Consider the following 228,082-nt stretch of genomic DNA (forward strand, 5'->3'; position numbering starts at 1 on the left):
TGTCCGTCCTGCCTGCGCAACGTAACACCCTGCCCAGCGGTGCGTGGATCGCCGCCCGAGCGGTTGACACAGGCTACTTGTCGGTAACAGACTGTGGTTACCGCAAGTAACCAGATTTTGACGGCAGCACGTGGAGGGGAACATGGCCGAGTTCACGCTCGATCTCAACGACGACCAGAAGCAGGTCCGTGACTGGCTTCACGGCTTCGCCGCAGACGTGATCCGTCCGGCAGCTTCGGAGTGGGACGAGCGTGAGGAAACGCCCTGGCCCGTCATCCAGGAGGCCGCCAAGGTCGGAATCTACTCCCTGGACTTCTACGCGCAGCAGTTCTTCGACCCGACGGGCCTCGGCATCCCGATGGCGATGGAGGAGCTGTTCTGGGGCGACGCGGGCATCGCCCTGTCGATCGTCGGTACGGGCCTGGCGGCCGTCGGCGTCCTCGCCAACGGGACCGAGGAGCAGATCGGCACCTGGATCCCGCAGATGTACGGCGACGCGAACGATGTGAAGGTCGCCGCCTTCTGTTCCTCCGAGCCCGACGCCGGTTCCGACGTCGCCTCGATGCGTACCCGCGCGGTGTACGACCAGGCCAAGGACGAGTGGGTGCTCAACGGCACCAAGACCTGGGCGACCAACGGCGGCATCGCCAACGTCCACGTCGTGGTCGCGGTCGTCGACGCGGAGCTCGGTTCCAAGGGGCACGCCTCCTTCATTGTGCCGCCGGACACCGCGGGCCTCTCGCAGGGCCAGAAGTTCAAGAAGCACGGCATCCGCGCCTCGCACACCGCCGAGGTCGTCCTGGAGGACGTGCGCGTCCCGGGCCACTGCCTGCTCGGCGGCAAGGAGAAGCTGGACCAGCGCCTGGCCCGGGCCCGCGAGCGTGCCGCCTCCGGTGGCGGCGAGCGCGTGAAGAACGCCGCGATGGCCACGTTCGAGGCGTCCCGCCCGGCCGTCGGCGCGATGGCCGTCGGCACCGCCCGTGCCGCGTACGAGGTCGCGCTGGACTACGCGAAGACCAGGACCCAGTTCGGCCGTCCGATCATCGACAACCAGGGCATCGCCTTCCAGCTCGCCGACATGCGCACCCAGATCGACGCGGCGCGCCTGCTGGTCTGGCGCGCCTCGTGGATGGCGACCGCCGGCAAGCCGTTCGAGTCGGCCGAGGGCTCCATGTCCAAGCTGTACGCGAGCGAGACCGCCAAGAAGGTCACCGCTCAGGCGATCCAGATCCTCGGCGGCAACGGGTTCACCCGTGAGTACCCGGTGGAGCGCATGCACCGCGACGCCGCGATCTACACGATCTTCGAGGGAACGAGCGAGATCCAGCGCCTGGTGATCGCCCGCACGCTGTCCGGGATGCCCATCCGCTGACGCCCCGCAAGGCCGCCGGTCCCGGCCCCGCTCCCTGTCGCGCCGACAGGGGGCGGGGGCCGGTGCGAGGATGCTCAGGCGGGGAGCTGCGCCTCGATGGCCGCGACGACCTCCGGGGCCTCCGGCTCCGTCCGGGGGCGGATCCGGGCGACCGGCTCACCCGCGGGGGAGATCAGGAACTTCTCGAAGTTCCACTGGACGTCACCGGCCTCGCCGTCCGCGTCCGCGAGCCGGGTGAGCTCCGTGTAGAGCGGGTGCCTGCCGGCACCGTTGACATCGGTCTTCGCCAGCAGCGGGAAGCTCACCCCGTACGTCGTCGAGCAGAAGGTCTGGATCTCCTCCGAGCTCCCGGGCTCCTGGCCGCCGAACTGGTTGCACGGCACGCCGAGCACCGTGAAGCCGCGGTCCCCGTACTCCTTCTGGAGCCGCTCCAGACCGGCGTACTGCGGGGTCAGCCCGCACTTGGAGGCGACGTTCACCAGCAGGACCGCCTGGCCGCTGTAGGCGCCCAGCGTGGTCGGCTCGCCGGTGAGCGTGTGGAGCGGGATGTCGTGCAGCGTCATGGGTGTCTCCTAGTCATTTGTCTTCCACGGCCATTGTCACGCCCAGAGGTTCATCGGTACGAAGCCGGTCGCCCGTCCGTCCGGATCCAGCAGCCGGCCCATCAGTTTCACCGCGCGCAGCGCGACCGCGCGGTCGGCGATCCGCAGATGGGGGATGGTCGCGGCGAGGCGGACCTCCAGGGCCTGGGCATCCACCAGGGACGAGACCCAGACAGTGGCGATCAGATTCTGCGGACCGGCCAGGCCCAGGCACTGCCTGATCTCCGGGAGCTTCGCCAACTCCCTTGCCGTGGCGTCCAGATGCTCGGCCGCCACGGTCCCGAACAGGGTCACGGCGACCGGTGAGCCGGACAGCGAGCGGGCCAGGTCGCAGCGGAGCACGAGGCGTCCTGTTTCCAGCAGCCGGTTCAGCCGGCGGCTCGCCGTGTTCACCGAGACGCCGAGGGTCTCGGCGAGTTCGCTGAGGGACATGCGTCCGTTCTCGCCTATCGCCGTGACGAGCTCGGCGTACTCGGGCAGATGCTGTGTGTCGCCCAGCGCCGACCGGCGGGACGCGGCCAGAGTCTCCTGCTGGCTGCGGCTCAGGCTCGTCAGCCGCCACACGCTGCCCTCGGTGTAACTGCGGGTGATCAGATGGGCACGGGTCGCCGCGATTCCGGGGGTGGTGCCCAGCCGGTCCACGATGTAGCTCGAGAGTGCGCCGAAGCCGGTGGCCATCGCGGTGATCAGGAGGTCGCGCCCGCCCGCCGCGTGCTCCACGGTCACCGCGTGCGGGTCCGCCGACAGGAGCTCGGCGACCGCTCCCGCCTGTCCCGGCGCGCAGTCGATCTCGATCAGCGCGCCGGCCCCCGAGCCGCCGTACGGATACGCCGTCACCCAGGCGTGGCCGGCGGCCCGCAGCCGCTCCCATCGCCGGGCCACGGTCGCGGCATCGACCTCCAGGGCCTTCGCCAGCTCGGTCCAGGGGGCCCGTGGGTTGATCTGCAGAGCGTTGACCAGGGCCAGGTCCAGCTCGCTGAGTGAGGGCAGATTTTCAGTCATCGAGAGTCCGTACTGACGGGTGCTTTGGGAAAAGACTGCATTCGATCAAGATTCACGACAGGGATCGGCAATTTCAAGCGGAATGTTGAGCGGAGATTAGCATCGCCGTACCTCATCAGATCCAGCCACATCCGACTCCGGAGGCGCCGCGTGCAGCAGCCTTTCGCCACCCTCGCCGACGCCGCCGCGGCCCTGCGGTCGGGCACCGTCGGCAGCGAGGAACTCGTCACCGCCGCCCTCGCCGACGCCGAGGTGCTCGATCCGCTGCTCGGTGTGTACGTGACCCGCTTCCCGGAACGGGCGCTGGCCGCCGCCCGGGCGGCCGACTCCCTGCCCGCCGCTGAACGCGGCCCCCTGCACGGACTGCCCCTCGCGGTGAAGGACAACCTCGCCACCGTCGAGGGCCCGGCCACCGCGCAGAGCCCCGTCCATGACCCGCACTGGTGGCGCGGGCTCGACGCACCGGCCGTCGCCCGGCTGCGCGGTGCGGGGGCGGTCGTCCTGGGCAAGACCACCATGGCCGAGTACGCCATGGGCCGCCCCGACCCCGCCCACGACTTTCCGGTGCCCCGCAATCCCTGGGACCCCGAGCGGTGGACCGGCGGATCGAGCACCGGAAACGGTGCGGGCATCGCCTCGGGACTCTTCCTGGGGGCCCTCGGCAGCGACACCTCCGGCAGCGTGCGGCTGCCCGCCGCGCTGTGCGGAGCCACCGGCCTCAAGACCACCTTCGGACTGCTGCCCGTCGACGGCTGCATCCCGCTGAGCCCTTCGCAGGACGTCCTCGGCCCGATGGCCGTCACCGCCCGCGACTGTGGACTCCTCCTCGGCGCGATGACCGGGCTGCCGCCCAGGGCTCCCGCGCCGGACGGGGTGCGCGGACTGCGCATCGGTGTTCCGTACGGACTGCTCGACGCTCCGGGCGTCACCGCCGAGTGCCGCACCGCATTCCAGGACGCGCTGCGAACCCTGCGTGAACTCGGCGCGGAAATAAGGGAGTTCGATCTGCCGGAGTTCGGCGGTCTGCTCGCCGTCAACGCGGTCACCATGCTCGCCGAAGCCTTCGCCGCGCACAGCGAGCGGCTCGCCGCCGACTGGGACGGGCACGGGCGGGCCTTTCGCAGGCTGGCCGCCGCGGGCGGACTCGTCCCGGCACACCTCTACCTCCGCGCCCAGCGCACCCGCGAACAGCTCACCGCACAGCTGCTGGCGCGGATGGACGGCCCCGGCGGCGTCGACCTGATCGCCACCCCGACCTGGCCCGCGCCCGCACGGCCGTACGCACAGGAGGCCGCGCCCGGCGAGGAACTCAACCTCACCGGCGTCTGGAACCCCACCGGCTTCCCGGCCCTCGCCCTTCCCATGGGTGCCGGCCCCACCGGGCTGCCCCTCTCCCTCCAACTGGCCGGCCGCCCCCGCAGCGAGCACACCCTGATCGCCGCGGGCGACGCCTACCAGTCCGCCACCACCTGGCATCTCCGCCGGGCCGCGCCCGACCCCGGGCAACGGCCCACCCCGCTCCAGGACCCGGACGGCGGGCCGGCGCACACATCCCCGACGCCGTCCGCAGCCACCCCCGGCGACGCCTTCGCCGATGCCGGGGCCGCACTCGCCGCGATCGGCATTACACCGGGCCCCGCCGATCTGGCCTTCGCCCGGACCGTGGCCCGCTCACTCCTCGAAGCGGACCGCAGGCCCGCCGCCTGACCCGGCCGGCCGGGGGACCGCCCTCGCCGACACCGCCCTTTCCCGAATCCCCTGCCCCACCCTCACCCGCCGCGCCCGTGCGCGCGGCCGTGCCCAAGTGGAGAACCCATGTCGCGTATCCAGCCCACCGCGGGCGCCGGCGCGCCAGGCCTCGGCGCCACCCGTGTCGCCGCGGTCGTCGGATTCCTGGTCTTCGTCGAGCTGACCAGCGGCATCATCCAGGGGATGATGCCGACCCTGCTGCCCGAACTCGGCTCCGTACTGCACGTCGGCGCGGGCGACCTCAACTGGGTCAACGCGGCGCAGCTCCTGGCCGCCGCCGTCTCCGTGCCGCTGTTCGGCCGCCTCGGGGACATGTACGGGCATCGACGGCTGCTGCGGATCGCCGTCCTCTGTCTCGCCGTCGGTTCGGTACTGGTCGCCTGGGCACCCTCGTTCGAGGTGCTGCTGGTCGGCCGTGTGCTGCAGGGACCGCTCGCCGCGCTCCTGCCCCTGGAGATCGGACTGGTCCGCGACCGGCTGGACGCCGCGGGCGCCCGGAGCGCCATCGCCATGCTCGTCGGCGCGCTGACCTTCGGCGCCAGCGCCGGCATGGTCATCTCCGGACTGCTCCGTGAGGTCATCTCCTCCGTGCACGGCGTCCTGTGGATTCCCGCGGCCGCCACCGTCCTGTGCGCCGGAGTCGTCTTCTTCCTGGTGCCCGAGTCCAAGACCCGGGCCGAGGGCAGGGTCGACTGGGCCGGCGCCGGACTCCTCAGCGTCGGACTCGCCACGCTGCTGCTCGGCATCTCCCAGGGACCCAAGTGGGGCTGGACCGACGCGGCCACCCTCGCCCTGTTCGCCGTCGCAGCGGTCACCCTCGTCGTCTGGGTCCTGGTCGAACTCCGCGTCGCCGAGCCGATCGTCGACATCCGCCTCACCGTGCAGCGCACCCTGCTCCCCGTCTACGCGGCGAGCTTCCTGCTGGGCACCGCCCTCTTCGGCGCCCAGACCGCCCTGGTGCTCTTCGTGTCCTCACCCGCTGACAAGGTCGGATACGGATTCGGCTACGACGCCCTCGGAATCGCCTGGCTGATGCTGCCGTCCGGCGTCATGGCGTTCGTCGCCTCGCTGTTCGCCTCCCGGCTCTTCAAGCTCATCGGCGGACGCGGCACCCTCGGGCTCAGCGGCGCCCTCATGGCGGTCGGCTATCTGTTCCTGATCGCCGCCCACGACGACCCGTGGCAGTTCGTCGTCGTCAACGTCATCGTCGGCACGGGCGTCGGTCTCGCCCTCAGCGCGATGCCCGTCCTGATCGTCGACTCCAGCCCGCACGAGCGCACCGCCATCGCGACCGGGATCTACAACACCGCCAAGACCGTGGGCGGTTCCGTCGCGGGAGCCGTCTTCGCGGCCATCCTCACCGCCCTGACCTTCAAGGGCACCGAGATCCCGACGATCGACGCCTACACCACCGTGTGGTGGTGCTGCGCCGGAGTCTCGGTCCTCGTCGCCGTCGCCGCGGCGGTCGTGGCCCGCCCCGCGAAGTCCGCCAACTGAACCACCGCCCCGCCCCCTTGCACCCTCTCCAGGGAAGGAACAGCGCCATGCCCGCCCCCACCACCTCCGTACTCCTGTACAACGGCCTCCTCATCGACGGCACCGGGAGCGAACCGGTCCTCGACGGTGCGGTCCTCATCGAGGACGGTCTCATCCGGTGGGCGGGCCGCACCGCGGACAGTCCCGCCACCACGGCCACGACCCGGCGCATCGACGTACGCGGCGACGCGATACTCCCGGGCTTCATCGACTGTCACGTCCACATGGCGGCCCCCGGAACGGCGATGAGTCACGCCGAGATCGCCTCCCTGCCGCACAGCCTGCTCACCTTCCTGGCGGGGCCCCGGATGAAGCAGACCCTCGAAGCCGGCGTCACCACCGCGCGGGACCTCGGCGGCGCCGACGCCGGGCACCGGCGGGCCATCGAATCCGGCCTGCTCGTCGGCCCCCGGCTCCAGGTCGCCATCGCCATGCTCAGCCCCACCGGAGGGCACGGCGACTTCCGGGCCGGCAACGACCCCCGCCCCAACAGCAACCCCATGGGGCAGCTGGCCGATGGACCCGCCGAATGCCGCAGAGCGGTCCGCGATGTCCTGCGCCGGGGCGCCGACTGCGTCAAGATCGCGGCGACCGGTGGGGTGTGGAGCCCGACCGACCAGCCCGACGACGACGGGTTCCTGGAGGACGAGATCCGTACGATCACGGAGATCGCCGCCGGGCATCGCGGCAAGAAGGTCGCCGCGCACGCCCAGGGCCGCGGCGGCATCCTCAACGCGGTGCGGGGCGGCGTCGCCAGCGTCGAGCACGGCTACGAGATCGACGACGAGGCCATCGACCTGATGCTGGAACGGGGCATCTTCCTCGTGCCGACGCTCACCACCGCCAACACCGACCCGGATCCCGGCAAGGCGGCACCCTGGGCGTACGCGAAGAAGAAGCACTGGCAGGACGTCGCCCGCCGGCACATCCCGCGCGCCATCGAGCGGGGGGTACGGATCGCGATGGGTACCGACTGCGGCATCGCCGAGCACGGCACCAACCTGCGCGAGCTCGGGTATCTCGTGGAGTGCGGGATGACCCCGATGGGTGCGGTGCGGGCCGGTACGGCCGAGGCGGCCGAACTCCTGGGACTCGCCGGCGAGATCGGCACCCTGGAGCCCGGCAAGCGCGCCGACGTCGTGATCGCGCGAGGCAACCCGCTCGACGACATCAAGTCCCTGGGCGACCCCGGGAACATCCTGCTCGTCATGAAGGACGGCGTCGCCTACAAGGACGTCGACGGGCTCGCCGCCTGAGCGGGCGCCGCACCGTCCCGGCCGACCGCCTTGTAGTAGAAGGTGGTCGGCTTCAGGACACCGGCCGGATCACCGGCGTAGTCCGGAACGGACCCGCACTCCGTCCAGCCGGCCGAGCGGTACAGCCGCTCGGCCGGACTGCCGCTCTCGGTGTCCAGGATCAGCAGCGTGAGCCCGTCCCCGGCCGCCGAGCGCTCCACCGCGTCGAGCAGGGCCCGGCCGAGCCCCCGGCCCTGCGCCGACGGGCGGACCATCAGCTTGGCGACCTCGGCGCGGTGACGGGCGTTGGGCAGCGGAGCGGGGGTCAGAGCGATGGTCCCCGCGATCCGTTCGCCGTCCCGGGCGATCCACACCTGGTGGTGTCCCGCGTCCACGGAGGCGGCACGCTCCCGCCACCAGCACGCGGCGGCATCCCGGTCGAGCGGCGCCAGGAACCCCACGGAGGCTCCGCCGTCGACCGTCTCCACCAGGAGGGCGGCCAGCTCATCGGCGTACGTGACCAGTTCGGGTCCGGTCACCGGGACGATCTCGGTCATGCGGCAGGTCCTTTCACGGTGCGACGATCATCAGTGCGTAGCGGACCCGTTCCGGGCCCGGACAGTGGAAGCGCGAAGGGCCGCGCAGCCGGAACCGCAGGCAGTCGCCCGGGCCGACCGTGTGCACGGTGGCGTCGACGGTGATCTCGACCGTCCCCTCCAGGACCCAGATGTGCTGTTCGAGGCCGGGCACAGGCGGATTCTCGTACGCGATCACGGCACCCGCGTCGAGGATGCCCTCGATGACCTCCGCGCGCAGACCGGCATGCGGAGGCGAGACGGACCTGCGCACGAAACCGGACCGCTCGTCCCGCCAGACCGTCTGACGGGAGGCGGGCACCAGCTGCGGCGGCTGCGCCTCCACCTCCAGCAGCAGCCGGGACATGGTCCGCTCGTGGACGGTGCACAGCCGGCCGAGCTGGGCGGCGGTAGGACTCAGCTCGCCTCGTTCGAGCCGGGACAGCGTCGAGCGGCTCAACCCGCTGCGCCGGGCCAGCTCGTCCAGCGACCAGCCGCGCTCGACGCGCAGTTCACCGAGCCGCGCCGCGAGCCCGGCCTCGACGGCCCCGGCCTCATCCCTCTCCATGCCTCTCACATCAGAGAGGGTATCTCCATTCCGAGATGCTTGGTGGTGCGGTCTTCGCCGGGTGCGCGAAGGCGCCAGGTTCGTTCTGCCGGTCGGGTGCCGTCGTGTCACGCTTGGAGCGGGGGGTGCCCGGACGGGCACAGCGGTCCCGCCGGGTGGTTTTACTACCCGAGGAGGCCGGCATGGCCAGTACCAGCAACGAACCGCGAGCCGCCCGTGACACCGCCCCGAGCTCCCGTCATCCGTTCATGACGGGCTGGACCGCCTTCGCCGGGGTGCTGATGATCTTCGGCGGGGCCATGGCGATCCTGCAGGGGATCGCCGCCATCGCCAAGGACGACGTCTTCGTCGCCACGCGCAACTACGTGTTCCAGTTCAACCTGACCGGCTGGGGATGGATCCACCTCATTCTCGGCATCCTCATCGTGCTCGCCGGCTGCGCCCTGTTCACCGGGGCCGTGTGGGCGCGTGTCGTGGGTGTCGTACTCGCCGGATTCGGCGCGCTCGCCAACTTCCTGTGGCTGCCGCACTACCCGTTGTGGTCCATCGTCCTCATCGCCATCGACGTCTTCATCATCTGGGCACTCTGCGCGGGGCCCGAGAAGCGGGAAGGGGTCTGACGGAGCAGCCGTACCTCCTGGGGCATTCACGCTGCGGGCGGCTCCTTCGTGAACGCAGCCGGCGGAGGAGTGATCCGCAGCGTGACGACGTAGGAGACCACCACCGAGACGATCACCAGTGGCATCACGGTGAGCCCCTCCGTCCCCAGGAGCAGCGTCGCCAGCAGCACCGCCGTCATCGGGAGTTTGAGCATGGCCACGCACATTGCCCCGATGCCCATGGCGAATCCGGATGTCGGGTTCAGCCCGGGGAGGTGGGAGAGCGCGAGGCCGCCGGCCGCGCCGACGAACATCGCCGGGAAGATCGGACCACCCCGGAACGCGCTCAGGGAGGCGCAGTAGGCCAGCGACTTGCAGACGATGAGCACGACCAGGGTGGCCGCCGAATACCGCGCGCTGTCGGCGAGCAGCGGGTCCAGGTCGTGCTGGCCCGAATACAGCACCTGGGATGCGGACTTCCCGGTGCCCTCGGCGTACACGAGCGCGAGCACCCCGACGACGAGGCCCATCACCGCGGTGGCCACCACCGTCCGCCGCTCCACCCTCGACTGAAGGAACAGCGCCAGCCGGTGGATTCCCGCGCCCACGAGTGCGGCACCCAGTCCGAGGGCGATGGCCCAGCCGAATTCGGCGACGGTGGGGCTGTCGGCGTGCGGCACGTGGTGGAGCGCCAGCGAGTACGTCCCCAGGCCCGTCCACGAGCCGAGGCCCGTGAAGATGAGCGCCCCGATTCCGGCCGCCAGGAGTCCGGGCACCAGTGCCACCCCGAGCATCATCCCGGCCAGCCCCGAGGCCTCCATCAGCAGGAACGCACCGAGAAGCGGAGAACCCAGCAGCGCGCTGACGGCGGCGAAGCTGCCCGCGGCGCCCACCACGGCGACCGCCCCCGGGTCGATGTCCGGCTTGATCAGCCGCACCGCCCACACGGCCAGGCCCCCGCCGAGCGCGATGAGGGGTGCCTCCGGGCCGAGCACCGCGCCGAGTCCGAGACTGGCGAGCGCCGCGAGAGCGATGCCCGGCAGCTGCGCGGCCGACGGCGGGCCGGTGCTCACCAGCCCCTCGGCCGGCTTGTGCCCGCCGCGGCCGGGGAGATACCGGACGGCCAGTCCCGCCAGCAGCCCCGCCACGCCGAGCAGCGGCACCGGCCACCACGAGGGCGTGGCGGTGAAGCCGAGGGCATCGGGCAGGTCGTCGTACGTGAGTGACTGGAGTTCGGAGACCAGGGCGAGGAAGCCGAAGGCCGCCGCCGAGACCGGAACACCGAGGACTGCCACCATCACGAGCAGGACCGCGTAGCCGCGGGTGCGGATCAGGGTGACGGGATCCGGTGGCTGGGCGGGGGGCGTTCCGGCTGGCTCGGCCGTCATGCGCGTTGTCTCCTCGGCGTCGCGAATCCCCTGTGAGCGCCCTGTCGTCAAGGCGTCCTCAAGGTGATACCACGATGCGGTGATTTGGGTGATGTGTCCGCGCTGTGCGAGTGCGGCGCGAACCGTGCCGGCCGACCCGGCGGGCAGGGTCAGACGCCTTCGCCCGCCGGGTCGGCCGAGGGCAGCCGGCCGGACCGCACCGCGTCGACAAGAGCCTGATGGTCCCGCTCGTTCCGGTCGGCGTACGACTCCGCGAACTGCTGGAGCGCCCGGTCGAACACCTCGCCGCGGCCCAGGTACGCCGCGATCGCGATCCGGTCTCCGGACCGGGCGTGGGCACGGGCCAGCGTGGCCCCGCAGACTTCTCCGAACACGCCGAGCCCGCGCGGGATCATCAGCTCCGGCTGGACGATGCCCTTCCAGTCGCGCAGCTGGCGGATGTAGAAGTCCCGGCGCCGGCCGTCGATCCCGTCCACCCGCTCCCAGCCCAGGAAGATGTCGCTCGCCGCCTGCATCAGCCGCTGTCCCGCGACCACCCGGCTGCCCTGGTTCCGGTACCGGCTCGCCCCCACGTACGGGGCGAGCACCGAGGTGTCCGCCTCCTTGGCCTGCAGGAAGAGCGGGTCCCCGCTGTCCCGCCCGAGCAGGAGGATGATCCAGCACCTCGTGCCGACGCTGCCCACACCGACCACCTTGCGGGCCACGTCGACGAGCCGGAACCCGGAAAGGAGGGCGCGCCGGTCGGAAGCCAGACTCTGGCCGTATCCGTCGATCAGCCGGCGGAACTGCTCCTCGAACGCATGGCGCTCCACGTCCGGCAGCAGATCGGCGACCGGGACGAGCAGGGGCGGGTCCGCGGCGATCCGGCGCCGCCCGTCGACCACTTCGGTGAGCTTGTCGAACGCCTGCAGACTGTCCCGGGTACGGGCCTTGGCCATGGCACGGGCCACCTCCTTGCGGCCGCGCTTCCTCAGCTGCTCCGTCGCCACGGCGCGCAGCCGGTCCGCGTCCGTCCGCGCGTACCAGACGTCGAGGTTGCGCATGCCCGCGAACCGGATCATCCACTCCCGGTACGACCTGACCGAGGCCCGCACGACGGCGGCGCGCTCCCGGTCACTGAAACCGTTCGCCCGCCCCGCGATGACGAGGCTGGCCGCCAGCCGTTTGACGTCCCACTCCCAGGGGCCGGGCAGCGTCTCGTCGAAGTCGTTGATGTCGAAGAGCAACTGCCGCTCCGGTGAGGCCAGCAGCCGGAAGTTCAGCAGGTGAGCGTCCCCGCACAGCTGCGCCCTGATCCCGGAGACAGGAGTGCCGGCCAGATCGGCGGCCATGATCGCGGCCGCCCCGCGGTAGAAGCGGAACGGGGACTCCGTCATGCGCCCGTAGCGGATCGGGACGAGCTCCGGCACCCTGGACGCCGACTGCGCCCGAAGGACGTCCAGTGGGTCCGGACGGCCGGTCGACGGCTCGAACACCGCATGGCTCGACCGCGGCACCGCGCGCCGGGCCGCCTTGCCGCGCGCCGCCCGCTCGTCGGGCGTGGGGAACTCGCCGCCGTACCGTACCGGGCTGATGTCCTGCGGCATCGGGAATCCTCCTGAACGCTGCGCAGGCAGGAAGGGAGGACGCTGCCCGGCTCCTTCCGATCATCGCCGGTCGGCGCGATTCCGGCACCAGCAGCGCGGCCGATCCGTGCCGGAGCCCGGCTCGGCGCGCCCGGCGGTCAGACCGCCGGGGCGCCGACGGGCGGACTCAGCAGGACGACGGTGTCACCCGTGTCCGGGGCCGGGGTGAGCGAGTCGGTGACCGGCACGAGCCGGCCGTCCGGGCGCACCACGAAGAGCAACTGGTGACCCGCCGGCACCGGGCCGTCGGAGGTCCGCGTCACCACGCGCGCCCCTCTCTCGTACCGGCGGGCCAGCTCGCGCCCGGTGAGTCCGGCGCCGAAGAGCGATTCACCACCGGTGTACGGAGCCACCACTCCGTGGCGGGAGGAAGGCGGCCCGAGACGGTGGACGGCGCCCTCGACGCTCTCCCGGAGCGTCATGGAGGCGAGCGCGTTGAAATCGTCCTCGTCGGTGAGCAGCAGCACTCCTGTGATCCCCTCCAGCTCCGCACCGGCACCGGTGGCCGACGCGAGGAGTTCGCCGGGCGCCAGCTTCAGTCCGGCTTCCTCGATCCGCGCCCGCTCACCGTCGGCGCCCGCCCACATCAGGACGTCCAGTCCCGCCGAGCGCAGGGCGCAGGCAAGATCCACCGCCCATGGCGCACCGCCTACCAGCAACGGCCTGGAACGTGCCGGGCGCAGCACGCCCAGCCGCCTGGCCACCGGGAACGCCGTCAGTCCGTACAGCGTGACCGTGGCGACGATCACCACGAACGTCGCCGGGAGGACGCGCTGGGCACCGGCGATGTCGTGGTCGACCAGCTCGGCCGAGAAGGTGGAGGCCGTCGCCGCCGCGACGATGCCGCGCGGCGCCATCCAGCCGATGAACCACCGTTCCCCGCGCGGTACATCGGTACGCAGGGTGGCGAGCTGCGCCACCAACGGCCTGGTCACCAGCACGAGCAGGGCGACCAGCGCGAGCGACGGCAGTACCACGTGCCGCAGCGACGCCGGTGTGACCGTGGCCGAGATGGAGATGAACAGCAGTCCGATGATCAGTGAGACCAGGGTGTCGAAGAAGGGCCGCCGCGCAGGGAGATCCAGACCCGGCAGATTGGCCATGGCCATCCCCATCACCACGGCGGAGATCAGACCCGTGTCGTCCCGCAGCGCGTCACAGGCGGCCGCCACGCCGATCACGGCGGCGAGCTGCACGGAGGTGGCCAGCTCCTCGCTCAGCCGCACCTGACGGAGCAGCAGCCACAGCACGCCGGCACCGGCCGCGCCGCCCGCCACGCCCACCGCCGTACTGGCCGCGAACCCGGCCACCTGACTGCCGAACCCCGGCCGGTCACCCGCGAGGACCCCGTGGAAGACGAGCGCCCCCAGGATGCCGCCGACCGGGTCGATCAGCGACCCCTCCCAGATGAGGACGCGCTGCAACCGCTCGGTGGGCCGGACGAAGTTGAGCAGCGGCCCCACGACGGTCGGCCCGGACACGACCAGGATCGCCGCGAGCATCACCGCCGCCCGCATCGACATGTCCAGGACCGGTACGGCGAACAGCGCGGCGGACACCACGGTCAGCAGCGTCCCCAGCCAGAGCAGCCGGACCACGACGCGGCGCGTGTGGCCTTTGAGCCTCTTGAGGTCCAGCCCCAGACCGGCGTCGTACAGGATCACCGCCACCGCCAGGGACACCAGCGGCGAGAAGGAACTGCCCAGCAGCCGCTCGGGATCGACGTCATCGGTGAGTGCCCCCGCGGTGAAGCCGACCGGCAGCAGGACGAGCAGCGCCGGGACGCGCAGCCGGCTCGCCAGCAGCTGTGAACCGACCGCGAGCACCACGATCAGCCCGATGCCCACGAGTACCTGATCCGCCGTCATTGCCGCCTCCTGTGGCGCGAGCGCCGGGGCAGCGGTCGCGACCCGCGGAGCACCGCGTGCGACCACCATCCGTGGCGGCGCACGGCCGGGATGCGAGGGCTCGCTCCGACGGGCTCCCCGGCACCCCGGTATCCGCCGTATGGGCTAACGGAGTCCGCGGCGGCCGGTGGTGAGCCGCTGAGGGAGTGCGTCACGCTCCGGGCGCACGGCTCACTTCCCGTCGTCCCAGGGGGTGCCCATCCAGCTGTCGAACGTCCGGATCAGCGCCGACAGCGCGGCCGCCAGCCGCAGGTCGGCCCACTGCGCGTGCACCTGGACCTCGTCCTCGTCGGAGCGGAACTCCATCGGGACCTCCTGGCCCGCACGCCAGATGATGCGCCGCGGTCCGCGCGCCACATCACCGCTGCCGCTCAGCAGACTGCCCACGCCGATGGCCACCTGAACGGGGAACAGCAGCCACCACACGTACCACCAGAAGATCCGGCCCTTGAATCCGACCGCCTCCGGGCAGCCGGTCTGGGCGACCGTCCACCGGGTCCGCAGACCCTTGCCCGACAGTGCCTTCTCCCGTACGAGAGTGCCGACGAGTTCACCCTGCCCACCCCACACCTGATACACCGACACACCCTCGCCCGCCGACGTGGTGACGAGCGTGGCCAGCCGGGAACGGCGCTCAGGGCCGTCCCAGAGGACGAAGGACCGGGCACCCGTCTTCCGTGCCGCGAGATACGCCGGTATGCCACCCTGCGGCAGTTCGCGCTCCAGATACGCGACCACGTGGAACGGGCCCCTGGACGTGTCGGTGACGACGTGGCGAAAGCCCTCGGCCACACCCGGCAGGATCACCTCCCCGGCTTTGCCGTTCTTGGGCAGGGCCACTACTTTCAGAGCGCTGAGCACGTGCGACTCCTCCGTTGTGCGCGGTCAGGACGTCGAAGCGTAGACGGGCACCTGAGAGGATCGACGCGTGGAGTCCCCAGAAGTCGCCCCCGACGCCGAGCCGCTGCCCGGAACCGCCGCCACCGGCCGCCGCCCCGTGCGCTGCCGCCTGTGCGGACGCCCGCTCACCGGCACGGCCTCACGCCGTACCGGCCTCGGCCCCTCCTGCGACGCCAAACTGCACCCGGCACCGCCCGACATCCGCACCCGCCGCCACGAGGTCGAGCAGGAACCGCTGCCGGGCACCTGAGCCGTCAGGACGGCTGCTCGCCCAGCCGCCGGAACAGTCCCTCCTGCACCACCGACACCAGCAGATTGCCCTCGCGGTCGTAGATCCTGCCGCGCGCAAGACCCCGCCCGCCGGTCGCCACCGGGGACTCCTGGTCGTACAGGAACCACTCGTCGGCCCGGAACGGCCGGTGGAACCACATCGCGTGGTCGCAAGAGTAGAATTCACGCACCGTTTGACTAGGGAGGGCGTCCATGGAAGCTACTAGTGCAGCGGAACCACGGCGTCGGCAGGTACGGCACTCTCGCCGGCCGACGCTGGCCGCAAGTGCGGCAGGAGACCGATGGATCGTGTACGTGCGACTGAGTCGCGACACCGACGAGAGTACGTCCGTTGAGCGGCAATCGGAGGAGGGTCGTCGCTGGGTTGAAGACGTCGCCCACGGCGTCGTTGTGGAGGTAGTCGTTGACACGGACGTATCGGGGGAGGTGTCGCCCTGGAACCGCAAGAACCTGGCGCAGTGGCTCGTCTCAGTCCCACCGAAACCCTTTGACGGCATGGTGGCACTGCGGGTCGACCGTTGGGCGCGTCGCGTGGTGTGGTTCTCCGGCCTGCTGGACTGGTGCAGGGATAACGGCAAACGGATCAACACCGTGCGCATGAACATCGACCCGACCACCCGAGAAGGAAGGATGTTCGCGGGCATCGCCGCAATGTTCGCGGAAAACGAGCTGGAAGTCATCAAAGAGCGTGCCCAGGAGACGCGAGACACTCTCCGGCAAATGGGCCGCTGGCCCGGCGGAAGGGTTCCGTACGGCCGTGTCAAAACCCATCTCGGAAAGGATCCGGAGACCGGCAAATCCCTGGGATGGAAGCTTGGCGACCACGCGCATCGGTGTGACGTCATCCGGCGAGCCGCAGACAACATCTTCGGGCTGAACGGGCATTCACCCACAACCCCGCACGCTGAGGTCCAGCGACTCAACCGCGAAGGGGAGCCGACCGAATCAGACTGCCGCCTCATTGACGCGGGCAAGGAGCCCAAGGGGACCAAATGGCTCCGTGAGACGTTGGTTCGTATTCTTCTCAACCCCACGACTGCCGGCGTCATCACGGACCACGAGGGGCGAATCGTGCGCGGAGATGACGGGCTGCCTGTACTCGTCGCTCGGCCCATCCTCACCCTGGACGAGCAAGACCAACTTCGCGAACTGATCGAGTCGACGCCACAGAGCGAGACGCAGCGATCTCGTACTGACAAGCCGCGGAGGAAGAACTCCGGGCCCCTCTCGTACGCGCAGAACTGCTACGAGTGCGGCGGGAGCATGTACCGGGATGGCTCCACCGAGCCCGGCAGCGATGGCTACCGACGAGGGCTGAGGTATCGATGCCCTTCACGCTCCAAGGGACTTGACTGCCCAGGTGTGAACATCGTCGCGGATCCCGTGGAGAAGTGGGCAGGGGAGGAGTTCCTCCGCCGACACGGACGCATGCGGCACGTCACGGAGGAGTACGTCCCAGGCATCAGCTACGCCAACGACATCAAGGCCGCGGAAGACGCTCTGGACGCCCTGGAAGCTGACCGGCGAGCGGGTGTGTACACGGCGGAGGCGGCCGTTGCGCGCTTCCGAACCCAACACGCCAGCCTGACGGAGCGGCTGGAGCGCCTGCGGAGTCTGCCGACGCGGGAGGCGACGACGGTGGTCAAGGACACCGGACGCACCATTGCCACGGAGTGGCACAGGCACAACGAACTCATCCTCCGGTCAACGGCGGTCAACGAGGACGGAGAGTTCATCGTCGACGACCCGGAGGAGCGCAAAGCGCTGCGAGAGCGGGGCGAGAAAGGACACAACGAGCTGTATCGGCTCTTCCGTGTTCGCGTCGAAGTGAAGCGCGCTCCGGTCAAGGGGGCTAGGTCGTTCAGTCCTGGCCGGCTGGTGTTCACGTATCAGCCAGTGGACGACCCGGCAGCTGAGCAACTGGAGGCGATCTTGGACGAGGAAATGGCCGACTAAAGATAACGGTAGGGTAACGATGAATCGGTGATCAAGCGGACGCGCTTGCGGCTCGTCGGCCCCTCGTCGCGCCTCCTCCGCCCCTCGTCGACGAGCCTCCGCCGCCTCAGTTATCCACAGGCGCCTGTGGATAACTACAGAGAGTGCCAAGAGGCGCTGAAACTGTAGCTCTGCGTAGCTAGACGAGCTGAACTCTGGCCAAAAAGCCAAACTAACCCCTTATTTCACTTCTCTCTAGACGCGTTAAGGAGAGAAGGAAAATAGGGGGTTAGTTTGGCTTTTTGGCCTCGATCTGTCCGGGGGAGGAGGAGACCATGATCATTCCCGTGAAACGCTTCCGCCATAACAACAGTAGAAGGGAAGAACGGCGGCGCCGGCGAATGGCGCGGCGCCCGCTTCCCCCTGACGGCCGGCAGCGTTCCCGTGCTCCCCGCACTCTCCTCCGGGTAGAGCGTGGTTGAGCGCTGCTGGCCGTGTTTGTCTTCCTCCGTAGCTCAGTAGCAGAGCACCGGGCCGGCCTGGAACCAACGGTTGTCGCGGGTGCAAGTCCCGCCGGGGGAACTGGACGAGGCGGAGCGATGCGCACGCTTGCGCGGTAGCTCAGTCAGGAAGAGCAACCCTCCATACCTTCGGGTCACTGGAGGGCCGGTCACGGGTTCGAATCCCGTCCGCGACGCCTCGTCTTCGACGTCATGCACTCCGGGACCTCTCGGAGCCAGCCTCTGACGTCTATCACTCACCCTGCCCCTTGTGGGCAGGGTTTTGCTTCCGTAGCTCAGTGGTTAGAGCGTCCGCCTGTCGAGCGGAGGGGCGTCGGTTCGAATCCGATCGGGAGCGCGTCGGGGTCGCCAGTGCCGCAGTTGATCCTGCGGGGAGTGAGGGCGACGAAGCGGGAGGGTACCCCGCTGCTGTCCACGAGGTGCCGGCAACGGGGCTCAAATGCCGTGGACAGCTCAAGGTCTCGTAGCTCAGTCTGGATAGAGCACCGGATTACGGATCCGGGTGTCGGAGGTTCGAATCCTTCCGGGACCACACAGTGCACGCCTAGCTAGCTCAGCGGTAGAGCGCCGGTTTCATACGCCGGAGGTCGGTGGTTCGAGTCCATCGCTTGGCACTGACGGACGGTCGTAGGCGAGGGGAAACCATCGCACCCGGAGAACAGTCCGGTGACACTGCGGCCGACGTCGATCGGATGTCGCCTAGTGGTATGGCAGCGGTCTCCAAAGCCGCCTACGGGGGTTCGATTCCCTCCATCCGGGCAAGGCCCCATAACCGTCCCTGTAGCGCTCCGGCGCCGATCAGACGGCTGGGGCCCCAAGCGTTGAGCCCTGGGAGGCAAGCGGGCCTGTAAAGCCTGCGCTGGAGACGGCTGGCGTGGTTCGATTCCACGGCGACGCACAAGGACGTCAGGTGACGCTACTCGCGAGGGTTCACCACTGGACGCTGACCGGTCCAGCATCTGACGTCCCCAAGCCCCTGTAGCTCAGCCGGAAGAGCGCCTCTCTCGTAAAGAGGATGTCGCGGGTTCGACTCCTGCCAGGGGCTCTACGGGATATGGCGCAGCTTGGTTAGCGCATCCGCTTTGGGAGCGGAGGGCCGCAGGTTCGAATCCTGCTATCCCGACACACACGCAGGCCCGCCAGGGAGGAGCGATCCCCTGAGCGGGCCTGAGCTACGTCACGGCCCGACGCGCCTGAACGTCAGCATGACCCGCCCGCCGGCCGGATGAGGCTCGCTGTACTCCAGCTTCCACCCCGCCATTTCGATGCGGGTGACGAGCCGCTCCGACTTGTGGATGCCACCGACGGCAACGCGGTTGTGAACCGCCAGCCCCCGCTTGTGCGCCCTCAGGGCTGCAGGATCGGGCGTGAGCGGCGCAGGCACGCCGGCTATGTGCTTCCCGAAGAGCTTGAACTCCACGACGTCCCCCTTTGAGCGGCCCCCTGCCGCGGATGACGACCAGCGTACGCGCGAAGACGACTTGAGGAAGCGCGACAACCACATAAGCGCCTTCGGCTGATCCCCGGAGGAAGAGAGCCCCTGCCGTCCTCAAGCGGTGGGGGCTCTCGCACGTCTTGAGGACTGACGATGGCTGAGAAGATTTGCGCGTTCGACGAGTGCGGACCTGCACGGAAGCTGACTCGCGGCCTGTGTAGCGCTCACTATGAGCAGCAGCGACTCGGTAAGCCGTTAACACCGCGACGGCATAAGCGTGCTGACCTAAGCCCCGTACTCCCGTGCGCGTTCCCGGACTGCGGGAAGCCTACGGTTTCGCGCAGCTGGTGCTGCGGCCACTACGACCAGTGGCGTGCCGGCGGTGAAATGCGAGCCCTGCGGGAGCGTAGAGCGTCGGGATCGGCTTTGATCCGGGATGACGCGGGCCGGAAACAGTGCTCGACGTGCGCTGAGTGGCTTTACACCGATGCGTACGTGGCGGACACCAGCGCACTGGATGGGCTAGCTGGGCAGTGCAAAGCCTGTGTGCGTGATTCCCGGCTGACGGCCAGGTTCGGTGTTGACGCGGCCCGGTATGACACGTTGCTGTCGAATCAGGGCGGAGTCTGCGCCATATGCAAGCGGCCCGATCCCGCAGGGAGGGCGCTGGCGGTAGATCACGACCACACGTGCTGCCCCGCTGTTGGGGTGTCGTGCGGTAAGTGCGTCCGCGGACTTCTGTGCTGGCCATGCAACGTAGGAATTGGGCACCTTCGTGACGATGTGAGCGTGCTTGAATCCGCTATCCATTACTTGACGAGGAGTCATGGCCACGCAGTGGAGCAACTCCCACAGGAAGGGCCGTCTGCCGAAGAACTGGGCGTCGCTGCGTAGGCGCGTACTGCGTCGCGACAATCACTCATGCATGACGCTCTTCTCCGACGGCCGACGATGTGGCCTACCTGCGAATCAGGTGGACCACATCGAGGCAGGAGACGACCATCGCATTGAGGCGCTGCAGAGCCTGTGCTCTTGGTGCCACACGCAGAAGTCCTCAGCTGAGGGAGGCACAGCAGCCGCACTCACGAGGGCCTCTGTGCACAGGCCCCCTTCTGTACACCCTGCCCTGGAGGACTGATGGTGGAGCGCATACGTACCCGCCTGCGTGGGTGGGCCAAGGGTGGAGGTGTCATGCCGCCACTGCCGCCTACCACGGTGGGTGTAGTGCTGAGCCCTGCACGTGTAGTTCTGTGGTGTGCATGTGCTGACGTACATAGCAGCGGGTGTGACATGCGTGCCCGCACATACGCCCGCCTGCTAGCCCACCCACAGGCACGCCCATGAGCGGCGCCCATGTGGTGCTGGAGGAGGCAGAGGACACAGGCGAGGATGGACTCAGCATCACACGCGTGATCGTCAACGGTGTTGATGTTGGTCGACTTGCGAAGCCTCCGAAGATCGCAGTCGGAACTCAAGCAGACCGAACGCTGACGACTGTGACGATCACTCTCGTGCCAGCTCGCCTGGAGATCCGCGGCGAGCATGCTGACGGTGATCGTCGCGAGGCTCGCGCCGGCTTCACTGCGAAGATCGACTAGCCCCATCCCAGGGGGGTGACCCCCGCCGGCCCGATACGAAGACCGTAAGAGTGCTGGTGTCCGCTGTCTGTACGGGTCTGGGACTTCGAAATGAGGCCGCGGAGCCGGCCCTCCTGGCAGGCCGTCAGGCGCCCACACAGGGCCTCCTGGGGGGCATCTGAGGGGCGTGGGAGGCGGTTTACCGTAACGCGCCGGGGGCTTGACGACGCTCTGAAGAGTCGCAGGTCAGACCGTGTATTACCGTAACGCGCCGTGCTAGGATGGGGTCATGGAGAAGGAGAACGTAGTCTGCGCCTGGTGCCCGGAGCCGCTGAAGGCCAGCCGCTCGCACCGCGCACGCTTCTGCTCCACTCGTTGCCGCATGGCGTCGCACCGCGCATCCAAGAACAACCCGTTCCCCATCGAGCTGACGACCCGCGACAGGTGGATCCGACGCTCACCCACGAAGGTCCCGCTGACGGTCCGCGACATGCCGGCCTCCAGCACCGACCCGCGGACGTGGAGCAGCTACAAGGACGCCTCCGCCTCGTCGGCCGGCGTCGGTCTGGGCTTCGTGCTGAGCGACGTCGACGACATCGCGTGCATCGACCTTGACCACTGTCTCAACCCGCTCACGGGCCGCCTGGCGCCGTGGGCAGCAGCCATTGTGCGCGACGCGGGCACCACCTACGTAGAGGTGTCCCCGTCCGGCGACGGACTGCACATCTGGGGCCGCGCGGACGTCCGACAGGGACGCCGCATCCGACGCCCCGACGGTACGGCCGTGGAGATCTACGGGACCGGCCGGTACATCGCAATGACGGGACGCCGACATGGCTCTTCCCCGTCGATCCTCGCGGACCTTTCCGCGGTGGTGACCAAGCTGACGGCGTAGCTCCCGACATGGGACGACGACCGTCGTCCCTACCCGGGAGGTATCCGTATGTGCTCGCATCCCGACCACGAGGTCGTGACGCTCCCCGACGGCAGCGTTGACGAGACGCACGTCTTCACCGACGCAGAGATGGCAGACTATGAGCGCGCGCTAGGCGACGCGCTCCGGCGCATGCGCGGCGAAAGCGGCCCTGCGGTGTCTGTCTTCGTGACCACGTCGGACGGTGACTGATGGCCGGCCGTGGACCCGCCCCAAAGGACCCAACCAAGCGACGCCGGCGCAACGCCGCAGACCCGGAGACGGTCATCACCGCCGACGACGAGATTCGCGGCCCTGAGCTGCCGGACGGCGTCCTAGGCGCCGACAAGGACGGTAACGACTACGAGTGGCATCCCATGACCGTCGCTTGGTGGCAGACCTGGCGTGAGTCACCGCAGGCATCCACGTTCACCGCCACCGACTGGGCTTTCCTCTTGGACACGGCACTCATGCACACCTCAATGTGGTCCAAGGGTCAGTGGACGCTTGCCGCCGAAGTGCGCCTGAGAGCCGCCAAGTTCGGCGCTACGCCGGAGGACAGGGCCCGTCTGAAGCTCAAGGTCGACGACCCCGTGAGCGCCCCGCAGAGGCCCGTACAGGCTCCTCAGAACGTCTCTGACATCAACTCACGACGAGCGAGGCTGACCGGCTAACCAAACGAGAGGGGGCGTCGATGCCGCACGTCACGGTACGCGCCCCCGGACACGACCGCTCCCGCTCTCTGGGCTGGCTCGCGGTCGCGTGGATGGAGTACTTCGTTGTTCATGGCCCTGGCGACGTCCAGGGCATGCCGGTCTCCCACGGCGACGAGTACACAGGCTTTGTCGTCGACTGCTACGCACTGGGCGAGGGCGGTAAAGACGACGGCCGCATGATGTACGACAGTGCCTTCTTCTCCCGCCCGAAGGGCTGCGACAAGAGCGGACTGGGCGCGCGGCTCGGCCTCTTCGAGGCTCTCGGACCGTGCCGGTTCTACGGTTGGGCAGAGGGCGGGGAGGTCTACGAGGACCCGTGGGGTTTGGGCTTCCGCTACACCTACGAGGCCGGCGAGCCGATGGGCCGCCCGGTCACCGTGCCGTACCTCCGGATCATGGCCACTGAGGAGGGCCAGACCGGAAATGTGTACGACACGATTCATTTCAACCTGACCGACGACGCCGCGCGGCTGAGCCACGTTCCGAACGTTGACCCGGGCTTGACGAAGATCAACCTTCCTGACGGCGGAGAGATCACGCCGTCAACCGCCTCCAGCTCCTCGAAGGACGGCGGCAAGGAGACGTGGGTCTGCTTCGATGAGACTCACCTCTACAACACCCCCGAACTCCGCCGCATGTACGCCACGGTGACGCGTAACCTCCGCAAGCGGAAGAAGATCGCTCAGACGTGGTACCTCGAAACGACCACGATGTTCGCCCCCGGGCAGGACTCCGTCGCAGAGCGTACGTACGAAGAGGCTGAAGCGATCCGCGAGGGGCGCAAGAAGCGTGGCCGCGCGAGGTTGATGTACGACCACCGTTACGGCGTCGTCAAGGATCTGAAGGATGAGCAGCAGCTCCGCGCGGCCCTCCGCGACGCATATGGCGACGCCATGGAGTGGATCGACGAAGACACGCTGGTCGATGATTTCTACGACCTCCGTAACGACTCCGCGGACGGTAAGCGGTACTTCCTGAACTCCCGGACGTCCTCCTCCGATGCGTGGATGGATCCGGACGCTTGGGAGCTATGCCGCCGCCCGGAGCAGATCGACGCTGGCGAACTAGTGACCCTCGGCTTCGACGGCTCCATCAACGACGACGCAACCGCGCTTGTCGCGTGCCGCGTATCTGACGGCCACCTGCAATTGCTCGGCTGCTGGGAGAAGCCGGAAGGCCCCGAGGGCGAAGGCTGGCAAGTCGACCGTGAATCGGTGGACAGCGCCGTTGCGCGCGCCTTCGACCGCTACGAGGTCGCGGGTTTCTACTGTGACCCGCCCAAGTGGCAGGACTACGTGGATAAGTGGACCGCGGAGCATGGCGAAGGGCTCCAGATCAGCGCCACACAGGCTCGCCCGCTGGAGTGGTGGACGACGCGCCCGACGGCCATGGAACACGCCCTGGACCGCTTCGTGGAGGCCGTCGACGACAAGGCACTCTCCTACGCCGGCACCGACAAGGCGGACGACGAAGAGCCCTACTCGAAGTTGGGTGCCACGCTCACCCGCCACGTGCTGAACGCCAAGCGGCGCCCGATGGGCCGCAACCACATCGGCATTGGCAAGGAACACCCCAAGTCACCGAAGAAGATCGACGCCGCCATGAGCGCCACGCTCGCCTACGAGTGCCGCGCGGACGCCGTCGCAGCAGGAATCACCAAGCGTAAGAAGCGGACTGGCCGCCTTCGCGCATTCTGAGGAGGGTCCACTAGTGCCTATCGATGCCACGCAGGTGGAGTCTCCCGGATGGTGGCTCAAGCGACTCGGGAAGAAACTGCTGGACGAGCGCGACGACTCCCGTCCGGACTGCAACGGAGAGATCACTCCGGGCCTGGACACCCTGAAGCGCTACGCCGAAGGGCGCGCGCCTCTGCCGCACGTACCCGGAGTCGACCCGGCAGAAGTTGCCGCGTGGATGAAGGACGCTCGCACCAACTGGACGAGCCTCGTCATTGACTCCCCGACGGAGCGCATGGGCGTCGACGGCTTCCGTTTCGGAGCTGCGAAGGGCGGCAAGTCCGCCAAGACCGCGGACGACGACGCAAACCGCATCTGGCAGGAAAACCAGATGGACGCGGACAGCGATCTCGTCCACTACGGCGCCCTGTCGCAGCGACGCGCCTTCGTCCTTGTCGAGAAGGGCGACGACGGCCGGCCCGTGCTGACCCATGAGACGCCCTACCAAGTGGCCGTGGAGTACGAGCCCGGCAACCGTCGCAAGATCCGCGCGGGGCTGAAGCTCCGGCGCGACGATTGGACTGGCGGGACGGTGGCCACCCTGTGGACTCCCGACATGAACTACGGCTTCACCGCCAAGACTGCCAACCCCGCCTTCTACGACAGCACGGCAACGCTGCGGCAGTGGGATGCGCTCTCGCTGCCCACCCTCACTGACGGACAGTGGACGAACGAGCTGAGAGCCGTCCCCCTCGTCCCGTTCGTCAACCGCCGGAACCGCTCCCTGGACGGCTTCGCGGAGCACGAGGACGTGCTTTCGATTCAGAACCGGATCAACCTTTCGCTGATCAATTTGATTGCCGCGATGAAATACGGTGCTTTCCGCCAGCGGTACGCCGCCGGCCTGGAGGTCGATGAGGACCCGATCACGGGTGCTGCGATCCAGCCGTTCCAGCTGGACATCCGGAAGCTCTGGACCGTCGACAGTCCCGACGTGAAGTTCGGGGAGTTTGCCGCAACGGACCTCGTCCCATACGTGCGTGCCGTGGAGGCTGCAGTCCAAGACCTGGCCGCCATCAGCCGCACGCCTCCTCACTACCTGATCGGCGCCGTAGTCAACGTCTCCGGCGACGCTCTGAAGGCCGCGGAAACCGGACTGATCAGCAAAGTCCGCGACCGTCAGCGCACGTTCGGCGACAGCTGGGAGAGCGTCATGCGCCTGGCCTTCAAGGTCACTGGCGACGAGGACAAGGCAACGTCGTTCGACGCTGAGACCCTCTGGCGTGACCCTGAGTCCCGCACGATCTCTGAGCTTGCCGACGCAGCCGTGAAGAAGGCCAGTGCCGGCGTCCCGTGGCGTCAGCGCATGGAGGATATGGGCTACACACCATCGCAGATCGACCGCATGGAGATCGACCGCGCGGCCGACGCTCTGAACGCCGCACCCGCGGAAGACCCGCAGCCGGCGTCCCTCCAGGCCAAGCGCGAGGCCAAGCAGCCCACGGACAAGCCCGTGATCGGACGTGAAGATGTCCCTGACGCGGCTTGACCGCCAGTACGGGACAGCAGTCCGCAACACCTGGGCGACGACCCTAGGACGCACCTCGCGCGTATGGACCGATCTCGGCTCCTGGCGTGAGGGCGATGTCCGACGCTTCGAGCGGACCGCGCTGCCTGTACTCCTGGCCGGACAGCGACGAGTGGCGAGCCTGACAACAACCTACCTTGAGCAGCTCTACCGCGAGATTGACGGCACCGGGCCCCGCGTGGACCTGGACTTCGACAGGGTGACCGGACGTGCGCTTCGCGACGTCGACCCCGAAGAGGTCTATCGGAGGCCGTTCAAGGATGTGTGGGCGGCTCTCGGCAACGACGAGTCGCTTGACGTCGCTCTGGACCGCGGAGCGCACCGCCTAGAGACGATCGCTAAAACCGACCTGCAGCTAGCGCGGACGCACACCGTGCGCGAGGTCGGCGACGACATGCCGCGCTTCGAGTACACCGTTCGTGAGCTGCAGGGGGAGTACGACTGTGCTCTCTGCATGATCGCCTCCACGCAGCGCTACCGGAAACGGGACCTGGCGCCGATCCATCCCGGCTGTGACTGCCTCGTCAAGCTCGTGACGGCCGACGAGGATCCGGGCCAGGTCGTCGACGAAGAGAAGCTTGAGCGCATTCACGACCTCGTTGGAGAGGCTCTTGGGAAGAGCGACCGCGGAGGGCGAGCGGTCGACTACCGAAAGATCATCATCGCCAACGATCACGGCGAGATCGGGCCCGTTCTGGGCTTCAAGGGACAGCACTTCACATCCCGCACTGACATCAACCTTCCGACCTGACGCCCGCCACGGGCTGACGACTCCCGACAGGGGAAATCACCATGCCTGAGCCAGAGACTCCGCCGGCCATCAACGAGCACGGCTACCCGGACGCAACTCCCGTCGCCGAGATGACCACCGATCATCAGGTGGCCTACTGGCGGCACTACGCCCGCAAGCATGAAGCGACCGCCAAGGCGGCTCCGGACGCTGCGGAGCTGGAGCGCCTTCGCGCCGCGGAAGCAGAGCTTGCCACCCGCAAGGCCGCTGACCTCACCGACGCAGAGCGGCTCCAGGCAGAAAAGGACGCTGCGGAGACTGCCCGCCTGACCGCTGAGCGCGAGCGGGATGAGGCGCGAGCGGACGCTCTGCGCATCACCGTGGCGGCTGAGAAGGGCCTCACTCCTGTGCAGGCCAAGCGCCTCCAGGGCTCCACGAAGGAGGAACTGGAGGCCGACGCGGACGATCTGCTGAGCCACTTCGCTCCCTCCAACCTCGGCACCCCTCCGCCTCCGCATCGCGCGGGTGGCGACCGTGGGGGCGACGTAGGCGGCAACACCCGCACCACGGCAACCGGCGCGGACCTGTACCGCCAGCGTCACGGCAAGAACTAACCGACCCCTCACAGGAGGATCGTTCATGAATCTCGGACTCATCACTGAGAGCTTCTCTCAGGACCGGCGTGACTGGCTGGCGGGTGCGCACGGTACGGACATCGCTCCGTCCGTGACGCTGGACGTCAGCAAGTTCACCTCCGGCACCCACTACCCGGACGGCTACATCAAGAGCGGCATCCCACTGGGCAAGATCACGACCGGCGGGAAGTACGGCCCCTACGACGACGCTGCGAGCGACGGACGTCAGACCTGCGTCGGGTTTCTCTACACGGGCGTGGAGGTCGTGACCAAGCGCGGCCAGGTGCTCACGTCTGCTGTCGCATCCATGCTCGTCCACTGCGCGGTCAAGGAGTCCAAGCTCCCCGTCGCTGTCGACACCGCCGGCAAGACCGACCTTGGCGCTCGCGTCATCTTCGTCTGAGAGAGGTAACAACCAACTATGCAGCTCATTGACGAGTTCGCGACCCCGGCGGAGCTGACCGGGTACGCCCGTGCGGCCCTGGCCGACCGTGACGAGAATCAGCTCACGCTGGACCGCTGGCTCCCGAACCGGACCATCAACGATCTCTCCTACCGCTTCACGCGCGGTGGCGGCGGTCTGACCGAGGCTGCGGTGTTCCGCGCCTACGACGCGTCGGCCGACGTCGGCGTCCGTCCCGGTGGCGCGCGAGTGTCCGGCGAACTGCCGCCCATCTCGCGGAAGATCCCTGTCGGCGAGTACGAGCGCATCAAGCGCCGGAACGTCGACACCCAGAACGCTGAGATCCGTGACGCCATGCTGGACGACGGCGTGCGACTCGCCCGTCAGATCGAAGCCCGTATGGAGCTGGCGCGCGGTGAGGCCCTCTTCAACGGCAGCGTCAACCTGAACGAGAACGGCGTACAGGCCGGCGTCGACTTCGGTCGAAACGCTGCGCACTCCGTCACGGCGTCGACCCCGTGGAGCACCTTCGGTTCGGCGGACGCCTATGGCGACCTGACCACCTGGCTGGACACGTACAACGCCACGAACGGTCAGCTCCCCGCGTACACCCTGATGTCTCGCACCGCCTACAACTGGCTGCGCCGGAACACCGGGCTGACGAAGCTCGCGAACTCGCTGAACCCGCCCACCGTGCTGACGCGCGATGCGCTGAACACCGTGCTCGGCGACTACGACATCCCGCCCGTGCTCATCTACGACGCGCAGGTGTCCGTGAACGGCGTGGCGACGCGAGTCACCCCCGTGGACAAGATCCTATTCCTGCCGGCGCAGGGTGACGCGCTGGGACAGACCCTGTGGGGCGTCCCCGTGGAGGCGGACGACGCGCGATACGGCCTGGCTGGCGACGCTGCCGGCGTGGCTGTCGGCGCATACAAGACGGAGGACCCCCAGACCGTGTGGACCCGTGCGACCGCCATCGCTCTCCCTGTCGTGGCGGCTCCCGACCTCACGTTCGTCGCCGACGTCCTCTGACCTGAAACGCGAGGCATTCACGCATGGCAACCCTGAAGACGAACGTCCACGTGACGGATGAGAACGGGCGCGCCCACGTGTTCGGCCCCGCGGACGAGGTCCCGGAGTGGGCACAGGCGCTCATCACCAACCCGAAGGCGTGGCTGGAGCCGCCCATTGCAAGTCGACTCACGGAGCCCGCTCCGGTGCCGGCCGCGAAGAAGGCTCCAGCCAAGCGCGCTCCGGCGCGACGGAAGGCGGCTGGTGATGCTGTTTCTGACGGCTGAGCTTCGCGCCCTCCTCGGTACGCCGATCAGTGACGAGCGAGCGGAACTGGCGCACGAGCTGGCGGAGGACGCCATCCGTGGCGAGGTGGGGGCTCGGATCTCCGTCCCTCCGCAGCATGGCATCAAGTCTGTGGCTCTCAGCATCGCTGCCCGCATCCTGACCAACCCTCAGGGGCTTCGGTCGGAGCAGGCGGGCGGCATGCTGCAGTCCTACGCGGACTCGCAGACAGGCGTGATCCTGTCTGACGACGAGCGGCGCCGACTCCGACGAGCCGTCGGCATGGCATCGGGTGCGGGGATGCTGAACATCGCCCCCGCAGAGACCCGCATCTCTACGTACCCCTGGCGGCAGGCATGAGCCTGATCGCGGCCCTGATGTCGGCCACTTGGTACATCGAGCGCGCGGGGGAGCGGGTACGGGACTCTACGGGGTCGTGGGTGCCCGGTCCCCGCGTGCGCATCCGCGTCGACAATTGCGCAGTCATGAGCCCGTACGGCGTGACGGTCGGCTCGTCCTCGGAGACGCATGAGGCGAGCGACACCGTCGAGACACGACGCGTGTTCGCGGCCCCTCTCGGCACCGACGTCCGCCCGTCCGACCGCATCGCCAACGAGGACGGCTCGGAGGTGTGGGAGGTAGTCGGCCGACCGCTGATCTTCCCGCTGACGTCGCTTGCGCGCGTGGAGGCGACCCTCAAGGAGGTGACTGGCTGATGGCGTACCGATCGAAGTACGCCGGCAAGTACATCGGGCTTGGCCGCATGGTCAGTCGCCCGTGGCTCGCCAAGCCATGCCGAGACGCTGCCGTCAAGATCATGCACGTCGCACAGGCGACGGCACCCGTCGGAGATCCGGCGGAGGACAAACACCCCGGTTGGTACAAGCGGTCCTTCGACGTTATCCCGGTCAACAAGAACGTCCCCTTCCGTGGTCAGCCCCGAATGCGTTTCGGCGCCGCAGTCATCAACACCGCTCCGCACGCCTGGCGCGTGGAAACCGGAGATGGGCGAGTCCCGCGTTATGCAGTGATGCAGCGCGCGGTGGACACCGTGAAGGCGGTGCACCGTGGTTGACATCGAGGCAGTACTAGCGCCGTGGCTGGAGCAGACCTTCGACGTCTTCTCTGCTGCCGAGACCCCCGCGGACCTGGAAGATACGCTTCCCATGATCCGCGTGGAGCGCATAGGCGGGGCGGACGATCGCTTCTCGCTCCATCCCCGCGTTGCCGTCGACGTTTTCGCCGCAACGGCTGACGAGGCCCGCACCCTAGCTAACAGCGTGCGAGACGCCCTCGTCTTCCTGAGCGGCCCTGTGGGCGCCTCCGTGGTCCGCTCCGTCCGCTGCGACGCCGGCCCCTCGCGCCAACCCTGGGCGAACGAGGCGATTCACCGACGTGGCGCCACCTACACCGTGAGCCTCCGGGCCGCGTAACCCCTTCTTCAGCTCCGTGTATCGCTACGCGGAGCCTCCTACGCATGCCCTGGAGGCATCATGGCGGACACCCGCAATGCCGATCTCACTTTCGGCGCAACTGACTACGTCGTCTATGCGGCGGCAGTCAACACGACCATGCCAACCGCGTTCGCGGACCCCGCGAGCCCGTGGGTGAACCTGGGCTGGATCACGACCGAAGGCGGTCTGTTCAAACGCGAGGACGAGACGAAGGACGTCGAAGCGGCGGGCAGCCTGGAGCCGATCCGCACCCTGATGACCAAGTCCGTGAAGTCGGCTCAGGTCACGTTCCTGGAGGCGATGAACCCCTTCGTCCGCTCCCTGTACGACAACGTGCCGATCGCGGATCTGGAGCCCACGACTGACGTCGTGACGTACGACCTCCCTGACAAGCCGGCCGACCTGAGGTACGCGTTCCTCTTCGACACCATGGACGGCGACAAGCGGATGCGGCTCTACGCCCCCAACGGCCTCGTGGTCGAGCGTGGCGACGAGCAGCCGCAGACCAGCGACGTCATGCCGCTGCAGATGACGTTCAAGTTCTTCAAGGGTGCTGCGAACGCTGCGGCCGTGAAGCGCTCCATCAAGTACGGCGGGATCGACGTCACGAGCTTCTTCCCCGAGACGCCGTAACACAGCCAGCGACGCCCTGTACCGCGCGGGTCCGGGGCGTCGCTTCATCCCCATCAGATCCACAAGACCCGCGCGCAGAACCACAATCACCTGACATAGGAGACCCGCGCCCATGACTGACATCACCCCCGCTGAGGCACAGGAGAACGAGGCGTCCGAGGAATACGCGACCGTCCCTCTGGACGGCGTGGACCTGCGCATCAAGCCAGCGAACAAGTGGCGGCCGTCGTACCTGCGAGCCCTCCGGAACGGCGACTACGACAGCTGGGCGGCCGGCGTGCTGCACGAGGACGACGTCCAGTCCTTCATCGAGCTGGACGCCACCTTCGAGGACATCAATGACTTCACCACGAAGGCCATGGAGTCCACGGGCGAGGCCCCGGGAAAGTCCTCTGGACGTGCGAAGTCCTCGCGGAGCACGCGGAAGCGCTAGAAGCGGACTTGGCGTTCCGCGGCATTGACCTCCTGGACGTCTACCGCGGACGCCTGTCGCTGCGCCGGCTGCGGGTGCTGATTCAGCATCTGCCGCCAGAGAGCGCGACGAAGACCGCCCTTCGCAACGCTTCACCTGAGCCCGATCCATCGGCCCCTGCGCCGGAGTTCCGCCCGGACAAGGCGGCATGGAGTAGCGAAATGATGCTCCTGGCGGACATCAAAGATCAACTGGTGCTGGCTCGATCCGTGGCCATCGCAGCTGCAGGCGGAACCCCGCCCGACTTCACACCCACACCCCGACCGGGGGTCGCCCCAGCGTCTGCGTCCCCGAAGCGGATGACTGACGAGATGCGCCGCGCGCTTGACCCGCGGCTGAGAAACCAGCCGAAGGAGGCGTGAGGATGCCGGATCTTGACATTGTGGGCGGTGCGGCGGTCGACGTCGTACCGGTCATCCCCCAGTTCCACACCAAGCTCAAAGCCCTCGTCCTCCCCATCGCTGACAAGGTCGGCGAAGAGGCCGGCAAGCGCATGGGGGAGGCGATCTCGAAGAACATCGTGATTGCCATCCCGGACGCCATCAATCAGGGCGGGAAGCTGGGCGTCCGCGCGGCTGGCAAGCAGGGTGACGACGCGGGTGGAGCGTTCGCGCGCTCCATCCGCCGCAAGCTCCAGGCTGCGTTCAAGGCCATGCCGAAGCTGGACATCAGGCTGGGCGACACGGGTGTTGATGCCGAACTCGCCCGCATCCGGGCCAAGCTGGAGCAGCTGAGTAGCAAACGGATCGGCATCGACGTCAGCGCGGAGGCCGCGGAAGCGGAGATCACGCGCCTGGAGGAGAAGCTCCGGGAGCTGGGCGCACAGCATCCGAACGTCGCTGTTCGCGCCGACACCGCCACTGCCCGCGCCGCACTTGCGGAGATCCGGGCGGAGATCGCGGCAATCGGCGGTCGAAAGACCGTCACGGTAGAAGTCGACGGCGCGTTTGGTGCCAAGCTCCGCGCAGTCGTGGCGGAGGCGCAGGCGTCCATCCCAGACATCAACGTCGACGCCGACACCTCGCCGGCACGCGCTGAGATTCAGGGTCTGCGGGCTCGGCTGGAGGCGCTCTCAGACGCTCGCGTTGGAATCGACATCGACGCCGGGGAAGCTCTGGCGGAGATCACCGCGATCCAAACGCGTCTCGGAGTCCTCAGCATGCAGCGCACTGACATTGACGTCAGTGTGGACGCTGCTGCCGCCATTGCACAGCTCCAGGCGCTCCGCGCGATGGCGGACGATACCAAGATCTTCCACATCAAGGCACTGGCGGACACCTCCGGGGCGTCTAGTGCCCTGATGTCTCTCGGCATTCAGATTGTGGCGCTGGCCGCAATTCCTGTAGCTCCCGCGCTTCTCGCTGGTCTCGGCTCCATCGCTGCGATGGCGACGGCTGCGGGTGCTGGCGTGGGCGCTCTCGCCCTGGCGGCCATTCCCGCCATCAAGGGTGTGACCACCGCCATCACGGCGAAGAAGGCCGCGGAGGACGAGGCCAACAAGGCGACGGACAACGGCGCCAAGCGTGCAGTCCAGGCAACACAGCGCGCCCTGCAAATGGCTGGCGCTCAGGCGACCCTGTCGGCCGCACACCGCAACGCAGCACGCGCCGCGGAGCAGGCTAGCCGACAGATAGCCGACGCCGAACGGGCTGTAGGTGACGCCGTGCAGCGTGCCGCGGATCAGCGTCGGCAGTCTGCGGACACCATCGCTCGCGCGCAGGACGCTCTGACTGCTGCCCACCGAAAGGTGCGTGACGCACAGGCATCTCTGACCGACGCCAACGTCAGCGCGCGCCAGGCGGAGCAGGATCTCACGCAGGCCCGTCGCGACGCCGCACAGCAGCTCAAGGACTTGCAGGACCGGCTGACCGACGGCGCCCTGGACCAGCGGGAAGCAACTCTCCGCGTCCAGCAGGCGCAGCAGGATCTGAACGAGACCCTGGCGTCGGCTGAGGTCGGCACGGCCACTCAGCTCCAGGTTGAGGCGGCGCAGCTGGCCTACGACCGGGCGAAGCAGCAGGCCAGGGAGCAGAAGCAGGACTACGCCGACCTGCAGAAGGACGCAGCGAAGCAGACCAAAGCCGGCGTCGAAGGATCCGACCTCGTCACCGCCGCACACAAGCGCGTGGCCGATGCTCAGAAGGGCGTCAAGGATCAGATCGAGTCGGTAGCCGACGCACAGAAGGACGTCCGCGACCAGGCGATGGCCGTAGCCGACGCTCAGTCGGACGCCGCCCGCGCGCAGAGTCGCGCAGCTCAGGACGTCGTCGACGCTCAGCGGGGTGTCTCTGATGCTATGACGGCGTCGGCCGACGCTCAGGTGTCCGCGGCTGAGAGCATCGCCTCCGCGGAACGGGGAGTTGAGTCCGCTCGTCTCTCCGGCATCGACACCACCGCCTCCGCGATCACGAAGACTGATGAGTACAGCGAGGCACTCGCGAAGCTGAGCGCCCCACAGCGGGATCTCTTCGACGCCATCGCCGGTCCGAAGGGCCTGAAGCAGGCATTCGACGACTGGCAGAAGTCTCTACAGCCGGAAGTCCTCCCGCTCTTCACCAACGGCGTGAACGGTATGAAGAACTCCCTTCCTGGTCTGACACCGCTTGTGATCGGGGCGGCAGCCGGAATTCAGACGCTGATGGAGAAGGCATCGGCACAGATGAAGACGCCGTTTTGGGAAGGCTTCAAGGCTGACCTGAAAGAGCGCGTCGAACCGGCAGTAGTCGGCTTCGGAACGGCCTTCGGGAACGTCATCAAGGGCATTGCGGGTGTGATCGACGCCTTCCTTCCGCACATGGACGGAATCGTCACGAAGTCGGACAGCATCACGGGCCGATTCGCCAAGTGGGGGACGAGCCTGAAGGGCAGTCCCGACTTTGAGAAGTTCCTGGCGTACGTCAAGGAGACCTCCCCCGGACTGGCGTCCTTTATCGGTGACGTCCTGCGTTCTGTGCTGGATCTAGCTAAGGCCATTGCGCCGCTGTCTCAGACCATGTTCGCCGTAATGAAGCCTATTCTCGACGGAATTTCATGGATAGCCGTCCACTGTCCCGAGGCCGTACAGGCGTTGTGGCTGATGTGGACCGCCGTAAAGGCCATCAAATTGATGATGGTCGCCTTCGGCGTCGTCATGGTGGCGTACAAGTCCGCCGTCATCCTGATAACTCTGCTCACGCAGGGGTGGGCCGCTGCGATGTGGGAGGCCAACCTCGCGTTTGAGGCCAACCCCATTGTCGCGATCGTGACGATTATCCTCGTCGCGATTGGGCTGTTGGTGGCCGGCGTCATCTACGCCTATAAGCACTGGGATTGGTTCCGCATAGCGGTCGACACCACGTTCAGCGCCATCGCAACTGCTGCAACCTGGCTGTGGAGCACCATCCTGCAGCCCACGTTCTCCGCCATCTGGACGGCTCTCAAGGCGGTTGGTGACGTGGCGATGTGGATCTGGACGAACGGCATCAAGCCGGCGTTCGACTTCATCGCGGAGGCAACACAGCTGCTGTTCACCGCACTGGTCACAGCTCTTTTGCTCCCCGCCTACCTGGCGTTCCAGGTACTGGGAGGAATCGCTAAGTGGCTGTGGGAGAAGGCGATCAAGCCCGCCTTCGACTCAATCGGCGAGGCCGCAACGTGGCTGTGGGATGAGGCCATCAGTCCCGCGTTCGGCTTCATCGGCGAAAAGGCCAAGTGGCTGTACGACAAGGCCATCAAGCCTGCCATGAAGGACGCCGGGGACAAGATCGACGCTTTCGGCGAAGTGGTCGACTGGCTGTGGAAGAAGGTCATCAAGCCCGTCTTCGACTTCATCGGGGAAAAGGCTGTCTGGCTGTACGACAAGGCCATTAAGCCTCCGATGGACAACATCAAGGCTGCCATGAAACTCGTTGCGCTGGCGTTCAAGAGCGCCAAGGACGACATCAAAACGCAGTGGGACAAACTGAAGGAAATCGCTAAGGCACCCGTCAAGTTCATCATCGATCACGTCTACAACAAGGGCATCGTCCCGTTGTGGAACGGCGTCGCTGGGATCACGGGCGCGGGCAAGTTGCATAAGATGGACCTGAAGGGGTTCCACACTGGCGGCATCATGTCCGGCTATTCCCCGGGCCGTGACGATCGCGTCATCGCGGTTGGTGGCGGTGAGGCCGTCATGCGCCCCGAGTGGACGCGTGCAGTTGGCGCAGACAAGATCAATCAGTGGAATGCTGCTGCCCGTTCAGGCGGCATCAGTGGCGTTCAGCGTGCGATCTCCGACGGAATGCCGGCGTTCAAGGATGGCGGAGTTGTCGGCTGGGTGAAGAACAAGGCTGGCAAGGTCGGGGACTTCGTCTCTGACGTCGCCGACTATGCCAATCCTGGGAAACTGTTTGACAAGGCGAAGGGCTTCATCACGGGCCAGCTCAAGGCGCTTCTAACGAATCCTTGGGCGAAGTCCGTTGCCAAGATGCCCGGTCAGATGCTCAACAGCCTGAAGGCCAAGGCGCTGAGCCTCTTCGACTTCGGAGGCGGTGGCGGTGGCGGAGGCGGCTCCTGGATCAAGCCGGTAAACGCTCCCTACGGGACGCGATTCGGCAAGGCCGGCCTGATGTGGTCTAGCGGCCGGCACACCGGGCTCGACTTCCCGGCAGCCGTCGGAACAGCGATCAAGGCCGTTGCTGACGGCACCGTGTCGCAGTCGACGAGTGGTGGCCCTTACGGCATCCACGGCATGATCAGCCACGGTGGCAACCTGTCGTCGATGTATGCGCACATGAGCAAGATCCTCATGCGTGCGGGCCAGCACGTGAAGCAGGGTCAGGTGATCGGCCGTGTGGGTGCGACCGGCAACGTCACTGGTCCACACCTCCACCTGGAAGCACGCCTGGGCGGCCACACTGTCGATCCAATGCCCTACCTCACCAGTAGCGGTCCGGGCGGCAACGGCGTTTCCGGTGTGCAGCGTTGGCGCGGAGTGGTCAATCAGGCTCTGCGTCTGACGGGCAACCCCTCGTCGTACGCGAACGTAACGCTGGCGCGCATGAACCAGGAGTCGGGCGGCAACCCTCGCGCAGTCAACAACTGGGACAGCAACGCCCGCGCCGGCTACCCGTCGACGGGACTCATGCAGGTCATCCGGCCGACGTTCCAGCAGTACGCGGGATCCATGAGCAAGAAGGGGCCGTTCCTCAACGGAGTCTCCGTCGACCCCCTGGCGAACGTCTACTCCTCCATGCGCTACGCGAAGGCTGCTTACGGCAACCTGGGCAAGGCGTACGGGAAGATCGGCGGCTACGCCAACGGCGGGTTCCCGCCCGTTGGTGAGTGGTCGGTCGTCGGCGAGAACGGTCCGGAGCTGGCGTTCGGCCTCACTCCGACGCAGGTGATCAGCAACCACGACAGCCGGAATCTTTTCCGTGAGGCTGCCAGCCAGAAGGGCGGAGCGGTCACGGTGCCCAACATCACCGTGGAGTCGCATACCTACCTGGACGGCCGCGAAGTGGGCGGCATCATCGACACCCGCATTGAGCTGTACGACGCCGACACAGGCCGTGCGCTCCAGGCGGGTCGCGTTCTCTAAAAGCACACGACGCATCCACGGCGTCGGCAATCGAGACAGGACGGTGGATCTGATGAGCGAGGCACTGCCGGAGCCACTTCCGGAACCCGAGATCGGCCCCTTCCCGGAGCCCGATCCGGATCCGGGACCGGCGCCTGTGTACACGGCTCCACCTCCGGAGCCCGATCCGTACAACCCGGAGAACCACCCATCCCCGGGTGAGCGAGGTGGTGACGGCGGATGAGCGTTGCAGCGAATCTCCTGCCACCAAACACGTCAGGCATCGAGACCGACACGAGCGGCTGGACGGCGGGAGCGAACACCACGCTGTCGAAATCCAGCCGCTTCTACGTGGGCGCCGCATCTCTCGGGATGACGGCGTCCGCTGCCGGCACTGTCACAGCCACGACGTCCGCGCGCGTGGCTGTGACGACTGGACGCGAGTACATGGCGTACGCCTATTTCGCGAATGTCGCTGTCGCCGCAGGGCGGACGGCGACTGTACGCGTCGACTGGTATGCAGCCGTGTCCGGAGGGACGGCAGTCAGCTCCACCACGGCAACGGCCGTGACGCTGCCGTCCACCACTGCATGGATGACTCCACCTCCGATGCTGCTGTCCATGGCGCCAGCGGGGGCGCCGTTCGCGTCCGTCACCCTCACAATCACCGGACTGACGCTGGGCGCCACGGTGGTAGTAGACGTGATCAGTTTCGGGGTACCCGCCACCATCACGGGCAACCTGCTCCCATACGCGGTGCAGGGCTGTGAGCTGGACGTCAGTGGGTGGCGCACCTACGGCACGGCGCTGGCGTCGTCGGAGTCCGCCCTGTCGTACGAGGGGTGGCGCTCACTGAAAGTGGGCAGCTCCGCGGTTGGGTCAGCCCGTGTGGGGACTGACGTGGTGCAGCCAGTGACCCCCGGCGTTGAGTATCACGCCTATGCGTGGGCGTACGCGCCGGAGGCCAGCGCGGCACAGGTCACGGCGATTCGCTGGTATGCCGCCGATGGCACCTACACCGAGACAGCTGCATCGTGGGTCCTGCCCGCAGCTCAGTGGACACGGTGCGCGGTCATCGGCACCGCTCCAGTTGGAGCCGTCAACTGTCGCATCATGTTGGACAGTGCATTCAGCTCCACGTCGCAAGTATGGCGCTACGACCAAATGGCGCTCCGAGTAGCGCCGAAGGCCGCTGGGGAGTTGCTCCCGTACAACGTGGCGGGCATGGAGGTGGACGCCAGCGGATGGACGGCCGTCAGCGGCTGCACGATCAGCCGGTCCACGGACTACGCCTATGAGAGCATCGCGTCTCTGCAGGTCATCCCGACAGCTGGCATCGCTGCTGACACTACGGTGGAACTGGCCATCAAAGTTCCAATCACCCCACGGCAGGGGTATCAGGCGACCCCACGGGTGCGGCTGGGGCCCAGCACCGAGCGTCGTTACCTCGTCACTCGCTACACATGGTGCGACGCCGCAGACACGATCCTCCAGTGGACTGATCTGCAGTGGGTGCTGAATCCAACGCCTACCGGCGGTTGGTACACCCCCCAGACGAGCACGGTTGCCCCCACCGGAGCTGCCTCGCTGTCCGTGAGTTTCCGAATCGTGTCACCTGAGATTGCTGAATCGATCTACATCGACGACGTATCAATCGTGCCTGGCGGCCTAGCGGTGGTGGCTGATGTTGTACCGGAACGGTTCGGCGCCTCGATTTTCGTGCAGGGACTCACCACGGGTGGCTACACCTACTGGGGTCTGTGGCGGATGGGGGAGGACGGCTCCATGACAGCCGTTCGCGGGCCCGTGGGTGATCTGTCGCAAGTCTCGATCACTGGCGACACGGCTGTTGCTGAAGACTACGAGGCGCCGCTAGGGACCACGGTCACCTACTACCTGAAGGTGTGGACAACGCCGACGTCCTACCGGGCGACCGGATCCCCGCCCATTGTTATCCCCGAGCCGCCACCCACAGAGATCGTCCTGAAAGATCCCGGGCTCCCGGCAAGGCAAACGACAGCGGTAGTCGCTGCCGGCGGACAGCCGCAGTGGACGCGGAAAGCACGCCAGGGCGTCAATGCGGTCCGCGGACGCGCACGACCGATCATCATCTCCGACGTGCGTACATCGCGCGAGGGGACGATGACGCTCGTCACCGAGACCGCTCAGGATCTGGCGGACATGTGGTGGCTGCTGGAAACCGGAAACACGCTGCTCGTCCAGTGGCCGCACCTCTGGGGTGAGACTGACGCCTACGTCCAGATCGGCGACGTCACCGAGGCGCCCATCGTGGACTACGCGGAGTACAGCGATCGCACATGGACGATCCCGCTCGTCGAGGTGGATCGCCCCTTCGGTGGCTCCGTCGGTAGCGCCGGCCGCACGTGGCAAACCGTGAACGACAACAACGCCGACTGGATGGCAGTCATGTTCGCCGCTACCTCGTGGCTGGACGTCTACACCGGAGTGAATGGGGGATAGGGATGCAGACCGTCACACCGCAGTTCCTGCAGACCCTGACGACGTCCCATTCCATGGTGGCGTCGGTGACCGCCATGTACGCCGGATCCGTAACCGTGGCCGACCTCCCCATTGCGGATGGGTCGGTCACGGTGGATCGCGGGAGCAAGGTACGTCGCTCGCTTTCGCTGACGATCGCAGATCCGAAGCGCCTTCCATGGGGAGCGCTAGACCCTCTCGCAGTCTACGGACAGACGCTGATGGTTTCCCGCGGCGTTCGATACGCCGGCGGAGCCACGGAGATGATTCCGCTTGGCACGTTTCGCATCAACGAGCCGCAGGGGGACACCCTCCTCGGACCGGTCACGCTCACTGGGCAGTCGTCGGAGTGCTACATCATCGACGACAAATTCATGGTGCCGACGTCAACCCGTGGCTACACAACCTGCGTTGACGCGATCGAATATCTGATCCGTCAAACACTTCCCAGTGCCGTAATCGTCAACGCAACGGCAGGCGCGCGAAATCCCTCGTGTGCGGTTATCACTTGGAACGCGAATTCGGACCGTTGGGACGCCGTGCAACAAGTGGCGTTGGCAATGCAGGCAGAGATCTACGTCGACGCTCTGGACCGTTTCGTCATCGCTGACGTTCCGCAGGTGCTGACATCACGCGTTGTGTGGGACATCGCAGAGGGCGAGGGCGGAACGCTCATGGAATCGTCTCGGCAAATGTCACGCACGGCCGTTTACAACGCCGTTGTGGCAAGCGGAGAAAATACCTCCTCCAACGTGGCCCCGGTCAGTGCCGTTGCGTACGACACAGGCCCGACGAGCCCCACGCGATGGAGCGGCCCCTTTGGGCACGTTCCGAAATTCATCTCCTCCGCCCTGTGGACGACCGTCGGAGCCTGCCAGGCAGCTGCGGACTATGCGCTGTTCGACGCCATCGCGCCGAATGTGTCGACGTCGATCGACGCGATTCCGAATGCCGCGCTGGAAGGCGGTGACTGCATTCGCGTGTCCTACGCCGGCCGCAAGGAGCTGTTCATCGTGCAGTCCGTGACGACACCCCTAACAGCAGAGGGATCCGCGTCCCTCGTCCTGCGAGGCGGGAAGGAGGAGTAGCCATGAACCCTCGTCAGAGGCTCGCAGACGCCGTACAGCGGGCTGCCAGCCGCACCGTGGTCCAGGAGTCCTCCGGCTGGTGTCTGGCCTCTGTGGCGGCCGTCTACGGGGACGGCACGGTCGACATCATCACCGCCCGCGGACCCATTGCGAAGGTACGTCGGCTGAAGGCGTACGCATCCCCGGTAGTTGGCGACACGGTGAAGGTCGATTTCAACCCGGACGGAAATTGGATTGTCGTCGGCGCCCTTGCGTCGTAAGGACTTTGAGGAGCACCGAGAATGCCCAAGCCCGATAGCTACGGTCAGAACGTTCAGTACCCGGTACTGTCTGACGCGCCCAACATCGAAACCGCGCTGCAGGCACTGGTAAACGGAGTCGTTCCGTTGACGGTCATGCGGTTCCCCAACGCCAACGCACGCGCTGCGACGTTGACCGGAAACTACAAACCCGTTCCAGGGATGATTACCTATCTGGCCGCTGAGGATCGTTGGGAGCGGAGAGACGGCGACAACGTTTGGCGCCCGTTCAGCCCCGGTGTATGGAAGCCGATTGCCTATACGACGGGATACACGTCGCAATCAGGTTCGCCCGCGTACCGAATCATCAACAACGAGGTGCAGTTGCGCGGAACAATTCGGCGAACGGCAGCAAGCACGGACCTCGTGACGAATGTGGACGTTCATTTCGCGACGCTTCCTTCGGAGGCGCGTCCGATCGGCGGGTATCGCTACTTCCTGGCAGCGGCAAACTTCGTCAACACATCGGGAACGAGCTACTTCTCCGGCCGCATCGGCATTGCTCCTGACGGCAGCATGATCTACGTCATGCCGTTGAACTCGAAGAGCGAATGGCTCTCCCTGGACGGCATCCGCTTCTCCATCGACTAAGCCCCGCGCAGCACTCACGCACAGACCACGCCCCGCAGCGACGGGGCCTTTTTCATGCCCTGGAGGGGATCACCAATGGGTGAAATCTGGATCAAGGAAGCCGAACGACTGGGGGACGGGAGCATCGGAGGCGCAATGGACTCGCCGACGGCGCCCGGTCGTGTCGTCTGGCACACCACGGAGAGCGGCCACGGTGCCGGTCCGTTCAAGAACGTCGGCGACTACCTGGCCAACATCGGCGCCGAACCTCACATCCTGTACGACCCCACCACGGACCGGCTGGGGCAGTACGGGCCGCTCAACGAGTCCGCCCGCGCGCTGAAGAACGACGGCGGGACGCGGACGAACCGCACCGGTCGCGTCTGTATCCAGATCGAGGTACTCGCCCGCGCGTCCGCACCGTTCACCGGTTACTGGAAGCCTGGCCCCAATTTCGTCGCCCTCATGCGCGCGATCCGCTCGTGGGGAGTCCCCGACTCCTGGCCAGGTGGATCGTGCGCTCCTGGCGCGTCTCGTAACCGCACCACGTGGGCGACGAAGGGTGGCCATTACGGTCACTGCCACGTTCCGGGCAACGACCACTGGGACCCGGGCAACATCGACCGCGCGGCCATCTTGAAGGCTGCTCCGAAGGCGACTCCGGCTCCCGCGACGCCGGCCAAGCCCGCCAAGCCTGCGACGAAGCCGACGGTCTCTGTCGCGCACCTCAACTCTGCCCGCGCGAAGGACATTCCAGCGGCCACAGGCCACACGACCTACCCCGCAGAGGTCAGGATCGTTGAAGCGGCCCTGAGGGCGGAGGGACTGCTCTCCTCGAACTACGCGGCCGACGGCTCGTGGGGGACGAAGACGGACGAGGCATACAACGCTTTCCGACGTCGTGTGGGTTACACCGGGGACGCTGCGAAGGGCTCCGTCGGCCTGGAGTCGCTGAGGAAGCTCGCTGCCAAGCACGGCTTCACCGCGAAGGCGTGACGACGTGAGCCCTGAGATCCTCGTCGCCATCATCACCGCTGTCTCCGTTCTGGGGGCGGCGGTGGTGGCGGCCTTTCCTGCTCTCCGTCGTACCCACAACGCCGTAACGGCACAGGGGGCGGAGACCCGCGCCGCCACCCTGGACGCCCTTGACGTCATGGGGACGCGCCTTCAGGCCCGCTTCGACGCCCGCATTGACGACGTCCGCAATGACATCGACGACGTGCGCGAGGGCGTCTCCCGCGTCCGCGAGTGGCAGGCCGGCCACGACGCAGAGCACCTCATCATCGTCCGGCCCCACCGTGGAGGTGACGGCGCATGACCATGCCCGCAGGAATCGCTACGGTCACTCTGACCGGCCGCTACCTACGACCTGATGGAACCCCGCTGAAGGGGACCGTCACTATCGCAGCTCCGAGCCTCGTCACGCTCCCCGGAGCGGACACCATCAGCGCCGGATCGGCGTCGGTGACGCTGGACGCAACCGGCGCATTCTCCGTCCTCCTGATCGCCACCGACCAGATGGACATGCAGCCCACGGACTGGGCGTATCAGGTCAGCGAGAAGTTCACCGACATTGCGGCTCGTACCTACGCCATCCGCCTCCCGTCGGCCGTCCCCATCGTCTCCATCGCGGACATCGCGCCATCGGATCCGTCAACGGGTCAGTACGTACTGGTTCCTGGCCCCACAGGGCCAGCAGGAGCATCGATCCTGACGGGCACGGGCACCCCATCGCCGCTCCTGGGCGCCAACGGCGACATGTACGTGGACAAGACCGTCGGGGCTGTGAAGCTCTACGGTCCGAAGGCGTCCGGCGCCTGGCCCGGAACTGGCGTGGAACTAGGCGGCGGAGGACTGATCTCCACCGTCAACGGACAGACCGGAGCGGTGTCTCTGACCGCTGCTGACGTCGGGGCCCTCCCGCGGGCCGTGGTTCCCGCAACCTCGCTGCTGTCGTCGTCCCTCTTCTACATCGCACACCGCGGGTCGGGCGGGGAGTTCCCGGAGCACACGCTAGAAGCGTACGAAGCGGCCGTAGCTGCCGGCGCACGGGCGATCGAGGTGTCCGTACGTCTGACGGCCGACGGAGTCCCGGTATGCATTCATGACGAGGATCTCTCGCGTACGACGTACGCCACGGGCAACGTCTCCGACTGGAACTACGCGGCCCTGAAGTACAAGGTTCTGACGAACGGCCGCCTCATGTTGGGGCAGGGGCGAGTGGACGCTCCCATCCCTACGCTGCGCGAGGTTCTGGACAGGTTCCTTGGCCGTGTCGTCATCTTCCTGGAGGCCAAGAGCAACCCATCCGTACCGGTCGTCCAGCAGATCCTGACGGACTTCTACCCGCAGGCGAAGGACTCCGTCGTCTGGAAGAACTACTACCAGGCCACATCCTGGCCGTGGGCGAAGGCGGCCGGCTTCACCACGTGGGCTTACGTCGACGCAGCCACCACGGACGCGCAGATGAACGCGCTGGATCAGTCCCTGATCGACGCATGGGGCGTTCCGACGCTCACCGCTGACGCTCGCATCACGGCCATCGTCGCCCGCGGGAAGCCAGTCATCGCGTGGGAGGTGCACCGTCGCAGCGAGCGTGACCGCCTCGTCGGACTGGGCGTCAAGGGCATGATGTGCTCCGAGCTGATCTACGTCAGGCGCAGCGCACCAAGCCGCGTGATCGACGACTTCGCCACGCAGGTGAAGGCACCGGGGGACCTCGGGACGATCAACTACGACCAGGCGTCGGCGCTCAAGTTCGACGACACAGGCGCGTCGGCGTACATCAACGCCCTGCCCAACCGCAGCGTCGTCATGGGATCGCTGAGCAACCCCACTCCGCCAGCCGCGTACACCCTGAAGTTCGACATGATGTACGAGGGCGTTCCAGGGGCGACGGAACACGCTGGCGTGGCATTCGGCAAGGCGAGCGACGACACGTATCGCTTCAGCCAGGCGAACGCGTCGGGTGGCTACCACATGGCGATCCGCGGCAACGGTGACATGCAGTTGTACACCCATGCTGCGGGAGTCACTGCCGGGACGCAGATCGGCTCCACGGTCTCCACCACGGCGCCCACGGCGGGCGGATGGATGAGCTTCACGATTGCCATGACCGCAACGGACATCACCCTGACGCGGACTGACCTCGCGGTGCCGGTCTCGATCAACGTTGCGAACACTGCATTCCGCGGCGGGTACTTCCACCTGTCAACGGGATCCGTGGCGTCGACGGCGAACAAGCCGCATTGGCGGAACGTGTCGGTCAGCACTCCATAAGAATCACGGACTCCCCGTGAAACATCTGCGCCCCACCCCGCCATAACTCAGGTACACCGAGTGAAGGGGAGTGGGGCGCATGGGGAACATCGGCATCATGGGGCGGGCCAGAGTCGGCAAGGACACCGCCGGACAGTGGCTCGTCGACAACCGCGGGTACCGGCGGATCGGGTTCGCGGATGCGCTGAAGGATGCGGCGCTAAAGACGGACCCGATCGTGGAGGATCTGGCCGGATACTACGACGTGGTGGAATCCACGAGGCTGTCCGCACTCGTCGGCGAACACGGCTGGGAGCGCGCGAAGGACCGTGAGCCCGAAGTTCGCCGCATCCTCCAGGAGCTGGGCGCCTCCATCCGTGCCATCGACCCGGAGTTCTGGCTCCGGACGGCACTGAAGAAGGTCCGCGACGCCAACGAGGCCGGCGTACCGGTCGTCATCACGGACGTGCGCTACCCCAACGAGGCCAAGTCCCTGCGCGCCGCTGGCTTCCACCTCCTGCACATCGACCGCCCTGGCGTCCCCCAGCTCACCCACGAATCGGAAGGCGCCCTGACGTCGACGGACGCGGACTACGCGATCACCAACGACGGAACGCGGGAGCTGTTCCTCTCGAAGCTGCAGATCGCCGTAGCCCACATCTACACCGACGAGTCCCGCCGCCAGTACGCACGATCCCACTCCTAGAAAGGACGCTGCATGAAGCACTTTCTCAGCAAGGTCAGAGACGCCGTCAAGGACGTCCCTCTCCGCGTCTACGTCGCCCTCCAGGTCTTCGCCAGTCAGGAGCCCGTCCGCCTCCGGGCGGCTCTGACGTCGGCAGTCCTGGCGCTGGCGTTCCTCGTACCGTCGATCACGGCGAGCGTGGCCGATCGTGTCGGATTCGTCGGCGCCGTGGTGCTGCCGATCCTCGTGGCGGAGAGCGCCCGGAAGAAGGTCTCGCCGACCGACGCCGAGAAGTAGAGCGCAGTACCCAACCCCCTGGTTCTCCGGAGCCAGGGGGCTTTTGGCGTATGGAGACCATGAGTCCGCTGGCGGACAGAACAGCCAGGATGCGGTTCAACAGGGCGATGCGGGAGAAGGGGGTGGAGGCGAAGGCGTGCGGGAGGTGCTTCGCAGTGAAGGGGTACGGCGGGTTTAGCGTGCAGAGTTCGAGCGCGAGTGGACGGATGACCATCTGTAAGCGCTGCACGTCGGAACGCCGACACCAGTGGAACGCCAGCAACGCCGAAGGACGGAAGGAGTACAACCGGCGCTGGCGCAAGGGGCACCCCGCCCGGGCAGCACAGCACGATCGCGGGCGTAGCCAGAGCCCCGAACGACAGGAGTACAACCGGCGCTGGCGAGAGAGTAACCAAGAGCGCCGTAAGGCTCACCTAATAAAGTCTCGGATCCTCTATCGTGCCCGCAAAGCCGCCGCAACCGTCGTCCCCTTCACCGTCGACGAGATGCTTGCCGACTGGGAGGAATACGACCTCTACGGTTGCGCCTTCTGCGGCGGCCCTTACGAGGAGATCGAACACCTGATGCCCCTCTCCCGCGGAGGAGAGCACAGCCTCGCCAACATCGTCCCCTCGTGCATCGAGTGCAATCGGGGCGTCGGAGGCAAGCACGACCGAAACCCCTACGAGTGGCTGGCCGAACGCTTCCCCAACCTGGCGCCGCTCCTCCTGCCGGTCGACGAAGGTTAAGGGAACCTTACCTCCCGGCAAAGCTTTACCCGCGTGGCCTAGGCCCCGTACTCGCCGTAACCGGTGGGTGCGGGGCCTTTTTGCGTTCTGGGCTCCGTGGAGCGCTACACGGACGCCTACATCTATGTTTGTGTTGCGCAACCCATGCCCCTACAGTGCCAGTATGTCGACCTCACCCGGACCGCTCCTTCAGGCGCTGGACGCCCTGTGGGAGCACCTCCGCACACAGCAGGCGGAACTGCCGGCCGCCCGAATTGCAATCACCCCAACGCCCCCGCCGGCAAAGCACAACCCGGAGCGGTGGACGCGGGACGGAGAGGTCGTGACGGGCCTTGTCGTCAGCGCGGACACCCTGAAGGAGGGGGCGGACGCAGTCCTGGAACACGTGCTGCACGAGGCTGCTCACGTCTTGTCGTGGGTCCGTGGGGATCAGGACACCACTACCCGCGGCACCTACCACACAGGCACGTACCTGGCAGCCGCGGAAGAGGTGGGGCTCCGATGGCCGCCTGACGCTCCCCGCGACCCGCACCGAGGATACGTTTCTCCACGCCTGACCCCCGAGACGCTGACCACGTACACGGCCGACGTCAGAGCGCTGGAGCAGGCCATCCCCCTTGTGCTCCCACATCTCGTCATCCCCGACGCGCAGACCGCCTACCGGCCGCGGAATCGGCTCTACCTACAGTGCGGATGTGACGATCCGCGCCGGATCCAAATGTCTCCACGGGTGGCCGCTCGCGGCCCGGTGATCTGCGGAGTGTGCGAGCAGGCCTTCAAGGAGGCGTGACGAAAGGGGGGTGGGGTATGTATGGTCCGTGTCAGTGCTCTACGGTACTGTGTGGCCGCCCCCACCCCTGCTGATCTGAGGTTGACGGATAATGACTGCCGGCGAGATGGAGATCCCTAGCGCACGGGACGTGGTCCCCTCATTGCAGCTGGACGACATCGCGCACGAGTCTGAACAGACTCTTGTGGCCCGTGGTGTGGCCTATGCCCGGGAGTACGATCAGATCCAGGGCAAGGCCACGACCCTGGTGAAGAACCTGGCGGTCGTCATCCTGGCTCTGCGGCGGAAGCATGACGACATGCGGGGGACGTCGCACGACTATCGGGAGGCCGTGGCGGAGATGTACCGCACGGCAAACCTGCCGACGGACAGCAACGCCAGCTTGCAGAGCAACGTCCGATATCACGTGGGCAACGCCTTGCGGCGCCATCTGACCACGCGGGAGCTGGAACAGCTCGACCTCAAGACCACGTCGCCCCTGGAGCGGTTCCAGGACAGGCGGAAGACGGACTCCGCAATCGTGCGTGCAGTGAAGGCCGTTGATACCGCAGCAGCCTCCACCCCTCCGCCGGCAAAGAGTGCAGTCAAGGGGAAGGCGTCGGCATCCACTGCCGCTGCACCCGTGCCCGCGCCCGTGAAGGCCACCGCCGATCACCTCAGGCTCGTACAGGTGGTGACAAACGTACTGGGGCAGATCAGTACAGACGTGGTGGACCGTCACATGACCGCCGGACAGCGGGCACGGATGGACGAGGAGTTGGCTGAGGTGCAACGCAGAGTGACGGAATTGCGCCGCCACACGCGAAAGCCCAAGTCAGGCGCCTGATCGTCGCCCGCATCCTCCGCCTCCCCTGCTGAACTCTGGCCAAAAAGCCAAACTAACCCCTTATTTCACTTCTCTCTAGACGCGTTAAGGAGAGAAGGAAAATAGGGGGTTAGTTTGGCTTTTTGGCCTCGATCTGTCCGGGGGAGGAGGAGACAAAGATCTTGAAAGTGCCGTGAAACATTCCCGCTCCACCCCGCCATAACTAAGGAGACAGCAAGCAACGCGGCGATGTGGAGGCCAGATGGCAGGGGTAAGCACGATCAAGCGCGGCGGAAGCCGCTTCTACGTGGATCCGAGTGACTCGCGCATCAAGGTGCCCGGCGTGACGAGCGTCGTGGGGATGGAGCCCAAGCCGTTCCTGGTTTTCTGGGCGGCGAACGAAGCGGCCGACGCTGCGGTTGCCAACTGGGACATCGTCAGCAAGCTCGTGGAGCGAGACCCTGCCGGCGCGAAGGACTACCTGAAGAACGCCCATCGTCGGAAGTCGAAGGCGGCAAGCGACCTCGGGTCCTCCGCCCACACCTACTTCGAGAAGCTGGCGCGGGGGGAGGACGTCAACCTGCGCCACGTGCACGCCGACGTACAGCCTCACGTGAGGCACTTCCGGGAGTTCCTGGACGAGATCCAGCCTGAGTTCATCCACCTGGAGGAGACCGTCTGGGACGACGACATTGCCGTGGCCGGCTCGTTCGACGCCATCGCGAAGATCGACGGTGAGACGGTGATCATTGACTGGAAGACCTCCAAGGCGGTCTACGAGTCGGTAGCTCTCCAGCTCAGCGCCTATCGCTACGCCACCCGCATCATCCTGGCGGAGAGCGGGGAGTCCATCCCGATGCCGGAGATCACGGGCGGCGCCGTGCTCCACGTCCGCCCGGAGGCTTGGGCGTTCCACCCCATCGAGTGCGGCCGTGAGGTCCATGAGACGTTCAAGGCGCTGCGCGCGGTGTTCGAGTGGGACCGTGAGGGCAAGAAGGGTGTCGTCGGCAAGCCGATCGCGTCCGGCGGTGTGCGTCTGACGGGAACGGAGCGGAGGGCGGCATGAGCGACGACCTTCGCACCCGGTACGCCGAAGCCTTGTGCGCGAATGACGGCCTGGACCGGTCGGTCATCGGCTACGGGGCGCTCTGGGGCGGCTACTTGGAGGCTGCCGACGCCGTTCTGAGCGTCCGCGACGAGGAGTGCTACATGCTGCACTCGCAGCTGGCGAGCAGCAAGGCCGCCCACGAGGCGGTCTGGCAGCAGCACCAGGAGCGTGGAGCCTGGATCTTCCGGTTGCAGGAAGAGAAGGCAGACCTGCGTGACCGTGCCGAGAACGCAGAGAAGGAGCGCGACGAGCACCGCGAGGCCGCCGAAGTGGCGGAGGCCAAGCTCCGGAAGATCGAGCACGGTTGCGAGACGCCGGAGTCGCACAACTACGGGTGCCCGTGCGACGAACTGGCCACGCTCCGCGAAGCCTACGAGAAGGCTCGCGCCGACGCTGAGCGGTACAAGCGGGCGTACGAGATGAAGCCGGCAACCATGCGCCTGGAGGGTCCGGGCGTGGAGCGCCTCGTCTGGCACACCACGGCCGGCGCTCGCGACTGGGAATCCAGCGACGTCGTGACGCCGACGCTGGCGGAGGAGATCGCATCCGCTGCGCCGCTCGGATCACTCGTCAACGACCTCCGAGCAACCATCGTCAGCCAGGCGCGGGAGATCGCGCGACTCAAGGGGGAGAGCGCATGAGCGTCCTGGAGGACAAGCTCAGCGACGCGCATCGGCACATCGTCTACGACGGAGATTCGGACATCCCGTACGACGTGTACCTCGTTCTGGAAGCGCTCGCCGCAGAAGTTCAGGCCCTCCGAGAGGCCGCTACCACACGCGGCCCCGTGGAGTCCGGAGGCATGTCCCGTGTGGACGCTCTAAAGGCCGCCCGGGAACACGTCGAAGCCATGTCGACGAACTCCCGCGGCTATCAGGACGGCGTGAAGTTGTCCGACAAGGTGCAGGCGATGGACGCCTTCGCCAGGTTCCTGATGGGGGAGAGCGCATGACCAACTTCAACAAGCCGACCAACGACCCCAAGACCGGCGCTGCACTGGCCGCCTTCGTGACAGCCCTGATTCTCCTGCCGCTCCAGGGCTGGTTCTTCATGCTCGCCATGGGCGTTCTCCACGGCATCGCAGCGGCCGTTCCCGCGATCGGCTACGGGGCGACGCTGCTGCTCATGCTGGGCGTCGACGTCGTGGCCTTCACGGCGAAGAAGTTCCGCAAGTAGCGCAAGGCACACACGGGGGCGTCCACACCGGGCGCCCCCTCTTCGGCATGCGACGAGGAGAGAGCATGAGCTACGACCTGGACGTGTACAGCAGTCCGGAGAAATTCGGGCTGACGTCGGTAGGCGACCTGTCCGATAACGAGCCTTACGAGTTCAGCATCCTGGCGGTGTGGCAGCGCACGGAGGACGGCGTTCTGTTCTGGGAGACCGACTCCGGGTGCTCCTGCCCGTCACCGTTCGAGAACCACACGTCGATCAACGACCTGCGTCGCATTGACGACGTCACGGAGTTCGTCCGTGAGGCGCGCTCGTGGGTTCAGGGCCAGGACATCGAGCGCGACGACGTGGAGCGGCTCGTCCGCAAGGTGCGCCGGCTGGCGAAGAAGCAGGAGGCAGCAGCATGACCGACTTCAACCCCGACTTCCGCGAGTGGCCCAAGACTCCGCGGCTCTTCCGGGACATCGTGATCACGGAGAAGATCGACGGCACCAACGCCGGCCTCCACATCAGCGAGGACGGTCAGGTCGTCGCGCAGTCCCGGAAGCGGATCATCACGCCGGACAACGACAACTACGGCTTCGCTCGCTGGGCGGCGGAGAACGCCGACGAGCTGGCGCACATCCTCGGTCCGGGGCTCCACTTCGGCGAGTGGTGGGGGCAGGGGATCCAGCGGCGGTACGGGCTGGAGCAGAAGGTGTTCAGCCTCTTCAACACTGAGCGCTGGTACAAGAACGATGGCGCCGACACCTCGAAGGAGACGCGCGCCGATCAGTCGTCGCTCGTGGATCAGATCGACGTCGTGCCGGTCCTGTACCAGGGGCCGTTCAGCGAGGCACAGATCACGAGCGTCCTCCGCGACCTGAAGGAGGAAGGCAGCTACGCCGCCCCCGGCTTCATGAACCCCGAAGGCATCTGCGTGTATCACTCGCAGACCCGCAGCGTCTTCAAGGTGACCCTGGACGCCAACGACGCCGGCAAGTGGGAGGCAGCAGCATGAGAAAGACCCTCGCGGCCCTGGCTCTGGCCGGCGCCCTGACCCTGACCGCCTGCAGTGCGGAGGATCAGCAGCCCGCCGGCTGCTACGAGATCGACATCGACCATCCGAAGACGCACCGCACGGCGCCGGCGTTCAAGACGCCGAAGAAGTCCGCCCCGAAGGCCCCTTCGACGACCCGGAGACGCTGATGAGCGACGACGACCCGCAGAGATCGCCTGACTGGTGCTGGACGCACGGCTGCCCGTCTAGCGGGTGCCCGCAGGAGGATCACTGAGGAGACCGCATGAACCTCGGAGAGCACGCAGCCGCCATCGAAGCGGCGATCAAGGCAGCAGCTGACGACGGCTATGAGCTGGACAACGGCCAGGGAGATCCCGTCCACATGGAACTGAACCGGGTCACGGCTGACCGGATCCTCTGCTGCGTCCCGGCGCCGGTTCCGATTTCCGCGCCGACGACGTACATCTACTAGCTCCGTAAGTCGATTCACGCACCACCCCAGCCCCCGGTTGCTTCGGCGCCGGGGGCTTTCGGCGTGTAACCACAAGGAGGAGAGAAGCATGAAGCACACACCCACCACCATCCACACCGCCGACGGCTCGCAGGTCACCATCCGCCGGCGCGGGATTGAGTTCGATCTCGAAACCCGCAACGCCCGGGGCGAGACGATCTCGACTGTCGTCATGGATTCCGCCGACATGGTGCGGCTCATGGAAGAGATGAGGCGTGCGGCATGAGCGCCAATTACCGCGACGCCGACGGCGACGTGTGGATGTGGGACGCCAACAACGAGGGCTACTACACCCGCGACATGGACACCGCCCTGCCGATCGAAGACGTGCGCGAACTCTACGGCCCCCTGGATGTCCGGGAGGACGGCTCCGACGAGTACGTCCGGGAGCCTGAGTCACTGGAGCAGCTGCTCCGTCGCATCATCCGTGAAGAGCTGGACCGACGTCTGGGGAAGGTGCACCGATGAGCGCGCGAGACGAACTCCTGGCGTACATCGGGGGGTTGAACTACTCGATCTGTAGTGAGCGGTGCGCGGCCTGCAACTGCGCAGAGTCCGACGCGAAGGAGGCCAGTCAGATGGTTGACGACTTCGCGCACGAGCTGGCGGAGCAGATCCGCACGGAGGTCGCGCCCCTCGCTGTCTTCCGATCGGAGGATATGCGCGCACTGGTCAAGTACGGCCGACGTCTGGCGAACCTGATCGATCCGGAGGTGCCCTGATGACCAACTACGGACCGACCCCCATCGACCTCATTCACGACAGCTCCGCGGCCCGCGACTACAAGGCGGCTGCCGGGTGGCTCTGGTACGCGTTGCGGAACGCAGGGGTACCGGACGAGCAGATCGCCAACGGTTTGATCACGTACGAGGACTCCATCCATCGGCTGATTTCGGAAGGGCGGCTCTGATGGCAACTATCGACGCCGGCGACCCGTCGCCCGAAGCGATCGAGACCGAACGCCAGATGGCGCGCCTGGACCTCTTCCGCCAGGCGCACGGCCTCGTCACTGACCTGGAATGGGGCGAGGCGATCAGCGTCTATGACGTGCTCAAAGTCGCGCGGTTCCTTGAGGAGAAGGAGGAGAAGGACTGATGTGCAGCAAGCGTGACTCACGCACGGGTGGATGGGCCGTCACGTCCGACTACGCGAATCCCGGGACGCTCTGCCTGGAGGTGAACGAGGGCGGGTACACCGTCGTCCACAACGAGAGCCCGCTCACCGTGGCGCAGTTGCGTGCGCTGTCGAACGTGATCGACGAAGCGGCGGCGGAGTTGGCCGCGAACTTGCTGGAGGAGTAATGACCGACGCCGACGAGCACGTCTGTAAGCCGGGTGCCAGTGAGTACTTCTGCCCGCAGGCCGGAGAGATCGAGTCGGACTGTCACGGCGGGTTTGACGTCTGCTGCGGGCGTCCTGACCTGCACATCGGCGTGTTGTCTCTCTGCTGGGCACCCGTCGGCTCCGCTGGGTGGCAGCGATGCGTGAAGCCGCCGAAGCACGCGGGTGACTGTGCGCTGAAATACGACCCCAAGGAGGAGAACTGATGGCAGTCATCAAGTCCACAGGCACCGTCGACGTGGAGCTGACGCTCGCGGAGCTGGAGCTGATCCGGCGCGCGCTGGGGTTGGTCTACAACTTCGGCGCAACCAACGACATGGACGACGCTCTCGCGCTCCTGGCTGACCTGGAGGCAACCGCATGAGCATGTCCGAACTCGTCGCACTCGGAGCCCCGGAGCTGCCCGAGGGCTATTTCTACCGGATCCGCCCTTCGCACATCACGGAGGGCCTCTTCGTCGACGTGCGTCGTCAGCGGAGGTTCTTCGGCTCCGCGGAGCTGGCGGGGACCGTTGTCTACCCGTCGCACTTCCCGAACGGCGGGGAGGCCATCATTCACGGCTGCCAGCGTGCGTTTCAGAAGTGGCAGGAGACCGACGCCGTTCGCGCGCTCGTGCGTGAGGCCAATGAGTTCCTCGGAGACCACGACCCGCGGGGAGGCCGCTGATGTACGGATCCAAGACACCCACCGTCGACGAGCAGCGCGAGGCGTGGGCGAGCGGCCTGATGGAGATTCACGGGACGTTCATCGAGCCCCTCTTCGACACGGCCGACGGCATGAAGCTGGACCTGATCGCACGTGGGTGGTCGCCGGACGTCGTCGACTACCTGGCCGGCGCGTGGCTGGCGGCAATGCTGGCGAAGGTGGGAGCAGCGTGAACAAGGTTCTGACGCTGGCAGATCACGCCGAGATCCTCGCTCTGATCGCGAAGCTGCGAGCACTTGGCAGACCGCTTCACCTCGATCTCTTCTGCTGCCAGGGCGGAGCGTCGAAGGGCTACGAGGACGCAGGCTTCAGGGTGTTGGGGGTCGACAAGTTCCCGCAGCCCCACTACATCCACCCTGAACAGTTCGTCCAGGCGGACGCCGTGGAGTTCGTGCGCAGGTACGGTCACCTCTTCGATTCGATCAGCGCATCCCCGCCGTGCCAGCTCTACAGCAAGACACACCGAATCCAGAAGAACGATCACCCCGACCTGATCGGGCCGACGCGAGAGGCGCTGGAGGAGACCGGCCTCCCGTTCGTCATCGAGAACGTCATGGACGCCGCATCGGAACTCCGCAGCCCGCGGATGCTGTGCGGCGCCATGTTCAGCCTGGAGACCTACCGGCACAGGCTCTTTGAGCCCGGAGGCGGCTTCTCCTTCGACGCTCCGGAGCATCCGGAGCACGTGGCGAAGACGACCAAGATGGGCCGGCCCGTGAAGCCGGGGGAGTACATGCACGTAGTCGGCAACTTCACGGGCGTCGACAAGGGGCGTGACGTCATGGAAATGCCGTGGGCGACCCGTGACGGCCTGCGCGAGGCAATTCCGCCGGCGTATGCGGAGTACGTGGGTGTTCAGCTGGGCTACCACATCGGCTACGCGCTGGACGAGTGGGGCCCGAACAAGTTCGAGGAGGCAGCGTGACCAACTTCGGCGCATACCTCACCTCATATCGCGAGAACGACCGGACGCACCTCCTCTGTACCGGCTGCCGACACCACAAGCCGCGGACCGACTTCCGAGAGACGCCCTGGCACGGACGGGCAGCAGCGTGCATCCGCTGCGAGACCTTCCCCGGCCCCGCCGGCCGCTCGCTCTGGCAGATCGACTACGACGCCCGTATGCACTGGCAGTTGGAGCAGACCCGCCAGAAGCTGCGCGCCTACCAGCGGTACGCCCAGCAGCTCCGGCTTCAGCGGCTAGTCGACACCATGCCGTGTACTGACGACGCCTTCCGCGCCCACATGCGGCCGTGGGAACTCGTTGTGGAGGCACGCCGGAGGAAGTGGGCGCCGCTCGTCGCGGAGGCGCTCAGCAAGGCACGCACGCAATTGGAGGAGGAGAAATGACTGAGCCCTACGACATGACCGACGACGTCCAGGATGTTGCGCTTGACACCCTGGCCGACTGGATCGACGGCTATGCGACACCGGTCGACGGACGCCCGCAGCTCCGGTTCAAGACCGTGGCACTCGCGGAAGACGGCCATAGCATTGACGTCCGCGTGGAGACGTGCGACCCGTTCCCGTCCGACCCGCGACACTTCCGCATCACGCTGGCGGTGGAGAAGCTGTGACTCCGTTCCCGGGCGACTTCGCCCTGACCAGGATCCGCGGAGTTACCGGCCGTGCCATCGCTGCCGGCCAGGCGCTCATTGGCGACGCCGCTCCGGTCCAGCACGCGTTCGTGTACGTCGGTGACGGCATGATTATGCAGGCGATGCCGGGCGGGGCGGAATTGATTCGCCTGGAGGACGCGAGTCCCGTTGTCGAGTGGTCGACGGGACACTTCGAGATGGACGGTCAGACGCGGTTCAACATCGCCATGGAGGCGCGTTCCCTCGTCGGCACCCCCTACAGCTACCTGGACTACGCCTCGCTAGCCCTGGCGCACTTCCGCGTCCGGCCGGCGTGGGTGACCGACTACATCGCGTCGACGGGCCACCTGATCTGTTCCCAGCTCGTGGACGAAGTCTATCTCCGCGCGGGCGTGCACCTCTTCGACGATGGCCGGCTCCCGGGCGACGTCACGCCGGGGGACCTGTGGAAGCTGCTGAACCCAAAGCGCGTGACTGCGTCGGACCGAGACCTGTGGAGGCTGGCGAATGAGTGAGCAGTGTGCGTGTGACGGACAGACGCTGCTTGAGGTCCATGCCTCCGAAGCGTGCTACGACCGTAGCGATGTTCCGCGATGCGGGCTTGGCCCGACCCTCGAAGAACTGGAGGAGGAGTACGAGCGTGATCGACAGGCGCGCATCGATCGCTACTACCAGGGAGAGAGCGCCGCGGACATGGCGGAACGCGTTGTCGACCTGGAGGACGAGCTAGGCGGGGAGACAGAGGAGGGGCTCCTTACCGGCATGCACGCTGATGTAGCGGAGGCGCAGGCCGAGATCGCGCGGCTGAACGCGCTTGTCGATCGGGCCCGCACCAAGACCGAGAGCGTAGAGCGAGCGTACGACGAGGTGGTCCGGGCGCTCAACGCTTCCGTCGCCGGCGCGGAGCAGTTGGGCAAGGAGTTGAAGGATGCCCGCGCAGACTCCGCCTACTTCGAGGAGTGGGCCACTGGAAACGGCCACCGCCTGAACGCCGCACTGGCGGACGTGCAGCGCCTGGAGCGAGCCCTTCGCCTATCGGAAGCCAAGATCGGCGGAGCTGCGCGCTACGTCGATCAGGCAAACGCCAGGTCCGACATGCTGGAAGGTGCCATGACGGCGTACGAAGGCATCGCGGACGAGCGCGACCGCTACCGCCTTGCCTGGACATCGGCGCGTTTGCGTGCGCGCAGGCAGGCAGAGACCTTTCGCGGCTGGCGCGGATCGATCTACGAGGTTGCGCGATCCTCGTTCCGCGCCGCCAGCGAGTACCGGCGATCCGCCCACCGCTACCGCCTGGCCTGGCTCTCCGCCCGCCGGCGAGCCGCGGACGAGGCCAATTTCGGCATGGAGGCGATGGAGCTGCGGGACGCGGAAATCGTGCGCCTGAAGGTGGAGCTGGCCGATCTCCGTGCAGCGCTACACGGAGCCTGAATCTCCCCGAAGTCGAGTGAAACATCTCGGCGTTACCCCGCCATAACTACAGAGCGGGGAGAGAGCAGCCCGCCACATCGAGGCACACACCCAACGAGAGGCACTCACACATGGCGAACAACCTGCGCTCCATCTTCGAGACCGACCCCGACGCCAAGCCGAAGCCGCGAACGAAGAACTTCTCCGACGACGTCGTTGGCCGCTTCCGCTCCGGTCGCCTCGTCGGCAAGCAGCCGGAGAGCCTGAACGAGTGGCGCGTCACCACGGGTGACCCCGCCGTGGCCGACGCAGTGTCGGCGCTCATGGGCGGCACCGCGGAGGAGTGGGACACCGACAAGGAGGACAACCTCCAGATCCTGACCGACTCCAAGTCGGTAGAGATCATCATCGACTCGTCCGACGCCATCGACGCGAGCATGAAGAAGTTCGGCTTCCAGGGCCTGGAGCACCACTGCGACGGCGTGAAGTTCCTGTCCGACGATGACGCCACGTTGGTCGGTACCGCCTGCGGCTGCCCGCCGCTGCTTCAGGACCGCAAGGACCGCGCGAAGAGCGGCAAGGGTCCGAAGCCCAGCATCGACGTCACGTTCAAGCTGGCGGAGCGGCCGGAGCTGGGCTACTTCCGCTTCAACTCCGGCGGCTGGTCGCTCGTCAACGTCCTCCACGAGGTGATCGAAGCCGTCGACACCACGGGCGGACGCCAGGAGGACGCGGACGGCAAGGTGACCGACAAGGGCCGGCCGGTCCGCGCGTCGCTGACGATCGAACACGTGGAGTTCACCACGAAGGCCGGCGTTCACCGCGAGTACAACATGCCCGTCATCAAGGTGACCGGCGTCTACGAGGCCGCTCAGCTGGCGGAGCTTCCCGCGGCTGCCTGACCGCCCCACCTGCGAAGCCCCTTCCAACTAGAGATTGGAAGGGGCTTCGTGCTCACAGCATACGCACACAGAGGAGAGAGCATGGCACGCACGCCTTTGACCGACTTCACGGGCGCGGAGATCCGCCCCGGCAAGCTGATCGTCTACGCCACCCGGCGGGGCAACCGAGTCCGGCAGACGGAGGCGGTCGTCGTGGAGACCAAGACGAACCGAGCCGCCGGCCGAGTGGTTCCAGTCCTGACCGTCCGGCCCACCGGCCGTGAGTCGGGCATCAGCGCTCGCAAGACCGTCGATCTGCGCAACATCGGCGCCGAACACGTCGTCGTCATCGGCGACGCCCCGACCGCCTGACCGACCACACCACTAGGCCCCTGCGCACCGACGATGCGGGGGCCTTCCGCTTGGCATGGAGGAGAGAACATGACGGAGTTCAAGGTCGGCGACAAGGTGCGGGCGTTCGGCACCCGTGAGGGCGTGGTGACTTACGGGCCGATCGCCAGCACGTTCAGCCGGCACACGCTGTACGCCGTGAAGGAGACGGTGAGCGGCAACGAGGTTGCGCACCACGTCGGTGACCTAAGGGCCGCCCCCGTCGTTCCCGCCTTCGCCGTCGGCGACACGATCACCCTGACGACCCGCGACGATGCCCGCGCCACGGTGGAGTACGGTCCGTTCGACAGAGGGGCCGCCTACGCCTCCCGGCCCGGTGTCTACGTCGTCAAGCTCGTGGACCCGCCGGCCGACGACAACCCGCGGACGTTCACGGCGCTGGCGAGCGTGATGAAGAAGGTGGAGGACGGTACCTACACGTCCCGCGCGGGTATCACGTACAGCCTCGCTGCGAAATACAAAGACCGGCTGGGGTACGTGTGGGCCTTCACGGGCCTCCACAGCCCGGACGGTGCCCCGCGCATGACGGCGCACGGCAACAGGCAGAACACCGACACCATCGCCGGAATCGAAGAGAGTTTCGGCCCCCTTCGTGAGGTCGCCGACGAGCCGGCCGATCCCGCGTGGACCTACAACGGCGTGACGTATGCCCCGGGTGTCGACTACATCGACACCGACGGCGACCCCTGGCGGTTCGCGGTGGTCGACGGCGAACTTCGCGGCGACTACGGGCAGTCCCGCCTTCGCATCACGGCCGACTCGTACGGCATCGACTACGCCGCGAGCACCTACGGTCCGTTCGACCACAGCTAGTTCTCTCGCCCCCGGCGCCCACGTGGCCCGGGGGCTGAGTGCGTAGGAGCACAGCCGAGACGAGGAGAGCGCATGGCTGAGGCACAGTACGAGACCCGCACGAAGACGGTGGAGGAGACGTTCGTCGTTCTCCGGCTGACGGAGGACGAGGCGGACGCGTTGCGGGGGTTCATCGGACAGGTTTCGTCCAGTGGTGACGTGTACCGCATCCACCAGGCGCTGACCCGACCCGCGAATCCGGAGCCGGCGGCCGACACGTTCGAGTACGAGGGCGTCACGTACGAGATGGGCGCGACGTACCAGGACCGGGTGGGCGACAAGTTCACCTTCGAAGCCGGCACGGCTGGCCCCGGAGAGACTCCGCGGGGGCGGTTCTGGGATTCCAACAGAGGCAAGTTCGGGGATTCGTGCTGGACGCTCAGTGAGGTCGTCGACGGATGGGCACCCCTCACGAAGGTCACCGCATGACCGCCATCCACACCATCGACGACGCCAACGCCCCCGCGCTGGGCGACATCCGCACGGCCGGCAAGGACGACGTGATCCGCGTCCGTCGGTCGGCCGTGCAGCGCAAGGACTTCGCGAAGTACTGGGAGGCCATCGGAGTCGCGCTGAAGCGTGGCGCCGTGGTCGACGTGAGGAACCGGGAGGAGAACTGATGCAGGACTCGTTCGGAACGGCCATCGAAGAGGGCGACTACGTCCTTTCGGCGGCGTCATCCTCCAGCTTCTTCAAGCTGGGCGTCGTCTACTTCGCGCCGTCGGGCCGCCCGATGATGGAGGTCACTCGGTCCAACTGGAGCGGCTCAGCCCGGCGCAGCGAAGTCGGGTCCAACGTCCTCGTCCTCCGCAAGGCGGACGGCACCGTGCCGGCGCACGTGACGGGGGAGGAGCGCTGATGGCGACGAACGGCGCACTGAACGACATGGAGCAGTGGCGCTCTGTCGTGGAGTACCAGCAGCGGACGTCCAACCCCGCCTACGACTGGCAGACCAACCGCGACGTCCCTTACTACCTGGACGAGTACGACGACGAGATCCAGACCGCCGTTCGTGGCCCGTACCAGAGCGCGGGGAACGCACGCCGGCAGGCGACCCGTGAAGCCGCGGAGCTGCTGCGCATGGGCTACCGCAGGCCGCCACCCCCGGAGAAGGTCGGCGTCCGCATCGTCCGCACGTGCATCGAGCGCGCCTCGCTTGCGTGGGAGCCGTTCGACGAGCGCAACACCGAGACCGGGAAGTGGGGCGGCTGATGGGCGTCTTCGACGGCAGCGTGTTCCGGATCCGCGCGCAGTGGGACAACGAACCTGACTGGGACGGGCCTTACACGGTGCAGGTCTACACCGACGACCCGGCGGCCTACTTCGCTCATCAGGACCAGCAGCCCGACCACGCCAGCGTTCACGAACTGCACTACACCGTCCGGGACACGGACTTCAGCTACGGCGACTACGTGGAGGCGCCGTGATCGGCGACGGCCCCGGACTCCACCTCGTCCGCGCTGACCCCGATGAAGAGCCGATCATTGTCGACCGCCCGCGGAGCGTCTACGCCGCGTGGCCCTGGCTGACGGAGGAGTTCATGAGAAAGGTGGAGAGCGCATGAGGGCCTACCGAAAGTCGGCCACGCTCCATCAGTACTGCGTCTACCTCACCACCGAGGAGCGGGAGCGGCTTCTCGAAGAGCTGCAACGGGTCATCGATCCCTCCTTCTGGCCGGCACTGTCGCGGCTCTACGCCCACCTGCACGCACCGAGAGGGGAGAGCGTATGAGCGACCGACAGTTCAAGGACTGCGACGGCGACACGTGGACGGAGTACGAGCCGGGCATGCTGCGCTTCACGCAGTCGGCACGCAGCCAGACCACCACTCTCGGCTGCACGGCGTCGATCGAAGACGTCAACGAGCAACACGGCCCGCTCACCGAGATCCGCCCCGACGTCGACGTTCGCGCGCTGCTGGCCGGCGTGCTGGAGGAGTTGGTGGAGGAGCTGACCCGGACTACGGATCTGCCGGGCGTGCTGAGGCGCAAGGCGCTGGAGCTGCGGGAGGGGAGTGCATGAGTATGGAAGACCAGTGCGCTCCGTTTCTCGCGAAGCTCAAGGCCGACCCCTACGCCTCCGTTGTTCCGGACCGTCGGCCGGAGGTGAAGTACCACGCAGGTATCTGGCTGGCGAAGCTGGCTGTGGGCTACCGCACCTGGGGCGGCGCTCGTGGCGGCGAAATTTACGGACGCACCGCTGACGGCTGGGGGCTGCTCTACCGCGTGGAGTCGGGGATGCAGCTCGAAGATCTGCCGTGGAGGAAGGAGCAGGATGGCGAACCCGTCGAAGGCTAAGGGCACCGCCTGGGAGTCCCTCTGGACCGCCTACATCCGTGAACACCACAACCCCGCAGCCCATCGCAATGTCCAGATGGGCTCGAAGGACATTGGCGACGTCAGCGGCTACTACCTCCACGCTTCAGAGCTGAAGGCGGAGCGGACGATCACCCTCTCCTCATACATCGAGCAGGCAAACCGGGAGGCCGTCCACGCCGGCGAGCCCTTCGGCTGCGCGGTCGTCAAGCGGCGCATGAAGGGCGTCGCGGACGGCTACGTCGTGCGCGATGTGGCGACGGACGTGCGGTTGATGAACCGGCTGCGGGACATGGAAGAAGCGCTTCAGGACCGCGACTTCGACCGCTGGTACGACATCGACAAGGAACACCGGGAGGCAGCGTGAGACAGCAGGCCGTCATCAGGTTCACCGCGACACTCGTCGTCAAGGAAGACGGCGACGGGTACGAGGGCGGGGAGCTGTCCGCGGAGGACGCCCGCGGGTGGGTTGCCCACGTGCTTTCGCGCGGAGACAAGCACGCGTCGCACTTCACGGCGTACGGCGCCTCTCCGACGTCAGTGACGTACGAGGAAACCGAGGACGACGAGTAGCCCGCGAGTCGACTCACGCAAGTGCCTAGCCCCCTGCCTCTCCGGAGCAGGGGGCTTTTGGCGTAGGAGACCGCCCACGACGGAAGGAGAGCCGTGCGACTGACCGACATCCTGGATCGATTCGGCAGGGTCGAACAAGATCACGATGGCTGGCTGGCTCTGTGCCCTGCGCACCCTGACCGGACACACCCCTCACTCAAGTTGACGCTGAAGTCCGATGGAATGCTCCTCATGGTCTGCCGGACCGGCTGTGCAAAGTCGGACATCCTGAAGGCTGCCAACCTGACGGCCGCGGACCTCTTCAACGTCGACGGCCAGGGCGTGAAGACCATCAGCGCGAAGGCCCCGGAGAGCATCGGCCCGGGGGAGATCGCCGGTCTGAGGATGTTCGTCGACGAGACGTCGGCCGCACTGACGGACTCCGCGGAGGCGGTGGCGTACCTGGCTGACCGTTTCGGCCTCACCGTGGAGCAGGCGGAAGACCTGGACGTCGGATACGCGGCGCCCGGTGACCGCTCGCAGCCGTGGCTGACGCGGGGGTTTACCCGGTACCCGCGGCTGACTGTCCCGCTGGCTGGCTTCGACGGAGTGGTTCGCGGCCTCCAGGGTCGCGACCTGTCCGGCAAGTGCCCCGCACGATGGGTGTCGCTGGCGAACGTCGACGGCAAGACGTGGGCGAAGTACGGCGTCCTCTCCGCCGGCACGGGCTACGACACGATTCTCGTGACCGAAGGGCCGGGGGACGGACTGACCTCCGTCGGCGTCGGTTATGACGCGCTCATCATCCGCGGTGCCGGCTTGGCCCGTAACGCCGCCCTCGTCGCCGAACTCGTGGAGCAGCTCCGCGGCCGTGACGTAGTCCTTGCCTTCGACCCCGACGACGCAGGAGCCCGCGGGATTGGCGCCCTGGCAACGGCGCTTGTGGCCGACGGCAACGCTCCGCGGCAGCTTCCGTTCCCCAACGCCAAGGAGGACTTGACCGACTGGAGGGAGAGGACGCCGGAGACGTTCCCCGCAGAACTGCACACGGCTGTTCGCTCCGCCCCGGTCGTCGAACTGGAGCAGCCCAAAACGCCTGCACCCACACCGCCGAAGGAGGCTGACATGCCCGCCACTGACGCCGCACTGGACACCATGTCGGAGTCCGCGCGCAGCCTCTTCGACAACACCGACGTCGGCATTGCCGTCATGCTCCGCGACTTCATCACCGCCAACGGCGGGGGAGTCCGGTACGCCAAGGGGCTCGGCTACCTCTGCTGGGACGGCAAGGTGTGGGCGCCGGGAGGCGACAAGGTCCGCGAATACCTCCATCTGATGGGCGCCGAACTGATCGCTTCGGCCGACGACTCGAAGCGCCGGCTTGCGCTGAAGGCGCTGTCGAACCGAAGCATCGACGCCGTGATGAAGGAGCTGCCGAGTGCGCCGGGAGTGCCCGCGCAAGCCGCGGACTTCGACGCGAACCACGAGCTGCTGAGCGTGAAGAACGGGACGGTCAACCTGCGGACGGGCAAACTTCAGCCGCACGCTCCGTCGGATATGATCACCAAGCGACTCGATGTCGCGTACCACCCGGACGCGCCTGCGGAGCGGTGGGATCAGTTCCTGACGGAGGTGTTCCCGGGACATCCCGATCTCCCCGGATTCATGAAGCGGCTCGTCGGCTACGGCTGCACCGGGAGCACATCGGAGCACTGCTTCGCCTTCCTCCACGGGCAGGGGAGCAACGGAAAGTCGGTGTTCCTTGACGCGCTTATCCACGTGTTCAAGGGCGTCACGCAAGCGACGCAGTTCAGCACCTTCGAGAAGTCCGTGAACGTCGGCCAGGCAAGTCCCGAACTGGCGTCCCTCCGTGGGGCGCGGCTCGTGACTGCGTCGGAAACGGAGAAGTACAGCCGCCTGGCTGAGGCGCTCGTGAAGCAGCTGACGGGAGGCGACCCGATCACGTGCCGCTTCCTGAACCAGAACCCGTTCACCTACGTGCCGTCGTTCCTCCTCCTTGTGGCCGGCAACTTCAAGCCCGCGATCCTGTCGCAGGACGAGGGGACCTGGCGTCGGGTCAAGCTGATCCCCTTCGACGCCACGTTCTCCTACGCCCGTGGCAACAAGGACACAACCCTCCCCGCCAAGCTGCGCGAGGAGGCGGAGGGCATCCTCGCTTGGTCCGTCGCCGGCGCCGTGGAGTGGTACGCGCAGGGGCTCGGAGAGCCGTCCTCTGTTGCCACTGCCACGCAGGACTACCGGGAGTCGGAGGACCGCCTACAGGAGTTCCTCAACGCCTGCACCGTCCGCGAGGAGGGCGCGCGGGTAGCCCCCATGGCCATCCGTCGGACCTACGCAGAGTGGGCAGAAGACGCCGGACTTGACCGCAAGGAGCGGCTGTCGGGGTGGGCCCTCGCGATCGAGCTTGAGTCCCGCGGCTTCAAGAAAGACAAGCGCAAGAGCGCGTGGGGCTTCAACGGCATCCGGCTCATGACCGACGACGAGCGCGCCCGCGCAAGTCGACTGGCGGAGGACGTCAGCGAGCAGTCAAACGACGTTCCGGCAGGGCCGACAGACATCTTCGGACAGCAGAAGGGGGACGCAGCATGAAGTATTTCCCGTACACCATCGCCGGCGACGAGACCATGACCCGCGTCCCGGAGACGGCCGCAGACCTGGACGAGTTCCGTCGCTGGGTGGAGCGCAAGGCCCGCGCGGGGGAGATGGTCGGGGCAGACACAGAAACGACCGGACTCGACACCTTCAGCCCGACCTATCGCCTTCGCACGGTACAGCTGGGCGACGCCCGGGACGCGTGGGTGCTCCAGGTCGAGGACCGCCCGCTGCTGCAGGAAGCGGCTCGCTGGGCGCTCCTGGCGCTCCCGCGGCTGGTGTTCCACAATGCCACCTTCGACCTGCTGGTCCTGGACCGGCACCTAGGGACTCCGCTGGAGGTGATGGGCCCGAAGGCGACTGACTCCAAGATCGTGGCGCATTTGTACGACTCGCGCCCATCCCACGAAGGCGGATACGGCCTGCGGCTGAAGGAGCTGTGTGCGAAGGACGTCGATCCGTCGGCGCCGGACACACAGGAAGACCTGACGAAGGTGTTCCACTCCATCGGCGAGACGAAGGCCAGTGGGTGGGCCGCGATTGACATCAACCACCCGACATATCTCGCGTACGCAGGTTTGGACGCGATCCTCGTCTCTCGACTCCTACCGGTCCTGGAGGAGCGTCTCCGCACGGTCGGCGTAGCACAGCGCCTCGTCGACTTCGAGCACCGCGTGATGCTCGTCTGCGCCAAGATGGAGCGGCGCGGGATGCTCGTGGACCAGCCGTACGTGGCCGACCTCGTGGGCCGGCTGGAGGAGGAGGCCAAGCTCCACGCGGGCAAGGCGACGAAGTACGGCGTGACGTCGGTGAACTCCCCGAAGCAGGTGGCGACGGCTCTTGTCGGCATGGGGGAGACGCTAACGGAAACCACTGACAGTGGGGCTCTGAAGGTGGACAAGTCCATCTTGCTGGACCTGGCCGACCTGGACGAGCAGTGGCAGCCGCGCGGGGCTCGCGAGGCAAACCCGCTGGCTGACGCCGTGCTCCGCAGCAAGCGGGCGGGTAAGTGGTCGACGTCGTACGGCATCGCCATGCGCGACGGCCTGGACGTCAACGGGCGCATCCATCCGAAGATCAACAGTCTCCAGGCCCGGACCGCCCGCATGTCCATCTCCGGCCCTCCGCTACAGCAGCTGCCGTCAGGGGACTGGACGATCCGCCGCGCACTCCTGGCAGACCCGGGGATGCGGATGTTCAGCATCGACTACAGCGCCGTGGAGATGCGCGTCCTGGCGGCCCTGGCCAACGAGACCACCATGAAGCGCGCGATCACGGAGGGGAGGGACCTTCACGACTTCACTGCGGAACTCATCTGGGGCCCGAACTTCACCAAGCGGCACCGCAAGATGGGCAAGGGCGTGGGCTTCGGCAAGGTCTACGGGGGAGGCGCAACAACCCTCAGTCGGCAGACTGGCGCGCCCCTGGCTGAGGTGAAGACCGCCATCGCCGCGTACGACCGGGTGTACCCCGGAGTCAAGCGCTACTCGCAGAAGCTGCAGCGAGAGGCACGCAGGGACGGCTACATCGTCTGGACTCCCGTCGGCCGCCGGCTCCCGCTGGACCGGGACCGTGTGTACGCGGCCACCAACTACGCGGTGCAGTCGACCGCGCGGGACGTTCTGTGCCAGGCGGTGTTGGACATGGACGACAAGGGCCTGACGGACTACCTGCTCCTGTTGGTGCACGACGAGGCTCTTGGGTGCGCTCCCGAGGACATCGCTCAGGACGTCGCGCGCGAGGTGGCGGAGACGATGACGATGGACTTCTTCGGCGTCCCGCTGGACGCGGATCTGAACGACGCCGTGTGGGGCCGCTCCTGGGGCGGCGGATACATGAAGAAGGCGGCCACCATGACCGCCAACGACGAGTGGTACGCCGCTCACCCCGACGCAGCTGCAGCCGCGGAACTGGCTCGCGCATGAGCCCCGCCCGGCTGCCTGCGCCATCCGTGCACCGGGTGACCGGAGTTGACCGAACGGCAGTGGCTGGATTCGCCCCTGCTGCCGTCCGGTCGGTCTTCCGTTCGCGTCCCATATCGCCCCCTATGCGTGCACCCGAGCCACCCCACGGACCGTCACACCGTGACACTCTGCGACGGTGGGAGGAGCTGGAGTGGTGGGCCTGTGTCTACTGTGACGCTCCATTCGGCCCAATGGTTGTAGCCGAAGCGGACCACATAATTCCCCTTGCGAAGGGGGGAGTTCACGAGTCGTTCAACATCGCGCCGGCGTGCGCGGAGTGCAACCGGGCCAAGTCTGATCTGGACATGTCCGACTGGCTGTCAGTTCTCGCAGCTCAGCTAGATACGGAGCGCGAGGTTACGGTTACGCAGCGCGCAATCTCGCGTGATCGACGCGCACACACATCCTCCACAAGGTAACAAGTCTGTAACGTGGTTCAGTCCTGCACGGACTTGGGTCGCGCGACATATCCGCAGGTCCGATGGGTCGCGCGACAGAAGTACTACTTACGCAGGGTGTGCGTGAACCCCGGCAAACCGGGGCATCGCGGGCACAGTGCCCCTCGTATCTCAGCCGCACGTCGATTGCCCGGGGAGGGCTCGTGACCTACAGTCCAAATCACGTCGCAGACGGACATCATCTGAAGGACCTTCTGGACGCGCTGGAGCGCGACTTGATCGAACTTCGACACATGGCGTCCATATACGACGATGCGTCAGAGATGCCGGGCCGACGCCCTGACGTAGATCCGGACGGGACCGGCCGCAGTGCGACGCACGACCCATCCCGTCCGACCGAGAACATCGCCCTGGACGGCGCCCGAGCGGCGCTAGTGGAACAACTCGAAATTGGTATCTCGTACGCAACATATGCCCGCGCGTATGTACGGGGCGCCACAGCATCAATGGACCGGGCACTTTCCCACTGGGAGGGGGAGCCGGTCGGATTCCCGGGGGGATGCAATGAACGTACTGACGGGGGCCCGCTCCACTCTGGAGCAGCTGGGGGACCTGATGGAGCTGGCGGGACTGCTGGATCTGCCGCTTCTGCACCACTCGGAGAGCCGGCTCCTTGACGCCGATGCGCTCTACCGCTCCGCCGGCTGGGAGTTCTGCCCGCTGGCCGTTGCTGACGTCACCTTGGCGGAGGCGTACGGGATGACGATCAAAGATCTCTAGCTCCGTCTAGCGCTACACGGAGCCCACCCCTCTTCATCGCCCCGCGACGGGGCTGGATCTGGCGTACCCGGGGGCGCCGTACCAAGTGTGATCCAGCCCACAAAAGTCACGTGAAACATTCTCGCCCAGCCCCGCCATAACTCACTCAAGACGCAAACAGAGGAGCCCACATGACCGTCACCATCGCTACCGAGACGATCCAGGCCGCACAGGGCGGGGATCAGGACGCCATGTGGGAGATCATCACCGAGCACGAGGCGATGCTCAGCAGCATTGTCCGCCAGGTGGCCCCGAACGCCTCACCGTCGGACGTGGAAGACCTCATGCAGGACGCCCGGATCGAATTGATCCAGCACGTGCGCAGCTACAACACCGACTCCTCCGCGGCCAAGCTCAGCACGTACGCCTACGCCGGGGTGCGTAAGGCAGTCGCGCGACTGTGGGTCAAGAACACGACGGGACTCACCATTGAGCCGTCGGTGGTGCACGCCGTAAGTCACGCGCTCTGGGTAACAGAGGGCGACGAGGAAGGCGCTTGGATGATCGTATCCAGCAACGAGGACCCGCGTCGACGCATCTCACGTGAAGTGTTTGTGAGCGTTCGTGAAGCACTCGCGCAGACGCTCAGCCTTTCCTCTCCTGCGGGCCACGACGACGACTCGATGACCCTCGCGGACACCATCCCTGAGGCCGGCGCAACCTTCACCGATACGGCCGACAAGCAGGCACTGGCTCACTACCTGCTGAGTGAGATCCCGCCCCGGCAGGCGTTCGCCCTCCGTGCCTTCTACGCGATCGGCATGGAGCAGATGACCGACGCGCAGGCGGGCGACGACCTGGGACTGAAGCCTGCCGCCGTTCGCGTCCTCCGCACCCGCGGAGTGGACAACGCCCGTCAGATCGCACTGCGCGACGACCTTCGCACAGCTGCGTAAAACACTCACCCGACAAGGAACCGTGACATGAGCCGATACCCCTCGCTCGACGACTACGACGTCCAGGGCGTGCGACCGGAGGAGGCCGCTCTCTGGGGCGGTGACGTCCTGCTGGCCGTGGAGGCACGGAGCGACGGCGACCCGCTGGACGGCTTCACCTTCGAGTGACCTCCGTGAGTCGACTCACGGAGCTGCAGAGACCTACAGAGGAGAGAACATGACGGAGTACACCGCGCAGTGCCGGTACGACGAGGGGCAGCGGTTGGTGGCACGGGGTACCGGCGCGTCTATCGCGCTTGACGGCTATGCGGCTGGGAATCTCGTAACCGAGCCGTACCTCTCACCGGACGACGCCCGCATCTTCGCCCGCGGCATCCTGGCCCTGGCTGACGAGGTCGACGGGGGAGAAGCGAAGGGGGCGGCCGGTACCCGCCCGCAAGTTGGCAACCGGGTGCGCGTCATTCTGGGCGACCCCAACCACAGCGGTGACCGCTTCGTGGGGCGCGTCGGGACGCTCATTGGCGACGACGGGGAGGGCGACAACATTCCCTTCCTGGTCAGGTTCGGGCCCGGAGAGCACGGAGCCACGGACGGGCAGTGGTACTGCGCAGAGGTGGAGCCCGTTGACGAACCGGCCGCAGCTGCACCGCTCGTCACGACCCCCGGTCCGTCCCGCGCGACCCTCCTGGAGCAGGCTCGGCAGCTCCTGAACGACAGCGCCACGTTCGACGCCGATGACCTGATCAAGCTGGCCGACTACCTGGCAGGAGACAACGCATGAGCGACATCAAAGTTAACGACCGGGTGCGCGTGGTCCGGGAGTACTCAACCAGCGAGAGCGACTACGACGGAAAGTACGGCACCGTAACCCGCCTGGACGTCGGCGACCACTACCCCTACTACGTGCAGTGCGACGGGCAGGATTACTCGGTCTGGATGCATGAGGTGCAGCCCCTGGAACCCGCCACAAACGGAGACCGTGAGTCCCTCGTCTTCCACGCCAAGTCCCTCCTGGCCGGCACCGAGCACACGGGCGCCGACGTGATCGCGATGGCCGCCTTCCTGGCCGGCTGATGTGAAAGGCCCGGGGCTACGGCTCCGGGCCTTCTCCGTGTAGCGCTTCACGGAGGTTCGACGAAGGGGGTTGTGTCGCGCAACCCGACTGTGCCACTATGGAGCCACGCCAGGGACTCACGGAGGGTCCCGGCAGGGGGGGGGCAGACATGAACTACAAGACGTGCGCCACGTGCCACACGGACCTCCACCCCAACGTCGGCTACGTGCTGAACACCTTTGCGGGCAAGGTCTACGCCCATCACAAGGAGTGCCGTCCGGAGCCGGCCCCTAAGCCGCAGGTGTGGGTGTACCTGCGCGGCTACGTCGACGCTGAATAGCCGAAACGCCCTCCGGGGCGTCCGCGGGGACTGGCCTACCCGCGCTGATGAGGCAGGCCGTAGGAGGAGAGATGCGCTACGAGGTCCATAACCTTGCCGGGTACTGGGGCGTGTACGACACCGTGACGGGTTTGTACGTGTCGACGTCCTTCCGACGCAAGCGATCAGAGGGGGACGCGCAGGCCCGAAACGGGGCCTGACACCCGCCCCGCATAGGAAAGCCCACGGCGCCCCCAGCACCAACGGCGCGCGGTTCGAATCCGCGGCGGGGCACTCGAAGACCGACGAAGGAGATGCACCATGCGAGACATCATCGATGTAGACAGCTGTCCGAACGGAAACATCATCTGCTTCCAGGACTCCAAGTGCCCTGAGTGCCTCGTCGACGAGGAGTTCCAGGAGGAGCAGATCTCGCGACACGTGCGGACGTGCACGGCGGACGGCTTCTGCTACATCTGCCAGTGCCTTTGAACCACCGCCCCGGATAGGCAGTCAGGCGAGTGCGCGTCTCGCCCGGGGCACTCCATCACGTCGACGTCAAGAGGAGCCATGGACGACCATGAAGACGGCTGTGAGTGCGCACCATGCGGCACGCTCGTAATGGGCCCGTTCGAGGGCTGGGAGCCGCGATGGCTCCCCGACGGGGTGACCGGTACGTGCGTGTTCTGCCAGGAGGCCGGCCAGCTTGCCTACTACACGGCACTGGGTATGAGCGTCGGCCGCTGCTGCCAGAGGGAGAAGAGCTGACCATGTTCCGTCGCCGCAGAATTCGCCGAGCAGCAACCGCCCTCACCGTTGCCTACCCGCATATCTCGCACCCCGTCGCCGTCAGCCGTGCCTGGCGGATGGTGGAGAGCTACCCCCGGGCCGACACGGCGCGCGTCACGGACTACCTGATCCATGGGGAGCGCGTCCGCATCATGCTCGACAACGTGGATCTCAACCGCGAGTCATCAACGAAGGAGACACCGTGAACACGCTGCCGGCCCACATCAAGCTCACTGTCCCGGCCCGCATGATCCGACGAGGCGACGAGTTCGACCTCCACAACCGCACCCGGACCGCCAGTGAGCACGCGCACCGGTTCACCGTAGGGACCGTCCACGTCTTCTTCATCGGAGGCGGGGAGGCGTACCTCTCGCAGGACCGGCCCATCGACGTCCGCCGGCCCGTCAGGGAGCGGCCGTGCGCTACCGCGTGACGTTCGAGAGCGGCAGCTCCGCGGTCGTCGACGACGTCGCTCAGCGCCACTTCCTCCGCCAGGCGGTGAGGCGTGGATACGGACGGACGAGGGTGCGCGGTGGCTGGGTCGTGACGCTGCCCGGAGGGTCGCTCGTGGCGCTGCTCCGTGAAGCGCTACACGGAGGTTCGACAGAAGGGGTTGTGTTGCGCAACCCAACTGTGTCATAGTCATCTCACGAAACAGGAAGCACTCACGAAGGAGAAGGAAATGACTGACTACGACTTCGAGGCAACCGCCCGCTGCGTCAAGCTGTACGACCGCCTTCGCCAGGCCGTGCGCACGCGTCAGTACACCGACCGCCCGGGAGATGGATGGAGGCTCACGGATTTTGCCGACCTACCGACCTACGTCGGCACGCAGAACAAGGTGATGATCAGCGCCACGGAGGACGGGGAGAAGTTCGAAGTCCTCGTGTTCAACTACCGGGGCCAGCAGCTGCACAGTGCGGCGTACAAGACGATGGACGTCGCCTTCCGCAACGGTGTGAAGTTCGCGGACATCAAGTACCCGAAGCCCGCGGAGAAGGTCGCTGAAGAGACGCCGGCTGAAGTTGCTCCTGTCGCTGACGAGGTGCTGGAGGCCACTCAGATCGTTGACGCGGAGCCGGTGAAGGAGCTGCCCGGCGACATCGTGGATGCCATCGCCTTGACCCCCGGAGACGTGATTTCCGCCCGCACCTTCGACGTCAGCCGGCGCGCCGAAATCCTAAAGCCCTCCGAGGATTACGAACACTCCCTTGTGGGTCCGGGCTTCCGCTACTGGGCACGGGAAATTGGCACGGACCGCGAGGGGTGGATGCCATTCGGCCCCGGCGGAGTCGTAAGACGGCTCAGTACGGCAGCCTGACCCACCCGCGGAGCCCCTGGCACTAGAGATCCCAGGGGCTCCACCCGCACATCACCACGCACACCCCCGTTCACGAGTGAGGAACCATGACCACCAACGCCACACCGTGGGCCGTCAGAGCCACCCGGAAGCACGGCCAGACGACCGTCCTCTACGCCGCCCTGGCGCTCTCCGCCCCTGGTGAGTACGCGCTCGCGCAAATGGCCGGCTGGGATGCTCGCGTTGCGTGGCTGATGCCCGCCGTTCTGTCGCTCTATGCCGCGATCAGCGCCAGCGTTGCGAAGGCTCAGAAGACAACGGCCCGCGCCCTTGTTGGAACGCCTCAGGAGGCGGAGGCCAAACGCCGTTCCGCCAACGCAACGTGGGGCGCTCTCGTGGCGTTGCTCATCGCAACGGCCGCACAGGTTGCGGAACACGTCCTGACGACCGGCGCAACGGGCACGCGGGCATGGGTTGTCATCATCGTCAGTGCCGTTCCGCCATTGGTGGCCGCCCACGTGCTGCACATCGATCCGCCGATGGAGTTGGAGCCGGCAGAGGTGCGTGAGACACCCGCGTGGGTGCCCCAGGAGGCCCCTCAGGAGCCTGTGGGGAAGCCGGAGCCCCAACTCCCCGCGCCGCCCGTGGAAGAGCCGGAGAAGCCCATCCTGGTGACGTACAGGGAAGCCGCTGATGCCCTTGACGTCGCTGCGGAGACCGTTCGCGGGTGGAAGGCGCAGGGAAAGATCATCAGCTATCCCGGACAGGGCATCAACAACGTTCTGGTTGACCTCCGGGAGTGCCAGAGTGTCAAGGCCCGCCGTTCCGTGAGCGTTTAGGAGAGATCATGAAGCAGCGCATCGCAGATCTTGACGGAGAGTTCCTGACGGTCTCCGTCAACGAGGGGTCGCGGCCCGGAATCATCTACGTCGACGACGGCAGCACGGAGTACGGGCCACTGGAGTTCACTGCCACATCGGCCCGCGAACTGGCACACGCTCTTCTCCGGGCAGCCGACGAGGCGGAGGGTGTCAATCACTTCGACGCCCTGGAGGCCCTGATCGTAAAGATCACGCGCGAAAGAACGGCCTCCTTCATCCGCGCCAACATCGACATGCAGGGCCGAGACTTCCCGGACGCGGAGAGCGTCGCGGTGTGGCTGGAGGAGAGCTGATGAAGCGCACACAGATGACGATCACCTACCCCGGCGGACGTCAGGAGATCGAGTACGTCTACCACGACGAACCGGGCGTCTTCGGCTCCCTCTTCCGGCTCCACCGCGAGGAGCAACTCCGCAAAGCACAGGCGGAGCGGGATGACCGGCTCCTCCAGCTGGACCGTGACATCAAGGCACTGGAGGACTGGCACCACGCGTGGAGACTGGAACACGACGCCGACTATCGGGAGCTGCACCCTGGTGAGTGGTGCGAGCGCCACCTCAGCCCGACGAACGAGTGCCGAATGGGTCACTGGCGTCGAGTGGTGCGGGACGAACCTTGGGACGTCATCACGTGGTCCGGGCAGATCCTCCGCTCTCACCGCCCGGTCCAGCGCAAGGCGCCGGAGCTGCCGCTCGAAGTGCGCCGCGCAGCTACCCGCACGATGGCGAAGTGGGGGAGCGGCCGATGAAACCCCCAGAGCACTGCTGTCGGCCCGGAGCATGATCACTACCAAGAGCCCTCGTCGCACTCCGCGGCGGGGGCTCTTTTGCGTTCAGTGCGCCCTTGACGGACCGGCCCGGCAGCGCAACTCTCGTAGAACATCCTGCAACGTCCGCGACCTTGGAGGCGTCATGACGTTACATTTCATCGCGAAGGACCCGAACACGAACGGGGAGAACTGCCCGACCGTGTGGTTCGACGACGTGGCACAAGAGTTCGTCGTCCAGGGGTGGAAGGCGGACGAGATGCTTCAGTTGAAGTGCCTGGAGTCCGGCTCGATCCCCGACTCCGAAGCCGTGGTCCGGCTTCCCGCGCGCATGATCGACGTACTGAAGGCGGTGATCGAGGTTGCAGAGCGTTCCCCCGTTCTCTGAACTCCTGGCCTCGTGCCGGACGTCGGCCGTCCACCTGGAGATGCGCGACGTCTACGGCGTGGTGGAGGAAGACAAGGACTTCGCCGCGTGGAAGAACGGGCGAACGTACGACATCGACGACCAGTCGTCGTGGTGGAACGACTTCCATCAGACCGTTGCCGATGGCGTCGCCCGCGGAGTCGCCGTGCGACGGCTCCGAGTGATCTCCGAGCCAGTCTCTGACTACATCCGCTACGAGCACTCGTGCACGCCGCAGAACCTGGCGGCCGGCGAGGACGTCAGGTGGCTCCCGCGACGCCTGGCGTCGGATCTGCTCTTCCCGGGCAATGACTTCTGGCTCTTCGACGAGCAGGCGGTGAAGTTCGGTCTGTTCACCGGAGAGGGACGGTTCGTCAGACACGAGATGTCATACGAGCCGACCGTCATCAAGCAGTGTGCGAGCGCCGTGGACGCTGCGTGGGAGCGCGCGATCCCGCACGCGGAGTTCCAGGTCTGATCTGTGTCTGAAGCCCCGTACCCGTCAGCCCGCATCCATGAGGCGCATGAGCGCGTTGCCGCGCGATTGCGTGAGTTACGTCTCGATGCGGGACTGACGGGCCGCGAGGTGGCCGCTCGCACGGGCTGGCAGACGTCGAAGGTCTCCCGGCTCCAGACCGGTGCCACGCTGCCCGCAGACGACGACATCAGGGCGTGGTGTCAGGCGTGCGGCGTGCCGGACGAGGCGCCCGACATCATCGCCGCTGCCCGCGACGCAGGTTTGATGTACATGGAGTGGCGACGTCTCCAGCGGACCGGCATGAGGCGGGTGCAGGAGTCCCGGACGCCCATCCACGAGCGGACGAAAGCGCAGCGCATCTACAGCTCCAGCGTGATCCCCGGAATGCTCCAGACGCACGCGTACGCCGCCGCCCTACTCTCCAACATTGCGCACTTCCATGGCACCCCCGACGACTCCGCGGAGGCCGCTGACGCCCGCGTGGCACGCTCCCAGATCATCCGCCGGCCAGGGCGCACGTTCTCGATCCTCGTGGAGGAATCGGTACTCCGTCGACGGGTGGGCAGCGCGGAGACCATGGCGGCGCAGCTGGGACACCTCCTGACGACCGCTGCGCTCCCTGCCGTGTCATTGGGCGTCATTCCCGCCTCAACGCCCGCCATATGGCCGCTGGAGACGTTCACCGTGTACGACGACACCACGGTCTATGTAGAGCTGCTGACGGCCGCCCTGACGATTACGGCGCCGTCGGAGATCGCTCAATACCTCGCCGCGTACGGCGAAATGGCTGACGCAGCGGTGTTCGGCCAGGACGCCTATCGCATCATCGCGGGCGCCCTCTCGGCACTCAGCTGAAGAGCCATAGAATTCCGTAGAACTTCATGGAACCTGCGCCTTTCCGGCTCCTACTGTCATCACTGAGACGACACGCGGCGGAGGTGCAGGGATGGATAAGGCAGCAATGTCGGGCCCGGTGTTCTTGACGGATCCATTGCCCGACGAACCCATCCCCGTCCCGGGGTGCGACGTCTGCCGCGGATTAGCGGCTTGGTGGCGTCGCGCAATGGATCCGAAGAGCGAGTCCTATGACCCTTCACGGGCGTCGGACTGGGCGATCGAGATCCGTCGTCACCCGCACCCGAAGAAGCAGGCGACGGCATGAGCATCCGTTCGTTGATTCGCCCCGTGACGCATCGGATCATCCAGCACCCGGACACCGACGTCACGCACGAGGCGGAATGCCTCCACTGCAGCTGGACGGCCAAGCCCTCCACGTCCACGGAAGCGGTAGACGTCGAATGCATGAGCCACGCGGGACGGAGCAATCACCGCGGATTCCGACGGGTAGTTACCGGATTCGCGTTTGTCGTCCGCGAGGGAGAGAATCCCGTACCGCCTGAGGCGTCCCCCACGCCAACTGACGGTTAGGTACGGGTCCGTGTCTGCCGACGGACACGGACAGGGGGAGGCGGCGTCATCCCACCCGGCGGCGCTGCCTCCTCCCCACAAGCCCGCGCGCTAGGGGCGTCACCTCCGGCGCGCGGTGGGCGGCTGGGGCCGGTTCCTCCCCTCAGGGTGAGGTCGACATGCCGGCCCCGGACCATCCCTGAGCCCCGTTCCCTGCATGGCGGTAGGGAGCGGGGCGATTTTATGCCCTATGCTGCGTGTGAAAGCTGCTCTGTTGCGTGATCCAGCGACGCCATGTCGAAGCCGCGCGGCCCCCACAGCGGCTCCACGGGGATACGCACCGCGTCCAGCAGCGTCATGTCGCTCGCGTACGTCAGCGCACACGTGTGCACCAGCGGATCGTCACCGAGCGGGCCGACCGCCCGCATCCACACCGCGCTGCGCGGGTCCGCGTCCTTGATCTCCTCCTGCGTCCAGCGCAGCCGGTCGACGTAGCGGATGTCGAACGGCTGACGCCGCGCCATCCGCTCCAGCGCCTCCGGCAGACCGCCCAGATGCTCACGCACCTCTTCGGCGACCGTCGGCAGCTCCTCCGGATCGGGCACCACCCGCGCGGGCGGCAGCTGGTGCTCGAAGCCGGCCTCCTCCGGGCGGTGGAAGGACGCCGTCAGATTGAAGATCGTGCGGCCCTGCTGGACGGCCGTCACCCGGCGCGTGGTGAAGGACCGGCCGTCCCTGATCCGCTCGACCTCGTAGACGATCGGCACCCCGGGACGGCCCGGCCGCAGGAAATAGGCGTGCAGCGAATGCACCGGCCGGTCCCCGTCGGTGGTGCGGCCCGCCGCCACCAGCGCCTGCCCGGCCACCTGCCCGCCGAAGACCCGCTGAAGGGACTCCTCGGGACTGCGGCCGCGGAAGATGTTGACCTCGATCCGTTCCAGGTCGAGCAGGTCGACCAGGCGCTCGGCGGGGTTCGTCATGCGGTTCGTCTCCACTCTCGCAGCGGCGCCGTCGGCACGGACGCGCTCACAACTGGCCCACGGAGGTGACCCGGACGACCGCCCGGCCCTCCTCGTCGGACGCGGCCAGATCGACCTCGGCACTGATGCCCCAGTCATGGTCGCCGTTCGGGTCGGCGAACGTCTGCCGGACGCGCCACAGGCCGTGCTCCGCGTCCTCGTCGATCTTCAGCAGCTTCGGCCCGCGGGCGTCCGGACCGGTGCCCAGCTCCTCGTACTCGTCCCAGTACGCGTCCATCGCCTCGCCCCACGCGTCCTCGTTCCAGCCCGCGTCGCCGTCCAGCTCCCCGAGGTCACGGACCCGGTCCAGCGCGGCCAGCTCGACCCGGCGGAACATCGCGTTGCGCACCAGCACCCGGAAGGCGCGGGCGTTGGCCGTGACCGGCTTGACCTCGTCGGCCCGCTCCTGCGCCTGCTCGGCCGTCTCCACCTCGGGATTGGCGAGCTGCTCCCACTCGTCGAGAAGACTGGAGTCGACCTGCCGGACCATCTCGCCGAGCCAGGCGATGAGGTCCTCCAGGTCCTCGGACTTGATGTCGTCCGGGATGGTGTGCTCCAGCGCCTTGTACGCGCTCGCGAGATAGCGCAGCACGATGCCCTCGGTCCGGGCCAGCTCGTAGTTCGAGGTGAACTCGGTGAACGTCATGGCGCGTTCGTACATGTCGCGGATCACCGACTTCGGCGACACCGGGTGGTCACCCACCCACGGGTGGCTCTGGCGGTAGACGTCGTACGCGTGCCACAGCAGCTCGCTCAGCGGCTTCGGGTACGTGACCTCCTGGAGGAGCTCCATCCGCTCCTCGTACTCGATGCCGTCGGCCTTCATCTGCCCGACCGCCTCACCGCGCGCCTTGTTCTGCTGCGCGGCGAGGATCTGACGCGGATCGTCGAGCGTCGACTCCACCACCGAGACCATGTCCAGCGCGTACGACGGCGAGTCGGCGTCCAGCAGCTCGAACGCGGCGAGCGCGAACGTGGACAGCGGCTGGTTCAGCGCGAAGTCCTGCTGCAGATCGACGGTGAGCCGCACGATGCGGCCCTCCGCGTCGGGCTTGTCCAGCTGCTCCACCACGCCGCCGTCCAGCAGCGAGCGGTAGATCGCGATCGCCCGGCGGATGTGGCGCAGCTGCGCCTTGCGCGGCTCGTGGTTGTCCTCCAGCAGGTGCCGCATCGCCTCGAAGGCGTTGCCGGGACGCGCGATGACGGACAGCAGCATGGTGTGCGTGACCCGGAAGCGTGAGGTCAGCGGCTCGGGATCGGACTGGATCAGCTTGTCGAACGTGGTCTCCGACCAGGCGACGAACCCCTCGGGCGCCTTCTTGCGGACGACCTTGCGCTTCTTCTTCGGGTCGTCGCCGGCCTTCTTGACCGCCTTCTCGTTCTCGACGACGTGCTCGGGGGCCTGCGCGACGACGAAGCCCGCCGTGTCGAAGCCCGCCCGCCCGGCCCGGCCCGCGATCTGGTGGAACTCGCGTGCCCGCAGCGTCCGCACCCGGGTGCCGTCGTACTTGGTGAGGGCGGTGAACAGCACGGTGCGGATGGGGACGTTGACTCCGACGCCGAGTGTGTCCGTACCGCAGATGACCTTCAGAAGCCCCGCCTGCGCGAGCTTCTCGACCAGGCGCCGGTACTTCGGGAGCATGCCCGCGTGGTGCACTCCGATGCCATGGCGTACGTAACGGGAAAGGTTCTGGCCGAACTTGGTGGTGAAGCGGAAGTTGCCGATGAGATCGGCGATCTTCTCCTTCTCCTCCTTGGTACACATGTTGATGCTCATCAGCGACTGTGCCCGCTCGACGGCCGCGGCCTGGGTGAAGTGCACGATGTAGACCGGCGACTGCCGGGTGTCCAGGAGCTCGGTGATCGTCTCGGTGATCGGCGTCAGCCGGTACTCGTAGCTGAGCGGGACCGGACGGGTCGCCGAGCGGACCACGGAGGTGGGGCGGCCGGTGCGCCGGGTCAGGTCCTCCTCGAACATCCGGACGTCACCGAGCGTGGCCGACATCAGGACGAACTGCGCCTGCGGCAGCTCCAGGATCGGGATCTGCCACGCCCAGCCGCGGTCCTGCTCCGCGTAGAAGTGGAACTCGTCCATGACGACCTGGCCGATGTCCGCGTACTTCCCGTCACGCAGCGCGATGGACGCGAGCACCTCGGCCGTGCAGCAGATCACGGGGGCGTCGGCGTTGACCGAGGCGTCACCGGTGAGCATGCCGACGTTCTCCGTACCGAACAGCTTGCACAGGTCGAAGAACTTCTCCGAGACCAGGGCCTTGATCGGGGCGGTGTAGAAGGTGACCTTGTCCTGGGCCAGGGCGGTGAAGTGCGCACCGGCCGCGACCAGGCTCTTTCCGGACCCGGTGGGGGTGGAAAGGATCACGTTGGCCCCGGAGACCACCTCGATCAGCGCCTCCTCCTGAGCGGGATAGAGGGTGATCCCCTGCGTCTCGGTCCATGACGAAAAGGCCTCGAAGAGGGCGTCGGGGTCGTCGGTCGGGGGCAGCTGATCGATAAGGGTCACACCCCCATCTTGCCTGTCTTCCACCCCGATGAGGGAACCGGACGACGGCGCGAAGATCACGGACGATACGCTTCCCTCTCAACTCGGCCGCACCGCAACGATGGTGGCCGGAACCCGCGCGCAGGCAACACCTGTCGCACTCACGACACCTACGCGACATCCAATGGGGGCGGAAACAGCCATGATGGGACCGGCACACTCACTGTCAGGGGCAGCGGCCTGGCTGGGGGTGGGCGCGGCGGCGGCTGCCGCAGGCCACGCCATGCCGTGGCCCGTCCTGGTCGTCGGCGCGCTGATCACCGCCGGCGCGGCGCTCGCCCCGGACCTCGACCACAAGTCGGCGACCATCTCGCGCGCCTTCGGACCCGTGTCCCGCGGACTCTGCGAGATCGTCGACAAGCTCTCGCACGCCGTGTACAAGGCCACGAAGATGCGGGGCGACTCGAATCGCAACGGTGGTCACCGGACGCTGACCCACACCTGGCTGTGGGCGGTCCTGATCGGCGGGGGCGCCTCCGCCGCGGCGATCACCGGCGGCCGGTGGGCGGTGCTGGCGATCCTCTTCGTCCACCTGGTGCTCGCCGTCGAGGGTCTGCTGTGGCGGGCCGCCCGGATGTCCAGCGACGTACTGGTGTGGCTGCTCGGTGCGACCAGCGCGTGGATTCTCGCGGGCGTCCTGGACAAGCCGGGCAATGGCTCGGACTGGCTCTTCAACGCCCCCGGCCAGGAATACCTCTGGCTCGGTCTGCCCATCGTGCTGGGCGCTCTCGTCCATGACATCGGCGACGCGCTGACCGTCTCGGGCTGCCCGATCCTGTGGCCGATCCCGGTCGGCCGCAAGCGCTGGTACCCGATCGGCCCGCCGAAGGCCATGCGGTTCAGGGCAGGCAGCTGGGTGGAGCTGAAGGTGCTGATGCCGGTGTTCATGGTGCTCGGGGGAGTGGGCGGGGCTGCCGCCATGAACCTCATCTGACGCACCGCGGCCCTGAACCCGTCAGGGCTCAGGGCCGGTCGGCCGTAGGCCTTACAGGGCAGCGGCCTTCGTGAACGGCAGCACGAGCCGGGACGGGTGCGCCGCGTCGCGGTAGATCTTGTGTGTGACGGGCCGGCCCACCGGCAGGTGGAAGGCGTCCGGCGGCAGCAGGGCGTTGTGCTCGTCGGCCAGTGGCTCGTCGTTGGACAGCTCCACGACCAGTTTGTGGCCGGGCAGAAACGTCGCCGCGAACGGGTAGACGCGCAGCACGTACTCCTCGATCTTCCCCGGCTCGACCGGCACCGCGCGGGTGTGCGGGTGGTAGGGGTCGCCCTCCGTGGTGCGCTCCTCGTCGAACTCGCGGTGCGTGGCCTTGAGATAGGCGGTCGTGACGAGCTGACGCCTGCCGGTCGGGGAGGACGACGCGCGCGATGTCACCGGCCTCGATGCAGCCGTCCCCCATCGGGCTGGGGCGGCGCTGCGGCGCCACGCGATCCGAGCCGGAAACCGTCACTGGACAGGTGCGGGAGGGACCAGCCGGCCGTGTGAGATGAGGGAGGCGGCCTGCTTGAGGCGCCGCACCCGGATGCTGACCCCGTAGGCGTCGACGCCGGGAGTGGTGGCGAGGCGGGTGGTCAGATAGCGGTAGAACTCCTCCGCGTCACGGCAGATGACGATGGCCATCACGTTGTGGTCGCCACTGGTGGCGGCGGCGAACGCGACCTCGTCGTGGGCGGCGATCGCGTGTCCGGTGCTTTCCAGCCGGGCGGGGGTGACGCGCAGCCAGAGGGTGGCGTTGAGGTGGTAGCCGAGGTGTTCCGGCAGCAGGTCGATGTCGTACGAGAGGGTGCCGGACGCCTCCAGGGACTCCAGCCGGCGGGCGACGCGCCCCTTGGACCACCCGGTGACTTCGGCAAGCTGCGTGTGCGAGATGCGGCCGTCCTCGGCGAGGGCGTCGAGCAGTGGGCGGTCCTCGGCGGTGAGGGGGAGCAGAGGGCCCGCCGGGGCGGGGGGCGGGCTGCCGGCCAGCCGCTGTTCCTGCTCGGCGGTGAGGTGTCCGCCGTAGCTGGTCCAGCCGGACGTACCGGGGTCCCCGAAGGGGTGGATGAGCAGGTCGATGCTCAGGTCGAGGACGGCGGCGGACCTGGGCAACTGCTGGAGCAGCATGTCCTCGCGCGGGGCATGGAGCGGGGAGCGGATGACGCAGATGATCTCCGAACCGCCCGAAGCGATGCCGACGTAGGCGATGTCGGGGCGCCGGGCGAGCCCGTCGGCGAGAGGGCCGGCGCGGTCGGGACGGCAGCGAATGCGGGCGACCCACTGCGCTTCCCCGTGCACGGCGGGATCGATCAGGCCCACGACCCGCATCGCACCGGCGCGGCGCAGGGCTTGATAGCGGCGGGCCGCCGTCTGCTCCGATACTCCGCTCACCTCGCCGATGAGCCGGAACGGGGCACGCGGCGCGTGATGGAGCGTGCGGAGGATTCTCATGTCCACGTCGTCGACCACGGTGGAATTATGTCATGGCCTGCTTCCTCGATGGAGGTTTGCCCTCAATGGCGGCTGCCGCTTCGTTGATTTGGCGTGGTCTCGCCGATGCTGGGACGCGGCCTTGTCCGAAACGAGGGCCCGGCGTCTCCCGGCCCTCGCCCCGCACCGGCGCGAACGGTGCCGTCCGGGCTCTGCGACGGCCGGAGAACTCCCGCTTCGGGGGACGGAAACCCGCTGGACATCTACCGCGGCGCACCGCGTCGCAGAGGAGCGCTTCCTTGAACGTCACACCCTTGGCGAGCGGTCGCCCCGACCGGCGGGCGGCCACGCTCGTCATGGCCTGCCTGGGCGTCTTCGTCGCCTACCTGCCGGTGACCACCGTCTCCGTGAGCCTGCCCGCCATCCAGGCGGCGCTGAGCGCGTCGACGGCCCAGCTGTCCTGGGTCCAGGACGCGTTCGTCCTGCCCATGGCCGCGTTCATCCTGACCGCCGGCGTGGTCGGCGACGTCCACGGGCGCAAGAAGGTGTTCCAGGCGGGCCTGCTGCTCTCCGCGGTCGGTGCGGCCGTCGCGCTGGCCGCCCAGTCGATCCAGTTGCTGTGGGTCGGACAGGCACTCGCCGGGATGGGCGCGGCCGCGCTGCTGCCCACGACCCTGGCCCTGATCAGCCACGCCGTGCCCGATCACCGCGAACGCGGCAAGTTCATCGGCCTGTGGGCGACATCGCTCCTGATGGCACTGGCCGTCGGACCGCTGATCGCCGGCGTCGTCCTGGAGCACGCGGCCTGGCGGTGGATCTACCTCCTGGTCATTCCCGTCTCACTGATCGCGACGGTCTTCGCCGCGCGGCTGCTGACCGACTCGCGGGCCCCGCACGGGCGACGACTCGACTGGCCGGGCCAGATCACCGCGGCGGTGTCGATCACCGCGCTGGTGTACGGAGTGATCGAGGGCGGCGCCGGATCCTTCACCGACACGCAGGTCCTGGCGGCACTGTTCGTGGCAGTGGCCGGCGCCGTCGCCTTTGTCGTGGCGGAACGGCGCAGCGACAGCCCGATGCTGGATCTGACGCTGTTCCGCAGCCCGGCGTTCACGGCCACCACCCTCGTCGCGATGATCACCTTCCTGGGGCTCATCGGCTTCTTCTTCCTGCTGAGCCTCTACTTCGGCCTGGTGCAACAGCTCGACACTCTTCAGGCCGCCTGGCGTCTACTCATGGTGACCGGCGCCGCCATCGTCGCCGGGGGTCCTGTCGCGCGCCTCATGCACCGGGTTCCCGCCCGCACCCTGATCACGGCCGGGCTGCTCGTCGTCTCCGGCGCGCTCCTCTCGATGACCACCCTCGACGCGGACACGTCGTTCGCCTCCATCGCCTGGCGGCTGGTCCTGCTGGGCCTCGGGATGGGCGGCGTCCTGACACCCATGACCGCCACCGCGGTCGCCTCCGTCCCCCACCACCTGGCCGGTATGGCCGCAGCCGGCAACAACACCTTCCGGCAGATCGGCGGCGCACTGGGCCCGGCCGTTCTGGGCGCACTCCTCACCTCCCGGGCCCTCGGCACGTTCCCCGCTCATCTCGCAGACGCCGGAATCACGGGAGCGAGCCGGCAGAGCATGGTGGAGGCCGCCCGCGAGGGCGGGCTGGGCGCGGTCGCCGGGATGAACCTGGGCGCTCACACCGGCCAGGCCCTGGGCGCCGTCGGCGACGCCTTCCTCGACGGGCTCCGGCTCTGCCTGATCGTCGCTGCGGCGCTCACCCTGCTCGCGGCCCTCGTCTCGGCGGTTCTGCTCCGGCCGCGGGTGTCCACCGCCACGGTGACGGTTGCCGCCGCCACCCCGCACCCGGCGGCCGGCGCCGCTGCCGAGGCGGGCACCTCCGGACAGGGAGGCGACCCGGTCACGGTGCGGCAGCCCGGGTGACGACGACGCCTTCCGGCCGGAGCGGAGCGCTCCGGCCGGAAGGCGTCGTGCGGGAACCCCCGATGGCGACCCGTCCGGCTCAGCCGTGCCAGGACCGCCACAGCGCCGCGTACGCGCCGTCCGCCGCCACCAGCTCGTCATGGCTGCCCAGTTCGCTGATCCGGCCCTGCTCGACCACGGCGATCACGTCCGCGTCGTGCGCCGTGTGCAGCCGGTGGGCGATCGCCACGACCGTACGCCCGTCCAGCACCCGGGCCAGCGAGCGCTCCAGATGACGGGCCGCGCGCGGGTCCAGCAGCGACGTCGCCTCGTCCAGCACCAGCGTGTGCGGATCGGCCAGCACCAGCCGGGCCAGCGCGATCTGCTGCGCCTGCGCCGGGGTGAGCACCAGACCGCCCGAGCCGACCTCGGAGTCCAGCCCCTCGTCGAGCGCCCTCGCCCAGCCGTCCGCGTCGACCGCCGCCAGCGAGGCCCACAGCTCCGCGTCGCCCGCACCGGTACGGGCAAGCAGCAGGTTGTCCCGCAGTGAGCCGACGAACACATGGTGCTCCTGGTTGACCAGAGCCACATGCGTACGGACCCGTTCCGCCGTCATCTGTGACAACTCAGCGCCTCCCAGCGTGACTTCGCCGGTCCTCGGTGCGTAGATCCCCGCCAGCAGCCGGCCCAGCGTGGACTTGCCCGCACCGGACGGCCCGACCAGCGCCAGCCGCGTACCGGGAGCGACGTCCAGCGACACCTTGTGCAGTACGTCGAGTCCGGCGCGATAGCCGAAGTGCACCGCGTCGGCGCGCACCTCACGACCGTCCGGGGCCACGCGGTCGTCACCGGCGTCCGGCTCGATCTCACGGACCCCCACGAGGCGCGCCAGCGACACCTGGGCGACCTGCAACTCGTCGTACCAGCGCAGGATCAGGCCGATCGGATCGACCATCATCTGCGCGAGCAGCGCACCCGTCGTCAGCTGACCGACGGTGAGCCAGCCCTCGATGACGAACCAGCCACCGAGCATCAGGACCGCGCCGAGAATCGTCACGTACGTGACGTTGATGACGGGGAAGAGCACCGACCGCAGGAACAGCGTGTACCGCTCCCAGGCCGTCCACTCCTTGATCCGCCGGTCCGACAGGGCGACCCGCCGCGCACCCAGACGGTGCGCCTCCACGGTCCGTCCGGCGTCGACCGTCTCCGCCAGCATCGCCGCGACCGCCGCGTAACCGGCCGCCTCCGAGCGGTACGCCGAAGGCGCCCGGCGGAAGTACCAGCGGCAGCCGACGATCAGCACCGGCAGGGCGATGAGCACCGAGAGCGCCAGCGGGGGAGCGGTGACGGCGAGCGCGGCAAGCAGCAGCCCCGCCCACACCACACCGATGGCCAGCTGCGGGACCGCCTCGCGCATGGCGTTGGCGAGCCGGTCGATGTCCGTCGTGATGCGGGACAGCAGGTCACCTGTCCCGGCCCGCTCCAGCACACCCGGCGGCAGCCGGACCGACCGCACGAGGAAGTCCTCGCGCAGATCGGCCAGCATCTCCTCGCCCAGCATCGCGCTGCGCAGCCTCATCATCCGGGTGACCACGGTCTGGACGACCAGCGCCAGCCCGAACACCGCGGCGGTGCGCTCCAGATGGAGGTCGGTGACGTCGTTGGACAGGTCCTCGACCAGTCCGCCCAGCAGATACGGGCCGACGATCGACGAGATCACCGCGATGGAGTTGAGCACCGTGACCACGATGAACGGCCACCGGTGGCGCCGCATCAGCTCCCGGACATAGGTGCGTACGGTCGTGGGGGTGCCGACCGGCAGGGTCGTCGCCGACTCCGGGGCGGCCGGGTCGTACGTCGGTGGTGCGACGCCGATCATGCCCTCTCCTCGATTTCCTCGATCGTGTCGATCGTGTCGGTGTGCTCGTTCATGTCCGGTCCGGCCGCGGCGATCTCGTCGTCGGTCTCACGGGTGACGACCGCCCGGTAGCGAGGTTCGTCGCGCAGCAGTTCACGGTGGGTGCCGACGGCCACCACGGTGCCGCCGTGGACCAGCGCCACCCGGTCGGCCAGGTCGAGCAGCAACGGCGACGAGGCGAACGCCACCGTCGTACGGTTCCTGCGCAGCGACTTGATGCCCTCGGCGACCCGCGCCTCGGTGTGCGAATCGACGGCGGACGTCGGCTCGTCGAGCACCAGGGCCTCCGGGGCGGTCACCAGCGAGCGCGCCAGGGCGAGCCGCTGACGCTGGCCGCCGGACAGCGAGCGGCCGCGTTCGGTGATCCGGGTGTTCATCGGGTCGCCGTCGGCGTCGACGGATGCCTGGGCGAGCGCGTCCAGGACGTCGCCGCACTGTGCGGCCGCCAGTGCGTCCGTGGCGGCCACCCGGCCGGACGACGGCACGTCCAGCAGCTCGCGCAGCGTGCCGGAGAGCAGCACCGGGTCCTTGTCCTGGACCAGCACGGCGGTGCGCGCCGCGTCCAGTTCCAGCTCGTCCAGGGGTACGCCCCCGAGCAGGACCGACGGCAGTTCGGGAGCCGCGGCGCCCTCGGCCTCGCCCTCCTGCGTCACGGCCGGCTGGGCGTGGCCGCCGAGCCGGTCCGCGAGCCGCCCCGCCTCGTCCGGATCGCCGCACACCACGGCGGTGAACAGCCCCTCCGGAGCCATCAGACCGGTGGCCGGGTCGTACAGGTCACCGGTCGGAGAGGCGTCGACCGTGGACGGCCGCGCGACCCGGTTCAGCGAGAGCACCCGGACCGCGCGCTGGGCGGACGGCCGCGAGAAGGAGTACGCCATGGCGATCTCCTCGAAGTGGCGCAGCGGGAACAGCATCAGCGTCGCCGCGCTGTACACCGTCACGAGCTGACCGACGTCGATCTTCCCGTCCCGGGCCAGCGTGGCCCCGTAGGTGACCAGCGAGATCAGCAGCACGCCCGGCAGCAGCACCTGGATCGCCGAGATCAGCGACCACATCCGCGCACTGCGCACGGCGGCCTTGCGGACCTCCTGCGAGGCGCGCCGGTAGCGGCCGAGGAACAGTTCCTCGCCGCCGATGCCGCGCAGCACGCGCAGCCCGGCCACGGTGTCGGAGGCCAACTCGGTGGCCTTTCCGGCCTTCTCGCGCTGGAAGTCGGCGCGGCGGGTGGCACGGGGGAGCAGTGGCAGCACTGCCAGCGCGAGCAGGGGCATGGAGAGCGCCACGAGCACACCCAGCGAGGGCAGATAGAGGACGAGTCCCACACAGATGATGACCAGGGCCGCCGCGGCCGCGACGAAGCGCGAGAGGGCCTCGACGAACCAGCCGATCTTCTCCACATCCCCGGTGGACACCGCCACAACTTCTCCCGCGGCGACCCGGCGGGTCAGTGCCGAACCGAGCTCCGCGGTCTTACGGGCCAGCAACTGCTGGACCCGGGCGGCAGCCGTGATCCAGTTGGTGACGGCGGTCCGGTGGAGCATGGTGTCGCCCACCGCGATCAGCACGCCGAGGACGGCGATCATGCCGCCCGCCAGCGCCAGCCGTCCCCCGGACCGGTCGACGACCGACTGGACGGCGAATCCGACGACGAGCGGCAGCCCGGCGATGGAGCACTGGTGCAGCAGACCCCAGGACATGGACTTGAGCTGTCCGCGGATCTGGTTGCGGCCGAGCCAGAGCAGGAAGCGAGGACCCGACCGGACATCGGGATCGCCGGGATCCGAGTACGGAAGATCGCGAATTTGCATGACGTCCCAAAAGATCGGAAGGAGCTGAGATCCACGAGGGATCTCCAGAAACACGTGGGGGAGGCGTGTGGGGGGACCAAACCGTCCCAGCCTCGCTGCCGGCCGTGGCCGAGGCAAACCCTTTTACGGGCCGGGCCCGTGAGTACCGAGGGAGGCCGGGCCGGCCCACGGAGTAAAGATTGGGCACGTATCTGCCCGTCCTCGCCGACGAGGGCGGCCCGGGACACCGATGAGTGCGAGCATGGACGAATGCGTATATCCGGTGCGGTACGAGTGGTGGTCTCGGCGGCCGCCTGCGGTGTCCTGCTCACGACGTTGACCTCGTGCGGCGACGGAGGGGACACCAAGAAGGGTGACCCGGCGTCGGCCGGCGCCCGGAAGGACAAGGACAAGCCGCAGACCACCGGCCTGAAGAGCATTCCGGACGTGGGCGACCGCCTGCGGTCGCAGATCCCTGACGACTCCCGCCAGGTCGTCGCCGTGTACGGCGAGGGAAAGAACTCCGCGCAATCCACGGTCGTCCTGTACCAACGGACCGGATCCACCTGGGACAAGGCCGCCGGATGGAAGGCCCACAACGGCCGCAAGGGCTGGACCCCCGACCACCACGAGGACGACAAACGCTCCCCGGTCGGCGTCTTCACCCTCACCGACGCGGGCGGCGCGCTGCCCGACCCGGGCGCTCTGCTCCCGTACACCGAGTCGGCTGCCATCCAGGCCCCCCGCTACTGGACCAAGCCCTACTGGCACGACTTCGACTACGTCATCGCCATCGACTACAACCGCGTCAAGGGCACCGCCCCCAACGACCCGACGCGCCCCGAGGGCCAGTCGAAGGGCGGCAGCATCTGGCTCCACATGGACCACGGCAGCGGTACGTCAGCCTGCGTGAGCCTGCCGAAGGCGGCCATGGTGAAGCTGCTGCGCACCCTGGACCCGAAGCAGAACCCGGTCGTGTTGATGGGCGACCGCGCCACCCTCAAGGCCTGAGCGCCCCGTCCGGTACCGGGAGTCTCTCGTTCGTCCTATGCGGGCCCGGGGCGAGTCGCCCGCTCCAGCTCCATGAGTGCCGAGTGGTACGAACGTCCCGTCGCCCGGTCCATCCCGATCTCGCACATGCGGTTGGCGCACAGATAGGTGTCGTACTCCCGGGTGTTCACCTCGGCGGCCTCCTTCGCGGTGGCCGAGGCCGTCAGCTCCTTGTGCAGCATGCCCCGGTCGCCCGCGAAACCGCAGCACGCGGCGTCGTCCGGGATCACGACCTCTTCCGCGCAGGCCTCCGCGACCGTGCGCAACTGGCCGACATCGTCGAGATGCTCCATCGAGCACGTCGGGTGCAGAACCGCCGAACCGGCCTTCCTCAGCACCGTCAGCTCCGGCAGGAGCTCGTCGGCCGCCCAGACCAGCGAGTCGACCACGGTCAGCTCACGGTGCAACTCCCGGTTGTCCTCGGTCAGATACGGCACCACCTCGTGGGCGATGCCCAGCGTGCACGAGGAGGCGTCGACGACCAGGGGCAGCTTTCCGCCGGCGGTCCAGCCCCAGGCGGCCTCGACGATCCGGTTGGCCATCACGGCGTTTCCGGCGTCGTACCCCTTGGAGTGCCAGATCGTCGCGCAGCAGGTGCCCGAGACATCGTCCGGGATCCAGACGGGCTTTCCCGCGCGGGCCGAGACGAGAACCACGGCCTGGGGCAGCGACGGGCCGCGATGTCCCTCCGGGCCGCCGAAGATGCGGTTGACGCAGGCCGGGTAGTAGACCGCGCTCGCCCCCACCCTGGAGGTACGGGGCAGCTTCCGGGCCGCCGCGCCGGGGATCTCCGGCAGCCACTCGGGCACCAGATCGGGGCGTACGGCCTTGCGGGCGAGGCCGGTGACACCTTCGAGCAGCCGGTCGTCGATCCGGTCGGCTGCGGCGACCGCCAGCCGGGCCACCGCCTCGACGGCGCGGAAGCTCTTCGCGGTGAGCGCGGCGATCCGCTCCTCGCGCGGGGAGTGCCGAAGGTGGCGGAAGTCCTTCATCATGGCGCCCGTGTCGATGCCGACGGGGCAGGCGAGTTTGCACGTGGAGTCGCCCGCGCAGGTGTCCACGGCGTCGTAGCCGTAGGCGTCGAGCAGTCCCGCCTCCACCGGAGAGCCGTCCGGCTGCCGCATCATCTCCCGGCGCAGCACGATGCGCTGGCGCGGTGACGTGGTCAGGTCGTGGCTGGGACAGGTCGGTTCGCAGAAACCGCACTCGATACAGGGGTCGGCCACCGCCTCGACCTTGGGAATGGTCTTCAGCCCGCGCAGATGGGCCTTCGGGTCGCGGTCCAGCACGATCCGGGGGGCCAGCACCCCGTCGGGGTCGATGATCTGCTTCGTCCGCCACATCAGCTCGGTCGCCCGCGGGCCCCACTCCAGCTCCAGGAAGGGGGCGATGTTGCGGCCGGTGGCATGCTCCGCCTTGAGCGATCCGTCGAACCGCTCCACGGTGAGCCGGCAGAAGTCCGCCATGAACGCGGCGTACCGGTCGACGTCGGACTCCTTCCCCGCGTCGAACGCCAGCAGGAAGTGCAGATTGCCGTGGGCCGCGTGGCCCGCGACGGCGGCATCGAAACCGTGCTCGGCCTGGAGCGCCAGCAGCGCCTCGCAGGCGTCGGCCAGCCGGGAGGGCGGGACCGCGAAGTCCTCCGTGATCAGCGTCGTACCGGACGGCCGGGAACCGCCGACCGCGGTGACGAAGGCCTTGCGGGCCTTCCAGTATCCGGAGATGGTCCGGGCCTCGCGGGTGAACGCGTTGGTCACCGAGGTGACGGGCCGGACCAGCTCCAGCTGCCGCACGACCCCGGCCGCCGCCTCCTCGTACGCCTCCTGGCCCGCCTCGTCCGGTGCACGGAACTCCACCAGCAGGGCCGCGGTCTCCTTCGGCAGCCCGGCCCAGTCGGCGGGCACCCCCTTGACGCTGACCGAGGCACGCAGGGTGTTCCCGTCCATCAGCTCCACGGCGATGGCGCCCGCTTCGTTGAACAGGGGGACGGCTGCCGCAGCCGCCGTCAGCGAAGGGAAGAAGAGCAGTGCGGTGGAGATTCGGCGGTCCAGCGGCAGCGTGTCGAACACGACCTCGGAGATGAAGCCGAAGGTCCCCTCCGAACCGACCATGAGACCGCGCAGGATCTCCACCGGCGTCGAACCGTCCAGAAAGGCGTCGAGCCGGTAGCCGTTGGTGTTCTTGATCTCGTACTTGGCCCGGATCCGGGCGGTGAGCGCGGTGTCGGCCTCGATCTCCGCCTTCAGCGCGAGCAACCCCTCGCAGAGCCGCGGCTCCGCGTGCGCCAGGTCCTCGTCCGCCGCGGGATCGCCGGTGTCCACCACCGTGCCGCTCGGCAGTACGAAGGTGAGGGAGGAGACGGTCCGGTACGAATTGCGGGTCGTGCCGGCGGTCATCCCGGAGGCGTTGTTGGCGACGACACCGCCGATCGTGCAGGCGATCGCGCTTGCCGGGTCCGGCCCCAGCAGCCGGCCGTGCCGGGCGAGGGTGGCGTTCGCCCGCATGACCGTCGTCCCCGGACGGATCCGGGCCCGCGCACCGCCGTCCAGGACCTCGATGCCCGCCCAGTGGTGGCGTACGTCGACGAGAATGTCCTCGCCCTGCGCCTGGCCGTTCAGACTGGTTCCCGCAGCCCGGAAGACGACATTGCGGCCCTTGCCGTGGGCGTACGACAGGATCGCGGAGATGTCGTCGATGTCCTCGGGCACCACCACGACCTGGGGAACGAACCGGTACGGGCTGGCGTCGGAGGCGTACCGCACCAGGTCGGAGATCTTCCAAAGCACTTTCTGCGGGCCCAGGAGTGCGGTCAGCTCGCCCCGCAGGGGCTCGGGCGTGCCCGGCGCCTGTCCGTCGGGCACCCGGTCGTGGGAAGGGGACCGCACCGCGCCGGGGCGCAGGGCTTCCGGGTTCGGCTCCAGCAGCGGCATGTCCAGATCCCCTCGGCGGCTCGGCGCGGCGCTTCGCACCCGGTCAGCAGCGGCGCTCCGGCATTCCGTTCACCAGAGCGGTCAGCAGACCGCCGAGCACCTCGCGCTGATCGGCGGTCAATGGAGCCAGGATCTCCTCTGCGGCCGCCCGGCGCGCGTTGCGCAGCGACCGGAGTGTGGCGATGCCCTCCTCCGTGATCTCGATCCGTACCACCCGGCGGCTGTCCGGATCGGGGATCCGGCGCACCCGGCCGCTGGCCTCCAGCCCGTCGACCAGTGTGGTCACGGCGCGGGGGACGACATCGAGACGCTGTGCGAGATCCGCCATCCGGGGGGGACCGTCGCAGTGCGCGACGGTGCGCAGCAGCCGGAACTGCGCGGGGGTGATGCCGATCGGCTCCAGCTGACGGCCCTGAATGCGCTGGAGTCTGCGCGTCAGCCGCAGCAGCTGTTCGGCGAGCACGCCGTCGGGGTCGGGGGAATCCATACCGGGAACAATATCAGGACCTTGTTCATTGTGAGTATAGGTAACAATGAGCTATGCTCTCATCTGTTCGACTGCCAGGGGCTGCGCCGTCCGAGCCTCAGGCCCGCAGGGCCGGCACACCGCTGCCCTGCCCGCGTTGTGGACGCGCATGCCGTCACAGGCGCCCGCGCCCGCCTCTCCCATTGCCGCGCGCCTGACGAAGGAGCCCATGAAACCCGACGAACCCACGTGGACACCCCCGCCCCGGGACGCCGCCCAGCCGCCTGCCGAGCTGCGCCGCATCCTCCGCCTCTTCCACCCCTACCGTGGCCGCCTCGCGGTGGTCGGACTGCTCGTCGGCGCCTCGTCGCTGGTGTCGGTCGCCTCCCCGTTCCTGCTGCGCGAGATCCTGGACACTGCTATCCCGCAGGGGCGGACCGGGCTGCTCTCGCTGCTTGCTCTCGGCATGATCCTCACCGCGGTGATGAACAGCGTCTTCGGCGTGCTGCAGACCCTCATCTCCACCACCGTCGGCCAGCGGGTCATGCACGACCTGCGCACCGCCGTCTATACGCAGCTCCAGCGGATGCCGCTCGCCTTCTTCACCAAGACCCGGACGGGCGAGGTCCAGTCCCGGATCGCCAACGACATCGGCGGGATGCAGGCCACCGTCACCTCGACGGCCACCTCGCTGGTCTCCAACCTCACCGCGGTCATCGCCACGGTCGTCGCCATGCTGGCGCTCGACTGGCGGCTCACCGTCGTCTCGCTCCTCCTGCTGCCCGTCTTCGTCTGGATCAGCCGCCGGGTCGGCCGCGAGCGCAAGAAGATCACCACCCAGCGCCAGAAGCAGATGGCCGCCATGGCGGCCACGGTCACCGAATCGCTCTCCGTCAGCGGCATCCTGCTCGGCCGCACCATGGGCCGCTCCGACTCGCTCACCAAGGGCTTCGCCGAGGAATCCGAGCGGCTGGTCGACCTCGAAGTGCGCTCCAGCATGGCCGGACGCTGGCGGATGTCGACGATCGGCATCGTGATGGCCGCCATGCCGGCCGTCATCTACTGGGCCGCGGGCATCGCACTGCAGTCCGGCGGTCCGGACGTGTCGATCGGCACGCTCGTGGCCTTCGTCTCGCTCCAGCAGGGCCTGTTCCGGCCCGCCGTGAGCCTGCTCTCCACCGGGGTGCAGATGCAGACGTCCCTCGCGCTCTTCCAGCGGATCTTCGAATACCTCGACCTCACGGTGGACATCACCGAGCCGGAGAAGCCGGTGCGCCTGGAGAAGATCCGTGGTGAGATCCGCTTCGAGAACGTCGACTTCAGCTACGACGAGAAGAGCGGTCCGACCCTCAGCGGCATCGACGTGACCGTGCCCGCAGGCGCCAGTCTGGCCGTCGTCGGTCCCACCGGCTCAGGCAAGTCCACCCTCAGCTATCTGGTGCCGAGGCTCTACGACGTCACCGGCGGCCGTGTCACGCTCGACGGGGTCGACGTGCGCGAGCTGGACTTCGACACCCTCGCCAGGGCGGTCGGCGTGGTCTCCCAGGAGACGTACCTCTTCCATGCCTCGGTCGCCGAGAACCTGCGCTTCGCCAAGCCGGACGCGACCGACGAGGAGATCGAGGCGGCGGCCCGCGCCGCACAGATCCACGATCACATCGCCTCGCTGCCCGACGGCTACGACACCCTCGTCGGCGAACGCGGCTACCGCTTCTCCGGAGGTGAGAAGCAGCGCCTGGCCATTGCCCGCACGATCCTGCGCGACCCGCCGGTGCTGATCCTCGACGAGGCGACGAGCGCCCTCGACACCCGTACGGAATTCGCCGTGCAGGAGGCGATCGACGCGCTCTCGGCAGGACGGACGACGATCACCATCGCCCACCGGCTCTCCACCGTGCGCGACGCCGACCAGATCGTCGTCCTCGACGGCGGCCGCACCGCGGAGCGCGGCAGCCATGAGGAACTGCTCCAGCAGGACGGGCGATACGCCGCCCTGGTCCGCAGGGACGACACCCGGCTCGCTGCCCCCGTGCCGGGCTGACCGGCCAGGGCAGGGGAGCGCGATACGGCCGCCTGATCCCCGGCCATGAGAGTTCCCCCGGGGCATGCGGCCGCACGCGACGGCGCCGCCGCTCCCGTGGGACGGGGAACGACGGCGCCGGATGAAGCGATGGTCAGATGAGCCAACCCACGAAGTGGACGACGCCGGCCAGCAGGTTGGTGATCAGGTTCATCGGGTGGTTCTCCTTGTGCATGGTGAATCTCTGGGACAGCGCAGTCGCGGTCTGCAGCCCGTCGCTTGCGCCCTGTAATCATCAACCGCCGTCAGTCAGTTGAGCAACGAATGCCGATACGATCACGCGTTCCAGCGAACACCCGATCCCCTGTTCGCGTGTTCGCGTCGCGTGGTGCGCGCCGCGTGTCGTCACGGACGAGGTACCGACGGCACGATCCGCGCGGGATAGCGTGCCCGCATGGTGAACGAGTCCCCGGACAGCCGTCCCCACCGCAGGATCCGTCCGACCCGGCGTGGTCGTCTGCTGCTGCTCATCGCCGCCGTGCTCGTACTCGGGGTGGCCGCCGCCGTGCTCGTACCGCTGTTGACCAGGGAGTCGAAGACCGTCGAACAGGCTCGCTCCCTGGTGATTCCGGAGGGATGGCGGGCCTCGCAGGTGTACGCCGCCGCCGACAAGGCCCTGCGCGAACCCGCCGGCACCACGGAGAAGGCCGTCGCGGCGGCGGACCTGCCGCTGCCGGCCGAGGCGAAGGGCAACCCCGAGGGCTACCTCTTCCCGGCGACGTACCCCGTCACCTCGGGCACGACCCCGAAGAGCCTGCTGCGCTACATGGTCGACACGGCACGGAGCCGCTTCGGCGCGGACCACATCACGGCCGGAGCGCAGCGCAACAACGTCACCGTGTACCAGACGGTGACGATCGCCAGTGTTGTCCAGGCCGAGGCGGACACCGCGCCCGATATGGGAAAGGTGGCCCGGGTCATCCACAACCGGCTCGACCGCGGCATGCCCCTCCAGATGGACTCCACGCTCAACTACGCGTTGAACCGCAGCACTCTGGACACCACCACGGGCGACACGAAGATCGACAGTCCGTACAACAGCTACGAACACAAGGGACTCCCGCCCACCCCCATCGGCAACCCCGGTGAGCAGGCGATGGTGGCAGCGATCAGCCCCACCCCCGGCCCCTGGCTGTACTTCGTCACGGTCGCGCCCGGCGACACCCGCTTCACCGACGACTACGCGGAGCAACAGCGCAACGTGGCCGAGTTCAACCGCAACCGCCGCAGCGCGGGCACCGGCTGAACAGCGCTCACGCGGACACGGACAGGGCCCCCTCCGCAGCGGACTCGGTGCGCTCAAGCAGCCGGCCGATCGCGCGCACGGCGGCGCGGCCGGCCCGGTTCGCGCCGATGGTACTGGCGGACGGTCCGTACCCGACGAGATGGACGCGCTCGTCGCGCACGGCCTGCGTCCCCTCGACCCGGATCCCGCCGCCGGGCTCACGAAGCCTCAGCGGGGCGAGATGGTCGACCACGGCCCGGAACCCCGTCGCCCAGAGGATGACATCCGCCTCGACGGTGCGACCGTCGTCCCAGGCCACGCCGGTCGGGGTGATCCGGTCGAACATGGGCAGCCGGTCGAGCACCCCTGACTCACGGGCGCGCCGGACGGCGTCGGTGACCGGCAGCCCGGTGACGCTCACGACGCTCTGCGGCGGCAGCCCGAGCCGCACCCGCTCCTCCACCAGGGCCACGGCCGCCCGGCCCTCGTCCGCACCGAACGGACCCTCTCGGAACACCGGCGGCCGACGCGTCACCCAGTAGGTGTCCGCAGCCACTTCGGCGATCTCCATCAGATGCTGCGTCCCGGAGGCCCCACCGCCCACCACGACCACCCGCTGCCCGGCGAACTCGGCGGGCCCCGGGTAGTTCGCCGTGTGCAGCTGCCGCCCGCGGAAGGTCTCCTGGCCCGGGTAGCGCGGCCAGAACGGCCGGTCCCAGGTCCCCGTGGCATTGATCAGGGCCCGCGCCGCGTACGTGCCCTCGGACGTCTCGACGAGCAGCCGCCCGCCTTCACCCTCACGCACCGCGCTCACCTCGACCGGCCGGTGCACGCGCAGACCGAAGGTGCGCTCGTACGTGTCGAAGTACTCCCCGATCACCTCCGCCGAGGGCCGGCTGTCGTCGGCACCCGTCAGCTCCATGCCGGGCAGGGCGTGCATGCCGTGCACCTTGCCGTACGTCAACGAGGGCCAGCGGAACTGCCAGGCGCCGCCTGGGCGCGGGGCGTGGTCGAGGACCACGAAATCGCGGTCCGGTTCCAGGCCGCTGCGACGCAGATGGTAGGCGCTGGACAGCCCTGCCTGTCCGGCGCCGATCACCACGACATCCACTGAGTGCACCCCGGTGTTGTTCACACTTCTACTAACCGTGCCGGGGGTGTAGATCTTCCCGGGACTGTCCAGGCACTCACTCGCCGAGAAGCACCCGCTCCCGAAGGGACCGGCCGCGTAGGCCCCGGCTCCGAGGGGGGCGGCGAGCCCCGGCCGTGAGCCCGCCCTCCACCTGGTGGCGCTCACCGCTGAAGTCGAACGGCTGCCCGCTCCAGCCCCCGCACCACCGACAGGAACTCCGCGGTCCTGGCGTGGCGACGGGCATGATCCTGATGGTCGCCTAGAGGACCTGTCCTGGCGATCATCCGGTAAGGCGCCTCGGTGATATTTTGACCGGAATCGTGGGAAGGGGCGGGCGAATCCGTGGACAGTGACCTGCGGCGTGCGGTGGTCGTGACGCTTGGCGAACTCGGGCGAAGCGATGACTGGCGTGACCGGGCGGATGCCGGTCACAGCCTGGCAGGTTTCGCCGAGATTCCGGAGGCCGTAGAGCTACTGCTGGGCCTTGTGCTCGACCGTGGTGACACCTTCGTCACCCGGCGGACCGCAGAGGGCTTGCTTCGACGAAAGGACAGGGTCGGACTGACGACAGTCGCGTCCGCACTGGCAGTCGCCAACGACAACCACGCCGATTACATCCACACCGCGATCGTCGATGTCTTCAGCATCTTCTCGGACGATCTGGACGGGGCGCTACGGATCTGCGACGAGATGTCGGGCGACACCGACGATCGTGTTGCCCAGGGGGCCCGTCGGTTGCATGCGAGCCTGGCAGAGATCGATCCCGTTCTTCGCCCCGCATAGCGGCGGTTCGATCGCTGTTGTGAGGTGCAGACCCTCGACTACGGCAGCGCGGCACTTGCCGGATCAGTGACACGGAGCATTCCCGTCGATCATGTGCGGAGCCAGATCGTGAGAGCAGCCGCAGCGGCGGTGCCGAGGTAGACGTCCCGTCGGCCGACCACAGCCGGTGGCGTTCATAGGCGGTCTTCCAGGGCCCGAACCGTTCGGGCAGGTCACGCCACTGCACGCCGGTCCGCACTCGGTGCAGAATCCCGTCGATCACCTGCCGGTGGTCCCGCCACCTGCCACAACGACCGTTACTGACCGCCAGGAACGGCCGCCACCGTGCCCACTCGGCATCCGTGAGATCACCCCGCCCCATGTCCACATCAACGACACGGGCGCGGAGCAGTCACATGAGCGACCGGACAGGTCCTCACCGTCGCTGCTCCGTCGGGAGCAGGTCGATGTGACCGTGCGAAGTGGGCAGGTCCGACCGGAACAGGACGCCGAACGTGGCGTCCGGCAGAGGGGTGGTCAACGGTGTCTCGGGACGTGGATGAGCGCCCCTGTCGGGCGGGCAGGACAATGAACCCATGTCCTCCGCCTTCACCACCACAGTCCTGCACATCACCACGGGTACGACGGAGACCGTCACCGACCTGACATCCGACTGCGAGCAGTTCCTCAACCGGACGGCCGCGGGCCGCGACGGCCTTCTCAACATCTTCGTCCCCCACGCGACCGCCGGCATCGCCGTCCTGGAGACCGGCGCGGGCAGTGACGACGACCTGCTCTCGGCCCTCCACGCCCTGCTCCCCGCCGACGACCGCTGGCAACACCGCCACGGCAGCCCTGGCCACGGCCGCGACCATGTACTTCCGGCCTTCGTCCCGCCGCACGCGACGCTTCCTGTGATCGCGGGGCGACTGGAGCTGGGGACGTGGCAGTCGGTGTGCCTGGTGGACACGAACATTGCTAAAGACAACCGTCAGGTTCGTCTGAGCTTCCTGGGCTGACCAAGATCGTTCAGCTGGGTCGTGCCGCCGATTCTCCGTACCGTGCGCGCTCGAACGGAGAGAAGAAATGCGCGGTACGGACCTCAATGCGATCGAACGACCCTACGACGGATGCGGCAAGTGCCTGCTCGGAGTGCGGCGACTGTCGCGCGTGAAGCTGGCGACGTCTTCGCCTGAGCGCCAGCGCGAGAACGTGCTCACGGCCGCCGCCTCCGTCGGGGCGCACATCATCGGCTGGGCGGACGACTGGGAGGTCTCCGGAGCCACCGATCCCGTGACCCGCCCCAGCCTGGGCCCGTGGCTCCGCGACGAGAAGGGCCCGTACGACGGCTTGGTCGCCGCAGCGGTGGACCGGCTCGGCCGCAACGTCGTCGACTGCCTGAACACCGGCTACAAGATGCGGGACGAGAAGAAGATGCTCGTCACGTACGGGCACGACGGAGCCTGGAACCTCGACGACCCCGCCGACGAGAACCGTTTCACCATGGAGGCATGGGGCGCGCAGATGGAACTGCGCGCGATCCAGCGCAGGAACCGTGACGCCACCGTCAAGACCCGTGCCGCCGGCCGCCCGAAGGGCAAGCCGTCGTACGGCTTCCAGTACGTGCGGAAGGTGATGGGAGGGAGGATCGATCAGGTCGAACTGCACCCGCATGCCTCGGAAGTGCTGCGGAACGTCGCCCGTCGCATCCTGGCCGATCCGGACAACGTCACCTGCAGCAGTGAGGCCGCGCGTCTCAACCGTGCCGGGGAACCGTCACCCGCGGATCACCTGGCCGTGATGTACGGCAAGCCGACAGGTGGACGGCCGTGGTCGCCGCAGAGCCTGAAGAACATCCTTCTGTCGGAAGCCACCCTCGGGTACCTGATGCACCGCAACAAGCCCGTCCTCGGCAGGGGGGACGGTCACCCCGTACGGCTCTGCGAGGGGCTGTGGGACCGGACCACACACGAGGCGCTCAGGAGCACCATCCTCTCCCGGAAGGCTCCCTGGACCCGCCGCTCCAACCGCGAATACCTGCTGACCACGATCGCCCTGTGCGGGCAGTGCCATACGCGGCTCTACACCCAGACGTCGAAGGACGCCCCACCGCGCTACACGTGTACGGCGCGGAACAAGGGCTGGCTTCAGGCGCGGCACTGCCGGCCCGCGCCCCTCATCAACGCTCATCTTCTGGACGCCTACGTCGAGGAGTGGTTCCTCCGAGAGTTGGGTGACGGCGTGATCTACGAGACGGTGTACGACCCGGGTAACGGCGTCGCCGAGCGCGTGGCGGAGAACCGGGCCAGCCGTGAACGGCTGCGAGCCGACCGTGACGCCGGGCTGTACGACGCCCCGGACGACGCGGTGTGGTTCCGGGACCGATACGCCGCTTTGGGACGGGAGTTGGCCGCTCTCGAGGCTGAGCCGAGGCGGGCGCCCGGCATGGTCCGGCGGCCGACTGGCGAGACGGTTGCTGACCGTTGGTTCCGTGCTGCGGATGTGCAGGCGCGAAAGGAAATCCTGATCGACTTCGGTGTACGGGTGACGCTCTTCCCGGCCAGTGCTCCCGTTCGCTGGGTGCCCGGCTTCATTCACGGCCCCGAACAGGACCCGATGGCCCTGCTTTAGGGAAGAGGCTCCCGGGTGGCGCTGAGCGGGCTGCCCGGGAGCGTCAGCGTCGGGCTGCCGGCGGCCGATCAATGATGCGTCCCCCTACAGGCTGATGTCGGCCGGTGCAAGCCGTCCTTCTCCGGGATCCTCTGGGCGTGATGCACGGCGACGAGGTGAGTGATGTGACGCAAGCTGCAGAGCGGTGGATGCGTGAGAAGGCAGTGGCGGAACTGCAGGTCGAGAAGACGACCTCCGGTGTGCAGTGGTTGATCAAGTCCTGGGATCGGCAGACCGACCGAGCGATCGCGGAGGCGTTGCCGGCGCAGCGATGTCTTGGGGCTGTCGAATCAGGCGAGTGGATACGGACTCTGTTGGTCGACGAGGTATCGGTGCGCATCACAGACGCAGATGCCGTGCTTATCGGCCGAGCAGGAGTCGAGGATGAAGCGGGTGAGCGATGTCCTTGCCGAGGTGGCGATGAGGCTGGATCGAGCGAGCAGTACGGCTGTCTCTGCGGATGCCACTTCGGCGGTGTATGCCGTAAGTCGATCACGCGGATCAGTCGAGGAGAGACTCCGCAGGCGGCGCTCCTGTTCAGCTTTCAGGCTGTGCCGGAGATCGGACCTGTTCTCATGCGATCGACATCCTGGGCGTTGAGTCTTCAACTCCGCGATCTTGTTCGTAGTGGCGCTCTGAGGGAGGGGGGATTGGAAGCACGAGTCCAACTTCGTCGAGTGGATGTCCGCACGCGGTCAGGCGTTGAGGTGGCTCTGGCTCAACCAGTAGTGCAACGCCTCTCCTGGGGAGACCCGGCAGTGCCATTGCAGTTGGCCGCATAGCGCGAGTCTCGCGGACTTGTCGGGTGGGGAAGGGGCGTAGAGCTTCCTCTGCTCCAAGCGTGACAATCGTTCGACCCGATGAGGCAACGCACAGCCTGACTTCAGAGGGTTCCCGTCCACGACCACGGCCATGGCCCGGATGGGTCTGATGCAGCGTTGGGTGACAGGTTCAGTCACGCGGCCTGGAGAGCAGGCGCGGTCATGATGGTCTCGTACTCGACAGGGTCAGCCGACCGAGAACGCTGCCGCCGACCCGGTGACCGACGACGCGTTCACTGGCGTCCAGGGCGAGCCCTGTATTACGACGACCTGCCTACTCACCGGCCGTTCCCTGCCCACCCACTACCGCTGGCTGAGGCCCCCGCCCGAGCGGGAGTCCAGGAAACCGCAGGTCCAGCCCTCGGCCCCCACGCCCGAGGAGCGGGCGGCGGTCATGGAGCTGAGAACTCGGGCGAGAATCCGAAGGTCAGAGGAGGTGCCGGTTCGGCGCCTGTGCTGCGTTTGCGTACTCAGGCAGTGCAAGAACTGTGACGCCGGCGTCTTCGAGGGTCTCGGTGCCATCGGCGCCGACGACGAACGTATCGGGTTCGCTCCATGCGGTGACGACGCGGCGGAGGCCCACGTCGCGGATGAGCTGGGCGCAGGGGCGAGGTCGGGATGCCCGTCTGGCGCAGGGCTCCAGGGAGCTGTAGATCGTCGCGGTGGCGAGCCGGGCGTCCTCGGCGGGGAGCTTGGCGAGGGCCCCTTCCTCGGCATGGTCGTGGGGGTCGCTCTCACGGGAGTAGCCGCGGGCGAGTTCGGTCCCGTCGGCCGCGACGACGACTGCCCCCACGCTGAAGGCGGTCTCCGAAGGTGGGCAGAGAGCGGCCAGCTCACAGGCGAGGATGAGCCAGTTCCGGTCTGCAGTGTTGGGCTCGCGGCCGGTGCCGGGGGCGCTGGCTGAAGGGGTGGTGCTCATCGGGGCTCCGTCGAGGTGTCCTTGGGGGCGTACCTCAGGAGTACCACGTCACCGATCTGGCGGGTCTCCAGGAGCCGGAGGCGGGCGGCGGGGCCGCCAGGGTAGCTCGCGGAGCCGAGCATCCTTACCGCATCGAACTGGCCGACCAGGAGCGGGGCGATGACGAGTTGGAGTTCGTCGGCAAGAGCGGCTTCGAGGAGCTGTGTGTGAACGGTGCCACCCCCTTCGACCATGAGCCGCTTGACGGCGTACGCGTCGCCGAGGATGTCGAGCGCGGCCGGCCATACGGCCTCGGCGGGGACGCTCTGAACGGTAGCCAGGTCACCGAGGTTGGCGCGAGCTTTCGTGGTGGCCTCGTGGCCCACGGCGAGGACGAGCTTGTCTCCGCCGTGGTGCCAGAACTTCCAGCTGGGGTCGAGGTCGCCCGTTCCTGTGATGGTGACCTTCAGCGGATACTCGGGCTCACCGGCGGCGACTCGGGACGCCCTGCGTTCCGCCGAGTTGACGAGGAGGCGGGGGTTGTCGGCGCGGAGTGTGCCGGCGCCGACAAGGATCGCGTCGACACTGGCTCGTACGGAGTCGACGCGTTCGAAGTCCTCCTTGTTGGAGAGCAGGAGTCGTTCCTCGCCCGGGCGGGTGTCGAGGTGACCGTCGATTGATACAGCTGCGGACAACAGGACGTACGGGCGGGGCACGGTATCTCCAGGCGGTGTGCGCGGGTGAGTCAGGCAGGATGCAGAACGATTCGGTCGAGTGAGGCTCGGAACTCGGCGACGCCGTCCTCGCCTGTTGCGGGGGCCAGTGTCTGGTCGAGCCGGTCGAGCTGTCCGAAGATGCGCGCGGATCCGGTCTCGGCAGCGATCCCGACGGCCTGCCCGCCGATTCGGGCAGCGAGGGTTACGTTGCCTGTGCCCGCGTGGGCGCGTGCAGCGCGCGCGAGGTAGACACCGCGGTCCCGTCGATATGTGGGCGGGAGCACTGCGAGGGCGCTATCGAAGCCTGATGCGGCCTGCTCATACTCGCCGAGTGCGGCGAGGGAGCGGGCTCGGGCGGTGCTGATGTACGCCGCATCGAGCCAGGAACCCCAGACGCCATCGGAGCCCGCGCGACCGAGAAGAGCAAGCGCGGTGTCGTACGCCCTGTGGGCTTCACCGCCTTCACCGAGTACGGCATGCGCGTGGGCCTCGTGCAGAACGGCGATGACTTCGAGGCGGCTCCCGGGCCGGGCGGTGCGTCGGGCGGCTGCGGCGAGGCCGAGAGCGTCGGCAGGATGACCGGTGTCGACAGCGAGCTGGGCCTTACGGCCGAGGATGTACGCGGTGAGATCGGTGTCGCCGGTGATGTGGGAAGCGTCAAGTGCTTTCGCAGTGTGGCCGTGGGCGGTGCGCTCGTCGCCGATGTCCTGGGCGAACCAGCCTGCCAGCTCTTCGTATCGCGTTTCCAGGGCGAGAAGCTTGATGGCGTCGGTGCCACGAGCGGCTCGGCGTCTTGTGGCAAGGGAGACGAGGTGTTGTTGCAGGGCGGGCAACACGTGCCGGGGGCCGATGAGGTTGTCGGTCTGGATCATGACCCGGCGGAGTTGCGCGAAGTGCTCGAAGGGAGACCCCATGTCGGCGAGTTCGGTGGCAGCCGCCGGCGTCGCGGCCGGCATGGCTGTCGCAGCCAGGCCGGCGATCCCTGAGGCGAGAACAACGCGGCGGGGCACGGGCACGAAGAGGATCCTTCCGTGGATGCGGGCGGGGACGACGACCGTGTCCGTGTCGTCTCCAAGCGAGCCTGCCCGCACGACCGCGTTCATGGCCAGGGTCTCCGGGGCGCTGGCCCCATGACCCCGTGTACTGGCCCCATGAGTCGCTGTCCCGGGTCTGGACACCGGGACAGAGCAATCCTGGGGGGCCTCGCGCTCCGCGCTGTCCCAGCCACGAACCAATGCACCGGCGGCATCGAGGATGTCGTCGAGAGTGATGGCCGCATGTTTCGGGACGGGACGTTCAGCGCGCTCGAAGCGCCCGAGATGTGAACGGTCGATCAACGCCCGGCGAGCCAGAGCCTGCTGCGATAGCTGACGGGCCTCGCGGAACTGGCGTAGCTCGTAACCCCAGCGGTGCCATGGGCCGGCGTCCGGAGTCAGCTCGTTCGGCTGCTGCCCCACGCTTCCTCCTCCACCACGGACTTTCGTTCACCCGCGGTCGATGTCAGCGACAGGGGCGGCTCTCCATGGGGCCTGCGGAGCCAGCGTGTGAGGCTCCATCTAGGACCTGCCCACCGGGGTTCCGTACCGCTTTCATCGTCGGTACGAGCTGATCACACGGTATCCGAACGGCGCCTGGCACGGACCTGATTCACGTCAGTAGCGAACGTAGTGGTCGGTCGGACCGAACGCATTGCGCAACCGTCGGATGAGCCCTGCGCGGGCTGAGCGCGATCTAGGGGAAGGCGACCATGAAGACACGTAGAAGCCTGGGCGACATGATCGCCGTCTCCAGTCCACGGATCAGCCTGATGGGATCCCGGGACCGAACGGACACCGACACTGCTCGAACCCAGGAGTGGCACCGCAAACCCGCCCCGCTGGAGCGTCCGGCGCGCAGCGGCGAGCTCATCCGGCTCCGTCAGCAGTTCCGTCGCGAGGCGACCGAAAGGTGCGACCGCCGCTCCGGTGATCGCCGTCTCCGGGTGTTGGCGTACAGCTTGGTGCTTAGCAGGAGTGCCAGGCCGGATGAGGACTGGAACACCCTCCAGACCGAGGCTGAGCAGCGTGGCTACGCAATGGGAGCGAGGTTTCACGACGTAGCCGTTCCCGTGACCACGACGTGCCTCCCCGGCTCGGGTGCCGGCTGTGGCGTCTACACGCCGCCCTGGAAGCGCCCTGGCTGGGGGGAGGTCGAGCGACTGATCCGAGGCGGCTTCGCGGACGGCGTGATCGTCCTCGACCGGCACAACATCAGCTCCGATGACGACGAGTATCGCGCTGTGATCAAGGAGCTGGGTGAGCGGTACCAGGCATTCATTCACCTCGTGATCCCCGAGGAGCTGTCCGGTCCGACTTGAAGGCGACCGTTGCGGTGGATGGATGCGAAGGGCTGGGGCTGGAGACAGGCCAGCGCTCAGGTTCTTTTCGTCGTCACCGTGTTCGCAGTGCTCGTCACCGTCTACCAATCCGCCTGATCGGAGGGCCGTTTTGACGTTCGAGGGATACACCAACCAGGCAACACTTTTCCTGCCGCTCCGTGAGGTGGGACTCGACCTTTGCAGTGTGCCTGCAGGTGACCCGCAGGGCGCGGCATGACCGCGATAAAGAGACCTGCGCGTGCAGTGGTCGTCTCACCCGGATCCCTGCTTCGTTGTCGAGTGGGGGGAGAGACCACTCACGCTCGAGGGCGACCGCACTGCCACCACCCTGGGGCGCTTCTACGGCTACAGCGAAGCAGCCATAGCGGCCTTCATGGGGCGGTGCCACAAGTCCCCCTCTTCGGCCGTGCCCGAACCGTGTTCCCCCACGGCACCGTAGCTGGCCGAAGAGGGCCCACCTTCCCACCCGAGAGGACGAGCACCATGTGTGCGCACAACCCGCCGTGCCCCACGGCCATGGCTCCCGACAGGGAGGCCGCGCGACCCGTCGCGCACCGCCCTGAGCAGGGCTGGAGCCTGCTGTGCAACGGAGTGCTTGTCTTCGAGGACACCGGAGAACTCCTCCCCGACGGCCGTATCGTCGCCCCCCACCGGCCGCTCGCGCTCACGGTCGGAAGCGCGGCATGACGATCACCGCAGCCGACCTGGTCGTTCCGTACATCACCGCCCGTGAAGGCGAAGAGGCGGACTCCCTCCTCAACCTGAACGTACGCATCGGTCCTGACCGGCGCCCGCGGCTCGGGTACAAGGACGAGGCAGGGCCCGACCGAGATCTCCGCGGCGTGCTGTGGGCCCGGTACTCCATGTCACTCGGCTTCGCGGGACAGCCCACCGGGAACCCGAGGTGGCGGCTGGTGCACCCGCTCCGCCAGCGCATCACGATGGCGCTCCTGCGCTGCCAGGTGTGCACGGTCCCGCTGAAGCACAGCGACGGCATCCTCTTCGTAGAGACGGCCGACGACGGCGACGACCACACCGGGCCGGTGAAGACCGCGCAGCCGCCGGTGTGTCTGGAGCACGCCCGGATGGCGGCCCGGCGGTGCCCCCGGCTCAGGAGCAAGGGACACGTCGCCCTGCTGGCCACGCGGTTCCCGCTCTACGGCGTCATCGGCACCCCGTACCAGTACACCGCCGACGGCATCCAGCCCCTCGCCGCCTCGGACGCTCCCCTGCCCTACAACCACCCCCAGATCGGCTGGTTCCTCGCCTCTCAGCTCGTACGCGAACTGCGGGACTACGAGGTCGTCAGCCTGGACGATCTTGTGCCCGCCGCATAGACGGCTGCTCGACGGTCCTGAGCAAAGGACCGGACCGTCGAGCGGCACCCCAGAGCTTCCCGGCATGACCATCGGACCGGGATGGCCAGAACCTGAACCCGCGGCGCAGCCCCGTCGCTACGCCACGGTCCTCAGTGCGCTGGCAAGCACCACCTGTCCTACACACCAACGAATCACCTGGAGTTGTTATGACGCGAATCGTCACCAAGAGCACCACCCAGGTCCAGGAGCCGACGGCTGGCGGCCAGTCGGACGGGTTCGACCTGAACGTCTCCCTCCTGGAGGTGTCCGACGCGGCCGGGCTGACCGTTCTGACCGACGACGGGTGCGGAAGCTCCTGCGGTGCCTGCGTCACCTTCACCGACTGACCCTGACCGTCTGAACCCGGTCATCAGGTCATGAACCGCGGTCGGTGCTGTCGCGCTACTCGGCGCGTCGGCTCCGACCGCCCCTCCAGACGCACGAAGGGATACGTCACGTGGCTATACCCCCAGCGTTCAAGGCGGGCACGACCGCCCTGGTGCGCGCAGCCGCTCGACCGTTGATGACCCAGCTTCCCCTACCGGACTTCGACGACCGGTCCTTCCGAGCCGAGGAGTTGGAGGAGGTCACCACCGGACGCCTCGCCTGGATTCGCAGCATCTGGCACGACCCGGGCATCGCACAGGCCCTCCGTCATGCCAGCCCGGTTCTCGCCGCCGAAGTCGAGGTCCTGGAGAGTGCTAACTCCCCTTCTACCCGCGAAGTCCGCCGCATTGGAGTGTCGGTGGCGCGCTACCTCCTGCGCGCGCTGCACCGGCCCACACCGTTCGGACTGTTCGCCGGAGTCACCACGGCCACCTTCGACGCCGAGCCCCACTCCCGCTGGGGCCAGAACCACGTGGTCGTGGCCCGCGCCGGTGCGGAGTGGGTGGGGAGGCTGATCGAGCAGTTAGAAAGGAGCGGAGAGCTGCTGCCGCTCCTGTCGGTCGTCGTTAACAACACCACCTTCGAGCGCGACGGCAGTCTCGTCGTCCCCTACCAGGACGCCGGGCCGACTGGTCAGCGGCGAGCGGTCGAGGCGTCCGTCGAACTGTCGGCGCCGGTCCGGCTTATCCTCCGCGCGGCTGACGCGCCGATCCGGATCGGGGAACTCGCCGAGAAGCTGATGGCCGAATTCCCGGCCGTGGCCCCGGAGCGCGTCAAGCGGCTCCTCGCGGGCCTGGTGCGGCGGCGCGTGCTGATCACCAACCTCCACGCGCCGACGACCGAGACCGACGCGCTCGGTCACCTCGTCACCCAGCTCGACGCGGTCCGTGCCGAGGACATTCGTCTCCTGGCACCCATCGTCCGGGAGCTGCGCGCCGTCCACGCCGGGTTGGAGCAGTGCGGCACCGCAGAGGGCCGGGACGCCGTAGCGACCCGGATGCGCGATCTGGTGCCGGGCCTCCGCCGTCACCCGCTCGCCCTGGACCTGTGCCTGGACGCCACCGTGGTGCTCCCCGATCTGGTCGCCCGCGAGGTCGAGCGCGCCGCCACGATCCTCACCCGTCTCTGCGCCCGCCCGTACGGTACCGAGCCGTGGAACGAGTATCACCAGCGGTTCTACGAGCGGTTCGGCGTCGGCACCATGGTGCCGCTTATGGAAGTTGTCGCAGACAGCGGCGTCGGCTACCCGGACGGGTACCCGGGCAGGCCGACCGGCGAAGGCCGCCGGCGCCTGTCGCCGCGGGACGACGTGCTGCTCCGCCTCGCCCAGGCCGCGGCGCTCGACGGCCGCGATGAGGTCGTGCTGACCGACGAGATCGTGGCCGCCCTGGACCGAGGCCCGCAGGAGCCGCGGATACCGTCCCACTTGGAGGTGGGCGTGCGGCTGCACGCGGCCAGCCTCGTCGAAGTTCGCCGTGGGCGCTTCACCGTGGAGTTGACCAGCGTGTCACGCGGAGCCGGGGTTACCGTGGGACGCTTCCTCAGCGTCCTCCCGGCCACACAACGCGAGTGCCTGCGCGCGGAGTTGGCTGACCTACCCACGGCTGACGAGGGCACGGTGGCGGCGCAGCTTTCCTTCCCCGCGCTGCTGCCCGACACCGCCCACGTCACCCGAACCCCGCGCGTGCTGCCGTTGGTGATCAGCCTGCAAGAGCACCGCGCCCCCGACGTCGCAGTGCTCACGCCGGCGGATCTGGCGGTGGCGTGCGACGGGCGCCGGATGTACCTGGCGGCTCCGAGCCGCGGCGTGCGCGTCGAGGCCGTCGGCATGCATGCACTGAACCTCGCCGAGCACACCCCACCGATGGCGCGGCTGATCACCGAGGTGTCCCGGGCGCAGAACGCCCAGGTCACCCGGTTCGACTGGGGCGCCGCCGCAGCAATGCCGTTCCTCCCCCGCCTGCGGTACGGCCGCATCGTGCTGGTCGCGGCCCGCTGGCGGCTGGAGACCAGCGATCTCCCCAACCGCCACCGCCCCGGCGCGGACTGGGACGCGGCGCTGTCCGGCTGGAGGGAGCGCCGGCGCCTGCCGCAGCACGTGCACCTCGTCCAGGACGACCGGCGCCTGCCGCTCGACCTCGATGAGCCCGGGCACCGGAGCCTGCTGCGCCAGCACCTCGACCGCGCCGGTACGGCGCTGCTGACCGAAGCCGCTCCTCCCGGGGCGGACGGCTGGAGCGGGGGCCGGGCCCACGAGATCGCGGTCCCCCTCAAAGCGGTCCGGCCTCCGGCCTGGCCTGCGCTTCCCACGCCGACCACAGCCCGCGCGCTGTCCCCAGCCCAGATCCAGACCCCCGCCGCCTCCCCGGTGCTCCTCGTGGCCCTGTACGGTGACCCGCGGCGTCAAGACGCCCTGCTGACCCGGCACGTGCCCAACCTGATGCGGCGCCTCGGCTCTCCTCCCTGGTGGTACGTCCGCTTCCGCGACCCCCAGCAGCACCTTCGCCTGCGGATCGCGCTGCCCGACCCGGAGGACTTCGCCGACACCACCCACACGGTCAGCGCCTGGGCCGACGATCTGCGGACCGCCGGGCTGCTGGCAGACCTGCGCTACCCCACCTCCTACCGCGAGACGGGCCGGTGGGGCTCCGGACCGGCATGGGACGCGGCCGAGGCCGTGTTCCGCGCGGACTCCCTGGCCACGGTGGCGCAGCTCGCCCAGCCCGTCCGGCCCGCGCAGCGCACGCTCGTGGCCGCGCACTTCTTCGCCATCGCCTCCGCCCTCCTCGGCAGCCCGGACGCCGGCGCGCGCTGGCTGATCGACCACATCGAGCCGACCGCGCCGAACCCAGTACCCCGCTCGCAGTTCACCGACGCCGTGCGGCTGGCAGACCCGCGCGGTGACTGGGCGGCCCTGCGGTCAGCGCCCGGCGGCGCCGCGATCGTGGACGCCTGGGCCGGGCGCACCGCTGCGCTCGCCGCGTACGGGCCGCACCTGTCCGGCCCGCACGCCGACGGCATCGCCGTGGACGGCGTGCTGACCTCCCTGCTGCACGTCCACTTCGTGCGGCATGTCGCGGTGGACTTCCCCGAGGAAGAGGTCTGCCTGTACCTGGCCCGCGCCGCCGCCCTGGCCTTCACCGCCCGCGCCGGGAGGCGACCGTGACCCACACAGCAGCCGCGGTGGCCGCCGCCATCGCCGACCGGCTCGCCCACCCCGACCAGGCGCCGACGGCGGCCACTGACGACGACAACCGGCAGCACCTCGCCTACGGCCCGACAGGCATCGCCCTGTTGCACATCGAACGCGCCGCGGCCGGGCTTGCCCCCTGGCAGCGCGCCCACGACTGGCTGTCCGCCTCGACCCGCGAGCCCTTCACCAGCGGCCCAGACAGCCACCCCTTCTACGGCGCCCCGGCGCTCGCCCATGCCGTGGCGTGCGCAGCCGACCAGCTTCCGGACTCCTACCGGCGTGGCCTCGATGTGCTGGACCGGCAGGTGATGACCGACGCCCGGCGGCGGCTGGACGCCGCGCACCGCCGGATCGAGGCCGGGCAGCTTCCGGCGCTCGCCGAATTCGACGCCATCCGGGGCCTGACCGGGTACGGCGCCTACCTGCTGCGCCGCGACCCGGCGGGCCCGGTAACCCGTGCCGTTCTCGACTACTGCGTGCGCCTGACCAACCCGGTCACTTACGACGGCGAACGGCTGCCGGGGTGGTGGGTACCGACCGGGCCGTCCGGCCGACCGGACGACCGCTTCCCCGGCGGGCACGCCAACCACGGCATGGCGCACGGCGTCGGCGCGGTCCTTGCGCTGCTGGCGCTCGCCACCCGCCGGGGCGCTACCGTCACCGGCCACCATCAGGCGATGCGCACCATCCTGGCCTGGCTGGAGCGGTGGAAGGTGCCCACCGGGCGTGGCACGGCCTGGCCGTACTGGATCACCCGCGAGGAACTGCGCAGCGGGCGGCCCGCGGCCTCGGCACCGCGGCGGCCGAGCTGGTGCTATGGCACCGCGGGCTTGGCCCGTGCCCAGCAGCTCGCCGCGCTCGCTCTCGGCGACAGCGACCTCCAGGTCGAGGCCGAGGCCGCCCTGCTGGACGCGCTGAGCGACCGCGTGCAGCTTCGCGTCACCACGGACAGCGGCCTGTGCCACGGCTTCGCCGGTCTGATCCACATCGCGGCGCGTGCCGCCGCCGACGCCGACCGGGCCACCGCCGGCCAGCTCCGCGCCATCATCCCCGCCCTTCTCACCATGCTGGTCCCGCCCGGCACCGCCCCGGACGACGCCGCTGCCCTGTTGCTGAAGGACGCGGCGGGCGCCGGTCTCCTCGACGGCGCCGCCGGAACCGCGCTGGGACTGCTCACCGCGGACAGCACGGACCCGCCCCGCACTGCCTGGGACGCCTGCCTACTCACCGCCTGAATCCGACCGAAGGACTTCTCGATGCGCCCCGACCGCTGGCAGCAGCACAACATCACCTTCCCCGACCGGGACACCGGACGGCGCGCCGTCACCGAACACCTCGCCCCCGTGCTGTTCGCTGCCGAAGCCGACGGGCAGCTCAGCGGCTGGTGGTTCATGAACAAGCAGCCCTGGCGCCTGCGATACGTCGCCGAACAGCCGTCACCGACCGTGCTGACTCTGCTGGACGAGTGGGTGGCTGACGGCACCGCGCAGTCCCACGTGACCGGCATCTACGAGCCGGAGACCGAGGCGTTCGGCGGTGCGGACGCCATGACAGCCGCGCACGCCCTCTTCCACGAGGACAGCCGCCACCTGCTCACCTATCCCGTCAAGGACGGGCACCTGGGGCGGCGCGAGACCGCCATCCTGCTGATGAGCAGCCTGATGCGCGCCTCGGGTCTCGACTGGTTCGAGCAGGGCGACGTGTGGGCGAAGGTCTCCGCACTGCGCCCCGGTACCGGCACGCCCGGGCCCCCGCGCCAGACCTCGGCAATGCGGACCCTGATGACCACCGAAGCCCGCAGCCTGTGCCGTGAGCGCGGGCCACTGGACGGCCACGCCGACTGGGTCGCCGCCTTCGAGCGCGTCGGCACCACGCTCGCCTACCTCGCCGCCCAGGGCGACTTGACCCGCGGACTGCGCGCCGTCATCGCGCACCACGCCATCTTCCACGCTAACCGTGCCGGTCTACTGTCCGCCGACCAGCACACCCTGTGCAACATCGCACGAGAGGCAATCATGAGTTCGAGTGAAAACACCGCGTCAGCAACAGAATCAGGCTCCGCGGCCCATAGCGTCAGCACGGTGAACACCGACACACTCACCGCCCCCGAGGCCAACGCCGAACAGCTCCGCAACGCCTTGGTCGACCAGATCAAGGCCGACGGCCACGCCCGCACCCCCGCGGTCGAAGCCGCCCTGCGCACCGTGCCCCGGCACCTGTTCGTCCCCGAAACCCCGCTGGCCGACGCCTACGACAACAGCCCGGTTAACGTGAAGTACGACCCCGAGGGCACCTCGATCTCCTGCGCCTCCCAACCGGCGGTCGTTGCCCTCATGCTGGACCAGCTCGACGCCCAGCCAGGAGAGCGCATCCTCGAACTCGGCGCTGGCACCGGCTACAACGCTGCCCTGATCGGCCACCTCGTCGGCCCGAGCGGACACGTCACCACCATCGACGTCGATGACGACCTGGTCGAAGGCGCCCGAGCCCACCTCGCCGCCGCCGGCGCCACCAACGTCGAGGCCCTGACGCGCGACGGCGCCCTTGGCCACGCCGAAGGCGCCCCGTACGACCGGATCATCGCCACCGTTGGCGCGCACGGCATCCCCCACGCCTGGCTCGACCAGCTCGCCGAAGGCGGCCGACTCGTCACCCCGCAGCGGCTCACGGGCAGCGTCTCGCGCTCCATCATCTACGTGAAGCGCGACGGCCGGTGGCAGTCGGTCGGCTCGGAGATGAACACCTTCATGCCGCTGCGCCGAGGTATCGCCGACGACGACCGCCGCGCCGTGCCGCTCAGCACGGACGGCGCCGTGCGCCTCCAGGCCCCGGCCGGCCTGGCGCTCGACGCCGACGCCCTTGCCGGTGTCCTTGACCAGCCGCGCGTCGAGGAGTGGACCGGGATGACGGTCCGCGCGGGGGAGTCCCCGGAATGGATGGAGCTGTTCGTCTCCTGCGTCCTGCCATCCGGGCTGATCCGGATGCTCTTCCCTCAGTCCGTCAAGGGCACGGTGCTGACCGATGACCCCTACCCCTCGGCCACGGCCGCCGTCGAGAAGGGCGCCGTCACCTATCTCGCACGGCATCCCTCGGAGCAGAAGACCCCCGAGGGCGACAAGCTCTGGGAGTTCGGCGTCATCGGCCACGGCCCCGGGAGCGACGAGCTGGCCGCCAAGGTCGCCGACGCGGTCCGCACCTGGGACCGCGAGTACCGCGGCCGGGACGCTACGTTCGAGATCCTGCCGCTCGACGCGCCCGCGGACGAGCAGCCCGGTGTCTTCGTCCTCGACACCCCGCTGAACCGCGTCCGCGTCACCTGGCATTAGCTACTCCGCCTGCGTGGTGCCCGCCGACCGGCCGGCGGGCACCACGCGGCCCTTCCCCGCTCCTCGTTGTCTTCACCCCCGGGGGACCTCATGGACCTGAACGGGCCCATAGCCCAGCGCTTTCCGCTCATCTACCGATTCCGACCCGCGTGCCTGCCCCTGCCCCGGCGCGTGCACGGCTTGGCCGAACTCGCCGACGCCGCAGCCGCAAAGGCTGACCAGGGCCTCGCCTCGGCCGTCTACAACCAGGCCGCCCTCATCGCCTCCGACCTCGGGCTGCCCGAACTCGCGCGGGAGATGTGCCACCAGCACGCCGCCGCCTACCTCCACGCCGCCCCCCTGCCCGGCATGAGCGCGATCCGCGCCCTCGAACCCGTGGTGAACCTCGCCCGCCTCCAGATCCGCGCGGGCGCCGCCGACGACGGGCGCTACCGTCTGCTGCACCTCTTCGACGCCGTCACCAACGGCACCAGCGCTCAGTTCGAGGGGGTCCACGTCCCGGCCGACCTCACCCTCACCGACAGCGACCGCCACGAGGTGCGCACCTGGCTGTGGAAGGTAGTCCTGGCCGACGGCACCCGCACCCTGACCACGGCCGGCCGCTGGGCGGAGGCGCTGGCCCACATCGAGGAACACCGGGGCATCGGGCAGCGCATGCTGGACGGCCGCCAGGTCGCCGTCCTGGCGGCACTCAGCCACACCCCCACCGACGCCGCAGCGCTCATCACCATGACCACACCCGGAGAACGCTGGGAGAACGCCGTCACCGGCTGCCTCGACGTGATGTGCGGAAAGGCCCTTCGCGGCCCGGCCGTACCCCTCCTCGACACGCTGGTCGAGGACTACGTCGAGCACCAACCCGACCAAGGCATGACCGTCTTCGACACGCGCCTCGGCCTGACGATTCTGGACCTGCTGGAGCCGCACCAGGAAGACGCAGCGCACCGGCTGGTTGCAGAGCTCCACCGCCGGGCCGCCGTGGCGACCGACGGCTATGCCGCCCGCGAGTGCCTGGCTGACCACCGGTTCACCAGCCTCGCCGAGCCGCGCCAGGTCGAGGCGGCCCGACGGCTCGACCGTGCATGCGCGTTGGGGAGCGGCAGCCTCCCCGAGCCCTGGCTCGCAAGGATGACAGAGGCGTTGCGGGGCAGCGACGAGGTGATCCGCGCCACCGTCGGGCGCTCCCACCCTCAGCAGGAAGTAACTGGCGCACAGGGTTGAGGTGTAACGCTTGGGCAGCCAGAGCAGCCCACCCTGCACGGCGTCGAGCACCAGGGGAGCCAGGGCGCGTGGCGACGCTCATCGTCAGTAGGGGGCTCTCTGAGCGCCGAACTGAACAGGCAGGAGAGAGGCCGGACACAGCACGGCCCGCGAGTTGGCTCGCCGATCACCTCAACCTCTCTACGCTGGAGCACCATGAGGAAGGTCGCCATCGTCGGCTGCGGAGGCAGTGGCAAGTCCCACGTGGCCCGCGAGCTGGGCAGGATCCTCGACGCCCCGGTAACGCACCTCGACGCCGCGTTCTACGACGACGAGTGGAACGCGTTGCCCAGGGACAAGTTCACCGACGTGCAGCGCGAGTTGGTCGCGCAGCCGCGGTGGGTGATCGACGGCAACTACAACTCGACGCTGCAGGTACGGCTCGAAGCCTGCGACACGGTGGTCCTGATGGACGTATCGACCGTGGCTGCGCTGTACGGGATCTTCTCCCGGCAGCTTCGGCACGGGGCCGGGCACAAGGGCAACGGGGTGCACAACCGCATCCACTGGGGCGTGATCAAGTACGTCGCCACGTACCGGCGCAGGATGCGCCCCCGCGTGATGGCGAACATCGACAAGTTCGGCTCCGGCGCCGACGTGGTTTTGCTGGCCAACCGGCGCCAGACGCTCCGCTGGCTGCGGAAGGTGGCCGCCGAGCAGTCCTGACCGGCTCGCGCCCCGGTCAGGGGGTGCGGGATGAACGAGCCCAACCCGTCCTCTGCCGAGGAAACGGCCACCGCTGTTGCCGTCAGATGGGCCGCAGTACCTGATCAGGCGCTGCGGAAGCAGCCGCAGCGTACTCTGCGAAGTCCACGTTGCCGAGCGCCAGGTCAGCCTGGACACCGTGTACCGCGGCGGGCACGGCTCGAAACTCACGGGGCTCCGGCGACTCGATGAGTTCCTGGTAATAAACGGGGTCGAGGCCACTCACGTCCTCCCAGAGTGTCGACAGAGCCAGCAACGCCTGCTCCGGCGACTTCATCGTGTCGCGGTCAGCGAGGAAGACGACAATCAGGTCCCCATCCACCACGGCGGCAAGAACCTCGTCGGGCGTTGCTCCTGACCAAGCGGGCGCTTCGACCAACTGCACTGTTGCGGCAGTCTCACCGCCTGGCCCCCACGGGCGGCGCAACTGCCCAACCACCGCATTCCACGCCTCGTCGTCGCTGAAGTCGGTCCTGATGACGAGAACGTCGAACAAGTCTCGTCCAATCTCAGGCAGCACTCGCGCAGGGCCCTCCGGCATCGTCATGCCCAGCACTCTCACACGCCGCACTGACACCCAGCCCCTGGGGAGTGATCCAGAGAAACGCCCTAGCTAGTTCAGGACGGGAAGCGAGGTCAGACCGCGTACCAGACGGGCGTGCCGCCACTGAAGCTGGTCGGGCGGTACGGCGAGCCGGAGGCCCGGGAACCGTGTCAGTACCGCGCGCAGCGCGATTTCGGCCTCGGCCTTGGCCAGGGGAGCGCCGACGCAGCGGTGGATACCGTGCCCGAAGGCGAGGTGGCCGGCAGCGTCCCGGTTCGCATCGAGCTGGTCCGGTGACGGGAACCTTTCCGGGTCGCGGTTGGCGGCTCCGAGGGCGACCAGGATCGGTGCGCCTGTCGGGATGTCGGTGCCGCCGAGTGTGACGGCCTCGGTGGTGTACCGGAAGGTGGCCGTGCTGACGGGGGAGTCGAATCGAAGCAGCTCGTCCAGCGCTGCAGGGATGTCGTCCGGGTTCTGGCGGAGGCGGTCGAGCTCGGCCGGGTGCTGGAGCAGGGACAGGGCTGCGTTGCCGAGGAAGTTGCTGGTGGTCTCGTGGCCGGCTACGAGCAGGAGCACCGCGAGAGAGACCAGTTCCTCCTCATTGAGCCGGTCGTCGCCGTCGCGAGCCGAGATGAGGTGGTCGAGGAGCGAGCTGCCGGGGTGTCGGCGCTTGGCGGCGATGAGGTATGTCATGTAGTCGGCCATGGAGTGCGAGGCCGCGTCGATGACGCCCGGCTGTCCCGCCGCGAACAGTTCGCCGGACCAGCGCCGGATGTCGGGCCGGTCTTCCTCCGGTACTCCGAGCAGTTCGCAGATCACGATGACGGGTAGCGGGACGGCCAAGCCGGTCACGAAGTCGAAGGGCTCACCGACAGGCCACTGGTCCAGCAGGTCGTCGGTGACCCTGGCGATGAACGGGCGCAGTTCCGCGACCGCCCCGGTCGTGAACGCCCTGGTGACCAGCTTGCGCAGCCGGGTGTGCTCGGGCGGGTCGCTCGACAGCATGTTGTGCGCCACCGCGGGGTGGAGGCGCCGCTTTGATTCCTTGCCCGCGAAAAACGCGGAGGTGTCCTTCGAGAGCCGGGCGTCGGCGAGCGCTTCCCTGGCTTCGGCGTATCCGGTGACCAGGTAGCTGAGGCGCCCGCCGGATCCGCTGGGGACGGCTTGCACGGGGCATGCCGAGCGCATGGCCGCGTAAGTGGGGTAGGGGTCTTGGAGAAAGCGGGGGTCCTGAGTCGGGTCGGTCATGTCTTCAGGTTCCAATCGTTCGTGGTCGGCCGTTGACGCCGACACGCCCGACGTGGGCGTAGGCGTCGGCCACCAGGAGAAGCCACTGTGTGTCGGCCCGAAGATCCTCGCGGGCGGCGGCGTCTACCGACGGAGGTGCGACTTCGTCCGCGTACCGGCCAGCCTTCGAGTCTGCCAGTGCAGCTCGAACCACAGCCGCCTCCACAGCGGCGGCGCCCTGCTCGGTAGCGGTGTGGAAGTTCGACGCCGCGCTCTCCTGCACCCTGCGCGACCGGTACGGCCGGAGGGCGAGGATGCCGTCGCTGATCTCGATGACGCGCCGCTGCAGTCGGAAGTCGGAGTCGTCGGAGATGCCTTCGACGTCCTCGGCCGGCGACAGGACGATCTGCGGCATCGCGGCTGACAGGTCCTTCCAGAGGGGGCGGAGCGTCTCGAAGGACCGGGTTTCCCAGCGACGTCGGCGGGCTTGGTTGATCGGGTAGAGGACAGCAGGCCACGTGAGGCCGAGGCAGATCAGTAGGACGGCGATTGCCGGGGAGGTGACGCTGAAGGCGCACGTCGAGGTCACGAGTGATGAGCACTGCGCGTGCGTTTCGTCGCCCAGTCCCAGACCAAGGCCGACGATGCGCGTCAGCTTGTAGACGACGTAGACGAGAGCGAACACGCAGCCTGCCGCCGCCACCCGCAACCCGCCCCGGATGCTGTCGCGCCGAGTTGCTTTCGACTGGCGTACGGCCTGCCTCAGGAAGTCGACCACGGAGAACCCGAGGAAGGAGGTATAGGGGAGTAGGTAGAGCGCGTAGACCTGCGGAGAACGAGCTGTCAGCTGCTCGTAGGCGAACAGCGCGGTCATGGTGACGACCGACGCGGTGAGCAGAGCGAGACGGACCCGGATGCGTTGCCGCGCCTCGTAGGGTTCGAGGTTGAGCTGGAAGGAAACGGCCAGGACCGCTGTGGCGGCACCCAGAGAAGCGCAGTTACTCAGCAGTCGGCCGACGTGCGGCACGATCGACTCCGCGATGTTCCTGAGCAGCGGCGCATAGGAGGCGAAGGCCATGGCGAAGGAGCCGAGAAGCGCGCCCATGGCCGACGTACCGGTCGGCCGGGGCGTTCCGCGTCCGAGCACCCAGTAGCCGGCTATGGACGCGAGCAGCAACGCCATCCCGAGGAAGACAGCATTCGTCATGCGCGGAAGCGGCCTCTCCTGATGGGCTGGGCGAAGAGAGCTTCCCATCTCTCCGGGCCCCTCTCGGGGCAGTGCGAAGGGGCCTCGCGGTCGCGGTAGATGCGTTGGCGGACGACCGTCGCCATCATCTCCGCCTCGCGCTCGTCAGCAGTCGAGTAACTCGTCCGCCCGGACATACGCATCACCAGCGTCGGGTTGACGCTCAGGGAGCGGGCCGTGTCCGCGTTGACCTCCAGGCTTCCCGGATGGTCGCAGTACACGTGGCAGAGCTCGTGCGTGAGGATGTGCCGCTGGTGGTGGGCGGACGTGCCCTCCTCGTAGAAGAGGAGATCGGCGTCCGGGGTCTCGATTCTCATGCCGCACGGCGCATCGACCGCGCCGAGCGTGCTCAGCGGCCGCAGGACGATGGGCTTCCCGCGAAGCTCGGCTATGGCCTCGCTCAACTGGCGGGTGGTGAATCGGTGCGGCAGACGTAGGAGGTCGATCTGCTCTTCGCACGATGCGCGCAGTCGACGCGTGTCGACTTCTGGCAAGGACACGGTGCTCCCCTTCGGCCTCGGCGGTGCGTCAACTTGTGGGCGGACGGAAGCCCCGAGGATGCCAAGAGAAGGCAGGAACTCACTCTTCCTGGAAGTGGCAGTTCCGATTACGCATGGTGATTGACGGAGGGGGGTGAGCCTTCCCGGTCGCACCTCCTCACCGTTTGCCGGAAGCGCAGGGGGCCGGTGATTCGGGCGCGAGGCGGTTCGCACTCTGAGTAGTTGATTACTTGATTATCCGTTATGTCTGACTACGCTGAATGACTGAACCATGATCGACTGGATGGGAGGTTGGGCGCCCTATGGTGCATGTCACCCGGTGAGCGCATCCTAGGCTCGCCCTTATGGACGTGCGGGGCGGGCGGGTCGCGGGTGGCGAAGGTGGCGGCGAGTCGCTGCCCGAGCTGCTGCGATCGTGGCGGCGGCGGGTGAATCCCGATGAGATCCCCGGGTTGGCCTCTCCGGGCCGCAGGGCGAAGGGTCTGACGCAGCGTGACGTGGCTCGGCTGACCGGGGTGAGTGAACGCTGGTACGGGGCGCTGGAGCGGGGCATGGAAGCCAAGTACTCCGCTGACTTTCTCGATCGACTCTCGTCGGTGCTGGGGCTGAGTCGCGCTGAGCGCGATGCCCTGTACCTGATGGCGGTGGGCCATCCGCCGGTGGTCGCCGCGGTTCCGGAGGCCGATGCGGCGGCGGAGATGGACGAGCTGCTGCAGCGGTTTCTGGACGGCCAGGCCCCCGATCCCGCCTTCGTGACGGACCTCGCCTGGAACGTGATCGGCTACAACGAGCCGCTGCTGGACTGGTTTCCGTGGGCGGCTCACCAGGCGAATCAGATGCGGTGGGCGTTCCTGAGTCCGGAGGCCCGCGAGCAGCTCGTGAACTGGGAGCAGGACTGGGCCCGCTCCTACCTAGGGCAGATCCGCTACGAGCGCGCCCGCCATCCGGACCACGAAGCGCTGCAACAGCTGGAGCGCGACATCCTCACGAGTTCCCCGGCCGCACGGCAGATGTGGGACCGCCGCGAGGTGGTCGAACACGCCGACGGAGACCTGCGCAAGCTTCGACTTCCCCACCATCGGGGTCGAGAAGTCGGCGTGCGGATCATGGCTCTGCGGCCCATGCGCAGCGACCTCCTCCGGGTGATCGTGCTGATGGAAACCGACTCTGAACCTGCCGAGACGTGATCGACGGGAGCGGTGCGCGCTGCTCGGTGTGCGGCCAAGCCCTTACTTGTCGTCGAGCAGTCCCGACGCTTCCGACTCGTCGGGCATTCCTTCCAGTCTTCGGGCCTGGTCGATCACGGTGTTCACCATGTTCAGGCTCGAAGCGCTGAGACCGTTCGCGCGCAGAGCGACCCGACGCACCCCCTGGTCGCGCATGGCGGCGACCAACTGGATCTCGGCACGCTGGCGCTCCGCCTCCTCCTCGTCGAAGAAATAGCCCGGGTTCACGCCGAAGAAGCCGGCCAAGGCACGGATGGTCTGCATCTTCGGGTTCGAGTTGGTGCCGGTGCGAAGCTGCTGGATGGCGCTCGCGGAGATGGTGACGCCGGAGGTGTCACGGATGCCTTGCGAGACCTCCGCGTAGGTGTAAGGGCCGCGTCCCTTCGGGTGCACCTCTCGGAACAGGTAGTCGAGCAACTCCGAGAAGGTGCGTTCGCGCGATTCGGTCATCTCCAGATCTCCGTCATGGCGGCCATCATATCCACCTCAGTGGTGATCATGGTCGGTCAGGTTCAGTACCTCGCCATTGCAGTTGACGGAAGGGCGTAACTGCAATGTACGTTGTGCGTTGTCAGCATCCATTGCAGTGTTCCGCTGCTGGTGAGGGCTGGTCTATAGAAGCTGGACTTGGGCCGAGGGTCGCCATATGGTCCTGGTGCCCACAGGCGGAGATCACTGGCCGACGGAACAGCCGGGAGGGGAAGGAGACGAGCCCGCGCGGGTCATGAAGACCGCAGAGTGCACAGGGGTGGATGAGACCGGCGCCCGGGAGCTACCAACTCCCGAGCACCGGGCCGACACCCCGAGGGGTACCGATCCACATCTCGCGGGCGGCGGGGCTTTTGCACGAGAACCGCCGCACCGCGTTCCTACGAACAACGGAGTATCACATGCTCGCCACGCCGAGCGTCAACCCAGCCTGCCCGGATACCCAACGACAGCACCGCCTCGCTGCTCAGCTCGCAGAGATGATCCCGGGCGCGGCCACGATCCGAGTCAGCCTCACCGACCCGAGCCGGGCGTGGCCCCACCCGCGTGCCGCTATCCGGGACGAGGGCGGGAAGGCCCTGGAGGCGAGCCGGACGACGGCGACGGTCGCCGCCCGCTGGATCCTGCGGGTCTGGCCGGAGGCGGACTGGACCCGGCCGCACACCTTCGACATCCAGCGCGCCGCCCTCACATGCAGCGACCTGGTCGCCACCGGTCGGAGCCGCTGACATGGCCCGGATACGCACCATCAAGCCGGAGGCGTTCTTCTCCGAGTCGCTCGCCGAAGTGAGCGTCGAGGCCGAGCGGACCTTCTTCGGCCTCCTCACGCAGGCTGACGACCACGGACGGCACCGCGACAACGCCGCGATCATCGCTGGGCTCCTGTGGCCCCTGCGCGCCGAGCACACCTCGGTCCACGTCGAGGACGATCTCCACCAGCTCGCGAGCGCCGGCCTGATCTGCCGGTACACCGGCTGCGACGGCCGCCGCTACCTCCACATCGTGACCTGGTCCGAGCACCAGAAGATCGACAAACCGAGCCAGTCCCGCCTGCCCTCGTGCCCGCAGCACCAGGCTGCCGGCCGGTGCGGCCCCTGCAAGGGCAACTGCACCAAGCAGACCGAGGGGTCGCCCACCACTCCCCGAGGACTCGCCGAGACCTCGCCGAACGCTCCCCGACCCCTCGATCTGCCCACCCAGGCCACCTCGACGTCTTCCGGGCACGCGATTGTGTCCCCGGCCGACCGGCAGGCAGCCACCGATCACTTGGTCGACGTCCCAGGCAGCTCCCGATCGGAAACCCCAGGTCAGGAGGCATTCCCCAAGGACTCCCCGAACCTTCCCCGAAGCCTGCCCGAAGGCTCGGCGCCTGGATCTAGGATCTTGGATCCTGGATCTTCTCTCCCTACGGGGCGCACAGCGCCCGCAGCCGGCATCTCCGCCAAGGACCTCGTCGGGGAGTACGTCGCCGGGTGCGACCAGCGCCCCCCGAACGACGTGATCGGGCACCTCGGACGGATCATCAAGAAGCTCCTGGACGAGGGCATCGCACCGACGCACATCCGAGCCGGGCTGGCGAATTTCACTGCCAACCCCAAGCACCCGAGCGTACTGACCAGCATGGTCAACGAGGTGATGAACGCTCGCCCCGGCGGTTTGGCGCGGCCGGGAATCCGGCCTAACGTGCCCGCCCACCAGGCGTGGACCAACCCGGCCAACGCGTCTGCCGCCTACGCCGAGGAGCTGTGATGCACACCCGTCACCGTGAACCGCAGCTCCTCGGCAACGAAGCCACACTGGAGCGCATGGCCAGGATCCTGGCCGCCCGCAACATCGACCCGGCCGATGCCGCGCTGCCGGACGACGCCGAGCCCTTCTCGCCGCTGGACGCCCTGCTCGCCGGGATGCCTCCGCGCTATCAAGCGGCTGTCGCCGACCACCCCACGGTCCTGGAGTGGGTCCGGAAGGTCACCGACGCGGCCGTCGCCCCCAGTCGAGGAGGCCGACGACAGGTCACCACCGGACCTAGCCTGCTGATGGCCGGGGTCGTCGGCGCGGGCAAGACACACCAGGCGTACGGCGCAGTCCGAGCGCTGGTCAAGAGCGGGGTCGGTGTTCGCTGGCGCGCGACCACCGCTGCCGACCTCTACGCCGATCTCCGCCCCCGGCCCGGGGTCGACAGCGAGCGGCAGCTGGCAGCCGTCAGCCGCTGCCCGCTGCTGATCATCGACGACCTCGGCGCGGCCAAGGCGAGCGAGTGGGTCGAGGAAGTGACGTACCGGCTGATCAACCGGCGGTACAACTACGAACTCCCCACGCTGATCACGACCAACCTGGCGATCAAGGACCTGCGCTCCTACCTCGGGGATCGCGTCGCCAGCAGGCTCGCGCAGATGACCACCCGAGTCGAGTTCGAGGCCGTCGACCGCAGACGCCACAGCGCCGCCGCCTGACCCACCGCAGGCCACCCCGCCGGACCGCGTCCTCACAGCGCCGTCCCCCGGGCACCTACCGCCAGCGCACCTCTCCGCCGACGCCCCTGCGCGCGGAGAGCGATCGGAGCACCCCGCATGACCAGCACGATGAACGGCCCCGCCCACCACCGTCAGCTCGGCGACCAGACCTGGCAGGCCGACGCCGTCTGCCAGAGCACCGAGTACAACCCGGTGGACCCCGAAGTCTTCTTCCCCGAACCCGACGAGACCACCAAGATCGCCACCGCCAAGGCCCTGTGCGGCCAGTGCCCGGTCCGCCGAACCTGCCTGGACGCCGCTCTCGAAGGGGGTGACACCGACGGGATCCGTGGCGGCCTGACGGAGGAGGAGCGCGGGCCGCTGCACGACAAGCTCGCCAGCCGCCTCGACTACAGCCGCGTCAATGCCACCATCGCCGGGCGCGACGTGCACCTCACCCATGCGGAGCGCCGCGCGGTCGAGTACGCGGCCTACCGCCACGGGGTGAGCGAGCAGCGCCTGGCCTGGCTTCTGAAGGTCACCGAGGAGCACGCCCAAAAGCGATACCGCGAGATCCGCCGGGCCGAGCGCAACCGAACCCTGAACCAGCCCACCACGAACACCCCATCCCCCGAGACCAGCGGCGAGCGCCTGATCCGCGACGACTTCGGGACGGCGGCATGAACACCGCAAGCGCGCCGAAGACGGTGCACATATCCGGGTGGGACCGCGCGGCTGTCGTGGCCCTCGGGGGCGCGGGATGCGCGCTCTCGTACGACGCCCTGCAGCAGATGGCCGTCGCCATCCATATCCGAGGCTTCCTTACCTACCTGTTCCCCCTGGTGATCGACGGGTTCATCGCCTACGGCATCCGAGCCCTCCTGGTCCTGCGCAACGCACCCCTGCGCGCCCGGCTCTACGTCTGGACGCTCTTCGGCACGGCCACCGCCGCCAGCATCTGGGCCAACGCACTCCACGCGGTGCGCATCAACCAGGACACGGTCGCCGGCACCGGCCTCCGGCTCGGTGACGCGGTGGTCGCGGTGCTCTCCACCATCGCCCCGCTCGCACTGGCCGGAGCAGTCCACCTCTACATCCTCATTGCCCGGGGCCCGGTCAAGGACACTGACCGGCAGAACGTCGGTCAGCGCGGTCACCTCGGTCAGACCGACCGGGGTGACGACATCGAGGTCACCCGGACCGGCCGAGCCGGTCAGCAGCGGTCAGCGGCCGGTCAGGTCAAGTCCGGTCAGCCGGTCACCGCTCTGACCGACCGGCTGCCGCTGTCCCCGACCGACGAGGACACCGCCACCCGGTCAGCGACCGGAGACTCGACCCCGGCCACCAGCGGCCAGTCGGTCACCGACCACCGCAACTGGAGCCACGGTGCCCCTGACCTGCCGGGACAGGCGGACAAGGGGCGGACGGTCGCTGACCGCCCCGACAGTGCGGCCCCGGTCGGTGATGGCCAGGGCAGCCCGGCGGCGGTCATTGCCCCGCCGGTCACCTCGCCGCCGGTCACTGACCGGGCCGCTCGGCCGACTGATGACCGGCGTCCTGACCCGGACACCGAGGAGCTGCTGAAGATCGCCCGGTCGGCGGTCAGGGCCGAGGACAAACTGACCCGCAAGGTGGTCGCCCAGGCGATCCGAGGTCAGCAGATCCCGCTGTCCAGCGACACCCTGACCGCGTTGATGGCCCAGCTGCGCGAGCAGCACCGCCAGCCGGTCACCTCCTCCCGGCCCTGACCGAACATCCACGGAGTGGGTGACCAAGCCGGTCACCCCGGCCGGTCACCCGCTCCGCATGTCTCCGAGACACCCCGCCACAGCAGAAGCGGAGAGCACCCGATGCGCACTCACCCGGCCACGCCCGCCGAAGTCGACTCCTGGCTGACCGTCCTGCACCAGCACGGACACCTCCACCGCGCCCAGTCCGGCCCCGACACCACCTGGATCGTGCAACGCGAACAGCACGACCGGCCCTGGACCCTGCACCACCCCGTCCTGGCCATGGACTGGATCGAGGAACTCGTCCGCGAAATCCAGCAGCAGGACCCGGAGACAAGCCGGTGAACACCAACGACCCGGTGGCCACCCCCGCTGGACAGCATCGTGACCCCACCACGGCTCCTGGCGGAGCAAGCTATCGCGTACGACGGTCCTACGGCCCGTCGTACGCACTTGCCCCCGCCCGGGAGGGCGGGGGAAGCCCGGCTGGTCCCCGAGCGAGGGCGCACGGGGACCAGCCGGGCAACCGGCACCAGGGGGCGCCGGTCATCGGGGGAGAAGCAGATGACCCTGCCGACCGCGAGCAGCCGAGCCCGAGCACGCCCGCCTTCCCCGACCGCACCCCGCGCCGCCGTAGCCGCAACCCGAGCGAGCGCGCCCGCAAGACGACCACCCGCCTCTCCGACACCGAGAAAGCCGAGATCACCGACGCCGCCACCCAGCGCGGCGTCACCGTCGCCCGTTTCCTCGCCACCGCCGGCCTGAGCGCCGCCCGCGGACGTGCCGCCGTGCACAGCAACGACCAGCTCGACACCGCCATCGACGAACTCGCCGCTCTACGGCCCGCGCTGGCCCGGATCGGCAACAACATCAACCAGATCGCCTTCGTCCTCAACAGCGGTGGCCAGCCGCGCGCCGGTGAACTCGAACACGCTCTGGGCACGCTGACCGGACTTCTCGCCCGCGTCGATGACGCGGCGAACGACCTGGTGACCCGGCGGCTGTGATGGTTCCCGACATCGGACGCGGCTCCCGCACCCACGGCCTCCTCGTCTACCTGTACGGCCCCGGACGGCGCGAGGAGCACACCGACGCGCACCTCGTCGGCTCCTGGGACGGCTTCGCCCCCGACCCCGGCCGCGACACCGGCCACGACCCCGACCCGAAGGTCACCCTCGCCCGGCTCACCGCCGCCCTGGACCTGCGGGTCAAGCAGGCCGGCGACCGCGCGCCCGCCAAGCACGTCTGGCACTGCTCAGTCCGCACCGCCCCCGGCGACCGGCGGCTGGACGACGAGGAGTGGAACGCCGTCGCCCAGCGCATCGTCCACGCCACCGGCATCGCCCCGGCCGGAGACCCCGACGGCTGCCGGTGGATCGCCGTCCGCCACGCGGAGGACCACATCCACATCGTCGCCACCCTCATACGCGGCGACCTGCGCAACCCGCGCCTGAACTACGACTTCAACAAGGCCCAGGCCGAATGCCGCCGCATCGAGCAGGAGATGGTCCTGCGGCGCCTGAACGCCGGCGACGGAACCGCAGCGAAGAATCCCAGCAGCGCCGAGAAGTTCAAGGCCGAGCGCACCGGCCGCCCGGAGACCTCACGCGAGACGCTCCGTGAGGCCGTTCGTCGAGCCGTGGCGGGAGCGGATTCGAAAGAGGAGTTCTTCACGCGGCTCCGAGAGGCGGGGGTGCGGGTGAAGTTGCGGCACGCTCCGTCCGGTGACGCGCTCGGCTACAACGTGGCCCTGCCCGGCGACCGCAACCGCGACGGAGACCCGGTCTGGTACCCCGGCTCCAAACTGGCCCCCGACCTCTCCCTTCCGAAGATCCGCCTACGCCTCACCGACGGGGCCGCCGAACCGAGCGCGCCCGCGGTCGCCGTTGACCGGACGAACTGGTCACCGCCCGCCCGTCAACGACGCAACGCAGTCGTCATCGCCGAGCGCTCGGCCACGCTCCTGGAACGCGACGAGGACGGCGAGGCCGCCGCCCAGCTCGTCGGCATCGGAGAACTCCTCGATGCGGTGGCCCAGACCTCACCGGCCACCACCCGCGCCGAGCTGGCCGCCGCAGCTCGCGCCTTCGAGCGGGCGACCCGCAGCCATGTCCGCGCCGAACGCGCCGACACCCGGGCTCTCCGCTCAGCCGCCCGGGGTATTGTCCAGGCCGGCGGGGCGCTCGGCCGAGGCGAGGACGGCGGCACCACCGCCATGCTCGTCTCCACCCTCGTCCTGGTCACCCTCGCCGCCGCCCGCTGGCACTCCGCTCACGGACACGCTCAGCAGGCCCACGCCTCCCGACAAGCCGCCGCGCACCTGCGCACCGCCTACCGGCAGGCCGCCGCCACGCCGATGCGAGTGCTGCACGACCAAGGTCGGGCCCTTCCAGAAGCCCAGCGCCGCGCGCACGAAGCCACCCTTCGCGCCGTCCTGCCGGAGAAGGTCGTACGGGCAGGGGGCATGGAAGCGAGGACCGACGCCTTGGTCGCCACCCTCGCCCAGGCCGAGCAGGCGGGCCACGACTCCGAAGCCCTCCTGCGCCAGGCCATCGACATGCGCGAACTCGAAAGCGCCGATGACGTGAGCGACGTCCTGGTCTGGCGCCTGCGGCGCATCGCCCAGCTCCCGGCACACCCGGGTGACGTTGCCCGTCGTCCGCAGGCCGCCACCCGCCAGGCCACCACGCCGAGCAACCGCACCAGTGAACGAAACACAACGGCAGCCGCATCGCTCGGGACTGTTCAAGACCCAAACCGCCGCTCGTCACGTCGCTGACCAGGTCGAACCGGGAGTCGACCACCGACCGAGCGGACGCTGCGAAATGAATGGACAGCTGGTTCCACCGGCTGTTACGGATGAAGACAGGACCGACAACCGGGAGATGACGCTCGTGCTCAGAAGCACCACCCGCACCACGGATCCAGCACTCGCGCTGCCCGTCCTCCCCACTGGTACCGACCCCCTGCTGCAGCTCCAGGCCGAGACGCGGCCGGCCGACGGCCCCGGGGCGATTCGCTGCGTCGGCCACTCACGCGAACTCGCTCTCGGGGGCATCCCCGTGATGTGCTCCGCCTGCCGTGCCCGACGCGACTGGCTGCTCATCAACCGCGGGCGCAACGTCTGGGTCCGCTGCCGGTGCGGCAACCAGTGGCTCGAGCCCGAGATCGGCCGCGCCGACTTCGACGTCCTGGTCGGCGGCCCGCACGGGACGACCTACCCGAGTGTCGAGGCGGGCCTGGCCGCGCTCGGGTTCGACGGCGTATTCGCCGGCACCTACCTGGAGTAGGACTTGGCAGGGCGAATACGGCGAACACGAGACAGGTACCGCGGACGTCGACAGACGCATCCTCGCCCACCCAGAGTGCGCTTCGCTGTCGCTGCCTTGCGCTGGGATGGGTGTGCCCAGCCTGTTCGGCTGTAGGGCCACGGCCTTGATCGACTACCCGACATCGCGCGCCTTGGCCCCGGATCCAGTCGGCCCTGTGGACCTCATGCCGCTGCTATCGCCGCTTCCCCCTCCCTCGATGGGGATGTGGCGCCCGCGTTGAAGCGCGTCGCGTTCAACGTCTGGGATCGTCATCGACTCGGCGAGCACGGCGGCGAGCGCCTCCACCTGGACGTTTTCGACGCCTGCGTGGAAGAGCCAACGGATGTTCTCGTCGCGCGTGATGAGGTCGATTGCCGAACGCGCGCTCTTGTCCGGTGCGGCCGCTGCCCGGACGTACCGCACCTGATCGATCGGGATGTCCTGGCGGATCTCACCCTGTTCGAGGAAGGCGTTTGTCTTGGCTGTGATGATGCGGCGGTCCGTAACGGCGACCAGCGTCCTCGCCGGCGTCTTGTCCCGCGCCGCTGACAGCTTGTCCTTTGCCCCGCCGAAGATCGCGGAGACCGGGCCGAGGGAGTCGAGTTGATCGGGGAAGCCGAGGGCGCGCAGGGTCTCGTCGTCGTCGAAGAGCCATCGCAGGATGCGGAGGTACGGATCGAGGGCCGGCAACTCGGGTGCGCAGACGACGTCCGGGGCATCGAGTGGAGGGGCCGGCGGACGGAGGGCGTCGGCGAGGGGTTCGATCGCCTCCAGGAGACGGGCGGATATCTCGCGGGCCGCCTTCGCGTCCTTCCGCTTCCCCGGCAGCGACTGCGACAGGGGCTCGCGCCCGGGGAGCAGGGCGGCGAATCGCAGTTCTTGCGTCAGTGAGCCGACGAGGCTCGTCGTTCCGGCGAGAACGGAGTCGAACTCCTCGCGGGTGTCGCGCATGATGACGTTGACGAGCCGTGCCTCGGCGGCATCATCGCGGCCGGCGCCTCTCGCCCTCCCGGCCTGGAGCGCCTTGTATCCGACCCATGCCTTGAGACAGTCCAGGAGAGCGAAGGCGTCGAAGGCAATGGCCTCGGCGTTCGTCTGGAGGTACTCGCGGCGGCGACGGGGATCGGACCGGTCGATCTGCTCGATGTGACCGGCGACGTTCCCGCGGTACAGCTCAAGCTGCTTACGCAGAGCCGCCTCGCTGCCCGCGACGTTCTCCCACAGGGTGACGGGGACCGATTCGAGCTCTCGCGCCTGCTCGACCGCGCGGGTGATGGTCTCGACGAGCCCCGCCAGTTCAGACCGCTGCTCCTTGCGGACGGTGGCGAGCACCTGCCTCGTCAATTCGATGTTGGTCCTGACGAGGCCGGTGATCTCGCTCAGTTGCATCTGGAGAGCGACCATGGCCAGCGCCGGTCCGAGCGCGGCGGCGGTCTGCGCCGCGCTGACCGTGGTCACGGGGATGAAGCGGGCCTGGGCGATGAAACGGCCTGGGACCATCACCGTTCCGAGGTTCGCGCCGTCCTTGACGGCGAGGGTCGCGCCGGTCTTCAGCAGGGACTGCGTCGCGCTGCTGAGCCGGTAGAGCCCTTGTGCGCTGGCGAACGCGTTTGCGAGGCCGCCGACGGCGGTCGACGCGTTCCCGATCGAGGCGAGGACGGTGGAGATCTGCAGGCGGTCAGTGGCCGGTACGATTCCGAAGTCGATGAGATCGGGCCCGAGTTCCGCGGGGACCTCGCCGAAGAGGACGGCAACCCCCGGAAGGACCTCCACGAGGGCGGTCGACGCCGCCGACGGGTCGGGCTCCGGGCAGGGTGCCGGATCGCCCGCGGTGAGCGAGCCGCCGGTACCGCTCCGGTCGCCCTCCTCAGGCTCGACGGTTTCCATCGAGTCCGAAGGGTCCTGCATGCGATCTCCTCCTCGAGGGGCGCGCGACGGAATGCCGACGTCGGCGCTCACCGCCGCAGTGTACGTCTCGACGCCCTGCGGTTCAGCCCGAATCCACCGACCCGATCCCGGATCGGCCAGGACCGGCACGGGTGCATCCGGCGGCATGGAGTGGCTCCCGGGGAAGCTTGCCGGCACTTCTCAGCGCGGCTGCCGACAACCGGAATACCGCTGTCAGTTACCGCCGTTCTGCGGGTAGAGAGGGCGGAGCGCCACCAATGTCGGCTGCGATGGATACGCTTCCCATCGGTGTGGCCGTGTTGCCACATTCTTCGAACCGACTGGAGTCGGCTGGCTCAGGGGTGGGCGGCGGCGCGATGAGAACAGGGGGTAGCCATGTCCTTGGCCATGTGTCCACTGTGTAGTGACGACGAGGACATCGAGGTGCGCGCGACGCTCGACGGCGGACGCCGGGTGCTCAGGCATCGATGCGGCTTCGAGTGGGAGCACGGCGAGCCCGCCTCAGCGCAGCGGCAAGTGGCCCGCTCTTTCGAGGCTCTCAGGGCGAGCTTCCCGAAGCCCGAGGACGTCGATCCCGAGCGGTTGGAGCGCGTGGCCCGGCTCAAGGCGCGCTATCTCGCCGTCAAGCCGGACTTCGACCCGCGCGTGGCTGCTTACTGGTCGAAGTACCAAGGGGTCTTCACGCCTGAGGGGCTGCGGGCATGTAACCCGCAGATACTCAAGGACTTCGCCAACTCCGAGATCGGCGCGCGACCCGGGAACCAGGCCACGTTCAATTCCGCCTGGAACGACATGGGCGATGCCGCGGCGGCCGAGTCGACCCGCTCGACGATCGAGTACCTCCTGCACGGACCTGACGAGGTGCTGCTGGAGGAACGGCTCCAGCAATTACTGGACGGCACGAAGCGGTTCGCCATGACAGGCTTCAAGGAAGCCCTCCTCACGAAGGTCCTGTGCGTGATGCGTCCCGAACGGTTCCTCACGATCCTCAAGTACATGACGGATGCGGGCGGCAAGCGCGAGATCGCGCGGCTGGTCTACGGCTTGGAGCTCCCGGCACCCGAATCGGTGAGCTGGACCCGCGGTCGCCTTATTCTCTGGAGCAACGACCTCCTGCGCACCCTCGTCGGAGACGGCTTCGCCAACCAGCAGCACGCGGCGGACTTCCTGTGGTGGGCCAAGGGCAAAGTCGAGCGGAGCGGGTGACCGAAGAGCAGGAGCCGAGCGTCGCCGCGCGTGGAGCGGGCACCGCGCCGCTTGATGAGCTCGAGAGCAGTTTTCTTCGCTAGGGGAAGATGGAGACAAGTACAACTGCTGGCAGCGCGAGAAGGCCGTTCCGCCCCTACGAAGGCTGCCACTACCAGGTCTACGACGACTGCGGCTGTTGAGTAGGAGCGCCCATTCGTCCGGGCCCCGCGTACGTGGCACGCTGCTGGATGCAGGCAAGGCCGCCCCTGTTGGCGAGGGGCGGACCGCTGCGGTTCTTGGTCAGACCTCGGCGAGACGGGTCGAGAGGTTGAGGGCGTCGGTCGCGAACGCGAGGGCGGCGCAGAGGCCGGTCACCTCGTGGAGGGTCGGGCGAATCAGACTTGGCCAGCCGTCCGGGGCGGAGGGCCAAGAGGCGAGGTGTATCTCGGTGGTGGCCAGGCCCAGGTGGGCCGTGACGTCCCAGCACGTTGGGGAGGCAGGCTCCCAGCGGAGGAGGATGCGGCCGAGGAGGAGTCTCGGGGCTTCGGCGGCGCGCCAGGTGACGTCGAGGGGTCCGTCGGGTGCTGCGGAGACGCGCTGGACCAGCGCGCCACGCACGCCGTGTGGCATGGGACGTACAGCGAGGCCGTGCAGCGGGAGTACGTACGACGAGATGGGAGCCTCCGGAGTGTATGGGGAAGGGGTCAGGACCAGTTGAGGGCGTTGCGTGCCGACGGGGGGAGGTAGTCCTCTTGGCCGTCGTCGGGGATGAACGCCGTGCCGTCCTGGACGACGACCTCGGTCCCCACGTAGTGGGTGAAGGGGAAGTCGGGGTTGACGGCGAGGCGCACCGGCAGGTTGGGGTCGAGGTCCTGGAGCTGGCGGAGCAGGTGGCCGACGGTCAGGTACTGGGGCAAGGGAGTCTCCGGGAAGTGGTGGGTACGGACGGGGCCGGTCGGTCCGACGGCACGGGTGCCGTCGGACCAGCCGGTGAGAAGGGCGAGGGCCTGATCGACGGTCAGCACGAGGAGTGGGTGACCAGGGCGGCGAGGAATCCGGCAACGGCCTCGGAGGGGGTATGGAGACCGAACTCCTGGACCCATGCGTCGCCATCGGCGGGTTGCACCCGGACGTGCCAGACGATGTTGCGCTGCCAGGCCGACGGGTCTTCGGGGAGCCAGCCGACGTAGACACAGCCGTCGGGGCTGGTCGCGTGGACGTTGGCCTCGGGGGTGTCGACGATCGCCCACCCGAGTGCGTCCAGGAAATCGAGCACCGGCCCCGCACCGTGGTCGGCGAAGAGCCAGTGGAGAGCGTCCGCCGTGGGACGGACAACGGCCGGAAGGAGGGTGGCAGAGGTGCTCACGGTTAGATGGATCCCTTCGTTGACCTGCGGTTTTCCCGACACCCGTACGTTGGCATGCAGCATGCCGAAGTGCGTAGTCGTTTCCCAGCGAGGACGTCTGCCATGGGCGAACTCGGGTCGCCGGCAGGTGACGGGAGACCGGGGAATGGACAGGCCGCCGCGTTTGTCCTACATGGGTTGCGGTGACGGGCCGCAGGCGAGAGAAGGGGGACAGCGATGGCCGAGGCGAGCAGACACTGGGACGGCGCCGGGTTGGAGCGCAAGATTCGCGCGGCCGGGCGGCCGTGGACCGTGGGCCACATCGCTATGGTCGCCGACGGCCAGTGGGGCGTTGGTGCACAGCCCGACGAGTGGCCGGACGACGAAATGGTGGAGCGCCGGGTCGCCGAAGGCCGGCGCGTGGAGCTGACGATCGAGGAGCTGGCCCGCGCGGTGGGCCCCCGAGCCGAAGACGGCCACCGCGACGAGAACCAGCGCTAACCGTTCAACGCCGGGGCCCCGTTGTGGGCGCCGACGGCCCGACGACAGTCGCCGGAGAGGACGGTTCGGGCACGGCCCCGGGGCGTGCCGCATTTGCCCGGAGCGGGCGACAGCAGCCTGTGCCAGCCGAACCGTCGGCGCCTCAACCTCGGGTGCGGCTGCCTCACGAGCCTCCACCACGCGCCGGATCGCCTGCAGGTACGCACGGCTTTCCGCGTGGGCGACGCGGAGGCTGACCGCCGTTTCGGTGATCCGGTCGAGTTCGTAGAAGTCAGGCACGTACCCATGCCGGGACAGGGCGTGAAGACGGTCCTGGTTGGACGGTTACTGCGTTGTCCGTGATGGCCAGGGCCGTTCGGGTGTGCATGGCGCAGCGCAGGAGCGGGTCGTCGCTGGGGCGGCGGACCCCGAGGACCTCAAGAGCTTCGAGGGGCTGGCCCCAGGCGTTCTCGATCATGGCTGTGGCCTGGTCGAGCATGGTGGTGGGCATGGCGGAACTCCTATTGTGCAGGGACGGTCGCGGATGGAGTGCGGCTTGGGGTGGAAGTCAGCGCCCGCGCCGGGGCGCCGGCGAGCTGGCCGGCAGCCGGGCAGAGATCGCGGGGTGTCCCGTCCGTTTCTGTGCCGCACCCGTGGAGCGGCTCTGGGCGGCCATCACCCGGAGGTCGGCTGCTGTGCGTGGTGCCCGCGCGGCGCGGTGTACGGCCTGGGTGACCGCGGTGCGGCGTACGTCCAGCGGAGTCGGAGCGCGCGAGACCTGAGCCTCGGCCATTGGCGTGGCCGAACCGACAGGGGTCATAGAGACCAGGTGCTGCATACGCCGGTCGACTTGGTGGCGTTCGCGGACCACCGGGGTCGACTTCGCCATCACAGCGGCGGTTGCGGCGATCAAATGGGATGGGGTGCGGGCCGTGAAGGTCGCTTCGGCACGAGTGCCCCAGCCCGGCGGACCAGCCCACAGCTCGACGGTCCTGCGGTCGGAGCCGTAGCCGCGCCGATCGATAAGGATGCCCGCTTGGTCGTCAGGAGCGATGATCTCGACGGTGCCGAGTTCAGCAGCTCCGTCAAGGTTCCAGCCGGCATCGGTCAGCGGCCGGACGGTGTCCCTCCAGGGGACGGTTGGCCCTGTCAAGAAGCGGCCGAGGGTGTCGGAAGCGATGGCTTCGTCGTAGTCCTGGACCAGTGTGGCGGTGAGGCCAGCGACCAATTCGGCCGGGGTGACGTGGTTGAACGTTGCCGTCCAGCGAGGCGCTGAGAAGGCGTCCTCGGCTGCGCTGATCTTCCACAGTTCGAAGTCGTCGCCGAACCAGCCGATCCGAATCCGTTGGTCGGGAGAGGTTACGAGGAGCTGGCAGGGGCCCTCATCAAGGTACTGATGAGGCCAGTGGGCGACGGGTGCGAAGCCAGCCTCGCCGGTCCCGTTGGAACCAGCCAGATACATGGGGCTGACCAGTACCTCTTGGTACCGGGTCGGGTCATCAGGGGCGTACATGGTCGAGTCTCCGGAAGCGAAGGAGGAGAAAGGATTCGCGTGGGCAGCGGCGGGAGCCGCTGGAGCGCACGCGGATGCCGTGGCGGCGGCGAGTGGCCTCTAGTTCTCACCCCGTCACCGGCCCCGGCCCGGTGCCGACTGAGCGGTCACGGCCGCCGGCACCCGCGGTTCCGGCTGAGGCGCGTGGCTGAACATGACGTTGAACGCGGCGGCGCTCCGCCGTAGGGCCGCCGCGGTCCGGGCGCTGTCGGCCCCCGCCCCCAGCGGAATACCGACGTGGGTGCGCGTTGCTGCCGCTGGCGCTGTTCCACTTCGCAGCGCGAAGGGCTGGCTCCAGTGCTCGACACTCGCGTAGACGGCCCCCAACGCATGGCCAGCATCGGTGAGCACGTAAGGGTCTTCGTGTCGGGAGCCCGTCCGCGTGACCAGGCCATCGGCCTGAAGCCGGAGGAGTCGCTGCCGTGCGAGGCCGTTGTCCAGGCGGGCCGCCTCGGCGATGTGAACGAACCGCATCTGGCCGTCAGCCGAGTCGAGGGCCTGAATCACGGCAGTCGAGTGCCGAAGATGCGAGCGGCGCAGCGCGTCCTCGACACGCTCGGCTTCGGCCATCGGCTCCTGTGTCAGGTGGGTGAGGGACCAGTCTGACACCGTGCGGAGGACGGGGGCCAGAGACGTGCCGAGCGCGCTGAGTCGGTACGGCGCGCCCCGCCGGCCGTCATCGCGGATCACCAGTCCGTCAGCGTGCATCGTGGCCAGCCGATTGCCGACGAACTGCTCGCTGACGAAGGGGAGCTGCGCAGCAGCATCGCGGACACGCATAGGGCCGTTCACCTGGGCCAGGGTCATCGCGGTCCAGGTGGTCCACTTGGGCCCGATCCGAGCGAGAGCTTCCTCGACGCGCTGGGCATCGATGGAAGCGATGGAGAAGGTGGGAGGCAGGCCGGGGGTAGGCATGGTGGCGTCCTTATCGGGATGAGGTCAGCGTGAGCGGGGAGCCGCGAGGGAGGTCCTGGCGACGGGCTCGGCGGCCGAGTCGGCGAGCGCACCTGACTTGGTCTGCGTGGTGGTGCGGCCGAGGGCGGCGGACACCCGTGACGTCGTCGCGCGACCATCACGCAGGGCGGCTTCCCCCTGCGAAGTGAGCGAGAGGAGCTGGCCGGGCCGATACACGTTCTCGGTGGTGTCCTGATGCAGTAGCCCGTCGGCGACCAGCCGCTGCACGGTCTGCGGGAAGACCGCCGGGTCCTGCTGCTGGGCCTTCTCCCGCGAGATGTACGGGTCCTCGCCGATCGCGTTGCGACGAAAGCGAACGCCTCCGGCCGCAACGGCTTCGAGGGCTACCAGCCCGCGCTCCCCGGCGACGGCCCAGTCGTCGTCCCGCTCGGGCCTCGTCTTCTGGCCCTGCCCGTGGCTCTTGTTGGTCGCGCGTTGAACAGGCTCAGGCGAGGAAAGAAGCCGCCGGTAGGCGGACAGGGACTCGACGAACTCACTGTATGCCCGGTCTTCCTGCGCCAGAACGTCTCCGAGTTCGGGCAGGGCGGTCCGCAGCAGCACGTACGACACCTGGGCGCGGCCGACTTCACCGCGACCAATGCCTTCGAGCAGCCGCTGAGCCCGCTGGACCGCGTCGAGCACGCTCTCGTGTCGCTCGTCCAACGCCGCTGAGGCTCCGATGACGCGCGTAGCGGCCTGGCGCAGCGGCTGCCGCGGACCATGCGCGAGGGCGGGCACACTGACGTCCCCGACACCGAGCACTTCGACGACGAGATAAGGCCCAGGGTGTGTGTCTGCGTCGTACGGGTTCACTCCGTCGCCTCCATCCGGGCGAGCAGGGAGCGGACCAGAACGGGCAGGCTGCCGGGGTCGCCGCCGAGCCGAGGGCGGTCGCTCGCTTCGCGGAGGAGATCGGCGTCATCGAGCAGGCCGCTGGAGATCTCCATGCAGGCGTCGGTGATCCGGGCGGCGGCGAGCAGCGACTGGGAGAGAACCTCGACGTAGTCGTCCGGCGCGAGGCCGGCGGCCTCGGCTGCGTTGCGGACCGCCTCCAACTCAAGTGCGCTGAAGGCGAAGTCGAACTCGTCGTCCCGCTCGGTTCCGCCGGTTGGGGCGACGATCGGTGCGCAGGGCTCCGTGGGGATGCCCACGCGGGTACAGATCTCGTCGACTGAGGAGGTCAGCTCGGCGAACGACTCGGTGAGCCACCCCAGCGCGGAGGCGTATGAGGCGAACAGGCCCGCCGAACCAGCGGGGCGTGGCTCGGCGGCCACGAAGCCCTCGAACCGGTCGTTCAGCCCGGTGATCACACGGGGCCCAGCGGCCAGCGGCCCCAAGACGGGATGCAGGTAGGAGCGGGCGGCAGCCGTTGGGTACTCGGCGGCAGGGATGCCGTCGACGTTCTGAGCGGCCTCGGTGAGGAGATCCGCCAGCCCTGAACGGGTCAGCGCAGTACGGTCGTTGGTCATCGCTGGGCGACCTTTCGGGGGGTAGCGGCCGAGGGCAGCGCTGTTGACGGGGTAGTCGCGCGGCCTGCTGTCGGCCGTTCGGCGATGAGCGTCGAGCGAGACCGGGCGGCCTGCACGCGGGCCTCCGTGGCGGAGTCCGGGCCGACCTCTTGCTGGGGGCCGGCCCGCAGTTGGGCCGTGCGGTAGACCGCGTAGTCCTTCCGGCTGCCAGCGGCCACGAGGTAGATCTCGCGCTTGTGAGTCGAGGTCGGTGGAGCCTGACGGAACTGGATGACCAGCCGGTAAGCGACCTTCGGGTCGACGTACACCTTGTGGAAGCCGGCGAGGCGGCCCTTCAACGGCAAGCAGTCGTCGCTTCCGCGGACCAGGTCTGCAGCTCCAGCAAAGCCAAATCGCGGATCTCAGGGGCGAGTTCCCGCAGGTCGGCGATGGCGTCAGGGTGCGCGGCGAAGGCGAAGCGGGCGCGGCTCACAGCAGCCTCCCCTGGACCGCGCACTGGACTGGCACCGCTGCTGTCGCGCGGGGCGCGTCTAGACCGGTCTGCGGTGTCGGAGAGGTACCGGCGGACCGGGAGAGGGCGATGCGGGCCCTGACGACGGCACCGTTGTGGTCGCTGCACTCCGGAGGCTCGGGCAGCGGTTCGCTGCGCTCGTCCAGCCAGGTCTGGGCGACGCCGACGTCGGGGAAGGCGCCCTCGCGCATCGTGTACGTGCCGGCATCGTGGTTCCACTCCTCGTAGAAGAGGCGAACTGGTGCCTGGGTGGCCTGGGAGTCGTTGACGAGTGTCCACGCCTTGCTGGGATTGTCGTCGGAGGTGTAGGTGTCGACGACCTCGTAGCGGGCGCCCGACCTCTGGATATGCTGTTCCACCTGGACGGTGAGGTCGTCGGCGGGCTCGACGTAGTCGCCACCGCGCAGTGCGATCCGTTCGAGCGGGCAGCCGCGTTCTGCCAGCCAGTTCTGGGCGAAGGACGCCGTGGCGTGGTGACTCGTCTCGAAGGTGAACGTGGACTGCTGCAGATCCCGAGCGACCGCGATCGCAACGAGCTGTGGCTCGCCGGGTACCCCCCAGGTGACCGATCGGTCGTGGGCGAGGATGAAGCTGTGCGAACCGTTGGGCTTGGTGTCGTGTTGGGACAGCACCGTCAAGTCGCCAGACCAGAGGGCCTCCATCGCCCCCTCGGAGTCGTCGTCGACCGGCGAGAGATTGGCGAGGTCGAAGTCGAGGATGTCGATCACGCCGCCGTCCCCGACTGCTCGGGAGCCGGGGTAGCCAGCACCCGGTGATTGGGGCGAGTTGCGCTGGTCGTGCAGGCCGCGAAGGGTCCGTCGGGTGCACGCAGGTGCGCCAGGGTCTGGTCCAGGTGGTCGCGGTGCCAGGTCGACGGGCTGGACAGGCCGGCCTCCGTGTCGGTGAACTGCTGCCAGGCGAGCCAGAGTGCGTGGAGCCGAGCGACGGCCTCGGGGTGTTCGTGCCAGTGCGCGCACCAGGGACGGCTCGTGCTGATCTCTCGGCCGTACACCGGCAGAAAGAGGTAGTTCACCCAGTCGCTGAGTGCAGCGAGTTCGACGGCGTATGCCTCGCCGCCCAGGGCGAGGATGAACACCGAGGCGGGGCCGCCGGCCTTCTTGCCGTCTGCCGCCTCGGCTTCCGGAGTGCCGTCCGGCGGCTGGTTGGTGACGGATTCGGGCTCGGAGCCGAGGCGGTCGAGGATGACGCCGTGCTGCCTGACCTTGGCCATGGCCTTGGCGAGGGTGCTGGCGAGGTCGTCAAGGTCTGCGTCGGGGACGCGGTACGGCTCGGGGCCGGGGGAGGTCGGGCTGGTGTCGGCCATGGGGGTGTGCTCCATCTGTGAGACGGCGACATGCCCGAGAGGATCCGGAGAATCAGCGATTTGGTCCGGCCGGAAGAACGCGGTAGTGGGGCGCTATCGGTCGGAGCAGCGGGGAAAGGGTGGGGCCAGCAACCGCAAGGCACGCGCAGCCTGTTGTGGGACGAAACCGTTGCCGAGCGCGGTGAGCTGCGCTGGACGGCCGAGCCCTGGAGTCGCGGTGACCCAGCCGGCGTCGAGGCCTTGCATCCACTCCACGAGGTCCGCGCGGAGCCGACCGGCCGCGTCCGTGGGAGCCGGGGGCAGGACGGGTGAGCGTCCCCCATCGGGTGATGGCGGATCCGTACGCTCCCCATCGCCGGTCCGCGCCCCCGCCTCCGGCGTTTCCCCGGCCCAGAGGGGCAGGACCACCGCCGACAGGGAGGCGGCCATCCCTTCCCGGGCCGGCGGCCCGGGGTGCCCGTGTCGCTCGCCCTCGGCGTCGGCAACAGAGACGCCGCCGCACTGGGCAGGGTCATGTCGCCATTGCCGTGCCGCTGGTTCGGCGAGCCCTTGATTCCGTAAAGTTCGTGGGTTCAGGATTTCTGAGGGTTCTTGCGCGGGAACTCGGGGCTGGTACCAGCTGTATCGCACGGCGAGTTACTTGTGCTGATGTCGTGCGCACGGAGGCTGTCAGTGGGACGCGCAAATTCGGTCGCAGTGGTCGGTGACGGCATACGTGGTGCGGCGGATGTCCACGATCGCAGAGCCTGCCGTGTCGGTCAGCGCCGACGTGCTGTGGTCGCCAAGAACTCATGTGCCGCGGCGATCTCGCTGGAGGATCTCCGGCCCGGCAACGGTCCAATAGGCGTCGGAGGATGCGCAGGGGCAGGTCCATTGTCAGTGCGCTGCGCTTCACTGTCCGCCATGAAGCTCACGCAGATGACAGTGAACGATCTGTTGGCTCAGCTCGGCCCGGCGGACGGCCACATGTACCTGCCCGATGACCTGGATCCGCAAGTTCTGACCGACCTGCTCGCCGGCAGGTACGGAGCCCCACGGACGCTCGTCCTCGACGGCTTCACCGATCCGACGGTCGACGAGCTCAGTGGCGCGGGTCTTCTTTCCCCTTTCGGCGACCGTACCGTGACGATGCGGGCCTGGGCCTATGGGGATCAGTGGGTTGGCATGGGTGCGGCGCGAGATGACGACGACATCGAGCGGCCGGTGCTGGTGGTCGCTCACAGGCAGGTCATGGAACCTTTGGCGGTCGCTCCTCATGAGAGCGCTGACTGGGTGGAGCGACTCGTACAGATCACCGGCTGGACGCAGCCTGCCCAGCAGCCGGACGCGCGTTGGGCGGAGGTGGAGTCGCGCCTGGGCACCACGCTTCCTACCGACTACAAGTGCATGGTCAATACGTTCGGCGAGGGCGCCTTCGACGCGTGGCTGAGCCTGAACCAGGAGCCGTGGACGAGTCTCAGAGAGGACGGGCTACTCATCTGGGCGGGCACGGAGCACGAGGAACTGTACTGCTGGCGGGTCAGTGGCGACGACCCTGATCAGTGGCCCGTCGTCGTCCGGACCTTCGACGACGGCGACGTCCTCTTCGACAGCCAAGCCGCGCAGTTCGTCTGTCGCATCCTCATCGACCCGCACCACCGGTTCACGATGGCCCGCTATTTCGACACCCACTGGTTCATGAATTACCAGGAGAGCGACTGACTGAACTCGACCCCCAACGGGGCCCTCAGCCACGTCGCCCGTGCAAGGCGCTCCTACTGGTGCCGGGCAGTTGCGGACCGCACAGCCCGGCCAGCCGCAGGTCCGCAGCGCTCGGTAAGGTAGGGACCTTCGGCCGGCGGAAGCCGTACGGAGTCTTCGAAGGCCAGGCACTTCATGCATCTCGCTGACCATCCCTCACGCCACCGCCTCAGCGCCGCCTTGGACGACCTCAACGTCACCTTCCGCGGCATGACCGCGCATAAGGACGAGAACAACTGCGAATGCCATTGGGGCAGTGCCCAGGAACTCGCCCTGTTGAAGACGCCGGACGTGGGGCTGGAACCGGACCTCCTACGCCGGACCTGGACGGCCATCGACTGGACCGATCACGCCGCCGTGCTGAAACGCGTCCTGCCGCAGTTCGCCCCGGTATTGGTCGTCGGCCGCGCGGATCCCCTGTTCGGTCTGGAAGAGGCAGGGTATTCCTTCGCCCGAGGCCGCTGGCAGCAGTGGCCCGACGACCACGCCGCTTCCGTACGCGAGTTTCTGCACGCTTGGTGGGAGCACAGCCTCACCGATCCGGATGCGGTCGTTCCGGCGCACCAGGTTTTCGTACTGTGTGCCGAGGCATCCGGAACGGTCGGCCCCTGGCTTGCCGAGTGGGAGAAGCAGACCGGGAACCTCAGCGACCTCCGCCTGGCGGAGGCCGCCGCAGAATGGGAGTACGAACTCCTGGGAGACAGCCTGCCGTGGCACATCGGCTGGTACGAGCACAACGAGGAAGAGATGCGCGCCGAACTGGTCGCCTGGCTCCTCGGCCACGCTGCAATGCGGCTTCACGCGTCGAGCGCGTCGGCAGAGCTCCAGCACCGGATACGGCTGCTCGGACTCACCGGCGAGGACCGATATACGGATCCGTACTGGCCCGGTCACCGCTACTGACGAGCAGCAGCGGCGGATTGTGCAGGCTTGCGGCAGCGGACTTGGCCGGCTCAACCGCCTACGCGGGGTTCCCCTTCACGTTCGTCACACGCGAGGGGTGTGCAGGTCCAGGATGGCTCGCAGCCGGTCAAGGGCCTCGGCCTCATGCACGCCCCGCTTGGGCAGGACACCGAGGTACATGATGTTGGGGTCCCGGCTCAGCAGGACGAAATGGCCGGCAGTCTCCCGGTAGCCCTGGAAGACGGACCACTTCAGGACCAGCGTGCTGTGGTCGGTCTGGCAGGTGACCCCCGCCGGGGACACGCTGGCGCGGTACTCGCCCTGCCAACCGACAAGCCGCTGCACACTGGCGGCCTGCAGGCGCGGGTACCCCCACACGATCAGAACGACGAACAAGAACAAAACGGTTGAGACCCAGTCGACTCTGCCGCGACCTACGGCGAACAACCACTGCCCTACCCACAGAGTGAGAAACACACCCCGCAGCAGCAACCCGGTCCGCTTGATCCGCCCGCGGACCCGCAGGCCGACCAGTGTGTCGTCGGACCGAGGCTTGTACACCACCTGGACCGCGGTCTGCTCGTCCACGACATCGTCAACCGATTGCGTGTTGTGCACGCCTTCGGCGCTGTGGCCCTCGGCCATTGTTCCTCCCCCGGCAGAAAGACTGCGAACCTTACTGAACCTCAGTGCCGGGGCGGACGGCTGCCGTGCCGGGGTAGGTGGCGGTCGAGTATGCCACGCAGCCGGTTGGTATCGTCCCTGCCCAATGCGCGCTTGGGCAGATAGTGCGCGATGAGCAGGTACGGCGCGGGCGTCAGCAGCACGAATCCGTCGGCGGTCTCCACGTACCCGCCAAGGCTCCGCCAGCCCCGGCGCGTCTCCACGTGCGTACCCGTGAAGCACACAACGTCATTGGACTCGTCGACGTTCACGGTCCAAGGCCCCAACGGGGCACTCATCTTGGCACGCCGTGCGGTCAGCAGCCCCCTTCTGACCATGAACCCGAACAGGCTGCCGAGGAAGGCGCCTCCCGCTGCCAGGACGCCGTTGGCAAGCAACCACACCGCCATTGCGAAGAGCACCGGCAAGAGCAGTCCATGCAGCTGGCCCTTGAACCCCCGCACCCGCCCGCGTGCTTGGAACGCGTCGGCCCAAGGGGCAGAAAAGGGCTGGTGGGGAGGGGGTCTCACGGGTGGCCGCGCGAGGGTGGTCGGGCTGCTGACAGCGTGGGGAGACGGCTGGCCGGGGCTGGGGGTGACGTGCCTGGGTGGGGTGTGCTGCGTGCGCGGGCGGCCTTCACTCGGTCGGGCGGCGGCTCGGCCGCCTGTGGAGCGGATGCTTTGGCCTTGGGAGCCGGACTGCTGTTCGCGGTGGCCCAGCGGGCACGTACCTCGTCGAGCGGACCGAGCGCGTGCAGGGTGTGGTTGATCAGCCGACCGGGCCCCAGAACCTCGTCTTGGGCCAAGGTCCGGATGGTTCGCGCGGAGGCGGCGGCGCGGGTCACGGAGGAACGCATCACCCGCTGCCCGAACCAGTCAGCGCTGCCGGGGACCATGCCTTCGCACACGGAGGCCAGCTGCTCGCTCGACACAGTGCCGTCGGCCAGCAGACCGCGTCGCTGGGCCTCCCAGAGCAGGGTGATCCGGTCGATGGGTTCACCCCGGTGGTGCAGCGCGCCCAGGCACCGGTAGAGCTGCCCGTGGGTCACGTCGGCGAAGTCTCCCGGCCGCAGCCAGGCCACCACCTCGCCCATGGCCCCCGGCTGTTCGGAGAGGACGGCCAGGAGGAACCGCTCGTCCTCGGCGACCTGGCCGCTCTGTGCCGGAGGCAGGATGTCCGTGGCGGCAGAGGGTCCAGCGGTGGGTGGAACCGGTCGAGGGTCGGTTCCCCAGCGTCGCGCAAGGTCGGTGAGTACGCTGGTCAGGACGCCCGCCGTACGCAACGCTCCCTCGACCTCGCCCTGGACGGCGTCGTCCCGAGCCGCCTGGTGGAGACGGATCGCGTGCTGGGCGACTGTGCGGTGAATCGACCCCTCCAGCACCATGCGGCCGTACACAGGGGCGTGCTTGGTTCGGGGACACGCCTGGATCAGGGTGTGGGCGTACGCCGGGGTCAGCCCGCGCACGTGTTGTCCGGCCTCCCCGACCGCGTCGGTCACCCACGACAGCGGCAACGGACCATCGGCCGAGAGCGCGTGATGCCCGTCGTTGCGCAACTTGCGAAGGGCGCCGAACAGCGCCTGGTGAACGGGCCGATAGAAGTGGTCCGCAGCGAGCCACTCCAGGTGCGTGAGCTGCTCGGGGTCAGGGAGCACGGCACCGAGGACCGCCTGCTCGGCACTCATCAGCGGATTCACCGCCGGCCGCCGGGATCAACGGTGGACGCCTCGTCCTGCCGGATAAGGAGGTTGGCGACTGCCCGGTCGGCAGCGGCCATCGACAGGGCGAAGTCGTCCAAGGCGGCGGTGAAGGCAGGATCGGAGGCGGGGACCGAGCCGACCCCGCCGTCAAGCCACCACCGGCCACCGCGCAGAACGACCGGAGCGTGGGCCAACCGCCCCTGCTGCGGGGTGGGCGCGCTCATGCCGACAGTCCAAGATCGTCCTGGTCGATGCTCTTCGCGAGGGCACGCTCGGTGATCGCCTTCGTGGCGCGAGCCGAAGCCGGGCCGACCACCTTGGCGGAGGGCTCCCTGTACCAGGGCTTGAGGTTGAGCATGGCGACCCGGATGCCGGTGGCCAGTAGCAGTGCCTTGCCCTTGGGCAGGGCGCGGATGGCGTCCGGCGGCAGGATCCGCTCGGTGCGCATGCTCACCGAGGTGGACTTGCCGCCCTCGCTCGTCGAAACCGAGGTGGTCTGGACGTCGTGGTCGCCGACCTGACGGCTGAGCCGGTCGGCGAAGTCCGCGTCGTCGATGCCAGATCCGATGATCTTGATGGTGGCGGCGGAGTACAGGGCGTCCATTCCGGTCTCGCCCCAGCACCGCTGGCCCTGACGGTAGGACTGCAGGATCGTCATCGGGATGACGCCCCGGCTGCCCAGGTGCGAGTACAGGTCGGGGAGGTCGCTGATGCGGCACACGTTCGCCGCCTCGTCGAGGACACACAGGGCGGGCGGGTCGAGTCGCCCGCCGGAGCGCTCGGCGACGATCACGGCCGCGCGCATCACGGCGTCGGCCGCGGCCGCGATGATCGCGGACGCGCTGCCGCCGCCGTCCTTGCTCAGCAGGTACAGGGTGTCGCGGGATGTCGCGAAGGCGAACGGCTGGAACTCGGGGAGGTCGTCATTCGGGGTGACCCAGGCGGCGACGTCCGCATCGAGCAGGCAGCTCGCATACTGCCTCGCGGTCTCGTAGATTCCGTCGCGTGTTTCGGTCGCGCCGGAGACGGTGCCCTGGAGCTGGGCGGCGACCGCGTGGTGGCCGGCGTCGGTGAGCAGGTCCACCGGGGTGCGGTCGGCCGGCATCGCGAGCCAGGCCAGGACGTCGGTGATCGGCCGCCGGTGGCTGGCGGCGGCGAGGAAGAGGGCACCGAGGGTGTTGCTCGCGGCGGTGGACCAGAAGTCGGAGCCGCTGGACTCGTCCACGCTAGCGGTGACGAAGTGCCCTGCCAACCTCTTCGCCCCGGTGAGATCGCGGGCGTCAGCGAGGATGTCCCACCACATCTCGCGAGGGTGGTGGGCGATCTGCTGCGGATCGAGGGTCCAGATCGTGCCGACCTCGGCGCGGGCGTCCACCGTGGTGGTGAAGGCGTCGTTCGCGGCTTTGTTACTGGTGAGCAGGACCGGACCCGGTGCCGAGAGGATCGCGGGGATCGCCAGCCCGGACGTCTTGCCGGAACGCGGGGCCATGATCGCGACGATCACGTCCTCCCAGGACGCGCGGACCTCCGCACGACCGGGATCGAGGGTGCCGAGCAGGATGCCGCGGTCAGCGGGCAGGACCTCTTTTACTCTCCCGGCCGCCCAGGCTCGGGCGCAGGCTCTTCGCCTTGGCGACGATCTCCTTGTCCAGGAGCGGCGCCAGGTCCGCCTTGCGGGCGAGGCCGGACCTGGCCCCGGCACGCCAGCGCATCCACAGCACGGCAGCGGTGACGATCAGGGCCACGGTGAACAAGCCGGGGACGGCACGGGCACCGACCATCAGCATGCTGGTGCTCAAGGTCGGCCACAGCACCTCCGGGTGCAGCAGCGCGTCCGTGACGCGGAAGGGGGCCCATGTCCCGCTCCCGACAAAGGTATTGGTGAGATTTCCGGTCAGCCAGGCCAGGGAGCCGAAAGCCATGACGGCTGCGAGGATGCCGAACATGAGGTAGAGGAGCGCGTCCGACCCGGTGCTGGTCGAGGGCGCGCTGGTGCGCGGGGAAGGCACGGCGGTTCCTTGGGTGTGCGAGCGAGTGGGGGCGGGGCGCGCTCGGCTCTCGTGCAGTTCATGGGGGTACTCCAGGGAGTGTGAAGCGGAACGTTTCAGCGAGGTCGGCCGGCAGGACGAGGCGCGGGGGGAAGTGCTGCGGTGGCCGGCGGACTGCCGGCCGACGGCGATGTTCCGGCGCTCGGCGAGGAGGCGCGGGCGGCCCGCTGCCGGTCTGAATCGAGGGTCCGGGCAGCGGAAGGCGCAGGAGCAGCTTCGGCACCGAGGGCATCGGCGAGCAACTCCCGGCTGCGTAGGACGTTGACCATCTGGTGGTGCCGCGGGTCCGTGCGCTCTGCGGGACAGGCAGCGAGACCGTCCTCGGCGACTTTCAACCGCTCGCGGACGTCCTGGAGCATTCCGTACGCGGCGGCCAGTCGCGTCCACGTCTCGAAAGTCGGACGGTGATGCGGGTCGTCGAAGTCGAGACGGGCGCGAGTCCAGTCGGCGGCAGAGGCGACGAGTTCGGTCAGCTCGGGCAGAGACCCGACCAGTGCGCCGTTGACCTCCTCGATGATGCTCGCCACCTCATCGGGCGAGGCGTCCTCGTGGAGACGGGAAATCATCCCGCGGACCGAGTACGGATCGGCGGAAGCGCTAGACAGGCGCCTGACCTGCAGCGACTTGTCAGAGCCCGGTGCCGCGCTGCGGTGGGCGAGCCGGATGTTGTGCTGCATGGCCGCACCGACGGCCTTGCCGATGCTGGAGTCATACTCGGGCACGTTTGCCTCTTCCGGTGAGTGGTCCTGGACGGGTGAGTCGAGCGGGGCGCGCGACGTACTGGAGGCCGACGGCGGAGAGAGCGGCCGGGGTCACCGTCGGGGGGGGTGTCTCTATGTCCTTCGTCAAGGACGTGGTGCCTGGTTTGCGTGTGGTTGGGGTGGTCAGGCGGCGAGGGTGATGGTGGGGGTTCTGGATTCGTAGAAGGTGCCGTCTCGGAGCATGGCGAACAGCACGCTGATGCGTTGGCGGGCGAGTCGCAGGAGTGCCTGGGTGTGCGTTTTGCCGCGGGCTCTTTGCCGGTCGTAGTAGGCGCGTGATGCCGGGTCGGCGTTCATGCAGGCGAAGGCGGAGAGGAACATCGCGCGTTTGAGCTGCCGGTTTCCGCCGCGTGGTGCGTGTTCGCCGTGGATCGAGGTTCCCGACGATTTCGTCGTGGGAGCGAGGCCGGCGTAGGAGGCGAGGTGGGCGGCACTTGGAAAGCCGGTGCCGTCGCCGACGGTGACCAGCAGGACGGCGGCGGTCCTGACGCCGACGCCCGGCATCGAGGTCAGGACCTGGTGAAGAGGGTGGGCCTCCAGCAGGGTGCTGATCTGGGCTTCGAGTGCCTTGCGTTGGTCGTGGACGGCTGCGAGCGAGGCGGCCAGGGACGGGATCACGATGTCGAGGGTGCCCGTGCCGGGAACGATGACGGTCTGCTCGTCGAGGGCGTCGAAGACGTCATCGATCAGTCTCTGTGCCATCCGCGGAGCCTTGGGCCGGATCAGCTCGACGAGCCGGCGGCGGCCGGCTTTCCTCAAAGCGGCCGGGGATCCGTGGCGCTCAAGGAGCCAGGTGACGGCGGGGTGGTCCAGCCGCGGGCCGAGCACGCGCTCGAGGCTGGGGTGGAACTGGGTGAGCAGGCCGCGTATCCGGTTGCTGGTGCGGGTGGCCTCGGCGGCGAGGTCCTGGTCGAAGCCGGTCAGCACCGTGAGCTCGGCGGTGATCTCGTCGGTCAGCTCCAGCGAACGCAGGATGTGCGGCATCGTCCGGGCCGCGTCCGCAATCACCGCCGCGTCCTTCGCATCCGTTTTCGCCTCGCCCGGATACAGATCGGCGATCCGCCGCATGGCAAGTCCGGGCAGGTAGGCGACCTCGCAGCCCGCGTCCCGGGCGACGGTCAGCGGCAGAGCCCCGATCGATGCGGGCTGGTCGACGATCACCAGCACGGTGCCGAACTTGGCCTTGAGCTTGTCGAAGGCGGCCCGCAGTTTCGGTTCGCTGTTGGGCATCGGCTTGTCGAAGATCTTCTTGCCCGCCGGAGTCAGGCGGTGGCCATGATGGGCGGACTTGCCGACGTCCATCCCGAGGAAGACGCCCACGCCATCGGTGTCTAACATCGCACCCTTCCCAGGTGGTTGTTCCTGCCGGCCTCGGCAATGGCACCGTGCTCGCGCATCCACGTTATGCAGACCTGCCGCCCGCGTACTGCCCGGCATTGCGCCGGACCGGGCGGTGGCCGGGTCTCTCATCAGCGTCTCCGACGGCACCCCACGGACCCGGCGACACCACCCCCCAGGTCATCTGTTCGACAGAGGGGACACAGTCATACCGGGCCCGGAGGCCAGCGGCCCCATTGCAGGACCGCGAAAAACATAACGGGGGGGGGTGAGGCGCGCGGTGGGTGACCCGTCGCAGAGCAAGGCGCCGGCGCGGAACTGGACGCCGAGGAGACCTTGGCTTGGTTCGCCGCAGGAGCAGTGGCCAGAGCGGCACCACGGTGATCACGGACGGTCCGTGCTGCGGAGTAGCTCGTCGAAGCGGCGCCGACGCGGCGTAGCTCGGCTTCGGAATCGACGAGTTCGGACTGGGCCGAGCTGATGAACTCCGAGGCGAAGCCGAACCGGTCAGCGAGCGCATACGCGTCCTCGTCCAAGTCGTTGACCTGTTCTCCCGCCGCTTCCAGCGCCTCCCGGACACGCTCCAGAGCACCGTGCTCGGGGTGAAGGAGGTGGTCGACTGCGCGCTGAAGGCTGGCCCCGCCTTCGGCCGCCCGAATCTGGTCCGTGATGCTGAGAAGTTCGGCGCCGGCGGCGTAGGGCCCAGCGCATGCACCGGAGGGCTCAGCCGGGCCGTGTCGAGAGACGGCGGGAGGGTGACGTCATATCGAGCGGCTCGAAGCATCTCGGCCGCATGGCTGGCGATGGCGACCTGGTCGGCGAGCGGAGTGGTGGTGGGAAGGCGATGGCGTCGGCCGTGCCAGTCGTCGATCTGCTTGAAACCGGCGTGACGGAGGAGCTGCGCGGAGAGGTCATCAGTAGCGCCCTTGGCAACGACGCTGCCGCTGAACTCGGACGTGATGGTGATCGAGGTAGGCACGGAAGTCTCCGGGGCAGAGGGAGCGAAGGACCCGTTGGAGGTGGGCCAGTGGGCAGAGCATCCGGCAAATCCGGGGTTTGGTCTGGCCGAGAATCGCTGGTAGAAGCCGCTGGCCGCGCGGTGGCAGCGGCAGAAAGCCGGGTGCCCCGCCCGGTCGGTCAGAAGAAGGGGTTCTCCGTCGGCCGGTCGGCCCCGGTGGCGGCCTGGAGCAGCTCGGTGAGGTCCTCCGGTTCGGCAGCCCACGCGCACGGCATCGTCCAGGCGTGCCTGACCCGGCAGCTCCTTGTCCTCGCCGACCGCGCCCACCAAGGCGCCAGCGCACCTTCTGCACCCCGTACTACCACCACCGCGAACAGCCCGAGCACTGCCAACAGTTCAACCACGACCACGCCCGACTCAGAGCTCCCGGCGAACGCGCCTTCGCTCAGTTGAAGTCCTGGCGACTCCTCCGGCGAGCCAGATGTTCCACCCGCCGCACCATCGTCCAAGCCGTCCACACGCTACTGACCTGCGACTATTCAGGCTGAAAGAGGTTCACTGACGAAACCACCCTTCACAGCGGCAGGTTACCGTGTTTGCGGACTGGTCTTTTGTCGCGCTTGGTGCGAAGCACGGCCAGTGAGCGGATGAGGACCTCGCGCGTGCGGGCGGGGTCGATGACGTCGTTAACGAGACCTTGCTGAGCGGTGTAGTGAGGGTGCATGAGATCACGCTCGTACTTCTCGACCATCTCTCTATGCATGGCCTCCGGGTCGTCAGCCTCCGCGATTCTCCTCCGAAAGATGGCATTGACAGCGCCATCCGGATCCATCACGGCCATCTCGTTCGTGGGCCAGGCAAAGGAAAGGTCGGAACCGATGGAGCGTGAGTCCATCACAATGTAGGCACTCCCGTACGCCTTGCGCATGACCAATTGGACGCGTGGCACAGTCGCGTTGCAGTAGGCGTAGAGCAGTTTGGCGGTATCCCGGATGAGACCATTGTGTTCCTGATCAAGGCCGGGCAGAAAGCCAGGCACGTCAACCAGGGTGATGAGAGGAATATTGAACGCATCGCAGAACTGAACGAAGCGGGCCGCCTTCTCCGTCGCATCAGTGTCCAGGACGCCCGCCAGGCGCGCCGGCTGGTTCGCGACAATTCCCACCACATGACCGCCAAGACGGCTCAGCCCGCAGACGACGTTGGCCGCCCACCGTTCCTGGATCTCCAAGAAGTCCTTGTCGTCGACAATCTCCTCGATGACTGCGCGTACGTCGTAAGCGTGGTTGCTGTCGCTCGGCACCAGTTCGAGCAAGACCTCACACTGACGGTCAGGCGAGTCCAGGCACGGTACAACAGGCGGCACTTCACCACTGTTGGACGGGAGCAGGGAGAGAAGTCGGCGCACTGCTCGCAGGCAGGTTCGTTCATCATCGAAGGCGAAGCCGGCCGTGCCGGAAACCTCGGTGTGCACATCGGCTCCGCCGAGCGCGTCGACGGTAGTACTCTCGCCAGTCACGGCGCGCACCACATCTGGACCGCTGATGTACATCTGGGAGACAGTGCGGACCATGAAGACGAAATCGGTGAGCGCCGGGGCGCAGGCAGCACCGCCCGCAGCAGGTCCCAGAACAGCACTGATCTGCGGAATCACTCCCGACGCCTGCACCGTGCGCCGAAAGATTCCGCCGTAACCGGCGAGGGCGCTCAGCCCTTCGTGGATGCGGGCCCCACCCCCGTCAACGAGTGAGACCAACGGCGCACCGGCCGTCAGAGCCATGTCCATGAGATCGTGGATTTTGGCAGCGTGCGCCTCTCCTAAAGCGCCTCCGAAGACACGGAAATCCTGCCCGTAGACGAAGATTGCGCGACCTTCAACTGTGCCCCATCCAGTGACGACCCCGTCCGTGCAGGAAACCTCTCTGTCCGAATTGGAACCAGCGAGATGGTTTCCCTGGAGCGGGTTCAACTCAGTGAATGACCCATCATCCACCAGCAGGTCGATGCGTTCCCGGACCGTCAGCTTTCCCAAAGCATGCTGGCGCTGAGTTGCCGCCGCACCGAGGCCGTCTGTAGTTTTGTCTCTACTCTCACCAGAAGCCGCTGCGCGTCCCAGAAAATCCGCTTCCGCCTGCTCCCCAAATGACCCGAAGGGGTTCTTGGGCGGGTCCTGATGGCTCCCGTCCGGCGCAGCCTCTGCATCCAGACCGTTCGCGCGCGTGGTCCCGTCGGGACGATGCTCGTCGTGGCGCGATCGTTCTGGTTCAGGACCAGGACGGTCGAGAGTGGCCGCACGCTTGCGTTTTACTCGCAGAAATTCCAGCTTCTCCCAGCGAGATCTCCACTCACGAAGCCGCGGGTCGTCTCGGCGCACTGGCCGGTCATTGGGGTCGCCGAAAGCCAGCAAGGTCCCCACCAGTGCGATGAGGAAGTCCAGCCGTGGAAGCCGTTTTCCGTTCAGCGCTTCACTGACCGCTGAAGCGGATAGGGGGCGTCCCTTCGGTGCGAGCGCCTCGATCTGCCGGTATGAGGGGTTACCCCGCTCAATACGCAGGAAGGTCAGGTCCGAGGCAAAGGCGACCAACGCTTCCGTGAACTCATCGCTCGGCTGCTCACTGCTCTTTCGTCCCCCCGGCATACCCATCCCCCGACTCGTTGCGCCCTCCACTGTCGGAAGGTACCCAGGCCGAACTTTCGCGAACAGTGGCGGACTGTATCGGTGTTCGGCCGAACCTCGCGAGTGTACGTTGCGGTTCCGCGCTGATCGGGCCCGTACGAGACTGTTCGTCCCGTGGGAGAACTGGTCTCCGGACAGGGTGAGCTAGGAGGCATGGACAACACAGAGAACGCCCCTGCTGCACCGAACACCGCAGGTGCGACTCCTCCCACCACCGTGCGCGATCGAACCGTCGACCTCATTGCGTTGCTGACCCTGCTCATGGGGTCATGCGCCGTCTTTTGCATCGCGGGCGCTGAGGCATTCACAGTAGTAACCAGCGTCGGCATGGGACTGTTCTCAACATGGCGCGCCCGCCGCTGACGCGCTCGTGCATAGGTAGCGGTGACGATGGCCTCGCTGTTGGGCCACCGTCCTGCGCGGGCCCGCCACCGCCGGCTCCCCGGCCACGGCCGGCCTGTCCTGCTCCACTTCGACGTACGTGTCCTGCTCTGCCAGCGTCTCCAGATGCTGTTCCAGGCCGATCACCCCGGCGGTTCAGTACCTCTTCCGCTTCCACCGGAGCGGACTGAACCCGCTCGAGCTCGATCCGCAGCTCCTCGACCCGGCGCAGAGCCGCCTTCTCACGGCTTTCCAGCACTGCCCGCACCGACGGCATCCGCCCCTCCATATCACCAGGACAACCACGACGGCCTCAGCTTGCCCGCAACATCGAACAACCATCCCTGACCTGCAGAAACCAGAACATCAGGTTCGGAAAGGAGACGGCTTCAAAAGGAGTTGGATCAGCGGTCGCGGGAGTACGCGATGCGGGGGTCAACCGGCCGGACCGCCGGTGTGGTGACGGCGGCGGGGACCGCCAGCCCTGCCCGGGATACCGGCACGGGCCGGGCTGGCGGCGAGCGCGGCGGCGCTCAACGGAGACGCGCGAGCGGGACCACGGCCGTGCTCACGGCCGACGGCCGGCGTGGCAGCAGGGCGGGGCCGAGCCGTCACCTCTTGAGCGAGGCGGGGCTGCACTGCGACCTGGAGCCCCGAACGGTGCAGGGCCACCGTGGCGACGGCGACTTTCCCCAGCGCCTCGACGCGATCGGTGGTCGCGGGGAGCGTGTAGATGTCCAGGCTCGAGTTGTGCCGCCAGCCGTCCTCCACCAGCGCGAGCCCGCTGAGGCCGGAGACACGGTCGTCGAGGGCTGCGACGATGCCGAGCTGCGGGTGATCGGCGAAGGCGACGTCTGGTTCACCGAGCGGACCGCGGTCGCGTACCTGTGCCGTGTCGGGCGCCAGCGCAGGGTCAAGTGCGACGTCCACATCGACCTGGTAGCCGGCCTTGCGCAGCAGCTCGATGGCCCGGCTCGTACGGCCGTGTCCGTCACAGTTCTGGTCGGCCAGCGCGTACAACGTCGGCTGGTCGGGGACGGGATGGAAGCCGAATCCTTTGAGCATCCAGGTGCTGGCCGCGAGGTTCTTCGGGTTCGCGGCGACGATGCCGTGGACGGGGTGGTGGCCGAAGGCCAGGTCGGGCAGCACGTCGTAGTGGCTGGGCATGGCAGATCCATCCGAGGCGGGTGCGGTTACAGGTGCGGGCGACGGGCGGATCAGTTCTGAGGGTGCGGTGCACGGAGGACTCCTGGATCGCGGTCGGTCAGAGCCGGGGAGCGGATGAGGAACTGGCCGACGGCGGCGCGGCCCGAGCGGAAGACTCCGGCGGCGGACCGGTCGGGAGCACGCGCTGGCCGACCGACGGCGAAGAGGCGAGAGCGACACTCGCCCGGGATGGAGCGGAGTCGGGCGGGAGCACGGTGGCGGCGCGCGCCTTGCCGGAACGTTCCTGCTCCTGGCGTGGTGGTACGCCAAGCTGGTCCAGGCGGGCGTCGACAGCGGAGAGGAGGTCCGGCACGCTGCCGCCGTGGCGCGCATGCGGACCGTCCGGCTCGGAGTCGTAGATCACCTCGTAGACGGCAGGTTCAGCGGACCGGTGGCGGGTCACCATCCAGCTTTCCGGGGACTCGGGGTGCTCGGAGGGCGGCTCCTGCGGGGGCGAGATGATCAGCGAACTGCCGTCGGGAAGCTCGGCATGGACGATGTAGTCGCTGAGGCCGTACTCGACGGTGCCCTCCAGGCCGCGCTGCCCGAGCGCGGAACAGAGGGCAGCCTGAATGCGACGCGGATCGGACCTGGCGGTCGAGGGCGGGGTTTCGTGGTGCATGGAGTTCTCCGTTGCGAACGTCCCGCCGCACGGCGGGAGCCGACGGGGCGTGGAGCTTGAAGGAGTGCGGTGGTCCATGAGGATCCGGTGATCGGGCAGTTTGGCGCTGCCGTGACTGCGTGCTAGGGATCACCGCGAGCGACCGGGAGCCGGCGGTTGCGATGCCAGCGGGACCTGGGGCGAAGCAGGTGATCCGGCAGGGGCGTTGTGCGTCGAGCGGGTCAGGGCGACGCGAGCCCGCTCGGTCTGCGCCGGCCGTTCGGTGTCCGCCCGGTGAGCTAGATATTCGCCGACGCGCACCAACGCCGGTCCCTTGGAGCCGAGTTCGTGTGAGTAGTGCCAGCCTTCGGTGTTGCGGCGCTCCCCGGCACGCTCCTGGTAGAGGTGGAGCACGCTCGGCTGCGAACCGTCCATAAGCGCCATGACGTCGGCCCATTCGTGCCGCAGCTCATCCGCCCGGAACAGGATGGTGTCGATCCCGCGTATCCGACGGAGGTCGTCACTGATCGGCCCCTCGACGTAGTCGGGGCCGTCGGCGGCGGCGCGGACCCCGACCAGCACCTCGGGTCCGTGGTCGAGGAACACCTCGGCGTGCTTCCACGCTTCGGCGTCCCGCTTGACCTTCCCGTCCCCGTAGACCTTGTCGTCCAGCGGCCAGCCGTCCGCGTCGCAGAGCGAGTCCGAAACCGCGTCCCAGGCGTCGCACGCCTCGTTGATCCCGGCGGCGGCCGAGGCCAGTGCCGGGAGGTGCCGTCGCCACGCCAAAGAGTCGGTGGCCTGCGACGGCTGGTTGTCACCGGAGGAAGGAGTGGAAGAAGCAGACATGATCGATGCCCGTTGCTGTGCTGGTCGTTGGGCTAGGCGGCCATGCGGGCGTCTGTGTCGAACAGCTCCCGCTCGGCCGGGTGGAGGATGTGCTGGGTGATGAAGGAGCGGCCGGCGACCTTCCACAGACCTCGGCCCTTGGTCAGCGCGGACACAGCCTGGGTCTCGACGCCGGTCAGGCCGAGCAGAGAGGCAGCGGCGGCGAGCTGGTCGGGCTCCTGGCGGTAGATGATGCGGGTGGAGCAGTCGGCCAGCAGGCCCTCGGCCAGGACTCGGCCGCGTGAGCCGGCGTCGCCCGCCGAGAGCAAGTCGCTGAGGCGGTGGATCACCATCAGGTTCGCGATGCCCAGCCCTCGGGAGAGCTTCCACTGGCTCTGCATCCGCTCCAGCAGCCCGACGTGCCGCATCAGCCGCCACGCCTCGTCGTAGATCACCCAGCGCCGACCGCCATCGGGATCACTGAGGGCTGACTCCATCCACGCGCTCGCGCACGTCATCGCGAGCACCAGTGCCGTGTCGTCACCGGAGCCGCCGAGACGGGAGAGATCGATGGACAGCAGCGGTGTGGTCGGGTCGAACGACACGGTGCTCGGCGCGTCGAACATGCCGCTCAAGTCGCCGTGCACGAGACGTCGCAGGGCATGGGCGAGGTCCTGGGCGGCTGAACCGAGGTGCCCGGCCTGGTGGCCGAGGGCCTGGTCGAGGCGTTCGGGGGAGCTGAGTACGTGGGCGATCTCGCCGAGCAGCGGCACCGTGCCCCGGGCGGCGGCGTCAGCGACGACCAGATCCAGGGCCAGGTCGAGGGCGGTGTGCTCCATCGGCAGCAGGTCGCGCTTCAGCACGGTGCGGGCGAGGCCGGCCAGCAGCAGCAGACGGCGCTTGCGAACCTCCGTGAACCAGTCCTCCTCGCTCACGGAGGCGGGCCGGGCTGGGGCGTCCAGCGGGTTCAACCGGCCGGGGAGCCCCGGACCCAGGGCGATGCTGTAGCCGCCGAGGGCCTGCGAGACACCGGTCCACTCGCCCTTGGGATCGCAGGGGATGTAGATCCGGTAGCCGTGGGCGATCGACCGGGTGGCGATGGATTTCGCCAGCGCCGACTTGCCCATGCCGATGACTCCGGCCAGCACCGCGTTGGGGTTGGTGAAGCCCTCGATCCGGCCGCTGTTGTAGAGGGAGAACGGGTCGAAGCAGAAGGCCGCCTCCGCGTGCACATCGCGGCCGATGAACACCCCTTCGGCACCCAGGCCGCCCTCGGCCACGAACGGGTACGCGCCGCTGGCTGTGGCGGTGGTCATCCGGTGGGCGGGCAGGGCGAGCTTGCCACCGCGGGCGGAGGCCGGACCGGGGCGACCGGCGAGCGGGTAGGTGGGCCGCAGATCCGGGTCGAGGGTCCGCTCGGCGCGGTGCTTGGGCGGGTTTCCGGCGAGACGTGCCTGGCGGCGGGCTTCGGTGAAACCGGCTCGGGCGGCACGCTGCTCGGCGCGCGTCGTCTTACGGGGCACGAACAGAGGGGAGGCGCTGGCGCGGGTACGGGGCATGAGCGTTTCTCCAGGTGAGGGGTGGGTCAGCGGCGGACGAGGCCGGTGAACGGGGCGTGCAGGTCGGCCGGAGTGGTGCGCCGCCGCACGAGATGAGCGGCCCCCTGGTGGCGCTGGCAGATGGTCAGCTCCGGTGCTCCCTCGGGAAGACCGGACCGGCACGCCTCCGGTGTGGGGATCTCGCCGGAGTCCGTCCGGGGCGCCGCGTGGTAGGCGGCGTGGAGGTGCTCGGCGGCCTGCCAGATGCGGGTGCGGGCGGTACGGAGCTGGTCGCCCTCGACCGCGACGAGCTGCCCGGTGCGACCGGCGTGGGCGTCGAGCAGCCCGTACAGCGAGACGAGGTGGGCGTGCAGGGCGTCCAGCTCGGCCCGGCTGGTGACCAGCGGGCCGCCCGGGATGTTGAGCGCCCGGTGGAAGTCGAGCGCGGCGGTGGCGAAGGGCACGAAGTCCTGCGCGGTCGGGCTGGCGGTGCGGGACATGAGGGTGCTCTTTCGAAGGGAAGGGTCAGGCAGCGAGCGCGAGCGGCAGGGCGGCGGCGGTGAACGCCTCGGCCTGCTGCCAGGTCAGCGGCCGGAGATCGAGCTGGGCGCCGACAGCGGCGGTCTCCACGACGGCGCAGGCGGTGCGCAGCTCGTCCTCGGTGTCGGCCGAGACGGTCAGCAGACCGGTCAGGGCGACGTCGGCGTGCCCGGCGATGAGCTGGCGTTCGCGGGACTTGATGTCCTGGTACTCGATCGAGTCCGCCTCGGAGTCAACCTGGCCGCGCCGAGCCCGTTCGGCGGCGTCGGCGATCACGCTGGACTTCTTGCGCTGCACGTCGCGCAGGGCGGCGTCGAGGTTCTTCGGCTCGTAGGAGAGCGAGAGCGTGCGTCGGACGCCGCCGGTGAACAGGAGCTGGTGCAGGAAGCCGGCCGACGTTTCGGTGCGCGGCCAGTTCTCCACCCAGTAGGTGGTGTGCACGGCGGAGTCGGTGGCGATGTGGTCCGCCTTCTCGACCACCACGACGGGGCCGGCGACGGCGGGCTCGGCCTCGGGGCGACCGGCCGTGGACCAGCGGTCGAGTGTCGCCAGCGCCTTCGGGTCGTAGGAGGTGCGCACCACGGCGGCGATCTCGCGGGCGGTGAGCCAGCCCGTCGGGGTGAGACCCGCGGTTCGTGCCGCCTGGTCGAACGTGGAGGTGAGCTGGGCGAGGACGCTGAAGGCACCGGTGAGACCGCCGCCAGCCTGGTTGATCAGCCGGCGGGCCGCCTTGGGGTCCAGGGACACCGCGACGTACGCCTCGTGCGGGGCGGCTGCGGGGCCGGCGCTCTGGATCAGCTCGTTGTAGATCGCGCCGGCCATCGAGGTGTCGGGTCGGCCGTGCTCTTCCCAGTAGCGGCGCAGCGCGTCGCCGGAGTCGGGGATGGTGCGCTCGATCACCTGGATGCGGGCGATCTGCCCGGTACGGGCGAGGGCTGCCAGAGCGCGTCCCCAGCCGCCGACGTTGGCCTGCTGGGTGCCCGGGTCGAGCAGGGCGTAGGCGCGGGAGGAGACCTTGACCACCGCGGTCAGCGTCCCGGTGTGCGGGTTGTGGACCGCGCCGTACTTGCCATCGGGAGCAGTGGTCACGCGCAGGCTGGCAGCGGTGCCGGGGAGGTGGAGCAGTCCCTCGCGAGTCGGCCGGCGGGAGGGCCGGGTGAGCCAGACGAGCTGGCCTCGCATTCGGCGCAGCGCGTATCGGACGACGATCGGGGCCCAGTCCGCCAGAGCACGGCCTCGGTGGCGGACGAAGACGAGCAGGGCGATCACGGCCCACAGCGGGATGAGCTGGAGGGCGCCGACCACACCGCGGGCGAGGATCACGGCGAGCAGGAGGAGGCCGGTGAGTCCGGCGACGGTCAACTGCGGGACGGTCAGGCCGAGCAGGACGCCGCGCCTGCTGCGGTGCGGGAACTTCACGGTGGGCGTGGAGGACTGGTGCTTGCCGGACATGGTGGTTCCAGACGGTGGGAGCGGGCGGAGGACGGGGCGCGCGGCGCTCTTCTGGACGTCATGGCGAAACCTTCCTGCTGGTGGGGAGGCGGGGGCGGGCCGTGGAGTGCGGCCCGCCCCCGGGGATGTGGGTCAGGAACCCGACGGTGGCTGGGTGGGATACACCCAGTTCGACGGCGTCGCGGAGCCGGTGGCCGACGGACCGGACGCGGACGCCGGAGTGCCCGAGGCCGAAGGTCCGGGGTCGGCTGGCGGCATGGAGGTCATGTCGCCGCCCGGAGCCGATGCGGCTGCGAGGTGACCGGAGCCGCCCGCAACGCCTTGGGCAGTTGATTCGGACCCTTCCGGTTCGTCCTCGCCAGGACGTGTGATCAGCGGCGGGATCCCGGGGCGCCGGATCAGAGCCCGGCCCTTGTCGCCGCTCGCGTTCGGGTCTTCGCCGTACCGGAAGCGGGATTGCTGCTTGGGCGGGCCGGCATCGATGCCCTCCTTGCTGAGGTTGCCGCCGGAGGGGTTGATGCCGGAGGCGACGCCATCGGTGCCCGCGCCCGGGACCTGGTTCGGACCCTGCGGAGCGGGGGCGCCGGTGCTGGCCCGCAGTGCGAGGCTGCCTGCGGTCTTCGCGGCTCCTGCGGCGACCGCCATGCCGGCGACGCCGGTGCGGTGCATGTCGTCATGGCCGCCGCCGTCGCTGGCCCAGTGGACGAACTTGTACGTCGCGTAGGGGCAGAGCAACACCAGCACCATCACGACGATGCCGGCCATCGCGTCGGACAGGGCCGCCATTCCGTCGCTGGCGTCGGTCTTGCCCATGGCGGAGACGCCGATGAGGAAGACGACGGTCATCAACAGCTTGGAGACGATCAGGGTGCCGGTGGCCTCGATCCAGCCGCGCCGCCACCGCTTGGCGACTTCCCAGCCGCCGCCCGCCCCGGCGAACACCGCGAGCGCGACCATGATCAGGACACCGACCTTGCGGGCCACCATCACGCCCCAGTAGAGGAAGGCACCGATCGCGCACCCGAAGGCGACCAGCGCGGGCACACCCCAGCCGAGGCCGTACATGGCCCCCATCTGATCGACCTTGATCACATGGCGGATCGCGTCGTCGATCGAGGTGTTGGCGGCTTTGAAGAGGCCGTCGGACAGCGCGTCAACCACGGTGATGGCGACGGTGGTGAAGGCGATGGCGGAGAAGCTGAACAGGACTCCGGTCATGGTGCCGAACGCCGCCTTGGCCAGGGCACGTTCGTCGCGGCGCCAGGCCGCGGTCATGAGCTGGATGCAGAAGATGCCGACGGTCAGAGCGAGGCCGATGGGCAGCAGCAACTCGTAGTTGTCCCGGAACCACCCGGCGTTGAGGTCGATGGCCGTCGTCTTGTTGACGGCCTTGGCGGCCAGGTCGGCCGCGCTGGACGCCAGCTCGCCCGCCGACTTCGCGATCCACGCGCCGAGACCGTCGGTGACGGTGCCGGCGGGGTTGGTGGCGAAGTCGACAGCGCCGCACACCTTGTCCATCAGCGGGAAGTCGCAGACTCCCATGGGTCTTACCTCCGTTCTGGGGCGAGTGTCAGGGCGCGACGGACGGCATGACGCCGACCAGGGCGCAGGAGTGGTGGGGTCGGCACTGGACCGCGAGGGTGGTGGACCGGCTCTCCGCGCCGCCGGCAGCCGAGCCCTTCCAGCGAATCGACTGCTTGCCGGAGACCGTGACGGCGTAGACGTACGCCTGGGTGATCGCCCCGGGGTCGTCCTGGAGGGCCTGGGTAAAGGCATGCGGGAAGTGCCCCTCGTTGATCTTGGCGGTGGCGACCTGCTTGTTGGCCGCCATCTCCTTCCACAGCACGGCCGAGGGGACCGCCTGGTCGACGGAGGCTGGGTCGGCGTACTTCGACTCCGTGGTCAGCCAGCCGCGCAGCGCCTTGCGCAGTTCGGGCTGCGAGTACGCGCGGGTGTCGTACGACCACAGCGCTGCGGCGGCGGCCTTCCCGTACGTGATCGGGTCGTGGGTTTTCGGCGGAACGGGCAGAGCGCGGGGCCGGGTGTGCGGCCCGGACGGTGCCGCGGGCGACGAGGACGCCGTGGGCGAACTCGGCGGTGGGGAAGCGGTATCGGAGGGGCTTCGGCCCTCGCGGGTGAGGTAGGCGGCCAGGCCGGCGAGGGCGACGAGCACCGCCAGGACGGCAGTGCCGAGCAGCGCCCGGCGGCGCACGCGAGATGCGCGGCCGGGGTGGGTGGTGTGCTGAGCCATCAGTGGACCTGCGTCCCGAGCGTCGAGAAGAACGCCACTACACCGTTGGCCGCACCGAGAAGAAGGGCCGCGCCCGCGCTGACCAGCACGCCCTTCTTCCCGTTCGCCTCGGCCTGGTGACCACCGGAGTGGTGACCCCAGGCCCACACGCCCGCACTGACGGCGAGGGCTCCGACCACGGCAATGAGTCCGAACAAGTTGATCGAGCCCATCACCTGCTTGAGGACGTTGAGGCCAGGGAGCCCGCCCTCGTTGGGCTTGATTCCGGGGTCGTAGGCGAGCTGTATGACCTGGTCAGCGAGATACATGGGAACTCCAGTTCGAATGAGCGCACGCCAAAGCCCGGTGGGGCGAACCAGCGGTGCGAGAGGGGAGGTAAGGAGGGGGAGGAGCGCCGGTCAGACGACTCGGCGGGCCGCGAGAATCCGCGATTTCCAGGACGCGACGGTGGTGATCCGTACGACGTCACCGGTGTGCGGGGCGTGGACGATCAGGCCCTGCCCGATCGCCATCCCGACGTGTTCCGGTACGGCGGCCGTCCCCTCGGTGAAGAGGAGGTCGCCCGGCTTGAGGGCATCGACCGAGACGGCCTTGCCGTCCTTGACCTGCGTGTACGTGGTCCGCGTCAGGGTGACCCCGGCGGCCTTGTACGCGCCCTGCATCAGGGAGGAGCAGTCGCAGCGGCCCATCGGGTCTTTGCCGTGGGAGTCGGTGCAAGTGCCGACCCACTGATACGGGGTGCCGAGCTGGCCGAGTGCCCACCGGATCGCCGTCTGTACCTTCGGCGGCGCGGAGGCGGGAATCTTGTACTCCTTCGGCAGTGCGCCCGCCGGGATGGTGCCGAAGTCCGTCCCGTCGCCGTCCGCCGAACAACCCCCCGCGGAATCGGGAGAGGGGCTGCCGGTGTCGGCAGAGCCGGACGGCGACGGGCTCGGCGATGAGCCGCCGGCCTTCTGCAGCAGGGGCTCGATGGCCTTCTGCAGGGCGGTGGCCAGCGGCTCCCATTTGGCGTACGCCTCCGGGAAGCCCGACTTCTGTACCGCCTGGGCGGCCTGGGTGACAGAGAGGGACTGCCAGCCGGAGACCTTCTTGAGCCCTTCGTAGAACTTCGTCGAGGCGTGCACCGGGTCGAGGATCTGGCTGGCCGTACCCCAGCCCATCGACGGCCGCTGCTGGAAGAGACCCAGCGAATCGCGGTCGCCGTAGGTCAGGTTCCGCAGGCCGCTCTCCTGCAGCGCGGTCGCCAGGGCGACGACCTGCCCTCGGGCGGGGATGTTCATCGCGACGCCCGTGGCCTGGACCGTCTTGGCGTTGGGCACTTGGTCGGCAGGCGCGTCCAGACCCGGCACGGAGACCGAGCCCCTGTCGCCGCCGTCCAGGATGGCCTTCACCTGCTTGGCGACGGCGGAGGTGTCCACACCCTGTGCACCGTCGGTCGAGCACGAAGCCGAGGCGGTCCCGGCACCGATGCCAAGGATCGGCAGTGCCAGCAGGAGTGGTCCGGTGGCGCACAGACCGACGAGGGCTCCCGTCGTCTTCTTCACGGCCGTCGCCGTGCAGCGCGACGGTGGTGCGGACCGGTCGAGGGAGGTGGGTCGGGGCGGGGGTGTGTCAGGGCATGCTGCATCGCAGCGGCTCCTCGGTGTTCGAAGGAGACGCGGTGCCGACTTCTCGTGCAAAGCCGTCGGCACCGCGCCGATGTGCATCCGCCTCTCAGCGGGCCCGGGTCAGAGGAGTTGGTAGCTCCCGCACGCCGGTTTCAGGTCACGCGCGGCAGCCAGCCGCGCTCGTAATCTCAGGCAGAGCACAGGGACCTCCTCACGGCGCTCGCGGGCAGATGGGCAACATGCCTCCGACGCTGCTCGATTGGACGAGACGGAACGGATAAGCACAGCTCAACGGGGGTTGAGCAGCGCTCCTTCCCGGTGGCACGGCGAGACAGTAGACCGGGACTCCGGCCGCACCAAACGACTGCCATCCAGGGGCCCGAAGCAGGAAGTCACCTTGTTAGGCGCGGCCGGAATTCGCCGTTAATCTCCGCTGCAACCTCGCACCGACTGCGCGCCGTTGAGCGCTGCACGGAGCAGGTCCAGACTCCGCCGTGCCCGAAGAAAGGCCCTTCCCATGAGCTACACGCTGCACCGAGCCGACGCCCTGACTGTCCTGAAGTCCCTCCCGGACGAGAGCGTCCAGGCGGTGATCACCGATCCGCCGTACAACTCCGGGGGCCGCACCAGCTCCGATCGAACCGGCCGCACTGCCCGCGCCAAGTACGTCACCAGCAACTCGGCGCACGACCTTGCCAACTTCCCGGGCGAGAACCGCGACCAGCGCTCCTACCGCTCCTGGCTCACCGAACTTCTCACCGAGGCGTGCCGGGCCTCGACCGAGCACGCGGTCGCGATGGTCTTCACCGACTGGCGCCAGGAGCCGACCACCTCCGACGCCCTGCAGATGGCGGGATGGACCTGGAGCGGCACGATTCCGTGGATCAAGCCGTCCAGCCGGCCCCGCAAGGGCGGGCCGAAGCAGGACTCGGAGTTCATCATCTGGGGCGTCAAGGGCTCCCTCGACAACACCCGCGACCTCTACCTGCCGGGGCACTACATCGCCTCTCAGCCCCGCAAGGGCCGGGTTCACATCACCCAGAAGCCAGTCGAGGTCATGCAGCAGCTCGTCCAGGTCTGCCCCGAGGGCGGCACTGTCCTCGACCCGTTCACCGGCAGCGGCTCCACTGGGGTCGCGGCCCTGCGCGAGGGACGCCGCTTCGTGGGCGTCGAGCTGTCCGCGCACTACGCCGACGTTGCCGAGGAGCGGCTGCGGGCCGAACTGACGAAGGACGACTTCGAGCTGGCCGGACCGGAGGCATGAGCGTGAGAGCGGAGAGGCCGGGGCCGGCGGCCCGCGACGCCAAAGGGCGGCTGGTGCATCGACTAATCCGATGCGCCGCCGTCTCCGCGGACGGATCGGTCGACCCGTCCAAGGTAGTTATGGCCTTCACACGCTTCGCTCCGAAGAGCGCAGCTGACTCCACCCGCCGCCTCGTCCGCTTCCAGGCAAAGGACTCGCGGCACCAGGATGCGGTGGTCGTGGACGTGGAGTAGACAGCGCAGCATTCTCAATTCCACTGATGCGGCGGGGTGCGCCCGGCAAACGGGAGCATGCCGGACCTGGAGCCCGGCATGCGTCCGCTTCCGCATCCGCGGAGGCACTGCCACTCAAGCAAGATCGGGCGGTCATCCTCAAGGGCTGTTAGACCCGATGAACGAGACCGGTCGGGCTCCACTGCCTACTTTGCCCGTACCCGTCGTCACCAGGATCGATCTCATGACAGCATGATCCTCCGAAAAGGTGGTGGCGAGCTCCAAGGAGGGCAAGTGGATCCGAGTGAACCCCCGTTGATCCAGCGCTTCAAGTCCTGGCTCGAGCCAGCGCCTTCGGCGGAGGACGCTGCTCGGGAGCAGTTCTTCACCAAGGGGCTCGTCGTCCTCGACACGAACATCCTCCTCAGCTTGTACGAGTACACCGAGTCGGCTCGCGAAGACGTGTTCACGGCGCTGGAGGCTGTATCGGATCGGCTCTGGATGCCGCATCAGGTGGGCCTGGAGTTCGTACGCGGGCGGCGAAGCACCTTGGAGTCGCGCAAGGCCGCTCTCACCGGCGCGGCCAAGGACGTCAACCGCCACCTGACGCAAGCCGTGGCATCAGTCATCGCAGCACGCAACGTCGTGATCAACCAGCTGGTGAAGTACGGAGCGCCGCTCGACGCCGGCGAGGAGCTGGCGCTGCTCATCAGCGACTCATCCGTGAGCGCCCTGCTGCAGGAGAACCGCGCCCTGCTCAAGAAGCACCTCGACGGGCTCAAGTCGCAGCACGGGCTGCCGGCGAACCTTGCTGAGGCCGATGATCCCGTCCTCCTCCGCGTGGCTCGCATGTACGGCGACCGCATCGGCGCTCAGCCGGACGACTCCGTACTGCGGGCGCGGATCGAGGAGGCCGTCGGCTTCCGCTTCCCCAACGAGATCCCCCCAGGCTACCGGGACTTCGGCAAGGACACCCCCGTGAAGGCCGCAGGTGACTTCCTGCTCTGGGAGGAAGTCGTCGAGCACGCACAGAGCCTTGCACCCGGATCCCGCATCCTCTTCATCTCCAACGACACGAAGGAGGACTGGTACGAGACCAGGAAGGGCGCCGGGGGCACCCAGCGGCCCTGGCCCAGGCTCTTTGACGAAGTGCGCACGCGGGCCGGTGCGGAACTCCGTATCGAGACCCCCTCCCTCTTCTACGCCGGCATCAAGCAGTTCCTCCACACCGATCTGGACGCGACTACGTACGAAGAGATCGAGCGGGTCTCGTCAGCCCAAGATCTCCCGGCCGACGAGGACGAGGTGACCAGCCTTGTCACCGTGCACAGCGCGGCGCATCTGGCGCCGCCTCGAGGTCTCGCTACCCAAGCAGCCATTTCCGTCGGACTTACCACGACGGGAACGCGGACTGCACTGGAGTCGGCGGCGCCGTCGTTCCGCATCTTCCAGTGGTGGATCATCGGCGTCACAGCCCAGCTGGAGCGGCGAGAGGCTTCCGCGGCTAATTTCAAGATCGATATCGCTGCCGCTGTCCGAAGCGATGAGCCCCCGCACGGCTCGTGGGAACCTGCGACCGTGTTCAAGCCGGGGGACTGGGTCCACCGTGATTCCTGCTGGATCGCGGCCTGGTTCATCCGGCTCCTGAACGAGCTGCCGAAGCACGACCACCCGGTCCTCCGAAGCCTTGCCGCGCAGCAGGCCGAAGCGAATCGGTCGGCCTCTGAGTAGGCCGGGCCACCGCCGCAGGACCGCCCGAACGACCCCGTTTGCATCCCACCTAGCCACCCGCGCCCTGCTGCGGAGCAGCGCGCTGAAGAGGAGCCATGGAGAACGAGGAAGCGTACGCCGCCTGGAAGCTCCACAAGCCCAATACCAAGTTCGCCGTAGACGAGCTGGCGACTCTGCTCGGAGCGGCTGATGAGTCCGCCGAGGCGGTCTTCAGCGCCTACCTGTTTGCGAAGAAGGCCATGGCCCGCTCGATGCAGGAACTGCTCCGCGCCACCCTGCCGCCGTCACGTCCTGCCTTTGAAGAGCTGCGTTCGCGCGTCGGTGAGACATTGCAGGAGCGCTTCGGCGACCGGATCCCCGAGAGGTACCTGGCTGTCCCGTACGACTCCGCCGCCTGCCAGGACCTGTTCGGGCTCCTGCGCGAGCACCTGGGCAAGCCGGTGGATGCGGCCGTCCTGCGCGCCATCAATGCGGATGACGTCCACACTGAACGGCGCATCCGCGAACTGCGGGAGCTCGGTCTCCGCATCGATTCGGTGAAGCGCGACGGATTCGGTGGCTACCTGCTGGCGTCGCTGGATCTCGATCCCGCCCTGATGCCGACCCTCGTTGCCAAGGCGATCAAGAAGGCACCCCTGCCTGAGGCCGAGCAGAAGAAGCTGATCGCTGCCCTCGACCGGTGACTCAGCTGATGCGCGGACCCTGCCCGCGCATCAGCTGATCGAGGAGTTCCGCCAAGGCGCCGATGTTGTGGAGGCCGACGCACTCCCAAGGACATACGGCGCGTCCGCGCCCCTCCACCGTAACGCTCAACTGCGTGCAGGGGTTTGTAGCCCGGGGGCAACCTCGCGTCTGTCCGTTGCCGCAGTCTGCGAACTCGGCTTGTAGCCCGATCGGATTGAGTCGACCCTCTCTGAAGCCCGCGAGGTCAGCGGCCTCTAGGATGACCCTCCTGTGAGCCGAGGTCACCCTGGGTACAACAGCTAGCCGTCCGTTCGCGGGGGTGACGGCATGGTTCTGCATGAAGAGTGGGGGCTCGGAGTGGGGTTCGCGGCGTATGTCGAGTGGCAGGACGCACTGGAGCATGCGTTCTTCAGTGAAGAGTGGAACGGCCAACCGGTCGTCCTCTTCGTTGACGAGCGCGAGGCCAGGTCGCTGCAGCGGAAGTGCGGGGTCAGTGTTCCGCTGGCAGAGGCGGTCAAGCAGGTCGTTCAGCCAACTGCGCCACGGCCGTTTCAGGCGGTGGAGGACTACGAGTCATCGCGACGGGATGACAGCCGCGCTCCGTCAGTGCTGCCGCTGCTCGCCTGCTCCGTCATGGCCGCCACTCGGATGGCGAACGACGGAGCGCACAGGGCCAACAACTACCACGACCGCTTCTCTGAACTCTTGGCGGACAGGGCCGGCGTTCTGACGTCTCAGCATTACCTCCCCGTCGCTGAAATGTGGCGGCGCCTGGCTGCATGGCAGGTGCGAAGGGGTGGTAAGCGCGGAGTGTGCACCATCCCCTCGAGGGAATCCCTTCCCCACCACCAGGCCCGAATCGGCTATGCCCTGTCCCAGGCCGTGCTGCGGGACTCGGATCGTCAGCAACTGCTTCGGTTCTTCAACGTCATGCGCGCAAGGGACGAGGCCTCATGGCCCTTGCCGGGGGACGTGCTGACTGACGGGATCAGTGTCTGGGACTACGAGGCCAAGTTCTCCAAGTCCTTCCAGCACTCGCTGCGCGACCCTGATTTCCGTCCTCTTGTCGAAGACTTGCTGGCGGCAATCGCGGACGCTTGGGACGGGTCTGACACCTACATCCCGCACGGTTCGCTGCGCGGGGAGCTGCTCGTGCGCTTCGAGAGCCGTCGGCTGGGATGGCTGGCCCGCCTGGCGCACCCCGGTGACCCGGAGTACCAGCTGGAGAACGGTTTCAGCCTGCGCCGGATCGGGGCCACTGAGTACTACATGCCGGAGGGGCTTCCCCTCCCGACAGCTCGCAGTCTGCACCGGGGGGTACAGCTGCACGGAGACGGCATCGCAGTCTCCCGCTCCGCCTCGCCCCTCGTTCTGCTCCGTCAGAACGTCGCTCTGGACTGCCGAACCAGTGCGGAGCGATTCTCGCCGGGCGAGGACCACATGATCCTCTCCGCGCCCGAAGCGGCTCCCGACGTTGAGCGACTCCTCAGGCGTGCGGCTTCGCCGGGACGGAAGAAGGAGCCGGGACGCCTCTCCTGGATGCCGGACGGATGGACTCTCCACCATCATGTGGTCTTTGATGATCCAGTCGCTCTTCGCTCGGCCATCCTCGATACCGCGGGCGCGGTGGTAGGGACGCTGCCGGCAGCGCAATTCAAGGCCCGCTTGCAAGGCGGGCTCCTGATCGCGCCGGACATCAGCAGCAGCCTCTACCTGACGGGTGGCGAGCCGGACCTTGCATTGCCTGGTGGCGCCCCCGGCAGGGTTCTCCTTGACGGCCTTGACGTGCCGTCAAGGCCCCGGACTGCTGCACCGCTGCGGCTCTCTGACTGCGGACCCGGCCTCGGCAGGCACACGGTCCAGGCAGGCGGAAGCAGCTTGGAGTTCACGACCGCCGAGTCGGCTCCTTCGCTTCGCGAAACAGCTGCTCCAATCGGCTTTCCCTTCGTCGGAGGGCGCGCCGAGGCATACGCCGGACAGGCCAGCGGCGATACAGCGATCCGAGGTGCCGCGCTTGACACACACCTGGCAGAGGCTGATGCCGAGTGGCCTGTCCTGCTGTGCCGCCGCGGAGCCGATGAGACTCTCTTCCTTTCAACCGACGGACGTGGGTGGCGAGTTGCCGAACCCGACGTCCCGGGGTGGTGGGAGAGGCTGCCGGAGACCCCATCGGGGTACTGCTTCGAAGTCCGCGTTCCGGCCTGCGGTGGATGGATCTTCCAGAACAGCCGCGCTACCTGGCGCCTTGAAGCAGCGCTGCCAGCCTTTCCCAGCCTGAAGCCGGAGACGCACTTCGGTCGATGGGCTCAGGCTGTACGGGCTGTAGCTGACGTCGGCACGGGGGACGAGTGGGAAGCGTGCGTACGGCTCGCGCAGGGGGCGATGCGGTGATGGAGGTCGGGGACCTGCTCCTCAGGTGGGCTAGCGAGATCGGTGACGGGAAGATCACTGACTTCAGGGCAGCCCTCACTTGGATAACCCGCAGCCGGGGGATCAGCGTCCGTGAAGGGGCGGAAGGGCGGTGGCTGCGGGATGTATCGGCGCTCGGCTACATCGATGTCGACTGGCGGGCCGGCCTGTGGGCTGTAGCGCCGCCCGTATTGACGACCCTTCCTTACTCGGACGGTCTCGCACTCCTTACGGGTCGGCGCTCCGCGGCCATCAGCAGAGCTGTGGAGGATCTCTACGACGCCGGCGAGCGGATCCATTGGATTCGCAATGAGACCGCTGAAGGAGACATCGCCGTGCCCGACACCGTGCTGTTGGGGTACGAGCACCCTGACAAGCTCGTACAGCATGCGGAGAAGGTCGGATGCACGTTTGTGCCCTGCGCGTCCCTCCGTCTCTTCGCCCTGCTGCCGGAACTGGCGCCCGGCTCCCCGGCTGCTCCTCCGGCCATCGGCAATGCCCACACGGTGGAGCGCTACAACCACGAGAACCGGCAGTACGAACCCGCACAGTCGTATTCCGAAGAGGGACTCTACCGGTGGCGCAGCACTGACTGGGCGCGCCTCGTGCAGATCCGGCGGGGGCAGGAGTGGCACAGCACGGAGCATGAGAACGGCGTCTTCTTGGAGCACGCCAGGCTTGGGACCGGCACCATGCGGTGGCGGCCGGAGTCCGGAAAGGGCCGTGAGCGGACTGGCAGGCTCTCTGTCGACTGGGGAGCCCCGCTTCCGCCCCTCCACGCAAGAGCCGCCGTTCTGTGCACGGGAATCCAGCCCCGGATCCATGAGAAGGCGCAAATCGTCCGCTACGACAACATTCCCCGGCACGCAGCCGAGAAGCTGGCCGCATCACTGCTCCAGCAGCTCGAAGTCGAGGAGCCTGCAGTCTCCCGGAAGGCCGCACGATGACTTCTTCGTCCCCCCGCCCGGGCCGTCCCTCGGCGTCTGACATCCCCGGCTCGTTCCGAGCGCTGAGGGACACCCTCATGCGGTACTACGACACGCCGTTTGCGGTCGATGACGAATCCGTCATGCGCGAGAGGCGGGATCTCCTCAACACGGACGGCGGGGCGTGGAGGGAGCCGCTTCTCGAGCTGCGACCGCAGTACCAGATGAGCGGGATGCCTCTGGAGGACTCCTTCCGGGCAGCCGGGGCGCACCCCCAGGCAGCGGATTTCGCCCGGTTCGCGCTGCCCGACGGCGTGGAGGAGCTCTTCCGCCATCAGCACGAGGCTCTTGTCAGTGCGTGCGGAGACGGCCGTGACTTCGTCGTTACCGCTGGTACTGGTTCAGGCAAGACCGAGGCATTCCTGCTTCCGCTGATTGCAGATCTCGTGGCCGAGTCTTCTCAATGGACCGGGCGGGGAAGCACGCAGTCCCGCTGGTGGCAGGACGGTGAAGGGTTCGCTCCCAGCCGGAGCGGCGAGCCCGGGCATCCGGCAGCGATGCGGGCCCTCGTCCTCTACCCGACCAATGCCCTCGCCGACGACCAGCTGGTGCGGTTGCGCCGGGCGCTCGACAGCGATCCGGCCCGTGCGTGGCTGGACCAGCACCGCAATGGCCACCGCTTCTACTTCGGCCGCTACACCGGGGCCACCCCCGTCTCCGGGCCTTCGGACTCCCGCCCCGCTCTGGACCGGATGCGCACCTACATGACGGGACTCGAGGACCGAGAGAACCGCAGCGGCAAGAAATCTCATGACTTCATTCCGCGCGTAGGCGGCTCCGAGATGCACGCCCGCTGGGACATGCAGCATGCTGCTCCCGACATCCTGGTCACCAACTACTCGATGCTCAACATCATGCTGACCCGGCCGCGGGAGGATCCGCTCTTCCGCGCCACTAAGCGATGGCTTGAGACCACCCCGGGGGCCCGCTTCACTCTCGTCCTGGACGAACTCCACATGTACCGGGGAACGGCTGGAACCGAAGTCGCCTACCTGCTCCGCAAACTCCGCCACCGCCTCGGCCTGGACTCAGCGCCGGACAGGTTCCGTGTCCTCGCCGCGTCAGCCTCTCTGGAAGCCGGACGCGACGACGACTTCCTAGAGGCGTTCTTCGCTCTGCCGAGCGGCCGGCAGACGGTGATCCCCGGCCACCTCGTGATGCCCGCGCCGCGGCCAGTCGACCTTTCGGAGCATCTGAGCGCACTCTCCGGGGCCGCCGCCCAGCAGCTCACGAGCAAAGAGGCCAACGAGCTCCTGGACTCCACCGGCGCTGCCGACGCACTCGCCCTGACGCTTGCGCCGGAGGGAAAGCCGCAGGCTATGGCGCTCCCCGATGCGGCCGAGAAGCTCTTTCCCGGCGCGCCTACGCACGACGGGCAGGCAGAGGGATTGCGGGGTGTCCTCAGGGCGCTCGCTGTCGCCGACGGGAAGGGGCGCCCGAAGCTCCGCGCCCACATGTTCTTCCGCAACATCGACGGCATGTGGGCCTGCTCAGACCCCATGTGCCCCGACGTGCCCGGGGAGCGGACTCCGAAGCGCCGTGTCGGCCGCCTGTTCCGTACGCCCACCCCTCGGTGCAGCTGCGGCGCGCGCGTGCTGGAGCTCCTGTACTGCCAGAGCTGCGGCGACCTCATGCTCGGCGGATACGCCGTGCCGTCCTCGATGGGGCGTGAGGCGTTCAAGGGCTCACTCCATACGGATTTCCCGGACTTCGACCGGCTGCCGGACGAGGTGACCGGCGCCCCCGATGCGGGCAACTACGTTGTCTACTGGCCGCGTACTGCGGCGCTCGGCACGGAGGAAGCGTCGTGGAGCGGTGGCGAGTCGAACAAGGGGCGCCGTGCGGCGTTCGAGTTCCGGGAGAGCCGGTATCTGCCGGACACCGGGCGCCTGGTCAACGACAAGGCCAGTCCGACCGGGTGGTCCTTCCACGTGGTGCCCGACCGGAAGGGGGAGGGCAATCCCATCGACCTCAAGTCCCTGCCGGCCGTTCCGACCCGCTGTCCCGCTTGCGGGGACGACTGGGAGCAAAGGCAGGTCCGCGACGCCCGAACCGGGGCGATGAAGCCGGTGGGCATCGACCACCCCTCTCGTCTGCGCAGCAGTCCGGTGCGGCGGATGCGTACCGGCTTTGAGAAGCTCAACCAGGTACTGACCTCCGAAGTCCTCGGCCACCTTCCGGACGCAGAGCGCAAACTCATCGCGTTCTCGGACAGCCGTGACGATGCTGCGGATCTCGCGAGCGGCCTGTCCCTGCGCCACTACCAGGACCTCCTCCGCCTCATGGCGGCCGAAGCCGTTCAGGAGCAAGGCGATCCGCAAGCGGACCTTCGGCTGTTCAAGGCCTTCTACGGTGATGGAGGCGCTTCCACCGACCGGGACCAGGCAGTCGCAGCCATTACGCGGCTGCGCGGCAGGCATCCGCGAGAAGTAGCCGACCTCAAGGACATCCTCCAGGACGACCCGCTCGCCGACCCTGCGCGGATGCCGGAACTCGAGTCTGTGCTCGGCCGCCTGCCGTCGTTCTCAGATCTGCGCTACGACCTTCGAGGCCGCCTGCTCGACCGGGGGATCAATCCTGGCGGCCCAGCGGCGTCCTTGCAGGACCACAAGGGGATCCGGTGGACGTCCCTCTTCGACTGGAAGGGCGACCGGGGACGCAAAGCCGGCCTTACCGGTGACCAGGAGGAGTTCCTCTCACGAATCGAAGACAACCTGGGCCGAGAGTTCGTGCAAGGGCTGTTTACCGGTGCCGGGATGGACTTCGAGTCCCTCGGGCTCGGCTGGCTCAGCTTCTCCGACGACCGGTCCCCAGTCGACCTGCCCACGGGCTCCGACCTCTCCCTGGCCAGGGCCAGCCTGCGGGTCCTGGGCATGATGCGCCGCTTCAAGGAACTGCGCGGCGGCTCTGAGAAGCCGCCGGCACCGCTGGCCCGATTCTGGAAGGCCGTCGCCCAGAGGGAAGGTGCGGAGTACGGGGATGTGATCGATCGCGTCCTCGGAGTCTGGGGAACCGCCGTCGTCCAGTACACGATCGATCCTGCCAAGGTCTCTTTGAGGGTGGGCAGCGGGCGCACCTGGACCTGCCCCACCTGCCGCCGCCCCCACCTCCATCCGGGCGCGGGTATCTGCACCAAGTGCCGAGCCCAGCTGCCCGCGGACCCGCAGAAGTACGAGGGCGCTCTCAACGACGACTACTACGCCTGGAAGGCGGAGAGCGGCACCGGAGGGTTTGCATTGCGCGCCGCCGAACTCACTGGTCAGACCGATCGGATCGAAGCGCAATCCCGTCAGGCGAGGTTCCAGGACGTCTTCCTCGGCGAAGACGACGTCGAGGCTGCCGACGGCATCGAAGTCCTCTCGGTGACAACGACCATGGAGGCCGGCGTCGACGTCGGCTCCCTCCACACCATCATGCTGGCCAACATGCCGCCCACGCGGTTCAACTACCAGCAGCGGGTCGGACGCGCAGGCCGTCGGGGCAATCCGACCGCTGTCGCCCTCACTGTCTGCCGAGGCCGCAGCCACGACGAGCACTACTTCGCCCGGCCTGAGGAGATCACCAACGCGCCGACTCCCGCTCCCTACCTCGCGCTCGGCATGGAGTCCGTCTTCAAGCGGGTCCTACTCGGCGAAGTGCTCCGCCAGGCGTTCGCTTCTATCGCCGCCGCGGGGGCTTCCAAGAGCACGCCGCTGACTCAGAACATCCACGGTGAGTTCGGTACGGCCCAGGACTGGCCGACGCACTCCGATGCGGTCCGTAGATGGGTCGCGGAACACCAGGGCGATGTAGCCGCGGCTGGACGGGCGCTCCAGGCCCGCACACCCGAGGCGGTCGCGTCTCTTGACCCAGCGGCCTGCGCCGATGAACTCATCGACCAGATCGATCAGGTCGCCGCTGCCCCTACCGGCCATTCCGACCTGAGCCAGCGCCTCGCTGAGTCCGGCCTGCTTCCCATGTTCGGCTTCCCCACCAGGGTCCGCTACCTCTACACCCGGCTGCCAGATCGGAACTTCCCGTGGCCGCCGGACGGAGCCATCGACCGGGACCTCTCCCTCTCCCTCACCAAGTTCGCCCCCGGCGCGGAGACCCCTCGCGACGGTCGTCTGCACCAGTCGATGGGCGTTGTCTCCTTCCGTCCGGGCCGAACGAAGCCCATCGCGCAGGAGGAGCCCTTCGGACCTGAGAACTGGGTTGCCATGTGCCGTCTCTGCGCGCACATCCAGCCCGTGGGCCAGGAAAGCGACGCCGTCTCCTGCCCGGCGTGCGGGGCCTCCGGCCGCAGCTACACGGCGTTCCCCTTCCGCGAACCAGCAGGTTTCCGCGCAGGAGAGCCTCGAGACTACGACGGATCCCGCGAGTGGGGCCGCGGCGGAGCGAGCACGCGCACTGCTGCCGACCTCGAGAACGACGCCCCCCGTGTACCCCGTACGGCCGACGACTGGCTCGTTGTCCATGCTGGCAGCGGCAGCCGGTACACCATCAACAGCAACAACGGCCGCCTCTTCCGCTTCAAGAAGGCCAATGGCCCGTGGCGCGGTTATCACGTCGTTGACAGCCCCAAAGCCCAGGCAGACCTAGAGACCGCATTGGGCGGTGCCGAGCACACGGACATGCTCTTCATCGGCGCCCGTGCCGCTGTCGATCCCCAACGGGGCCTCAGGTTCGACATCTCCGAGTACGGCCAGGAGCACGGTTTCGCCGATGCAGTGCACGGCCGCCGAGCTGCTTGGTACTCCTTGTCCGCACTGCTCCGCCGGGCCGCGGCCCCACATCTCGACGTGCAGTCGGAGGAGCTCATTGCCGGCATCCACGGGTCCGCCTCAGCCGCCTCCCCTGTCTTCGCCTACCTCGCTGACAGCCTGGAGAACGGCGCAGGATTCAGCACCCGTCTGGGTGCAGCGGATGAGATCGACAAATTCCTCGTGAAGGTCGTTGCCTATCTGGAAGAGCTCGGCGCAACCCACGCGGATGAATGCCTCGGATCCTGCTACCGCTGTCTCCGCGACTACTCGAACATGCGCCTGCATCCCCTTCTCGACTGGCGGCTCGCCCGTGACCTGATGGGCGTCCTGCACGGCGGCGGCCTGCAAGTCGACACCGCGGCCCACGAAACACTGCTTGACCGCTGGTCCAGGGACCGGACGGAGATCGAAGCGGACATCCGTCGGACGCCCGCTGGTCTGATCGCGGTGGTAGACAGCGATTTCTCGGAAGAGCCCCTTGCTGTGGCGGTCAAGCACCCCTTGGAATCAGCTGAGTCTGGTTCCATGGCGCTGCGGCTGAGGAAGCTGTCAGAGGCGGCTGCCGATCTGGGCATCGCCGAGCGGACCGCGTTCGTGGATGCCTACTGCCTGGACCGGACCCCGGCAGCAGTGACCTCCGCGATTGCCCGGTATGCCGAGGACGAGCTGTGATAGGTAACCCGCTCTTCTCGCATTCTCCCGAACCTGCGCCTGAGGTCGGCGGAGCCGCGGCAGCACGCTTGGAGCTCCTCGAGAGGGAACGGCAGCGCCGACTCTCCCTGATCGCTGCCCGGGCCGCAGGCAAAGAGGTCCCCGCTCCTGCGGCCGCCGCGTCCTGCAGCCCTGAGCCAGCCGAGTCCGTACTGGAGAGCTCTCCCGCGGCCCGACTGCCCGAAGGCTTCAGCTCCGAGGAGCAGTGGAGGGCTGCAGTCGGCGCAGTGCAAGACCTTGCCCAAGGCGTACGCGCAGCGGGCTTCCCGGCAACAGCGCTCGAAGATGGGACAGCGGACGCCGCCAAGGACCAGTTGGCGGCGTCCGCCCTCTCCGCCGTTCTACCGCTGCCCTCCATCGCAGCCGTCTGCCTGCTGGCTGAAGCCCTCGACGCTTTCCCGGATCTGCTGCCTCATCTGCAATCGGCTCGGGCAAGGGCGCTGGCCGACGACTTGCCCGGCCGGATCCCTGATGGCCACAACAGCGAGCAGGGCGCCGTAGTCCGGAGTGAGGATTCAGACGCGGCATGGAGACGCTATACCTCCTACATCCGGGTAACCTCGCGGATTCGCATCACTGAAGAGGCACAGCAGGAGCTGCTGCAGCACTTGCCGTTGCCCGTCATCGACGACCTGATCGACCAGGGGCGCCTCCGTAACCGTGGTCTGGGCTCTGCCGACGACCGAAGCCTCTACTTGCAAGCGCGTATAGCTCCGGCGCAATTGCCCACCCACTTGATCGCGGAACTCGGCTGGGAGGATGAGATCTTCCGGCGCAGTTGCATCACGCGGCTCGCGCAAGGCGACGTCACGGCCATCGACGACCTGATTCCGCACTCAACGGAGCCTTGGTCGCTGGCCTCCCAGCTGAGAGCAGTCCGCAAAACCGGCGAGCTCCCAAGGGGGCTTACTGACCGCAAGTGGCTGTGGCCCGTCTTGGAGAAGACGGCTCCTATGGCTCGGATAGACCTGGCCGCTCAGAGGGAATTCGCCAGCTGGTTCATGGTCCGGCGGATTCTCTGGATGGTGAGGAACGGCTGCCTCGCGGAGCTGCACGGTGACCACGATCGCGCGGAGATGTTCTTCCGGCGCGCGTGGGATGAGACAAGAGCACTGCAGAGGCTGACGACGGCCGCCAGGTGGGAAGCTCACAACGTTCGTGCCTTTCTCCGGATCCTTCGCGCCTCGCCCAAGCCGTCGTATGAAGAAGCCCTGGAAGAGATCCACCCGTCCTCCGATCGCAAGAGGTCTGGAGAGGATCGGCTGCCAGCGCGAGCCAGCGCGAACCTGGCGCGCAACCGAGACATCATTCGGAATCTTCAGCACCGCCGGGAGAGCGACTACGTCCTGAATCCCTACCTCGCACTCGGACTCCGGGATCTGGCCCCCGAGTCTGAATGGAAGACCGCTTGGCGGTCACTGCGCCGCCACCTCGGCGGAGAGGGGGAAGCAATGGCGAACCAAGCCAAGGACGCTATCCAGGATGAGGAGCGCGGCCATGCAGTGCCCGGATCCTTCCGGCTGCCGATCTCTCCGGAAAAATGGGAGGTGCCGCCTGCGGCCGATGCGCCGTTCCACGATGGAGCCCGGCCTCTGCCGCGCCGTACCGACCCTGCAAGCGCCGGCGAACGCGAGTACGCCAGGAGCCAGGCTGCAGAAGGCATCCTGCGGTATGCGTGTACCGGCCTGGGACTGCATTTTGCGCCAGGCAGCAGCCCAGTCCCCCCACCTGAAAGCAGCATCCAATGAGTAGTAATCCGAATAAGCGCAGGATGTCCTCGAAGGGAAAGTGGCGGCAGAGTACCGACCGAGGCGGCAATCCTTCCGGCGAGGCCGCTCAGAGGCATCAAACCGCTCCCGCACGGCAGGTGCCGCCCTCTTCCAAAGTCGCTCGGCGCGACGGCGGCCGGGCGGTGGAGCGCGATCGTCCGGTCCAGATCCGGATCGGGCCAGGCCATCCAAGGGTTGCCGCTGGAACATTCGATGCTGCTGCCCTACTTTCCGAGCTGCTGTCCGTGCTGGAACCCAGAATCGAGGCCGGCTTGGGATCTCTCCGCGAAGCCCTAAGCCACCAGGATGGCGCCAACGACACCGCACGTGCTGCGCGATCAGCGGGAAAGCAGATCGCAGACTCCGTACGCGCCGGCGTGGTCGAAGGCATGAGGGTGAGAGAGCGGCATCTCGCCCAGTTGGCGGTAATCGATCGGGCAGCAGCGCACGCATCGTCTCTTCGGGAACTCCGGGACCGGATCGAGACCGAGCTGGGTCTCGCTGGTCTCCAGCGCGTGATCGAGCCTGGTGACCTCTCAGCGTTCAACCTGGCGCGGTCGAACGAGGGAAGTGCTGCCGATGGCCCCCCGGCAGAAGGTGACGCATATGAGGTGCTGAGCCCCGCCTACTTGGATACCGAGACCAACCGAACAATCGAGTCCGGCTGGTTGCGACCCTTGGAGGCCGGATCTGCGAAAGCTCCGCCGCGCGGAAAGGAGCACGGGAGCTCCTCGCGCCCTCACCTGCAGGGAAGGCTGCCTAATGACGACAAGTCGGCTGCGAAGCCCTCAGAGCAGCCTAAGGCCGGGGGAGACGTGTCCGATACGCGGCATCCTCCGGAGGGCGACCGGCAGCAGACGGTAGAACGGTCGGCAACCGGTCGTCAGGTAGGGCGTGTTGGACAAGGGGACGCAGATGGCGGCCCGTCCGGGAAGTTGCCCCTCCGGCAAGCCGAAGTGGCTGGCAAAGTCGCACCTCAGGTGAGCGCGGACGAGTGCGTGAAGCACTCTGCGGACCGGTCGGCGCCTCCCGCGAAAGCCTCCCCAGGCGGACGGGCTTCGGGGAGCGGGGCCGTCTCCCCACACGTACGTGCCTACGCGGCGAAGCTCCGCGGAACAGACCAAGCAGGATCAAGCGATCACGCTGACGACGAGGGGGACCAGTGACTTTCGGAATCGACTTCGGGACCAGCAACTCGGTCGTCGCACGCTCGGACGGGTTGTCGAGCGAAATCGTTGCTGTCGACGGTGGCAACGTGCCTGCGCAGTGGCGCCTCCCAGAGTTCGAGGACCTCTTCCCCTCAGTCCTCGGGATCCGGGAGCTGCAGCGCACGCTCTGCTTCGGCTGGACGGCGAAGACGTCTTCAGCCATCCCGATCGACGCAGTCAAGCGCATGCTTGGAACCCGTTCTGCGGGCATTGAGCAAGCTGATGCCGACAGCCCTCTGCTCGATGAGCACCACATCTGGCTCGGCGGACAGCCGTTCCGCAGCACGGCTGCAGCGGCAGCCCTCTTCTCCCAGATGAAGGAAGCCGCACAGCGCAGTTTCCTCGACCTCAGTGAAGCTGTCATCACAGTCCCTGCGAATGCGACCGGCGGGGCCCGATACCGCACACGTGCGGCTGCGCGATTGGCCGGCATCAATGTGAAATCCCTCCTCAACGAACCGACCGCGGCAGCGATCTCGTATGCGAATGAAATCGACATCGCGGGAAAGCTGCTGATATTCGACTGGGGCGGCGGAACTATCGATGTCACCTTGCTGGACTACGACGGCAAGTACTTCGAGGAGCTGTCTTCTCGAGGCGTCGCGGCACTCGGCGGTCTCGAATTCGATGAAGCGCTAGCTCGGATCGTCCTGGAGAAGCTGGGTGAGATCCCTGACAAGATGTCGCGTGATGATCGTGACAGATGGCGCAGACTTGTTGAGCTCACGAAGATCTCACTGTCGCGACGGAATGTTCCCGAAGTGCCTCTCGACATCCCAGCGCTTGGGAAGTCACTCAACATCTCCCGTGCCGAGTACACCGCGGCGGTGGCCCCGCTGATCGAGCGGGCAATGGAACCGCTGGCGCAGTGCCTGCAAGACACGGGTTTCACTCCAGCCGACGTGGACGCAGTCCTGATGATCGGCGGTACTTCCCAGATCCCCGAGGCCCGGGACGCGGTCGCGAGTATCTTCGGCTCTGACCGCATCATCCCGCCCGAGCTCTGCAACCCCATGACGGCTGTGGCCCGCGGCGCTGCCATCTACTCTGCTGCGCTTGATGATCCCGACCACAAGGACCGCTTCAGCCTGGTCACCAACTACGACCTCGGGACTGCCTTCGATGCCGGCCCGCGCAAGGGGTTTCAACCTGTGATCCGCCGGAACCGGACCCTCGCCGCAACCGGTGAGTGCCGCTTCCTTCCCTCGCGCCCCTTCGCTTCCTCTGTGACCGTAGAGATTGTCGAAGGCGAGAATGGATACCCGGCCGACAGCGACCGCGCCTTTCCTCTAGCCGGTCTGGAAGTGAGGCTTCCGAAGCCTGAGCAGGATCCCGAGCGGAATGCCCTGCTCGTCCGGTTCATCTACGATCACAGTGGAATCCTGACTGTGAAAGTGACGCATGAGTCGACTCGGCGTCTTCTTTTCAGTGGCGAGATCGACTCCTTCGGAAAGGATGGAACTCCACTTCAAGAAGGGTTGCAGGGCGAGCTGGTCCGACTTCTTTCCCTTACGGGTGCTCCACTGATGGAGCAGGGTGAGCAGCCTAAAGAGCCGAACGGTGCGAAAAGGCAGGAAGACCGCCCCCGCCTAGACTCAGGACTGACCGTTAACGGCGTTCCTCAAGCGGCGGTTTGACCCGCATCGGTGGGAACGCTCTCCGACCCCCTCGGAGGTGCGATTGCGACAGTCAGCTGATCTTGGAGCGGTGCTGGGTGAAGAGATCGTGGCGCTGGTGGTCGTCTTGGCCGACGAAGGCCTTGAACTCGCCGATGCTGTACGCGGCGGCTCCGTTGGAGCGCGTCACCGTCGTCATCTCGAAGTCGTGCTTGAGGTGGTTGAGGTGCCGCTCCACCGTCGGCTGGTCCATGGCCGTGCCCGCCGCCGCGAGCTTGGCGATGATCTGGTCGACTGAGAGTGCCCGCGTGCTGCTGCGCAGCAGCTTGTAAACAGGGTCAGTGACGACATCTGCGGTCTCGACTAGGTCGTGGGGCTCGCCGACCTTGTTCAGCGCGTTCCTGATCGAGTCGCCGAGCGCCTTGGCGACGGGCGGGGGGAACGCGTTGCCGATCTGTCGGTACACGCTGGTCTTCCGGCCATGGAACCGCCAGCGGAAGTCGTCCTCGTCGGCGTTCACCTCGCTGTCCGCGTCCTGCCAGCCCTGGATGCGGGCAACCATTGCCGTGGTCAGCTTCGGACGCGGGCTGCCCTCGATGACAGGGGGACCGTCTGCCGAGGGCGCCTGGTCGGCCACGCCCATCGCGTCGACGCCCTTTTGCGCCCACGCTCGCTTAGCACGCGTCGGGCCGAGGTCGGCGCCTCCGTGCTTCTTCGACCCGCCGACAATGGTGGGCGCGATACCGGAGGCATTTTCAGCCCATTCGTGGGCGCCCGACCAGCCGTTCTTCGCCATGAGGTCTACCAGGAGCTCGCCAACGGATTTGGCGCTCCCGGGCTTGCGCTCCGGCCACACGAAGTAGGGGGCGAACTCCTCCTGGAGCGCAACCAGCACGAAGCGCGGACGCAACTGGGAGACGCCGAAGTCGTCCGCCTGGAGGAGCTGCCACTCTGCGATGTAACCGGAATCCTTGAGCCGGTCGAGGACGTGCTGGCGGTAGCCAGCGAAGCGGTTGGCGCTGAGGCCGCGCACGTTCTCCAGCAGCAGGGCCTTGGGACGCACCTTGCCGCATAGCTCGACGGCCCAGGCGAAGAGATCGCGCTCATCGCTTGAGCCCAGCTGCTTGCCGGCGATGCTGAAGGGGGGGCAGGGCACTCCGCCGGCGAGGAGGTCGAGGTCCTCCGCATCGACAACCGGGTTCCAGACAGCAGGGTCCGCGACGTCGCCAACCTTTACGGAGTCGCGCGCTTCTTCCTCGCTATACCCGAGGAACTCCACAAGGTTGCGGCGCAGAGTCTCAGCAGCCTTGTCGTCGAGCTCGATGGCGAGGCGGTGGCGGAAACCCGCCCGCTCCAGCCCGAGGGTCTGGCCGCCCGCGCCAGCGCAGATCTCAATGACCTTAAGCGGCTTCTCAGGCTCGACGGCCGACATAGCGATCTCCCTCCAGGCACGCCAGGATCTCCAGCGCAGAAGCGGCGGTGCTTCCGCAACCACCCAAGTGAACACATAGGCATCCGGCAGCACAGGCTCCGCGCCAGCACCATAGTCGCAGGTGGCGGCCGACGGGCGCCTATCAGCCTCTCTAAACCGGACAAGAGTGGGGAGTCTACGCGGCGCCAGTGACAGCTTCCATCATGATCATTCGACGCGGAGGGCGTCTTCAATGCTGGTCAGGAGTCCAGCGCCTTGAGAACTTCCTCTTGCGCCGCTGCAGGGAGGCGGCGGTAGGCGTTCCAGGCCCGCTCGAGCGCTGTCGAGCCTCGGCGCCCCCGCTCGGCCCATCGGGCCAGCCGCCGCTGATCTGCCGGGTCCAGGTTCTTGATCTCCGTGAGGGCTTCATCGGCGCGTGTCGCCTGACCGCCGCCGCCAGCACGGCAACGCTTGCACTCCGTGACCAGGAGATCCTCCTCGCGGCCGTCGAGCAGAACAGAGGTACGCCGGGTGACCGAAAGCACGGCCGTCTGGTTTGAGTCATCCAGATAAGGCTCTGCGCTGCCGATACCGCACACCGTGCACATGTAGCCGTCGCGGGCAAGTACGGCCTGGGCCTGCTTGGCCGTGATCGTCTTCTCGGGTGCAGCTGCTCGGCGGGCGGCCGGGTCCCACACTGCGACCCCGGCCTCCACGAACCGCTGGTCCTCGGCCATGAGCCTGGCGTCTTCGGTGTTCGTGTGGATGACCCACCCGTAGGACCGGAGGTCGCGGAGTCGACGGTCCGCCTGCGAGACGCCGGGGAACGCGCTGCGGAGCTGCTCCTTGGTGAAGGTGTTGCCCTCACCGATCTCCTGGACGAGCCACAGCGCGCCCCTGATCATGGTTCCACCCTTGAAGGACGGGTCGTTCCAGGCGGGGAGGGTCACGTCTGCTCCGTTTCTCAAGTCGTCAGACGTGCAAGTCTGGGTGATCACCAGCCCGTTGTCAGTGGCTCCTGCCATTATTCCTGACGAGCGTGTACGGCTGCTTACCCACCTAGGAGAGGTCTGGCTATGGCTGTGAAGTTCGGTGTTCCGCCCGAGGGCGAGCGGATCCGGTCCATGGTCGAGGAGCGGCTGAAGCAGGCCATGGCCGAGGACAGCGCCAAGGTCACCGTGGAGTGGCGCGGTGAGCAGAAGCACCTGAGCGTGATCTCCATGCCGGTGGACCTCCTCTACTTCAACCCCGACACCCACCGCATCCGCGCGCAGCGCACGCTGGACCCCGAGCAGAACCGGGTGCTCGAAGAGGAGCCCTGGAGTGAGCCTGCGCAGGACTACCTCGCCCTCCTCCTCAGCCGGAACCCTGCGAATCCGACGCAGACGGACCCCGACTTCACTGCGCTGCAGGACGAGCTGGACGACTTCGGGCAGAAGGAGCCCGGCATCATCAGTCCCAACGGCATCCTCGTCGACGGGAACACCCGCTGCGCGGCCCTCCGCAAGATCGGGGTCAAGGACATCCGCGTGGGGGTCCTGCCTGCGGACACGTCGCGGCGGGATATCAACAACGTCGAGCTCGCCCTCCAGCTGCGGAAGGACAAGCGGCGCGAGTACTCCTACATCAACCGCCTGATCGCGATCGAGGAGGAGCTGGCCAACGGGCGGCGGCCGGAGGACGTGGCTCGGGACTTCAACATCAAGACCACGACGCTCCGCCAGGACCGGTGGGTCTACCAGCTGGTCAACGACGCCATCGACCGCAGCAAGGACCCCGCCAGTGGCGTCGGGCTGCGACTGGTCGACTTCGAGGACCACCAGGAGAAGCTCCGCGAACTGCAGCGCGACTACACCAAGCTCGCGAAGACGGACCCGGACGCAGCCGAGCAGCTGAAGGAGTCCCGGCTTGCGATGGTCGTCCTGAACTATCCAAAGACTTCGGTCCGCCTCGCTGAAGCCGACTTCCACAGTCGCTTCCTCGACGAGCGGCTGCCGGACGACCTCCGGCCTGCCGTGCAGGAGTCCGCCGCGGTGTCCATCCCCGGCCTGCCGGGCGTCGCGGTCCAGGACGGCACGGCGGTGGTGAAGGCGACGCGGGCCCTCACCGACGACCTGCTGAGGGCCAAGGCTGCGACCCTCGCCGGCGACAAGCTCACCCCCTCGGAAGTGACACAGGCCGCTGCGAAGATCAAGTCAGCCCGCGGCACGTTCGACGTCGCTGTGAAGATGGCCGGCCAGAACGCGCAACTGCAGAAGCGGAAGATCGCGGTGCCCGAGCGCCTGACGGACGCCGCCGACTACGTGAACCAGTGCGCGGCGGAGTTCGCCGAGGCGAAGGCGAAGCGCGCCCTCGACGAGGACTCGTTCGACGACGCTCTGCTCACCCTCCGGGCGAGCCTCGCGCGCCTGGCCAAGCAGGCGGGCCGCACGTTCAGCTCGCCGGGTGACGGCGTCGAGTGGCTGCTCAACGCCACCCGGGAGAGCTGATGGGACTGCCCGCCTCCGCGGCGAGCCTCGAGATCGGCTTCGGCGACAGCGTGGCGACGGCTCGCTTGAGGGCCGGCGCCGGGTGCGAGGCAGACCTGCGCCGTCTTGCCCTGCGCTTCCGCAGCAGCGTGCAGCGCTCTCCCGCGAGCATGGAAGTCGACCTCGACGACCTCCTGACGAACCTCGTGGCGCTTGCGGCATGGCCTGCGCAGTCCAGCGTCGCCTGGGACCCGCAACTGGCCGCGCTTGCGACGGACTCCGCAGCAGATGCCCAGACGGTGTCCGACCGCCTCGACCCGGCGGCCGGAGGAGCCAGGGAGGTGCAGGAGGACGAGGTTGCCGGCCTGCTCGGCCCTGGGTGGATTGCCGGCCTCACCTCCTTCCAGCGCCGTGACATCGCCAAGCTCCTCTCGCTGCGCCACGGGGCCAACTTCTCCGTTCCGGGGGCAGGCAAGACGCGCGTCGGTCTCGCTGTGTTCCAGGCGCTGCGCACGACCAAGGGCGTCGAGCGCCTGCTGATCGTCGGTCCGAAGTCCTGCTACGAGTCGTGGCAGTACGAGAACGCGCTGTGCCTCAGCGAGCCGCTGCGCATGGAGGTGCTGTCCCGGGAGGCCGATCCGGCAGCCGATGTGATCATCGTGAACTACGAGCGCCTCAGCCAGTCCGTCGAGGAGTTCGGCCAGTGGCTGAGCGCCCGTCCCTCCATGCTCCTCCTCGACGAGGCGCACCGGATGAAGCTCGGCGCCGAGGGGAAGTACGGGGCAGCCTGCCTCGCCCTCGGCCCGCGGGCCCGCCACCGGTTGATCCTGACCGGTACCCCGGCTCCCAACGGGGTCAAGGACATCGAGAACCTCTTCGGCTTCGTGTGGCCCGGGTACGGGCGCCAGAAGGTGACGCAGGCCGTGGCTGGCGGCGACCTCGCCAAGGCCAGCCAGGTGCTGCGCCCGCTGTTCACCCGCACGACCAAGCACGAACTGGGGCTGCCCCCGGTGACGACGACCCTCCGCACCCTTCCGATGCCCCCTCTGCACCAGGAGGTGTACGCAGCCCTCATCGGCCGGTTCTCAGCCCGGGCCGCCGGATCGGAAGGCGACTTCCAGGCCCTCGGCAAGATCATCGTCTACATGCTGATGGCGGCCACCAGCCCCGCCCTGCTCGCTGTCGGCACAACCCGCTACGAACCGCTGAACTACCAGGTCCCGCCCCTGGCCGTGCCCGAGGGCAGCCCGCTCTTCGACCTCATGCGGGACCTCCCCAGCTACGAGATGTCCCCGAAGTACCGCGAGGTCCTGGCCATCGTTGCGAAGAACGCGGCCCAGGGCCGCAAGACCCTGGTGTGGTCCACGTTCATCCGCAGCCTGAACACCCTCGAGAGAGTCCTCAGGGAGTTCCGGCCGGCCATGGTCCACGGAGGGACAGAAGACCGCGAAGCCGAGATCGAGCGCTTCCGGAAAGACCCCGACTGCATGGTGCTGCTGTCGAACCCGGCCACGCTCGGCGAGGGCATCAGCCTGCACCACGACTGCCACGACGCGGTCTACGTCGACCGCGACTTCGCGGCCGGGCGGTTCCTGCAGAGCCTCGACCGGATCCACCGCCTCGGACTCGCGCCCGAAGCAGAGACCCGCATCACCGTGCTCGCCTCCGAAGGGAGCATCGACGAGATCGTCGAGCAGCGGCTGAGCGACAAGCTGCTCTTCATGGGGCGCATCCTCGACGACCCCGCGGTCCAAGAGCTCGCCGACCTCGACGAGGAGCCGGCCGTCGGCGGCGGCCTCGACCAGAAGGACCTCCAAGCGCTGATGGGCCACCTCCGTGCCCGTCCCGCCTAGCCCAGTCCTGCGCGCCGCCCTGCGGTGGCTGGAACGGCTTCCGGCGTCCAGCCCAGCACGGTGCCGCGCACTGTTCACCAATCACGCCGACTACAGCGACCTCACCCCCACGCAGTACGAAGCGGCCTACACATGGCTCGGCGAGAACAGCCTGCTTGGAGACCCGGACAGCAGTGCCGCAGCGGGCGAGCGTGTCTTCCGTGCCGCCCTGGCCTCCAGTGGCGCGCCCTGGCTCCAGGACGCCGACATCCTCGTGCGTGGCCCGGACGAGCTCCCGGAGGACGCCCTGCGGGCCGCAGATGCCTTGGACATCTCTAAGAACGAGGCGTACGAGCAGGTCAGTGCAGTCTGGGGCAAGGTCGATACGGAGGCGCGGGCCCTCATCGGCAGCGCCGGCGAACTAGCCCTCGTCTCGCTCCTCACCGAGGCCACCGACGCCCGCGTCGAACACGTTGCGGCGTACTCCGACGGCTTCGGGTATGACATCGCCGTCCACGCGAGGCGGCACCCGCTGCACATCGAGGCGAAGAGCACGGTGCGGCGCGGAAGGCTGGCCTTCTACCTGTCCCGGCACGAGTACGAGACCATGCGCCGCGACCCGGCATGGCAGCTCGTGACCGTACAGCTCACGCAGGACCATGAGATCGCTGCGGTCGCGTCCGTTGCTGCCGAGTGGATCAGGGCCCAGGTTCCGCAGGACCGAGGGCCCTTCGGGCGATGGGAAGCATGCCGTTTGGACGTCTCGCCGGACGCGGTTGTCCCGGGCATCCCACAGCTGGCACCTCTGCTCCGACCGGGGGCGGCTGGGTTGCTGTTGAGCGGAACGTAGGCGGCTGAAGGGGGAGTGCTGCTGACAATAATCCCCCTTCAGCCACGGGTTCCTAGGCCCTTTGGACGCCGATGTCGGTCAAAAGGAACTCTTCGGTTTCCCCGATCCATGCCGGCGACTCCGCCTCGGGGCAGTCAGCCGCAGGCAACGCGTCCGAGAAGGCGTCTTTCAGAGCCAATCGCCAATGATCCACGGTGCCTCGGAGTTTGAAGGGACCGACTGGCAGGGTCACGCCGTCCTCATCGCCCCTAAGCGGCGCTGTCTCGCCCGCTACGGTGACATCGCTGTCGAGGCCACTGGCCGCTGCGTCGAGAGCGGCGTCCAGCTCAGCGGTGTCGATCCTGCCGACCCAGTGCTGCGTCCCTGCCTGCGCCTCCGCGAGCAGCAGGGTGCGACTCCCCGCTGCGAATCCTGTAAGCATGAGGGACCGCCGGGGGGTCTTCTCTGTCCGCAGGTCGCTGGCGACGCCCTTATCGATGAAGGCAGGGCGGAAGCGCTCGAGGAGTGCGGAGATCCTCTCTGCGAGAAGCGCTCGGCGGGCAACGAGGAAGTCCCGGAACCCGTCGGCTTCCAGAACCTTCGGGTCCGTCGGAACAGCGTGAGCCGCCAGGTCTTCGGCCTGCACTTCCCTGATGTATTCGGCGGGAGAGCGGTTGCCGATCATGTTCTTGGCCGTTTGGGGCGAGACGAAGACGATGTTTGCCAACTCGTTAATCTCCGCGGACGTGTACTTGTTCGCGTGGCTCCGCAGCTGCGCCGCCGGATGCAGGGTGCTGTACTGCAGCTTGTCGGTCCCCTCGGCAGTGATCGAGATCGGTCCGCCGGCCCACCAGTCCTCTGCGCCGGAATGGGCAGCTGCCAGGTAGGACAGCATGATGTACGGGCTTTGGATGTTGCGCCCCGAAAGATCGCGGGCGGTCACGCTGAAACCCTTCTCGTCCAAGCGCAGGTTGGCAAGGAGTGCACGCACCGGCTCGTCAGAGTCGAGGGCGTTGACGTCTTGAGTGAGGGCGCTGTCGGTTGCCCCGGCGTAGCGGTTGCTCCCGCTTGCGGCCAGGAACCAGTAGAGCAGGCCCTTCTCCACCTCTGGGTCGACAAATGCACCGGCAGCCAGTCGGCCGTAGAAGACGATCAGCGGGTGCAGGGGCGTGACGGACGAGGTGAGTGCCGTTGTCGGCACGAGCAACTGCTCACGGAGCAGCGGAACGACGCGCTCGAGTCCTCGGCGGACTTGTCCCCAGCCCTCCGCGACGGATGCTGGACTGGCTGTAGTCAGCCTGGAGACAGACGAGGTGCGCTTGCCTGAGATTGACAGGCTGAGCGTGATCGCCTTGATGAGGAAGTTGGCGTCGACTGCTCGGTAGCCGAGCTCCGCCCACCGGGCCGACTCCTTCTCGAGTTCTCCCAGGAATCCCGGCGAGCGGGCCGAGAGAGTTGCCATCGCCAGATCGGTTGTCTTCAGCGGGCGGCCGCCGCTGTTGACACGGACGAAGATCTGAGTGACCTCCTCGTAGCTGAAGCCGTGGAGGACCTCCATGTGGAAGTCGCGTTGCGAGATCGATTCGAGCGCCTTTAGGCGGCGTCCGATCTCAGAACCGTCGATGGACAGTCCAGCTGAGCGGAGCTGCATTTGGAGCGCAAACGGGTCAGCGTCGGGACCGACGACGTCATAGACCTTGATCCATTTCGGGCTCCTGAGCGTGGCGTTGCTCTGGTTCTGGAACGCCTCCGTCTCGATGTTGAAAACGATCTGCGCCGTGGCGTGATCGTTGAAGACGCGGTATAGGGAGGTGAGCCGTTGCTGCCCGTCGAGCAGGTAAAGCGGCATGACGCTGGGAAGTCCTTGCCCGGATCCGATTGCCGCGGTACGGGTCTCGGCTCCCTCGTCCGTCTTCCACAACAGGAGTGTTCCCGCCGGATATCCGAGGTACATCGACTCCACGAGCTTCGCGACCTGCGAGGCTCGCCAGACGTAGCCCCGCTGGATCTCCGGGAGCATGATCTCCCCGTCAGCGATCTGGCCGATGAGCGTCTTGATATCACGGTTGGTACGTTCGACTGCCATACGCTGGTGCCCCCACCCCTGCTGCTCCTGATCAGGCCGCGTTCGACCTGGGCTAGCGCAGTCCAACTGCGCTGGTCAATACGGTAGACGAGGTGGACAGGGCCCACACCCGGGCTGCCAAATCCGCATGCTGGTTACCGGGCTCGGTGCTACTCCTCCGGCTCGGCCCCCAGTGCCGCCGCGCCCCGGCGTGATCGGACCGCAGCGCAGACGATCGCGGAGCTCGCCTCAGCCGCATCGTGTTCCCAGAACCGGAGGACGAGCCACCCTGCTTCCTCGAGACGCGCATCCGTATCCCTGTCGCGCTGCACGTTCTTCCCGATCTTCTCCCGCCAGTAGTCGGGATTTGTCTTCGGCGGCACGAAGTGCTCCGGGCATCCGTGCCAGAAGCAGCCGTCGACGAAGACCGCGACGCGGGTCGGACGGAAAACGAGATCCGCTGTACGGCGCATCTTAGGGAGCGGCTTGGCGGCAACCCGGTAGCGGAGGCCAGCCGCATGGACGAGGGAGCGGAGCGCACGCTCCGGGGAGGTGTCCCGGTTCCGGTTCCCAAGCATGCTGCGGCGATTCGCAGCAGAAGATGCCCAGGATCCGTCCGGTGGAGACCATCCGCCAGTGACTGGCTCAGGAGGCAGTTTGTTCATTAGCTCCCAAGTGTGTCCGATTCGGCTCGAACCCGCGGGGCTCTAAAGCAGGCAACACCCGCGCTCCGAGCTCTGTGGAAGACTGCCGCCATGCTGCGCGAACCGACTGAACTGAAGATCGGCGAAGACGGCCGACTCGAGCTCCCCATGGGAGTCCTCGTCGAAGCCGGCCTGATCCCCGGAGCCCGCATCGTCGCGTACAGCGTCGGCGACGGCCGGATTGTGCTCCGCAGGGCCGACGACGCGATGACCGAGTTGATGACCACTGGCTCCCTAACCTGACTTCCCGGGCTTGCAGTCAGCGATCAGCGGCCCACAGCTCGACCAGGCCTCGCACAAGGAATGGATCACTGCCATCGCTCTCATCGACTTCGGCTGAGGGTGACACGAGTCGGCGCCCGCCGGAGCTCGCGCGCGTGTGGCGATCGCCTAACCGGAGTCGATCAACCCGGACTGAGACGGACGCAGCGAGATCAATACGGATAGAGACGTCCCCGGTTTGAGCTGGCACCTGCAGCCGAATTCGCACAAGGCGGTGCTGGCAGCTTGGGAGCGCCCTCGGAGGTTCCGCTGACCTTCACAGCGTAGACAGCTAGCAAGGCCCACTGGGGTGCGTCGGATGTGCGCTGCGCCCTACGTACAGGGCGAGCTGAAGAGCGGCCTACAGCTATGGACGAGCTTGGTTCTCCAGGTAGTCCATGACGACTTGGTGCGCCCGCCACCCGTCCGGGAACTTCGGTGGTACGTCGAGATAGACCGGGCTGCTGCGGGGATGCCGGTCGAGGAGGTCGGTGATGCCGGCGCGGGCCACGATGATGCAGGCGAAGCGGTGGCGGGAGAGCAGGACGCACAGGCGACCGGTCTCCAGATGGAAGGCGGAGGCATCCTGACGGCCGGAGAGCGGGTGCCAGACCAGTGTGACGTCGAACTCGCGGCCCTGGAGTCGGTTGGCGGTGTCCACGGTGATGCCCGTGAGACCCCGCTTCTCCAGTCGCGACCGTACCGAGTCCGCCTGGATCGTGCGGGCGGCGCCGATCGCGATGCGGGACTCGGTGAGCGGCTCTCCGTTCACCAGCGCCCCTCGCTCCAGCAACCGGGCCGCCGTTTCTGCCAGGGCTTCGGCCACCTCGGGGTCATCGTCGAGAGTATGCCGAGCCGGAAGCTCCAGCAGACCCCAGCCCGACCCGGCCGCGCAGGCGAGGACGGCGTCCGACGGTGTTGCGCGGTGAGGTGTGGTGCCGTAGGTAAGGACGCGGTCAGCCGCCTTGGTACCGGAGGTGAAGGAGTAGAAGGGATAGAACGCCTTCTGCACGAGAGGGGCTGCCATCTCCGGCAGCCGCCAGGAGACCGGGAGCTCGTGTCGCAGCAGGTCGGAGTTGTGCGCCAGCGCCACGTCGACGGCGTTGCGCAGCGGGTCCCAGGTCAGTCCCTGCCAGCGGTCGGTGGCCACTGTGGCGAAGGGGTCAAGCTGCCCGGGATCGCCGACGAAGAGGACTTGTGAATCCTTCTCGGAGAACAGCGGTGCCGTCGCCAGCAGCGCGTCCGACCGCATCTGGTAGGCCTCGTCCACAATGGCCCAGCGCCATGGAGCACACTTCTCAGGTTTGACGTACGACCACTTTTTGGCGGTGGAGACCACGACCGCCAGCTCGCGGAGGGCGTCTGCCTCGTTACTGCCTCGTACATTCGCATGGCGGCTCACGCGCTCGGGAAGACGGAAGCCGTTCGCGTGCAGGCGCCCGAGTGGAAGAGCAGGGTACTCCCGGGCGATGTTGTCGACCAGGTCGTCGACCTGTTCGTTGGTCTGCGCGACGATCATCACCTGGTGGCCGGCCGATGTCAGGTGGCCGGTGGCGCGCTTGACCAGCGTGGACTTTCCCGCGCCCGGTGGAGAGTCCACCACGATGCCGCGTCCGGTGACCGAGTCCAGGCCGGACAGCACGTCGGCGACCGCCCGGTCGGCGCGGGCACCGGGTGACGTGCCGCTGTCGGGTTCCGGAGTGGCTGTCATTCCCAGACCTCTTCCGCGTCCTCGTCGGTGGGTTCGTACGGCTGTGGCGGACCGCCGTGGGTCCAGGGGGTGTCCTCCTCAGCCGGGAGCGAGGACGGCATGTTCTTGGGATCGATCGACGTGAAGGTGATCGTCTCGCCGATGTCGGCCATGGTCCCCTCAGGCGCGGGCGGCTTGCGCTTGTTGCCGAAGCCACCGTTCAGCTGGATCAGCGCGGCGGACCCGGCTCCGTCGGGGGCGACGTCTAGGATCTCGGCCTTCTGCCTCGGTCTTGCCGGGGACTTGATCGCCGTCCCCACCGCCATGGACACGGGAATTTCGCAGTGCACGGTGATCGTCGGGCGCCACAGCGGGGATCCAGGCCGCGCCCCGGGGATAGTGCGCTCTTCCTCCCGGGCTGTGACCACGCCCGTGAACGCTTCGCCCGTCAGTTCGTACTCCGCCATCACCAGTGGATCGTCATATGCGCGCTCGGCGTCGTACCGCTCCTGGGCCTCCTCCATACGGGCGAGGCGGCGGGCTGCCCCCACCGCGTGGTCGCGGCGGGCCTGTGGGCGCCCGTCGTCGTCCAGATAGGTCGCGTACTCGCCGAACAGACGCCGGTCGTATGCCCGCCGTTCGGCGACGTGGCCCCCAGCGGGAAGCTCGCGCAACAGGCGGACGCCGTGCCACATCAGCTGCCAGGTCGGCAGCATCTGGGCGTGCAGCTCGCGGTCGATGGTGCGAGCGGCGGCGTCCCGCGCCCGCTCTCCGGTTGCGCCGTCGTACTTCGTGATCAGTTCGTCGAGCGTGCGGTCGAAGACAGGGTCGGTCGCCGGGCCGGCGGGCGGCCACGCCGCGGGGTCTTCGCGCTCCCGGGCGGTCTCGGCCCCGGTGAGCCCGGCGGGGGGATCGATCCAGCCGAGCAAGGACGCCAGGTTCGCGTTCTCGGTGGGGCTCTGCCCGGTGGCCCAGTGGGCAGAGAGGGACCTACTCATGGCCTGGAGCAGGGCGGAATCCGGGAACTCGGCCCGGTCGGCGAACCAGGTCAGCCACTTTCCGAGCAGGGGTACGGACGGAGAGAGGGCATGCGGACCATCCGTCGCGCGCAACCGAGTCAGACGGCCCAGCAGCCGGACGTACGTGATCCCCCCAGCGTTCGGGACGAGGAGTTGGGGTGCGCGCAGGGGCCGCTCCCGCTCCTCCTTGTCCTTGCCGCGCCCGACCGTGTACGACTCCTTCGGCGCGGCGCGGCATTCCTCGAAGTAGGGCAGGAGGAGGTCCGCGAGGCTCTCGACGAAGCCGAAGCGCTCGGTTCGGTCGTGGGGGCGGCGAACAGTCAGAAGCACCGGGTGGTCGGGATCCGTCCCGGCGAGAGCGGCGAGTGGCGCGCAGGCCTCGCCGGCGAGGGCGAGCGGGATGAGGATGAACGGGGTGTCGTCCACATGCTCGTGGCGCACGGTCGTCAGCCGCTCGGCGTATTCCGACGTGGATGCCCGCAGGGCGGCCACCGTGGCGATGACGCTCACGCGGTCGCACCTCCACGCAGTCGACGGAGTCGTTCGGCGGCCCGCAGCCGGATGATGACCGCCTCCTCGGCGGGGCCCGGGGCGCTGGTGCCGTCGAGGTGGCGGAGGGCGGTCCGGGTGGAGTCGATGCCGGGAAGACTGTTGCGTACCACTCCACCCAGCCGGGCCGGGGAGGCGCAGTCAGTGGCCTCGTCCCGGCAGTAGCGGGACATCTCGCAGAACGAGAGGCAGTCGGGGGTGAAGCTGGCGTCCAGCTCCCGCATCGTGGCGTCGATCTCGGCCTTCGGTCGTTCGGTGTCGAGCGTCGCGTCGGGAGAGAGGGCGTGGGCCAGGTCTGCGGCCCGGCGCAGACGCGATAACTGGAACCGCAGGGCGTCGAGTTCCTGGCGGAGGTCGATCAGCTTTCCGTAGGGCCGGTTGGAGAAGTCCTTAGGGCAGATGAGAAGGAACCTGTGGGCGATCGCCTTGGGATCGAGGCCGAGTTCGGTGAAGGTCTGCCGCAGGGCGAGGACGCTGACCGCGGCCTGTTTCGTGGTCTGGGCAACCGCCGAGGGGTTCGCCTGGCCGTCGATGGCCGGGAAGGAGCGGATCTCCACCACGTAGAACTGTCCGCCGGTGCGGTGGCTGAGGGCTTGCGGTATCACGTGGGCGGTCTGACCGGCGACCTCCAGGGACAGGACGGGGCGGTCCAGGATCAGCCGCTCGTCGGCGCCGGCCGCCAGGCGGTTCAGAAGCCGCCGACTCTCGCCCGCCCGCACCGCGAGCGAAGCGTCGCCGCCCACCTCGGTCAGATCGGCTACCGCGGCTTCCTCGACGCGGACGTCGAGTTGCTCCCGGAGCAGGCGGATGAGCTCCGCGTAGCCGCCCCATTTGACCAGGGCCTCGAAGCTCTGCTCGCGCCGGATCGCGAAGGGGGACTGGCCGAAACGCGGCTCATGGCCCAGGCGTTGGGCGAGCAACGCCTTGTCCACGCCTGCTGCGTCGAGTACGGCGCGGCGGGAGCAGGCCGGGTTGGCCGTGAGGGCGGTGATCTTGCGTGCCGTGTACTCCTGCGGGGGTCGCGGTCCGCGCAGGACGGCGAGCCTTCCCGGAGAGGGGGCAGAGGGGTGCTGCGGAGGCATCTTCTCTTCTTACGCGGAATTCTGTGGCGGCACCGGAGGAATCCGGTAGTCGGTCAGGTGGTGAAGCCGACTGAACCACGCAGGGCATCGTGCAGGGGCGGGGCCCCGAAGAGCTGCTGTACTTCTGTGAGTTGGCCGCGTGCGCGGTCGGCGGTCGTGCGACGCAGGGAGTAGTCCGCCGCCTGGTGCACTGCGGCCTCCGTGCGTGCTGCGGAGATCACGCGTTCGGGGTCGATTTCCTCGTCGTCGTACGCACCGGGGATGTTGAGCGCGAAACGGCGCAGCAGTTGGCGGGCCGCGCCGGAGGGTGCGTGTCCGGCGACGTCGAGTCGCAGGATCTGCTCGGCGGTGCCGATGGCGTGGACAAGGAAGTCGGCACGCGGGCTCAGCGGGCCGACGATGCGCTGCTCCAGGGGCCAGACGGATACGGCGAGGAGACCGCGGGCGGGTGTGAGCCGGTCGTGGGTGAGGGCGGCACAGATGTAGTAGGGGCGGGCGTAGCCCTGCGCGGTGAAGGACCTTTCCTCGTCTCGGCGGAGGGAGGCAAGTTTCGTCGCGACCAGCGGCTCGGTGAAGAAGGCCTGGTATACGGATGAGATCAGCTTGGGCGACGCGGGAGCGCCGAGCAGGGTGAGCGCCTGGTGCACCTGCTCGCGGACCGGGACGGCGCCGTGGGTGGACTGCTTCCCATGGGCCTGGAGCCGGAACGAGGATGCGGTCCCGGCGGTGGTGGCAGGTGCCGGGGTTCCGGCGGGTGAGGAAGGGGCCGCGGCAGGTGGCGAGGCCCCCTCTGCCTCCTCGGCGTCGAGGGCTCGCTCCCACGCGGCCTCCGCCTCGCGCAGTTCGGTGCGGATGCGGGTGGTGGCCGCGTTGTCGCGGGCGCGTCGAGCCTCGCGCAGGAGGGCGCGCAGGCGCGACAGGCGTTCCTCGAGCTCCTCCAGCGATGCGGTCATGGGTGCACTGTACCGTCGATCCCTTTGATTTCCAAGGTTATCCAAAGAGTTCCAAAGTTGTGCGCTACGCTCGGCGGCACGGCCTCGGGGTTCACGACGGCCGGCCTGACTCCGTGCTTCGGCCGGGAGGGGGAACGACATGACGTACGACGTGCCGTGGCGTGTGCCGCAGTGGATGACGGGGGACGAGGGGCCGGTCCGGATTGGGCCGGGCACAGGAGGGGGAGCGGACGAGCTGCACGTCTGCCCGGCCCGCGACGCGGCGAAGGCCCGGCCAGGACTTCGGGCGCGGGTGCCGTCTCAGCTTCCCCGGGAAGAGCACGAGACCTTCACGCTCGGCCCCGTGTGCGCAGCGCTGGACCAGATTGAGTTCGGCGGCGCCACGGTGGGCGAGGCGCTCGGAGCCCTGTCCGGCCACCAGCCTGCTCTGCACGAGGGGCACCGGACCTACGTGGAGCACGCGGTGCGGCAGTACACGAGCCAGGGGCCGGACGCCTTCGTGCCCGTCCAGCCGTACTGGGCGGTGCGCAAGGACAATGGCCGGCGCTGGGAGCTCTACGCATGGTGGCGCCGCTACCAGTCGGCCGACGGCAAGGTGCGTGAGTACCGGCGACTCAGACACGGGGACGCCCGTGCGTCGAGCCGGGGTGAGATCGCGGTCGCCGCGTACACCGCGGCGTTCGGAGCCGACGCGGCGTGGCCGCGCCGCTGGAACCAGGAGTTCGTGATCCACGGCTCTCCCGGGCCCGTCGCGAGGGTCAGGATAATCGAGATCGGCCTGGGCGACGGATCGCGGACCGTTCAGTTCGACGGAACTGCGGAGGAGGCCAAGGCGTACTACGAGGCCCACGGCGGCCCCCACGTGAGGAATGTGGTCAGGGGCGGTCCGGAGCGCCCCGGGGCGGCCTGCTTCGACTGCAAGCAGTTCACCGGGTGTGAGGCGGTGTCCCGGTCTCCGGGGGTACTGGCACTGCCCTCCCGCCGGTTACCGCTGCGGAAGGTGTCCATCAGCGACCTCAGGTACCACGCCGCCTGCCCGGCGCAGTCCCTGCTGCGCTCTCTGCACCTGCCGAAAACCGGCGAGTACAGCGACGCGGCCAAGCTCGGCCAGGCCGTGCACGGTTGGGTCGAGACGCTCCACCGCCGCACCGGCCCCACTCCCTGCACGCGCGGCGACATGCCCCCGCCGGGGGAGAACTGGACCGCCGGCCGGTGGAGGGTCCCGGACGAGGAGGCGGAGACGGGCCGCGCCATGCTCCTGCAGCATGTGGACTCGTGCCCCTTCCAGCTTCCCGAGGCCATCGAGCGGGTCGAATGCGAACCGACCCGGGTGTTTCACGACACGGCGGCCCAGGCGCTGGTCGTGGCCAAACCCGACCTGCTCTACAGGGAGGACGGTTCCTGGGTATGGCGGGAACTCAAGACCACCCGCACTCCTGCTCGCATCGGCAAGGATCCGCTGGACGCTTATCCGCAGCTCGCCCTGGCCGTCGTCCTGCTTGCCCAGGGGGAGCTGGGCGGTGACCCCTCCGGATCGAGGGTGGAACTGGAGGTCCTCCGTCCCGATGGATCCGACCCCCACGTCATCGACCCGATGGACGCGGAGCGCCTGGCCAAGGCGCGAGCGGTGCTCCGACGGTACGCCGGCCCCTGGCGCGAGGACCGTGCGTGGGAGGCACGGCCGGGCGGGCACTGCCACCAGTGCCCGGTCTCGCGGTGGTGCCCGAGCGCCCAAGCCCCTGCCGACGCGGAGGAGAAGGCATGAGCACCCAGACCCCACCGAACTCCGGGGCAGCCCGATCCGGCCTGGTCTCCCGACCGTCCGCGGGCTCGGACGAACCCCTGCTCGGGGAGATCGCCAGTGCGCTGGTCCGTCTGTCCCGGCAGCGCGGCGTGCCCCACCCGATCTATCCGGCCCAGGTCCAGAACGCCTACAACCGACTCGTCCTGCACTGCCTGCGACACGGAGTCGAACCGCCGGGCAGCATTCCCGAGATGGTCCGCTGGGCCTGTGAACGACCCCTGACGCGATGGCCGCTGGACCTGCCTCCCGAAGCCCGTGGGGCCGCCGGCACGCTCGTGGATCCCCAGACGAGACTGCCGCACCAGCTCTGCCTCGAGTGGGAGGTGGATGTGGCGGACCCCGCCGCAGAGATCTTCGAGAACCAGCGCATGCTGGAGGCACTCACCGTATGCCGGGCAGCAGGCGATCCTGCGGCGTACACCGCCTTCCGGTCCCTGCTGACCACCCGGCCCGTACTCACCGGCGCGGAGCTCGCCCTGCTCGGTGGGGACCCGGAGTGCGGACTCCTGCTCCACCACGTCATCAGACAGTGCTACGAACCCGTCCCTGCGACCTATCGACGCGACGGCGGGTACCAGCAGTGCGGACGCTGCCGCTGCCTGATGGTGCCACTGCCCGGCGGAGGTCACCGCTGCGAGCTGGACCGCTGCCGCCGTGACGCCACCGCCGCTGTCCCCGTTCCGGTACGTCCCGACCGCAGCGGGCTCCACCAGCTCAGCCGTCCCCTGCGGATGTTCGTCACCAGTCCGGGCCTGGCAGAGAACGACATCGGGGCAATCCTCAAGAGACGCTTCGGCATCGACGCCGAGATGTGGCCCCAGTTCGACGCGTACGACTTGCGCGTCCCGCTGCCCGGAGGCCGGTACTGGGCCGTGGACGTCAAGGACCGGGTGAACCCGGTTTTGCTCGCACGCACACTCACCCGCTTCCGGGCCGATCCGCCCTTCGACCGGGCCTTCCTGGTCGTGCCCCGCTATCGATTCCGCGAGAACGAGGCGTACGGACGACAGTTCCGCCGAAATCTTCCCGAAGATCTGGCAGGGAACATCACCCTGCTCGACGATCGGACCTTCCTGCGTCTCGTGGCCGAACAGATCGCCGACCGGACGGAAGCCGCCGGATCCCCTCGCCGCCAAGGAGACCACCATGCGTGATCGCAGCAGCTGGCACCGTCGTTGCTCCCGCCAGCTCACCGATGTATGGCCGGATGACCTCGGTGCGTTCCGGGTCGCCGATCTCCTCGACGTCGAACTGGGCCTCTACCTGCTCCAGAGAGTGGCGCCCACGCGCGCCGCGCTCGACGTGTGGCCCCTCCTCGGCGGATACCCCCACAGCGAAGCGCTCGGAGACGTCCGCTCCGACGAACAGCGGCTGCGCATCCTGCGCGCCCGCCACCACCTGTGGGTCCTCAGACGCGGACACGCTTGGTCTGAGGCGCTGGAGGCGTACCTACGCGTGCCGCAGCAGCTGCGCGGATACGACCTCGAAAGCGTCGACGCGGTCCCGCGTCGACGCGTACCCGCCCGGGCAGCGCGTCGTTTCGAGGTGTTCGAAGAGCTGCTCACCTCAGGACCCGAGTTCGCGACCCGCCGTGTTCCGCTCGCTGGATCGGGCGAACACACCTTCCGGGCCCAGGACCGGCTCCACTCGGTCGAGATTACCGACGACCTGCTGCTCGGCGCCCTCCCCAGGTCGCACGCCCTCGACGCGGCACCCGCTGGGCGCGGGGAACCCGTAGACGTGACCTGGGAAGAACTCGAGTCGGCGGCCGCAGCCATGGACGCGAAGGAGGAGGTCATCGGCGGCTCCCGAAGCGGATGGCGCGGTCGACTGAGCCGTGTCCGGTTACTCGTCCGGGACGAGGCCCTCGGCCGGTTCACGCGTGGCGAGCGCCTCAGGATCGACCAGCTGCTCCACATGGTCGGCATGGTCGGTGCGGGCAAGTCGACCCTCCGCGACATCCTTACCTATCACCTGGTCACCCGGACGTCGCGCCGTGTCACCCTGGTCGTCGGCGACGTCGCCGAAACTCTGGCCGTCGTTGAGCTGTTCAAGCGGCTCGGGGTAGCAGCGGCACCCATCCTCGGCCACTCCACGCGAGAGCGGAACATCGGACGCCTGCACCGCCGCACCGCGGTGGCGGGCGCCGACACCATGCTGGGACACGACCACCCCGGCTTCGCATACCTGAGCAGTGCCTGCCCCGTGGACGTGCTGCGCGGCATGGAGGCACGCAGGCCCCTCGGCATCAGGGAAGCCCCGTGCCTCGGGCTGTACCCGGCTGTGGACCAGGAAGAGACCCCAGACGATCCACTGGTCGAAGCGGAGAACCCGGCCGGCCGAAGGCCGCGCCCCAAGCCTCAGCGGAAGCTGTGCCCGTTGTGGAACCGCTGTCCGAGACATCGCGGCGCCCGGGACCTCGTCGATGCCCGCGTCTGGGTTGCGACCCCCGCCGGGCTGGTGCACAGCTCCGTGCCACAGCACCAGCACGACGAGCAGATCCGTTACCTGGAACTCGCCTGCCGACTCAGCGACCTGATCATCGTCGATGAGGCGGACCGCGTGCAGATGCAGCTCGACACCGTGTTCGCCCCGGCCAGCACCCTCGTCGGCACCTACCCGAACTCATGGTTCGACGAGGTCGCAGTCCACAAGTTCCAGCAGATGGCCCGAGACGGGCGACTCCAGCTGTCCGAACGCGACGTCGACGACTGGACGAACGCCGTCAACACCGTGAGTGCCGCCACCGACCGGCTCTATTCGCTCCTGGTCAAGGACGGGGAGCTGCGGCAGTGGATCAGCGTCGACTACTTCAGCGCGTTCACCCTGCACAACCTGCTGATCGACAGCTGGTTCCCCGGGCGGGACGCGGGCGACCAACCACCGCCCGCGGCATGGCTGCTGGACGAGGCGTTGCTGCGTTTCCGGGACGACCCCCTGCACGAGCACGAGAGCACTGATGACGGCGACCAGGTGACCCCCCTGGTCAACACCTTCGTCCACCTGGCCCTTGAGCTGCTCCACGCCCCCCAGGGCGCCCGCACCCGGGAACGGCTCCGCTCCACCCTCACTGCCGTTGTGGGCCACGACTCCGGAGTCCTCGACCGGATCGACGTACAGGCCCGACGCTTCGAGTTCACCCTGCTCCTCGCCGCGCTCCACAGCAGACTCGACTTCATGACCATCCTGTGGCCGCGCGTCGAGGCCGCACTCCACCTGGAGAACGCGTCGAACGTCCTCTCCCGCAGACCTCCGAAGGACTACGAGGCGGTCATCCCCGAATCACCGATGGGTAACGTCCTCGGCTTCCAGTTTCGTCTGACGGACTCGGAGCGCGACGGCGACCGCAGCGGTGAGCTGCGCTTCTTCCACTGCAACGGTGTGGGGCGCGAACTCCTCATGCGAATGGGCGACCTGTGCCGGGTGGACAGCCGACCCGCCCCCCACGTTCTGCTCATGTCCGCGACCAGCTGGGCCGGCACCTCCAGCCGGTACCACCTGCACGCCGATGTGGGAGCCATGCTTCGCCCGCGGGACGAGGAGGTCGAGGCCGTCCTCGGCACGGAGTTCCGCAAGGAGTTCCTCCACTGGCCGGGCAGCGAAGGGCCGCGGCCCCTGCGGCTATCGGGCTGCCCCCCGAAGGAGCGGCCCCAGGCGCTCGTCGAGATGCTCCGGCAGCTCGCGGTTCCTGACCGCAGCCTGCCCGGCGCATCGAGCATGTTCGACACCGAGCTGGACGAGATCCCCGACCAGGACCGGCGCCGCATCCTGCTCCTCGTCGGCAGCTACGACGAGGCGCGGCGCGCGGCCGACTACCTGAATGGGATCCCCGAGTGGAACGGCCGTGTCGTCCAGCTCGTCTCGGACGACGCGGACGCCGACACCGCCTGGGCCCGGCTGCCGGAGGACCCCGCGGTGCGCACCCTCACCCGAGGCGACGTGCATTCCTTCGCGAAGACCGGCGGCGAACTCCTCGTCGCGCCGCTGCTCGCGGTGGAACGAGGGCACAACATCGTGCTGAGCACGGGCAAGGCGGCGATCGGCAGCGTCTACTTCCTCGCCCGGCCCCACCCGCGGCCCGACGACATCGCCCTCGCCATCCAATCGATCAACGATTGGGCGGTACGCCAGCTCCGGGACACCGGAAGGGTCTTCACACAGGCGACGCTCGCGGCTGCCACGCCGCACCAGGCCGCCATGGGGTTCCGTAGTCGCGCCCGCCGCCAGTGGAACCGGTACCTCACCCGCCGAATGGCCTGGTCCAGCCTCCGGGACGACGAGAAGGTCGCCTTCACCTGGGACCAGCTGGTCGTGATGTGGCAGGTGATCGGCCGCCTCGTACGCGGTGGTGTGCCTGCCAGGGTGGCCTTCGTGGACGCCGCCTTCTCACCCCGCGAGGCGGGATTCGAGGCTGTAGACACCCCGGACACCAGCCTGCTGGCGAGCATGCGCGCCGTGCTGGCCCCCTACTTCGACGAGCCCGGCATCGTCGCTCAAGGTGCCGAAGCTCCGCCGGAACCTTCTCCGATCGACAAGTCGCTCGTCCGCGAACTGTACGAGCCGCTCTACCGCGCCCTCGTCGACATGGGCTGAGACCGCGGCTGCCCGCCCGCACCCCGCACCTGCCTCCGATCTGAGGAGACTCACAAGATGGCGTACCAGCACGTACGGACCGCCTCGTACATGCCTGACCCGACGCAGGGGCCTTTCCCCGTCCTACGGCACACCCTCTCGCTGCCCGCTCACTGGGAGGAGCCGCTCGGCCAGCTGCGTGACCATGGCAGGCCAGAGGGCCGATGGCACGGTCCACGCCGCATCCCCACCCGGGAGATCAACCAGCTGATCCGTACCACCGCCCCGGACATCGTCACCGTAGCGTCCAACGCCACATTCGGAACGGACTCCCCCTGGCTTTACTGCGCCGAGCCGTTTCCCGCCCCGGTGACCAACCTCTACGCCGCCACCTGGCTCAGGAATCTCCCCCGTGATTCCGACGATCCGGGTGCACGGCGTCTGCTCGCGGAGTGCTTCCGCGAGCTGGACACCGGAAGCCTGGCCTGGCGCGCAGACACCATCGACCTGCTCGAACAGCAGCCTTCTCCGGGTGGCACCGCCAAGCCCACCCGTCTGGTGTACCGACTGCTACCCGACGAACTGGCCGCACGCATCGCACGTCAGGGTGCCTACGAGCACGGAGGCCGGCAGCTCACCTTCCACCAGGTCGCCGGCGTCGGCGGCGGGTACGACGCCGGAAGCAGCAGCGCGGAACTGATGTCGTGGCCGCCGATCGAATACCGGCCCACGGGTAGGGGCGGCGAGCGCAAGCCGTCGTACTACGCGGCCACCCTCCGCGTCGGCGTGCGCACCGTCCCGTTCTCGCCGGTTCCTCGGATTCATCTCAGCGCGGGAATCCGCCGGTTCGTCACCGGAAAGGTCTGGATGCCCTTCCGTAAGGGTGTCTCGGTCTATCTACTGCCAGAGATCTCGCTCGTGCCGGACGCACCGGTGTCCCGGCGACTCTCGGTTGCCATGCTGCAGTGGCGCAACGGCACCACGGATTGGAGGCAGGGTGGCCCCAGCGGCATGCTCGCCGCCGTCGCCGCGTTCGACGGGCTCCCGTCGGTGGATCGACTGGTCAAGGAGGCCGACCACTGGATCGGGGACGGGAAGGACGGCATCAGGCTGGCGGTCGGTCACCAGGCCGCCATGGGCAGACACCCCATCGGGACCGGATTGATGCCCAGCGAACGCCGCCGTCTCGTCGAGTGGGCCGAGAAAGCGCTGGCCCCCGAGTTCGTCCCCGCCCCGAAGCTCCAGCGCAGCCGGTACGGTCGCCCGCCTGTCAGACAGCTCACGAAGCGTCCCTCCATGCCAAAGAACGCCACCACCGAAGAGCTCGCCGCCCTCCTGGAGCGGACGGAACGGACCGCGGCGGACAACGCGCGGGTGCGACGTGCGGCGCTCGCCGCGACCCTGGACGGCACCGATCTCGTCGGCTTCCTGGTTCACCAGACCGACGACCAGCGAGACCGGCTCGTCGCCGCCGCCGAGAGCGCGCTCGGGCTCACAGAGTCTCGGCGGGAACAAGGACCGGAGACATGGGTGTGGGAGACCGAGGAGCTCACCGTGCGGCTCCACGCCCACCCACTGGGTGAGCTGGGATCCCCTCTCGGAGCGGAGGACCGGCCGCCGCGCGCGGGGCAGGAACACGACCAGGCCATCCGTGAGCGGCGCGGACGGGGCGCCGAAGCGATGACCCGCCTGAGGGAGCAGGTGCCCGGGGCTCGGATCGCCCTTGTCGAGCTGGAAGGAAGCGAAGCGTTCAAAGGTCCCGCGAGGCGTACCGACCCCAAGTACGCGATCCGGCTCGGGTGCGCGGACGCAGGCTTGGTCACCCAGTTCATCCGCCCCCTGGACACTGCGATGGACACGGCTGACGCCGAGAAGGATGCCGGCCTGCGGGCCGAAGCGGCCTGGGCGGACGGCCTTCGTCAGACCGGGATGCGCCTGGTGCCCCAGCACACTCTCGGCGATCGCATCCCTTCCGGACTGAACCAGGTGGCCTTCCATCTGGTCGAGCGCCGGGTCGACGGTCCCACGGGCAGGGCACAGTTCACCCCGATCGCCGTGCTGCTCCGGCCGGACGCACCGTGTGTTCTCGGACGGACCGCGGACACCTCCGAGTGGATGCCCTACCCGGACCTGCTCCGGATCCTGACCGGACGAGTGCGGGGGAATGATCTGAGGACCTCGGCGCAGCAGTCGGCAGTCACGGCGGCCTTCATCAGGAGGACCTTGGCGAGTCTGCGCGGCACGCCGACCCTGGTCCTGGCCCACGCACAAGACGTGCGCAAGCGCTGGCCGTGGCTCACCAACGGCGGGCTCGAGGTGGATCGGATCGGCCTCGACGGGGGCCCCGCGCAGCGGATCGGTCTCTACGGCAAGCACCTCCGGGTCGTCAGGGTCGCTGACAGCGGCCGTGACGAGACGCCCCAGTGGTGGGCGGAACGGGAAGAGCGCGAGGAAGAGTTGGCCGGGCAACAGCGGGGCGGCTTCGGCATGGGACTGTGGGTGCCCGACGAGCCCGGAGCCCCCGGCCGTGTCTTCTACAGCACGGCGGACAAGGCGAGCACGCAGACGAAGTTGACCAACGACGACGCGAAGCTGACCCCTCACGTCAACCCTGCCGGCCGGAGCGCCCACCGGCCGACGGTGAACGCGTGGAACCCCGAGCTACTGGAGCTCACCCTGGCCTGCCTTCAGCCCGGCGACGACCCCGAGGCATGGGCCGCGTTCGTCCACCAACAGCGCATCTGCAAGGACGACTACCGGGACGTGCTCGGCCTGCCGCTCGCTCTCCACCTCGCACGGCTCGCGGACGAGTACGCGCTGCCCCACGGCGAGGAGGAGGCGGTGGACCCGACGGCGGGGCCGGTCGCAGGGACCGGCGTCGAAGACAGCCCAGGGCAGCTCGCATTCGACTTCGACACCGATGAGGACGACGAGGACCAGGCACATGGGAACGCGTGACACGAAGGCGGCCGCGCGGGCCGTCGGGTTCGCCGACCGCATCTTCGATCAGGAGGAAATGCGGGACGCGAACGCCGTACCGGAGCCGGAGGGCGGTGAAGCGACGGCCGCAGCCGTCGAGCACCTAGGCAAACGGTTCGCGACACTGCCCGGGATGGTTCGCCACGCCTTCGGCCGGACCCGGGACCACGCGGGCAACCTTTCGAGTGATCCACTGCAGGGCCTGTCCGAGATCGTGCAGAACTCGGAGGATCTCGGCGCCTCAGAAGTGCGCGTCCTCACCAGGGAGCGAGACCTTCTCGTTGCCCATAACGGTGCCCCGGTGCGGTTGCCGGACGTAGTGGCCCTGGCCATGCCGTGGCTGTCCAGCAAGGCGGACGAAACCGAATCCACAGGGCGGTTCGGCATCGGGCTGATGACGCTGCAGTCGCTTTCTCCCCATCTGGAAGTGCACAGTGGCCACTACCGGGTGCGCATCGGCGATCCCTATGTCTCCGTCGCCGAACCGCTCGTCGTACCGGACTGGTTCGCGGACGACGCCTGGACCGTGCTCCGCATTCCCTTTGCACCCGGTGCGCTCGACGCGGAGAGCGTCGACGGGTGGCTCGCTGCCTGGACCTCCGGCGCGCTGCTCTTCCTCGACCACGTATCCGACGTCACACACCTGGATACCCAGGGCGGCGTCCGGCACCGGCTCGCTCTATCCCGGGAGCCCGGACCCGGCTTCGAGGCCGAGGTCGGTGGTGGACCGGCAGAGGTGGGGACCCACCTCGCCCGCGCGGCTACCGGGACTCGATGGCTGGTGTGCCGTACCACTGTGCCCAGTCCCTCGGGCATCGACAGGGCGCACAAGGCTGCCGGACCCACCACGACTCTCGCCGTCGCCCTCCCGCTCGGACACGGCGGTCCCGGACGGATCCACGTCGGTCTGCCGGTTCAGGAGATCGGACCGGCCCTCTGGACGAGTGCGCAGTTCGACCCGCTCGCCAGCCGGCAGGCGCTCGACGAAACCCCGTGGAACCGTGCGCTCGTTCCATGGGTGGCCGATCTGTGGACGGCAGCCGTTCTGCGACAGTTCCGGCAGGATCCGGTGAACGCCTGGAGTGCTGTTCCCCTGCCGGATCACGTCCGTGACGGGCGCAATCCGGCTGCCGTGATGGAACAGCGGTTGCTCGACCACGCCCGGCGTCTGGTGTCCGCGAAGCTACTCCTGCAGGTCTCGGGGGAGAGTCTCCTCGATCTCGAGTCGCTTGCCGTGGAGGACGAAGAACTCGAAGGTGCCGTGACCGAGGAGGAGGTCGCCCGTCTGGCTGATGTGCCCGCCGCGCTGCCCGGAGCGATGCGAGACCCGGACGGCAGGTGGCGGGAGGTGCTGTCGGATTGGGAGGAGAACGGTGTCGGCGCACCGGCCCGGGTCGAGGTGTACGACACGCTGGACCTCCTTGGCGACGGGAGCCGATCACCACGAGCCACGGTCCGACTGGTCGCGCGAGTCATCGAAGCGGGCTGGAGCGGCCTCCTGTCGTCACGTGATTGGCTGGTGGACAGTTCCGGTACGCAGTACGGCATGCGCGGCTCTGTACCCGTGCTGTTCGCCGCCACTCCTCGTGGGCTGGGAGTCGAACTGGGGCTCACCCGTGAGATCCACCCGGACTTTCTGGCCGACACCGATGACGCGCGGTCGGTCCGGGAATGGCTCGGCAAGCAAGGGGTACTGCTCAACGACGACGATCCGGCAGCGGTGATTCAGCGTCTCGCAGACTTCGGGGTTGCGCGAGGTGGAGCTGGGCTTGTCCTCACGGATGAGCAGCTCGTGGCGCTGCGGGACGGTTTCGCACACGTACCGGAGAGCCGCCGTGAGCTGTGGGGCAGGAAGGTCGGGCTGGCAGTGCGGCTCCAAGGCCACCGCTACACCACCGACGGAGCGCGGGAGGACGTGGAGATCGCACCCGCCCGGGCCTATCTTCCGTCCGGGCTGGACAGCGCCGAGCACGACGAGAGCTTCGCCTTCGCCGCCGGCTCGACTTCCGGCCCGGCGTGGCTACGATCGCGTTACGCCAAGGTGTTGCAAGGCGGCAGCATCGGAGCCCTGAGATTTCTCCGGTTGCTTGGTGCCGAGACGGCTCCCCGGCCGCGCAGTCATCCTGGACAGCACTCGCGGTTCGAACGAGGCGCCAGAGGACTTCCCTCAGCCTTCGCCTCGGGTTCGAAGGCGCGCACGAAAGCGCTGGAGGCTGTTCGCGCGACCTACACCCTCAACGATTACGACTGCCCCGACCTGTATGCCGTGGCAACCGATATCGCGAAGGACGACGACTCTGCACGTCGCCGACGCAGGGCGGCCGCTCTTCTCCACGTACTCGGCCGCTCATGGAGTCGCTTCTCCGAACATGCCGAGGTCGGTGCAGCTTTCGACTACCACACATGGCACGACCGAGGGCGGACGGCCGCCCTATGGCTCTGGCAACTACGCGAGGTGGCCTGGCTGGACGACCGGAACGGCACTCCGTCCAGCCCCTTCCGGCTCCGTACCCGCACCGCGGGCACCGTGGCCGTCTACGGGGATGGGGACACCCAATTCCTGCATCCGGACATCCAGGAGCAGGCACGTCGGCGTACCGAGGTACTCCGAGCCCTGGACGTCGTCGGAGACGCCCGTACCCGCGATCTCGTCGAGTGCCTGCGGCGGCTCCGTCGTGAGGAGAAGGACGGGGCTGAACGAAACGCCCCCGCCGCACTGATCGTCTACGAAGCCCTGGCCGAGCGCGCCACCGGAAAGGGGACGTCGGGCGGATCGGGAGAGATGCCGTTCAGCGAAGTCCTTCGTGCCTTCACAACAGGCGAAGGTCTGGTCCTCACGAACTCCGGCTGGCGGCGCCCGGGCGAGTGCCTCATCGGCGAGCCACTGTTCGGAGCGTCACGGGCCTTCGCTCCCGTGTTCACCGGTGGCGAGGCGTTCTGGACGCGGCTCGGGGTGCGTCGGCCGACCGTCGACGACGCTGTGAAGGTGATCAGGGAGTTGGCGCAGCAGGACAGGAGGGAGCGACGGAACGTTCCGGAGGGAACCACTCAATCGGTAGTCCTGGAGACCCTGAAGATGCTCCGTCGCCCCTCTGCCGTCCGGTCGGAGGAGCTGACAGCCGGGCGGCTGGGAAGACTTCCCCTGGTCACGAGCAAGGGGTGGCTGAGCAAGCGGCCTGTGTACGCGGTCGAGGACCCCATGGTCGCCGACGGCTTGGGCCGTGACCACGCCGTGTGGCGGCCGGGAGCAGAGCTGGACCAGTTCCGTCCGCTGGCCGGGGCCCTGCGCCTCACGTGGATCGGGGTGGAGCAACTCAGTGTGCACAGCTCCATTGTCGCTTCGCATGATCCGGACGCGACGGAACTGGTCCGCGCGGCTGTCATCCATCTGCGCGAGGACCTGCAACGCAACGCCCCGGAGGTGGCCCGCGGCCTGGACGGCTCCTGGGACAGACTCTCGGCACTCACGGTGAGCGTGGCACCGGACCTGATCTGCCGGGTGGAACTGTCCTGTACTCCGGTGGAAGTATCCGTCGACGCCGGTGTCGACTGGGCTTCCAGCACCCTGTACGTCCGTGACCTGTCAGCGGTGAACCGGCCCTCTGCGGGCGGTGCTTCGATCGCCGCCAAGTTCCCGGGACACCGCAGGGCGGCGGCCCTCGCCTGGACCGCCGCGTGTGACCGGGTGGAGCGGGGCCGCACCGCCGTGGACCTTAGCCTCGCGGAGGACCAGGTCCGTCGTGAACAGGAAGCCGCCGTCGCCGAACGCGATCGCCGGCTCATGGAGATGCGGGAAGAGGCGGACCGACGCGGCCGGACGAACGGACGGGAAACGCGTCCGGTTGCGGGAGCCCCGTCGACGATCAGTGGCCGGGCGCCCGCACTACCCGCGATCCCGCACGGCCGGGACCCCTCCGTCCCGGCCGTGCGGCCCCCCGCTTCGTTCCGCCGACTGGTGGATCCCGCCACCCTCCGTCTCGCCGTGGACCGGGGAAACCTCACGGCACCGCAACCCGGGGCCGGGCCCGCGACGGGCACCGCCCCGAAGAAGGGCCCGGCCGGCCTGCCCCAGCCCCGGTCCGGATCGGCCGTCCCCCAGCAGCGCACCGCCGCACGTCCCTATACGGCCGTGGAGCAGGAGAAGGCGGCACTGGACCTCGTACGCCGGGCTCTGGCGCTGGACCAGACCGAGCTGCGTGACCTGAGGGCTCAGCACGGTTTGGGGGCGGACGCAGTGGACGAGCTGGCCCGGTTCTACGAACTCAAGACGTACGGCGGTGCCGAGCCGGACACGATTCAGCTCACCCCTGCGGAGTTCCAGCGGGCTATCGAAAGCAACGATTTCTTCCTTGTGGTCGTCTCCGGTTTGGAGGCCGGAGCTGCACCGGTCACCGTACGGATCATCCTGGAGCCGTTGAAGCACCTGCCCTACCGTCCGAGCAGCAACGTACTCGTCTCCGGCATCCGGGGCGCGCAGAGCCTTGTCTACCCGTTCGAGAGCACGGAGTAATCCTCGGCCGTGACTGCCATGAGAATGATGACAGCGACGCGAGAACGTGATTTCGGACCGCCCCTTAACGTGGGCGCCGAAGTACCGCAGGGGTGGCGGAGGAGGGGACGTACCAGCATGCGCAGGGTTCCGCCGGAGATGTTCCGGTTCACCACGGGGGAGACGGCCGACCTGAACGGGGCTGTGCTCGAGGCCTTCGGGGTGGCCGGCGAGTACCTGGAGACCGAGCTCGGGCTCGACGGCGTACGGGAGCGGCTGCGTGCGGTGGGCTGGGTCTCGGACCTCGAGGACGAGGAACTGCACGAGACGCTGAAACGGCTGGTGAAGTGGGAACTCCTTGACGTGGTTCACAACCACGCCCAGAACTACCGCACGGCCGAGGAGTACGAGCGGCGCAACCTGCACTACTCGCTGACCCGCCGGGGCGAGGCCGCGCTCGCCGGGGTGCACCACGCCCTGGAGGTACTGGCCTCCACCGGGGCGCTGCAGACCGCGGTGCTGGAGGCGATCACCGACCGGCTCGACGAGCTGACCGTGCTGTCCGGTGAACCCGCCGCGGCAGACCGGCGGATCTTCAGCACCCTGCGGGAGCTGGAGGGCCATCTGGAAGGCCTGGTGGAGAACACCAAGGCCTTCAACGGCCAGCTGCAGAGGCTCCTTCGCGCCGAAGGAGTGGATCTGGACGTGTTCCGTGAGGTGAAGGCCGCCACCGTCGCGTATCTCCAGGAGTTCCTGGTCAATCTCGACCGGCGTGGTGAGACGGTGGCCGCCGCCGTGGCCCGTGTGGAGGAGCGGGGCATCGCGGTGTTGCGTGAGCGGGCCCTGCGCGGTGCCGAGCTGCCTCCGGCACCGGGAGAAGATCCGGCGGCCGGCTGGCTGGAGAGCCGGCGGGCGCGCTGGGCGGGCCTGCGGGCCTGGTTCCTGCCGGACGACGGGGCGCGCCCCCGGATCGAGCAGCTGCACGACATCGCCCGGCGTGCCATCGTCTCCCTTCTCCAAGTCCTGGAGCGGATCAACGAGTCCCGGCGCCGCTCCTCCAGTGCCGTACAGGACTTCCGGGAGCTGTCACGCTGGTTCGCGGCAGCTCCGGAGGAGGACGATCTGCACCGGCTGTGGTCGGCCGCCTTCGGCCTCGGCCCCGCGCGCCACGCCCATCTCGCCCACCCGGACCCGGAGCTGATCCCCTCGTCCCATTCCTGGTCCGAGGCACCGCCGGTGGAGGTGTCGGCGCTGCTGCGGACCAGCGGACGGACCGAACGCTTCACCCGTACGGCCAAGGTGCGGGACGTCACGGCGGTCAGGGCGGAACGCGCCGAGCGGGCCAGGGCGGAACGGGCGGAGCTGGCGCGCGCCTGGCAGGCGCTGGAGACGGACGGCCCCGTACGGCTCTCCTCCTTCAGCGCCCTCGACCCCGCGGCCTTCGACCGTCTCCTCGACCTGCTGGGCCGGGCGCTGGCCGCCCGGCCGGACGCGGACGGCCGGCGACGGGCCACGACCGGGGACGGCCGGGTGGAGGTGGCGCTGTCGCCGCCTCCCGACGGGCGCACCGCAGTACTGCGTACCGCGCAGGGGACGATGGCAGGTCCGGACTACGTCATCCACGTCACGGCCGCGGGCGGGGCGAAAGCCTGCCCGGCAGCCCGTGCGGCCACGGGACAGGAGGCCGCAGGATGAGCACCCTCGCCAACCAACTGGCCTCCGCCGAAAGAGAAGAGGTCGCCCGCGCCATCCGCCTCCTTCTGGCCCGCCCGCTGCTCACCGAGGCAGCCGACCCGACCGGATTCGACCTGGTGCGCCGCCGCCGTGACCCGCTGGCCCGGTGGTTCGACTACACCTGCGGCTGGAATCTGATCGTGGAACCCCGCCGGGGCTACGCCCGTCTCGCCAAGGTCCGCGCCGACCCCGACGGCTCCCGTCCCGCCCGCCGGGCACGATCCGGCCGGGCCCCGTTCGATCGCCGCCGGTACGTCTTGCTGTGTGTGACCGCCGCCGAGCTGCTGTCGATGCCGATGACGACCATCGGCATGCTCGCCGACCGCGTCGTCCAGGCCACGGCGGCCGACCGCGCGCTGGCGGGGTTCGACCCGGTCCACCGGCCGGAGCGCATGGCGTTCGTCGACGTCCTGAAGTTGCTGGAGTCGTACGACGTGCTGCGTGCCGTGGACGGCACGACCGAGACGTACGTCGACTCCGCGGAGGCGAAGGTCCTCTACCGCGTGGACAACACGCTGCTGATGCGGCTGCCCGCCGCTCCGGTCGGTGCCTCCCGGCTCGCCGTGCCCTCGGAGGAGGTGCCCGCGCGGTTCGAGGACCTCCTCGCCGGCCTGGTCAGGGAGCGCCGCTACGGCGGCGCTCCCGCCGACGGGACGGCCGACGACGCGCATGCCGAGACCGCCGCGACCACGGACGCCCAGCGCAATCTGCGGCTGCGCCACTCGGTGCTGCGCCGCGTCTTCGATGACCCCGTGCTCTACCGGGCCGACCTCGCCGACGACGAACTTGCGTACGCCACCTCCCTGACCGGGCGCCAGATTCTGCGCCGCTCGGTCGAACAGGCCGGTTTCCTCTTGGAGGAACGGGCGGAGGGCTTCCTGCTTGTCGACCCGGACGCCATCGCCAGCGACGTCCGCTTCCCTGACGACACCTCCACCGCCCGAGTCGCCGCGCTGCTCCTCCTTGCACCACTCTGCGCCACGCCCGCGGGCCTGCTGCCCGAGCAGCTGGCCGAGGCCGGAGCGGAGCTGCTGCGCCGCTTCCCGGGCTGGGCCAAGGCGTACCAGTCGGAGGAAGGCCCGGCCCGCCTTGCCGACGACGCCGTACGAATCCTGCTCGACGTCGGCCTGGCAGGCAGGGCCCGAGACCGCGTCGTCGCGCGACCGGCCGCGTACCGCTACCGCCTGACGGAGACCACCGGCCCGGCCCCGAAGAACCATCCGGCAGGCACGACCGCCGTCGGCGACGGAGAAGGAGACATGCAGTGAGCGTGACGGAGCTTCCCCTCCAGCGACGGCCCGAGGAGACCATCGAGCCGTCACCCGTTCACGAGACGGACGCCGCCCGCGGACGCTGGCAGCCCCACCGCGCGGGCATCCTCAATGTCTGGCGCTACTACGACGAGACCTTCACCTTCCACCAGGGGCGCCTGCTGCTGCGCGGTCAGAACGGCACCGGCAAGTCCAAGGCCCTGGAACTGCTCCTTCCCTTCCTCTTCGACGCCAGCCTCCGCCCCAACCGCCTCTCCACGTTCGGCGGTTCGGAGCGCACGATGCACTGGAACCTGCTCGGCCAGGGAGCGTCAGGCAAGACCCGCGTGGGGTACGTGTGGATGGAGTTCCGCCGCGTCGGAGACGACGGCACCGAGTACTGGTTCGGCTGCGGAGCCCGCCTGCACGCGAGCGTGCACACCACCACGGCGCACGCCGACTACTTCACCACCACCGCCCGGATCGCCCACCCCTACGGCGTCCAGCTTGTTAACGACACCGGTCAGCCCCTGACCAAGGCGGCCCTCGCCGAAGCCCTGCGCGACCGCGGCGAGGTGCACCCGTCGGCGACCGACTACCGCACCACTGTGCGGCGCGAACTCTTCGCCGGCATGGGGGAGCAGCGGTACGAGTCCCTTCTCTCCGCCCTGCTCCAGCTCCGGCAGCCCAAGCTGTCCGAACGGCTCGACCCCTCCCTGCTGTCCACCCTGCTGTCCCGCGCCCTGCCCCCGCTCGGCGAAGGAGAGATCACCGAGCTCGCCGAGGGCTTCGAGCGCCTGGACCGGCAGCGGGAGCACCTCGACCGGCTCGACACCGAGGTGACGGCGGCCGAGAACGTCGCCTCCAGGCAGCGCGACTACGCCCGCCGGGTCCTTCGGGCCGGCGCGGCCGCGCTGATCTCCGCGACCACCGAGATGGATGACCTCACCCGGGACGCCCGCGTCAGCGCCGAGGAGTACGAGAAGGCGCGCGAGGAGCGCGCCTCGACCCTGGCCCTGCGCGAGGAACTGGAACGGCGAGCACACACCCTGGACGAGAGGGTCGAAGGGCTCCGGGAGAGCGACGCCTACCAGAAGGGGGAGGAGCTCGACCGGCTCCGCCGCGAAACCGAGGAACAGGTCGCGGCCGCTGGGGAGCTGCGGACCGTCGCCCGGTCCGCCGAGGCCGACGCGGAGGAGGACCGGAAGCACGCCGACGAGGTCGCGGGACACGCCCGCACACGCGACGAGCACGCCCGGGAGACCGCCGACGAGGCACACCGATCGGCCCGGGCCGCAGGCATGGAGTCCATTCACCACGAGGTGAAGACGATCCTCGACGCGGAACGGGAGGCGAAGCCCCTCGACGACGGGACGGCGAACGCCCCGACCAGGAAGGGGAGCGAGCGGTCCGACGCTCCCGGCGCCGCCCGCCGACTACTCCGGGGCGCGGTCACCGCCCGCCGGGAGCAGGTCGCCGACGTCACCGACGCGATCGACGCGCACGACCGGGCGGTACGCGACCGGGGCACCGCCGAGGGCCTGCTAGACGAGGCCCGTACCCGGCTCGCGGACGCGATCACCCACCGCGACGCGACTGCCGGCGCCTGGGACGAAAGCCTCGCCGCCCAGGCGGAACTGCTGCTCGCCTGGGCCCGGGACTGCACGGAGCTGCGCATCCCCGACCTAGATGAACTGGCCGCCAGGGCGGCGGTTGAGGCAGGCGTGCGCGAGCTGGTCGAAACGGTCGCCCGACCGCTGGATCAGGAGATCACCACGGAGCGGGCCGGAGCCCGCACCGCACAACAGGGCTTGGAGCAGGAACGGGACCTGCTCGACGCACGCAGGCGCAAGCTCAGCGGCGAGACCGATCTCCCACCCGCCGCTCCGCCGACCCGCACCACCGTCCGTACGGCCGCGGCGGGTGCGCCGCTGTGGCGGCTGGTCGCCTTCCACGAGGACGTCCCGCTTCCCGTACAGGCCGCGGTGGAAGCGGCACTGCAGGCGTCGGGCCTCCTGGACGCCTGGGTCAGCGCATCCGAAGGGCTCACCCTCCCCGGGCACGACACACGCGCCGAGGCCGGCCTCGCCACGACCGCCCCCGGCCCCAGCCTGCTGGACGTGCTGAGGCCCGAGGAGGACATCCCCGTACCGGCCGACACGGTGACCCGCATCCTCGCTGGCATCGCGTACGGAACCACCCTGACCGGCGGGCACCCCGCGGCCGTCTCCTCCGACGGCTCCTGGCGCCTCGCGCCGGCCACCGGCACCTGGAACAAGCCGGAGCCCGCCCACATCGGCGCTCTCGCCCGGCAACGGGCCAAGCAGCGTGAGATCGCCGAACTGACCGAGCTGATCGCAGAGAAGGACGTCTCCCTGACCACCCTCGTCGACCGGCTGCGGGAACTCGACGCCCGTGCCGCCCGGCTTGCAGACGACCGCACCGCCCGGCCCGACCACCGCGAACTCGACGCCCGCCGACGGGACTGGGACCGGGCCGAGGAGAAGGTGGCCGCCCGGGACGACGCCGTGCGCGACGCGACCGAGCATCTGGCCGCCCGCGAGGGTGACGTGGCCGGCGCGCTGCGGACGCTGAGCCGCCGTGCCGCCGGCCACGGACTGCCCACCGACCGCGACCGGCTGCGGGAGCTCGCCCGCAGCGTCGAGCGGTTCCGCGACCTCGCCGACACCTGGACGGATGCCCGTATCGACGCGACCGCAGCCGCCGAAAGGGCCAGAGAGACGGCCGCACAGGCGGACCGGTCACACCGTCTCGCCGAGAAGCAGGCCGCCGACGCGGCCGCCGCTGAGGCGAAGGCGGCCGGCATGACGGCACGCCTGAAGGCGGTGGAGGAGACGGTCGGCGCGGACTACCGGCAGATCGTCGCGCGCGTCGCGGAGACCCGCGCCGAACGCGACCGCTGCCGCAAGGAGGCCCGCCGGTCGGCCGAGCTCCTCATGGGCCTGGAAGGCCGCATCGGAGAGCTGAGGGCCACCAGCGGCCAGGATGCCGAACGGCGGGAGAAGGCCGTCGAGGCCCGCGACTGCGCGGCGCAGCGGTTCCGGCACCTGTGCCTGGTCGGTCTGGCCGAGGACGCGGGCGTCACATCCGAACCCGACGTAGGCGACGGCACCAAGGTCACGCTTGAGGCCGCCCGCGCCATGGCGGCGCGGTGGCCCCGGATCCCGCATGCCCCGCGCCACCTCGGCGACGCAGCCACTCGCCTTTCCGAGGTCGTCCACGAGGCCCGTCGGCACTTGGGCGTCCGTGCCGACCTGGAGCTGGAGCCCGACGACAACGTCCAGCTCTTTACCGCCACCCTGGAGGGCGTTCGCGTCGGGGCGGCCGGCCTGCTCACCACACTCACCCAGGAGCGCGACCGCAGCCGCGACGACATCAGCACCGCCGAACGGCGCCTCTTCGACCAGATCCTCACCGGTGACATCCGCCGCCACCTCGCCGCCCGCATCCGCCGTGCCGGCGAACTCGTCGCGCACATGAATGGCCACCTGGAGCGGGTCCGTACCGCCTCCAACGTGGCCGTCCAGCTCGTCTGGGACGTCCGTCCGGACCTGCCTGACAGCACCCGGACCGCCCGCCAGCTGCTCCTGAAGGACCCCGGCCGGGTCACCGAGTCCGACCGGGAGGCCCTGCACGCCTTCTTCCGCGCCCGCATTGAGGAGGCCAAGGGCAGTGACACGGCCGCGAGCTGGGAGGAGCACCTCGGAGAGGTGCTCGACTACACCGCCTGGCACACCTTCACCGTCCGCCTCGACCGGGCGGACGGCAACGGCTGGCAGCCCTTGACCAAGCGGCTGCACGGCGCGCTCTCCGGCGGGGAGAAGGCCATCGCACTGCACCTGCCCCTGTTCGCCGCCGTCGCCGCCCACTACGAGGACCTGCCCCTGGCCCCCCGCCCGATCCTCCTCGACGAGGTCTTCGTCGGCGTCGACACCGTCAACCGCGGACAGGTCTTCGCCCTGCTGTCCGCACTCGACCTGGACCTCATGATCACCTCCGACCACGAGTGGGGGAACTACCGGGAGCTGCCCGGCATCGCCGTCCACCAACTCCTGACGGACGAAGACGACGCCGTCACCAGCGCGCGCTTCGTCTGGAACGGCACCGGAATGGAGGAAGGATGACCTTGCGAGACCACCCTGTGGCTGGCGGGACTACCTCTCGGGAGCACCTCGCGTCGGGCGACGCAACTCTCCACCGCCCCGAACTCAACCCCGTCTGGCAGACGGTCCACGACCGTCTCTCCTCCGGCCGCCCCGTCACACGCGTACGCCTCGGACTGCTGGACGAGACCCAGCGCGAAGCCCTCGCAGACCTCCTCGGCCTGGACCGCCTGCCGGATTCCCGACCCTCCGTCGCCCTGGCCCGCCTGGAGGAGGCCGTCACCGAACTCTCCGGCCGCACCGTACGAGAAGTCGTCGCCGAACTCATCGGCCCACTTGGCGACAGAGCCGGTGAACGCCGCCGCCAGGAGGACGAACGCGCCGGTCTGTGGACCTGGCTGGCTGGTCACCACACGGTACGGGCTCAGCCGGTGCTCGCCGACTGGGCTGCGTCCTGTCGAGCCGCAGGCCTGGTCGGCGGCTCGGCGGAACGCACCCGTACGCTGCTCACCGACGCGCTCAAGGTACTCGCCGAACTACCTGGCCAGGCCGAACCCCTGCCCGTCTTCGCCGCCCGAGTCCTGAACGGCCACGCGCACGCTCTCGACGACGGGACACCTCTCTCCACCCTCGTCCTGCGTGCCCTGGCGACTCTGTACGACATTGCTCCACCGCAGTCCGCAGCGGAACGGCGCGCCCTGTGGTCCCGCGCCGGCGTCGCAGACGACGAGCTGTCCGCCACTGTCGTCGCCGGCGGACTGCGCCCTGTCGGCGACGGCCTTCTCGCCCGTGTGGCCCGTCTGTGCACCGAGGCTGGTCAGGCAGCCAGTCTGACGCTCGCCCAGGTCAGGAACCCGGGCCAGCTCACGCTGCCCGCCGCCCCTGCCTCATCCGTCGTCCACGTCGTGGAGAACCCCAGCATCTTGGCCCTCGCCCTCCGTCGCTTCGGCCCCCACTGCCCGCCGCTTGTCTGCACGTCTGGCTGGCCCAACAGTGCGGCTGTCCAGCTCCTGCGCCTACTCGCGGACCAAGGCGCCGTTCTCCGTTACCACGGTGACTTCGATGGCGAGGGCATCCGCATTGCCGCATACGTCCTGGAGAAGACAAGGGCGCACCCCTGGCGTATGACGGCGGCAGACTACCGATCCGCGGTTGTCTCCAATGAGTACGGTCCTCAACCTGGGCGCATCACCGGAGCGCCGTGGGATCCCGAGTTGGCCGAAGCCATGGCGGAGCACGACATCGCCGTGGTCGAGGAGCTGGTAGCCGACGGGCTATTGGATGATCTCGCTGCTGCGGCTCGCCAGGAGCACCCCTCTGGCTATTCGTAACGCTTCAAGCGATGGCAGGGCCATAGACCGGTGCTGACCTGTCGCGATGTCGACTTCCGTGTGGCCTCTTTTCGATGACGCATCACGTGAAGCGCGCCACCAAGTAGGTTGGAAGTTGCCTTAACGGAGTTTGGTGGACACCAACAAGGACAACCGGGAGCGCCAGGTGCGTCTGAGCTTCCTTGGCTGATCAGTGTGACGGAACTGTAGCGTCGAATCCCGGCCGCACCGAATGCCCCTTGGACCGAGCGTGATCAGCCCGTGAGCTTGGTGTCCTGGGCGCGGCGGGTCTCATGCATCGCTGGTTGCCCTTGAACGAACGGCAGCGCGCTCCTTGGCCGACTCGCGGACGGTGAGGACTTCTCACCACCACGGGTCGGCGATACTGCCGTCGGGCTCAAGTCCGTACTGGAGCAACCGTTGGTGGCGCGGGTTGTCGGGTCGGCTCAGCATCCAGAGCACTACCGATTCACCCGCGGCGATCGATCTGAACGCGAGGCGGTCGGCTTTGGCATGTTCACCGGCCTCGTCCAATAGCCGGACGAGGCCCGTGAGAGCCTCGGAGTGACCAGCCTCGATGAGTTGCTGGTACAGCGCGCGGAGTCGGTCAGTCTGACCGGTGTCGCGGTACGCCAGGTCCAGTTCGTTCAGGAGCAGAATGCTGCCCGCCTCGGCGATGGCACGCAACGCGTACTGCTCGGCTCCGCCCCAGTCCTCGGCGTCCAGGCGCAAGCTGCCCAGGCTGTACAGCCCAGCTGGGTCCCCGGCGTCGACCGAGGCATGGAAGAGCCGTTCGGCCTCGGAGCGGTCCCCGGCTTCAAGGAGGCGGACAGCTCTGATCCACAAGGCTGTGGCACCGTTGCCCTCTCGCTCGTCGATGATGCGATACAGGTGTTCAGCCTGCCCCGGGCTCTCCTTCTCGAGCGAGGAAGCCAATTCCCCCAGATTCAACGGGGTACTGAGGTCGATCACCTCGTCGTACAGACGATCAGCTCGGGCCGCGTCTCCGGCCGACCGCCATTCGTCGACGAGCTTGAGCATCGCGTTGCCGTCACCCCTGCGAGCCGCTTCCCGCGCGTGTGGTTCGGCCCCCTCCCGGTCTCCGGCACTCAGGCGCAGTCTCGCCGCATAGGACCACAGCCATTGGTGGTCACCGCCGAGGGCGATCAAGGCACGGCACAGCTCCTCCGCTCCCTCGAAGTCTCCCGCCCTGGCGAGGGGATCAGCCAGAGTCATCACGAGAAGGTCGGCTTCGGAGGGATCGGCAGTGGCCGCCGCGATCCGTGCCGCGGCTTGGTAGAGGCGCAGAGCCGTGGAGGTGTCTCCGGCCTTCGTGTGCATATGGGCCAGTTCCAGGTGACCGCGGAACTCCCCGGTATCGGCTGCGGTCTGGAAGAAGTGGGTGGCCCCGTCGGAGTCGCCCGCTCGTGCGTGCAGTTTGCCGAGGTGGACCCAGCCGTGAGGCAGCCCGGCCTGCGCAGCGGCACGGTAGAGCCGTGCCGAGTGGCCCAGAAGGAGCCGGGCTTCGGCAGAGCCGGCGAGTGCGACGAGATCGGGCGGACTGGTCACGGTGTGCACAGCGGCGGTCCAGAAACCGGTCGGAGCCATGTCGTAGCGGAAGGTGTCCCGGGCATACTGCTCCAGGTAGTCGGCGAGCCGGTAGACCGCGCCCGACGGCGATGCCTCCCCGGGGCGGGGCTTGTGAGGCGTGAGGGGGCCGGGGACTCCCTTGCACTCCTTCCCTGCGTACTGGAGTGCTTCCTCGAACCAATTCTCACCCAGTAACTGCCACTGCTGATCGGTGAGATAGCCGGGAGCAGCGGCTCGCAGGAACGCATCGCCGATCAGCAGGCCATGCCCGAGACGCCGTGCGTCCATGGCCGCCCGGATCACCGCTTTGGCGCCGGTCGGCGCGGTCTCGAAACGCCGTACGAGTTCCTGGGCGCCGGCGAGGAACTGGGGGATCTGTCGTCCCCCGTGCTCCATAGCGAGGGCTAGGCGCCGGTCCTCTTGCGCGAGCCGGGCCAGTTGCGCCATGTCGTCGTCGTCGAACTTCTCGGGCACCTCGCGACAGCGACCGTCCAGGACGCTGCGCGCATGCGCATGGGGATCGAGCCCCTCGCGTACCGGCCGCACCGTCAGAGTGGCGTGGATTTCGCGCCACAAGGTCCCGAGTATGAGCACGGGCTTGACTGTCTGGTCAGCCAGTAGGGCCAGAAGCGCACGTGCGGTTTCCTCTCCTCGTGGACCATCCAGAAAGCGCTGGGACTCGTTCATCCACAGCACCGTCCGAGGCTCGATCTCGCCCCGGTGATACACCGCGAGGAATCCCTCTGAGTCGTAGGGCTGCCGCAGTCGCCACTCGGCGAACTGCTTGCGCTTCAAAAGTGCATGCAGGGCTCGGGTCTTGCCCGTCGACGAGTCCCCGACCAGCACCGCCATGCGACTTGAGGTCTGCGCCTTCAAGGCATTGTCGGCGAGCCAGACGTCGTGGCCACGGCTGATGTACGGGGTGAGCGCGCTCAGGGTCGGCTGACCCGGGTCGATGCTGCGGTGGACCTCCAGATGCTCCACCGCGAAGGCGTCGTCCAGTTCCGCGATGGACAGGCCGAGCGGCGCGGGTGCTTCGGCCGTGAGGTTTCTGGAACTCGGGGCTTCGGCAGCCGTGTGCAGACCCAGCAAGTAGTCCTTCTTGTCCTGGAGCTTGAGGGCCTTCATCAGCCTTGTGACCGTCCTCCGGGACGGGGGCTTGGCTACCTTCGAGCTGAGGGCTTGGTTGACGGTTGTTCGTTTGAGGTCGGCAAAGTGCCCGAGTGTCTCTTGTGTCCACCCGGTCCGGGCGAGCGCGTCCCTCAACTCCCTGCGCAATTCCTCGAGGGCATCGGCAGGGCTCGGGGCCGCTCCGTCTCGAGACATCTCACTCCCTCTGAGCCTGGCATGTGTTCACCGAAGTCTATTTCTGTTCACGCGAACCACGCTGAACAGCAGTTCCGCGAGATTCGGCATGACGACATCAACTGCTGTTTCCAAGGAGCTCGTTACTATGTCCGACCGCGCCGCTATGATCCTGCTCGGCCTCGCCCTGTCCGTCTTCGCCGCCGTCCTCGTGGCAGCCGGTGCCGGCTACCTCGCACGCCGCGATCAGTGCTCCTACCCCGCCGCCGTCACCCGCGCGGCGACCGCGTTCGCCGCCACCCTCACGCTTATCGCTGTGACGTCCGCCGCGCTTGTAGCCCTGAACGGGTGAACGGAGGGTCGTGTGCGGCGAACAGCGCGCCTGGTGCGGGGCTCTCGGGTGACGTCCCCGACTCGGGGCACGGGGGCAGCGAAGCGGACCAAGGCGGCCAACCCCGCCAGGAGCGGTGAACCATTCCCGGCCTCCGTCTTCTTCTCCCGCCAGTCGCACCGGGGGCGCCGTCGGCTACCTCAATGACACGCTGCTGCCAGGCGGCCGGCGCCGCGGGGACGTGTTCGGCAGGAATCTGGCGTACATCCTGGCGGCACCGGTGCCCTCCGCATGGTTGCCACAGATCACCGGATCGCCCTGGTGTGCCTTTGACAGCCCGCGCAGGCGGCTGCAGGGTTGTCCTAGCGGAGGTTGGTGGACACGAACGTCGACAATGCCCACCGGCAGGTGCGGCTGTCGTTCCTCGGGTAAGGCTGCGTCTGCCGTCACTGTAGGAGTGATGTCCGGCCGCACCAAGTGAGAGCGGCCCAGCTCTGGGCAGGGCGAGCGGTGCTGCGCGGTGACGCACACCTGGGGAGGATGTCACCGCGCGAAGCTCGGTGACATCCGTGGTGCCGAACGAACCGCACTCTTCAGTTCCGGCCTGGCCCGTAAACAGACCTTCCCGCTACCGGAACCGGATGGCTCCGCCGCTACCCGAGTTTTGAGTCCGATCTCGATCGCCGTCTCGGTGGCGCCTTCCTGGCAGTCCCCTGCAGGGCATCGCAGGGCACCGGCACGTTCGTCTGCCCAGAGTGCAGCACCTGCGGCCAGGCGATTGGCAGCGGTGCAGCTTCCACCGGGTGCGGCATGCGGAGCAGAGTGCTGCGAACAGGCCGCCTTTGCGGGGCTCGAACACGGTCTGGTGCCGAGAGCCGGTCTTGGCGCACACCGGGCACACTTCGAGCAGTTCGGCCTGAAGGGCTGCGCCCTTCAACGTCTCAGAAACGGTCCGCAGTCAGTCGCTGGACTTCGTGCCCCGGTGGCGTTCAGCACTCGGTCCAGCTCGGCAGGAGTGAGCCCGTGTGCCGGGGGCTCCGGAGAGGCAGCCATGCCGGTGGGTCAACGCTTCCAGGGCCGCGAGTCAGCCGACGACATCGTCGGCCGAGAGCTCGCGGAAGTCGAGCGCGCCCACCTCGTCCAGCAGAGCAGTGGTCTCCTCTGCGGCGGCCGCCTTCGCCAGCGTTGCTGGTAGAGGCCGTTTCGCGGTCTTGACCAGGGTGACCAGGTCGGGTCTGTCACCACCGGGCGCCGCTGCGTCAGGATCGTTGCATCTCACCAACTATGGGGAGGGCCTCAGGAAGAGATCATTTCGTCGGTTCGAGATGGCCTGACAACTACTGCTTGATCGATCCGGTTACCCCGGTCCGCCGTGCTGGGCCGAGCGGCTCAGCCGAGCGCTTCTGCCAGAGCGAATCCGGTTTCGCGCGCGGTCAGGTAGGGGCGAACGTCGTGGGCATGCGCGCCGTTGTTGACGGTCTGGTCCTGGATGCGTGTTCCGAATGAAGGTGCGAGCCTTTTGATCAGAGCCACGGCATCTCCGTGATCGGCGATGTTGATCCAACGCTTCACGGGCACTGGCCAACGGGCCGTTCCCCCGTGAGGGGTGGGTCGAAGTCGATCGAAAACGAGGCCGCGTACGGCCAGGGGTGACCCGAGAGTGATCAGCGTGAGGTCCTGCCACTGCGGGTGGGCACACAGCGTCTCGTAGGCGACGACGCTGCCCAGGGAATGGGCGACGATCACCGTCGTCTTGCCGGTCACCGCGCGAGCCAGACGCTCTCCTGCCGCCCCCCGGACCTGTGGCTCGGTGAAGTAGCGTCGGACCTGGCGGGCGCTGCCGATCATCGCGCCCTCGGCGAGGCCGGCGAAGAAGGTCGAGTGGCTGAGTGCGTTGAGCGCTCGCTGGACGATGCGGGGGGTACGTAGCCGGCCAGTGGCATCCATTCCGGGTACACGGCTCTCGGCGTCTGCGGCTGCCTTCCACCACGACAGGAGCAGCTCGTGCTCGAGTCCGGGTTCCACGTCGGACGCGTCGAGCGGCGGCTCGCCCAGGCCGCGGTGACCAGGTCGGCGGAACAGGTCACCGTAGAAGGCGGCAGAGACGTCGTCGCGCGGCAGTGTGCCGGCACCTGAGAGGGTGAGGCCGTCGTTCAGGGACGGAAGCCATGCTTCGGCGATCGTCTCGGGCCCTTTCAGCTGCTGCGCGATCCCGTGGACGAGGACGACATGGGTCATCTGGAATCCCCCTGTTCCTTGTGGGCTGAGGGGGTCAGGCGGAGCGCCACCAGCCCCATGTCGGTCGCCACGCAGACCCGGCCTGCCTCGTCGACGGCGACACCGTTGATCCCGCTGCCGACGTTGATCTCCGCCTGGAGGGCGACTGCTTCGAGGTCCCAGACGCGGACCAAGCCGTACCCGTCGGCGGCTACGAGCGTAGGAGTGCCGTCCACGTTCGCCACGCGTACGCGTCGCACCGCAGCCGGGAACCGGTCCAGTTCGGTGCCGGAGGGCGAGTAGCCGTCCAACGGCACCATACAGACCCGGCCGTCACCGGCTCCGGTCACTAGGTGGTCGCGCCCGCCGATCACTGCCAGATCCAGTGCGGTCGCCCCCATCTCATAGCCGGTTCTGACCTCCCCATGAGAGCGGCCGGTCCGGAGATCCCACACACGCACGGTTCCGTCGTACGAGGCGCTGGCCACTATCGGCACGGTGCCCACCCGCCCGGCCCGCAGTGCGCTTACCATGGCCGTGTGCCCCGACATGGGCGGGCAGACGAGAGCTTCCGTATCGAGATCCCAGGCGTGAAGGGTGTAGTCCCCGGCAACGGAGATCACGACGGGGCGCCCCTCCAGGACGCTGGTGCACGCGAGCTGTGAATAGCCGGCCCGGCGTGCCAACCTGTGACGTGCGCCGAGACCCCAGACCTCGACATCGGTCCAGCTGCTGCGAACCACGATCGCGTCATCGTCAATGGGCTCCGTGACAGCGTGGTAGATGGAGGGCGCCCCTGAGGTCAGATGGCTGGCGGCCTGCCGACCGGTCTCCAGATCGTGGACACGCACAGCGCCGTCGAGACTGCCTGTCACGACCACGGCACGACCGTCGGCAGTGCGGGCGATGTCGGCCGAAAGCAGGTGTTGTTCGAGGCCGTACAGGGGCTCACCCAGCGGTTGCATGGTGCTCAATTTCCACAGGCGGACCTGGAGCGAGCCGACGCCGATCATTACCGGAACGTTCCCGATCCGCCCGAAGACGGGCGGAGTGTGCGAGCCCGAGGTCAGGTTGTTGCAGCTCGCCAGCGCCGGACCCTCTTCGATGCCGGACATCAGGTCCCAGACGCGAAACGTGTTGTCCCACGAGGTCGTTGCCATGACCGTCCTGCTGCCGATGCAGCCGAGTGTGGCTGCCGCGACGAAACCGGTGTGGCCGAAATAGGGGCCTCCTATGACGGCGGATGTCTCCACGTCCCGGGCGTGGACCGCGTTTCCATCAAGGATCACGATGACGACAGGCCGCCCCTGGTGGAACCCGACTCCTACGGTCCGGGCGGCGGGGGTGAGAGTGGACGCGTCAAAATGGGAATGGAGCGTTGCGGTCAGGTGGCTTGGACCGGGCTCGATGCGCCAGAGGTATCCGTGGTTCAAGGAGGTACACAGGACAACCTCAAGTGTTCGTCTGCTCCGTCGGACCGACAGGTGCCGGATGTCTCCGATATGGCCGGTCAGCGGTGGGCAGAGCTCGGTGCCGTCGCGTGCGTCCCAGAGGCGCACCGTTCCGTCATCGCTTCCGGTGAGCAGAATCGGCCGTCCTTCGACTTCACCGAAGACGGCGCAGCGAACGGCATTGGTGTGACCGATCAGGGGGCTGACCGAAGCACCCGCGCGCAGTGGCTCCCACATGCGCACGGTGGTGTCGGATCCGCCTGTGGCTACGACCAGTGAGCCTCCCACCTCTGCGACGGCAACGGCCAGGACCTGGCCGGTGTGGCCCTTCAGGGGTGAAGCACATTCCTGGCCGGTGGCCATGTCCCACAGGCGGGCCGATCCGTCTTCGCTCCCCGTGACGGCGAGGTCCCGACTCCGGTACGAGTGGTAGGCCGCGGTCAGCACGGGTCGGGCATGGCCTTCCGCGGGCTGGTCCGCCGCGAGGTCCCAGATTCGTGCCGTCCGGTCCTCGCTCACCGTCACGGTGAGGGCGATGTCGCCCTGGTCGAACATTGCCGCTGCGGTGATGTCCTGGACGTGGCCACGCAGAGGAGGGCCGAGTTGCTGCAAGGTGCGGACATCCCAAACCCGGGCTTCCATGCGTCCGCTTGTCACCGCCACGGGTCGACCTCCGAAATGGCCGGCGGCCGCCGAGGTCACTCCGCTCCGGCTGTAGTAGACATGTGCGCTGACAGGCTCCCCGACCTGACGGCGATCGTGCAGGTCCCAACGGCTCAGCATGCCCGCCTGGTCACCGACCAGAGCGATGGTCCGGCCGTCGACTTCGGTCACGCACACCGCAGATACGCCCATCGCCGTGCCGATGAGGGGACTGCCGTCCAGGCGGGCGCTCCCGCCGTCGACCGCCTCGGACAAGTCCCAGACGTACACCGCTTTGTCGTCCCCGCCGGTGACGGCGATCGGCCGTCCGTCGAGTTCGCCGAAACATGCGGCGAGGACGGAGCGACGGTGCTCGGTCAATTCGCTCCCCAGCTGGCACCGGTTCTGCAGGTCCCACAACCGAGCCGTGCCGTCGGAGCTGGCGGTCAGTACGACGGGGCGTCCGTCGAGGGCTCCCACCGCGATGCTCGCCACGCGGTTGGTGTGCCCCCGCAGCGGTTCGCCGTATTCCTGGCCTGCCGAGAGGTCCCAGACCCTGACCGTGCCGTCATCACCACCGGTCAGAGCCACCGTGTAGTCATCGAGGTCACCGATGGCAACGGAACTCACGGCGATACCGACGGACAGAGGGTCGCCGATCTGCTGCTGGGCCGTCAGGTCCCAGATCCTCGCTGTGCCGTCCACACTGCCCGTGACCGTGATCGGACGGCCATCCAGTGCTCCGACCGCGACGCAGCTCACGGTGCGGGTGTGACCGGCCAGCAGCCGGTGGACGCCGCTCGTCGACCACCAGGCCCAATGCGCGGCCCATGGACGCGCCAAGGAGAGGTCCTCGATGTGATCGGCCAGCAGATCGGCCTCGCACCGGCGGGCCGAGAGCTGTAGGTCCGCAGCACGGTCTCCGAGCGGGCGATCGTGGGTCAGCCGATGTGCCACGTGTTCGTATGTGCTGCGGATACGCCGGGCAGTGTCGCCCTCGATGGAGGAGAAGGCAGTGAGGAGCGCGCGCGGATCACTGGCCAGGAGGAACCCGGGATCCTCGATCAGGTCGGTCAGAACGCCACCGGCGGCCGCGTGCGTGGCCAGATGCCGTCGGACGTACCCGGCGGCGCCGAACCAGTCCGGTGGGCCGTCGACCGGCTTTGCGACGAGCGAGCGCAGGGCCCGCACGATCGACCTCTGTACCTGATCCGCTGCCCGGCCCGCAGTGGCTCGAAGATGCTCGGCGAGCGCCTTGTGGTAGAGGCGGTACGCGGATCGTTGGTCGTCGTCGATGACTTCGGCGATGTACGCCTCCGCCACGTCCAGCGCCCAGGTGACATCCTCCTCGGAGCAGACAACGCCCGAGACCACCGAACTGAGCGTGGTCCACACGTGGCCCCTGGGCAGCCCCTTGCCCTCCGAAAAGGCCAGCGCGAGCAGCATCCGTCGCACCCGGGCCTCGTCCGGACCGAAGCGGGCCAGATAGTCGTCGAAGGCTTCACCGACCTCGCTGGGCAGGTCCTCGGCCCAGCCTGCGCGGTTGGTGTCGACGGGAGAGCAGTCGGAGCGCAGGGTGCGGGCCGTCGTCCTCGCGTAGAGGTAGACGCCGGCCGCCTTCGCCGCGACCGCGTCGGCGACCGTACGTGCACGGTCGGCCTGGCCTCGGTAGGGCGTCGGAATCTCGGGTTCGTCGCCGGCTAGCAGCACCCGTGCGACGTACCCGGACACATCCTCCTGCGTGGCCCGGTAGCCGTCCCGATCCAGGTCCATCACCGTGAACGTGCGGCCCAGCGGGCCCACGAGTTCATGGCGAGCCCCCACGAGCAGCCTCACGCCGGGAATCTCCGACATGGGGCGCAGTAACTCGCGCGTGATCCGGCGGGGCTCCCCGTGGCCGCCGGCGTCCGCGGCGGTGTCCGAACCTGCTTCGTCGACGGCATCGACCACAACGACGATGGGTGCTCCCTGACGCCCGCGCCGGGTGAGCTCCTGCAGCAGAGCGGCGGGGCCGTCGGTACGGGTGTCCAGCGCGGTGGCGATGCGTTCGACCACCTCCTCCAGCCGTTTGTGCCGCGCGTGGACCGCGGCCGAGACGCACCCGGCGGGAAGCACGGTCGAGGCGTCGACATCAGAGAGGTCAAGACGAGCCCGGTATCCGAGGTCCGAAAGGGCGACGATCCGTCCGAGCACCGCCGACTTTCCGCATCCCGGGCTACCGGTGACCACTCTTCCGTGACCGTCGCCCTGGGGCGAGGTGAGCCAGTCCACGAGTTCGGACAGCACCCGAATCCGGCCGCTGAAGTACAGGCCCTGCTCGGACTCGAACTCCACACCCCGCGACCGGGGGCCGAAGTGCTCGTCCAGATCCCGCTCCGCCACGCGTCGTTGGACCTGCAGATCGGTGCCCAGGGGAGGAAGCTCCTCCCGATAATTCGAGTTAGCCAGGAAAGGCGCGAGGCCGGTCACCAGTCCACTGGCCAACTCAGCTCGTTGGCCGCGGCCTTGGGCGTCGAACTGTTCGTTGACCGCTTTGACGAGTTCGGTGAGATCCAGGTACTGCTGGCGTTGGCCGGTCCTGCCGGCGGTGGTTTCGACGGCCTCGATCAGGGCCGTGACGAACTTGCCGTCCTCCGCGATGTCCTTGTGCCGGGCCGAGCCCAGGAACCACAGGCCGGTCGAGGCACGGCCGGAGGTGCTCCGATAGGCGATTGTCTGAAGCGCGACCGCGGCGGCGTCCGCGCTGCCTGCTCCGGCCGAGCAGGTGTCGAGGATCAGCAACAGGTGACGTAGCTCGCCGCGACAGAGGATGCGTACGAGGTCTTCGGTGGCCAAAGCGCTGGAGACGAGGTCGTCCTCCTGAGAGTCCCAGCAGAGCAGATAGTGGCGGTCGCGTTCCTCAACGGATCCGTGTCCCGCGAAGTAGACGACGACGACGTCGTCGGCCGTCAGATCGGCATCGGACGACCAATGGGTCAGTTTCCGCCGTATCTGATCGGCGCTTTCGTAGTCCCCAAGGCCCGGTAGCACAGCGGTGTAGCCGAACGCTTGGAACAGCTCGGTCGTCGCCCGTACGTCCCCGGGCACGGAGGCCAGCTGCTCTTCCTTCGGAAGGTGGCAGTACTTGCCGCTCCCCAAGGCGATGAAGAATTGCCTTCCCACCCCACCACCCGACGTCGTGGACCGCTGGCCCCGAACTCTACCCAGCGGAAGGCTACTTCGCCGGTGGTTGCGACGAGCAGTGGTGCACCCCTCACCTCCGGCACTCAGGGGAGGCGTCACTCGCCGCTGAGGGGCGGCAGCCCGGGGACAGTCAGGTGCACGCTGACCGGAGGCTCGATCGTCCCGTGGTGATACGCCGCAGGGCAACCAGGGCACTACACAGATTGGCCTGGGCAGGTTGCAGGTACCCGCTCGTGTGCCGGAAGGCGTCCGGTAATGTGACGCGGTGCACTTCAATACGGCGCCCAACGCGCGGGAATCAGCGCGCACACGTCCCGGCATAGCCTGGCTCGGAGACGACAACTGGGACGACTACGGGTTCAAAACGCTTTTTCGTCTGCGCTGCAACAACGGTACCCGCGGTCGTCGATGTCGGCTTGGTGAAAATCGGCTTCTTTGGTGTGCAGGGCGGCCGGACCCCCTGCCCCGCAGCTTCGACGCCCTCGGCTCGAACTTCTTCTCTCTTGGGAGCGATGAGAGCTACTACGCCACACTTCGTGACGAGTTCGATGACGAAACGCGCCTGGGCATCTTCTCCGCCCTGGGCGACACCGCCTACGACGATGACCTCTTCGAACGAGCGCGCAACGAACGTGTCATGGAGGACTCGCTACTGCGGGGCACCGATGCCGACACGGTACGCACGCAGTACCACCGGATCGCCCACGGCGGGCCCACCCTCTCGCGCTTTCACGTTCGTTTACCGACAGGAGTCGGTGTTTGAGGGCGAGCCTGCTCTCACGCTCGACCTGACGGTCGATCCCGACAAGAACCCGCCCAGCAACATACATACGGTCATCGGAAGCAACGGCGTGGGAAGACACGCCTGCTCCACGACATCGCCCAGACCACCCCGACCCCGCACAGCAGGCGGCATCACAGTGTGCTGGAGGACCGACTCGCCTACCGTGAGCAACCCTTCACCAACGTTGTGTACGTGTCGTTCAGTGCCTTCGAATCTCAAAGGCCGCACAAGGTCAGCAACGCAGCCAACCGGGCCCGTCCCGGCGTCGGTTACCAGTACGTCGGCCTGAAGACTGCCAGTGGCGCGGAAGTAAAGAGCTACGCGGCTCAGGGAGGCGAGTTCGCCGACTGCATACAGAAGTGCGTGGAGGAGAACCCCGCGAAGGCTCGCCGCTGGGGCGACGTCCTGGCCAAGCTCGAAGAAACTGATTCTCTCTTCCATGGCCTGGAAATCACACGGCTCGCGCATGCCGAGGACCGGCCGGATCCCAAACAGGTCTTCGACGGCCTTAGCTCAGGACACAAGATCGTCTTGCTGACTTTGGCGCGGCTGGTGCAGCACACCACCGAACGCACCCTCGTCCTGATCGACGAACCTGAGGGGCATCTTCACCCTCCGTTGCTTTCGACGTTCGTGCGAACCCTCTCT

At 68.2% G+C, this 228,082-nt stretch carries 220 protein-coding genes, 8 tRNA genes, 1 other RNA gene and 8 pseudogenes (1 of these 237 running past the window's edge); 165 read left to right on the forward strand and 72 right to left on the reverse strand.

Annotation, left to right across the window (positions count from 1 at the left end):
* The first annotated feature begins 142 nt into the window (after positions 1–142).
* A complete protein-coding gene (locus tag OG912_RS31925) occupies positions 143–1,372 on the forward strand; it encodes an acyl-CoA dehydrogenase family protein (protein ID WP_326734767.1) in 1,230 nt (409 codons plus the stop codon).
* Positions 1,373–1,446: 74 nt separating this feature from the next.
* Here OG912_RS31925 and OG912_RS31930 read toward each other — a convergent pair whose 3' ends face one another.
* Positions 1,447–1,935, reverse strand: a complete 489-nt coding sequence (locus OG912_RS31930) for a glutathione peroxidase (protein ID WP_326734766.1) — start codon at positions 1,933–1,935, stop codon at positions 1,447–1,449.
* A 36-nt stretch (positions 1,936–1,971) separates the two neighbouring features.
* On the reverse strand, positions 1,972–2,976 hold the full coding sequence (locus tag OG912_RS31935; RefSeq protein ID WP_327712345.1) for an Lrp/AsnC family transcriptional regulator: 1,005 nt from the start codon (positions 2,974–2,976) through the stop codon (positions 1,972–1,974).
* A gap of 150 nt (positions 2,977–3,126) precedes the next feature.
* Between OG912_RS31935 and OG912_RS31940 the strand changes: the two genes are divergently transcribed.
* The 3 genes from OG912_RS31940 to OG912_RS31950 all read left to right on the forward strand — a co-directional run bounded on the left by OG912_RS31940 (position 3,127) and on the right by OG912_RS31950 (position 7,517).
* Entirely contained in the window at positions 3,127–4,683 is a 1,557-nt protein-coding gene (locus OG912_RS31940; protein ID WP_327712346.1) for an amidase, read from the forward strand.
* A gap of 108 nt (positions 4,684–4,791) precedes the next feature.
* Entirely contained in the window at positions 4,792–6,222 is a 1,431-nt protein-coding gene (locus OG912_RS31945) for an MFS transporter (RefSeq protein WP_327712347.1), read from the forward strand.
* Positions 6,223–6,269: 47 nt separating this feature from the next.
* Complete coding sequence (locus tag OG912_RS31950) at positions 6,270–7,517, forward strand: metal-dependent hydrolase family protein (protein WP_327712348.1); 1,248 nt, start codon at positions 6,270–6,272, stop codon at positions 7,515–7,517.
* Here the strand turns inward: OG912_RS31950 and OG912_RS31955 are convergent.
* Together OG912_RS31955 and OG912_RS31960 are read right to left on the reverse strand one after the other, a co-directional pair.
* Positions 7,487–8,053, reverse strand: a complete 567-nt coding sequence (locus OG912_RS31955; protein WP_326734761.1) for a GNAT family N-acetyltransferase — start codon at positions 8,051–8,053, stop codon at positions 7,487–7,489. The two genes, OG912_RS31950 and OG912_RS31955, sit on opposite strands and share 31 nt — an antisense overlap.
* A 13-nt stretch (positions 8,054–8,066) precedes the next feature.
* A complete protein-coding gene (locus tag OG912_RS31960; RefSeq protein WP_327712349.1) occupies positions 8,067–8,639 on the reverse strand; it encodes a helix-turn-helix domain-containing protein in 573 nt (190 codons plus the stop codon).
* 182 nt (positions 8,640–8,821) lie between these two features.
* Here OG912_RS31960 and OG912_RS31965 point away from each other — a divergent pair, with 182 nt between their 5' ends.
* Positions 8,822–9,259, forward strand: coding sequence for a DUF7144 family membrane protein (locus tag OG912_RS31965; protein WP_326734759.1), 438 nt, complete (start codon positions 8,822–8,824; stop codon positions 9,257–9,259).
* 26 nt (positions 9,260–9,285) lie between these two features.
* Here the strand turns inward: OG912_RS31965 and OG912_RS31970 are convergent, their stop codons facing one another.
* The 4 genes from OG912_RS31970 to OG912_RS31985 all read right to left on the reverse strand — a co-directional run bounded on the left by OG912_RS31970 (position 9,286) and on the right by OG912_RS31985 (position 15,019).
* Entirely contained in the window at positions 9,286–10,626 is a 1,341-nt protein-coding gene (locus tag OG912_RS31970) for a chloride channel protein (protein WP_327712351.1), read from the reverse strand.
* A gap of 149 nt (positions 10,627–10,775) precedes the next feature.
* A complete protein-coding gene (locus tag OG912_RS31975; RefSeq protein WP_327712352.1) occupies positions 10,776–12,212 on the reverse strand; it encodes a DUF2252 domain-containing protein in 1,437 nt (478 codons plus the stop codon).
* 137 nt (positions 12,213–12,349) lie between these two features.
* Positions 12,350–14,119: a cation:proton antiporter gene (locus tag OG912_RS31980; RefSeq protein WP_327712353.1), complete on the reverse strand. Its 1,770-nt coding sequence runs from the start codon at positions 14,117–14,119 to the stop codon at positions 12,350–12,352.
* Positions 14,120–14,329: 210 nt separating this feature from the next.
* On the reverse strand, positions 14,330–15,019 hold the full coding sequence (locus OG912_RS31985) for a hypothetical protein (protein ID WP_327712354.1): 690 nt from the start codon (positions 15,017–15,019) through the stop codon (positions 14,330–14,332).
* 67 nt (positions 15,020–15,086) lie between these two features.
* Here OG912_RS31985 and OG912_RS31990 point away from each other — a divergent pair, with 67 nt between their 5' ends.
* Positions 15,087–15,308, forward strand: a complete 222-nt coding sequence (locus OG912_RS31990; protein ID WP_327712355.1) for a DUF6011 domain-containing protein — start codon at positions 15,087–15,089, stop codon at positions 15,306–15,308.
* A gap of 4 nt (positions 15,309–15,312) precedes the next feature.
* Here the strand turns inward: OG912_RS31990 and OG912_RS40120 are convergent, their stop codons facing one another.
* A complete protein-coding gene (locus tag OG912_RS40120; RefSeq protein WP_443061037.1) occupies positions 15,313–16,464 on the reverse strand; it encodes an acyl-CoA thioesterase in 1,152 nt (383 codons plus the stop codon).
* A gap of 247 nt (positions 16,465–16,711) precedes the next feature.
* Between OG912_RS40120 and OG912_RS40125 the strand changes: the two genes are divergently transcribed.
* The 9 genes from OG912_RS40125 to OG912_RS32040 all read left to right on the forward strand — a co-directional run bounded on the left by OG912_RS40125 (position 16,712) and on the right by OG912_RS32040 (position 18,928).
* Positions 16,712–17,305: a hypothetical protein gene (locus tag OG912_RS40125; RefSeq protein ID WP_443061038.1), complete on the forward strand. Its 594-nt coding sequence runs from the start codon at positions 16,712–16,714 to the stop codon at positions 17,303–17,305.
* Positions 17,306–17,788: 483 nt separating this feature from the next.
* Positions 17,789–17,866, forward strand: a tRNA-Pro gene (locus OG912_RS32005).
* A 30-nt stretch (positions 17,867–17,896) separates the two neighbouring features.
* A tRNA-OTHER gene (locus tag OG912_RS32010) sits at positions 17,897–17,981 on the forward strand.
* Positions 17,982–18,069: 88 nt separating this feature from the next.
* Positions 18,070–18,142 (forward strand) — tRNA-Asp (locus OG912_RS32015).
* Positions 18,143–18,262: 120 nt separating this feature from the next.
* Positions 18,263–18,337, forward strand: a tRNA-Arg gene (locus OG912_RS32020).
* Positions 18,338–18,347: 10 nt separating this feature from the next.
* Positions 18,348–18,419, forward strand: a tRNA-Met gene (locus OG912_RS32025).
* Between the two features lie 74 nt (positions 18,420–18,493).
* Positions 18,494–18,564: transfer RNA gene (locus OG912_RS32030), tRNA-Trp, on the forward strand.
* A gap of 213 nt (positions 18,565–18,777) precedes the next feature.
* A tRNA-Thr gene (locus tag OG912_RS32035) sits at positions 18,778–18,850 on the forward strand.
* A 3-nt stretch (positions 18,851–18,853) separates the two neighbouring features.
* Positions 18,854–18,928, forward strand: a tRNA-Pro gene (locus OG912_RS32040).
* A 54-nt stretch (positions 18,929–18,982) separates the two neighbouring features.
* On the opposite strand, the gene OG912_RS32045 is transcribed toward OG912_RS32040, so the two are convergent.
* A complete protein-coding gene (locus OG912_RS32045) occupies positions 18,983–19,225 on the reverse strand; it encodes a hypothetical protein (RefSeq protein WP_327712357.1) in 243 nt (80 codons plus the stop codon).
* Positions 19,226–19,627: 402 nt separating this feature from the next.
* Here OG912_RS32045 and OG912_RS40130 point away from each other — a divergent pair, with 402 nt between their 5' ends.
* The 92 genes and pseudogenes from OG912_RS40130 to OG912_RS40150 all read left to right on the forward strand — a co-directional run bounded on the left by OG912_RS40130 (position 19,628) and on the right by OG912_RS40150 (position 75,860).
* Positions 19,628–20,134: an endonuclease VII domain-containing protein gene (locus tag OG912_RS40130; RefSeq protein WP_443061113.1), complete on the forward strand. Its 507-nt coding sequence runs from the start codon at positions 19,628–19,630 to the stop codon at positions 20,132–20,134.
* Positions 20,135–20,165: 31 nt separating this feature from the next.
* Complete coding sequence (locus OG912_RS32050) at positions 20,166–20,378, forward strand: HNH endonuclease (RefSeq protein ID WP_327712358.1); 213 nt, start codon at positions 20,166–20,168, stop codon at positions 20,376–20,378.
* 202 nt (positions 20,379–20,580) lie between these two features.
* Positions 20,581–20,838 (forward strand): hypothetical protein, encoded by a 258-nt coding sequence (locus tag OG912_RS32055; protein WP_327712359.1) that lies wholly within the window; start codon positions 20,581–20,583, stop codon positions 20,836–20,838.
* A 268-nt stretch (positions 20,839–21,106) separates the two neighbouring features.
* Positions 21,107–21,712: a DNA primase gene (locus OG912_RS32060; RefSeq protein ID WP_327712360.1), complete on the forward strand. Its 606-nt coding sequence runs from the start codon at positions 21,107–21,109 to the stop codon at positions 21,710–21,712.
* Between the two features lie 75 nt (positions 21,713–21,787).
* Entirely contained in the window at positions 21,788–21,943 is a 156-nt protein-coding gene (locus tag OG912_RS32065; RefSeq protein ID WP_327712361.1) for a hypothetical protein, read from the forward strand.
* Entirely contained in the window at positions 21,943–22,404 is a 462-nt protein-coding gene (locus tag OG912_RS32070; protein WP_327712362.1) for a phage terminase small subunit, read from the forward strand. Before OG912_RS32065 ends, OG912_RS32070 begins: the two co-directional genes overlap by 1 nt.
* 20 nt (positions 22,405–22,424) lie before the next feature.
* On the forward strand, positions 22,425–24,143 hold the full coding sequence (locus tag OG912_RS32075; RefSeq protein ID WP_327712363.1) for a terminase: 1,719 nt from the start codon (positions 22,425–22,427) through the stop codon (positions 24,141–24,143).
* A 13-nt stretch (positions 24,144–24,156) separates the two neighbouring features.
* Positions 24,157–25,671 (forward strand): phage portal protein, encoded by a 1,515-nt coding sequence (locus tag OG912_RS32080; RefSeq protein ID WP_327712364.1) that lies wholly within the window; start codon positions 24,157–24,159, stop codon positions 25,669–25,671.
* On the forward strand, positions 25,652–26,461 hold the full coding sequence (locus OG912_RS32085) for a hypothetical protein (protein WP_327713595.1): 810 nt from the start codon (positions 25,652–25,654) through the stop codon (positions 26,459–26,461). Before OG912_RS32080 ends, OG912_RS32085 begins: the two co-directional genes overlap by 20 nt.
* A gap of 41 nt (positions 26,462–26,502) precedes the next feature.
* The gene (locus OG912_RS32090) at positions 26,503–27,054 is read left to right on the forward strand and encodes a hypothetical protein (protein WP_327712365.1); all 552 of its coding nucleotides are present in this window, start codon (positions 26,503–26,505) and stop codon (positions 27,052–27,054) included.
* A gap of 25 nt (positions 27,055–27,079) precedes the next feature.
* Positions 27,080–27,478 (forward strand): head decoration protein, encoded by a 399-nt coding sequence (locus OG912_RS32095; RefSeq protein ID WP_327712366.1) that lies wholly within the window; start codon positions 27,080–27,082, stop codon positions 27,476–27,478.
* Positions 27,479–27,496: 18 nt separating this feature from the next.
* Complete coding sequence (locus tag OG912_RS32100) at positions 27,497–28,513, forward strand: major capsid protein (protein ID WP_327712367.1); 1,017 nt, start codon at positions 27,497–27,499, stop codon at positions 28,511–28,513.
* A gap of 246 nt (positions 28,514–28,759) precedes the next feature.
* Positions 28,760–29,137: a hypothetical protein gene (locus OG912_RS32105; RefSeq protein ID WP_327712368.1), complete on the forward strand. Its 378-nt coding sequence runs from the start codon at positions 28,760–28,762 to the stop codon at positions 29,135–29,137.
* 125 nt (positions 29,138–29,262) lie between these two features.
* On the forward strand, positions 29,263–29,493 hold the full coding sequence (locus OG912_RS32110) for a hypothetical protein (protein ID WP_327712369.1): 231 nt from the start codon (positions 29,263–29,265) through the stop codon (positions 29,491–29,493).
* Complete coding sequence (locus OG912_RS32115; RefSeq protein WP_327712370.1) at positions 29,493–29,852, forward strand: hypothetical protein; 360 nt, start codon at positions 29,493–29,495, stop codon at positions 29,850–29,852. Before OG912_RS32110 ends, OG912_RS32115 begins: the two co-directional genes overlap by 1 nt.
* Positions 29,845–30,210 (forward strand): hypothetical protein, encoded by a 366-nt coding sequence (locus OG912_RS32120; RefSeq protein ID WP_327712371.1) that lies wholly within the window; start codon positions 29,845–29,847, stop codon positions 30,208–30,210. Before OG912_RS32115 ends, OG912_RS32120 begins: the two co-directional genes overlap by 8 nt.
* A 60-nt stretch (positions 30,211–30,270) precedes the next feature.
* Positions 30,271–30,864: a phage tail tube protein gene (locus OG912_RS32125; RefSeq protein ID WP_327712372.1), complete on the forward strand. Its 594-nt coding sequence runs from the start codon at positions 30,271–30,273 to the stop codon at positions 30,862–30,864.
* Between the two features lie 112 nt (positions 30,865–30,976).
* A complete protein-coding gene (locus OG912_RS32130; RefSeq protein WP_327712373.1) occupies positions 30,977–31,297 on the forward strand; it encodes a hypothetical protein in 321 nt (106 codons plus the stop codon).
* Between the two features lie 8 nt (positions 31,298–31,305).
* Positions 31,306–31,698 (forward strand): hypothetical protein, encoded by a 393-nt coding sequence (locus OG912_RS32135; protein ID WP_327712374.1) that lies wholly within the window; start codon positions 31,306–31,308, stop codon positions 31,696–31,698.
* A 2-nt stretch (positions 31,699–31,700) separates the two neighbouring features.
* Positions 31,701–36,896, forward strand: a complete 5,196-nt coding sequence (locus tag OG912_RS40135) for a peptidoglycan DD-metalloendopeptidase family protein (RefSeq protein ID WP_443061039.1) — start codon at positions 31,701–31,703, stop codon at positions 36,894–36,896.
* Between the two features lie 219 nt (positions 36,897–37,115).
* Complete coding sequence (locus OG912_RS32145; RefSeq protein ID WP_327712375.1) at positions 37,116–39,356, forward strand: carbohydrate binding domain-containing protein; 2,241 nt, start codon at positions 37,116–37,118, stop codon at positions 39,354–39,356.
* Between the two features lie 2 nt (positions 39,357–39,358).
* Positions 39,359–40,462 carry a DUF5047 domain-containing protein gene (locus OG912_RS32150; RefSeq protein ID WP_327712376.1) on the forward strand — a complete coding sequence of 368 codons (1,104 nt, stop codon included), beginning with the start codon at positions 39,359–39,361 and terminating at the stop codon, positions 40,460–40,462.
* A 2-nt stretch (positions 40,463–40,464) separates the two neighbouring features.
* Positions 40,465–40,722, forward strand: a complete 258-nt coding sequence (locus tag OG912_RS32155) for a hypothetical protein (RefSeq protein ID WP_327712377.1) — start codon at positions 40,465–40,467, stop codon at positions 40,720–40,722.
* A gap of 21 nt (positions 40,723–40,743) precedes the next feature.
* Entirely contained in the window at positions 40,744–41,352 is a 609-nt protein-coding gene (locus tag OG912_RS32160; RefSeq protein ID WP_327712378.1) for a hypothetical protein, read from the forward strand.
* Positions 41,353–41,487: 135 nt separating this feature from the next.
* On the forward strand, positions 41,488–42,327 hold the full coding sequence (locus OG912_RS32165; protein WP_327712379.1) for a peptidoglycan-binding protein LysM: 840 nt from the start codon (positions 41,488–41,490) through the stop codon (positions 42,325–42,327).
* Between the two features lie 4 nt (positions 42,328–42,331).
* Positions 42,332–42,649: a hypothetical protein gene (locus OG912_RS32170; RefSeq protein ID WP_327712380.1), complete on the forward strand. Its 318-nt coding sequence runs from the start codon at positions 42,332–42,334 to the stop codon at positions 42,647–42,649.
* Positions 42,646–44,610, forward strand: coding sequence for a glycerophosphodiester phosphodiesterase (locus OG912_RS32175; protein ID WP_327712381.1), 1,965 nt, complete (start codon positions 42,646–42,648; stop codon positions 44,608–44,610). The genes OG912_RS32170 and OG912_RS32175 overlap by 4 nt, the downstream gene beginning before the upstream one ends.
* A gap of 79 nt (positions 44,611–44,689) precedes the next feature.
* Complete coding sequence (locus tag OG912_RS32180) at positions 44,690–45,295, forward strand: deoxynucleotide monophosphate kinase family protein (protein ID WP_327712382.1); 606 nt, start codon at positions 44,690–44,692, stop codon at positions 45,293–45,295.
* 12 nt (positions 45,296–45,307) lie between these two features.
* Positions 45,308–45,571 carry a hypothetical protein gene (locus OG912_RS32185; RefSeq protein WP_327712383.1) on the forward strand — a complete coding sequence of 88 codons (264 nt, stop codon included), beginning with the start codon at positions 45,308–45,310 and terminating at the stop codon, positions 45,569–45,571.
* A gap of 50 nt (positions 45,572–45,621) precedes the next feature.
* Complete coding sequence (locus OG912_RS32190) at positions 45,622–46,299, forward strand: HNH endonuclease (protein WP_327712384.1); 678 nt, start codon at positions 45,622–45,624, stop codon at positions 46,297–46,299.
* 163 nt (positions 46,300–46,462) lie between these two features.
* The gene (locus OG912_RS32195) at positions 46,463–47,089 is read left to right on the forward strand and encodes a hypothetical protein (protein ID WP_327712385.1); all 627 of its coding nucleotides are present in this window, start codon (positions 46,463–46,465) and stop codon (positions 47,087–47,089) included.
* A 91-nt stretch (positions 47,090–47,180) separates the two neighbouring features.
* Complete coding sequence (locus tag OG912_RS32200; protein ID WP_327712386.1) at positions 47,181–47,915, forward strand: hypothetical protein; 735 nt, start codon at positions 47,181–47,183, stop codon at positions 47,913–47,915.
* Positions 47,916–48,156: 241 nt separating this feature from the next.
* A complete protein-coding gene (locus OG912_RS32205) occupies positions 48,157–48,960 on the forward strand; it encodes a PD-(D/E)XK nuclease family protein (protein WP_327712387.1) in 804 nt (267 codons plus the stop codon).
* Positions 48,957–49,643 carry a hypothetical protein gene (locus OG912_RS32210; RefSeq protein ID WP_327712388.1) on the forward strand — a complete coding sequence of 229 codons (687 nt, stop codon included), beginning with the start codon at positions 48,957–48,959 and terminating at the stop codon, positions 49,641–49,643. Before OG912_RS32205 ends, OG912_RS32210 begins: the two co-directional genes overlap by 4 nt.
* On the forward strand, positions 49,640–49,954 hold the full coding sequence (locus OG912_RS32215; RefSeq protein ID WP_327712390.1) for a hypothetical protein: 315 nt from the start codon (positions 49,640–49,642) through the stop codon (positions 49,952–49,954). Before OG912_RS32210 ends, OG912_RS32215 begins: the two co-directional genes overlap by 4 nt.
* Positions 49,951–50,178 (forward strand): hypothetical protein, encoded by a 228-nt coding sequence (locus OG912_RS32220; RefSeq protein ID WP_327712391.1) that lies wholly within the window; start codon positions 49,951–49,953, stop codon positions 50,176–50,178. Before OG912_RS32215 ends, OG912_RS32220 begins: the two co-directional genes overlap by 4 nt.
* Before the next feature lie 65 nt (positions 50,179–50,243).
* The gene (locus OG912_RS32225; protein ID WP_327712392.1) at positions 50,244–50,582 is read left to right on the forward strand and encodes a DUF7574 domain-containing protein; all 339 of its coding nucleotides are present in this window, start codon (positions 50,244–50,246) and stop codon (positions 50,580–50,582) included.
* A complete protein-coding gene (locus OG912_RS32230; protein WP_327712393.1) occupies positions 50,579–51,175 on the forward strand; it encodes an RNA ligase family protein in 597 nt (198 codons plus the stop codon). The genes OG912_RS32225 and OG912_RS32230 overlap by 4 nt, the downstream gene beginning before the upstream one ends.
* A complete protein-coding gene (locus tag OG912_RS32235; RefSeq protein ID WP_327712394.1) occupies positions 51,172–51,363 on the forward strand; it encodes a hypothetical protein in 192 nt (63 codons plus the stop codon). Before OG912_RS32230 ends, OG912_RS32235 begins: the two co-directional genes overlap by 4 nt.
* 95 nt (positions 51,364–51,458) lie before the next feature.
* On the forward strand, positions 51,459–51,647 hold the full coding sequence (locus OG912_RS32240; RefSeq protein WP_327712395.1) for a hypothetical protein: 189 nt from the start codon (positions 51,459–51,461) through the stop codon (positions 51,645–51,647).
* Positions 51,648–51,735: 88 nt separating this feature from the next.
* A complete protein-coding gene (locus OG912_RS32245) occupies positions 51,736–51,912 on the forward strand; it encodes a hypothetical protein (RefSeq protein ID WP_327712396.1) in 177 nt (58 codons plus the stop codon).
* On the forward strand, positions 51,909–52,154 hold the full coding sequence (locus tag OG912_RS32250) for a hypothetical protein (protein ID WP_327712397.1): 246 nt from the start codon (positions 51,909–51,911) through the stop codon (positions 52,152–52,154). The genes OG912_RS32245 and OG912_RS32250 overlap by 4 nt, the downstream gene beginning before the upstream one ends.
* Complete coding sequence (locus OG912_RS32255) at positions 52,151–52,408, forward strand: hypothetical protein (protein WP_327712398.1); 258 nt, start codon at positions 52,151–52,153, stop codon at positions 52,406–52,408. The genes OG912_RS32250 and OG912_RS32255 overlap by 4 nt, the downstream gene beginning before the upstream one ends.
* On the forward strand, positions 52,408–52,596 hold the full coding sequence (locus OG912_RS32260; protein ID WP_327712399.1) for a hypothetical protein: 189 nt from the start codon (positions 52,408–52,410) through the stop codon (positions 52,594–52,596). The genes OG912_RS32255 and OG912_RS32260 overlap by 1 nt, the downstream gene beginning before the upstream one ends.
* Positions 52,596–52,781, forward strand: coding sequence for a hypothetical protein (locus OG912_RS32265; protein ID WP_327712400.1), 186 nt, complete (start codon positions 52,596–52,598; stop codon positions 52,779–52,781). Before OG912_RS32260 ends, OG912_RS32265 begins: the two co-directional genes overlap by 1 nt.
* Positions 52,781–52,987: a hypothetical protein gene (locus OG912_RS32270; RefSeq protein ID WP_327712401.1), complete on the forward strand. Its 207-nt coding sequence runs from the start codon at positions 52,781–52,783 to the stop codon at positions 52,985–52,987. Before OG912_RS32265 ends, OG912_RS32270 begins: the two co-directional genes overlap by 1 nt.
* On the forward strand, positions 52,987–53,232 hold the full coding sequence (locus OG912_RS32275) for a hypothetical protein (protein WP_327712402.1): 246 nt from the start codon (positions 52,987–52,989) through the stop codon (positions 53,230–53,232). Before OG912_RS32270 ends, OG912_RS32275 begins: the two co-directional genes overlap by 1 nt.
* Positions 53,232–53,390, forward strand: coding sequence for a hypothetical protein (locus OG912_RS32280; protein WP_327712403.1), 159 nt, complete (start codon positions 53,232–53,234; stop codon positions 53,388–53,390). Before OG912_RS32275 ends, OG912_RS32280 begins: the two co-directional genes overlap by 1 nt.
* Entirely contained in the window at positions 53,387–53,692 is a 306-nt protein-coding gene (locus OG912_RS32285) for a hypothetical protein (protein WP_327712404.1), read from the forward strand. Before OG912_RS32280 ends, OG912_RS32285 begins: the two co-directional genes overlap by 4 nt.
* Positions 53,692–53,904 carry a hypothetical protein gene (locus OG912_RS32290; protein WP_327712405.1) on the forward strand — a complete coding sequence of 71 codons (213 nt, stop codon included), beginning with the start codon at positions 53,692–53,694 and terminating at the stop codon, positions 53,902–53,904. Before OG912_RS32285 ends, OG912_RS32290 begins: the two co-directional genes overlap by 1 nt.
* A gap of 32 nt (positions 53,905–53,936) precedes the next feature.
* Positions 53,937–54,656: an SAM-dependent methyltransferase gene (locus tag OG912_RS32295; RefSeq protein WP_327713597.1), complete on the forward strand. Its 720-nt coding sequence runs from the start codon at positions 53,937–53,939 to the stop codon at positions 54,654–54,656.
* Complete coding sequence (locus OG912_RS32300; RefSeq protein ID WP_327712406.1) at positions 54,653–55,081, forward strand: hypothetical protein; 429 nt, start codon at positions 54,653–54,655, stop codon at positions 55,079–55,081. Before OG912_RS32295 ends, OG912_RS32300 begins: the two co-directional genes overlap by 4 nt.
* Entirely contained in the window at positions 55,078–55,308 is a 231-nt protein-coding gene (locus OG912_RS32305; RefSeq protein WP_327712407.1) for a hypothetical protein, read from the forward strand. Before OG912_RS32300 ends, OG912_RS32305 begins: the two co-directional genes overlap by 4 nt.
* Positions 55,305–55,844, forward strand: a complete 540-nt coding sequence (locus OG912_RS32310) for a hypothetical protein (RefSeq protein WP_327712408.1) — start codon at positions 55,305–55,307, stop codon at positions 55,842–55,844. The genes OG912_RS32305 and OG912_RS32310 overlap by 4 nt, the downstream gene beginning before the upstream one ends.
* Positions 55,837–56,760, forward strand: a complete 924-nt coding sequence (locus OG912_RS32315; protein ID WP_327712409.1) for a hypothetical protein — start codon at positions 55,837–55,839, stop codon at positions 56,758–56,760. The genes OG912_RS32310 and OG912_RS32315 overlap by 8 nt, the downstream gene beginning before the upstream one ends.
* Positions 56,761–56,870: 110 nt before the next feature.
* Entirely contained in the window at positions 56,871–57,641 is a 771-nt protein-coding gene (locus OG912_RS32320; protein WP_327712410.1) for a recombination directionality factor, read from the forward strand.
* 81 nt (positions 57,642–57,722) lie between these two features.
* Entirely contained in the window at positions 57,723–57,992 is a 270-nt protein-coding gene (locus OG912_RS32325) for a hypothetical protein (RefSeq protein WP_327712411.1), read from the forward strand.
* 69 nt (positions 57,993–58,061) lie between these two features.
* Positions 58,062–58,844 (forward strand): phiSA1p31-related protein, encoded by a 783-nt coding sequence (locus OG912_RS32330; protein ID WP_327712412.1) that lies wholly within the window; start codon positions 58,062–58,064, stop codon positions 58,842–58,844.
* A 72-nt stretch (positions 58,845–58,916) separates the two neighbouring features.
* Entirely contained in the window at positions 58,917–59,312 is a 396-nt protein-coding gene (locus OG912_RS32335; protein ID WP_327712414.1) for a phiSA1p31-related protein, read from the forward strand.
* Complete coding sequence (locus OG912_RS32340) at positions 59,309–59,503, forward strand: hypothetical protein (RefSeq protein ID WP_327712415.1); 195 nt, start codon at positions 59,309–59,311, stop codon at positions 59,501–59,503. Before OG912_RS32335 ends, OG912_RS32340 begins: the two co-directional genes overlap by 4 nt.
* Positions 59,503–59,742: a hypothetical protein gene (locus OG912_RS32345; protein WP_327712416.1), complete on the forward strand. Its 240-nt coding sequence runs from the start codon at positions 59,503–59,505 to the stop codon at positions 59,740–59,742. Before OG912_RS32340 ends, OG912_RS32345 begins: the two co-directional genes overlap by 1 nt.
* On the forward strand, positions 59,742–60,095 hold the full coding sequence (locus tag OG912_RS32350) for a hypothetical protein (RefSeq protein ID WP_327712417.1): 354 nt from the start codon (positions 59,742–59,744) through the stop codon (positions 60,093–60,095). Before OG912_RS32345 ends, OG912_RS32350 begins: the two co-directional genes overlap by 1 nt.
* Positions 60,095–60,310 (forward strand): hypothetical protein, encoded by a 216-nt coding sequence (locus OG912_RS32355; protein WP_327712418.1) that lies wholly within the window; start codon positions 60,095–60,097, stop codon positions 60,308–60,310. Before OG912_RS32350 ends, OG912_RS32355 begins: the two co-directional genes overlap by 1 nt.
* Positions 60,307–60,447 (forward strand): hypothetical protein, encoded by a 141-nt coding sequence (locus OG912_RS32360; RefSeq protein ID WP_327712419.1) that lies wholly within the window; start codon positions 60,307–60,309, stop codon positions 60,445–60,447. The genes OG912_RS32355 and OG912_RS32360 overlap by 4 nt, the downstream gene beginning before the upstream one ends.
* Complete coding sequence (locus OG912_RS32365) at positions 60,444–60,614, forward strand: hypothetical protein (protein ID WP_327712420.1); 171 nt, start codon at positions 60,444–60,446, stop codon at positions 60,612–60,614. The genes OG912_RS32360 and OG912_RS32365 overlap by 4 nt, the downstream gene beginning before the upstream one ends.
* Complete coding sequence (locus tag OG912_RS32370; protein ID WP_327712421.1) at positions 60,611–60,904, forward strand: hypothetical protein; 294 nt, start codon at positions 60,611–60,613, stop codon at positions 60,902–60,904. Before OG912_RS32365 ends, OG912_RS32370 begins: the two co-directional genes overlap by 4 nt.
* Entirely contained in the window at positions 60,901–61,179 is a 279-nt protein-coding gene (locus OG912_RS32375; protein ID WP_327712422.1) for a hypothetical protein, read from the forward strand. The genes OG912_RS32370 and OG912_RS32375 overlap by 4 nt, the downstream gene beginning before the upstream one ends.
* Positions 61,157–61,564, forward strand: a complete 408-nt coding sequence (locus OG912_RS32380; RefSeq protein ID WP_327712423.1) for a hypothetical protein — start codon at positions 61,157–61,159, stop codon at positions 61,562–61,564. Before OG912_RS32375 ends, OG912_RS32380 begins: the two co-directional genes overlap by 23 nt.
* On the forward strand, positions 61,561–61,770 hold the full coding sequence (locus OG912_RS32385; RefSeq protein WP_327712424.1) for a hypothetical protein: 210 nt from the start codon (positions 61,561–61,563) through the stop codon (positions 61,768–61,770). The genes OG912_RS32380 and OG912_RS32385 overlap by 4 nt, the downstream gene beginning before the upstream one ends.
* Before the next feature lie 93 nt (positions 61,771–61,863).
* The gene (locus OG912_RS32390) at positions 61,864–64,359 is read left to right on the forward strand and encodes a phage/plasmid primase, P4 family (RefSeq protein WP_327712425.1); all 2,496 of its coding nucleotides are present in this window, start codon (positions 61,864–61,866) and stop codon (positions 64,357–64,359) included.
* Complete coding sequence (locus tag OG912_RS32395) at positions 64,356–66,287, forward strand: DNA polymerase (RefSeq protein ID WP_327712426.1); 1,932 nt, start codon at positions 64,356–64,358, stop codon at positions 66,285–66,287. The genes OG912_RS32390 and OG912_RS32395 overlap by 4 nt, the downstream gene beginning before the upstream one ends.
* A gap of 122 nt (positions 66,288–66,409) precedes the next feature.
* Positions 66,410–66,745 carry an HNH endonuclease gene (locus OG912_RS40140; protein ID WP_443061040.1) on the forward strand — a complete coding sequence of 112 codons (336 nt, stop codon included), beginning with the start codon at positions 66,410–66,412 and terminating at the stop codon, positions 66,743–66,745.
* 62 nt (positions 66,746–66,807) lie between these two features.
* Positions 66,808–67,248, forward strand: a pseudogene (locus tag OG912_RS40145) (DUF7169 domain-containing protein); the annotation flags it as partial.
* 40 nt (positions 67,249–67,288) lie between these two features.
* Complete coding sequence (locus OG912_RS32400; RefSeq protein ID WP_327712427.1) at positions 67,289–67,504, forward strand: hypothetical protein; 216 nt, start codon at positions 67,289–67,291, stop codon at positions 67,502–67,504.
* 170 nt (positions 67,505–67,674) lie between these two features.
* Positions 67,675–68,439, forward strand: a complete 765-nt coding sequence (locus OG912_RS32405; RefSeq protein ID WP_327712428.1) for a sigma-70 family RNA polymerase sigma factor — start codon at positions 67,675–67,677, stop codon at positions 68,437–68,439.
* Between the two features lie 27 nt (positions 68,440–68,466).
* Positions 68,467–68,607, forward strand: coding sequence for a hypothetical protein (locus tag OG912_RS32410; protein WP_327712430.1), 141 nt, complete (start codon positions 68,467–68,469; stop codon positions 68,605–68,607).
* A gap of 49 nt (positions 68,608–68,656) precedes the next feature.
* A complete protein-coding gene (locus OG912_RS32415; RefSeq protein ID WP_327712431.1) occupies positions 68,657–69,220 on the forward strand; it encodes a hypothetical protein in 564 nt (187 codons plus the stop codon).
* A complete protein-coding gene (locus OG912_RS32420) occupies positions 69,217–69,513 on the forward strand; it encodes a hypothetical protein (RefSeq protein ID WP_327712432.1) in 297 nt (98 codons plus the stop codon). The genes OG912_RS32415 and OG912_RS32420 overlap by 4 nt, the downstream gene beginning before the upstream one ends.
* A gap of 149 nt (positions 69,514–69,662) precedes the next feature.
* Positions 69,663–69,833, forward strand: a complete 171-nt coding sequence (locus OG912_RS32425; protein WP_327712433.1) for a hypothetical protein — start codon at positions 69,663–69,665, stop codon at positions 69,831–69,833.
* Positions 69,832–69,895, forward strand: an RNA gene (locus OG912_RS32430) — hammerhead ribozyme type II. The genes OG912_RS32425 and OG912_RS32430 overlap by 2 nt, the downstream gene beginning before the upstream one ends.
* 238 nt (positions 69,896–70,133) lie before the next feature.
* Entirely contained in the window at positions 70,134–70,304 is a 171-nt protein-coding gene (locus OG912_RS32435) for a hypothetical protein (protein WP_327712434.1), read from the forward strand.
* Between the two features lie 78 nt (positions 70,305–70,382).
* Entirely contained in the window at positions 70,383–70,580 is a 198-nt protein-coding gene (locus OG912_RS32440; RefSeq protein WP_327712435.1) for a hypothetical protein, read from the forward strand.
* Between the two features lie 2 nt (positions 70,581–70,582).
* Entirely contained in the window at positions 70,583–70,807 is a 225-nt protein-coding gene (locus OG912_RS32445; protein WP_327712436.1) for a hypothetical protein, read from the forward strand.
* On the forward strand, positions 70,804–71,034 hold the full coding sequence (locus tag OG912_RS32450; RefSeq protein WP_327712437.1) for a hypothetical protein: 231 nt from the start codon (positions 70,804–70,806) through the stop codon (positions 71,032–71,034). Before OG912_RS32445 ends, OG912_RS32450 begins: the two co-directional genes overlap by 4 nt.
* Before the next feature lie 249 nt (positions 71,035–71,283).
* Positions 71,284–71,922, forward strand: coding sequence for a hypothetical protein (locus OG912_RS32455; RefSeq protein ID WP_327712438.1), 639 nt, complete (start codon positions 71,284–71,286; stop codon positions 71,920–71,922).
* 86 nt (positions 71,923–72,008) lie between these two features.
* Positions 72,009–72,740 (forward strand): hypothetical protein, encoded by a 732-nt coding sequence (locus tag OG912_RS32460; RefSeq protein ID WP_327712439.1) that lies wholly within the window; start codon positions 72,009–72,011, stop codon positions 72,738–72,740.
* An 8-nt stretch (positions 72,741–72,748) separates the two neighbouring features.
* On the forward strand, positions 72,749–73,075 hold the full coding sequence (locus tag OG912_RS32465; RefSeq protein WP_327712440.1) for a hypothetical protein: 327 nt from the start codon (positions 72,749–72,751) through the stop codon (positions 73,073–73,075).
* Positions 73,075–73,530 carry a hypothetical protein gene (locus OG912_RS32470; protein WP_327712441.1) on the forward strand — a complete coding sequence of 152 codons (456 nt, stop codon included), beginning with the start codon at positions 73,075–73,077 and terminating at the stop codon, positions 73,528–73,530. The genes OG912_RS32465 and OG912_RS32470 overlap by 1 nt, the downstream gene beginning before the upstream one ends.
* A gap of 163 nt (positions 73,531–73,693) precedes the next feature.
* Positions 73,694–73,936 (forward strand): hypothetical protein, encoded by a 243-nt coding sequence (locus tag OG912_RS32475; RefSeq protein ID WP_327712442.1) that lies wholly within the window; start codon positions 73,694–73,696, stop codon positions 73,934–73,936.
* Positions 73,911–74,432, forward strand: a complete 522-nt coding sequence (locus OG912_RS32480; RefSeq protein WP_327712443.1) for a DUF6879 family protein — start codon at positions 73,911–73,913, stop codon at positions 74,430–74,432. The genes OG912_RS32475 and OG912_RS32480 overlap by 26 nt, the downstream gene beginning before the upstream one ends.
* A gap of 3 nt (positions 74,433–74,435) precedes the next feature.
* Positions 74,436–75,287, forward strand: coding sequence for a helix-turn-helix domain-containing protein (locus tag OG912_RS32485; RefSeq protein ID WP_327712444.1), 852 nt, complete (start codon positions 74,436–74,438; stop codon positions 75,285–75,287).
* A gap of 303 nt (positions 75,288–75,590) precedes the next feature.
* Positions 75,591–75,860, forward strand: a complete 270-nt coding sequence (locus OG912_RS40150; protein ID WP_443061041.1) for a DUF7848 domain-containing protein — start codon at positions 75,591–75,593, stop codon at positions 75,858–75,860.
* A 227-nt stretch (positions 75,861–76,087) separates the two neighbouring features.
* Here OG912_RS40150 and OG912_RS32490 read toward each other — a convergent pair whose 3' ends face one another.
* A complete protein-coding gene (locus tag OG912_RS32490) occupies positions 76,088–76,819 on the reverse strand; it encodes an acyl-CoA thioesterase (protein WP_327712445.1) in 732 nt (243 codons plus the stop codon).
* 46 nt (positions 76,820–76,865) lie between these two features.
* Complete coding sequence (locus OG912_RS32495) at positions 76,866–79,379, reverse strand: DEAD/DEAH box helicase (protein WP_326734752.1); 2,514 nt, start codon at positions 79,377–79,379, stop codon at positions 76,866–76,868.
* A 181-nt stretch (positions 79,380–79,560) separates the two neighbouring features.
* Here OG912_RS32495 and OG912_RS32500 point away from each other — a divergent pair, with 181 nt between their 5' ends.
* Positions 79,561–80,352, forward strand: a complete 792-nt coding sequence (locus OG912_RS32500) for a metal-dependent hydrolase (RefSeq protein ID WP_327712446.1) — start codon at positions 79,561–79,563, stop codon at positions 80,350–80,352.
* Positions 80,353–80,403: 51 nt separating this feature from the next.
* Here OG912_RS32500 and OG912_RS32505 read toward each other — a convergent pair whose 3' ends face one another.
* Both OG912_RS32505 and OG912_RS32510 read right to left on the reverse strand, forming a co-directional pair.
* Complete coding sequence (locus tag OG912_RS32505) at positions 80,404–80,790, reverse strand: CocE/NonD family hydrolase C-terminal non-catalytic domain-containing protein (RefSeq protein ID WP_327712447.1); 387 nt, start codon at positions 80,788–80,790, stop codon at positions 80,404–80,406.
* A gap of 72 nt (positions 80,791–80,862) precedes the next feature.
* Positions 80,863–81,861, reverse strand: coding sequence for an Lrp/AsnC family transcriptional regulator (locus OG912_RS32510; protein WP_327712448.1), 999 nt, complete (start codon positions 81,859–81,861; stop codon positions 80,863–80,865).
* A gap of 260 nt (positions 81,862–82,121) precedes the next feature.
* Between OG912_RS32510 and OG912_RS32515 the strand changes: the two genes are divergently transcribed.
* Entirely contained in the window at positions 82,122–83,762 is a 1,641-nt protein-coding gene (locus OG912_RS32515; protein ID WP_443061042.1) for an MFS transporter, read from the forward strand.
* A 79-nt stretch (positions 83,763–83,841) separates the two neighbouring features.
* On the opposite strand, the gene OG912_RS32520 is transcribed toward OG912_RS32515, so the two are convergent.
* Positions 83,842–85,623, reverse strand: a complete 1,782-nt coding sequence (locus tag OG912_RS32520; RefSeq protein WP_327712449.1) for an ABC transporter ATP-binding protein — start codon at positions 85,621–85,623, stop codon at positions 83,842–83,844.
* Positions 85,620–87,470, reverse strand: coding sequence for an ABC transporter ATP-binding protein (locus OG912_RS32525; protein WP_327712451.1), 1,851 nt, complete (start codon positions 87,468–87,470; stop codon positions 85,620–85,622). The genes OG912_RS32520 and OG912_RS32525 overlap by 4 nt, the downstream gene beginning before the upstream one ends.
* Positions 87,471–87,719: 249 nt before the next feature.
* Here OG912_RS32525 and OG912_RS32530 point away from each other — a divergent pair, with 249 nt between their 5' ends.
* A complete protein-coding gene (locus OG912_RS32530; RefSeq protein ID WP_327712452.1) occupies positions 87,720–88,460 on the forward strand; it encodes a hypothetical protein in 741 nt (246 codons plus the stop codon).
* A 35-nt stretch (positions 88,461–88,495) separates the two neighbouring features.
* On the opposite strand, the gene OG912_RS32535 is transcribed toward OG912_RS32530, so the two are convergent.
* Together OG912_RS32535 and OG912_RS32540 are read right to left on the reverse strand one after the other, a co-directional pair.
* A complete protein-coding gene (locus OG912_RS32535) occupies positions 88,496–91,429 on the reverse strand; it encodes an FAD-binding and (Fe-S)-binding domain-containing protein (protein ID WP_327712454.1) in 2,934 nt (977 codons plus the stop codon).
* A 43-nt stretch (positions 91,430–91,472) separates the two neighbouring features.
* Positions 91,473–91,916 (reverse strand): MarR family winged helix-turn-helix transcriptional regulator, encoded by a 444-nt coding sequence (locus tag OG912_RS32540; protein WP_326734728.1) that lies wholly within the window; start codon positions 91,914–91,916, stop codon positions 91,473–91,475.
* A gap of 208 nt (positions 91,917–92,124) precedes the next feature.
* Here OG912_RS32540 and OG912_RS32545 point away from each other — a divergent pair, with 208 nt between their 5' ends.
* Together OG912_RS32545 and mltG are read left to right on the forward strand one after the other, a co-directional pair.
* Entirely contained in the window at positions 92,125–93,936 is a 1,812-nt protein-coding gene (locus OG912_RS32545) for an ABC transporter ATP-binding protein (RefSeq protein WP_327712455.1), read from the forward strand.
* 433 nt (positions 93,937–94,369) lie between these two features.
* The gene (gene mltG / locus OG912_RS32550; protein WP_327712456.1) at positions 94,370–95,221 is read left to right on the forward strand and encodes an endolytic transglycosylase MltG; all 852 of its coding nucleotides are present in this window, start codon (positions 94,370–94,372) and stop codon (positions 95,219–95,221) included.
* A 7-nt stretch (positions 95,222–95,228) separates the two neighbouring features.
* On the opposite strand, the gene OG912_RS32555 is transcribed toward mltG, so the two are convergent.
* Both OG912_RS32555 and OG912_RS32560 read right to left on the reverse strand, forming a co-directional pair.
* Complete coding sequence (locus OG912_RS32555) at positions 95,229–96,320, reverse strand: NAD(P)-binding domain-containing protein (protein WP_327712457.1); 1,092 nt, start codon at positions 96,318–96,320, stop codon at positions 95,229–95,231.
* A gap of 142 nt (positions 96,321–96,462) precedes the next feature.
* Positions 96,463–96,592 (reverse strand): annotated as a pseudogene (locus OG912_RS32560) (LLM class flavin-dependent oxidoreductase); the annotation flags it as partial.
* Positions 96,593–96,674: 82 nt separating this feature from the next.
* On the opposite strand from OG912_RS32560, the gene OG912_RS32565 reads away from it, so the two are divergent.
* Entirely contained in the window at positions 96,675–97,115 is a 441-nt protein-coding gene (locus tag OG912_RS32565; protein ID WP_327712458.1) for a hypothetical protein, read from the forward strand.
* A gap of 142 nt (positions 97,116–97,257) precedes the next feature.
* Here the strand turns inward: OG912_RS32565 and OG912_RS32570 are convergent.
* Positions 97,258–97,476 (reverse strand): annotated as a pseudogene (locus OG912_RS32570) (transposase); the annotation flags it as partial.
* Positions 97,477–97,690: 214 nt separating this feature from the next.
* On the opposite strand from OG912_RS32570, the gene OG912_RS32575 reads away from it, so the two are divergent.
* Positions 97,691–98,113, forward strand: a complete 423-nt coding sequence (locus tag OG912_RS32575; protein ID WP_327712459.1) for a secondary thiamine-phosphate synthase enzyme YjbQ — start codon at positions 97,691–97,693, stop codon at positions 98,111–98,113.
* A gap of 67 nt (positions 98,114–98,180) precedes the next feature.
* Positions 98,181–99,725: a recombinase family protein gene (locus OG912_RS32580; RefSeq protein WP_327170678.1), complete on the forward strand. Its 1,545-nt coding sequence runs from the start codon at positions 98,181–98,183 to the stop codon at positions 99,723–99,725.
* 329 nt (positions 99,726–100,054) lie between these two features.
* Here OG912_RS32580 and OG912_RS32585 read toward each other — a convergent pair whose 3' ends face one another.
* The 4 genes and pseudogenes from OG912_RS32585 to OG912_RS40155 all read right to left on the reverse strand — a co-directional run.
* Entirely contained in the window at positions 100,055–100,231 is a 177-nt protein-coding gene (locus tag OG912_RS32585) for a hypothetical protein (protein ID WP_327712460.1), read from the reverse strand.
* A 781-nt stretch (positions 100,232–101,012) separates the two neighbouring features.
* A pseudogene (locus OG912_RS32590) lies at positions 101,013–102,199 on the reverse strand (dihydrofolate reductase family protein).
* 29 nt (positions 102,200–102,228) lie between these two features.
* The gene (locus tag OG912_RS32595; protein WP_327170677.1) at positions 102,229–103,302 is read right to left on the reverse strand and encodes a DNA-binding protein; all 1,074 of its coding nucleotides are present in this window, start codon (positions 103,300–103,302) and stop codon (positions 102,229–102,231) included.
* Between the two features lie 135 nt (positions 103,303–103,437).
* Positions 103,438–103,656 (reverse strand): annotated as a pseudogene (locus OG912_RS40155) (helix-turn-helix domain-containing protein); the annotation flags it as partial.
* 290 nt (positions 103,657–103,946) lie between these two features.
* Here OG912_RS40155 and OG912_RS32600 point away from each other — a divergent pair.
* The 10 genes from OG912_RS32600 to OG912_RS32640 all read left to right on the forward strand — a co-directional run bounded on the left by OG912_RS32600 (position 103,947) and on the right by OG912_RS32640 (position 114,766).
* Positions 103,947–104,555, forward strand: coding sequence for a hypothetical protein (locus tag OG912_RS32600; protein WP_327170676.1), 609 nt, complete (start codon positions 103,947–103,949; stop codon positions 104,553–104,555).
* A 259-nt stretch (positions 104,556–104,814) separates the two neighbouring features.
* Positions 104,815–105,015, forward strand: a complete 201-nt coding sequence (locus OG912_RS40160; protein ID WP_385626042.1) for a DUF6302 family protein — start codon at positions 104,815–104,817, stop codon at positions 105,013–105,015.
* Between the two features lie 44 nt (positions 105,016–105,059).
* Positions 105,060–105,263, forward strand: a complete 204-nt coding sequence (locus OG912_RS32605; protein ID WP_037830893.1) for a DUF5999 family protein — start codon at positions 105,060–105,062, stop codon at positions 105,261–105,263.
* Positions 105,260–105,913: a hypothetical protein gene (locus OG912_RS32610; protein ID WP_327170675.1), complete on the forward strand. Its 654-nt coding sequence runs from the start codon at positions 105,260–105,262 to the stop codon at positions 105,911–105,913. Before OG912_RS32605 ends, OG912_RS32610 begins: the two co-directional genes overlap by 4 nt.
* Before the next feature lie 188 nt (positions 105,914–106,101).
* A complete protein-coding gene (locus tag OG912_RS32615; RefSeq protein WP_028444064.1) occupies positions 106,102–106,281 on the forward strand; it encodes an FxLD family lanthipeptide in 180 nt (59 codons plus the stop codon).
* 176 nt (positions 106,282–106,457) lie between these two features.
* Entirely contained in the window at positions 106,458–109,487 is a 3,030-nt protein-coding gene (locus tag OG912_RS32620) for a lantibiotic dehydratase (protein WP_327173596.1), read from the forward strand.
* Positions 109,484–110,749 (forward strand): lanthionine synthetase C family protein, encoded by a 1,266-nt coding sequence (locus OG912_RS32625; RefSeq protein ID WP_327170674.1) that lies wholly within the window; start codon positions 109,484–109,486, stop codon positions 110,747–110,749. The genes OG912_RS32620 and OG912_RS32625 overlap by 4 nt, the downstream gene beginning before the upstream one ends.
* 21 nt (positions 110,750–110,770) lie before the next feature.
* Positions 110,771–112,840, forward strand: a complete 2,070-nt coding sequence (gene fxlM, locus OG912_RS32630; RefSeq protein ID WP_327170673.1) for a methyltransferase, FxLD system — start codon at positions 110,771–110,773, stop codon at positions 112,838–112,840.
* Between the two features lie 90 nt (positions 112,841–112,930).
* Positions 112,931–114,061 carry a hypothetical protein gene (locus tag OG912_RS32635; protein ID WP_327170672.1) on the forward strand — a complete coding sequence of 377 codons (1,131 nt, stop codon included), beginning with the start codon at positions 112,931–112,933 and terminating at the stop codon, positions 114,059–114,061.
* A 195-nt stretch (positions 114,062–114,256) separates the two neighbouring features.
* Complete coding sequence (locus OG912_RS32640; RefSeq protein ID WP_327170671.1) at positions 114,257–114,766, forward strand: topology modulation protein; 510 nt, start codon at positions 114,257–114,259, stop codon at positions 114,764–114,766.
* 82 nt (positions 114,767–114,848) lie between these two features.
* On the opposite strand, the gene OG912_RS32645 is transcribed toward OG912_RS32640, so the two are convergent.
* The 4 genes from OG912_RS32645 to OG912_RS32660 all read right to left on the reverse strand — a co-directional run bounded on the left by OG912_RS32645 (position 114,849) and on the right by OG912_RS32660 (position 118,322).
* Positions 114,849–115,352 carry a DUF6924 domain-containing protein gene (locus OG912_RS32645; protein WP_327170670.1) on the reverse strand — a complete coding sequence of 168 codons (504 nt, stop codon included), beginning with the start codon at positions 115,350–115,352 and terminating at the stop codon, positions 114,849–114,851.
* 66 nt (positions 115,353–115,418) lie between these two features.
* On the reverse strand, positions 115,419–116,597 hold the full coding sequence (locus OG912_RS32650; RefSeq protein ID WP_327170669.1) for a cytochrome P450 family protein: 1,179 nt from the start codon (positions 116,595–116,597) through the stop codon (positions 115,419–115,421).
* Positions 116,598–116,601: 4 nt separating this feature from the next.
* Positions 116,602–117,783, reverse strand: a complete 1,182-nt coding sequence (locus OG912_RS32655; RefSeq protein WP_327712461.1) for an MAB_1171c family putative transporter — start codon at positions 117,781–117,783, stop codon at positions 116,602–116,604.
* Positions 117,780–118,322, reverse strand: a complete 543-nt coding sequence (locus OG912_RS32660; RefSeq protein WP_327170667.1) for a regulator component — start codon at positions 118,320–118,322, stop codon at positions 117,780–117,782. Before OG912_RS32660 ends, OG912_RS32655 begins: the two co-directional genes overlap by 4 nt.
* Before the next feature lie 344 nt (positions 118,323–118,666).
* Between OG912_RS32660 and OG912_RS32665 the strand changes: the two genes are divergently transcribed.
* Complete coding sequence (locus OG912_RS32665) at positions 118,667–119,509, forward strand: MmyB family transcriptional regulator (RefSeq protein WP_327170666.1); 843 nt, start codon at positions 118,667–118,669, stop codon at positions 119,507–119,509.
* 42 nt (positions 119,510–119,551) lie between these two features.
* Here OG912_RS32665 and OG912_RS32670 read toward each other — a convergent pair whose 3' ends face one another.
* Positions 119,552–119,998 carry a Secondary metabolite protein gene (locus OG912_RS32670; RefSeq protein ID WP_093798523.1) on the reverse strand — a complete coding sequence of 149 codons (447 nt, stop codon included), beginning with the start codon at positions 119,996–119,998 and terminating at the stop codon, positions 119,552–119,554.
* A 440-nt stretch (positions 119,999–120,438) separates the two neighbouring features.
* Here OG912_RS32670 and OG912_RS32675 point away from each other — a divergent pair, with 440 nt between their 5' ends.
* From OG912_RS32675 to OG912_RS32715, 9 genes are all read left to right on the forward strand, one after another.
* Positions 120,439–120,765: a transcriptional regulator gene (locus OG912_RS32675; protein WP_327170665.1), complete on the forward strand. Its 327-nt coding sequence runs from the start codon at positions 120,439–120,441 to the stop codon at positions 120,763–120,765.
* Position 120,766: 1 nt separating this feature from the next.
* The gene (locus OG912_RS32680) at positions 120,767–121,786 is read left to right on the forward strand and encodes a hypothetical protein (RefSeq protein ID WP_327170664.1); all 1,020 of its coding nucleotides are present in this window, start codon (positions 120,767–120,769) and stop codon (positions 121,784–121,786) included.
* The gene (locus OG912_RS32685; protein WP_266413400.1) at positions 121,786–122,490 is read left to right on the forward strand and encodes an ATP-binding protein; all 705 of its coding nucleotides are present in this window, start codon (positions 121,786–121,788) and stop codon (positions 122,488–122,490) included. The genes OG912_RS32680 and OG912_RS32685 overlap by 1 nt, the downstream gene beginning before the upstream one ends.
* Before the next feature lie 117 nt (positions 122,491–122,607).
* Entirely contained in the window at positions 122,608–123,174 is a 567-nt protein-coding gene (locus tag OG912_RS32690) for a WhiB family transcriptional regulator (RefSeq protein ID WP_327712462.1), read from the forward strand.
* Complete coding sequence (locus tag OG912_RS32695) at positions 123,171–124,238, forward strand: DUF2637 domain-containing protein (protein ID WP_327170662.1); 1,068 nt, start codon at positions 123,171–123,173, stop codon at positions 124,236–124,238. The genes OG912_RS32690 and OG912_RS32695 overlap by 4 nt, the downstream gene beginning before the upstream one ends.
* A gap of 102 nt (positions 124,239–124,340) precedes the next feature.
* Complete coding sequence (locus OG912_RS32700; RefSeq protein ID WP_003972986.1) at positions 124,341–124,565, forward strand: hypothetical protein; 225 nt, start codon at positions 124,341–124,343, stop codon at positions 124,563–124,565.
* A complete protein-coding gene (locus OG912_RS32705; RefSeq protein WP_327170660.1) occupies positions 124,562–125,227 on the forward strand; it encodes a MobC family plasmid mobilization relaxosome protein in 666 nt (221 codons plus the stop codon). The genes OG912_RS32700 and OG912_RS32705 overlap by 4 nt, the downstream gene beginning before the upstream one ends.
* Entirely contained in the window at positions 125,227–126,999 is a 1,773-nt protein-coding gene (locus tag OG912_RS32710) for a relaxase/mobilization nuclease domain-containing protein (protein WP_327173595.1), read from the forward strand. Before OG912_RS32705 ends, OG912_RS32710 begins: the two co-directional genes overlap by 1 nt.
* A 106-nt stretch (positions 127,000–127,105) precedes the next feature.
* Positions 127,106–127,510, forward strand: a complete 405-nt coding sequence (locus OG912_RS32715) for a hypothetical protein (RefSeq protein WP_327170659.1) — start codon at positions 127,106–127,108, stop codon at positions 127,508–127,510.
* Positions 127,511–127,663: 153 nt separating this feature from the next.
* On the opposite strand, the gene OG912_RS32720 is transcribed toward OG912_RS32715, so the two are convergent.
* Entirely contained in the window at positions 127,664–129,439 is a 1,776-nt protein-coding gene (locus OG912_RS32720; protein ID WP_327170658.1) for a hypothetical protein, read from the reverse strand.
* Between the two features lie 375 nt (positions 129,440–129,814).
* Between OG912_RS32720 and OG912_RS32725 the strand changes: the two genes are divergently transcribed.
* Entirely contained in the window at positions 129,815–130,645 is an 831-nt protein-coding gene (locus OG912_RS32725) for a hypothetical protein (protein ID WP_327712463.1), read from the forward strand.
* 282 nt (positions 130,646–130,927) lie between these two features.
* Here OG912_RS32725 and OG912_RS32730 read toward each other — a convergent pair whose 3' ends face one another.
* From OG912_RS32730 to OG912_RS32740, 3 genes are all read right to left on the reverse strand, one after another.
* Positions 130,928–131,257 carry an esterase gene (locus OG912_RS32730; protein ID WP_327712464.1) on the reverse strand — a complete coding sequence of 110 codons (330 nt, stop codon included), beginning with the start codon at positions 131,255–131,257 and terminating at the stop codon, positions 130,928–130,930.
* A gap of 74 nt (positions 131,258–131,331) precedes the next feature.
* Positions 131,332–131,652, reverse strand: coding sequence for a hypothetical protein (locus OG912_RS32735; RefSeq protein ID WP_443061043.1), 321 nt, complete (start codon positions 131,650–131,652; stop codon positions 131,332–131,334).
* Positions 131,646–131,993 (reverse strand): DUF317 domain-containing protein, encoded by a 348-nt coding sequence (locus OG912_RS32740; RefSeq protein WP_088575424.1) that lies wholly within the window; start codon positions 131,991–131,993, stop codon positions 131,646–131,648. The genes OG912_RS32735 and OG912_RS32740 overlap by 7 nt, the downstream gene beginning before the upstream one ends.
* Positions 131,994–132,209: 216 nt before the next feature.
* On the opposite strand from OG912_RS32740, the gene OG912_RS32745 reads away from it, so the two are divergent.
* Complete coding sequence (locus OG912_RS32745) at positions 132,210–132,473, forward strand: hypothetical protein (protein ID WP_327170655.1); 264 nt, start codon at positions 132,210–132,212, stop codon at positions 132,471–132,473.
* Between the two features lie 271 nt (positions 132,474–132,744).
* Here the strand turns inward: OG912_RS32745 and OG912_RS32750 are convergent, their stop codons facing one another.
* The 8 genes and pseudogenes from OG912_RS32750 to OG912_RS32785 form a co-directional block, all read right to left on the reverse strand.
* Positions 132,745–132,963 carry a hypothetical protein gene (locus OG912_RS32750; protein ID WP_237505066.1) on the reverse strand — a complete coding sequence of 73 codons (219 nt, stop codon included), beginning with the start codon at positions 132,961–132,963 and terminating at the stop codon, positions 132,745–132,747.
* 57 nt (positions 132,964–133,020) lie between these two features.
* Positions 133,021–133,965: a DUF317 domain-containing protein gene (locus OG912_RS32755; RefSeq protein ID WP_327170654.1), complete on the reverse strand. Its 945-nt coding sequence runs from the start codon at positions 133,963–133,965 to the stop codon at positions 133,021–133,023.
* A gap of 114 nt (positions 133,966–134,079) precedes the next feature.
* Complete coding sequence (locus OG912_RS32760) at positions 134,080–134,919, reverse strand: winged helix-turn-helix transcriptional regulator (protein ID WP_327170653.1); 840 nt, start codon at positions 134,917–134,919, stop codon at positions 134,080–134,082.
* A gap of 24 nt (positions 134,920–134,943) precedes the next feature.
* Positions 134,944–135,771, reverse strand: coding sequence for a large ATP-binding protein (locus OG912_RS32765; protein ID WP_327170652.1), 828 nt, complete (start codon positions 135,769–135,771; stop codon positions 134,944–134,946).
* Complete coding sequence (locus OG912_RS32770) at positions 135,768–136,427, reverse strand: hypothetical protein (protein WP_327170651.1); 660 nt, start codon at positions 136,425–136,427, stop codon at positions 135,768–135,770. The genes OG912_RS32765 and OG912_RS32770 overlap by 4 nt, the downstream gene beginning before the upstream one ends.
* Positions 136,424–136,899: pseudogene (locus OG912_RS32775) on the reverse strand (hypothetical protein). Before OG912_RS32775 ends, OG912_RS32770 begins: the two are co-directional and overlap by 4 nt.
* On the reverse strand, positions 136,896–137,666 hold the full coding sequence (locus OG912_RS32780; RefSeq protein ID WP_327170650.1) for a glycosyl hydrolase: 771 nt from the start codon (positions 137,664–137,666) through the stop codon (positions 136,896–136,898). Before OG912_RS32780 ends, OG912_RS32775 begins: the two are co-directional and overlap by 4 nt.
* Positions 137,663–138,262, reverse strand: a complete 600-nt coding sequence (locus tag OG912_RS32785; RefSeq protein WP_327170649.1) for a DUF4913 domain-containing protein — start codon at positions 138,260–138,262, stop codon at positions 137,663–137,665. The genes OG912_RS32780 and OG912_RS32785 overlap by 4 nt, the downstream gene beginning before the upstream one ends.
* A 903-nt stretch (positions 138,263–139,165) precedes the next feature.
* Here OG912_RS32785 and OG912_RS32790 point away from each other — a divergent pair.
* Together OG912_RS32790 and OG912_RS32795 are read left to right on the forward strand one after the other, a co-directional pair.
* Positions 139,166–139,963 carry a hypothetical protein gene (locus OG912_RS32790; RefSeq protein ID WP_327712465.1) on the forward strand — a complete coding sequence of 266 codons (798 nt, stop codon included), beginning with the start codon at positions 139,166–139,168 and terminating at the stop codon, positions 139,961–139,963.
* Between the two features lie 174 nt (positions 139,964–140,137).
* Complete coding sequence (locus OG912_RS32795; RefSeq protein WP_443061044.1) at positions 140,138–140,905, forward strand: hypothetical protein; 768 nt, start codon at positions 140,138–140,140, stop codon at positions 140,903–140,905.
* Positions 140,906–140,989: 84 nt separating this feature from the next.
* On the opposite strand, the gene OG912_RS32800 is transcribed toward OG912_RS32795, so the two are convergent.
* From OG912_RS32800 to OG912_RS32835, 7 genes and pseudogenes are all read right to left on the reverse strand, one after another.
* Positions 140,990–141,550, reverse strand: coding sequence for a YcxB family protein (locus tag OG912_RS32800; protein ID WP_327712467.1), 561 nt, complete (start codon positions 141,548–141,550; stop codon positions 140,990–140,992).
* 41 nt (positions 141,551–141,591) lie between these two features.
* On the reverse strand, positions 141,592–141,990 hold the full coding sequence (locus tag OG912_RS32805; RefSeq protein WP_327712468.1) for a YcxB family protein: 399 nt from the start codon (positions 141,988–141,990) through the stop codon (positions 141,592–141,594).
* A gap of 104 nt (positions 141,991–142,094) precedes the next feature.
* A complete protein-coding gene (locus tag OG912_RS32810) occupies positions 142,095–143,264 on the reverse strand; it encodes a DnaB-like helicase N-terminal domain-containing protein (RefSeq protein WP_327170644.1) in 1,170 nt (389 codons plus the stop codon).
* Entirely contained in the window at positions 143,261–143,491 is a 231-nt protein-coding gene (locus OG912_RS32815) for a hypothetical protein (RefSeq protein WP_327170643.1), read from the reverse strand. The genes OG912_RS32810 and OG912_RS32815 overlap by 4 nt, the downstream gene beginning before the upstream one ends.
* Positions 143,488–145,213, reverse strand: a pseudogene (locus tag OG912_RS32820) (type IV secretory system conjugative DNA transfer family protein). Before OG912_RS32820 ends, OG912_RS32815 begins: the two are co-directional and overlap by 4 nt.
* 158 nt (positions 145,214–145,371) lie before the next feature.
* The gene (locus tag OG912_RS32830; RefSeq protein ID WP_327170640.1) at positions 145,372–146,037 is read right to left on the reverse strand and encodes a hypothetical protein; all 666 of its coding nucleotides are present in this window, start codon (positions 146,035–146,037) and stop codon (positions 145,372–145,374) included.
* A 162-nt stretch (positions 146,038–146,199) separates the two neighbouring features.
* Positions 146,200–147,414: an IS110 family transposase gene (locus OG912_RS32835; RefSeq protein ID WP_327170639.1), complete on the reverse strand. Its 1,215-nt coding sequence runs from the start codon at positions 147,412–147,414 to the stop codon at positions 146,200–146,202.
* A gap of 1,210 nt (positions 147,415–148,624) precedes the next feature.
* On the opposite strand from OG912_RS32835, the pseudogene OG912_RS40165 reads away from it, so the two are divergent.
* A pseudogene (locus OG912_RS40165) lies at positions 148,625–148,920 on the forward strand (transposase family protein); the annotation flags it as partial.
* Positions 148,921–148,946: 26 nt separating this feature from the next.
* On the opposite strand, the gene OG912_RS32845 reads toward OG912_RS40165, so the two are convergent.
* Positions 148,947–150,488, reverse strand: a complete 1,542-nt coding sequence (locus tag OG912_RS32845; protein ID WP_443061114.1) for an acyl-CoA carboxylase subunit beta — start codon at positions 150,486–150,488, stop codon at positions 148,947–148,949.
* A gap of 714 nt (positions 150,489–151,202) precedes the next feature.
* On the opposite strand from OG912_RS32845, the gene OG912_RS32850 reads away from it, so the two are divergent.
* Positions 151,203–151,412, forward strand: a complete 210-nt coding sequence (locus OG912_RS32850; protein WP_327170638.1) for a hypothetical protein — start codon at positions 151,203–151,205, stop codon at positions 151,410–151,412.
* A gap of 453 nt (positions 151,413–151,865) precedes the next feature.
* Here OG912_RS32850 and OG912_RS32855 read toward each other — a convergent pair whose 3' ends face one another.
* From OG912_RS32855 to OG912_RS32900, 10 genes are all read right to left on the reverse strand, one after another.
* Complete coding sequence (locus OG912_RS32855; RefSeq protein ID WP_327170637.1) at positions 151,866–152,597, reverse strand: hypothetical protein; 732 nt, start codon at positions 152,595–152,597, stop codon at positions 151,866–151,868.
* A 97-nt stretch (positions 152,598–152,694) separates the two neighbouring features.
* A complete protein-coding gene (locus tag OG912_RS32860; protein ID WP_327170636.1) occupies positions 152,695–153,258 on the reverse strand; it encodes a hypothetical protein in 564 nt (187 codons plus the stop codon).
* Between the two features lie 129 nt (positions 153,259–153,387).
* Entirely contained in the window at positions 153,388–154,083 is a 696-nt protein-coding gene (locus OG912_RS32865; RefSeq protein WP_327170635.1) for a hypothetical protein, read from the reverse strand.
* Between the two features lie 32 nt (positions 154,084–154,115).
* Entirely contained in the window at positions 154,116–155,621 is a 1,506-nt protein-coding gene (locus OG912_RS32870) for an ATP-binding protein (protein WP_327712469.1), read from the reverse strand.
* Between the two features lie 26 nt (positions 155,622–155,647).
* Positions 155,648–156,100, reverse strand: coding sequence for a DUF6238 family protein (locus OG912_RS32875; protein WP_327170633.1), 453 nt, complete (start codon positions 156,098–156,100; stop codon positions 155,648–155,650).
* 25 nt (positions 156,101–156,125) lie between these two features.
* Complete coding sequence (locus OG912_RS32880; protein WP_327170632.1) at positions 156,126–157,592, reverse strand: SCO6880 family protein; 1,467 nt, start codon at positions 157,590–157,592, stop codon at positions 156,126–156,128.
* A 132-nt stretch (positions 157,593–157,724) separates the two neighbouring features.
* Positions 157,725–159,134: an SCO6881 family protein gene (locus tag OG912_RS32885; protein ID WP_327712470.1), complete on the reverse strand. Its 1,410-nt coding sequence runs from the start codon at positions 159,132–159,134 to the stop codon at positions 157,725–157,727.
* Positions 159,135–159,162: 28 nt separating this feature from the next.
* The gene (locus tag OG912_RS32890) at positions 159,163–159,843 is read right to left on the reverse strand and encodes a hypothetical protein (protein WP_327170630.1); all 681 of its coding nucleotides are present in this window, start codon (positions 159,841–159,843) and stop codon (positions 159,163–159,165) included.
* The gene (locus tag OG912_RS32895; protein WP_023421641.1) at positions 159,843–160,151 is read right to left on the reverse strand and encodes a DUF6112 family protein; all 309 of its coding nucleotides are present in this window, start codon (positions 160,149–160,151) and stop codon (positions 159,843–159,845) included. The genes OG912_RS32890 and OG912_RS32895 overlap by 1 nt, the downstream gene beginning before the upstream one ends.
* A gap of 90 nt (positions 160,152–160,241) precedes the next feature.
* A complete protein-coding gene (locus OG912_RS32900) occupies positions 160,242–161,387 on the reverse strand; it encodes a C40 family peptidase (RefSeq protein ID WP_327170629.1) in 1,146 nt (381 codons plus the stop codon).
* A gap of 580 nt (positions 161,388–161,967) precedes the next feature.
* Between OG912_RS32900 and OG912_RS32905 the strand changes: the two genes are divergently transcribed.
* The 8 genes from OG912_RS32905 (at position 161,968) to OG912_RS32940 (ending at position 178,806) form a co-directional block, all read left to right on the forward strand.
* Positions 161,968–162,714, forward strand: coding sequence for a DNA-methyltransferase (locus OG912_RS32905; protein ID WP_327170628.1), 747 nt, complete (start codon positions 161,968–161,970; stop codon positions 162,712–162,714).
* Positions 162,715–163,220: 506 nt separating this feature from the next.
* Positions 163,221–164,657, forward strand: a complete 1,437-nt coding sequence (locus OG912_RS32910) for a PIN-like domain-containing protein (protein WP_327170627.1) — start codon at positions 163,221–163,223, stop codon at positions 164,655–164,657.
* Between the two features lie 95 nt (positions 164,658–164,752).
* Positions 164,753–165,340 carry a hypothetical protein gene (locus tag OG912_RS32915; RefSeq protein ID WP_327170626.1) on the forward strand — a complete coding sequence of 196 codons (588 nt, stop codon included), beginning with the start codon at positions 164,753–164,755 and terminating at the stop codon, positions 165,338–165,340.
* A 328-nt stretch (positions 165,341–165,668) separates the two neighbouring features.
* The gene (locus OG912_RS32920) at positions 165,669–167,732 is read left to right on the forward strand and encodes a hypothetical protein (protein ID WP_327712471.1); all 2,064 of its coding nucleotides are present in this window, start codon (positions 165,669–165,671) and stop codon (positions 167,730–167,732) included.
* Positions 167,732–168,697, forward strand: a complete 966-nt coding sequence (locus tag OG912_RS32925) for a hypothetical protein (RefSeq protein ID WP_327712472.1) — start codon at positions 167,732–167,734, stop codon at positions 168,695–168,697. Before OG912_RS32920 ends, OG912_RS32925 begins: the two co-directional genes overlap by 1 nt.
* A 77-nt stretch (positions 168,698–168,774) precedes the next feature.
* On the forward strand, positions 168,775–174,153 hold the full coding sequence (locus OG912_RS32930) for a DEAD/DEAH box helicase (protein WP_327170623.1): 5,379 nt from the start codon (positions 168,775–168,777) through the stop codon (positions 174,151–174,153).
* A gap of 266 nt (positions 174,154–174,419) precedes the next feature.
* The gene (locus OG912_RS32935) at positions 174,420–175,940 is read left to right on the forward strand and encodes a hypothetical protein (protein ID WP_327170622.1); all 1,521 of its coding nucleotides are present in this window, start codon (positions 174,420–174,422) and stop codon (positions 175,938–175,940) included.
* Positions 175,941–177,123: 1,183 nt separating this feature from the next.
* Positions 177,124–178,806 carry an Hsp70 family protein gene (locus tag OG912_RS32940; RefSeq protein WP_327170621.1) on the forward strand — a complete coding sequence of 561 codons (1,683 nt, stop codon included), beginning with the start codon at positions 177,124–177,126 and terminating at the stop codon, positions 178,804–178,806.
* A gap of 52 nt (positions 178,807–178,858) precedes the next feature.
* Here the strand turns inward: OG912_RS32940 and OG912_RS32945 are convergent, their stop codons facing one another.
* A complete protein-coding gene (locus tag OG912_RS32945; RefSeq protein WP_327170620.1) occupies positions 178,859–180,217 on the reverse strand; it encodes a DNA cytosine methyltransferase in 1,359 nt (452 codons plus the stop codon).
* A gap of 239 nt (positions 180,218–180,456) precedes the next feature.
* Positions 180,457–181,146 (reverse strand): hypothetical protein, encoded by a 690-nt coding sequence (locus OG912_RS32950; protein WP_327712474.1) that lies wholly within the window; start codon positions 181,144–181,146, stop codon positions 180,457–180,459.
* 126 nt (positions 181,147–181,272) lie between these two features.
* Here OG912_RS32950 and OG912_RS32955 point away from each other — a divergent pair, with 126 nt between their 5' ends.
* The 3 genes from OG912_RS32955 to OG912_RS32965 are packed head-to-tail and all read left to right on the forward strand — an operon-like array spanning position 181,273 to position 185,346.
* Positions 181,273–182,685, forward strand: coding sequence for a ParB/RepB/Spo0J family partition protein (locus OG912_RS32955; protein WP_327170618.1), 1,413 nt, complete (start codon positions 181,273–181,275; stop codon positions 182,683–182,685).
* Positions 182,685–184,517: a DEAD/DEAH box helicase gene (locus tag OG912_RS32960; protein ID WP_327170617.1), complete on the forward strand. Its 1,833-nt coding sequence runs from the start codon at positions 182,685–182,687 to the stop codon at positions 184,515–184,517. The genes OG912_RS32955 and OG912_RS32960 overlap by 1 nt, the downstream gene beginning before the upstream one ends.
* Positions 184,501–185,346, forward strand: a complete 846-nt coding sequence (locus tag OG912_RS32965; RefSeq protein WP_327170616.1) for a protein NO VEIN domain-containing protein — start codon at positions 184,501–184,503, stop codon at positions 185,344–185,346. Before OG912_RS32960 ends, OG912_RS32965 begins: the two co-directional genes overlap by 17 nt.
* A gap of 52 nt (positions 185,347–185,398) precedes the next feature.
* Here the strand turns inward: OG912_RS32965 and OG912_RS32970 are convergent, their stop codons facing one another.
* Together OG912_RS32970 and OG912_RS32975 are read right to left on the reverse strand one after the other, a co-directional pair.
* Positions 185,399–187,411 (reverse strand): GmrSD restriction endonuclease domain-containing protein, encoded by a 2,013-nt coding sequence (locus tag OG912_RS32970; protein WP_327170615.1) that lies wholly within the window; start codon positions 187,409–187,411, stop codon positions 185,399–185,401.
* A 149-nt stretch (positions 187,412–187,560) separates the two neighbouring features.
* Positions 187,561–188,055, reverse strand: coding sequence for a very short patch repair endonuclease (locus tag OG912_RS32975; RefSeq protein ID WP_327170614.1), 495 nt, complete (start codon positions 188,053–188,055; stop codon positions 187,561–187,563).
* Between the two features lie 90 nt (positions 188,056–188,145).
* On the opposite strand from OG912_RS32975, the gene OG912_RS32980 reads away from it, so the two are divergent.
* Positions 188,146–188,337, forward strand: coding sequence for a hypothetical protein (locus OG912_RS32980; protein WP_327170613.1), 192 nt, complete (start codon positions 188,146–188,148; stop codon positions 188,335–188,337).
* A 385-nt stretch (positions 188,338–188,722) separates the two neighbouring features.
* On the opposite strand, the gene OG912_RS32985 is transcribed toward OG912_RS32980, so the two are convergent.
* From OG912_RS32985 to OG912_RS33000, 4 genes are read right to left on the reverse strand one after another with little or no spacing between them, the layout of a single operon-like run.
* Positions 188,723–190,066, reverse strand: a complete 1,344-nt coding sequence (locus OG912_RS32985; protein WP_327712475.1) for an AAA family ATPase — start codon at positions 190,064–190,066, stop codon at positions 188,723–188,725.
* Entirely contained in the window at positions 190,063–191,574 is a 1,512-nt protein-coding gene (locus OG912_RS32990) for a hypothetical protein (RefSeq protein ID WP_327712477.1), read from the reverse strand. Before OG912_RS32990 ends, OG912_RS32985 begins: the two co-directional genes overlap by 4 nt.
* The gene (locus tag OG912_RS32995) at positions 191,571–192,695 is read right to left on the reverse strand and encodes a hypothetical protein (RefSeq protein ID WP_327170610.1); all 1,125 of its coding nucleotides are present in this window, start codon (positions 192,693–192,695) and stop codon (positions 191,571–191,573) included. Before OG912_RS32995 ends, OG912_RS32990 begins: the two co-directional genes overlap by 4 nt.
* 53 nt (positions 192,696–192,748) lie before the next feature.
* Positions 192,749–193,648, reverse strand: coding sequence for a hypothetical protein (locus OG912_RS33000; RefSeq protein ID WP_327170609.1), 900 nt, complete (start codon positions 193,646–193,648; stop codon positions 192,749–192,751).
* 139 nt (positions 193,649–193,787) lie between these two features.
* Between OG912_RS33000 and OG912_RS33005 the strand changes: the two genes are divergently transcribed.
* The 9 genes from OG912_RS33005 (at position 193,788) to OG912_RS33045 (ending at position 215,931) form a co-directional block, all read left to right on the forward strand.
* Positions 193,788–195,413, forward strand: a complete 1,626-nt coding sequence (locus OG912_RS33005; RefSeq protein ID WP_327170608.1) for a PD-(D/E)XK nuclease family protein — start codon at positions 193,788–193,790, stop codon at positions 195,411–195,413.
* Positions 195,410–196,606, forward strand: a complete 1,197-nt coding sequence (locus OG912_RS33010; RefSeq protein ID WP_327170607.1) for a restriction endonuclease-related protein — start codon at positions 195,410–195,412, stop codon at positions 196,604–196,606. Before OG912_RS33005 ends, OG912_RS33010 begins: the two co-directional genes overlap by 4 nt.
* On the forward strand, positions 196,599–200,045 hold the full coding sequence (locus OG912_RS33015) for a signal recognition particle (RefSeq protein ID WP_327170606.1): 3,447 nt from the start codon (positions 196,599–196,601) through the stop codon (positions 200,043–200,045). Before OG912_RS33010 ends, OG912_RS33015 begins: the two co-directional genes overlap by 8 nt.
* Positions 200,046–200,102: 57 nt before the next feature.
* Complete coding sequence (locus OG912_RS33020) at positions 200,103–202,982, forward strand: pPIWI_RE module domain-containing protein (RefSeq protein ID WP_327712478.1); 2,880 nt, start codon at positions 200,103–200,105, stop codon at positions 202,980–202,982.
* A complete protein-coding gene (locus OG912_RS33025; RefSeq protein ID WP_327170604.1) occupies positions 202,969–207,513 on the forward strand; it encodes a sacsin N-terminal ATP-binding-like domain-containing protein in 4,545 nt (1,514 codons plus the stop codon). The genes OG912_RS33020 and OG912_RS33025 overlap by 14 nt, the downstream gene beginning before the upstream one ends.
* Positions 207,514–207,630: 117 nt before the next feature.
* Positions 207,631–209,187: a TIGR02677 family protein gene (locus OG912_RS33030; RefSeq protein ID WP_327170603.1), complete on the forward strand. Its 1,557-nt coding sequence runs from the start codon at positions 207,631–207,633 to the stop codon at positions 209,185–209,187.
* Positions 209,184–210,494 carry a TIGR02678 family protein gene (locus OG912_RS33035; RefSeq protein WP_327170602.1) on the forward strand — a complete coding sequence of 437 codons (1,311 nt, stop codon included), beginning with the start codon at positions 209,184–209,186 and terminating at the stop codon, positions 210,492–210,494. The genes OG912_RS33030 and OG912_RS33035 overlap by 4 nt, the downstream gene beginning before the upstream one ends.
* The gene (locus OG912_RS33040; RefSeq protein ID WP_327170601.1) at positions 210,491–214,621 is read left to right on the forward strand and encodes a TIGR02680 family protein; all 4,131 of its coding nucleotides are present in this window, start codon (positions 210,491–210,493) and stop codon (positions 214,619–214,621) included. The genes OG912_RS33035 and OG912_RS33040 overlap by 4 nt, the downstream gene beginning before the upstream one ends.
* Entirely contained in the window at positions 214,618–215,931 is a 1,314-nt protein-coding gene (locus OG912_RS33045; RefSeq protein ID WP_327170600.1) for a TIGR02679 family protein, read from the forward strand. The genes OG912_RS33040 and OG912_RS33045 overlap by 4 nt, the downstream gene beginning before the upstream one ends.
* A 363-nt stretch (positions 215,932–216,294) precedes the next feature.
* On the opposite strand, the gene OG912_RS33050 is transcribed toward OG912_RS33045, so the two are convergent.
* Positions 216,295–218,649, reverse strand: a complete 2,355-nt coding sequence (locus tag OG912_RS33050) for a tetratricopeptide repeat protein (RefSeq protein WP_327712480.1) — start codon at positions 218,647–218,649, stop codon at positions 216,295–216,297.
* A gap of 325 nt (positions 218,650–218,974) precedes the next feature.
* Here OG912_RS33050 and OG912_RS33055 point away from each other — a divergent pair, with 325 nt between their 5' ends.
* Positions 218,975–219,178: a hypothetical protein gene (locus tag OG912_RS33055; RefSeq protein WP_050357627.1), complete on the forward strand. Its 204-nt coding sequence runs from the start codon at positions 218,975–218,977 to the stop codon at positions 219,176–219,178.
* A gap of 1,063 nt (positions 219,179–220,241) precedes the next feature.
* Here OG912_RS33055 and OG912_RS33060 read toward each other — a convergent pair.
* From OG912_RS33060 to OG912_RS33070, 3 genes are all read right to left on the reverse strand, one after another.
* Positions 220,242–220,436 carry a hypothetical protein gene (locus OG912_RS33060; protein WP_327712481.1) on the reverse strand — a complete coding sequence of 65 codons (195 nt, stop codon included), beginning with the start codon at positions 220,434–220,436 and terminating at the stop codon, positions 220,242–220,244.
* Positions 220,437–220,546: 110 nt separating this feature from the next.
* Entirely contained in the window at positions 220,547–221,395 is an 849-nt protein-coding gene (locus OG912_RS33065; protein ID WP_327712483.1) for a hypothetical protein, read from the reverse strand.
* Positions 221,392–226,629, reverse strand: a complete 5,238-nt coding sequence (locus tag OG912_RS33070; RefSeq protein ID WP_327712484.1) for a caspase family protein — start codon at positions 226,627–226,629, stop codon at positions 221,392–221,394. The genes OG912_RS33065 and OG912_RS33070 overlap by 4 nt, the downstream gene beginning before the upstream one ends.
* Positions 226,630–226,915: 286 nt before the next feature.
* Here OG912_RS33070 and OG912_RS33075 point away from each other — a divergent pair, with 286 nt between their 5' ends.
* Positions 226,916–227,413 (forward strand): hypothetical protein, encoded by a 498-nt coding sequence (locus tag OG912_RS33075; protein WP_327712485.1) that lies wholly within the window; start codon positions 226,916–226,918, stop codon positions 227,411–227,413.
* A gap of 213 nt (positions 227,414–227,626) precedes the next feature.
* Positions 227,627–228,082, forward strand: the 5' portion of a protein-coding gene (locus tag OG912_RS33080) for an AAA family ATPase (RefSeq protein ID WP_327712486.1). The gene runs 342 nt beyond the window's last position; the window shows 456 of its 798 coding nt (coding positions 1–456); the start codon lies at positions 227,627–227,629; its stop codon lies off the right edge, out of view.

This window comes from Streptomyces sp. NBC_00464 (assembly GCF_036013915.1).
In the GTDB taxonomy this organism is placed as follows: domain Bacteria; phylum Actinomycetota; class Actinomycetes; order Streptomycetales; family Streptomycetaceae; genus Streptomyces.

Bases quoted from the DNA above. Each gene is read 5' to 3' on its own strand.
- OG912_RS31925 (WP_326734767.1), top strand. From the start codon at position 143: ATGGCCGAGTTCACGCTCGATCTCAACGACGACCAGAAGCAGGTCCGT.
- OG912_RS31930 (WP_326734766.1), bottom strand. From the start codon at position 1,935: ATGACGCTGCACGACATCCCGCTCCACACGCTCACCGGCGAGCCGACC.
- OG912_RS31935 (WP_327712345.1), bottom strand. From the start codon at position 2,976: ATGACTGAAAATCTGCCCTCACTCAGCGAGCTGGACCTGGCCCTGGTC.
- OG912_RS31945 (WP_327712347.1), top strand. From the start codon at position 4,792: ATGTCGCGTATCCAGCCCACCGCGGGCGCCGGCGCGCCAGGCCTCGGC.
- OG912_RS31950 (WP_327712348.1), top strand. From the start codon at position 6,270: ATGCCCGCCCCCACCACCTCCGTACTCCTGTACAACGGCCTCCTCATC.
- OG912_RS31955 (WP_326734761.1), bottom strand. From the start codon at position 8,053: ATGACCGAGATCGTCCCGGTGACCGGACCCGAACTGGTCACGTACGCC.
- OG912_RS31960 (WP_327712349.1), bottom strand. From the start codon at position 8,639: ATGGAGAGGGATGAGGCCGGGGCCGTCGAGGCCGGGCTCGCGGCGCGG.
- OG912_RS31965 (WP_326734759.1), top strand. From the start codon at position 8,822: ATGGCCAGTACCAGCAACGAACCGCGAGCCGCCCGTGACACCGCCCCG.
- OG912_RS31970 (WP_327712351.1), bottom strand. From the start codon at position 10,626: ATGACGGCCGAGCCAGCCGGAACGCCCCCCGCCCAGCCACCGGATCCC.
- OG912_RS31975 (WP_327712352.1), bottom strand. From the start codon at position 12,212: ATGCCGCAGGACATCAGCCCGGTACGGTACGGCGGCGAGTTCCCCACG.
- OG912_RS31980 (WP_327712353.1), bottom strand. From the start codon at position 14,119: ATGACGGCGGATCAGGTACTCGTGGGCATCGGGCTGATCGTGGTGCTC.
- OG912_RS40120 (WP_443061037.1), bottom strand. From the start codon at position 16,464: ATGGGCCGAGCGACGAGTACAGGCAGCCCGTCATCTCCGCGCACGATT.
- OG912_RS40130 (WP_443061113.1), top strand. From the start codon at position 19,628: ATGCGAGCCCTGCGGGAGCGTAGAGCGTCGGGATCGGCTTTGATCCGG.
- OG912_RS32050 (WP_327712358.1), top strand. From the start codon at position 20,166: ATGACGCTCTTCTCCGACGGCCGACGATGTGGCCTACCTGCGAATCAG.
- OG912_RS32055 (WP_327712359.1), top strand. From the start codon at position 20,581: ATGAGCGGCGCCCATGTGGTGCTGGAGGAGGCAGAGGACACAGGCGAG.
- OG912_RS32060 (WP_327712360.1), top strand. From the start codon at position 21,107: ATGGAGAAGGAGAACGTAGTCTGCGCCTGGTGCCCGGAGCCGCTGAAG.
- OG912_RS32070 (WP_327712362.1), top strand. From the start codon at position 21,943: ATGGCCGGCCGTGGACCCGCCCCAAAGGACCCAACCAAGCGACGCCGG.
- OG912_RS32075 (WP_327712363.1), top strand. From the start codon at position 22,425: ATGCCGCACGTCACGGTACGCGCCCCCGGACACGACCGCTCCCGCTCT.
- OG912_RS32085 (WP_327713595.1), top strand. From the start codon at position 25,652: ATGTCCCTGACGCGGCTTGACCGCCAGTACGGGACAGCAGTCCGCAAC.
- OG912_RS32090 (WP_327712365.1), top strand. From the start codon at position 26,503: ATGCCTGAGCCAGAGACTCCGCCGGCCATCAACGAGCACGGCTACCCG.
- OG912_RS32095 (WP_327712366.1), top strand. From the start codon at position 27,080: ATGAATCTCGGACTCATCACTGAGAGCTTCTCTCAGGACCGGCGTGAC.
- OG912_RS32100 (WP_327712367.1), top strand. From the start codon at position 27,497: ATGCAGCTCATTGACGAGTTCGCGACCCCGGCGGAGCTGACCGGGTAC.
- OG912_RS32105 (WP_327712368.1), top strand. From the start codon at position 28,760: ATGCTGTTTCTGACGGCTGAGCTTCGCGCCCTCCTCGGTACGCCGATC.
- OG912_RS32110 (WP_327712369.1), top strand. From the start codon at position 29,263: ATGAGCCCGTACGGCGTGACGGTCGGCTCGTCCTCGGAGACGCATGAG.
- OG912_RS32115 (WP_327712370.1), top strand. From the start codon at position 29,493: ATGGCGTACCGATCGAAGTACGCCGGCAAGTACATCGGGCTTGGCCGC.
- OG912_RS32125 (WP_327712372.1), top strand. From the start codon at position 30,271: ATGGCGGACACCCGCAATGCCGATCTCACTTTCGGCGCAACTGACTAC.
- OG912_RS32130 (WP_327712373.1), top strand. From the start codon at position 30,977: ATGACTGACATCACCCCCGCTGAGGCACAGGAGAACGAGGCGTCCGAG.
- OG912_RS40135 (WP_443061039.1), top strand. From the start codon at position 31,701: ATGCCGGATCTTGACATTGTGGGCGGTGCGGCGGTCGACGTCGTACCG.
- OG912_RS32145 (WP_327712375.1), top strand. From the start codon at position 37,116: ATGAGCGTTGCAGCGAATCTCCTGCCACCAAACACGTCAGGCATCGAG.
- OG912_RS32150 (WP_327712376.1), top strand. From the start codon at position 39,359: ATGCAGACCGTCACACCGCAGTTCCTGCAGACCCTGACGACGTCCCAT.
- OG912_RS32155 (WP_327712377.1), top strand. From the start codon at position 40,465: ATGAACCCTCGTCAGAGGCTCGCAGACGCCGTACAGCGGGCTGCCAGC.
- OG912_RS32160 (WP_327712378.1), top strand. From the start codon at position 40,744: ATGCCCAAGCCCGATAGCTACGGTCAGAACGTTCAGTACCCGGTACTG.
- OG912_RS32165 (WP_327712379.1), top strand. From the start codon at position 41,488: ATGGACTCGCCGACGGCGCCCGGTCGTGTCGTCTGGCACACCACGGAG.
- OG912_RS32175 (WP_327712381.1), top strand. From the start codon at position 42,646: ATGACCATGCCCGCAGGAATCGCTACGGTCACTCTGACCGGCCGCTAC.
- OG912_RS32180 (WP_327712382.1), top strand. From the start codon at position 44,690: ATGGGGAACATCGGCATCATGGGGCGGGCCAGAGTCGGCAAGGACACC.
- OG912_RS32185 (WP_327712383.1), top strand. From the start codon at position 45,308: ATGAAGCACTTTCTCAGCAAGGTCAGAGACGCCGTCAAGGACGTCCCT.
- OG912_RS32190 (WP_327712384.1), top strand. From the start codon at position 45,622: ATGGAGACCATGAGTCCGCTGGCGGACAGAACAGCCAGGATGCGGTTC.
- OG912_RS32195 (WP_327712385.1), top strand. From the start codon at position 46,463: ATGTCGACCTCACCCGGACCGCTCCTTCAGGCGCTGGACGCCCTGTGG.
- OG912_RS32200 (WP_327712386.1), top strand. From the start codon at position 47,181: ATGACTGCCGGCGAGATGGAGATCCCTAGCGCACGGGACGTGGTCCCC.
- OG912_RS32205 (WP_327712387.1), top strand. From the start codon at position 48,157: ATGGCAGGGGTAAGCACGATCAAGCGCGGCGGAAGCCGCTTCTACGTG.
- OG912_RS32210 (WP_327712388.1), top strand. From the start codon at position 48,957: ATGAGCGACGACCTTCGCACCCGGTACGCCGAAGCCTTGTGCGCGAAT.
- OG912_RS32215 (WP_327712390.1), top strand. From the start codon at position 49,640: ATGAGCGTCCTGGAGGACAAGCTCAGCGACGCGCATCGGCACATCGTC.
- OG912_RS32220 (WP_327712391.1), top strand. From the start codon at position 49,951: ATGACCAACTTCAACAAGCCGACCAACGACCCCAAGACCGGCGCTGCA.
- OG912_RS32225 (WP_327712392.1), top strand. From the start codon at position 50,244: ATGAGCTACGACCTGGACGTGTACAGCAGTCCGGAGAAATTCGGGCTG.
- OG912_RS32230 (WP_327712393.1), top strand. From the start codon at position 50,579: ATGACCGACTTCAACCCCGACTTCCGCGAGTGGCCCAAGACTCCGCGG.
- OG912_RS32235 (WP_327712394.1), top strand. From the start codon at position 51,172: ATGAGAAAGACCCTCGCGGCCCTGGCTCTGGCCGGCGCCCTGACCCTG.
- OG912_RS32240 (WP_327712395.1), top strand. From the start codon at position 51,459: ATGAACCTCGGAGAGCACGCAGCCGCCATCGAAGCGGCGATCAAGGCA.
- OG912_RS32245 (WP_327712396.1), top strand. From the start codon at position 51,736: ATGAAGCACACACCCACCACCATCCACACCGCCGACGGCTCGCAGGTC.
- OG912_RS32250 (WP_327712397.1), top strand. From the start codon at position 51,909: ATGAGCGCCAATTACCGCGACGCCGACGGCGACGTGTGGATGTGGGAC.
- OG912_RS32255 (WP_327712398.1), top strand. From the start codon at position 52,151: ATGAGCGCGCGAGACGAACTCCTGGCGTACATCGGGGGGTTGAACTAC.
- OG912_RS32260 (WP_327712399.1), top strand. From the start codon at position 52,408: ATGACCAACTACGGACCGACCCCCATCGACCTCATTCACGACAGCTCC.
- OG912_RS32265 (WP_327712400.1), top strand. From the start codon at position 52,596: ATGGCAACTATCGACGCCGGCGACCCGTCGCCCGAAGCGATCGAGACC.
- OG912_RS32270 (WP_327712401.1), top strand. From the start codon at position 52,781: ATGTGCAGCAAGCGTGACTCACGCACGGGTGGATGGGCCGTCACGTCC.
- OG912_RS32275 (WP_327712402.1), top strand. From the start codon at position 52,987: ATGACCGACGCCGACGAGCACGTCTGTAAGCCGGGTGCCAGTGAGTAC.
- OG912_RS32280 (WP_327712403.1), top strand. From the start codon at position 53,232: ATGGCAGTCATCAAGTCCACAGGCACCGTCGACGTGGAGCTGACGCTC.
- OG912_RS32285 (WP_327712404.1), top strand. From the start codon at position 53,387: ATGAGCATGTCCGAACTCGTCGCACTCGGAGCCCCGGAGCTGCCCGAG.
- OG912_RS32290 (WP_327712405.1), top strand. From the start codon at position 53,692: ATGTACGGATCCAAGACACCCACCGTCGACGAGCAGCGCGAGGCGTGG.
- OG912_RS32305 (WP_327712407.1), top strand. From the start codon at position 55,078: ATGACTGAGCCCTACGACATGACCGACGACGTCCAGGATGTTGCGCTT.
- OG912_RS32315 (WP_327712409.1), top strand. From the start codon at position 55,837: ATGAGTGAGCAGTGTGCGTGTGACGGACAGACGCTGCTTGAGGTCCAT.
- OG912_RS32320 (WP_327712410.1), top strand. From the start codon at position 56,871: ATGGCGAACAACCTGCGCTCCATCTTCGAGACCGACCCCGACGCCAAG.
- OG912_RS32325 (WP_327712411.1), top strand. From the start codon at position 57,723: ATGGCACGCACGCCTTTGACCGACTTCACGGGCGCGGAGATCCGCCCC.
- OG912_RS32330 (WP_327712412.1), top strand. From the start codon at position 58,062: ATGACGGAGTTCAAGGTCGGCGACAAGGTGCGGGCGTTCGGCACCCGT.
- OG912_RS32335 (WP_327712414.1), top strand. From the start codon at position 58,917: ATGGCTGAGGCACAGTACGAGACCCGCACGAAGACGGTGGAGGAGACG.
- OG912_RS32340 (WP_327712415.1), top strand. From the start codon at position 59,309: ATGACCGCCATCCACACCATCGACGACGCCAACGCCCCCGCGCTGGGC.
- OG912_RS32345 (WP_327712416.1), top strand. From the start codon at position 59,503: ATGCAGGACTCGTTCGGAACGGCCATCGAAGAGGGCGACTACGTCCTT.
- OG912_RS32350 (WP_327712417.1), top strand. From the start codon at position 59,742: ATGGCGACGAACGGCGCACTGAACGACATGGAGCAGTGGCGCTCTGTC.
- OG912_RS32355 (WP_327712418.1), top strand. From the start codon at position 60,095: ATGGGCGTCTTCGACGGCAGCGTGTTCCGGATCCGCGCGCAGTGGGAC.
- OG912_RS32365 (WP_327712420.1), top strand. From the start codon at position 60,444: ATGAGGGCCTACCGAAAGTCGGCCACGCTCCATCAGTACTGCGTCTAC.
- OG912_RS32370 (WP_327712421.1), top strand. From the start codon at position 60,611: ATGAGCGACCGACAGTTCAAGGACTGCGACGGCGACACGTGGACGGAG.
- OG912_RS32375 (WP_327712422.1), top strand. From the start codon at position 60,901: ATGAGTATGGAAGACCAGTGCGCTCCGTTTCTCGCGAAGCTCAAGGCC.
- OG912_RS32380 (WP_327712423.1), top strand. From the start codon at position 61,157: ATGGCGAACCCGTCGAAGGCTAAGGGCACCGCCTGGGAGTCCCTCTGG.
- OG912_RS32395 (WP_327712426.1), top strand. From the start codon at position 64,356: ATGAAGTATTTCCCGTACACCATCGCCGGCGACGAGACCATGACCCGC.
- OG912_RS40140 (WP_443061040.1), top strand. From the start codon at position 66,410: ATGCGTGCACCCGAGCCACCCCACGGACCGTCACACCGTGACACTCTG.
- OG912_RS32400 (WP_327712427.1), top strand. From the start codon at position 67,289: ATGAACGTACTGACGGGGGCCCGCTCCACTCTGGAGCAGCTGGGGGAC.
- OG912_RS32405 (WP_327712428.1), top strand. From the start codon at position 67,675: ATGACCGTCACCATCGCTACCGAGACGATCCAGGCCGCACAGGGCGGG.
- OG912_RS32410 (WP_327712430.1), top strand. From the start codon at position 68,467: ATGAGCCGATACCCCTCGCTCGACGACTACGACGTCCAGGGCGTGCGA.
- OG912_RS32415 (WP_327712431.1), top strand. From the start codon at position 68,657: ATGACGGAGTACACCGCGCAGTGCCGGTACGACGAGGGGCAGCGGTTG.
- OG912_RS32420 (WP_327712432.1), top strand. From the start codon at position 69,217: ATGAGCGACATCAAAGTTAACGACCGGGTGCGCGTGGTCCGGGAGTAC.
- OG912_RS32425 (WP_327712433.1), top strand. From the start codon at position 69,663: ATGAACTACAAGACGTGCGCCACGTGCCACACGGACCTCCACCCCAAC.
- OG912_RS32435 (WP_327712434.1), top strand. From the start codon at position 70,134: ATGCGAGACATCATCGATGTAGACAGCTGTCCGAACGGAAACATCATC.
- OG912_RS32440 (WP_327712435.1), top strand. From the start codon at position 70,383: ATGGACGACCATGAAGACGGCTGTGAGTGCGCACCATGCGGCACGCTC.
- OG912_RS32445 (WP_327712436.1), top strand. From the start codon at position 70,583: ATGTTCCGTCGCCGCAGAATTCGCCGAGCAGCAACCGCCCTCACCGTT.
- OG912_RS32455 (WP_327712438.1), top strand. From the start codon at position 71,284: ATGACTGACTACGACTTCGAGGCAACCGCCCGCTGCGTCAAGCTGTAC.
- OG912_RS32460 (WP_327712439.1), top strand. From the start codon at position 72,009: ATGACCACCAACGCCACACCGTGGGCCGTCAGAGCCACCCGGAAGCAC.
- OG912_RS32465 (WP_327712440.1), top strand. From the start codon at position 72,749: ATGAAGCAGCGCATCGCAGATCTTGACGGAGAGTTCCTGACGGTCTCC.
- OG912_RS32470 (WP_327712441.1), top strand. From the start codon at position 73,075: ATGAAGCGCACACAGATGACGATCACCTACCCCGGCGGACGTCAGGAG.
- OG912_RS32475 (WP_327712442.1), top strand. From the start codon at position 73,694: ATGACGTTACATTTCATCGCGAAGGACCCGAACACGAACGGGGAGAAC.
- OG912_RS40150 (WP_443061041.1), top strand. From the start codon at position 75,591: ATGAGCATCCGTTCGTTGATTCGCCCCGTGACGCATCGGATCATCCAG.
- OG912_RS32490 (WP_327712445.1), bottom strand. From the start codon at position 76,819: ATGACGAACCCCGCCGAGCGCCTGGTCGACCTGCTCGACCTGGAACGG.
- OG912_RS32500 (WP_327712446.1), top strand. From the start codon at position 79,561: ATGATGGGACCGGCACACTCACTGTCAGGGGCAGCGGCCTGGCTGGGG.
- OG912_RS32520 (WP_327712449.1), bottom strand. From the start codon at position 85,623: ATGATCGGCGTCGCACCACCGACGTACGACCCGGCCGCCCCGGAGTCG.
- OG912_RS32525 (WP_327712451.1), bottom strand. From the start codon at position 87,470: ATGCAAATTCGCGATCTTCCGTACTCGGATCCCGGCGATCCCGATGTC.
- OG912_RS32530 (WP_327712452.1), top strand. From the start codon at position 87,720: ATGCGTATATCCGGTGCGGTACGAGTGGTGGTCTCGGCGGCCGCCTGC.
- OG912_RS32535 (WP_327712454.1), bottom strand. From the start codon at position 91,429: ATGCCGCTGCTGGAGCCGAACCCGGAAGCCCTGCGCCCCGGCGCGGTG.
- OG912_RS32540 (WP_326734728.1), bottom strand. From the start codon at position 91,916: ATGGATTCCCCCGACCCCGACGGCGTGCTCGCCGAACAGCTGCTGCGG.
- OG912_RS32545 (WP_327712455.1), top strand. From the start codon at position 92,125: ATGAAACCCGACGAACCCACGTGGACACCCCCGCCCCGGGACGCCGCC.
- mltG (WP_327712456.1), top strand. From the start codon at position 94,370: ATGGTGAACGAGTCCCCGGACAGCCGTCCCCACCGCAGGATCCGTCCG.
- OG912_RS32575 (WP_327712459.1), top strand. From the start codon at position 97,691: ATGTCCTCCGCCTTCACCACCACAGTCCTGCACATCACCACGGGTACG.
- OG912_RS32580 (WP_327170678.1), top strand. From the start codon at position 98,181: ATGCGCGGTACGGACCTCAATGCGATCGAACGACCCTACGACGGATGC.
- OG912_RS32595 (WP_327170677.1), bottom strand. From the start codon at position 103,302: ATGAACGCGGTCGTGCGGGCAGGCTCGCTTGGAGACGACACGGACACG.
- OG912_RS32600 (WP_327170676.1), top strand. From the start codon at position 103,947: ATGAAGACACGTAGAAGCCTGGGCGACATGATCGCCGTCTCCAGTCCA.
- OG912_RS32605 (WP_037830893.1), top strand. From the start codon at position 105,060: ATGTGTGCGCACAACCCGCCGTGCCCCACGGCCATGGCTCCCGACAGG.
- OG912_RS32610 (WP_327170675.1), top strand. From the start codon at position 105,260: ATGACGATCACCGCAGCCGACCTGGTCGTTCCGTACATCACCGCCCGT.
- OG912_RS32615 (WP_028444064.1), top strand. From the start codon at position 106,102: ATGACGCGAATCGTCACCAAGAGCACCACCCAGGTCCAGGAGCCGACG.
- OG912_RS32620 (WP_327173596.1), top strand. From the start codon at position 106,458: ATGACCCAGCTTCCCCTACCGGACTTCGACGACCGGTCCTTCCGAGCC.
- fxlM (WP_327170673.1), top strand. From the start codon at position 110,771: ATGCGCCCCGACCGCTGGCAGCAGCACAACATCACCTTCCCCGACCGG.
- OG912_RS32635 (WP_327170672.1), top strand. From the start codon at position 112,931: ATGGACCTGAACGGGCCCATAGCCCAGCGCTTTCCGCTCATCTACCGA.
- OG912_RS32640 (WP_327170671.1), top strand. From the start codon at position 114,257: ATGAGGAAGGTCGCCATCGTCGGCTGCGGAGGCAGTGGCAAGTCCCAC.
- OG912_RS32645 (WP_327170670.1), bottom strand. From the start codon at position 115,352: ATGACGATGCCGGAGGGCCCTGCGCGAGTGCTGCCTGAGATTGGACGA.
- OG912_RS32650 (WP_327170669.1), bottom strand. From the start codon at position 116,597: ATGACCGACCCGACTCAGGACCCCCGCTTTCTCCAAGACCCCTACCCC.
- OG912_RS32655 (WP_327712461.1), bottom strand. From the start codon at position 117,783: ATGACGAATGCTGTCTTCCTCGGGATGGCGTTGCTGCTCGCGTCCATA.
- OG912_RS32665 (WP_327170666.1), top strand. From the start codon at position 118,667: ATGGACGTGCGGGGCGGGCGGGTCGCGGGTGGCGAAGGTGGCGGCGAG.
- OG912_RS32670 (WP_093798523.1), bottom strand. From the start codon at position 119,998: ATGACCGAATCGCGCGAACGCACCTTCTCGGAGTTGCTCGACTACCTG.
- OG912_RS32675 (WP_327170665.1), top strand. From the start codon at position 120,439: ATGCTCGCCACGCCGAGCGTCAACCCAGCCTGCCCGGATACCCAACGA.
- OG912_RS32680 (WP_327170664.1), top strand. From the start codon at position 120,767: ATGGCCCGGATACGCACCATCAAGCCGGAGGCGTTCTTCTCCGAGTCG.
- OG912_RS32685 (WP_266413400.1), top strand. From the start codon at position 121,786: ATGCACACCCGTCACCGTGAACCGCAGCTCCTCGGCAACGAAGCCACA.
- OG912_RS32690 (WP_327712462.1), top strand. From the start codon at position 122,608: ATGACCAGCACGATGAACGGCCCCGCCCACCACCGTCAGCTCGGCGAC.
- OG912_RS32695 (WP_327170662.1), top strand. From the start codon at position 123,171: ATGAACACCGCAAGCGCGCCGAAGACGGTGCACATATCCGGGTGGGAC.
- OG912_RS32700 (WP_003972986.1), top strand. From the start codon at position 124,341: ATGCGCACTCACCCGGCCACGCCCGCCGAAGTCGACTCCTGGCTGACC.
- OG912_RS32710 (WP_327173595.1), top strand. From the start codon at position 125,227: ATGGTTCCCGACATCGGACGCGGCTCCCGCACCCACGGCCTCCTCGTC.
- OG912_RS32715 (WP_327170659.1), top strand. From the start codon at position 127,106: ATGACGCTCGTGCTCAGAAGCACCACCCGCACCACGGATCCAGCACTC.
- OG912_RS32720 (WP_327170658.1), bottom strand. From the start codon at position 129,439: ATGCAGGACCCTTCGGACTCGATGGAAACCGTCGAGCCTGAGGAGGGC.
- OG912_RS32725 (WP_327712463.1), top strand. From the start codon at position 129,815: ATGTCCTTGGCCATGTGTCCACTGTGTAGTGACGACGAGGACATCGAG.
- OG912_RS32730 (WP_327712464.1), bottom strand. From the start codon at position 131,257: ATGCCACACGGCGTGCGTGGCGCGCTGGTCCAGCGCGTCTCCGCAGCA.
- OG912_RS32745 (WP_327170655.1), top strand. From the start codon at position 132,210: ATGGCCGAGGCGAGCAGACACTGGGACGGCGCCGGGTTGGAGCGCAAG.
- OG912_RS32750 (WP_237505066.1), bottom strand. From the start codon at position 132,963: ATGCCCACCACCATGCTCGACCAGGCCACAGCCATGATCGAGAACGCC.
- OG912_RS32755 (WP_327170654.1), bottom strand. From the start codon at position 133,965: ATGTACGCCCCTGATGACCCGACCCGGTACCAAGAGGTACTGGTCAGC.
- OG912_RS32760 (WP_327170653.1), bottom strand. From the start codon at position 134,919: ATGCCTACCCCCGGCCTGCCTCCCACCTTCTCCATCGCTTCCATCGAT.
- OG912_RS32770 (WP_327170651.1), bottom strand. From the start codon at position 136,427: ATGACCAACGACCGTACTGCGCTGACCCGTTCAGGGCTGGCGGATCTC.
- OG912_RS32785 (WP_327170649.1), bottom strand. From the start codon at position 138,262: ATGGCCGACACCAGCCCGACCTCCCCCGGCCCCGAGCCGTACCGCGTC.
- OG912_RS32790 (WP_327712465.1), top strand. From the start codon at position 139,166: ATGAAGCTCACGCAGATGACAGTGAACGATCTGTTGGCTCAGCTCGGC.
- OG912_RS32795 (WP_443061044.1), top strand. From the start codon at position 140,138: ATGCATCTCGCTGACCATCCCTCACGCCACCGCCTCAGCGCCGCCTTG.
- OG912_RS32800 (WP_327712467.1), bottom strand. From the start codon at position 141,550: ATGGCCGAGGGCCACAGCGCCGAAGGCGTGCACAACACGCAATCGGTT.
- OG912_RS32815 (WP_327170643.1), bottom strand. From the start codon at position 143,491: ATGAGCGCGCCCACCCCGCAGCAGGGGCGGTTGGCCCACGCTCCGGTC.
- OG912_RS32835 (WP_327170639.1), bottom strand. From the start codon at position 147,414: ATGTTAGACACCGATGGCGTGGGCGTCTTCCTCGGGATGGACGTCGGC.
- OG912_RS32850 (WP_327170638.1), top strand. From the start codon at position 151,203: ATGGACAACACAGAGAACGCCCCTGCTGCACCGAACACCGCAGGTGCG.
- OG912_RS32855 (WP_327170637.1), bottom strand. From the start codon at position 152,597: ATGCCCAGCCACTACGACGTGCTGCCCGACCTGGCCTTCGGCCACCAC.
- OG912_RS32860 (WP_327170636.1), bottom strand. From the start codon at position 153,258: ATGCACCACGAAACCCCGCCCTCGACCGCCAGGTCCGATCCGCGTCGC.
- OG912_RS32865 (WP_327170635.1), bottom strand. From the start codon at position 154,083: ATGTCTGCTTCTTCCACTCCTTCCTCCGGTGACAACCAGCCGTCGCAG.
- OG912_RS32870 (WP_327712469.1), bottom strand. From the start codon at position 155,621: ATGCCCCGTACCCGCGCCAGCGCCTCCCCTCTGTTCGTGCCCCGTAAG.
- OG912_RS32875 (WP_327170633.1), bottom strand. From the start codon at position 156,100: ATGTCCCGCACCGCCAGCCCGACCGCGCAGGACTTCGTGCCCTTCGCC.
- OG912_RS32880 (WP_327170632.1), bottom strand. From the start codon at position 157,592: ATGTCCGGCAAGCACCAGTCCTCCACGCCCACCGTGAAGTTCCCGCAC.
- OG912_RS32885 (WP_327712470.1), bottom strand. From the start codon at position 159,134: ATGGGAGTCTGCGACTTCCCGCTGATGGACAAGGTGTGCGGCGCTGTC.
- OG912_RS32890 (WP_327170630.1), bottom strand. From the start codon at position 159,843: ATGGCTCAGCACACCACCCACCCCGGCCGCGCATCTCGCGTGCGCCGC.
- OG912_RS32895 (WP_023421641.1), bottom strand. From the start codon at position 160,151: ATGTATCTCGCTGACCAGGTCATACAGCTCGCCTACGACCCCGGAATC.
- OG912_RS32905 (WP_327170628.1), top strand. From the start codon at position 161,968: ATGAGCTACACGCTGCACCGAGCCGACGCCCTGACTGTCCTGAAGTCC.
- OG912_RS32915 (WP_327170626.1), top strand. From the start codon at position 164,753: ATGGAGAACGAGGAAGCGTACGCCGCCTGGAAGCTCCACAAGCCCAAT.
- OG912_RS32920 (WP_327712471.1), top strand. From the start codon at position 165,669: ATGGTTCTGCATGAAGAGTGGGGGCTCGGAGTGGGGTTCGCGGCGTAT.
- OG912_RS32925 (WP_327712472.1), top strand. From the start codon at position 167,732: ATGGAGGTCGGGGACCTGCTCCTCAGGTGGGCTAGCGAGATCGGTGAC.
- OG912_RS32930 (WP_327170623.1), top strand. From the start codon at position 168,775: ATGCGGTACTACGACACGCCGTTTGCGGTCGATGACGAATCCGTCATG.
- OG912_RS32945 (WP_327170620.1), bottom strand. From the start codon at position 180,217: ATGTCGGCCGTCGAGCCTGAGAAGCCGCTTAAGGTCATTGAGATCTGC.
- OG912_RS32955 (WP_327170618.1), top strand. From the start codon at position 181,273: ATGGCTGTGAAGTTCGGTGTTCCGCCCGAGGGCGAGCGGATCCGGTCC.
- OG912_RS32960 (WP_327170617.1), top strand. From the start codon at position 182,685: ATGGGACTGCCCGCCTCCGCGGCGAGCCTCGAGATCGGCTTCGGCGAC.
- OG912_RS32970 (WP_327170615.1), bottom strand. From the start codon at position 187,411: ATGGCAGTCGAACGTACCAACCGTGATATCAAGACGCTCATCGGCCAG.
- OG912_RS32975 (WP_327170614.1), bottom strand. From the start codon at position 188,055: ATGAACAAACTGCCTCCTGAGCCAGTCACTGGCGGATGGTCTCCACCG.
- OG912_RS32980 (WP_327170613.1), top strand. From the start codon at position 188,146: ATGCTGCGCGAACCGACTGAACTGAAGATCGGCGAAGACGGCCGACTC.
- OG912_RS32985 (WP_327712475.1), bottom strand. From the start codon at position 190,066: ATGACAGCCACTCCGGAACCCGACAGCGGCACGTCACCCGGTGCCCGC.
- OG912_RS32995 (WP_327170610.1), bottom strand. From the start codon at position 192,695: ATGCCTCCGCAGCACCCCTCTGCCCCCTCTCCGGGAAGGCTCGCCGTC.
- OG912_RS33000 (WP_327170609.1), bottom strand. From the start codon at position 193,648: ATGACCGCATCGCTGGAGGAGCTCGAGGAACGCCTGTCGCGCCTGCGC.
- OG912_RS33005 (WP_327170608.1), top strand. From the start codon at position 193,788: ATGACGTACGACGTGCCGTGGCGTGTGCCGCAGTGGATGACGGGGGAC.
- OG912_RS33010 (WP_327170607.1), top strand. From the start codon at position 195,410: ATGAGCACCCAGACCCCACCGAACTCCGGGGCAGCCCGATCCGGCCTG.
- OG912_RS33015 (WP_327170606.1), top strand. From the start codon at position 196,599: ATGCGTGATCGCAGCAGCTGGCACCGTCGTTGCTCCCGCCAGCTCACC.
- OG912_RS33020 (WP_327712478.1), top strand. From the start codon at position 200,103: ATGGCGTACCAGCACGTACGGACCGCCTCGTACATGCCTGACCCGACG.
- OG912_RS33025 (WP_327170604.1), top strand. From the start codon at position 202,969: ATGGGAACGCGTGACACGAAGGCGGCCGCGCGGGCCGTCGGGTTCGCC.
- OG912_RS33030 (WP_327170603.1), top strand. From the start codon at position 207,631: ATGCGCAGGGTTCCGCCGGAGATGTTCCGGTTCACCACGGGGGAGACG.
- OG912_RS33035 (WP_327170602.1), top strand. From the start codon at position 209,184: ATGAGCACCCTCGCCAACCAACTGGCCTCCGCCGAAAGAGAAGAGGTC.
- OG912_RS33045 (WP_327170600.1), top strand. From the start codon at position 214,618: ATGACCTTGCGAGACCACCCTGTGGCTGGCGGGACTACCTCTCGGGAG.
- OG912_RS33050 (WP_327712480.1), bottom strand. From the start codon at position 218,649: ATGAAGGCCCTCAAGCTCCAGGACAAGAAGGACTACTTGCTGGGTCTG.
- OG912_RS33055 (WP_050357627.1), top strand. From the start codon at position 218,975: ATGTCCGACCGCGCCGCTATGATCCTGCTCGGCCTCGCCCTGTCCGTC.
- OG912_RS33065 (WP_327712483.1), bottom strand. From the start codon at position 221,395: ATGACCCATGTCGTCCTCGTCCACGGGATCGCGCAGCAGCTGAAAGGG.